183 protein-coding genes and 3 pseudogenes (2 of these 186 only partly in view) are annotated in these 230,686 nt (G+C 38.7%); 61 read left to right on the forward strand and 125 right to left on the reverse strand.

The window, feature by feature from the left end; translation table 11 throughout:
* The 17 genes from mutY to NYP54_RS03290 form a co-directional block, all read right to left on the reverse strand.
* On the reverse strand, nt 1-608 hold the 5' portion of the coding sequence (gene mutY, locus NYP54_RS03210; RefSeq protein WP_283157139.1) for an A/G-specific adenine glycosylase. Its footprint begins 403 nt before the window's first position; only the first 608 of its 1,011 coding nucleotides appear in the window; its start codon is at nt 606-608; its stop codon lies beyond the left edge, outside the window.
* Nucleotides 601-1,134 carry an adenine phosphoribosyltransferase gene (locus tag NYP54_RS03215; RefSeq protein WP_283157140.1) on the reverse strand — a complete coding sequence of 178 codons (534 nt, stop codon included), beginning with the start codon at nt 1,132-1,134 and terminating at the stop codon, nt 601-603. The genes mutY and NYP54_RS03215 overlap by 8 nt, the downstream gene beginning before the upstream one ends.
* Before the next feature lie 100 nt (nt 1,135-1,234).
* Nucleotides 1,235-2,002 carry a substrate-binding domain-containing protein gene (locus NYP54_RS03220; protein WP_283157141.1) on the reverse strand — a complete coding sequence of 256 codons (768 nt, stop codon included), beginning with the start codon at nt 2,000-2,002 and terminating at the stop codon, nt 1,235-1,237.
* A 371-nt stretch (nt 2,003-2,373) separates the two neighbouring features.
* Nucleotides 2,374-2,676: a hypothetical protein gene (locus NYP54_RS03225; protein ID WP_283157142.1), complete on the reverse strand. Its 303-nt coding sequence runs from the start codon at nt 2,674-2,676 to the stop codon at nt 2,374-2,376.
* Nucleotides 2,677-2,739: 63 nt separating this feature from the next.
* Nucleotides 2,740-3,507: a glucosaminidase domain-containing protein gene (locus tag NYP54_RS03230; protein WP_283157143.1), complete on the reverse strand. Its 768-nt coding sequence runs from the start codon at nt 3,505-3,507 to the stop codon at nt 2,740-2,742.
* A 220-nt stretch (nt 3,508-3,727) separates the two neighbouring features.
* Nucleotides 3,728-4,051 carry a hypothetical protein gene (locus NYP54_RS03235; protein WP_283157144.1) on the reverse strand — a complete coding sequence of 108 codons (324 nt, stop codon included), beginning with the start codon at nt 4,049-4,051 and terminating at the stop codon, nt 3,728-3,730.
* A gap of 14 nt (nt 4,052-4,065) precedes the next feature.
* Nucleotides 4,066-4,236 (reverse strand): hypothetical protein, encoded by a 171-nt coding sequence (locus NYP54_RS03240; RefSeq protein WP_283157145.1) that lies wholly within the window; start codon nt 4,234-4,236, stop codon nt 4,066-4,068.
* A 35-nt stretch (nt 4,237-4,271) separates the two neighbouring features.
* Nucleotides 4,272-5,201, reverse strand: a complete 930-nt coding sequence (locus NYP54_RS03245) for a MipA/OmpV family protein (RefSeq protein WP_283157146.1) — start codon at nt 5,199-5,201, stop codon at nt 4,272-4,274.
* 395 nt (nt 5,202-5,596) lie between these two features.
* A complete protein-coding gene (locus NYP54_RS03250) occupies nt 5,597-7,822 on the reverse strand; it encodes a hypothetical protein (RefSeq protein ID WP_283157147.1) in 2,226 nt (741 codons plus the stop codon).
* Between the two features lie 442 nt (nt 7,823-8,264).
* Nucleotides 8,265-8,933 carry a hypothetical protein gene (locus NYP54_RS03255; protein ID WP_283157148.1) on the reverse strand — a complete coding sequence of 223 codons (669 nt, stop codon included), beginning with the start codon at nt 8,931-8,933 and terminating at the stop codon, nt 8,265-8,267.
* A 149-nt stretch (nt 8,934-9,082) separates the two neighbouring features.
* The gene (locus NYP54_RS03260; RefSeq protein ID WP_283157149.1) at nt 9,083-9,667 is read right to left on the reverse strand and encodes a hypothetical protein; all 585 of its coding nucleotides are present in this window, start codon (nt 9,665-9,667) and stop codon (nt 9,083-9,085) included.
* Between the two features lie 5 nt (nt 9,668-9,672).
* Nucleotides 9,673-12,519 carry a hypothetical protein gene (locus NYP54_RS03265; protein WP_283157150.1) on the reverse strand — a complete coding sequence of 949 codons (2,847 nt, stop codon included), beginning with the start codon at nt 12,517-12,519 and terminating at the stop codon, nt 9,673-9,675.
* Nucleotides 12,520-12,804: 285 nt separating this feature from the next.
* On the reverse strand, nt 12,805-13,740 hold the full coding sequence (locus NYP54_RS03270; RefSeq protein WP_283157151.1) for a hypothetical protein: 936 nt from the start codon (nt 13,738-13,740) through the stop codon (nt 12,805-12,807).
* 259 nt (nt 13,741-13,999) lie between these two features.
* Complete coding sequence (locus tag NYP54_RS03275; protein WP_283157152.1) at nt 14,000-15,304, reverse strand: HAMP domain-containing sensor histidine kinase; 1,305 nt, start codon at nt 15,302-15,304, stop codon at nt 14,000-14,002.
* Complete coding sequence (locus tag NYP54_RS03280) at nt 15,270-15,986, reverse strand: response regulator transcription factor (protein ID WP_283157153.1); 717 nt, start codon at nt 15,984-15,986, stop codon at nt 15,270-15,272. The genes NYP54_RS03275 and NYP54_RS03280 overlap by 35 nt, the downstream gene beginning before the upstream one ends.
* A 54-nt stretch (nt 15,987-16,040) precedes the next feature.
* Nucleotides 16,041-16,697, reverse strand: a complete 657-nt coding sequence (pyrE, locus tag NYP54_RS03285; RefSeq protein WP_283157154.1) for an orotate phosphoribosyltransferase — start codon at nt 16,695-16,697, stop codon at nt 16,041-16,043.
* Between the two features lie 459 nt (nt 16,698-17,156).
* Nucleotides 17,157-18,503 carry a dihydroorotase gene (locus NYP54_RS03290; RefSeq protein WP_283157155.1) on the reverse strand — a complete coding sequence of 449 codons (1,347 nt, stop codon included), beginning with the start codon at nt 18,501-18,503 and terminating at the stop codon, nt 17,157-17,159.
* A 158-nt stretch (nt 18,504-18,661) separates the two neighbouring features.
* Here NYP54_RS03290 and NYP54_RS03295 point away from each other — a divergent pair, with 158 nt between their 5' ends.
* The 4 genes from NYP54_RS03295 to alr are packed head-to-tail and all read left to right on the forward strand — an operon-like array spanning nt 18,662 to nt 23,757.
* Nucleotides 18,662-20,143 (forward strand): class I adenylate-forming enzyme family protein, encoded by a 1,482-nt coding sequence (locus tag NYP54_RS03295; RefSeq protein ID WP_283157156.1) that lies wholly within the window; start codon nt 18,662-18,664, stop codon nt 20,141-20,143.
* Entirely contained in the window at nt 20,136-21,956 is a 1,821-nt protein-coding gene (gene pabB, locus NYP54_RS03300) for an aminodeoxychorismate synthase component I (protein ID WP_283157157.1), read from the forward strand. Before NYP54_RS03295 ends, pabB begins: the two co-directional genes overlap by 8 nt.
* 8 nt (nt 21,957-21,964) lie before the next feature.
* Entirely contained in the window at nt 21,965-22,564 is a 600-nt protein-coding gene (locus NYP54_RS03305) for an aminodeoxychorismate/anthranilate synthase component II (RefSeq protein ID WP_283157158.1), read from the forward strand.
* 38 nt (nt 22,565-22,602) lie between these two features.
* The gene (gene alr, locus NYP54_RS03310; RefSeq protein WP_283157159.1) at nt 22,603-23,757 is read left to right on the forward strand and encodes an alanine racemase; all 1,155 of its coding nucleotides are present in this window, start codon (nt 22,603-22,605) and stop codon (nt 23,755-23,757) included.
* Here the strand turns inward: alr and elbB are convergent.
* Nucleotides 23,688-24,383, reverse strand: a complete 696-nt coding sequence (elbB, locus tag NYP54_RS03315; protein ID WP_283157160.1) for an isoprenoid biosynthesis glyoxalase ElbB — start codon at nt 24,381-24,383, stop codon at nt 23,688-23,690. The genes alr and elbB overlap by 70 nt on opposite strands.
* A 141-nt stretch (nt 24,384-24,524) precedes the next feature.
* Between elbB and NYP54_RS03320 the strand changes: the two genes are divergently transcribed.
* Nucleotides 24,525-24,902 carry a DUF202 domain-containing protein gene (locus NYP54_RS03320; protein WP_283157161.1) on the forward strand — a complete coding sequence of 126 codons (378 nt, stop codon included), beginning with the start codon at nt 24,525-24,527 and terminating at the stop codon, nt 24,900-24,902.
* Between the two features lie 9 nt (nt 24,903-24,911).
* Here the strand turns inward: NYP54_RS03320 and NYP54_RS03325 are convergent, their stop codons facing one another.
* From NYP54_RS03325 to hrpA, 9 genes are all read right to left on the reverse strand, one after another.
* Nucleotides 24,912-25,235 (reverse strand): hypothetical protein, encoded by a 324-nt coding sequence (locus NYP54_RS03325; RefSeq protein ID WP_117002944.1) that lies wholly within the window; start codon nt 25,233-25,235, stop codon nt 24,912-24,914.
* Between the two features lie 96 nt (nt 25,236-25,331).
* A complete protein-coding gene (locus NYP54_RS03330) occupies nt 25,332-25,622 on the reverse strand; it encodes an HPr family phosphocarrier protein (RefSeq protein WP_224742239.1) in 291 nt (96 codons plus the stop codon).
* A complete protein-coding gene (locus tag NYP54_RS03335) occupies nt 25,619-26,014 on the reverse strand; it encodes a PTS sugar transporter subunit IIA (protein WP_117002943.1) in 396 nt (131 codons plus the stop codon). The genes NYP54_RS03330 and NYP54_RS03335 overlap by 4 nt, the downstream gene beginning before the upstream one ends.
* Nucleotides 26,011-26,877, reverse strand: coding sequence for an RNase adapter RapZ (gene rapZ / locus NYP54_RS03340; protein ID WP_283157162.1), 867 nt, complete (start codon nt 26,875-26,877; stop codon nt 26,011-26,013). Before rapZ ends, NYP54_RS03335 begins: the two co-directional genes overlap by 4 nt.
* Before the next feature lie 57 nt (nt 26,878-26,934).
* Entirely contained in the window at nt 26,935-27,348 is a 414-nt protein-coding gene (locus NYP54_RS03345; protein WP_283157163.1) for a hypothetical protein, read from the reverse strand.
* A 25-nt stretch (nt 27,349-27,373) separates the two neighbouring features.
* A complete protein-coding gene (locus tag NYP54_RS03350; RefSeq protein ID WP_283157164.1) occupies nt 27,374-27,826 on the reverse strand; it encodes a PTS sugar transporter subunit IIA in 453 nt (150 codons plus the stop codon).
* Between the two features lie 42 nt (nt 27,827-27,868).
* On the reverse strand, nt 27,869-28,225 hold the full coding sequence (gene raiA, locus NYP54_RS03355) for a ribosome-associated translation inhibitor RaiA (protein ID WP_117002939.1): 357 nt from the start codon (nt 28,223-28,225) through the stop codon (nt 27,869-27,871).
* 115 nt (nt 28,226-28,340) lie between these two features.
* Nucleotides 28,341-28,844 carry a hypothetical protein gene (locus NYP54_RS03360; RefSeq protein ID WP_283157165.1) on the reverse strand — a complete coding sequence of 168 codons (504 nt, stop codon included), beginning with the start codon at nt 28,842-28,844 and terminating at the stop codon, nt 28,341-28,343.
* A gap of 501 nt (nt 28,845-29,345) precedes the next feature.
* Nucleotides 29,346-33,203 (reverse strand): ATP-dependent RNA helicase HrpA, encoded by a 3,858-nt coding sequence (hrpA, locus tag NYP54_RS03365; RefSeq protein ID WP_283157166.1) that lies wholly within the window; start codon nt 33,201-33,203, stop codon nt 29,346-29,348.
* Between the two features lie 137 nt (nt 33,204-33,340).
* On the opposite strand from hrpA, the gene NYP54_RS03370 reads away from it, so the two are divergent.
* Nucleotides 33,341-33,658 carry a type II toxin-antitoxin system RelE/ParE family toxin gene (locus tag NYP54_RS03370; protein WP_283157167.1) on the forward strand — a complete coding sequence of 106 codons (318 nt, stop codon included), beginning with the start codon at nt 33,341-33,343 and terminating at the stop codon, nt 33,656-33,658.
* Nucleotide 33,659: 1 nt separating this feature from the next.
* A complete protein-coding gene (locus tag NYP54_RS03375) occupies nt 33,660-33,971 on the forward strand; it encodes a helix-turn-helix transcriptional regulator (protein ID WP_151193415.1) in 312 nt (103 codons plus the stop codon).
* On the opposite strand, the gene NYP54_RS03380 is transcribed toward NYP54_RS03375, so the two are convergent.
* Nucleotides 33,968-35,791 (reverse strand): RNB domain-containing ribonuclease, encoded by a 1,824-nt coding sequence (locus NYP54_RS03380; protein WP_283157168.1) that lies wholly within the window; start codon nt 35,789-35,791, stop codon nt 33,968-33,970. The genes NYP54_RS03375 and NYP54_RS03380 overlap by 4 nt on opposite strands.
* A gap of 131 nt (nt 35,792-35,922) precedes the next feature.
* Between NYP54_RS03380 and NYP54_RS03385 the strand changes: the two genes are divergently transcribed.
* Both NYP54_RS03385 and NYP54_RS03390 read left to right on the forward strand, forming a co-directional pair.
* Nucleotides 35,923-36,714: an SDR family NAD(P)-dependent oxidoreductase gene (locus NYP54_RS03385; RefSeq protein WP_283157169.1), complete on the forward strand. Its 792-nt coding sequence runs from the start codon at nt 35,923-35,925 to the stop codon at nt 36,712-36,714.
* Nucleotides 36,715-36,738: 24 nt separating this feature from the next.
* The gene (locus NYP54_RS03390; RefSeq protein ID WP_283157170.1) at nt 36,739-37,623 is read left to right on the forward strand and encodes a DMT family transporter; all 885 of its coding nucleotides are present in this window, start codon (nt 36,739-36,741) and stop codon (nt 37,621-37,623) included.
* Here NYP54_RS03390 and NYP54_RS03395 read toward each other — a convergent pair whose 3' ends face one another.
* The 3 genes from NYP54_RS03395 to NYP54_RS03405 all read right to left on the reverse strand — a co-directional run bounded on the left by NYP54_RS03395 (nt 37,624) and on the right by NYP54_RS03405 (nt 41,566).
* On the reverse strand, nt 37,624-39,036 hold the full coding sequence (locus tag NYP54_RS03395; RefSeq protein ID WP_283157171.1) for a peptide MFS transporter: 1,413 nt from the start codon (nt 39,034-39,036) through the stop codon (nt 37,624-37,626).
* Between the two features lie 255 nt (nt 39,037-39,291).
* Entirely contained in the window at nt 39,292-40,341 is a 1,050-nt protein-coding gene (gene tdh / locus NYP54_RS03400) for an L-threonine 3-dehydrogenase (RefSeq protein ID WP_283157512.1), read from the reverse strand.
* A gap of 31 nt (nt 40,342-40,372) precedes the next feature.
* The gene (locus tag NYP54_RS03405) at nt 40,373-41,566 is read right to left on the reverse strand and encodes a glycine C-acetyltransferase (protein ID WP_283157172.1); all 1,194 of its coding nucleotides are present in this window, start codon (nt 41,564-41,566) and stop codon (nt 40,373-40,375) included.
* Nucleotides 41,567-41,883: 317 nt separating this feature from the next.
* Here NYP54_RS03405 and NYP54_RS03410 point away from each other — a divergent pair, with 317 nt between their 5' ends.
* The 4 genes and pseudogenes from NYP54_RS03410 to NYP54_RS03425 all read left to right on the forward strand — a co-directional run.
* A complete protein-coding gene (locus NYP54_RS03410) occupies nt 41,884-44,328 on the forward strand; it encodes a DNA translocase FtsK (protein ID WP_283157513.1) in 2,445 nt (814 codons plus the stop codon).
* A gap of 5 nt (nt 44,329-44,333) precedes the next feature.
* On the forward strand, nt 44,334-45,062 hold the full coding sequence (gene lolA / locus NYP54_RS03415) for an outer membrane lipoprotein chaperone LolA (protein ID WP_283157173.1): 729 nt from the start codon (nt 44,334-44,336) through the stop codon (nt 45,060-45,062).
* 282 nt (nt 45,063-45,344) lie between these two features.
* Nucleotides 45,345-46,559, forward strand: coding sequence for a cation:proton antiporter (locus tag NYP54_RS03420; RefSeq protein WP_283157174.1), 1,215 nt, complete (start codon nt 45,345-45,347; stop codon nt 46,557-46,559).
* Nucleotides 46,552-46,866, forward strand: a pseudogene (locus NYP54_RS03425) (M20/M25/M40 family metallo-hydrolase); the annotation flags it as partial. The gene NYP54_RS03420 and the pseudogene NYP54_RS03425, both read left to right, overlap by 8 nt.
* A gap of 56 nt (nt 46,867-46,922) precedes the next feature.
* On the opposite strand, the gene NYP54_RS03430 reads toward NYP54_RS03425, so the two are convergent.
* Nucleotides 46,923-48,101: an IS3 family transposase gene (locus NYP54_RS03430; protein WP_283155794.1), complete on the reverse strand. Its 1,179-nt coding sequence runs from the start codon at nt 48,099-48,101 to the stop codon at nt 46,923-46,925.
* A 43-nt stretch (nt 48,102-48,144) separates the two neighbouring features.
* Here NYP54_RS03430 and NYP54_RS03435 point away from each other — a divergent pair, with 43 nt between their 5' ends.
* Nucleotides 48,145-49,044: an amidohydrolase gene (locus NYP54_RS03435; protein ID WP_283157176.1), complete on the forward strand. Its 900-nt coding sequence runs from the start codon at nt 48,145-48,147 to the stop codon at nt 49,042-49,044.
* Nucleotides 49,045-49,050: 6 nt separating this feature from the next.
* Here the strand turns inward: NYP54_RS03435 and NYP54_RS03440 are convergent, their stop codons facing one another.
* Nucleotides 49,051-49,434, reverse strand: coding sequence for a hypothetical protein (locus NYP54_RS03440; RefSeq protein WP_283157177.1), 384 nt, complete (start codon nt 49,432-49,434; stop codon nt 49,051-49,053).
* 158 nt (nt 49,435-49,592) lie between these two features.
* The gene (locus NYP54_RS03445; RefSeq protein ID WP_283157178.1) at nt 49,593-50,060 is read right to left on the reverse strand and encodes a hypothetical protein; all 468 of its coding nucleotides are present in this window, start codon (nt 50,058-50,060) and stop codon (nt 49,593-49,595) included.
* A gap of 276 nt (nt 50,061-50,336) precedes the next feature.
* Between NYP54_RS03445 and NYP54_RS03450 the strand changes: the two genes are divergently transcribed.
* The 9 genes from NYP54_RS03450 (at nt 50,337) to NYP54_RS03490 (ending at nt 63,810) form a co-directional block, all read left to right on the forward strand.
* Nucleotides 50,337-50,834, forward strand: a complete 498-nt coding sequence (locus tag NYP54_RS03450; RefSeq protein WP_283157179.1) for a hypothetical protein — start codon at nt 50,337-50,339, stop codon at nt 50,832-50,834.
* Nucleotides 50,835-50,843: 9 nt separating this feature from the next.
* Complete coding sequence (locus NYP54_RS03455) at nt 50,844-52,397, forward strand: RHS repeat-associated core domain-containing protein (protein WP_283157180.1); 1,554 nt, start codon at nt 50,844-50,846, stop codon at nt 52,395-52,397.
* A gap of 106 nt (nt 52,398-52,503) precedes the next feature.
* Nucleotides 52,504-56,484 carry a hypothetical protein gene (locus NYP54_RS03460; protein WP_283157181.1) on the forward strand — a complete coding sequence of 1,327 codons (3,981 nt, stop codon included), beginning with the start codon at nt 52,504-52,506 and terminating at the stop codon, nt 56,482-56,484.
* Nucleotides 56,485-56,571: 87 nt separating this feature from the next.
* On the forward strand, nt 56,572-58,095 hold the full coding sequence (locus NYP54_RS03465) for an RHS repeat-associated core domain-containing protein (RefSeq protein ID WP_117002923.1): 1,524 nt from the start codon (nt 56,572-56,574) through the stop codon (nt 58,093-58,095).
* Between the two features lie 17 nt (nt 58,096-58,112).
* Entirely contained in the window at nt 58,113-59,507 is a 1,395-nt protein-coding gene (locus tag NYP54_RS03470) for an alpha/beta hydrolase (RefSeq protein WP_283157182.1), read from the forward strand.
* Between the two features lie 80 nt (nt 59,508-59,587).
* Nucleotides 59,588-60,064 (forward strand): hypothetical protein, encoded by a 477-nt coding sequence (locus tag NYP54_RS03475; protein WP_117002921.1) that lies wholly within the window; start codon nt 59,588-59,590, stop codon nt 60,062-60,064.
* Between the two features lie 26 nt (nt 60,065-60,090).
* The gene (locus tag NYP54_RS03480) at nt 60,091-61,554 is read left to right on the forward strand and encodes a hypothetical protein (protein WP_283157183.1); all 1,464 of its coding nucleotides are present in this window, start codon (nt 60,091-60,093) and stop codon (nt 61,552-61,554) included.
* A gap of 34 nt (nt 61,555-61,588) precedes the next feature.
* Complete coding sequence (locus NYP54_RS03485) at nt 61,589-62,989, forward strand: SGNH/GDSL hydrolase family protein (RefSeq protein WP_283157184.1); 1,401 nt, start codon at nt 61,589-61,591, stop codon at nt 62,987-62,989.
* A gap of 23 nt (nt 62,990-63,012) precedes the next feature.
* On the forward strand, nt 63,013-63,810 hold the full coding sequence (locus NYP54_RS03490) for an alpha/beta hydrolase fold domain-containing protein (protein ID WP_283157185.1): 798 nt from the start codon (nt 63,013-63,015) through the stop codon (nt 63,808-63,810).
* A 164-nt stretch (nt 63,811-63,974) separates the two neighbouring features.
* On the opposite strand, the gene NYP54_RS03495 is transcribed toward NYP54_RS03490, so the two are convergent.
* Nucleotides 63,975-64,418 carry a hypothetical protein gene (locus NYP54_RS03495; protein WP_283157186.1) on the reverse strand — a complete coding sequence of 148 codons (444 nt, stop codon included), beginning with the start codon at nt 64,416-64,418 and terminating at the stop codon, nt 63,975-63,977.
* Nucleotides 64,419-64,465: 47 nt separating this feature from the next.
* Nucleotides 64,466-64,927, reverse strand: coding sequence for a hypothetical protein (locus tag NYP54_RS03500; RefSeq protein WP_283157187.1), 462 nt, complete (start codon nt 64,925-64,927; stop codon nt 64,466-64,468).
* 313 nt (nt 64,928-65,240) lie between these two features.
* On the opposite strand from NYP54_RS03500, the gene NYP54_RS03505 reads away from it, so the two are divergent.
* Both NYP54_RS03505 and NYP54_RS03510 read left to right on the forward strand, forming a co-directional pair.
* Entirely contained in the window at nt 65,241-66,857 is a 1,617-nt protein-coding gene (locus NYP54_RS03505) for an RHS repeat-associated core domain-containing protein (protein WP_283157188.1), read from the forward strand.
* An 84-nt stretch (nt 66,858-66,941) separates the two neighbouring features.
* Complete coding sequence (locus NYP54_RS03510; protein ID WP_283157189.1) at nt 66,942-68,651, forward strand: RHS repeat-associated core domain-containing protein; 1,710 nt, start codon at nt 66,942-66,944, stop codon at nt 68,649-68,651.
* 36 nt (nt 68,652-68,687) lie between these two features.
* On the opposite strand, the gene NYP54_RS03515 is transcribed toward NYP54_RS03510, so the two are convergent.
* Nucleotides 68,688-69,440, reverse strand: a complete 753-nt coding sequence (locus NYP54_RS03515) for a hypothetical protein (protein ID WP_117002913.1) — start codon at nt 69,438-69,440, stop codon at nt 68,688-68,690.
* Between the two features lie 287 nt (nt 69,441-69,727).
* Between NYP54_RS03515 and NYP54_RS03520 the strand changes: the two genes are divergently transcribed.
* Entirely contained in the window at nt 69,728-70,549 is an 822-nt protein-coding gene (locus NYP54_RS03520; RefSeq protein ID WP_117002912.1) for a hypothetical protein, read from the forward strand.
* 22 nt (nt 70,550-70,571) lie between these two features.
* Here NYP54_RS03520 and NYP54_RS03525 read toward each other — a convergent pair whose 3' ends face one another.
* The 9 genes and pseudogenes from NYP54_RS03525 to NYP54_RS03565 form a co-directional block, all read right to left on the reverse strand.
* Nucleotides 70,572-71,315, reverse strand: coding sequence for a hypothetical protein (locus NYP54_RS03525; RefSeq protein WP_150468882.1), 744 nt, complete (start codon nt 71,313-71,315; stop codon nt 70,572-70,574).
* A gap of 461 nt (nt 71,316-71,776) precedes the next feature.
* A pseudogene (locus NYP54_RS03530) lies at nt 71,777-72,796 on the reverse strand (transposase).
* Nucleotides 72,797-73,136: 340 nt separating this feature from the next.
* Nucleotides 73,137-73,679: a hypothetical protein gene (locus NYP54_RS03535; protein ID WP_283157190.1), complete on the reverse strand. Its 543-nt coding sequence runs from the start codon at nt 73,677-73,679 to the stop codon at nt 73,137-73,139.
* Nucleotides 73,680-73,723: 44 nt separating this feature from the next.
* Nucleotides 73,724-75,295, reverse strand: coding sequence for a hypothetical protein (locus tag NYP54_RS03540; protein ID WP_283157191.1), 1,572 nt, complete (start codon nt 75,293-75,295; stop codon nt 73,724-73,726).
* 80 nt (nt 75,296-75,375) lie between these two features.
* On the reverse strand, nt 75,376-76,014 hold the full coding sequence (locus NYP54_RS03545) for a zeta toxin family protein (protein ID WP_157968351.1): 639 nt from the start codon (nt 76,012-76,014) through the stop codon (nt 75,376-75,378).
* Between the two features lie 431 nt (nt 76,015-76,445).
* Nucleotides 76,446-77,039: a hypothetical protein gene (locus tag NYP54_RS03550; RefSeq protein WP_283157192.1), complete on the reverse strand. Its 594-nt coding sequence runs from the start codon at nt 77,037-77,039 to the stop codon at nt 76,446-76,448.
* Nucleotides 76,996-81,060 (reverse strand): hypothetical protein, encoded by a 4,065-nt coding sequence (locus tag NYP54_RS03555; protein WP_283157193.1) that lies wholly within the window; start codon nt 81,058-81,060, stop codon nt 76,996-76,998. Before NYP54_RS03555 ends, NYP54_RS03550 begins: the two co-directional genes overlap by 44 nt.
* Nucleotides 81,061-81,178: 118 nt before the next feature.
* Nucleotides 81,179-82,861 (reverse strand): TolC family protein, encoded by a 1,683-nt coding sequence (locus tag NYP54_RS03560; protein WP_283157194.1) that lies wholly within the window; start codon nt 82,859-82,861, stop codon nt 81,179-81,181.
* 56 nt (nt 82,862-82,917) lie between these two features.
* On the reverse strand, nt 82,918-97,194 hold the full coding sequence (locus NYP54_RS03565) for a DUF4347 domain-containing protein (RefSeq protein ID WP_283157195.1): 14,277 nt from the start codon (nt 97,192-97,194) through the stop codon (nt 82,918-82,920).
* 349 nt (nt 97,195-97,543) lie between these two features.
* Here NYP54_RS03565 and rsfS point away from each other — a divergent pair, with 349 nt between their 5' ends.
* Complete coding sequence (rsfS, locus tag NYP54_RS03570; RefSeq protein ID WP_117003301.1) at nt 97,544-97,888, forward strand: ribosome silencing factor; 345 nt, start codon at nt 97,544-97,546, stop codon at nt 97,886-97,888.
* A gap of 14 nt (nt 97,889-97,902) precedes the next feature.
* On the opposite strand, the gene NYP54_RS03575 is transcribed toward rsfS, so the two are convergent.
* Nucleotides 97,903-98,172, reverse strand: a complete 270-nt coding sequence (locus NYP54_RS03575; RefSeq protein ID WP_283157196.1) for a hypothetical protein — start codon at nt 98,170-98,172, stop codon at nt 97,903-97,905.
* 173 nt (nt 98,173-98,345) lie between these two features.
* On the opposite strand from NYP54_RS03575, the gene rsgA reads away from it, so the two are divergent.
* Entirely contained in the window at nt 98,346-99,326 is a 981-nt protein-coding gene (gene rsgA, locus NYP54_RS03580) for a ribosome small subunit-dependent GTPase A (protein WP_283157197.1), read from the forward strand.
* Here the strand turns inward: rsgA and odhB are convergent.
* The 15 genes from odhB to ligA all read right to left on the reverse strand — a co-directional run bounded on the left by odhB (nt 99,323) and on the right by ligA (nt 115,786).
* Nucleotides 99,323-100,819 (reverse strand): 2-oxoglutarate dehydrogenase complex dihydrolipoyllysine-residue succinyltransferase, encoded by a 1,497-nt coding sequence (gene odhB, locus NYP54_RS03585; RefSeq protein ID WP_349293357.1) that lies wholly within the window; start codon nt 100,817-100,819, stop codon nt 99,323-99,325. The genes rsgA and odhB overlap by 4 nt on opposite strands.
* A gap of 71 nt (nt 100,820-100,890) precedes the next feature.
* Complete coding sequence (locus NYP54_RS03595; protein WP_283157198.1) at nt 100,891-103,743, reverse strand: 2-oxoglutarate dehydrogenase E1 component; 2,853 nt, start codon at nt 103,741-103,743, stop codon at nt 100,891-100,893.
* 274 nt (nt 103,744-104,017) lie between these two features.
* A complete protein-coding gene (locus NYP54_RS03600; protein WP_117003296.1) occupies nt 104,018-104,722 on the reverse strand; it encodes a succinate dehydrogenase iron-sulfur subunit in 705 nt (234 codons plus the stop codon).
* A 10-nt stretch (nt 104,723-104,732) separates the two neighbouring features.
* Nucleotides 104,733-106,520, reverse strand: a complete 1,788-nt coding sequence (sdhA, locus tag NYP54_RS03605; RefSeq protein WP_283157199.1) for a succinate dehydrogenase flavoprotein subunit — start codon at nt 106,518-106,520, stop codon at nt 104,733-104,735.
* Between the two features lie 12 nt (nt 106,521-106,532).
* Nucleotides 106,533-106,874, reverse strand: coding sequence for a succinate dehydrogenase, hydrophobic membrane anchor protein (gene sdhD / locus NYP54_RS03610; RefSeq protein WP_117003294.1), 342 nt, complete (start codon nt 106,872-106,874; stop codon nt 106,533-106,535).
* Nucleotides 106,862-107,251, reverse strand: coding sequence for a succinate dehydrogenase, cytochrome b556 subunit (gene sdhC, locus NYP54_RS03615; protein WP_283157200.1), 390 nt, complete (start codon nt 107,249-107,251; stop codon nt 106,862-106,864). Before sdhC ends, sdhD begins: the two co-directional genes overlap by 13 nt.
* Nucleotides 107,252-107,512: 261 nt before the next feature.
* On the reverse strand, nt 107,513-107,944 hold the full coding sequence (locus NYP54_RS03620) for a DNA polymerase III subunit chi (protein ID WP_283157201.1): 432 nt from the start codon (nt 107,942-107,944) through the stop codon (nt 107,513-107,515).
* Nucleotides 107,945-108,200: 256 nt separating this feature from the next.
* Nucleotides 108,201-108,641, reverse strand: coding sequence for a DUF29 domain-containing protein (locus NYP54_RS03625; protein WP_283157202.1), 441 nt, complete (start codon nt 108,639-108,641; stop codon nt 108,201-108,203).
* Between the two features lie 289 nt (nt 108,642-108,930).
* Nucleotides 108,931-109,641 (reverse strand): SIMPL domain-containing protein, encoded by a 711-nt coding sequence (locus tag NYP54_RS03630; protein ID WP_117003290.1) that lies wholly within the window; start codon nt 109,639-109,641, stop codon nt 108,931-108,933.
* A complete protein-coding gene (can, locus tag NYP54_RS03635) occupies nt 109,641-110,345 on the reverse strand; it encodes a carbonate dehydratase (RefSeq protein WP_117003289.1) in 705 nt (234 codons plus the stop codon). The genes NYP54_RS03630 and can overlap by 1 nt, the downstream gene beginning before the upstream one ends.
* A complete protein-coding gene (ansA, locus tag NYP54_RS03640; protein WP_283157203.1) occupies nt 110,342-111,373 on the reverse strand; it encodes an asparaginase in 1,032 nt (343 codons plus the stop codon). The genes can and ansA overlap by 4 nt, the downstream gene beginning before the upstream one ends.
* Nucleotides 111,360-111,839 (reverse strand): ribonuclease HI, encoded by a 480-nt coding sequence (gene rnhA / locus NYP54_RS03645; protein ID WP_283157204.1) that lies wholly within the window; start codon nt 111,837-111,839, stop codon nt 111,360-111,362. The genes ansA and rnhA overlap by 14 nt, the downstream gene beginning before the upstream one ends.
* 47 nt (nt 111,840-111,886) lie before the next feature.
* Nucleotides 111,887-112,387: a peptide-methionine (S)-S-oxide reductase MsrA gene (gene msrA, locus NYP54_RS03650; RefSeq protein ID WP_283157205.1), complete on the reverse strand. Its 501-nt coding sequence runs from the start codon at nt 112,385-112,387 to the stop codon at nt 111,887-111,889.
* On the reverse strand, nt 112,388-113,473 hold the full coding sequence (locus tag NYP54_RS03655; RefSeq protein WP_283157206.1) for a 5-(carboxyamino)imidazole ribonucleotide synthase: 1,086 nt from the start codon (nt 113,471-113,473) through the stop codon (nt 112,388-112,390). It lies immediately after the preceding gene.
* A gap of 258 nt (nt 113,474-113,731) precedes the next feature.
* A complete protein-coding gene (gene ligA / locus NYP54_RS03660; RefSeq protein ID WP_283157207.1) occupies nt 113,732-115,786 on the reverse strand; it encodes an NAD-dependent DNA ligase LigA in 2,055 nt (684 codons plus the stop codon).
* Nucleotides 115,787-115,968: 182 nt separating this feature from the next.
* Here ligA and purT point away from each other — a divergent pair, with 182 nt between their 5' ends.
* Nucleotides 115,969-117,171 carry a formate-dependent phosphoribosylglycinamide formyltransferase gene (gene purT, locus NYP54_RS03665; protein ID WP_283157208.1) on the forward strand — a complete coding sequence of 401 codons (1,203 nt, stop codon included), beginning with the start codon at nt 115,969-115,971 and terminating at the stop codon, nt 117,169-117,171.
* Here the strand turns inward: purT and NYP54_RS03670 are convergent.
* A complete protein-coding gene (locus NYP54_RS03670) occupies nt 117,143-118,399 on the reverse strand; it encodes a cellulase family glycosylhydrolase (RefSeq protein WP_283157209.1) in 1,257 nt (418 codons plus the stop codon). The two genes, purT and NYP54_RS03670, sit on opposite strands and share 29 nt — an antisense overlap.
* A 229-nt stretch (nt 118,400-118,628) precedes the next feature.
* Between NYP54_RS03670 and purL the strand changes: the two genes are divergently transcribed.
* Together purL and NYP54_RS03680 are read left to right on the forward strand one after the other, a co-directional pair.
* Nucleotides 118,629-122,516: a phosphoribosylformylglycinamidine synthase gene (gene purL / locus NYP54_RS03675; RefSeq protein ID WP_283157210.1), complete on the forward strand. Its 3,888-nt coding sequence runs from the start codon at nt 118,629-118,631 to the stop codon at nt 122,514-122,516.
* A 230-nt stretch (nt 122,517-122,746) separates the two neighbouring features.
* Complete coding sequence (locus NYP54_RS03680; RefSeq protein WP_117003280.1) at nt 122,747-123,400, forward strand: DedA family protein; 654 nt, start codon at nt 122,747-122,749, stop codon at nt 123,398-123,400.
* A gap of 210 nt (nt 123,401-123,610) precedes the next feature.
* On the opposite strand, the gene dacB is transcribed toward NYP54_RS03680, so the two are convergent.
* The 39 genes and pseudogenes from dacB to NYP54_RS03875 form a co-directional block, all read right to left on the reverse strand.
* A complete protein-coding gene (gene dacB, locus NYP54_RS03685) occupies nt 123,611-125,005 on the reverse strand; it encodes a D-alanyl-D-alanine carboxypeptidase/D-alanyl-D-alanine-endopeptidase (RefSeq protein WP_283157211.1) in 1,395 nt (464 codons plus the stop codon).
* Nucleotides 125,006-125,083: 78 nt separating this feature from the next.
* Nucleotides 125,084-126,475 carry a phosphomannomutase/phosphoglucomutase gene (locus NYP54_RS03690; protein WP_283157212.1) on the reverse strand — a complete coding sequence of 464 codons (1,392 nt, stop codon included), beginning with the start codon at nt 126,473-126,475 and terminating at the stop codon, nt 125,084-125,086.
* Nucleotides 126,476-126,512: 37 nt separating this feature from the next.
* On the reverse strand, nt 126,513-127,694 hold the full coding sequence (locus NYP54_RS03695) for an SAM-dependent methyltransferase (protein ID WP_283157213.1): 1,182 nt from the start codon (nt 127,692-127,694) through the stop codon (nt 126,513-126,515).
* Between the two features lie 2 nt (nt 127,695-127,696).
* Nucleotides 127,697-128,551 (reverse strand): 23S rRNA pseudouridine(2605) synthase RluB, encoded by an 855-nt coding sequence (gene rluB / locus NYP54_RS03700; protein WP_283157214.1) that lies wholly within the window; start codon nt 128,549-128,551, stop codon nt 127,697-127,699.
* A 28-nt stretch (nt 128,552-128,579) separates the two neighbouring features.
* The gene (locus NYP54_RS03705) at nt 128,580-130,331 is read right to left on the reverse strand and encodes an alpha/beta fold hydrolase (RefSeq protein ID WP_283157215.1); all 1,752 of its coding nucleotides are present in this window, start codon (nt 130,329-130,331) and stop codon (nt 128,580-128,582) included.
* A gap of 9 nt (nt 130,332-130,340) precedes the next feature.
* Nucleotides 130,341-131,093, reverse strand: coding sequence for a type IV pilus biogenesis/stability protein PilW (pilW, locus tag NYP54_RS03710; RefSeq protein ID WP_283157216.1), 753 nt, complete (start codon nt 131,091-131,093; stop codon nt 130,341-130,343).
* On the reverse strand, nt 131,093-132,217 hold the full coding sequence (gene rlmN / locus NYP54_RS03715) for a 23S rRNA (adenine(2503)-C(2))-methyltransferase RlmN (protein ID WP_283157217.1): 1,125 nt from the start codon (nt 132,215-132,217) through the stop codon (nt 131,093-131,095). Before rlmN ends, pilW begins: the two co-directional genes overlap by 1 nt.
* Nucleotides 132,218-132,363: 146 nt before the next feature.
* Entirely contained in the window at nt 132,364-133,680 is a 1,317-nt protein-coding gene (locus NYP54_RS03720; RefSeq protein WP_283157218.1) for an amino acid permease, read from the reverse strand.
* A 241-nt stretch (nt 133,681-133,921) separates the two neighbouring features.
* Nucleotides 133,922-134,281: a 50S ribosomal protein L20 gene (gene rplT, locus NYP54_RS03725; protein ID WP_117003271.1), complete on the reverse strand. Its 360-nt coding sequence runs from the start codon at nt 134,279-134,281 to the stop codon at nt 133,922-133,924.
* A 34-nt stretch (nt 134,282-134,315) separates the two neighbouring features.
* The gene (gene rpmI / locus NYP54_RS03730; protein ID WP_117003270.1) at nt 134,316-134,513 is read right to left on the reverse strand and encodes a 50S ribosomal protein L35; all 198 of its coding nucleotides are present in this window, start codon (nt 134,511-134,513) and stop codon (nt 134,316-134,318) included.
* A 58-nt stretch (nt 134,514-134,571) separates the two neighbouring features.
* Nucleotides 134,572-135,093, reverse strand: a complete 522-nt coding sequence (gene infC, locus NYP54_RS03735) for a translation initiation factor IF-3 (protein WP_117003269.1) — start codon at nt 135,091-135,093, stop codon at nt 134,572-134,574.
* A gap of 11 nt (nt 135,094-135,104) precedes the next feature.
* Nucleotides 135,105-137,036 carry a threonine--tRNA ligase gene (thrS, locus tag NYP54_RS03740; protein WP_283157219.1) on the reverse strand — a complete coding sequence of 644 codons (1,932 nt, stop codon included), beginning with the start codon at nt 137,034-137,036 and terminating at the stop codon, nt 135,105-135,107.
* Between the two features lie 166 nt (nt 137,037-137,202).
* Nucleotides 137,203-138,042 (reverse strand): hypothetical protein, encoded by an 840-nt coding sequence (locus tag NYP54_RS03745; RefSeq protein WP_283157220.1) that lies wholly within the window; start codon nt 138,040-138,042, stop codon nt 137,203-137,205.
* Between the two features lie 51 nt (nt 138,043-138,093).
* Nucleotides 138,094-139,503: an IS66 family transposase gene (locus NYP54_RS03750; RefSeq protein ID WP_283155771.1), complete on the reverse strand. Its 1,410-nt coding sequence runs from the start codon at nt 139,501-139,503 to the stop codon at nt 138,094-138,096.
* 177 nt (nt 139,504-139,680) lie between these two features.
* Nucleotides 139,681-140,850 (reverse strand): sugar transferase, encoded by a 1,170-nt coding sequence (locus NYP54_RS03755; protein WP_283157221.1) that lies wholly within the window; start codon nt 140,848-140,850, stop codon nt 139,681-139,683.
* Between the two features lie 233 nt (nt 140,851-141,083).
* Nucleotides 141,084-142,637 (reverse strand): ATP-binding protein, encoded by a 1,554-nt coding sequence (locus NYP54_RS03760; protein WP_283157222.1) that lies wholly within the window; start codon nt 142,635-142,637, stop codon nt 141,084-141,086.
* A gap of 355 nt (nt 142,638-142,992) precedes the next feature.
* Nucleotides 142,993-144,198 carry a glycosyltransferase family 4 protein gene (locus NYP54_RS03765; protein WP_283157223.1) on the reverse strand — a complete coding sequence of 402 codons (1,206 nt, stop codon included), beginning with the start codon at nt 144,196-144,198 and terminating at the stop codon, nt 142,993-142,995.
* A complete protein-coding gene (gene wecB, locus NYP54_RS03770) occupies nt 144,195-145,322 on the reverse strand; it encodes a UDP-N-acetylglucosamine 2-epimerase (non-hydrolyzing) (protein WP_283157224.1) in 1,128 nt (375 codons plus the stop codon). Before wecB ends, NYP54_RS03765 begins: the two co-directional genes overlap by 4 nt.
* Nucleotide 145,323: 1 nt before the next feature.
* Nucleotides 145,324-146,451 (reverse strand): NAD-dependent epimerase/dehydratase family protein, encoded by a 1,128-nt coding sequence (locus NYP54_RS03775; protein ID WP_283157225.1) that lies wholly within the window; start codon nt 146,449-146,451, stop codon nt 145,324-145,326.
* Nucleotides 146,448-147,476, reverse strand: a complete 1,029-nt coding sequence (locus NYP54_RS03780; RefSeq protein ID WP_283157226.1) for a polysaccharide biosynthesis protein — start codon at nt 147,474-147,476, stop codon at nt 146,448-146,450. Before NYP54_RS03780 ends, NYP54_RS03775 begins: the two co-directional genes overlap by 4 nt.
* Nucleotides 147,477-147,646: 170 nt before the next feature.
* Nucleotides 147,647-148,108 carry an acyltransferase gene (locus tag NYP54_RS03785; RefSeq protein ID WP_283157227.1) on the reverse strand — a complete coding sequence of 154 codons (462 nt, stop codon included), beginning with the start codon at nt 148,106-148,108 and terminating at the stop codon, nt 147,647-147,649.
* Nucleotides 148,109-148,501 carry an FdtA/QdtA family cupin domain-containing protein gene (locus tag NYP54_RS03790; RefSeq protein ID WP_283157228.1) on the reverse strand — a complete coding sequence of 131 codons (393 nt, stop codon included), beginning with the start codon at nt 148,499-148,501 and terminating at the stop codon, nt 148,109-148,111.
* Between the two features lie 3 nt (nt 148,502-148,504).
* The gene (gene rfbB / locus NYP54_RS03795; protein ID WP_283157229.1) at nt 148,505-149,509 is read right to left on the reverse strand and encodes a dTDP-glucose 4,6-dehydratase; all 1,005 of its coding nucleotides are present in this window, start codon (nt 149,507-149,509) and stop codon (nt 148,505-148,507) included.
* On the reverse strand, nt 149,509-150,384 hold the full coding sequence (rfbA, locus tag NYP54_RS03800) for a glucose-1-phosphate thymidylyltransferase RfbA (protein ID WP_283157230.1): 876 nt from the start codon (nt 150,382-150,384) through the stop codon (nt 149,509-149,511). The genes rfbB and rfbA overlap by 1 nt, the downstream gene beginning before the upstream one ends.
* A 20-nt stretch (nt 150,385-150,404) precedes the next feature.
* Nucleotides 150,405-151,721: a hypothetical protein gene (locus tag NYP54_RS03805; protein WP_283157231.1), complete on the reverse strand. Its 1,317-nt coding sequence runs from the start codon at nt 151,719-151,721 to the stop codon at nt 150,405-150,407.
* 85 nt (nt 151,722-151,806) lie between these two features.
* Entirely contained in the window at nt 151,807-152,649 is an 843-nt protein-coding gene (locus NYP54_RS03810; protein ID WP_283157232.1) for a hypothetical protein, read from the reverse strand.
* Between the two features lie 213 nt (nt 152,650-152,862).
* On the reverse strand, nt 152,863-153,960 hold the full coding sequence (locus NYP54_RS03815; RefSeq protein WP_283157233.1) for a DegT/DnrJ/EryC1/StrS family aminotransferase: 1,098 nt from the start codon (nt 153,958-153,960) through the stop codon (nt 152,863-152,865).
* Between the two features lie 128 nt (nt 153,961-154,088).
* Complete coding sequence (locus NYP54_RS03820; RefSeq protein ID WP_283157234.1) at nt 154,089-154,982, reverse strand: glycosyltransferase; 894 nt, start codon at nt 154,980-154,982, stop codon at nt 154,089-154,091.
* Nucleotides 154,983-155,054: 72 nt separating this feature from the next.
* The gene (locus tag NYP54_RS03825) at nt 155,055-156,854 is read right to left on the reverse strand and encodes an ABC transporter ATP-binding protein (RefSeq protein WP_283157235.1); all 1,800 of its coding nucleotides are present in this window, start codon (nt 156,852-156,854) and stop codon (nt 155,055-155,057) included.
* 535 nt (nt 156,855-157,389) lie between these two features.
* Entirely contained in the window at nt 157,390-158,754 is a 1,365-nt protein-coding gene (locus tag NYP54_RS03830; protein ID WP_283156153.1) for a transposase, read from the reverse strand.
* A gap of 81 nt (nt 158,755-158,835) precedes the next feature.
* Nucleotides 158,836-159,363 (reverse strand): annotated as a pseudogene (locus NYP54_RS03835) (AAA family ATPase).
* A 96-nt stretch (nt 159,364-159,459) separates the two neighbouring features.
* Nucleotides 159,460-159,810, reverse strand: coding sequence for a nucleotidyltransferase domain-containing protein (locus tag NYP54_RS03840; RefSeq protein ID WP_283157236.1), 351 nt, complete (start codon nt 159,808-159,810; stop codon nt 159,460-159,462).
* Nucleotides 159,811-159,849: 39 nt separating this feature from the next.
* Nucleotides 159,850-160,098 carry a hypothetical protein gene (locus NYP54_RS03845; protein ID WP_283157237.1) on the reverse strand — a complete coding sequence of 83 codons (249 nt, stop codon included), beginning with the start codon at nt 160,096-160,098 and terminating at the stop codon, nt 159,850-159,852.
* Between the two features lie 67 nt (nt 160,099-160,165).
* Nucleotides 160,166-161,344: an IS3 family transposase gene (locus NYP54_RS03850; protein ID WP_283157238.1), complete on the reverse strand. Its 1,179-nt coding sequence runs from the start codon at nt 161,342-161,344 to the stop codon at nt 160,166-160,168.
* Nucleotides 161,345-161,432: 88 nt separating this feature from the next.
* Entirely contained in the window at nt 161,433-161,615 is a 183-nt protein-coding gene (locus NYP54_RS03855; protein ID WP_283157239.1) for a hypothetical protein, read from the reverse strand.
* A 106-nt stretch (nt 161,616-161,721) separates the two neighbouring features.
* Nucleotides 161,722-162,801, reverse strand: a complete 1,080-nt coding sequence (locus NYP54_RS03860; RefSeq protein WP_283157240.1) for a bifunctional nicotinamide-nucleotide adenylyltransferase/Nudix hydroxylase — start codon at nt 162,799-162,801, stop codon at nt 161,722-161,724.
* Nucleotides 162,801-163,520 (reverse strand): BON domain-containing protein, encoded by a 720-nt coding sequence (locus NYP54_RS03865; protein ID WP_283157241.1) that lies wholly within the window; start codon nt 163,518-163,520, stop codon nt 162,801-162,803. The genes NYP54_RS03860 and NYP54_RS03865 overlap by 1 nt, the downstream gene beginning before the upstream one ends.
* Complete coding sequence (locus tag NYP54_RS03870) at nt 163,426-164,640, reverse strand: aminotransferase class V-fold PLP-dependent enzyme (RefSeq protein WP_283157242.1); 1,215 nt, start codon at nt 164,638-164,640, stop codon at nt 163,426-163,428. The genes NYP54_RS03865 and NYP54_RS03870 overlap by 95 nt, the downstream gene beginning before the upstream one ends.
* Before the next feature lie 44 nt (nt 164,641-164,684).
* The gene (locus NYP54_RS03875) at nt 164,685-166,787 is read right to left on the reverse strand and encodes a Tex-like N-terminal domain-containing protein (RefSeq protein WP_283157243.1); all 2,103 of its coding nucleotides are present in this window, start codon (nt 166,785-166,787) and stop codon (nt 164,685-164,687) included.
* A 281-nt stretch (nt 166,788-167,068) separates the two neighbouring features.
* On the opposite strand from NYP54_RS03875, the gene NYP54_RS03880 reads away from it, so the two are divergent.
* The gene (locus NYP54_RS03880) at nt 167,069-167,431 is read left to right on the forward strand and encodes a hypothetical protein (protein WP_283157244.1); all 363 of its coding nucleotides are present in this window, start codon (nt 167,069-167,071) and stop codon (nt 167,429-167,431) included.
* Here the strand turns inward: NYP54_RS03880 and metH are convergent.
* The 3 genes from metH to waaC form a co-directional block, all read right to left on the reverse strand.
* On the reverse strand, nt 167,423-171,070 hold the full coding sequence (gene metH, locus NYP54_RS03885; protein WP_283157515.1) for a methionine synthase: 3,648 nt from the start codon (nt 171,068-171,070) through the stop codon (nt 167,423-167,425). The genes NYP54_RS03880 and metH overlap by 9 nt on opposite strands.
* Before the next feature lie 127 nt (nt 171,071-171,197).
* Nucleotides 171,198-172,139, reverse strand: coding sequence for a hypothetical protein (locus tag NYP54_RS03890; RefSeq protein WP_283157245.1), 942 nt, complete (start codon nt 172,137-172,139; stop codon nt 171,198-171,200).
* A 157-nt stretch (nt 172,140-172,296) separates the two neighbouring features.
* On the reverse strand, nt 172,297-173,313 hold the full coding sequence (waaC, locus tag NYP54_RS03895) for a lipopolysaccharide heptosyltransferase I (RefSeq protein WP_283157246.1): 1,017 nt from the start codon (nt 173,311-173,313) through the stop codon (nt 172,297-172,299).
* A gap of 167 nt (nt 173,314-173,480) precedes the next feature.
* On the opposite strand from waaC, the gene mutS reads away from it, so the two are divergent.
* Nucleotides 173,481-176,102: a DNA mismatch repair protein MutS gene (gene mutS, locus NYP54_RS03900; protein ID WP_283157247.1), complete on the forward strand. Its 2,622-nt coding sequence runs from the start codon at nt 173,481-173,483 to the stop codon at nt 176,100-176,102.
* Between the two features lie 26 nt (nt 176,103-176,128).
* On the opposite strand, the gene NYP54_RS03905 is transcribed toward mutS, so the two are convergent.
* A complete protein-coding gene (locus tag NYP54_RS03905; RefSeq protein WP_283157248.1) occupies nt 176,129-176,869 on the reverse strand; it encodes an HAD hydrolase family protein in 741 nt (246 codons plus the stop codon).
* A 53-nt stretch (nt 176,870-176,922) separates the two neighbouring features.
* Nucleotides 176,923-177,918, reverse strand: coding sequence for a hypothetical protein (locus tag NYP54_RS03910; RefSeq protein WP_283157249.1), 996 nt, complete (start codon nt 177,916-177,918; stop codon nt 176,923-176,925).
* 165 nt (nt 177,919-178,083) lie between these two features.
* Between NYP54_RS03910 and NYP54_RS03915 the strand changes: the two genes are divergently transcribed.
* Nucleotides 178,084-178,788, forward strand: a complete 705-nt coding sequence (locus NYP54_RS03915; protein WP_283157250.1) for a response regulator transcription factor — start codon at nt 178,084-178,086, stop codon at nt 178,786-178,788.
* A 2-nt stretch (nt 178,789-178,790) separates the two neighbouring features.
* Nucleotides 178,791-180,053, forward strand: coding sequence for a hypothetical protein (locus NYP54_RS03920; protein WP_283157251.1), 1,263 nt, complete (start codon nt 178,791-178,793; stop codon nt 180,051-180,053).
* 12 nt (nt 180,054-180,065) lie between these two features.
* Here NYP54_RS03920 and NYP54_RS03925 read toward each other — a convergent pair whose 3' ends face one another.
* The 3 genes from NYP54_RS03925 to NYP54_RS03935 all read right to left on the reverse strand — a co-directional run bounded on the left by NYP54_RS03925 (nt 180,066) and on the right by NYP54_RS03935 (nt 183,689).
* The gene (locus NYP54_RS03925; RefSeq protein ID WP_283157252.1) at nt 180,066-181,115 is read right to left on the reverse strand and encodes a glycosyl hydrolase family 8; all 1,050 of its coding nucleotides are present in this window, start codon (nt 181,113-181,115) and stop codon (nt 180,066-180,068) included.
* A gap of 324 nt (nt 181,116-181,439) precedes the next feature.
* Nucleotides 181,440-182,375, reverse strand: coding sequence for an RHS repeat-associated core domain-containing protein (locus NYP54_RS03930; protein ID WP_283157253.1), 936 nt, complete (start codon nt 182,373-182,375; stop codon nt 181,440-181,442).
* A 30-nt stretch (nt 182,376-182,405) separates the two neighbouring features.
* Nucleotides 182,406-183,689 (reverse strand): transposase, encoded by a 1,284-nt coding sequence (locus NYP54_RS03935; RefSeq protein WP_283155944.1) that lies wholly within the window; start codon nt 183,687-183,689, stop codon nt 182,406-182,408.
* 430 nt (nt 183,690-184,119) lie between these two features.
* Between NYP54_RS03935 and NYP54_RS03940 the strand changes: the two genes are divergently transcribed.
* The 11 genes from NYP54_RS03940 (at nt 184,120) to def (ending at nt 197,340) form a co-directional block, all read left to right on the forward strand.
* Entirely contained in the window at nt 184,120-185,784 is a 1,665-nt protein-coding gene (locus NYP54_RS03940; RefSeq protein ID WP_283157254.1) for an ATP-binding protein, read from the forward strand.
* 215 nt (nt 185,785-185,999) lie between these two features.
* Nucleotides 186,000-187,271 (forward strand): MFS transporter, encoded by a 1,272-nt coding sequence (locus tag NYP54_RS03945; protein WP_283157255.1) that lies wholly within the window; start codon nt 186,000-186,002, stop codon nt 187,269-187,271.
* 317 nt (nt 187,272-187,588) lie between these two features.
* Nucleotides 187,589-188,122: a disulfide bond formation protein B gene (locus NYP54_RS03950; protein ID WP_283157256.1), complete on the forward strand. Its 534-nt coding sequence runs from the start codon at nt 187,589-187,591 to the stop codon at nt 188,120-188,122.
* Nucleotides 188,123-188,125: 3 nt separating this feature from the next.
* Nucleotides 188,126-189,331, forward strand: coding sequence for an efflux RND transporter periplasmic adaptor subunit (locus tag NYP54_RS03955; RefSeq protein ID WP_283157257.1), 1,206 nt, complete (start codon nt 188,126-188,128; stop codon nt 189,329-189,331).
* 11 nt (nt 189,332-189,342) lie between these two features.
* The gene (locus NYP54_RS03960; protein ID WP_283157258.1) at nt 189,343-192,456 is read left to right on the forward strand and encodes an efflux RND transporter permease subunit; all 3,114 of its coding nucleotides are present in this window, start codon (nt 189,343-189,345) and stop codon (nt 192,454-192,456) included.
* A gap of 90 nt (nt 192,457-192,546) precedes the next feature.
* Entirely contained in the window at nt 192,547-193,143 is a 597-nt protein-coding gene (locus NYP54_RS03965) for an XTP/dITP diphosphatase (RefSeq protein WP_283157259.1), read from the forward strand.
* Nucleotides 193,144-193,231: 88 nt separating this feature from the next.
* Complete coding sequence (locus NYP54_RS03970; protein ID WP_117001911.1) at nt 193,232-193,585, forward strand: DUF493 domain-containing protein; 354 nt, start codon at nt 193,232-193,234, stop codon at nt 193,583-193,585.
* A gap of 3 nt (nt 193,586-193,588) precedes the next feature.
* Nucleotides 193,589-194,209, forward strand: a complete 621-nt coding sequence (lipB, locus tag NYP54_RS03975; RefSeq protein ID WP_283157260.1) for a lipoyl(octanoyl) transferase LipB — start codon at nt 193,589-193,591, stop codon at nt 194,207-194,209.
* 56 nt (nt 194,210-194,265) lie between these two features.
* Nucleotides 194,266-195,741, forward strand: a complete 1,476-nt coding sequence (locus tag NYP54_RS03980) for a hypothetical protein (RefSeq protein WP_283157261.1) — start codon at nt 194,266-194,268, stop codon at nt 195,739-195,741.
* A gap of 93 nt (nt 195,742-195,834) precedes the next feature.
* The gene (locus tag NYP54_RS03985; protein ID WP_283157262.1) at nt 195,835-196,527 is read left to right on the forward strand and encodes a Bax inhibitor-1/YccA family protein; all 693 of its coding nucleotides are present in this window, start codon (nt 195,835-195,837) and stop codon (nt 196,525-196,527) included.
* Nucleotides 196,528-196,716: 189 nt separating this feature from the next.
* Nucleotides 196,717-197,340 (forward strand): peptide deformylase, encoded by a 624-nt coding sequence (def, locus tag NYP54_RS03990; protein WP_283157263.1) that lies wholly within the window; start codon nt 196,717-196,719, stop codon nt 197,338-197,340.
* A gap of 45 nt (nt 197,341-197,385) precedes the next feature.
* Here def and NYP54_RS03995 read toward each other — a convergent pair whose 3' ends face one another.
* Nucleotides 197,386-198,552, reverse strand: coding sequence for an aromatic amino acid transport family protein (locus tag NYP54_RS03995; RefSeq protein WP_283157264.1), 1,167 nt, complete (start codon nt 198,550-198,552; stop codon nt 197,386-197,388).
* Nucleotides 198,553-198,726: 174 nt separating this feature from the next.
* Here NYP54_RS03995 and NYP54_RS04000 point away from each other — a divergent pair, with 174 nt between their 5' ends.
* The 5 genes from NYP54_RS04000 to NYP54_RS04020 all read left to right on the forward strand — a co-directional run bounded on the left by NYP54_RS04000 (nt 198,727) and on the right by NYP54_RS04020 (nt 205,719).
* Nucleotides 198,727-199,029: an antibiotic biosynthesis monooxygenase family protein gene (locus NYP54_RS04000; RefSeq protein WP_157968196.1), complete on the forward strand. Its 303-nt coding sequence runs from the start codon at nt 198,727-198,729 to the stop codon at nt 199,027-199,029.
* Between the two features lie 133 nt (nt 199,030-199,162).
* Complete coding sequence (locus tag NYP54_RS04005; protein ID WP_283157265.1) at nt 199,163-199,399, forward strand: hypothetical protein; 237 nt, start codon at nt 199,163-199,165, stop codon at nt 199,397-199,399.
* A gap of 149 nt (nt 199,400-199,548) precedes the next feature.
* A complete protein-coding gene (locus tag NYP54_RS04010) occupies nt 199,549-201,837 on the forward strand; it encodes an MMPL family transporter (RefSeq protein WP_283157266.1) in 2,289 nt (762 codons plus the stop codon).
* A gap of 287 nt (nt 201,838-202,124) precedes the next feature.
* Nucleotides 202,125-202,301 carry a hypothetical protein gene (locus NYP54_RS04015; protein ID WP_283157267.1) on the forward strand — a complete coding sequence of 59 codons (177 nt, stop codon included), beginning with the start codon at nt 202,125-202,127 and terminating at the stop codon, nt 202,299-202,301.
* Nucleotides 202,302-202,353: 52 nt separating this feature from the next.
* On the forward strand, nt 202,354-205,719 hold the full coding sequence (locus NYP54_RS04020; RefSeq protein WP_283157268.1) for a UvrD-helicase domain-containing protein: 3,366 nt from the start codon (nt 202,354-202,356) through the stop codon (nt 205,717-205,719).
* Between the two features lie 145 nt (nt 205,720-205,864).
* On the opposite strand, the gene NYP54_RS04025 is transcribed toward NYP54_RS04020, so the two are convergent.
* The 4 genes from NYP54_RS04025 to NYP54_RS04040 form a co-directional block, all read right to left on the reverse strand.
* On the reverse strand, nt 205,865-207,097 hold the full coding sequence (locus NYP54_RS04025; RefSeq protein WP_283157269.1) for an MFS transporter: 1,233 nt from the start codon (nt 207,095-207,097) through the stop codon (nt 205,865-205,867).
* A 36-nt stretch (nt 207,098-207,133) separates the two neighbouring features.
* A complete protein-coding gene (locus tag NYP54_RS04030; protein WP_283157270.1) occupies nt 207,134-208,540 on the reverse strand; it encodes an APC family permease in 1,407 nt (468 codons plus the stop codon).
* A 285-nt stretch (nt 208,541-208,825) separates the two neighbouring features.
* On the reverse strand, nt 208,826-209,428 hold the full coding sequence (gene recR, locus NYP54_RS04035; protein ID WP_151194205.1) for a recombination mediator RecR: 603 nt from the start codon (nt 209,426-209,428) through the stop codon (nt 208,826-208,828).
* 27 nt (nt 209,429-209,455) lie between these two features.
* Nucleotides 209,456-209,779, reverse strand: a complete 324-nt coding sequence (locus NYP54_RS04040; protein WP_283157271.1) for a YbaB/EbfC family nucleoid-associated protein — start codon at nt 209,777-209,779, stop codon at nt 209,456-209,458.
* Between the two features lie 200 nt (nt 209,780-209,979).
* Here NYP54_RS04040 and NYP54_RS04045 point away from each other — a divergent pair, with 200 nt between their 5' ends.
* On the forward strand, nt 209,980-210,414 hold the full coding sequence (locus NYP54_RS04045; RefSeq protein ID WP_157968199.1) for a universal stress protein: 435 nt from the start codon (nt 209,980-209,982) through the stop codon (nt 210,412-210,414).
* 20 nt (nt 210,415-210,434) lie between these two features.
* Nucleotides 210,435-211,577, forward strand: a complete 1,143-nt coding sequence (hemW, locus tag NYP54_RS04050; protein ID WP_283157272.1) for a radical SAM family heme chaperone HemW — start codon at nt 210,435-210,437, stop codon at nt 211,575-211,577.
* Between the two features lie 348 nt (nt 211,578-211,925).
* Here hemW and NYP54_RS04055 read toward each other — a convergent pair whose 3' ends face one another.
* A complete protein-coding gene (locus NYP54_RS04055) occupies nt 211,926-212,330 on the reverse strand; it encodes a hypothetical protein (protein WP_283157273.1) in 405 nt (134 codons plus the stop codon).
* 100 nt (nt 212,331-212,430) lie between these two features.
* Here NYP54_RS04055 and dnaQ point away from each other — a divergent pair, with 100 nt between their 5' ends.
* The 6 genes from dnaQ to rplY all read left to right on the forward strand — a co-directional run bounded on the left by dnaQ (nt 212,431) and on the right by rplY (nt 217,699).
* A complete protein-coding gene (gene dnaQ / locus NYP54_RS04060) occupies nt 212,431-213,162 on the forward strand; it encodes a DNA polymerase III subunit epsilon (protein WP_283157516.1) in 732 nt (243 codons plus the stop codon).
* Nucleotides 213,163-213,286: 124 nt separating this feature from the next.
* The gene (locus NYP54_RS04065; RefSeq protein ID WP_283157274.1) at nt 213,287-214,447 is read left to right on the forward strand and encodes an NAD-binding protein; all 1,161 of its coding nucleotides are present in this window, start codon (nt 213,287-213,289) and stop codon (nt 214,445-214,447) included.
* A 74-nt stretch (nt 214,448-214,521) separates the two neighbouring features.
* Complete coding sequence (locus NYP54_RS04070) at nt 214,522-215,490, forward strand: lipoate--protein ligase (RefSeq protein ID WP_283157275.1); 969 nt, start codon at nt 214,522-214,524, stop codon at nt 215,488-215,490.
* 2 nt (nt 215,491-215,492) lie between these two features.
* A complete protein-coding gene (gene cysZ, locus NYP54_RS04075; protein ID WP_283157276.1) occupies nt 215,493-216,251 on the forward strand; it encodes a sulfate transporter CysZ in 759 nt (252 codons plus the stop codon).
* Between the two features lie 88 nt (nt 216,252-216,339).
* A complete protein-coding gene (locus NYP54_RS04080; protein ID WP_283157277.1) occupies nt 216,340-217,290 on the forward strand; it encodes a ribose-phosphate pyrophosphokinase in 951 nt (316 codons plus the stop codon).
* Nucleotides 217,291-217,408: 118 nt separating this feature from the next.
* Nucleotides 217,409-217,699, forward strand: coding sequence for a 50S ribosomal protein L25 (rplY, locus tag NYP54_RS04085; RefSeq protein WP_151194192.1), 291 nt, complete (start codon nt 217,409-217,411; stop codon nt 217,697-217,699).
* Between the two features lie 161 nt (nt 217,700-217,860).
* On the opposite strand, the gene NYP54_RS04090 is transcribed toward rplY, so the two are convergent.
* The 6 genes from NYP54_RS04090 to hfq all read right to left on the reverse strand — a co-directional run bounded on the left by NYP54_RS04090 (nt 217,861) and on the right by hfq (nt 224,071).
* On the reverse strand, nt 217,861-218,433 hold the full coding sequence (locus tag NYP54_RS04090) for a hypothetical protein (protein ID WP_283157278.1): 573 nt from the start codon (nt 218,431-218,433) through the stop codon (nt 217,861-217,863).
* A 281-nt stretch (nt 218,434-218,714) separates the two neighbouring features.
* Entirely contained in the window at nt 218,715-219,962 is a 1,248-nt protein-coding gene (locus tag NYP54_RS04095; protein ID WP_283157279.1) for a hypothetical protein, read from the reverse strand.
* A gap of 307 nt (nt 219,963-220,269) precedes the next feature.
* A complete protein-coding gene (gene hflC, locus NYP54_RS04100) occupies nt 220,270-221,193 on the reverse strand; it encodes a protease modulator HflC (RefSeq protein ID WP_283157280.1) in 924 nt (307 codons plus the stop codon).
* A complete protein-coding gene (gene hflK / locus NYP54_RS04105; RefSeq protein ID WP_283157281.1) occupies nt 221,190-222,338 on the reverse strand; it encodes an FtsH protease activity modulator HflK in 1,149 nt (382 codons plus the stop codon). The genes hflC and hflK overlap by 4 nt, the downstream gene beginning before the upstream one ends.
* A 33-nt stretch (nt 222,339-222,371) precedes the next feature.
* The gene (gene hflX, locus NYP54_RS04110) at nt 222,372-223,670 is read right to left on the reverse strand and encodes a ribosome rescue GTPase HflX (protein WP_283157282.1); all 1,299 of its coding nucleotides are present in this window, start codon (nt 223,668-223,670) and stop codon (nt 222,372-222,374) included.
* Between the two features lie 35 nt (nt 223,671-223,705).
* Nucleotides 223,706-224,071 (reverse strand): RNA chaperone Hfq, encoded by a 366-nt coding sequence (gene hfq, locus NYP54_RS04115; protein ID WP_117001937.1) that lies wholly within the window; start codon nt 224,069-224,071, stop codon nt 223,706-223,708.
* Nucleotides 224,072-224,321: 250 nt separating this feature from the next.
* On the opposite strand from hfq, the gene lepA reads away from it, so the two are divergent.
* Both lepA and NYP54_RS04125 read left to right on the forward strand, forming a co-directional pair.
* Nucleotides 224,322-226,109, forward strand: coding sequence for a translation elongation factor 4 (gene lepA / locus NYP54_RS04120; RefSeq protein ID WP_283157283.1), 1,788 nt, complete (start codon nt 224,322-224,324; stop codon nt 226,107-226,109).
* A 935-nt stretch (nt 226,110-227,044) separates the two neighbouring features.
* Entirely contained in the window at nt 227,045-227,719 is a 675-nt protein-coding gene (locus tag NYP54_RS04125) for an HAD family phosphatase (protein WP_283157284.1), read from the forward strand.
* Here the strand turns inward: NYP54_RS04125 and pgi are convergent.
* The 3 genes in view from pgi to zwf are tightly spaced (at most 33 nt apart) and all read right to left on the reverse strand, a layout consistent with a single transcriptional unit that may run on beyond the window.
* Nucleotides 227,687-229,315 carry a glucose-6-phosphate isomerase gene (gene pgi, locus NYP54_RS04130; protein ID WP_283157285.1) on the reverse strand — a complete coding sequence of 543 codons (1,629 nt, stop codon included), beginning with the start codon at nt 229,313-229,315 and terminating at the stop codon, nt 227,687-227,689. The two genes, NYP54_RS04125 and pgi, sit on opposite strands and share 33 nt — an antisense overlap.
* A gap of 14 nt (nt 229,316-229,329) precedes the next feature.
* Nucleotides 229,330-230,052 (reverse strand): 6-phosphogluconolactonase, encoded by a 723-nt coding sequence (gene pgl / locus NYP54_RS04135; RefSeq protein WP_283157286.1) that lies wholly within the window; start codon nt 230,050-230,052, stop codon nt 229,330-229,332.
* Nucleotides 230,053-230,085: 33 nt separating this feature from the next.
* Nucleotides 230,086-230,686, reverse strand: the 3' portion of a protein-coding gene (gene zwf, locus NYP54_RS04140; RefSeq protein WP_283157287.1) for a glucose-6-phosphate dehydrogenase. It continues 911 nt past the right edge of the window; 601 of the gene's 1,512 nt are visible here — the last part of the coding sequence; its start codon lies off the right edge, out of view; the stop codon is at nt 230,086-230,088.

Genomic DNA, 230,686 nt, shown 5'->3' on the forward strand with positions numbered 1-230,686 from the left:
TTGGTTCGTATACAGATTGTCGCCCCCAAATCCATTTGTGCTTGTGTGTAATTTTGCGTCTTGTCTTTTGGCATAAGCTTATGCGCCAATTGCCATAGCTTTTTCTCAATGGTCGCACCTGATAACACTTCATCAATAGCAAAAACACGTGCAAAAACGCGCTTAACATTACCATCCATAATCGGTGTTGCTTGCTTAAACGCAATTGATAAGATCGCATGAGCGGTTGATTTGCCAATTCCAGGCAACGCTAATAGATGATCAACGCTATCAGGCATCACACCACTATGTTTCTGATAAATAACTTGTGCTGTTTTGTGCAGGTTTCTAGCTCGTGCATAATAGCCAAGCCCTGCCCAATATTGCATTACCTCATCTTGATCGGCTTGCGCTAAATCACTGATATGCGGAAATCTATCAATAAACTTGAGAAAGTATGGAATAACCGTTTTAACTTGTGTTTGTTGTAACATAATCTCAGATAACCACACGTGATAAGGGTTAAAATCACCCTGCCATGGTAAGTCATGGCGCCCACTTTGGCTAAACCACGTAAGTAGAGCGCTTTGATAATGTGAAATATTAAAATGAAGTTTAATCTCAGTCATATTGAACTAATGAGTCAATAAAGATGTCTTTTGGCATTTTATCGCGTCCATTGAGTCCATTAAGCTCAATCACAAATAATGAACCTAATACAGTAGCTCCAGCTTTTCTAACCAACTCAACACAAGCACTTGCCGTACCACCTGTTGCTAATAAATCATCTACCAACAATACTTGGTCATCGTTAGAAAAAGCATCTTGATGCACTTCCAATCTATCAGTACCATACTCTAACTCGTATTCACAGGCATGTACCGCGCGTGGCAGCTTACCAGGCTTACGAATTGGCACAAAGCCAATTGATAAATGCTTCGCTAGCGCTACACCAAAGATAAACCCACGACTCTCAGGTCCTGCGATAATTGTGGGTTTTAAGCCTTTTTCTTTGATCCGTTCTGCCATAAGACTTGCTGTTTGCGTTAAGCCATCAGCATCTGCCAATAATGGCGTGATATCACGAAATAAAATACCCGGCTTTGGAAAATCAGGCACAGCGGTAATTAAAGATTTAATCGTTATAATACTCATTATTTAAAAGGAATTTCCTCTGATACAGATTGCGCCCATGGTAGCACGTTGACATGAATGTTGTCATTTAAAAAAATCAACGTCGCATATTTGAATAAAATTACTTACCGACATACCAACCATAATTTGCAAAAATTGCTTGTGCCTCAGGCGTCTTTAAGTAATCTACAAATTGGTTGACTTGTGGATTGGTGTTATTTTGATTAATAGCAACATTGAAATCACGCGTAATAACATAATCATCATTGATATTAACAATATCACCTACGTCAGGATTGGAGAATGCCCAATCACGCCAAGTAATCCAGGCATCTACTTCCTTGTTTTTAAATACCTTAAATGCACTGCCACTATTAATGGCAAATACCTCAATATTATTTCTAAATGCTTGGAAAAATGCTACATCCTGCTTTCTGCCAACAATATCTTCCCAAACACCAGTGCCTGAAGTATTACTCATTCCTTGACCATCAATAACTGCAATTTTAATATTTGGTTTAATTAAATCTTCAAGCTTTGTGATTTTCTTAGGATTGCCCTTTTGCACCAAAATAATCGCATCATGCAAATATAGTGATTGCATATCCTTAACATTAAAGTTCGTTTTAAAATCATTAACAATTGCCAATGCTGATTGCTGCGATGGTCCAAATAGGATATCTGCATTTTCCTGTGCTCTTGCCTGCCACGTTGCTTGAGGACCAAAATTCACATGCACCTTAACATCATTTTTTTCTTCAAACGCTTTTGCTGCATCCAGTAATGCCGTATGCGGACCACCTGGACCATAAAGGGTTACATCACTATACGCACTGACAGAAAGTAGCATTCCCCCAATAATTGAAAGTTGTTTTATACTAGTTAACATCTTAATCCTCCTAAAGTGTTAAGTTTATATATCCATCGTCAAATACTTAACGATGGGTGTATCACGCACTCCCCCGAGATTGCAACTCCAGAATTATCATATTGTCCAGTAATCATAATTTTAAACTTTCAACGTGTTCATATCCGCATCAATGTACAGTTATCATTATGCAGCAATTACATGACGCAATAAAAATACCAAATCATACAAAATAAATTTTTACCAGCTTTGCAAATCTTATTTACTCAAGCTAGCACTATTCATACTGTGACACATAGAAACATAACCTAAGCTTGGAAAGGTTTGACTTAGATTATATTGATTTAGCTAAAAGTGAATGCATCACAGTATGAAACTGTCAAATTTAAAAATTATTGCCTGCACCATGCTTTATACAGAAAATTCTTAGAATCCACTTCATATTTTCTTATGTTATTTAAAAGCTTATCTTGTTGGCTTATATAGTCTAAATTTCCAATCTTGCTTGTTCTTAAATAGATTTTATATCTACGACTATATTTACGAATAGTTGCCATTTTAAATCCCGTTAATTCAGCAACTTCGCTATATGTAAAGTCCTGCTCAACGAAATATTTTAGCACCTTATCTACTGGCTGTTTATACTTCATCCTCATTGCCGTCTTAAAATCTCTACCATGCTGATTAGCAGCCATTACCTAATACTCCTGTTAACCCAACACTTACTATCATTGGCAATGCATAACTCTTTCATAGACTTATATATCTTCAATGACATTATTATATCGGCAAAAGTTATTGTAGTTCATTGTCGATAATACACGCTTTTGATACTCACCTTCAGGCAGCTCTGAGTATCTATCCAAACCCTCCAGCAACACTTTTCCTGTTAGTTCTTGGTTATTTTGAGATAATTTATCTCGCATATCTCTAAACTCAGTGAAATTTTGCCCTGTATTTAACATATCATAATAGGATTGTATACTCCCCTCCGGTGAGTTAAATACTTGCACTTCAAAATTCTGTCCTTTACCTCTTTGCGTTGGAATCATGCCACAACCTGTAGTGAAACAATGCTGCCCAAAATAATTATTGCCTTGGCTTGCAAAACGTGATGTCCCCCAACCAGATTCCAAAGCGGCTTGTGCCAGAGTCAACCCTACAGGAACAACATTTACCTTTATAAGAAGCTCATCAATAGCTGATTTCAAATCATCAACATCCATATCAACATCATATTCACGCGCAAGCTCTACAAGAAATGTTATCTGCGGCTTACTCAGCCCTTCCTGTTGGCTAAAACCATCAGCTATTGTCTGAAGGTTCTGCCTTTGTTTTAATGTATTTAGATAGACTGTTTCAATATAAGGCAACATATAATCAACAAAAGCTTGTTTTTTCTCTTTAACATCCGTCATTGCCTTGAAATTTGGCTTACTTATAACACCTTGCTCATTTGCCTCAACCATTACTGGAGCACTTGAACACATCATTGCAAAAACAAAACAACCCATAAACTTTTTCACTTAAACCACCTTAAATATTTAATAAAAGCATGCTTAGCATAAAGAATCATTGGTGAATAATAACAATACCAAATAATACGTATTCTATCAGCGCTAGCTTTTGTTTGCTGCATCTTCCCAGTATCAAACCTTAAAAAACACTACACAAACCTTCCTTTTAAAATTCCCACCCTTAACCATTATCATTCTGGCACCTAGTGATTTTATTGCACACGTAATGCTATATTGCATAACGTTTCTGAAACTCCAACAAAGCATTTATATCCAAAGTCATAAGAAACTTCTTCAAAGATCTAGGCAACCAAATTGCCAACTTACAGGCTAATTTAAAGTCAATAACAAACGCCTCTCCAACGTCAGTAATAAGAATGTTTTTGGGATTTTTCAGATTTAGATGAACATAGCGAGCTCCATGTAAATCTTCTACCTGTTGATGAATTTTCTTAAATATATCAACCGGTAGATTAAGTTTATTATCAACATAATATGACAATGATTTAGCATTGATATATTTCATTTCCAAACTAAATGGATTGATCTTCACACACTCCCTAGCTACTAAAGATTCCACTTTTTATAAATACGGCATTCCTTATGTATAAACCAACGCCCAACAGTATTACGAATTAACCAATGTTTAGCTGCAAATGTCTTCTCAATTTTATCCTTTCTATAAAAAATATCACTATTTGCATAATTACCTTGCTGTATTATTCCTGTTTTATACATCACTAAATCCTCGAAAAACAAATATCATAAATTTCTTAAAATGAATAACTTAACGCAATAGATGATGTCAGCACATACTGATTACTGATCATTGGACTATCTGACACACTATCAGATAAGCGATTAACCCGTGAGGTTAACGATAAATTCCACCTTCTGCCATAGCTATAGACAATAGCAAGGCCAAGATAAGGCGAAACCTCATCACTCGGGGTATACTGCGCTAAACCTGATCGCACTGATTCATCGTAGCTAATACCATAGTAATAATCAGTCAACTGCTTGCTACTATACTGCAAACCAATGCTTGGCTTTAGACTAAATAAATGTTGCCCTTTTATAAACACAAATCGCTTTTCATATTCAATCACCCCCATATAACCATTGGATTGTCCGGTAATATCAAAATTCAAACCCACATTAATGTCCCCGTATGCTGAGATAAATCTTTGTTTAAAACCTGCCATCACAATATAATTACGATTATCTAGCCTTTGCATCTGAGAATCATTGCTATCCTTTGCTTTAAACTGCTCAGGATATAGAAAAAGCTGCGCCTCGGTTACTGTAAAATCGCTCTTATATAATTTATAAGAAACATATGGACCATATATCGTTAAATCCTCTCCCAAATAGCTAATAACCGGAATTGGTAATATAGTATAATTAGTATCTTTATATGGGTTAGGCGAAAAGATAGCGCCAAAACCAATACCCCATTGATAAGCTTTCTTATTTTGTTGTTGCAAAGAGATTACTTCTTTCGTATTACTTGTTACATCTTGACTACGTTCAGATATTTCAACATCATTCACCATAAGCTTATTTCCCATAGATTCATCAACAACACCCCTCATCATATTCTTTGCTTGTGGCACTTTTTGATGTAATACATCAGCATTAATTTGAGATATTGCTATGATTGAAAGACAACTTGCTACTACTACTTTTTTACTAATTTCCATTATTTTCTCAATATTTATACATATCTAACCTAGAAAAATTTCATACACCCTAAGGTTTTAATATATTTAATCGCTTCAAAATCCTAAAATTTTTAACATTATAGGATTTACGCATTGTGTCAGAGGGCAAAAACTATGAGCACCTTATAAATAAAGGGTTTAATAGGTTTTACAGTCGAGAATTTCGCAAAGTAATCATGATTATTTTGCCAAAAAGCTTCATTGATTAAACATGAAAAACAACCAAAATAATTACTTATTGTACAAAAAAGACTGCTGCATAAATGCTACCATCCATCAATGCATAAAAGTCATACATTGTCAAAAGTAGCCAATATACTTAACATATGCACAATGAAGAGCTGTTCAGTAGAGATGGTATTACCATCTTTTAGCTAGACAGGAAATTGTGGTACACTCCAGTGCTTTGGAAGAAGATCACTCTTTATAATTCCATTTGGTCTTGGTCTCCCCCCCCAACAATATAACAAAGAATCCTCTGAAGAAATTGCACAAGCATAAGAAACTGTCTTTTGAGAATTTTCTAATGTATTCAATTCTTTAGAATCCCCCTCACCCGCAACATCGTAATAACCAATCCCAATATCTTTAACTTCACCTATCGGTAATTCAGAGCCATTGCTCGTTTCAACCAATACCGGGACGTTGCTCATACTAGTTGATCCGTTACCTAGCTGCCCATAGGTGTTATCTCCCCAACAATACAACTGATTTGACTCACCAGCAATTGCACAGACACTATTATAGCCCACAACAACTTTAGTGACATTTGTAAGTGATGAAACCGATTGAGGGGTATTTGAGTGTGTCTCACTGCTGCTTACACCTAATTGACCACTTTCATTATCTCCCCAGCAATATAATTTTCCTAAATTATCTATTGCGCAAACATTTTGATAACCAACACTAACTTGCTTGATATTAGACATCACAATATTACTGGTGGAGGCATCGACAAAACTCTCACCCGAACCAACCCCAAGCTTACCACTTGTGTTATCTCCCCAGCAAAATAAATTCGATCCACTATCAACTGCACATATTGAACCATTTTCAGTAGAAACATCTGTAAATGATTTAAGAGAAAAAGTATCAACAGTGACCGGTTCTGGAGAGTATCCATATTTACTCAAATAGTTCAAAAAGTTATTATTTATAGAATCAGCCTCCCTCTGTGTGATATCAAGACCTAATTGATTATATGTATTATCTCCCCAGCAATATAACTTCTTTGTATCAGCGTCAACCAAACAGGAATTTCGATTACCTGAGTCAAAAGCAAGAACCGAGTAATTTTCATAAAGTTCTGGTTTTGGTGTTATTCCCATTCCAGTGCAAATGTCAAAGTCACTAGTATAATCCTTATTACAAAATAAGGTATGATCATCATTTTTAGAACTTTCAGAAATTATATCTTCAAAATTTAAAACAGCAGTAATAAATGGTCCATGTAATATTTTTCCTAAACCACCTGTGCCATACTGAAAATAACCCGCGGATTTTAGTTTACCCTTTGAATCTTTTAAAAAAGTATTACCATCGCCTACGTAAATCTTACCTGTTGGCATTTTTCTGGCAAGAGGCATATACTCGGGTTCACGTAAAGGATGTTCATCAGGTACTAAAAACGCTATGATTGGGAACTGACCTTGATCTCTTCCTCCCCAACAATAATAAGCATTCTCTCGCATTCCACACATATGACTTGATGAGGCCATAGATACAAGATCCAATCTGCTTTCGTACAAATCAAAAATAATATCATTACTTGCATTCTTATCAAGCTTCTCATCACTATTAGATCGCTGCAATACAGTATAATTAATAGAAAGATCATATTCTGCAGCTGCATCACTCAAGATATTTAAACCTAAGTCAATATCAACTCCATTTTCTAAATTAATTTCCATGGAACTAGCGTCGTTTGAATCAAAAACAACCTGATCCGGAACAGTTATTGTAATCTTAGAATTAAGCAAGTCATCACTCCACTCTTTTGGGGCTGGCAGGGTCATTCTCATTTGCTGATTTTGAGATGTCCCATTTGTATCAAAATCAATTAGCATTCTATCTTGATCATATCCCACCTCTTGAGAGGTCAATTTAAAGTCGATAGTCTCCCCATCAAGTACATCTATGATTTGCTGCTGAGGAAGAGTAACACTATCATCAGAGGATGAAAAGGTTAACGTATGGCGACACCCTGCTTCGTCGGAACTTATTAAAGAAATTGTTTCAGCACTTCCAGATATTAATTTTACTGTTTGCTCTGTAGCTCCATCCATAAAAATACCTTTTGTGCACTGCAATTCACCTTCTGTAATTGGCGTTATAACATCAGTAACTCTGATCTCAATTTCTTGATCATCTTTAGCATTAACTCCAACTCTTTGAATAGTATAATTGAATTGATTAAGGCTTAATTCAAGTTGTCGTGTACTTCTATTTGGCATGTCATCGGGTGAATTAATAATTAGCTGAACACTTTCTGGAGCTTCTACAATGGTATCACTACCATTGCTATCACTATCACATGCCGACAAACCAAATACAAAAGTTAAGCTAAAATACCTAAGACTTCTAATTCTATTTAAATTCATTTTGACCTACCTAAATTTTATAATATGTAACACTAAGTATCTATGCAAATGTAATAATGTAATCCAGTATTTTTTGCCATAAGTAGCAAGCACCTCATTTAATGCATTTTGCCTGAAAACATAACTTACCCAGCACCTCACCCTTTAAATAAGTAAAGATTATTCCGCCTGTAGGACTCTCCCTTTATATGTCCATTTACATGGCTTAGCCAATACATCATTAAAGCACCTAATAAATGCCGTTATTTTATCTTACAAACGCTTTTGCCACATCAAGCAATGCTGTATGCGGACCACCCGAACCATAAAGGGTTATATATTATGCTCTAGTGACACTTTCACACTTTCTAAACAAGTGGCTACTTGGTTTTCCTTGTAAACCTCATATTTGATGGTGCATTACAACATCTCTAAAGTATTCGCGTATCTTAAATATGTGGCACTACATAAATTTACTATAACCAAAGTAATTCACACGAAAATCAAGATCGACAAAATTGTAAGCATATTCATCTGGACTAGCTTTAAAGAAGAAATGAGTTCGTTGAATTTGATTGCGAAGCATTGCAGAAACACTCGCTACATCTCCATCAACCCTATACTCAACAGAAGGTTCAGTAAAAAATCCTTCAATTAACTCCCCATCCGGATCATATACATTGACAAGAGCTGCTTGTATGCTAAACACAGTGACCCCCTCCCTACTGCATTCTCTTATTTCGAACCCACTATCTTCATAATCCTTAAGAATTACTGGCTCATCAAAATCACATAAAGTTTTTGAAAAAGTAGAAGTCTCTACTACTCGAACAAGCACTTGATCCTGTAGCATTTGCCCATCAAACTTACCACCTTCAGCAATAGCAAAAGTATCAAGAGGAAATATATCACCATCTTTAGCATCAGAATCAGAAAATAGTTCACTTGTCTTAACAACCCCAGCATCATCAATAGTAAAGTACTTAGAGAAAGGGTTATTAGGCCCTAAAACCCACTCAATTGAGTCAAAATCCGCCTCCTTATTGTCAATTTCTTTTTGCTCAGCCCCTGCAATTCCCACTCCTAACATTAATGTGCTTAGGAAACTATAAACCAATGTTTTCTTTATCATCTACAAAACCTCGTCGCTAAATTTTTAAAAGTTAATAATGCAAAATCATTCATACCACAACATCAATTGTATACAGAACATGACAATATTGGTAACCACAAAGAAAAACCAATTAATACCACATACAACAACATCACAGCAAAGTATTGCTAAAAAGTATACCTTAAGCCGGTAGTAAAACTATATGCATTAATATTGTGATCATTATTGGTGAATCTTGTGCTTGGCATATAATTAACGCCTAACTGCACAGATGCACCGTCACTTATGTTATAAGAGACGCCCACACCAAAGTCAAAAAGCACAAGTATTGTCCCAAATGAGCCATATAGAGAAAACTCCTCAGCAAGTTGCTTGCGCACAATGACTTTAGGCATAGGTAACAGAGTATTACTACCCTGCCCTATCACATTATAAAACGCAACCCCTAACCCATAATGCAGCGCATAGAAATCTTCCTGCTCAAATAGATAGTCATAAGATAAAGCAACTAAACCATAACTCGTTCGATCTTGATTTCTGCTTTGATTAAAAATATCAGAATTATTCCCCGCCATATCAATAAACCCCGCACTAATTGCCATTGAGAAGCCATCAACTCTGACACCTGATTCTACTGTATCATTCACATACACCGACTTATTGCTAACAGGATGCTCACTTTGAGACTCAAGCGCATAAACTGCTTCGCCAAGCATAAGCACAAGGATAATCACTTTCTTCATATTATTCATTATTTTCAACGTATCCCTACTGGTTTAATTACTAAGTCAATTCCTTTCACCATTTGCCCTGCACCGGCATTAACATCAACCGTTCCAACGAACCTCCCTGGGTTAAGGGCATTATCAATCATATAATTTTGAGCAAACCATGAATTGCTATGATGGATTAGTATATTAAATTCACGAGTAACTACGTCGCTAACATCATTTTCATTCGTTGCCTGCACTTTAATCGTATATAAACCACCATTTAATGATTGTGCATTTAAAAACACACGTCCAGACTGATCAATCTTAAAGTAATCCAACCCATCTAATATTTTATCCGAAGCAATAATACTCCAGCGTATATCTTCTGAAACTCGATTGCTAAACCCTGATTGAAAATAAACATATTCGCCTATCATATCGAACTCAACATAACCGTTATAGCGAATGGGGCTTTCAAAACCTGAGTTATAGCGACCATCTTTATCAATAATAACATACCCTTCAAGACCTGAAGCCTCAAGCACTGTGATAACCGTAGTCATAGAAAAGCTCAAATCATCTTCCACCTGTGAACTCACTGCACTACCTGATATTTGATAATCATAGCTTTGTGGCGCCACTTGTTCAGGCACTGTATAGTTAATTGCACACTCAGATAACGGTGCTAAACCATTTTTACAGCTTGAATAATCTATCGTTGGTGCATTTGCATCTAGTGCGCTGACTCGAATATCATTTACGTAATAATTTGATTCATTAACTAACACCTGAGTTCCATTTTCTAACTGCTTTAGCGTTAATGTACTTGGCAACAGACTCATTTTGACCTGTGTAGATAACAACTGAAGGTCTGCTGATATAGTTTTATCATGATCATATGACAAAGTAATTTTTTGGGAATAATCCTTAGTTAACGTATTAGCTTCGACCTTGACCAAACAACTAGAATAACTTGGTAAACGCCCATTATTATCGGCAATCAAAGCCTGGCACTGAGCCAAATCTATACGGTATTCATCAGTACTAGCAAGTTGATCCAACACAACATTAAGCGCTGGAGCCAAAGAGTCATTACGAATCTCAATTAGTTTAACCTCATCAGAATATATATGACTGACTGATGGAGCTATGGAAATATCTGGCACCTTGGTATGTATATAGCTTACATTTTTATCATCTTTATTATCAAGCTTATAGACACTAACATTATAACTATTAGCTGACAAATTCTCTGGTCTATCCGAAGAAATAATATCGATCGTACACGACTGCCCCGGCGCCAACGTGCCCGATTGACAAGTGTTATTTTGATAATTTACACCCAAAATAAGCGGTAAATCCACTTGGTACTGAGATAAATCAATATCAGCCAAGGATGTATTTTGAAGCACAAGCTGTGTCACGTTATCTTTACCCTCATAAAAGATCACCTCATTTGCAAATGAAAGCCCCACAACATTGCCTTCATCTGTCACTGCATTTCTAACTTCAACTTGAGCATTTTGAACATAATCCTGCACTTGCATTATCACGTCAAATTTAACATTTTGCGGGCGAATTTCCTGATCAAGATCTTTCTTAACGGTAATAGTACAAGTGTCGCCTGCCTCAAGCACCTCTAAACTCTGGCATTGATTATCAAGAATAACACCATTACTTTCTAGGAGCTCTGCGGTTGGCGTAATAAATTGAATATCAGACAACGGGATATTTATTGCTGTATTGTTTGTCACTCGGATTTCATTACTATCTTCATGTTCCTCAACCACCACATCACTTATAAGTAAATCATTGGGATCCAGTAAGTGCATACTACCAAGCTCAACCTCATTGGAAGTCACAGCTATCATATCTTCTTGCCATGATGATGCCGTATAGTTAACAACACAGCTAGAGCCCTGTGATAAATCACGACAACTGTCACTTAGCTCAGCATCACCATTTCCAGCGTTAAAAACCAACTGAGATTTATCCCCCGCAAATGATACATCTAGGCTTGATATTACAAAGGACTTACTCACATCCTCCGGATAATAAAAAGCATAAGAAGGTCTAATTTCCAAACTTGGATTTTCATATTGGGATAGCGCTTTAGTATTAACAAACCCTGGTGTTGTTTTACTAATACCTTGATCATAGCCTTCCAACACCACTTCATCACCAACACGATCCTGTGGAGCTGTTACAAAGTCCCCCATCATAATACATGTGTCATAATTTTGAAGAACTGTCTGACAGGTATTAATTAAACTTTCACCATTAATGTTACCAACCATAGTCTCCAATCTAAGCTTTTCACTAGTAAGATCAACAGTTTCACCAGTTTCATTAACTAACACCAATGTATTTAAGCCAGTCGTATAAATTTCATTTTTCTTATTATTAATTAATGTTAGTGCTTTCACTGGCAAAGAGATTGGTTTGCTCTCTATTGTTTGACCATCAACCTCACCGACTATAGTAAAAACAAAATATTGATCTACTTTATCAATATTAAGCACCATCAAATCTATCTTACAGCTTTCTCCAACATCAACCCCGTTTTTGCAGCTGCCAATCGCGTATGCATAATCACTACCATTAGCACCGAAATCTGTCCTTATTGATAGATTTGTCATTGTTGAGCCTGCTTTATCGGCACCAACACCCACGGCTTCAATTTGTTTTACTGCCAAATCATCCAGATTTACATTGACAGTAAAAAAATCAGCAACAACTGCTGAATCCATCTGAGTATCCACCGTCAGATTATAGCTAGGTCCACTACTTTCAGCTCTCTCACCTTCATCGCCACCACCGCAAGCAGAAAGCCCTAATCCCAATAAAACCAAAGAGGGTATAGTTTTAAATTTCAAAAAGGATTTATACATAAATCTCACCTTTATTTTATAATAAACACATCTGACACAGAGTTCGCAGCAATCTTATAAATGCCTTTAATCAATTAATAATTAAAATGCAATGAATATGAATCAATAAAAGCACTTGTTCACTCAACATCACTACCTTGATGCATCGCATACTTTAGAAACAACTCACCTGTTTAATCTCAAAATGCCTTTTCGTAACGACTAACTATAAAAATATAGAGTTTTAGCCGTTATGTAATACAAACATTAGACAATAGAAGTGACTGAGTTAAACAATAACTCAGACTATGACTTAGCCACGACCTCAAGATCAATACCTGTTGCTGTACCTACTTCTGCATCTGGAGCTACGCCACCCTGCGTAACACCACCAATCTCGTATGCCTTCTCAAACTCACTCTGATCCACTGCATTATCTTTAATAAAAATTGGCAAAGAACCTATTGTTGCGCCAGTACCAACTGCATCCTTAATAAATACTTGTAAGGAATAAACTTGGGTACCCACAAAAACTTCATCTGCTATCGCAGCACCTGTTGTAGTAACCTCGCCATTTGAGTCAATAGTCAAATACTTATTAATATCTTCACCATTATCTGTCACCCCGATTAACTTATACTCAAGATCACCAGAAAACATTGTAGTAGAAGCAACATTATAAGCATCAACGGTTACGCCTAACGACGTCCCAGCAGTAACACTACTCACATCAAGGTAACCAACATAGAGATCATGTTCTCCTGTCGTTAAATCCGTTAATTGATGAGAAGCATTAGTATCCACTGGAATATACCCTAATAAACTACCACTTCCACCTTCATCAATAACGGTTATGTTCAAAATTTTTGTTAATACCTGACCAGCAAACTGAGTGCCTTCATTTGCGATTGCAATTGAATTATACTTATATGAGCCAACTGCAAGACCAGACATTTCAGTTGAGACAATACCTGTGTCAAAATCAATTTTAAATTTATCTTGACCATCAATTGCTCCACCTAAGTCACTTGTTGATACGGGAAGCTCCCCCCAAGTTACCGCTACAGCATCATTCCCATCACGAGTTTGCTCTTCTCGACTTGACTGCGCCGCATTTAATTCATATCCAGCATCTGCGATATTTGGCACATAAAGTGTTGTTTGACTCCCATCATTTGCCATTGCCACACCTGAAACAAAACCAAACCCTAAAACTACTACTAATTTATTTAATTTCATCATTTATTTACCCCGTTTAGTTATAGTGAATTAATATTTACCCTGATATCATATTTTGATATCAAGCAGTTTCTTCATTAAGAAGGACATGCTCATACTAACGCGGAGTATTAAATATTCAAAAATACGAAATATAACCAAATACCACCGGATATAAATTCAATTTCCCCCTCCATAAGTAGCTTATGCTAAGCTAGCTCTCCCGCAAGAGGAGAGATAATAGGTAGCTCAAATTACTTTTCTATAGTGACTATTAATTAAACTAAAAGCATAGAGAAACTTTCAATCCTTTTTGATTATTCTCCAATCTAATCTCCGCCTGATGCTCTTCAAGCATTTTCTTGACAATCGCCAAACCAACCCCTGAACCGCGAATACTGCCATGCTTTTCATTCATAACGCGCTGAAATGGCTCGAACACTTTGTGCATATCTTTATGATCAATCCCTGGACCATAATCTTGAATAGCAATATAAAAATGTCCTTTATCTTGATAAGTTGACACCTCAACTTGCTTGCCATATTTGATACCATTGTCCACCAAGTTATTTAAGGCTAATTCAAAGCTCACCTTATTAATACTTGTTACAAAAGCTTTATTTGAAAGCGTCACAATGCTAAACGAAGGGACAGCTGTAGCATACTGTTCAAATATTTGTTGTGTTAGCTTTGCTAAATTAGTTGTTTGCTTTGCGGCACTGCCTTGCTCCGACTTTGTATACTGTATAATTTGTGACAAAATTTCATCAATTTCACTGATAAGTGCCTCTAGCTTATCAACAGCTTCAGAGTTATCTACTTTGTACAAAGCAACATTCATTTTCATCAAAGGTGTTCTAATGCCATGCGCTAACGACATCATCATATGAATTTTTTCATTTGAAAGACTATCAACACGTTTGATCAAAGTTTCCAAATCTTTGACTGCCATTTTAATAATAGCAGCACTTGTAATCGGTATATCTGTATCGCTTTTGTCATTGAAGCTCATGCTTTTTTGATATAAGTTATGCACTCTTTTCCATGCCTTTTTCAATTGGTAGACATTCCAATAGTAGCTCATCAAAATAATAACCAAAAGTGCTTGGATAAATATAAATATAATCAATTTCCAAGGAAAATTAACAGGATGAATATCAAGCAACACCCATGTTTTTAACTCCTCAACATAAACCCCTATTCGCCAAGAGCGGAAAAAATTAATCTCCGGCAATATGGTTTCAATTTGCTCTTTTGTAAGAGCGCCTTCTGGGTGTACATAATCAAGGTCTAAGGGTTTCTTTTTTTCCATCGCAATAGACACCATGCTATTGCTTAGCTTTGGTAATGACTTTCTAAGGTTTTCCTTTTCCATACGATCAAAATCAAAATACTCCAGATTTGACAGATAGTACAAAACGTTAGCAACACGATTCGATTTCAGCTCAATATAATAATGCATTGAGGTTATGACTATTTGTGAAAAAAGTAAAACACTGATAATTGCAAGAACAATTGAAAACCAACTGGAATAAATACGAATCTTAAGTTGTTTAACCTTCTTTAACCACATCAGCAAGAATGACATATCCACCTCCATATTCACTTTGGATGAGCTCCTCACCGCCAATTTTCTTAAGCTTTGATCTTAGCCGATAGACAAGTGTTGACACCGACCTATCCTCAAAATCATATTCGCGATTATAAATTTCTTTGGTTAATTGAGGTGTTGACATCGCTTCTTTATCCGCCTCAATCAATAGCACGATTAACTTACATTCATTGGGGTTAAGTGTCAGTTTATCTAATGAGTTGAAAATGACTTTTTTAATTGGATCAAAGTTAAACCGATCTAAACGATACATTCCTTTGTTCATAGTTTGAGTTATTGCTTGATTGATAGGTGCACAGACACGCAAGACATTTTTAATTTTTGTCAACAATATACGCATACTAAAAGGCTTACGCATATAGTGTATCGCACCCAACTCATGAGCAATGAGCTCTTCAACATCTGACTCTAACGCACTAATCATGATTATTGGAATTTCATATTTCTCAAACAGCCTTCGACAATAAGAGCGACCATCCTCCAAAGGCATCATAATATCTAAAAGCACAAGATCTGGCTTTTTTTCTATAATTAATTCATCTGCCTCTATCGGATTTTCAGCAGTGATCACTTCAAAGCCATTTTCCTTTAAAACTTCAGCAATACCTTCACGTATTTCCGTTTCATCATCTACCACAAGAACAGTTTTTCCTTGCATAACATTTTCCCAAAGAAATATCTAACTGCTATAAATGGTAGCTGAACCATTTGATTAGTCAACACACGCTACCGAATACTTTAGCTGATAGGCTTTCATGCGCTCAATCAATTCATGCTCAATCTGCCCTTGTGCTTTGAGATAATCAATTAAGTCACTTAAATTGCCAATGGCATAAACAGGGAATTGATAAGCTTTTTCGACCATTTGAACGGCTGATATTTCCTCATTAGGTGCCACTTCTTGACGATCTAGCGCAACACAAACTCCTTCAATGGTTCCGCCATGATTTTTAATAATCTCGATGGCCTCTTTAATCGCCGTGCCCGCAGTAATCACATCATCGATAATTAATACTTTTTTGTCCTTGATATCCGCACCAACAAGCACACCACCCTCGCCATGATCTTTCTTCTCTTTGCGATTGTAACAAAAGCCAACATCTTTACCGTAACGACTATATAAAATAGAGGTAACAAGTGCTGCCAAAGAAATACCCTTATAAGCAGGACCAAATAACACATCAAATTGTGCCTTACTTTCTATTAATTTAGCCGCATAGCACTCTGCTAATTGATGTAAAGTCTTGCCGTGATTAAACAATCCTGCATTAAAGAAATAGGGGCTAATACGCCCTGACTTTAATGTAAACTCACCAAATTTAAGTGCTGATGCTTCAATGGCAACATCAAAAAAACTATAGTCATTCATTGTCACTAACCTAATTCAACCTTAATCCTAAAGTATGCCTAATATACTTATCACTCGTTATTTTGCAATGTTTATAGCTAGCTCAACAATCAATTTGCAGATTTAGCTACAACCCTAGAGCATCAGCTAAAAATAGAGTGTATCAAATTTAATACAGACAATTACATTATTGAAACTGCATTCCCTCTAAAAAGATTAGATAATAGCCACATACCAACTTAATACCAACATAAGGATAACAATGATTTATTACATGATGCACTGGCTAGATCAACAGCAAATTCAACAACAGCTGAATCAAGCAAACCAAAACCACACAAAAGACAAGCATAAATAAAAGTCTCTAACAAATATCAAGAGGTAACACTATGATTTACTACGGTTTCTACTGGATTGCCAATAACAAAGCAGATGATCACAAATCAATTAATACAAAGCACAAGTAACTTAATCACCACACTAGAACTTAGCAAAATCTAGGCTTACACCCAAGTCATCTGCAACAATACGCCCATGGTCATATTTCAAAACACCATTAATAAATGTTTTATTAATGGTTGATGAAAAAGTCAAGCCACTAAACGGTGACCAACCACATTTTGATTTTGCCGCGACATCGCTCATATGCTGTTGCGCATTAAGATCAACTAATACCAAATCAGCCCAATACCCTTCACGGACAAAGCCGCGCTCTTCAACCTGATAGATTATCGCTGGCGCATGTGATGTTTTTTGGACAACTTTCTCCAATGAAAAAACACCTTGATGGTAATGTTCAAGTAATGACAATAACGCATGCTGCACCAACGGCAGACCCGATGGTGCCTTGAAATAACTTTGATGCTTTTCAGCCCAAGTATGCGGTGCGTGATCCGTGGCAATAACATCTAATACATTGTCATTAACCGCTTCAAGCAACGCTAAACGATCTTCTTCTTCTTTGATCGCCGGATTACATTTGATTAAAGCGCCTCGTGTGTGATAGTCCTTACGTGAAAAGAATAAATGATGCGCACAAACCTCAGCCGTAATGCGCTTATCTGCAAGTGGGATATTTTTATTTTCAATAAATAATTGCAACTCATCTTTGGTGGTAATATGCAGCACATTAAGCTTAGTATTAAACTTTTTAGCTAAACTAACTGCCAAAGTAGATGATTTAATACAAGCCTCTCTGCTTCTAATCAAAGGGTGTAAGTCAAATGGTACATTTTCACCATATTGCGCACGATATTTTTCTTCGTTTTGTGCAATCATTGGTGTGTCTTCACAGTGTGTTGCAATTAAAATTGGCGAATTAGCAAAAAAGCTTTCTAAGGTTTTAACATTATCAACCAACATGTTACCAGTTGATGCCCCCATGAAGATCTTAACGCCACAGGCGTCACCCGGACTTAAACGTTTAAGCTCATCGACATTATCATTTGTTGCCCCTAAGTAAAAAGCGTAATTAGCATGTGATTTGGTGGCAGCTAGCGCTTTTTTTGCATGAAGTCGCTCAATTGTCACCGTCGCTGGATTGCAATTTGGCATCTCCATGTAAGAGGTGATACCTCCAGCAACTGCCGCTTTTGATTCGCTCTCAATATCCGCCTTGTATGTCAACCCAGGTTCACGAAAATGCACCTGATCATCGATCATGCCGGGTAACAAATGCAATCCTTCAGCATCAATAACCTTAACATCAGACGTGGCAGAAATATCTTGGGCAATCTTGGCAATTCTACCGTCTTTGACTAATACATCAGCGACAAAAATTTTACCCTCATTGACAATCGTTGGTGACTTGATTAAATAATTTGACATCGCTATATCATCCTTTTAGCTCACTTTGCAATGTCATCATTCTATATCAGCATACTGTCTTTTTATAGCAAAGCATGCACTAAAGATTCAATTGTTTTAAGCTGACCTTTATCCTAAAATACCACCCTATCGCTTTATGCATAAATAAAGAAGCTAATATGCTAACACCTTTAGACATTCAAACCGTTGATCACTTTCTAGCGTATCTAAAACGCTTAGATACGACACCGATGTTTATCTATCAAGATCAAGTATTTAGTTATGCTGATATGTATGACTACACTTTTAGCCTTACCCATTGGTTAAAAGGAAATAACACAAATAAAGTCATGTTCGCAATACATAACTCACCGCTTTCTGTTGGGCTTTTTTTTGCAAGTTGGTATCAAAGGGTCAATTGCATACCAGTTAACCCACGTTTTATTGCCAATGAATTACTTAAGATTGTTAAAAGAGCCAAGCCGGATCTGTTAATGATTGAACCAAAGCAGTACTCTGACGCACTTAATCATTACTGCCAAATTCAGCAGATTATACTTGTTATTATTGATAATGCTTTAGATTATTTGCAAAGCTTAAAGAAAGCCTCCAGCACTGAGACTACCGATTTTCCTCAAGCCCAAAGCGAAGGGATCACCTATCATATAAGCTCGGGTACGGGTGGGCATTATAACTTTCACGGACATTACACGCAGCAAATTCTAGCTTATGCTTATGCACGTCAATTTGATTATGGTCTTAATAAAGGTGATATATCCCTTGTGCATCTTTCATTTAACCATGCCTACGCCTTTTCCTATCAGCTATTACCAAACATAGCTCTAGGCAATTGTATGGTACTAGCACCTAGCTTTGACGCAACGACCTCACTCAAATTGATTGATCAATATCAGATTACGGCATTGGCACTCTTACCAACAATGTATTATCAGTTAGCACTTGAAGCCCAGAAAACGCCAATAAACCATAAGCTTAGACATTTAAGCGTTGCCGGTGATCAGCCCAGTGAATCTTTAATACATCTGATCAAAGAAACCTTTAACACACCTCTGCTTAACGGTCTTGGGATGACCGAAGTTTATGGTTATGCACAAAACCTTACAGCGTCTAGCGTTTACAATAAAATCAAAATTTTTGATGATATTAAGATAAAAATTGAAGCGATTGAACACGATCATCTTAAGCATGTTAACGATGATAATAAGCACATTGGAGAGCTATATATCAAAGCACCGATGCAGCCGATCTCTCACCAAGGACAATGGTTAGCCACGGGCGACTATGGCTATATTGATGATACACATCATCTATACTTTCTTGGGCGCATTAAAGATATCATTGTCAAAGGCGGATCTAAAATTGCCCCTTTAGAGCTTGAACATTACCTTTATCAAATGCCTGAAATTGGGCAAGTTGCAATTATTGGCAAGAAAGATGATATTTGGGGTGAGCTTGTTTGCTCTTGTATTGCTACCAAAGATAATCAATCACTCACCTTAGAAGCAATTAACACCTTTCTCACGCCTTTTCTTGCCACGTATAAACATATTGATCAGCTTTATTTATACCCGCAACTACCACTTAATATCACCGGTAAAATTGACCGCTTCCGCTTAAAAACAGAGATCAACAATGCCTAATAACCATCTACCACCATTTGCTTATCTTGAAAATACTTTAGATAGTAATGACAAGAGCTTTTATTTTAGCAAACCACATAGTGAAGTCCTATGCACTGATCCCAAGATGCTAAAATCTGCATTTGCGAGTTTAGCAGACTTACAACAACAAGGCTTATATCTTGTTGGTTTTATTAGCTATGAAGCAGCTTATTATCTAAACCCTGATTTTGCTTCCATGCAAACAAATCTCACAGATGGCATCACACCACTTTTACATTTTGTTGCTTTTGAGCACTATTCACCGGATCTATTTCAAACTGAGATAACCACTACTAATAGCCCCGCAATAGACCTTATTTATGATCCACTTTCTCAATTGCAATATGTCAAAGACTTCAAGCGCATACAACAAGCATTAACCGATGGTGAAAGCTATCAGATAAACTATACCAAGCGCGTTAAGCTGCGATCCTGCTTAAATGCTTATGAGCTTTACACGCAACTAAAAGCGCAACAACCCGTGAGCTACAGCGCTTTTCTACCGTTTAAACCAATGACCGTTTTATCGTTTTCACCCGAGCTTTTTTTTAAAAAGCAAGGTGAGACTACTACCGTAAACCCGATGAAAGGCACCAGCAAACGTTTTGATGATCCCAATGATGATCTACAATCCTATGAGTTTTTACGAACAGACCCAAAAAACAAAGCAGAGAATTTAATTATCGTTGATCTGTTGCGTAATGATCTTGCTCGCATTTGTCATACAGGGTCAATTGAAGTCACCAAGCCCTTTGCGATTGAAACCTATAAAAGCGTTTATCAAATGACTTCAACGATTTCCGGAAAAGTGGATAACAACATTCCTTTTGCTGATATTATTAAGCACTTATTTCCTTGTGGTTCGATTACTGGCGCACCCAAGAAACGCACGATGGAAATTATTCAGCAACTTGAACCCCCGCGAGGTGTATACACAGGTTGTATCGGCTATATTATGCCAAATAATGATATGTGCTTTAGTGTTGCTATTCGCACATTAACGCAGCAAAATAATGAGCTATGGCATTGCGGTGTTGGTGGCGGTTTTACCATTCAGTCTACACAAGATGATGAGTGGCAAGAAATGACCACCAAAATTCAATTTATCAAACGCCTGTATCACCCTCAGTTTCAACTGATTGAAAGCATGCTTTATGATAAAAGTGGGCTTACATCGTGTGATTTACATCTTGAGCGTTTATTAAGTTCAACATCTGTTTTACACTTTACTTTGGATATAACTCAGTTAAGACGTGCATTATTGCAATATTGTGAAACACTCATCACGGCAAACAGTGAACAATATAAGCTTCGACTTGCTGTGAGTTATCAAGGGCTTTTTACAATTACGCATCAACAACTTGAGCAATCGCCCACGCCTCATCACATTGAACTGCTTATTTGTCCTGAGAAAATAGACTCAAACAATCCACTATGGCAACATAAAACAGATGACCATAGTACACGTGGCTTTTATACACAGAGACACAGCCAATATATTGCGGATAAGCCAAATTGCGAGCTTATTTTCTTCAATGAGCATAATCACCTAACTGAAGCACGTTTTTATAATATTGTCATTGAAATCAACGGTATCTTATATACGCCACCTGTTAGTGATGGTTTATTGCCTGGCATTGCGCGCGCTAAACTACTTCAATCTGGGCAAATTCATGAGCGCTCAATTTCTATAAAAGAATTAAAATTAAGCAAAAACATTTACCTTATTAATGATGTTCGAGGTAAAATACCGTGCTTTTTAAGCGCACAAACAACTATGCAAGAAATATAAAAATTAAGATGTTACTGTTTATTGACCATTACGATTCATTTGCCCATATTTTGATGGATTATTTTGCCCAGTTGGGTGAAGAAATTATCTCATTCAAATCAGATCAACTTGATCAATCGATTGACTACAGCCAATTTACTGCAGTAATTATAGGGCCAGGACCTGGGCACCCTGATGAATTAACGCATTTATACCCTCAAATCAAACGCATCATTGACAGTAATATACCTATTTTAGGTATTTGTCTTGGTCATCAGTTATTAGCGCAGTACTTTGGCGCCAAAGTTATTCATGCAGCCAATATCATGCATGGACAATGCAGTTTAATTCATTTTATCAATCACTCACTCTACCAAGGGCTACAATCGCCTTTGACAGTAACGCGCTATCACTCGCTAATCGTTGATATAGACAGCTTAAGCAATGATTTACAACCCATCGCACTGACGATACATAACGAACTGATGGCATTTGCACATAAACACTTACCTATTTATGGCATCCAATATCACCCTGAGGCTTATTTAACAGAGTCAGGATTAAAAACATTACAAAACTTTCTTTTAGCGAATAAGCGCTTGTGCTTAGAGCAAAAGGCGTTATCCTAGTCTAATCAATTGATTTACTAGCCTTTAACATTATCGCCATGACAGCAAAACATCACAATTTACGGGCCTTTGCGAATATTAATATTTCTCATCTATTGGAAAATCTTGCCAATATCCGTGCATTGCATGTAAATAAATCCATGATTATTATGCTCAAAGCAAATGCCTATGGTCATGGAGCCGTTGAAATTGCTAAGGCATTAGATGGTTTATGCGAATATTTTGGTGTTGCCAGTGTTGAGGAAGGTATCGAGCTTATCTTGGCAGGGATTGAGAAAACCAAGGTCATTATTTTTTCAGGCTTTTTCTCCAAAGACATGGTACAAACACTCATTGACTACAGACTTATTCCAATTATCCATAGCGCCTATCAATACGAGCTACTTGATGAGTACTTTCAAAGTAAGCACGCTGAGATATGGCTTAAAGTTAACACAGGAATGAACCGCTTGGGGTTATCAGAAGATGAGTTTGAAGTGCTTTATCACAAAGCACAATCATATTGTAAACCCATCAATGCACTAACCCACTTAGCAGAATCAGAATCTTGTGATCAATCTTTTACATTAAAGCAACTACAACGCTTTCAAGCATTAATCAAAGATAAATCATTTACGCATATCAGTGCCTTTAACTCAGCTGCCTCACTTTTAAATAATAATGATTTCAATACCAACACCATTCGCATTGGTTTAGCGCTTTATGGTGCATGTGCTGCCGCACATCCATTATTAAGGTGCACACTTAAGCCTGTGATGACGCTGCATAGTCATGTTGTTGCGATTCAATCCATTGATGTGGGGGATTCTGTTGGTTACAACCGCCAATACATTGCCAAAGTAAAAACCCAAATCGCCATTGTGACAATTGGTTATGGTGACGGTTATCCACAAGCTGCTCCTAACGGCACGAAGGTGGCAATTAACGGCAAGCTTTATCCAACAGCCGGCAAAGTCTCGATGGATCTTATGGCAATTGATATTGGCATGAATAAAGATATTTATATTGGTGATAATGTCACGTTGTTTGGCAACCATGATTTATTAGTTGATGATGTTGCCAAACACATAGGCACCTCAAGTTATGCCATGCTTACCGCGATTAATCCACGCGTTAAAAGATTTTATTTAACTTCTGCTGATGCAGAGACAACACGATCTGCAATCAAAGACACAACCGCTTCAACTAAGTGATCTATTCCTGATGCAACTTCTGCAATACTTTGACCTAGCATATACGCAGGTGTGCTTACCACTTTATTTCCTTGGTCAATACAAACCTCGGTAACACATTTATTAACGTGCTTAGCGCCTTTACCCTCAATAATATCAACCGTTGCTTGGTCATTGCCAATCGTTAACATCACATTGGGGTATATTGCTGAGGCAATAACAGGAGCAATACAGATAAAGCCAACGGGCTTATGTGCATTTTTAAACTTGTTAATAAATGCTGAAACAATTGGCTCAACAACAAAACTGCTATCTTGCTTAAAGGCAAAATCACATAGATTTTTAGCCGCACCAAAGCCACCTGGGATAATCAATGCTGCATACTCATCTGCATTGACTAAAGATAGATCCTTTATCTCACCGCGCGCAATACGTGCTGCCTCAACCAATACATTGCGTGCTTCAACCATTTCATCACCAGTTATATGGTTGATCACATGATGCTGCATGATGTTTGGCGCAACTACCTCATATTCAATACCACGTTTTGATAAAGATAATAATGTCAACACCGCCTCATGAATTTCACTACCATCATAAACACCACATCCTGCTAATAACACGGCTACTTTCTTTGATTTATGCATCATAACTTCCTATATTCTTGTCACTAACAATTGCCAATCATAAATTGTCAGACAAGTAATGCAATAAATATCAGGGAAAACAACAATAATATCGTCTAGACTCAGACTAAGTTGAATGTAAGAACTAAGCTAAGGATTAGTATGATAGAACACTTCAATGATCACGCTGCGAATGAACGTACGTATTTATCTTGGGTAAGAACCGCAATTGCCCTCATGGCATTTGGTTTTTTAATTGAGAAGTTTGATATCTTCTTACGCATTATGGCCAAAGGGGTTGGTGTAAGAGCAAGTAACATGATGTCACAATCCGCTGAAATCATTGGCATTTTAATCATGCTTATCGCGGTTGTCATCATCATTATTTCATCAGTGCGCTTTGCGATAAATCGGAAAAACATTACTGCCGTTGAAATAATCAGCTACAAAACACGCGTCCCAGATATTTTTCTAGGACTGTTATTATTAGTAATTACTGTATTTATGGTGACTTATGCGTGGTATATGCTGCTTTATTAATTCGCTTAATTAGCCATTTGTTGAGATAAATGCAAGCTTACGCTTTTTAACACCCCAGCAACGGCTTAAGACATTGTACTTATTTAAGCCTTTTTGCTTAAACATCTTCATAAAACTATCGCGCTTAACTGTTTTCTCAACGATACCCGATTTTAACTTAATATCAAAACGGTTTGCCCATTTACGAATCGTACCATGCTTAAATCCAAGCATCTTCTCAGCGTCTTGATAGGTCATCCCCTCATCTGCGCAACGCTCTAATACTTCTCGTGCACTGCAGTTGTATTTCTGCTGAATAATGTGTTCAAAACTTCCTGTGTACTGATTTGCCATGACTTGTTCCTCTTTTGTCTAGGTTTATAAAAACTCAATAATGCGACACATTCTAAAAATGTAAACTTAAGTCAAGCTTAAGATTTCTATTAATTTTCAACTTTCTTCGCCAAATCGATCCTGAATTAGCACTCTGATGGCATCTAATGCTTCTTCCTGATCATCACCCTCTGCACTTAATCGAATCGATGTCCCACAACTTGCTCCAAGCATCATTAACCCCATGATACTTTTGCAGTTTGCCTTAACGCCGGTTTTGACAACTTCCACCTCAATTTCGCTACCAAAGCGAAGGGCTAAATTAACCAACTTTGAGGCTGCTCGCGCATGTAACCCTAATTGATTAATCAATACCAAATCAATCTCTTTCATTTGTGTTTCTTTCACTTATCACCTTCTTCTAATACGATGCATGCTTTTGATGCGTCATAAACTCTTCCTGCAAGCTCATCTAAAGATAGCGCCTGCTTATGATATGTCAATGCCTTTAAAAGCATCGGCATATTAAGCCCTGTAATAACGGCTAGATTATATGCACGCATAAATGATTGTGTCACATTCGTTGGCGTTGCACCAAAAAGATCTGTCAACACCAAAAAGCCATCACAATCAGGCATGCTTTTGAATGCGTTTTCAACACGCACCAACAATTCTGGCTGATCATATGAGCAGGAAGATACCACTTGGATATAGTCTTTTTGAATCTCAACCAAACGCGTCGCTACTTCAAGCATGGATTGTCCAATGCGACCATGCGTAATCAGTACAACTCCAATCATCCTTTTAACTCCCTATGACTCACAATCACATTATTGAAACTTGCTCTTAATTGATCAGCCAACTGCTCAACAATATATACCGATCGATGTTGACCACCTGTGCAACCAATCGCCACATCAATATAGCTTTTGCCTTGCTGCTGTTGTAGCTCACACCACTTCAAAACAAATTTGCTGATATCAGCTATCATCTCTAACACTTGTGGCTGCTTTTGCAAATACTCAATCACATCAACATCAAGCCCTGTTTGCAGGCGTAAACGTTTATCCCAATAGGGGTTAGGCAGACTCCTGACATCAAAAAGATAATCGGCCTTTTGTGGCATCCCATATTTAAAGCCAAAGGAAAAAATCTTAATCTGACTGGATAATTGATCTTTACCTAGGAGCTTTTGACAAACGATTTCTCTAAGCTCTTGCAAACTTAAGTTGGTTGTATCCAACGTATAATCAGCAATACTCGCATAGCTTTCCAGAATCGTAAACTCTGTATCAATTGCATGTTCTAGCGTTGTTGTTTTATCAGAAAAAGGATGACGTCTACGTGTTTCATCATAGCGTTTTATCAGTACATTTCTACTGGCTTCGATATACCAGTAGGCAAGATGCACACGATACTTTTCCTGTAAGCGTTTAACATCATACGTATCATTGCCTAAAAATGAATGAGGAGCCAATGAAACGACAATATTTTGTTTGTATTGCGGATTGCTTAAAACATACGCAAGCGTTTCTTCCAATAAAAATAAAGGCAGATTTTCAATACAGAAAAAGCCCTGATCTTCCAATATACTCAAAACAGTTGACTTGCCAGCACCAGAAACACCAGCCAAGAGCACAACCGATTTGGATGCACTATTCACGCAATTTTTACCATTTCCACTCATCATAATTTGCTCAGTTTACCAAAGCTTTCGTATTTACCCTAATCTATTTTGCAACTGCTTAGCACACTCATGCCAAGCTTTATTAAAGACATCCATTTCAATCAAAGGTAAAGCTAAGGTTTGTGCTTTGTTAATATATTTGGGATCTTTCTCTTGACGATATAAATAGACCACATGGCTAATGACAGCCTGATCTAGTGCTTTTTCAACTTGAATAAAACCTTTCTTTTTATGATGCATAACACCAAAATATTGTTCATTACATAAGATTCCTTGGTAAATATCATTAATTTGAGCGACTCTCACCAAGTCATCTGCCACAAGATAAAAATCCAAATACTTAATTAAATAATCACATAATTCGGTTTTACCAACATTTGGCGGACCAATGACCAATAATCCTGTACCTATATTATTAGTCACAAAGCTTGCATGCCAATATTGCATTGTTTTTCTTAATGTATTAACAGGGCTAAGCATTACCTAAAAAAAGCTGATAAAGCGTTTCATTTGAATTGGCTTCTTTGATTTTCTCAAGCACGCCTTCCTGCTTCAGAAACTTCACTAATTCAGCCATAAACTTAATATGTACATCATTGACATTCTGAGGGAAAATTGCGGCAATTATGATACTAACTTTACGATCTTCCTCACCATATTCAATGGCTTCTTCCAAGGTTAATACAGCCAAGCGCGTCATTGTTAAACCTTCAATTCGGCAATGAGGTACGGCAACCTCTTTGCCGATAGCAGTATTACCAATACGCTCACGTTCAAAAAGTTTCTGATAAATCGTATCCGAAGTGATATCAATATCATCATCTTTTAATAACTGGCTTAATACCTCGAAAACGCGCTTTTGACTTTGCAAGGCTGCTTTGTTAATAACACGTTGCGGAGAAATAAACGAAGATAAGAAATTCATAGGTTTATGGTTGATTATTCAACGAAATGGTGCGTTATTCTATCAACGTTCCTCGTCAATATCCACTACTTCATCATCAGCCATTAATGCTTCAGCTTCAGGGCGTTCAGCACGATGATCTTTTAATTTTTGCTTATGCTTTCTTACTTGAGCATCTAGCTTATCTTGCAACATATCAATCGTTGCGTACATATCTTGAGAGTCTGACTTAGCCACAAACTCAGTCCCTGGCACATTAATCACGGCTTCAGCCATTTGCTTGCCTTTCTCAACCGACAGAATAACGCGTGCAGCAATAATATGGTCAAAGTGATTGTCAAGCTTACTCAACTTTTCATCGACATATTGCTTTAATGCAGGGGTAACTTCTAAATGACGACCTGTAATTTGAATTTGCATAGTGCAGTCCTCCATTGTATAGCCACGAGTATCGTGGGGGTTTGTAAGTCAACTTTGAATAATTCAAAGATAGCGCCAACACGCATGAATTGCCAGCAAGTTCAGCATAATTTTATCAATTATTTTCTTGTGATTGCGCTTGATTTTTTGAATTCGTCGGCTCTTGGGCTTTACGCTTATCATTTTCATTTGCATTAAAATAGTTATCTATTTTTTCAGCGCCTTTTTGTGCAGCCTCTTTGGTGTTTTGCCAGCCCTCAGCTGCTAATTTTTTAGTTTTCTCCCAAGCATCATTGCTAGCATCTTTAGTATTTTGCCAACCTTCAGCGGTTGCTGATTTTGTTTTATCCCAACCCTGCTGCGCATAGTCGCCCGCCTTATTGGCAGCATCTTTAGCTACTTGCGTTCCTGAGCTTGCTGTATCTGACACATTTTGTTTAAACAACTCCCAGTTGCTACCAAAATTGCAATCACTGGTTTTTGCTGAGCAGCTTTGTGTTGCTGGATTATCTTCTACTTTAGCCTGATCATTTGCTTTAGCAGTAGTGTCTGCAACACTTAAACCTGCAGCCAACAAAACAAAAACCGGAACCGCAAGATATTTTTTTATTGTCCGCATAATCTATCACATGTTTTTTAGAACTAAGTACCTTATCTTTTAGCAAAGCCCTTGCTAGAAAGCAAATACAGATCATGCTTCTTTGATCTTTTTGAGTATGAGAAAATTTTTTAAAATTATTTTAATATCTTAAGCTTACCTTAATATTGGCTTGTGATACTGACATCACTCAAGGGGATCACGATCACAGAGCAAACTTTTTTCTCTCTCCCTTCTCTTTCAGTATGTCCTGTGATCGTAACCTTGAGACCATGAAATTACCTTGCAGTATACTCCCTCCCTTCTCATCATCTATATACTGCAAGGTGATCTCTTTTTATCATCGGCAGGGTCATCACTATTTTAGAGCAACTGAAATTTCCCGACTTTTTGCAAGAATTTAGCAAACTACCGGCTATGTGTTTGTTGATTTGAATTTAGCTGCAAAAACTCAATCATTCACGCGCGCGAGAAGTTCAACAGTAGAAATTCTGTAAAACCAAATGCTTTGCGGGCGGCATATTACAATGCTTGAATTCTCTTTTTCAATCGCGTTGTTGACACCGTTTCAATGGTTTTAACATCCTGACTATACCATGAGATCCATAGCTCATACATAAGCCAATGAATCTCATCAATCTCAAGGGTATTAATCACGCCCTTTTGCTGCATTTTCTGCTTAAGCAAATGAGTGAGTTCCTCTTGTTCAATTTGATACTGGCGATCTTGTTTTGCTGCCCTTGGCGCCTTATCCAAGCGATTACTAAGTGCTTGTAGATAGAGTGAAATACGCTGTAACCAATGATAAGGTGTTTTAACAATAAAACCTTTATAAACCAAACCATCAACGATACTGCGCACTTCTTGGTAAAGTGCTAATAAATCAAAAGGCAACTTCTTGCGATTAAGTAATTTATGTAAGTTTTGATAGCTTAACATCAAGGCTTCAATATCACTGCATAGATTTTCGATCGTTGATACCAACTGACCTCTTCCTGCATCATACATCGCATTAAACTGCCCGCGCGTGCGCACCACAGGCTTTTGCTCAATCGCAAAGGCAATATCATAGGCTTTGGCAATTAACTCATCTTGCCATTTCGTCTCTTTGATAAGACTAAATAATAAATGTAAGTTCTTATTATGCGCGATACGTTCAACTAACGTGCGATTGATATGTGAACAGAAAAGCATCAACAGCTTACGTGTTGCAAGCCTTGTGGCGATTTCCGCTTCCAGTAGGGTTGATTTATGTGTCAATACCACACCATCCTCACGTGTCTCAACACATGGATAAACGCTCAATTTAATACTGTGTTCTGTGACATCACGCGTTAAGGCAATCTCACCAAAATCCCACGCTTGATAAAGTGTATCATTGTTCTTTTTAGCCGCGCTTACCTGTGGACGCTCAACACCACGCAATTTATCACGAATCACGCTTAGATCACGCCCTTCAGCCAGCACCTTGTTTTGAGGATCAACCACACGATAATTTATATATAAATGCGCCTCAATAGCCGCATCCTGCCAAACACTTGAGTCAAATGAAATACCGGTAATACGCACGAGTTGACGCACTAGAATATCATAGAAGTTAGCCGCTAAATCAATATCAATCGCCTCAATGACCGCTTGAGCATAATGTGGCACTGGTACGCACGCTTTACGGATATTCTTAGGAAGTGCGCGCATCAAAGCAATAACTTTTTCCTCCAATAATCCAGGAACAAGCCAATCACATTGATTGGCATCGATTTGATCTAAGAGTACTAAAGGTACCGTCATCGTTACGCCATCATCTTTTGCTGTGGGATCAAAATGATAACTCAACGGTAACTGAAATCCGCCAAAATCAAAGAAATCAGGATATGCGTTATCAGTTACCTCATGCGCTTCATGCTGCATCAGACTTCTTTTGTCAAAGATCAGCTGCTCACGCTCAAGCTTTGATAAAGATTGATACCATTTTTCAAATACCACACCATTATTAATATCTACTGGAATCAATTTATCGTAATAACTAAATAGAGTCTCCTCATCAATGGCAATGTCGCGTTTACGCGCCTTATGCTCCAAGTCTTCGACTTCTTCTAATAGACTCAAGTTCTTTTGGAAAAACTCAGCATTTGTTGCAAACTCACCATACACCAAAGCATGACGAATAAATAACTCACGTGAGACTTGTGGATCAACATCACTATATTGCACCTTGCGATTAACCACAATATCTAAGCCATATAACGTAATACGCAAGCTTGCCATCACTGCTTTACGCTTTTGGCTCCAATGCGGCTCACTATAATGCTTTTTGGTTAAGTGCTCAGCAATAGATTCTAACCAAGCAGGATCGATTTTAGCAACCATGCGCGCATAGAGCTTCGTCGTTTCAGTAATTTCAGCAGCACACAGCCATTTTGGTGTGCGTTTAAACTGCGATGAGCCAGGAAATATATAAAATTTCATACCGCGAGCGCCTAAGTATTCCTTAAGCTCATAATTAAAGCCAATATAGCCTAATAGCCCTGATAATAGTGCTTGATGGACTTGTGCATAGCTTGATTCACTTTCTGAGATTGTCCACTTAAAGGTCTTCGCTAGATTCAGCAGTTGGAAATAAACCTCACGCCATTCACGCATTCGCAAAGGAGATAAGAAATTCTTTTTGCAATATTCACGTGTTAAGCGATGAGATAAGCTTTTAGTTTCAGCATTAAAACGTTGCCATAGATTCACCACACCCAAGAAATCTGAGTCTTGATGGTGATCTTGCTTGTGCATTTCATCTGATTTTTGTTGAAATTGCATCGGTCGCTCGCGCGGATCTTGAATACTTAAAAAGCTGACAATAATCAGAATCTCACGCAAAACACCAAGTTTGGCACCACTGACAAGCATTCGCGCCAAACGTGGATCTAATGGAAACTTGGCAATTTGTCGCCCGATTGGCGTAATTTGCAGATGATGTTTTTTGCTGTGCTCAGTCAACGCGCCTATCTCATGCAGCAAACGATAGCCATCTTTGACCATGCGTGAATCTGGTTTTTCTAAAAAGGGAAACTTCTCGATATTACCAAGCTTTAAGGTTTCCATTTGTAAAATAACTGACGCTAAGTTCGTACGTAAAATCTCAGGATCGGTAAATGCTGCACGTGATAGAAAGTCTTCTTCTGAATAAAGTCGAATACAAATTCCTTCAGCCACGCGTCCACAGCGTCCCGCTCTTTGATTGGCACTGGCTTGTGAAATTGGCTCAATCGGCAAGTGTTGCACTTTAGTCCGATAACTATAGCGACTAATACGCACATCACCACTATCGATCACATAGCAAATACCAGGCACCGTTAATGAGGTCTCGGCAACGTTTGTTGATAAAATAATCCGCCTACCAACCCCGCGAGGATTAAATATCTTATCTTGATCAGCATTAGATAATCGCGCAAATAATGGCAAAACTTCGGTGTGTCTTAATTGCGCTTTTCTTAATACTTCTGCTGTTTCATGAATATCACGCTCCGTTGCGAGAAACACCAAAATATCACCTGGTTTTTCGTGATGTAAACTATGCACAGCACGCAAAATTTGATCCGCTTGTGATAGCTCATCCTCAAAGTCTAATGGATCTTGATAACGAATCTCAACTGGATAAGTTCGTCCCGAGACTTCGATAATTGGCGCATTGAAATGCTCAGCAAAACGCGCCTGATCAATCGTCGCTGAAGTAATAATAAGCTTTAAATCGGGACGTTTTTTTAAAATCTGATGGATATGCCCTAATAGAAAATCAATATTTAAACTACGCTCATGCGCCTCATCGATAATAATCACTTCATATTGCGAAAGATATTTATCATTTTGAATTTCCGCTAACAAAATACCATCGGTCATCACCTTGATAAAGGTATTGTCATTGGTTTGATCACTAAAACGAATCTTAAAACCTATGCCTTGCCCGAGTGGCATATTGGTTTCTTCACTTAAACGATTGGCAATCGAGCGCGCTGCCAGACGCCTTGGTTGCGTGTGTCCAATCAGTCCTTTGGCACCTAAACCTAAATCAAGACAAATTTTGGGTAATTGCGTTGATTTACCCGAACCGGTTTCACCGGCGATAATCACCACTTGGTTATCACAAATAGCTTTTTTAATCTCATCAACCCGCTGACTAACTGGCAAATCAGGATAATTAATCTTAGGCATGCTCGTGCGACGCAGTGCCACCTTTTCTTTGGATTGATCCGCGTCAGTGAGCAATTTTTGCCATTTATCATTATCCGTATGATGCGCTTTGGCAAGCTCGCTGAAACGCATCATTAATCGAGCACGATCTTTTGTTTGTACATTGTTAATAACTTTTATCAATGAATTAGTGGACTGCATATTCTAAGGCATATTATTTTAATTTTTCTCACAAATGGGATCATAGCACATTTAGCTATTCATAAAAACATTGAAAAGTACCAATTTTGGAACTATTATAAGTTACAATTCTTTTGGTTTATTTTGGGAAATAGTCAATGAATTATAAATACAAGGTTGAACTTGAAGTTGAGGTAGTTAAATACCTTAAAGCACTTAGCAAAAGTGAGCTGATAAAAGTTTACAAAGTAATAGACCTGCTACGAATGTTTGGACATGAGCTAAGCTTACCTTATAAAAAAGATATTCAAGGTAACAAACATTTAAAAGAGTTGAGAACGCCAACAGGTACCAGAATCTACTACTTTTATTTCGATGGCAAAACTTACCGCTGCATATGGGCTGGTAACAAGAAAACACAGACAAAAGATATTGAGAAGGCAAAACGCATTCTTAAAGATTTAATTGGAGGCTAAAATGAGTAAATATGACTTTATTGATTCCGAAACCCTAAAAAAAGAACTCCTCTCAAAAGAAGAAATTTCAGCAATTGAAATAGATACCACTATTGAAAGCCAAGCAATTATTGCCCGTCAAGAGCTTGCTAGTGATGTTATGGAGTATAAAAATTCGCAAGGTTTAACGCTTGAAGGCTTAGCAGAAAAACTAGGAACTAGTAAATCTCAAGCCAATCGAATTTTAAAAGCAAAAGCATCCTATAGTTTGGAAACCATTTATAGAATTTGCCGCATTATTGGCAAAAAAGAACTTACCCTAAAAATATTTTAAACCCGAAAATAAATATCCTGTGTTGCAAGCTTCACATCGCTTAAGGTCACTGTGATCGTTGTATCTAGCTCTGCAGACTCTGCCAATGTTAATTTCTTGATCAATGATAAACCGGGAATAAAAACAGTAACGCGATTGCCTTGTTGTTTCTCAATCACTATCGCCTCACCTTGCCAGTTAGGGTTTTGCATCAAATAGACACATTTCCAGTGATTGTTACTAAAGCTCTCTGCTTGACGCGCGGCTTTAATGCCTGATTCACTTTCACCAATGCGCATGAGAATCTCCTCACCAGTGAACAAAGTTTCAGATTTTAAAAATCGTCTTAACTGCTGGTGTCCCACCATATCCAAATAGCGCCTTAATGGACTAGTTGCCTGTACATAGGCATTAAGTCCCATGCCTGCATGCCTATCAGCACTACTTTTGTATTGTCCTTTTTGTAAGCGTCTTCTAACAGCAAACATTTCCGACATCAATTGAGGTGTTTGCTCTTCTTTACTTAGATCATGCTCTGGCTGTGTTGAGAAAGGCAATGGGATCTCATGCTGATCAGCAAAAGTGGCAACTGCCACACCTGCCATTAACATCGCATCGCGCACGATATTGCGACTTTGTAATGTTGCCAAAGGAATGATATCAACTTTCTTATCACGCAATTTGAGCTTCACTTCTGAAAACTGCAGCTCAACAGCACCATGCATTCGACGATAGCTGCTAAATTCATTAGAAAAACGTACAAAATGACTAAATGGTGCCTCAGTTAATTTATGCTCGGCTTCCTGGTAACTTAAGCGTGTTACCTTAATGGTTGATAATACGATCTCAATATCTTTAACCTCACCATCGATTAGCTTAAAGCCAATTGATAAAGCTGGAGATGTTGGATGAAGACCCAGTGCCAAGTCCTCAGTAATCTGATGTGGCAACATTGGAATGACGCCTTCAGGTAGATAAAGATTGCTCCCTCGAGCGCGTGCTTCTTTGTCAATCTCACCATCAACACCCACCAAACTCGCAGGATCTGCAACATGCACCCATAGTTTTTGCGTTGTTTCATCAAAACTTAACGCATCATCTGGATCGTGGCTGTCCTCATCATCAATTGCATAACTTGCTAAATGGGTTAAATCAACACGCGATTCAGATTGCATTTCAGGCAACTCAAAAACAGGTGCTTGTAAAGCCACATCTAACCGCATGGGATAGGGGTTAACAAACTCATCCCAATAGCCAATATCAAGCAGCAATGCATGGGCATTAACTGGCGTTTCTTCTTTGTCAATTAATTTAAAAAAACGACAGCCTGCCGTTTGTCCCAAAGCGTAGGATGCCAACTCTTTAACAAAAGGTTCATCTTCTGGAGCATAGGTTTTTTGTTTTAAGCGCGTGATAAAATTCTCTAATGCTTGTGCTTTTTGTGCTTTCTCTTGTGCTTGTTTGACAATTTTATCTACCGCCTCAGGCGTATTAACCCCAATCTCATCTTCATGCGCGAAGAAATGTAAGCCTTTTTGCACAATTTGCCACGTGCCATAAACTGTTGTGCAATTATACTCACCATAAATAAGCTCACTCAATTCACCATAATTGGTTTTAGCACCTTGCAACAATCCCCAAGCATCAATGAGCTCACCCTCACCTAAATCCGCAGTTAATACCTCAAATTTCTTAAAGCCACCATCATGTAATAACAGCAGATTTTTCTCAGGCAATTTAACGGTTTTTTCATCTTCTAATTGAATTTCAACTTTCTTATCAACAAACCCAATGACACGTGCTGGGCGATTTTTAAAAATTACTAAACTATCAAGCTGCATTAATACGACTAAACAAAGCTAATGATTCATTCTCGCTATGGTATCAAAAAAGCTGATCAACAGGGATGATTGTTGCACTTTTTTTTCGTACACTTTGTCTCTACTCACCGACAAACCAAGGTCGACACATCATGCATGACAAACCTACTAAATCATCTATTACCAACATTAAACCTGTTGTGTTTATAACAGGCGCAAGCTCGGGCTTTGGTGCTGAAATGGCACGTAAATATAATGCCAACGGTCACCCAGTCATTTTAACCGCGCGCCGCTTTGGGCATTTACAAGCATTAGCTAAAACACTCAATCAAGACTATCCCATTCATGTTGCTGAGCTTAATGTCACCAATAAAAATGCTATTGATCAAGTCATCAGTACACTACCTGAACAGATGAAAAACATTGGCATTTTGATTAATAATGCAGGTCTAGCACTTGGCTTATCCTCTTTTCAAGACGCCGATGAGCTTGATTTTGAAACGATGATTAATACCAATATTAATGGTCTGTTATATGTTACCAAGCGCATATTGCCATTGATGCTTGATAATAATTGTGGTCACATTGTAAACATAGGCTCGATTGCTGCGAATTGGCCCTATCCTGGTGGACATGTCTATTGTGCAAGCAAAGCGTTTGTTCAACAGTTTTCGCGTGCGTTACGCTCTGATCTTCAGGGCAAAAACATTCGTGTCACCAATATTGAACCAGGGCTTGCACAAACTGAGTTTTCCGTAGTGCGCTTTAAGGGAGATGCTCAAAAAGCCAATCAAGTGTATGATCAAACTGAACCATTGCTTGCACATGATATTGCTGAGATTGTCTATTTCACGACATCATTACCTCAACATATTAATATCAACACACTTGAGGTAATGCCAACTTGCCAAAGCTGGGCGCCACTAAATATCACCAGATCATAATAAGCCAATATTGGGAGAGGATTTATGTGGAGCATCTTATCATTAATCGTTGCGCAAATGGTGACGGGGGTTAATATCACCGGCTCCAAATTTTTGGTATCACACTTATCGATTATTGCCTTACTTGAAATACGCTTTATTGTTGGCAGCCTTGTCCTTTTGGCATGCATGCCCTTTATTAAAAAAAATAATACTACACAAAGCACCATTTCATCGCTTAACAAGAAAAATTGGTTGATATTGATCGTGCAAGCGCTATGTGCAGGCATGTTCTTTAATCTTTTGATGCTCTCAGGGATTCAATTCACCAGTGCCAGTATGGCAGGACTTATTACCAGCACACTGCCGGCGATGATTATTATTTTATCTTTTATTATTTTCCGCCAACGCATTACTCGTTTTAAAGCACTTTGTATCCTCTTTGCCACCATTGGTTTAATTGCGATTAATGGCTCAAGCCTATCAAGTCATGATTTCTCGGCACTATCAATTATTGGAGATATGATCATCTTTTTAGCGATGATTCCCGAGGCACTTTATTATGTCATTAGCAAGTTTAAAAACACTCAATTACCCGCCGTTAAATCGGCATTTTTGATGAATTTAATCAATGCCATTGCGATGATTCCACTATTGTTTTTCGCTAACTGGCATGAGTTACTTGGTTTAAGCTTTAATGCTTATTTTGTTTTATTCTTAGTATCAGTCGCCTCTGCTTTATTCTATCTATTTTGGTTTATGGGATGCGATCAGGTGAGTGCCAGTACTGCAGGACTTGTTACTGCGGCAATGCCGATCTCAACATTGGCATTTTCATTTATTTTCTTAGGCGAGTATATCACACTGGTACAAGGCATTGGTACCTTACTGATTTTACTGTCTATCGTATTTGGCGCCAGAAAAGGTTAACTATCGCTTAGCAATAACAAACCGTCTTAACACTAAACATAATAAAGCACCAACTATCGTTAAGACAATAAACAATTGCAAACCTTCAGACATTCCAGTTTTAATACTATGGATATCACCAGTCACAGGTGCCCACTGGGCAATGACACCGGCAAGTTTTCCGCCAATACCAAGGGTTACCAACCAGATTCCCATATATAAAGAAACATAATTAGGTGGTGCTAATTTTGTGATAAGTGACAAACCAATTGCTGATAATGATAGCTCACTGATTGCCATAATTAAAAAGGCTACGATCATATATATCGCAGGAACTCCTTGACCTTTAGGTGTTAACTGAATACCAATCCAAATAATTAAGAAAACAACGGCAAGTAAGATAAAACCAATATTAAACTTATCAATATCCTGCACGGATTTGCCTTTGCGCTCTAATGACAACCACAGTTTCCCCATAAAAAAGCCAAAGATTAAGACTCCTACCGATTCAAAGCTTAAAAACTGCGAGTCTAAGATATGCCAACCCAATAAGTTATTATTCACTCCTTTTGAGATAAACAGCAACACTGAAATAAAGATCTGAAAAAATAGTGCCCAATACAAAATGGATAAGGCAAAAAAGATAAAAGCAACAATGACATTACGCCAGTATTTTTTTTGCGCTGAGACAAGCATAACGATAAAGCACCCTAGTCCTGCAACTGTAATGGCAACATTGGCAATGATTGGATTCTTTAACACCAGAAAGACCACCACAAAATACACTGCTAAGATTAGAATGGTTTTAGCGACAATGGCTAAATTGATTTTCACTTCTTTAATGTGCTTTGCCAAAATAAAAAAGCCAACGATCAAATTGATCAGTACCAGTATCGACACGATCAAGCTTGAATAAAAGGGCGCGGCAAAGCCATAGGTTTCACTTAAGTAAGAAGCAACAAATAATGCAGCAAAGCCCCCTAAATTGATCCCAACATAAAAGATATTAAAACCAAAATCACGCTGCCCTTCTGTCGCATTGGTCTTATCATAAAAGCGTCCGATAAATGAGCTTATATTTGATTTAATCAATCCCGTACTAATTGAAATAAATGAAAGACCCAGAAAAAGTAAGTTCTCAGAGCTTGCAACGGCTAACACTAAGCTCCCAGCAATCATAAACGCCACACCAAGTGTTGCCGCACGGTAATAGCTGATGAGCTTATCGGCGATATACCCACCAACCAATGCTGAGATATATACCATGCTAAGCACCGTACCGACAAGAGATGCACCCTTTGCTTCAGGTAAATTAAATTTGTGAATCAAAAAGAAGATAAGTAATGACTGGATCACGTAGTAGCTATAGCGCTCACCAAATTCAGTCAGACTTGCGATAGTTAGGACACTACCTTGCCCTTTTAATACTTTCATATGTTTCTCTAATCGTTTTCCCTAGAAAGGGGAACATTCGATAATAAAAGTAAGCAAAAAGCAAGAAATATATACCCAGCACAAACCATTTTACAGAATTGCTTGCTTTGCACTTCCCGCGCTTTTACCAAGTTGAATTTTGGCAATAGTCCTAGCTATTACCTGCAACCCAACTTGGCAAAATCCTCACAAACTGCTTTGCAACTAAACACCGCAAAATGATTTATGATGGGTATAAAATATAAATTATTAGATTTATGCCCAGTTTAAAATGACTTTACCACACTGCCCTGACTTCATCAGTTCAAACCCTTCTAAGAAATTATCAACATCGAATTGGTGTGTAATCACAGGGTTTACGTTTAAGCCTGAGCCAACCATGCTTGCCATCTTGTACCAAGTTTCATAGATCTCACGACCATAGATACCCTTTAAGTGCAAGCCTTTAAAAACAATATCATTCCATGGCACGGTAACTTCAACACCACCAATGCCTAACAAAGCAATATTGCCACCATTATTCATTGTTTGAATCATCGCATTAATTGCCGCTTGATGCCCTGACATCTCAAGACCAACATCAAAGCCTTCGGTCATGCCAAGCTTATTCATCGTCTTTCTTAGCGCATTAGCTTGTTCCGCTGCTGTTTTATAGTCTTTGACATTTAAGGCAACACTTGCGCCCATTTGTCTTGCTAGCTCTAAGCGATAATCATTAATATCAGTAATGACAATATGCTTAGCACCGACGTGACGCGCAATCGCCACTGCCATAATGCCGATCGGACCGGCACCTGTAATCAACACATCTTCACCGGTAAGATCAAAGGATAGCGCGGTATGCACCGCATTACCAAAAGGATCAAACATACTGGCAATATCATCACTAACATAATCAGGCACTTTAAAGGTATTCTCTGCAGGAATCGCTAAATACTCAGCAAACGCACCTTGACGATTAACCCCAACACCAACAGTGTTGCGACATAGATGACGCTTGCCCGCGCGACAATTGCGACAAAACCCACAAGTAATATGCCCTTCACCTGAAACGCGATCACCAATTTTAAAGCCTTTAACTTCGCAGCCTAAATCGACAATCTCACCGACAAACTCATGTCCAACTGCCATCGGTACTGGGATTGTTTTTTGCGACCACTCATCCCATAAATAAATATGCAGGTCTGTGCCACAAATCGCTGTTTTTTTGACTTTGATCAATACATCATTATGCCCAACTTCAGGAACAGGCAGCTCAGTCATCCAGATACCTGGCTCAGCTTTAAGCTTAGATAATGCCTTCATCGTTTTTTGCATTTTTTGAACTTTTTGCATTTTAAATAATCCCCATTTCCTTACCAACCTCAGTAAATGCCTGCACTGTTTTATCAATCTGCTCCAACGTATGCGCTGCCGACATTTGTGTACGAATACGTGCTAAACCTTTAGGCACCACAGGATACGAGAACGCAATGACATAAATACCTTTTTCAAGTAACTTCTCCGCCATTTCAGCCGCTTTTTTCTCTTCATATAACATCACCGGAATAATCGGATGCTCACCAGGAATCAGATCAAAACCTGCTGCGGTCATTTTTTGTCTGAAGTGTTTTTGGTTGCGTTGCAACACATCACGTCTTTCATCTGAGCTCATCGCCAACTTAATCGCTGCCATTGATGTCGCTGCAATCATCGGTGCTAACGCATTTGAAAATAAATAAGGACGTGCCTTTTGTTTTAACATCTCAGCAATTGGCGCACGCGCTGATACAAAACCACCGGAGGCGCCCCCCAGTGCCTTACCCAACGTACTGGTGATAATATCAACTCGACCCTCAACACCACAATAACTTGGTGTGCCACGCCCCTCTTCACCAATAAAACCCGTGGCATGCGAGTCATCCACCATCACAAGTGCATTGTACTTATCCGCCAAATCACAGACGCCTTGTAAATTGGCGATAATACCATCCATTGAGAAAACGCCATCGGTGACGATGAGCTTAAAGCGCGCACCTTTCTCATCAGCTGCTTGCAATTGCGCTTCAAGATCACTCATATCATTATTTTTATAGCGAAAACGCATCGCTTTACACAAACGCACACCATCGATAATACTGGCATGATTTAACGCATCACTAATCACCGCATCATCAGCAGTCAAGATAGATTCAAACACGCCACCATTAGCATCAAAACATGATGGGAACACAATCGTCTCTTCCATCTTTAGATATTGACTGATCAAGTCTTCAAGCTCTCTGTGTGGCGTTTGTGTGCCACAAATAAAGCGTACAGATGCCGCGCCATAACCATATTGATCCAATGCTTTTTTAGCAGTTTCCACTAAGTCCTTATTATCGGCAAGTCCTAGATAATTATTCGCACAAAAGTTAATAACATGCTCCCCATTTTTAAGGGTAATATCTGAAGATTGCGGTGAGTTGATAATACGCTCACCTTTGTAAGTTCCTGCTTCTTTGATTTCATTAATCCCTTGACGTAAATGATCATAAAATGCGTTATTCATCTTAAGTTTCCTTATGTTAGTTTTTTAATAGCAAATAAACTTGCGCCATTCTACCTGAGAAGCGCTGCTAGCTACAAGCCCAACCGTTAATCTATCAACATTCTGGCAAAACGAGTTGCCTGCTTTGTTTTGCCCTTGGTATGATAAGGGCGTTTAATCTCGATGAATATGAGGAATTAAGAGTGGCGCTGCTGCGTAAAAGTAAGAAAAACACATCACAAAAAGCGGATTCTAAGAAGACTAGAGCCGACAAAACAGCTAAAACAGCAAAACAATCTGCCAATCAAGCAACCGTTAAAAAGGAGCTTCATCCACTATTGGTTGATCGCTTACGGATTACTTGGCTTGTATTAATGGGTGCGATTGCTTTGTTTTTATTGTTATCGCTTTTTTCATATAACAGTAACGACCCAGGTTGGACGATCGCGCAATCACAAGATAAGGTCTACAATTACGCCGGCATTGTCGGTGCTTATACTGCCAACATTATCTTAAGCATTTGTGGTGTCTTTGGTTTTTTGATTCCCTTTTTATTGGTCTATGGCATCTGGCAGCTTTTTCTTGAGCGTAAAACCTTTGCTGAGAGTAGCATACTGCTGATGCTTATGCGTTTTGCTGGTGCTATTTTATTGGTGTTTTCAGGAAGCGGATTGGCTCAGATTGGATTGTCTGTTTTTAGTGTCTACATGCCTGAAGGCGCTGGCGGCATTTTAGGGCAGGAAGTCGCTAAATATGCCATTTTATACCTAAGCACTGCCGGCAGCATTTTGGTGCTTATTGTTGCTTTTGCCTTAGGATTAACCTTGTTTTCAGGTGGTTTTTGGATTCGCTCACTTGCTGCTCTTATTCGTTTTATTGTGATGACAATAAAAGACTTTTTCACAAGCTCTCCTGAAGAAAAAGAGCAAAGAGCGCTAGCGCGCGCTGAACAAAAAGCGCAAAAAGAAGCGCTAAAGCAGCAAAAAAAGGATGAAAAGACCGAGTTAAAAGAGCAAAAATTACTGGCAAAAAATGCTGAGAAAGAACGAGAAAGAGAAAAAGAACAACAGCAAGATAACTTAATGGCTGAGCATGATACACTTGATCACTTGAGTTACAATGATCCAGGCATTAATCAACACATAGATGATCGCGAGATCTCTTTTGAGCCTTTTGATGATGAATTCACACCAAAATCACTAACAAAAGCGCTTGATGATGAGGCATTACCTGATATCAATGACATCCCTTTACCAGTGCCTATAAGTAAGTCATCAATACCTAAAAAACCTAAAAATAAGACCGATAAAATTACTGGTCTACCATCATTAGATCTACTTGATGATCCTGAAGCAAAAAAAGAGCTTATCTCTAAAGAGTTCTTACAAAAGATGGCGTTATTGGTGGAAGAAAAACTGGCTGATTTTGGTGTACAGGTTAAAGTTGTTGGCAGTTATCCAGGACCTGTGATCACCCGCTTTGAAGTTGAGCTTGCCCCAGGAGTTAAAGTCAGTAAATTAAGTGGTTTGGCACAGGATTTAGCACGTTCTCTCTCTGCCGCACGTGTGCGTGTTGTTGAAGTCATTCCTGGCAAACCCTATGTGGGTCTTGAGCTACCGAATCAAAAGCGTGAAATGGTGCGTTTAAAAGAAGTTTTGGCGCATAAGAAATTTATCGAATCAAGCTCACCTTTGACCATGGGGCTAGGTGTTGACATTGCAGGCACACCTGAAACAGCTAATCTTGCCAAAATGCCGCATCTATTGGTTGCAGGAACCACAGGCTCTGGTAAATCAGTTGGTGTCAATGCGATGATTATCAGTATGCTTTATAAATCAGCACCGGATGATCTGCGTCTTATTATGATTGATCCAAAAATGCTTGAGTTATCGATCTATGAAGGTATACCTCATCTTTTGACACCGGTTGTTACTGATATGAATGAGGCGGCTAATGCGCTACGTTGGTGTGTTAAAGAAATGGACCGACGTTACGAACTTATGGCAGCTGCGGGTGTTAGAAACATTGCCGGATTAAATGACAAGATCCTTGAAGCGGAAAAATCAGGCGATCCAATGAAAGATCCACTGTGGCTTAAGCTGCGTCCAGGACACGATGAAGATGCGCCATTATTAGAGAAGCTGCCTTACATCGTTGTTATTGCCGATGAGTTTGCCGATATGATGATGGTTGTGGGTAAAAAAGTTGAAGAACTGATTGCGCGCTTAGCACAAAAAGCGCGAGCAGCAGGCATCCATTTAATCCTTGCAACCCAACGCCCATCGGTTGATGTTGTTACGGGTTTGATCAAAGCCAACATTCCAACACGTATTGCCTTTCAAGTGTCATCAAAGATTGACTCACGCACCATTTTAGATCAGCAAGGTGCTGAACAGCTCTTAGGTCATGGTGATATGCTTTATTTGCCCCCTGGTTCAGGCGTGCCTGCTCGTGTGCATGGCGCCTTTGTCGATGATGATGAAGTGCATCGCGTGGTTGCTGCATGGAAAGAAATGGGCGAACCTGAGTATATCGATAGCATCACCGCTAGTGAAGATGAAGAAGGTGGTGAGGGTGAGGCCGGTGCTGATAGCACTGACCCACTGTATGATGAAGCTGTTAAAATCGTACTTGAAACACAGCGCGCATCAATTTCAAACATCCAACGCCGCTTGCGCATTGGTTATAACCGCTCAGCACGATTGATTGAGGAAATGGAAGCAGCTGGTCTTGTGAGTGAAATGCAAAGCAATGGCATGCGTGAAGTACTGGTAAAAAGGTAACAGAAATGAACAATATACAAAAAATAAAGCCATTGATTAAATATAGTCTTTTAGGTTTAACCGCCGTTACTCTACTCTCTAGCGTACTATTAAAGCCTACATTTGCAGCGGATAAAAGCATCACATCAATAGCAACTAAAACTGCCACTCTTGAGAATTCTAAGAATATTGAAAATATCAAAAATAATGATGCTGATAGTACATTGTTTACGTTATTAACCAATCTTAAAAACATGCATGCTAAATTTCGTCAAAGTTTAGTGAATCCACAACAAGGCATTAAAGAAACGAGCACGGGTGAATTATGGGTAAGCAAACCAAGCTTTTTTAAATGGCAGGTTGAGTCGCCACAAAAACAAATGCTGTTATCCAATGGTCAAAAACTTTGGAACTATGATGAAGATTTAGAGCAAGTCACAATTAGCGAGGTGCCTAAAAACATCTCGCAAGCACCGTATTTGCTGCTATTAACCGGTGATAGTAAAGTATTGCAAAAGCTCTTTAGCATCACGCAAAATGGCGAGCATACTTATCGCTTAACACCCAAAGTCAATGATCAATCTTTGATTAAATATATCGATATTACTTTTGCTGGCAGCACACCAAAGTCCATGCTTATCCAAACAGAAGTTGGGCAGTCCACACATATTGAGTTTTATGATATCTCCATCGCAAAGATCCCTGCTAAAACCTACGACTTCACACCACCTAAAGGTGTTGATGTATTAGGTTAGAAATAACTTTGCCGATAATAGTGATTACGTAGGGGCGTATTATACGCCCTATAAACATAAATAAATGCCCTGACTTTAAACAACACCCCGTCAGCCTGCGGCTGCCACCCCTCTTGCAAAGAGGGGAATTAGGCAGGAGTTGATGTTATATTCCCCTCTTTGCAAGAGGGGTGCCGAGTTTACGAGGCGGGGTGTTGTAATAGAAAAGTACGTAACTTCAGTTGCCAATAAAAAATTTGAACACTTTTAAAGTATTTAAAACATAATTAACAAGGATTATTCATGCATACGCTTGAAACGCTTAAACACTTATTTGCCCTACCGCTAGATAATCCTGTGAGCATTTTTGCCGTTGTTTTAGTGCTCATCCTTGCGGCTAAAGTGATTTGTCATTACAGCAAAATACCGAGCATTATCGGATTGATTATCACTGGTATTATCGTCGGTCCCCATGCCTTAAATATTTTAGATCAAAACCTTGCGGTAACGATTTTTGCTACCACTGGACTTCTTTATATTATGTTTCTAGCCGGTCTTGAGCTTGAGATGAAAGAGTTTAAACTGCATAAACGCAAAAGCATCCTCTTTGGCATACTGACCTTTATTATCCCTTTTGCTATAGGTTTCCCCGTATTTCATTATGCCTTTGGTTTTCAAGCCAGTGCAGCTATTTTAGTTGCAATCATGTTTTCAACCCACACCTTGATTGCTTATCCGATGGTCAGTAAAAAAGGACACGCCAAACGCCAAGCAGTTGCCATTGCCGTGGGCGGCACCATTATTACCGACACTGTAGTGCTACTTATTTTAGCCCTTGTCACCGGACTTCATCAAGAAGGTAGCAATATGATGATGCTGATAAGTCTTGTCATTGGTTTTATTCTTTTCAGTTTGATTGCCTTTGCTGTTATCCCTTATATTGCTAAAGGTTTTTTTTATCTTTTTGCGCGCAAGAAAAGTCTGCACTACACCTTTGTGCTATTGGTCGTTTTTCTGTTGGCCTTACTTGCTGAGATCATTGGCGTTGATGCGATTATTGGCGCGTTTTTTGCAGGTCTTTCCTTAAATCGTTTTGTTGCCAAAAAGAAAAAATTAAAGGCCGAAATTCATTTTATTGGCGATACTTTGTTTATTCCAGTTTTTCTGATTAGCGTTGGTATGATTGTGAACTTACATGTGCTTGTTGATATTCATCATGTCTTAGGTATCGCGATTACTTTAATCATTGTTGCGCTTTTAAGTAAATGGCTTGCCGCTAAATTTACCCAGATTGCACTTAAACTATCCCCTCTTGATGGTCGTTTAATCTTTGGCTTAAGTAGCGCGCACGCTGCTGCAACTTTAGCGATTATTTTGGTCGGCTATAAAACAGGTATTTTAAGTAATGCAATTTTAAACAGTACCATTTTGCTGATTTTAATCAGCTGCTTAACTGCCTCATTAGTTACAGCAAACACACTTAAACATTTGTCAAAAAAGGAGACTCTCAATGCCTAATACCATTGAGGACTTAACCATTGACCAAAACTATTTACGCGAAGTGCGTGAGCATATTCACCGCCACCCTGAGCTTGGCTTTGATGTTGAGAATACTGCCGATTTTATCGCAGGCAAACTGCAAACGCTTGGATTAACGATTAAGCGTAATATTGGCAAAACAGGACTTATTGCTGATTTGATTGTTAACCCTGATTATCCGATGATTGCACTGCGCGCTGATATGGATGCGTTACCCATACATGAGCAAAACACGTGTGATTACAAGTCAACCATCGATGGCAAAGCACATATGTGTGGGCATGATGTATTCTACCCCAAAGTGTCAATACAGTTTTTTAAAAATTCTTATTCCTATACATGTCATGCAACCTGCAATGTTTTTTGCACCTGACTTTTAAATTCAATAGCACCTTCTTTGTACACATTCATTGGTTTTTTGTATCCCAAGCTCTCATGAAATCTACGGTGATTATAAAAATCAATATAATCAGCAAGATCAGACCTAAGCTCAGGCAAAGAACCATATTCATTAAGATAAATTCGCTCGCATTTTGCACTGCGCCAAAAACGCTCAATACAAATGTTATCAGTAGCTCGCCCCTTGCCATCCATTGAAATAGTAATACCTCTACTGGATAATGCCTCAGTATGTATATGCGAGGTATATTGACTGCCTTGGTCAGTGTTAAAAATCTCAGGGTTGCCAAAGCGATCAAGGGCTTCATGCAAAACACTCATTACCAGGCTACTATCCATCGTATTCGATATACGCCAACTTAATACGGCTTTTGAATACCAATCAATTATCGCAGCAAGATAAACCATACCACCCTTAAGCTTCACATACGTGATATCAGTAGACCACACTTGGTTAACGCGACAAATATTAATACCACGCAGTTTATAAGTGTATTTAACATGTTGTTTACAAGGCTCGGACAAATTAGGAAACCTGACAGCCAACACCGCTTTTAAGCCCATTTCCTGACGGTATTTCTGCACCGTATTCACGCTGACACTAAATCCATCCTCAAGCAATTGCTGATGAACCTTCAGCGCACCATAAATAGGGATTTCTTCATGGATTTTCTGGATATGCGCTTTAATTTTAAGTGCTTCCTTATTGATTTTAGGCGTGTAATAGCAGGTGCCTCGATTAATACCCAGTAATTGGCATTGCTTAACTATGGAAATAGTTTCTAGCTTGGACTCTACCATAGATTTTCTAGTTGATAAGTCCAAGCTTGCGAGCTTTCCCTCAAGCCAATCCCTCTCAATAGTAAGCTGACCAACTTTCTTAGCATACTTATCCACCTCGTGTTGAAGCTTATCATTTTCAGACTTGTACTCTTTAACCGCCTTGGCTGGCTCCATAGCAATAACGGCATTATCCAAGAAGATTTTCTTCCAGTTTTGGATGTTTTTTGTCGTTATATTATGCTTGCTAGCAAGCTCTGCTAACGTAAGCTCATTTGCCAATAATTCCAATACAACTTTGACCTTAAACTCGGATGAGTAACTTGTCCTTTTTGTGCTCATAAATACGCCCTCTGTTCATTTCACTTTCAACAATATATCGGAAATGAATTTCAAAAGATACTGTTTAAATTTCTTGGGGTATTATAATGCGCATTGTGCGATGGTGCTCACCACAGCGCATACATTGGTTACTCAAAAAGCCCAATTAAAGATTAATGTACGCTTTTTATTTCAACCTTCTGAAGAGGTTTTACCCGGTGGCGCACCAGCAATGATCAAAGATGGTGCATTAGCAGGTGTTAGCGCTATTTATGGTATCCATGTATTACCCTCGATTGATGAAGGGAAAATGCAAATTTGCCAACCTGTCGCCTTAGCCGGTGTCGATCTATTTGATCTTACCTTTATCGGCAAAGGTGGGCATGCAAGCACGCCATGCACGACCAATGATCCGATGATTATGGCAACGCAATTTGTCAACGCTGTGCAAACGATTGCCTCAAGAAACCTTTCAAGCTTTGACCCTGCGGTGATTTCTATCACCGCACTTAATATTGGTAGTGCTTATAATGTGATTGCCGATAAGGCTAAACTTAAGGGCTGTATTCGCTATCTTAGCCAAGCTGCGCGCGAACTCGTTAAAAAACGCTTATGTGAAATTGCCAATGGTATCGCCCACACTTATGCCGGATCGGTTGATATCGATTATCTGCCTGGTTATCCTGAAACGCAAAATGATGCCAACTGCGCACAAAAATCCATTGCCGCAGCAAATCATGTGGTCGGTGAGAAAAACACGCTACTATCTCATATCCCATGGATGGCATCAGAGGACTTCTCCTACTTTGCCAAAGAGATTCCAGCATGTTATGCATTTTTAGGCGTGCGTAATGAAACTTTAGGCTTCACCTCAATGGTGCATGAACCAACCTTTGACTTATCTGTGAATGCCATAATCTATGGAGTGAAGTATTACTTAGCACTATGCTTAGGCTATCAGTAAAGGAAGTTACACACTTTGCGTCTTATTAAACCAACGCACGGCTTTTGGCTGATACAAAATATAAAATGCGGCAATCATTAAAATAATTTCAATAAACACTAACCAAAAATTAAGCGGATGACTGGCGTGCTCTGGCAAATAAAAGATTAAAAATGCATACCAGATAATTGCAAGGATTATATAAATCCATTTTGCCGCTTTAACCCCCAGACTAATTACAAATGCCACGGCTATGAGCACAATGTAAGCAACCACGTCAAGCCAAACATGCTCCATTGGCACCATAACTAAAGTCGAAGATGTCATTAAATCCAACAGCCCCAGAATACTCACACCATAGAGCATCCAAATGGCTGCATACACACGTTTTGGTCTAATTACTTTATTCATAAATTTAAGCTCCTTTTAAATGTTGATTATCGGAATATCGTTGTAATTTAATTCCCACCCAAAGTGTAGCCTAAAAACCTGATCTTTGGCTAGTTGGTTTGTGTTAATATCTGGGATTTTTTGCAATACTGCTCGTGCATTATTTTAAAACAGTGATATCAACACTGCCAAGGTAAGGTGCACTTTAAAATAGTGATTGTATTAATATCTTTAATATCTAGCGCATAGCGTAGTTTATCAAAATAGACCTTGGTTGGAGTTGCTACGATGCCATGCTCTGTCGAGAAAAAAGTTCGCCAACGGGTTCCAATTTTTTTATGCTCCAAAGTAATCACTATTTTATCTATATTAGGCGCAATAATTTCCCAAGAAGCTCTTTTATTACCATTTAAACAAGACCTACTATCACGATCTTCAAACACTGATGTCTTCGCAGCATTCATTGGAATAGTTAGATGTGCTGGATCAACATAAGACACACATTTTGAATAGGCATGCCCTTTTAGATAATTCACATTGACATCACCTCCAGCATTATTCTGAAAAGTAACAGGATGCGAGGATGCGGCAAAAGCGTGACTGCTAATGATTAGAAAAAGTACTGGGGTTAACTGTTTTAGTTTCATATATCTCCTTGTGGCTAAATTTAAGTTTGGTGTGACCACGGCTTTTTATTCTTAACCATGACCACAACGTGAATGTACCACTAAGCACTTTGCCCCCACAAGCAACCACAGGTTACTTTATTAACTCGATTGATCACTCCTAAAGCTCTAAAATCAATCACAAAGAACCTTAAGTTACTGGTGCATATGTATTATCTCGTTATGATACCCCTATGCTTTAGCCTAATAAGAGCATTAACAAGTTTAATATTTTTCATAAACCCAAGGAGTTTTTATATGCGAACCATTAAATTATGCATCACACTGGGACTGCTAAGCAGCATGAGTGCTTTTGCCTCCGGCTCACATCCCATGACTTTTCAAAATAATGCCAATGACACACAGCTATCAGTCAACTACATTACCGGACATAAATATTCTAAATGTGTGTCGTATGTGAGACCGCACACGCTTAATATCAATCCACAAGATGCTGAGCTTTCTATTTTTATGGACAAAGATTCTAGAACCTGCAATAGCGCTAATAAACGTGCTTCTTGGGTATTAAAAACCGCAGATGGCAGTTCTACCATCCTCACTTTTAAACATGAGCCTGTGCAAGATGGCAGAGCATATACAACATACAATGACATAATCGTTGTAGATGGTAATAAAATAGCAGAAACAGATATTTTAAACGATTTTTCAACCGATTTTCCCGTATCTTATAACTTTGGCAGCCACTACCGATTAGTGTTCGATAGTTTCAGGAATGTAAGGCTAGTGAGTAGATAAGGACATACCATGCGAAACTTTTGCCACATAGGATTGAGCTATTTTAGTTTAGTGCCTTTAGTATTGCTTTACACTTACGGGCACGCATATGCCACGTTAAATTATCCCAGTAACCCAGACCAATTGCGTAGCATCATTGAAGATGGCGTTGTTAAAACCATTCAATATGATCAAAATGGTAATATCTCGTTCGATGATCAAGCCAACCACCTAACATACGACAGCGATGACGAGCTAATAAAAGTATTGCAAACCAATGGTAATACTATCGAGTACCGCTATGATGCACTGAATCAGCAAATGGCAGAGTCCTTCAATCAAAGTGAACCACTTTATCATTTTTATCAGGATCGACGAATTCTGGATGACGTGCAAGTTAACGATATCACGCATTATTTTGAACATGGGCAGTTGTCTGTTACAAACAATCAAATAAAAGCCTCATATTACTTACAGAATAATTTTGGTAGCGTTGTTACTCTTATTGATCAATCCCAGCAACTTGCTCACTTCTATCGCTATTTACCCTTTGGTTACCAAAGTGACATGAAGCCAGATAGCGCAACATTTGATGTATTTGACTTAGCTGACTCAAGTAAGGGCTACAATGATATGCTTACAGATCAGGTTACTGGCAATCAGTTTTTAGGAAGTGGTTATCGCGGCTACAGCCCAAGACTGCGTTTATTTATGAAATACGATAGTTTATCGCCATTTGATCAAGGGGGCATTAATGGCTATGCCTACAGTGATAATAACCCCATTATGGCATTTGATCCCTCAGGACATATGAGTAAATGGCAAAAAATTGATATGGGCATTGGTCTTGGGCTAACTGCTATTGCTTCTGCCTTAGCGATTATGGCAACAGGCGGTGCAGCAACCCCCGCTGTTGTTGCTGGCTATACCAGCACATTATCGGCTGCATCGATTGGTGTTGCAGTCACCACTCCAGTTATTGCAGACTCTATCGCGGATGCTGGAACCGGCAAAAACTGGACGCATCAAATGCGCTCTACCGGTTGGAAAAATGTGGTCGTTGGTCTTGGCACTCTTGCCGCAGGAGAAGCGGCAGGATACGGCATTGGTCAGGTTACTTCAAATATGGCTGCACATGTGATAGCTAAGTCTGCAGCAAGCGCTATCGCTCAAGAGAGCCTAAGCATCGCCACCGGATTACAAAAAGGGGTTAATTTACAGAATTTTGGCATAAACTTTGCAGCAAATGCTATCATTCACACCGGAATCCATGCCTCCATGCCAAGGGAAATAGTCATCCCTAGATACAACGGAAAATCGCTTAATTTCGATTCCATGCCAACCTTTGAGGAGGCACTAGCAACAACACCAATACCTGAGAATGGCTTAGCAGAACTTAATGATAATTTTAATATTTCGAAAAATAGTGGAAAGGAACCCCTTGCGGCAAGGAAAAATTTTTATAGAGCTAATATCGATAAATTTAGTAATGCTCATGGATTGACGAGTTTTGAGAATATGTTTTCTTTTAATGGTACAGATGAAAACTTTAAGGCTGTAGCTAATTGGGCTGGGGTATTCTAGCACTTAAGACAACATCAAATGTAACGTCAAGTCACTTCAAAGTTTCCGTTGCTTTGTTAAATTAGAATAGCTTTTTGACTAACCACCACTTACATCAAGGAAAATTATGAAAGATAGACACACCTTCAAACTAAAAAAAATCAGCTGCTTATTATTAAGCACCTTACTGAGCTCACCCATTTATGCAAATGTTAGCACAGATCATAGTAGCATCGTCACTGCACCTGATACAGGATCTTTAGAAACTCCTCAGGCCACTAATGATCTAGCTGAATCAAGCACTACCACAACAAAAGCATCTAATCATGCCGAGCTTAACTTAACAGCTACCGCTATCAACAGTGATATTGTCTCCAATGCCTACAACTTAAAAAGCATGGGCGGATTTGAGGTTGATCCACGCACCGGCAGCCTTGGTGTTTCATTCAAAGTCGGTTCTTTATGGGCAAACGCACTACAAGGTGGGCAAGTTGATTTAAGTATTGAATACACAGGGTCAAATGCCTTTAGTGCCTATCCTGTAGCGCCTAGTTGGAGCTTTAGTTTACCTTATGTCGATATGCAAACAGCAACTTTCTTGCTCCCTGGTGGAGGACGTTATCGCATGCTTCCAGGTAATCAACTGCAGTATGCTAAACTCCAAGGTTCTCAATTTGCCTTCCAACAAGCTAAAGATGGCAGTTATCGTTTTACCGATGCCAGTGGGAATGTCAGCTATTTTAACCAAAAGGGCTATATTGTTAAGACAGTCAGCGCCTTAGGCTACTCCACCAATTATAGTTATCAAGGAAACCAACTTATTGCCATAACTGACGGTGATGAGAATAGCAAAAATGTGCGCAGAATCAAAATAAACTATCAAACAAGCACCGTAAACATCCAATCGCTAGGCATCGATGGCACACCTAGAAATGTGACGCTTAATATTCAAGGAAAGCAACTTATATCCGTGACAACGCCTATAGATGATGGCGAGCAAGCCACAACCATTATCGGCTATAATCCGTTAGGTTTTGTTAGTGATTTGACACTGCCTACTGGTGCAACGTTTCATGTTGATTACAACGCCTCCCTTAAAACCCTAACAGGACAGGCAATCCCTGTTGTTTCTAAGCAAATCATTCGCTCAAACACCCAATATCCAAGCTGGATGTCAAATGGTCAAACCATGATGGAGCCCGCACAAGTTATCGAATACAGTTACGACCCAAGCGGACATAACTATCTTGGGTTTGGCTCAGGGGCAAAACCATCAAGCCATGAAGATCCAATGCTGGTCAATGTTAAAAGTGGTTATACCTATCAATCAAGTCAGACAATAAAGGATGACAATGGCAACACGCGAACCACGACAACAACTTATGACCATTTTCATCGCCCGATAAAAGCCGAAATCTATGCGAATGGACAACTCATTAAGAAAACCTCACAGACTTATGAGCAAAGTAGCAATGGATACTTCAGTGGACTTAGCGCTGGCTACTTACAGCCTATTGCAATGCAAGAACAAAGCTTTGGTATCAATGGTCAAGGCGGACAAGCAGGTGCCACTTTATACAGCTACGCAGGCTTTGATCAAAATACTGGACTCATGAATTTTAAGATTGATCAAAATAGCATTCGTACCGATTATCAGTATTATCCTGCCAGTGTTGCTGGTCCTTTTGACCATATTGTTTCAAGTGAAACGACAACACCTGCAACCATCCAGGGTATGACAACCCCTGATGCCATCACAACCAATTATCCAATTGCCAATATTAATCGTGAAAATGGCGCTCAAAGCTATAGCAGCTCTTATGTCAGTGGCAAAGAAATTCATACTGCGACTACTAACAACCGCGCCCTACTATCTGCTAGTCAGCCATTATTAAGTGTGCAAAAAACGGTGTCTAGTAGTGATCCAACAGCAGTTGACTTTGGATTGACTACAGCCGAAACCGTTACAACTTCAACAAATTTAAACACGTTATACAAGATAAAAAGCTTCAATGATGACAATAACTCAGCTGCCACCATGACGACAAGTTACCATCAAGACAATAGCACACCATTTGCACCCATTACTGTTCAAGAAGCTATTACTAATGGCAAAGAGCACGTTCAGGGTAAAACAAAAACAATTAGCGCCTATACAGGACAAATGATTAGCGAATCAGATGCTTATGGCAATGTTATGACCTACAAGTATGACCTACTTGGGCGAGTGACCCAAAACATCGCCTTTGCTAATCGCGCCAATCCAATCATTAATAACTATGAGTACCATATTGATCCAACACGCGGGCTTTTATCTGTGAAGCAAACCAATGCTGCCACTGGTGATATTGACTTTGTATATTACGATAGTTTAGGTCGTGAGATTGCACGCGCTGGCAGTGATACTAATCACAGCACGACAAATTATGCAACGGATTTGCCCGCAGGTATTCGCCCGCTTGCATCGCAACACTATGATGCACTTGGGCAAATAAGCGATAAAACCAGTTATATCGACCAAAACAAAACGTTAACCACTTATTATCACTATGATGTCGCAGGTAATAATGATCTGACCATCAACCCCGACGGCAGTGCTGATTATTCTATCAACGACCGCATCCGTAATCGTAGCATCAGCCTTAAGCTTTACAGCAATGGTCAAGTGATTGACGCACCAAATAGTCCTTGCCATAACGCCATGGGGCAACCTACTGGATGCCAAGCTGACTTAATTAATGTTAGTGAACAAAATGTCGTTGCAACAAAAGTAAACAACCAAACACAATCTCTGTTTTTAGGCAAACACAGCTATGTCATTTTAACTAAATCTGATGCGCAATTTGATAATGGCAAAGCACTTTATAATGCACAAACCAAAACACAGCTACTGAATGCACTAAGCGCGCTTGGCAACGGCAATACGCCAAATGCAAATACCTTATCAACCACGATAGATAGCATTATTGCGCAAAATGAAACCTATAAAACTACTATAGAGAGCTATGATGGTCTAGGACGCACTGCGAACACTACAGATGAACATGGCAACAAAACGACGTATCACTACAATAATAAAGGAGAGGTGACTCAAAAAGATCAACAAGCCACACAAAGTAGTCTTGTTTATCAATATGATCCCCTTTATGGCAAGATAACCAATCTTTCAGTCATTGATCATGCGAATAATGATGTCACCTATCTCCTAGGATCACGTCAATATAATGCATTAGGGCAATTGATTAGCGAAACCGTCCAAGGTGCTACAACCACTTATACCTACAACCCGCAAGGTGATCTGCTGACCAAAACAACAGCAAAAGGTGATGTTTTTAACTATAGCTATAATGAACTGGGTTCACTGATTACAATTACTCGACCCGATAAAACAATCAACTATCGCTATGATAACCCAGCGATTCCAACACAAGTCACTGAAGTCTCGGATGAGAATAGCAAAATCAATTACAGCTACTATCCTGATGGCTCGGTTTATCAAACAACAACGACATTAGATAATTTGATCCCCGTTACCTATACGGAAGTGCTTAATAACTATGGGGTATTGACACAAACAGCGGATTCGCTGGCGCATACAACCACTGATTATGAATACGATCATCTTGGTAGGGTTATTGCCAAAACCAACAGCTTAGCAGGCAAAACCACCTATCGCTATGATGATCGCGGGCAAATAGTTGAATCACGTAATGCAGTGTTGATCAAACGCTATGAGTACAACGGACATAATGGCTTACCGCAGCTGTCTTACTTCAGTCAAGTGACACCCGATAACAGTGTGCATTATGATTATACAATGACCTATAATGATGATGGCAATATCATCAAAACCATCACACCACATACGATTAATCAATATCAATATGACAAAGATACCCAGCAACTATTGGCGTTTGACTGTCAAGAAAAAGATGCCGCATCAACTGATACGTTCTACTGCCCTGCGGATAGCCATAGTGATATTGTTAACCATGCCAGCTATCGCTACAACAAAGCGTTAAACCGACTTGATTTAGTCACAACCCAAGGTCATGATGCAAATAACAAGCCCATTGAGCATAAAACCGAATATGTCTATGGTGCATAACAACAAAAATAACCTGTGGTTACTTTAAAGAATGCTTAATACTGTTACTGTGTTGGATGTATTAATTAATCGGGAAGGATAGCTTATATGGAACACGCAGCAGATATGAACACACAGAAGTTTAGCATATTACTCATCGGAGTAGCGCTAAGCATCCCTTTTGTTGCCAAGGCAACACATCCAACACAATTAACTCATATCATTGAAGATGGTGTAAGCAACATGCTCAACTATGATCAAGGTGGGAATTTACTACTTGATGATCAAGCCACGCAATTTAGCTATAACAGCAACAATGAATTGATCAAATCAATCCAGTCTAATGGCAAAATAATCCATTATCGCTACGATGCTAAAGGGCAACAAATTGCGCAAACACTTCAACATCAAAGTCCTGTTTACCATTATTATGCCAATAATAAATTTATTGGTAGTCAGCAGCATCATTTGCTTAAATTCTACTTTGATGGAGGGGAGTTTAAATTAAGCCGTCAAAGTAACATGTTGGAGACTCAGCATTACATAAGCGATAATCTAGGCAGCATTATCAGTCATATCAACCCAGATAAAAAGCTCAATCATTATTATCGTTACCTACCCTTTGGTTTCATAAGCGATATCGATAAAAATGATGATTTAATGCATACGCCAGAGTTAGATCAACACTTAAAAGGTTTCAATGGCATATCAATGGATGCAATGACTGGTAATCAATTTTTAGGTAATGGCTATCGCGCGTATAATCCTCGCTTAGGTATTTTTCTGCAATATGACAGTCTATCTCCCTTTAGTGAAGGTGGCATACATGGTTATGCCTATAGTGATAACAATCCGGTTATGGCATTTGATCCTTCAGGGCATATCCCCGATTGGGCAAAACATGTTATCGTTTGGGGCGTTGGCGTTACCACAGCTACAGCGATGGGCATGGCAATCGCTGCTAGTGGCGGGGCATTAGCACCCAGTGCTGCCGTGGCACACCCAATGATAATGGCAGCCATTAGCGGTGCTATCGCTGGGGGCTCTGCTTCCGTTGCTGCACAAGCGACAAATGCCGGCTTAAATAAACAAAATTTTGCCAAACAAATGCGTAATGGCGGTTATGTTGGCGTGGCGATAGGAACAACACTTGGAGCAGCAGGCGGTGCCGTTGGAGGAAGTCAGGCATCGGCATCCATGAAACTTTCCTATGGTGCGATTATGGTTTTCTCTGAACCTGCAATTGAGCAAGGTGTTATGATTGGCGCTGGTTATCAGAGTAAATGGGACTGGGAGAGCTATGCCATTTCAGTTGTTAAAAATGCAGCAAGCATGAGTGTTGGCTATAATATTGACAATCTCAAAGCCTATCGTGTTAGAAATGCTCTTGAGACACGTCTCGCTAAGGCAGATTCTTTCACTAGTCAGACTGATGCAACACACAACTTTATAACATCAGTTAATAATGCTTCTACAGCATCTTCCAAGTTTCCACAAAGGGCTGACTCTCTGTCAACAACGCCTAACAAACAATTCAAGCGCATTAATGGTGACCATAACCTGACTGTAGAAAGCAGTGAAAAACCAGAACAGCAACCACTTCACAAGCCTTTTGGTTTAATTACTGCATAACAAGGTAATATTAATATATGCTAAAACATACCACTTCACTAGCGAGCGGATTATTACTATCATGCTTTACGTTAACATCACTATCAGCAAGTAATAGTTTTAATAGCTCAGACTCACCCATTCACTGGCAAGCCTGCAGCAATCATCAAAATTCAAAGGACTATCTCTGTGCAACGCTGAAGTTACCATTGGAATATAACCAGCCTGAGCTTGGCAATATTGATATTTATCTTACGCTTTACAATCCTTATCATGCGCAAAAGGTTCTATTGTATAACCCAGGAGGCCCTTGGTTGCCAGTCAGTGAATTGGATCTACAACCACTATTTAGCCAACGGCTATTAAAGGACTATGCTATTTTAGGCTTTGATCCGCGTGGTTTCGGACAAAGCACACGGCTTAACTGTCACATCAATGAGCGTATTTATGATCAATTTGCCAAAGTTGAAGCATTACCACAAGCCATCACAGGACTTATTGAATTACGCAATCAAATCTACCTTAGCTGCCAAAAACATGATAACAAGCTTTTCACGCGTATGGGCACAGAGTACACGCTACAAGATCTAGAGAAAATTCGCCAACAGTTAAATCTTGGCAAGATCAACTTTCTTGCACAATCCTATGGTACCTATTTAGCTGAGTATTATTTGGCAAAATACCCACAACATGTTAATAAGCTTGTGCTTGATGGGGTAATGGGCGCTGATCGCAATTTATATGAGGCAAATAAAACTCTGGCTATCGCTGATAAAGAAAGCTTTGATTATGCTTTTGACCTTTGTGCTAAAGACACACACTGTCCTATCTATCCCAATCCATGGATAAGGTTTTACCAAGCATTAACACGTGTAAAATACGGTGAAGTCTATGCCCACAAACGCCAAGTGTTAGAAAGCGATTTTTTATATCGCCTCATGGACTTTGTTAATAATGAAAAGGATTATGACAAAATCTATCTACTGATTGACAAGATCATGCAAAAACAGAACATTGATGACCTATTTGATTTTAGTCGCAATGATCAACTTGCCATTCAAGCGGCTTATTCTGCCGTTATTTGTCAGGATTCATATCACCTTAACTTCAATTCATTTCTAGTGTTTTTAAACCAACCAACGTTTGACGCCATTACCAAACATATGGCGATTGATTTCTCATTGCCTTGCACGGGACTTTGGCAAAATTTAATGAAAGCATCAACAAAGCTGAGCTTTACTGATGATACGCCTCAGATACTAATGCTTGCTAATCATTATGATCCACAAACTCCCTATGTCGATGCTAAAGCCATGCATGAGCTTATCCCACACTCGACACTGGTGAGTTATCATGGCGGTGGGCACTGTAGTTATCGCTTGACACAAGACAAATCAATTGATCAAAATGTAGACGATTATCTTCTCAAATAACCTCACGTCACTCTTGAAAAATAAAAACATTATGTATGATGACTGTGCATTAAATCACAGCACACGGAGCTTATACAACCATGTTAAAAAAAACACTTATTTGCAGCAGTTTACTTATTTGCGGCATAGCTAATGCAGGGGAAAATATCACCATCTCACCACCAAGTTATACCGATAATAATGGTGTTGTACGCAGCTTCACCTTTGCCCAGTTAGGGGTCACTGGTATTTATCTTCACAGAACTTGCAAAAGAACCTCGCATTACAATCACAATGATATGAGTCAAATTCTGAGCATCACGAATAGTAATAACTTTAATATTTATGTCCCTGCCTGCAAAAAATATAATGGTTCTCGCGGGAAGACCGTTCAAGTTGAGGTTCGAATTTTTACCAAAACCAACCAATATGGTGTTGCCAAAAGCTATATTAGCAAAAGCAAGTTTCCACAGCAACTTTTGGTTGCTAATCCACAGGATTGTTATAACAGTCTAAATAAAGGGATTGATTCTGCTTATATTGATGCCTGTCAAATCACCGACTTTACAACTAGATAATCTGCATAACTTAAGAGGATCATTTTATGAAATTTAAACTATTGTCATTAGCCTTCATATCAATTTTTGGCGTAGCCAATATAGGTTTAGCTACACAAAACAACAATGTCAATCTCACAGGTATTTCGGTCAGTGATATTAATCAGCAAACTGGGACAACTGTTTATGGTTATACCAATGGCTTACAACAATTTCCCATTTTAGTCACACTGAACTTTGACGGGCAGCCCGATGAAGATACACAACAGCATATCTGGGATCGTATCGGTTTATATATCACTAACGCCCAAGGAGTTGATCAACAAAACCCATATAAATTATCTTTAACACATGATAAACAAGGCGCTAATACGGCATGTCAGCAGGATCTCTTTGCCAAGTTACAAGATGGCAATCTCAATAGCTATACGTGGCGCGAAGGAGTCCCATTTTTAGATGGAAGTTACACAGATGCCAGTGCCAAATTACACATTGATTGGACACCAAACCAATGGCTCAATATTAATAATGGTCAAGGAAGTATGTGTATTACAAGCATCCAAAACCAAAACCTCAAGACAGGAACCTATGAGCATCCAAACAATCAAAATATGATGCTTTTTAGTCGTAATGCTTTAGGTGACAATCCATCTTCCATCAGTCGGATTTTTTATGTACAACTGCGTGCGCAACAACAACTGCCTCAAATGAATATCTATGGCATAGACTTACAAGGTGACGTTCCGGTAAGTACTAGTCAATACGCCATACTAGCAAGTAGCTTGCCCACTAATGATGTGATAAATGGAGCACCTTGCTTCACTCAGACCAGTTTGCCACTGCCACAAAATAAAGACGATTCTCTTGACTTACATATCGCGCTTGGCTATCAAATTATGCATAACAATATGCTAAGCTCCGGACATATTTTATATGCTCGAGTGAATAAGAACACCTCTGGAGAAACCGTTTCGACCCTGCAATTTGGTATGTATGGTTGTCAAGAGCCGTTTACCGCATCGCAAACCCAAAATATTGGAACCAATGCCAATGGCGCTAATCTGACAGATCCGAATAACTATAATTACTTTGATTATGATAACACTGGCATTTATACTAAATGTCCACTGGGTGATAATCAATGTCAAGGGGATAACCGATCCAAACTCATCACTTATATTAAGGCAGCTAACTTTGCCTGCAGCAATGTGCTGATCCACCCTACCATGGACCAGTTTACACAAGCCTATTTTAATCGTTCTGATTCTGATGATGCAAAACAAGGGGCTTCGAGTGTTGGGCTTGATGTTGGCGGCAATGATAAGCTTGTTTATCTTGGCTGGGCTCGTCCTGAGAACTATCCTGGTGACGTACAAATGTTTATTTATGATGATTTTGGTAATTTTAAATCGATCAATACTAGCGCTCCTATAAGCTTAAGCAAAACAGGCGATCTGTATTACAACCAGCTAAATGGCAACACCAGCATGCAACAATGCACCATACATTAATTTTATATCACCGCTAACAAGAAAGGAGTCTATAGTGAAAAAAATAGCGCTTTTATTCGCTTTATCTTATATCAACCATCTTTATGCAGATGCCAGATCAACACTGACATTTGAGAATAACTGTGCTGAGTCCGTGCAGTTTAGCATCAATGCCGACGAGGCGGGTCAAAGCTATACGGTTGAGCTTGACCCAAATCAATATGTTTTTGCTGGGAGTTATGTCAATACCAATACACTTGAACACACCACCTCAAACATCCAAATTCAATTTAATAGTTTGAAACATAACGGGCGTGTTAGCTACTTGTTAAACAATGGTTTCACAAATAATACAGCCACATTTACCAAGGCAGATGGCGATATAGAAATTGAGCATATGCCACTTAGCAAAGACTACAGCTACTCATGGCATAGCTATACGCTTTCTGGCAAACAAGAGATTCCAAGCTTTACTGTATCTGCTTGCAAACAAACATATGATATCTCAAAGAGTGATATAGCAGATATTCAGCGTATAGTTATCTTTGGCGATAGCATTAGTGATCAAGGGAATCTATATCACTACTCCGCTGGCATGATTCCTAAATCCATACCTTATTATCGTGGCATGTTTTCAAATGGCGCACCGTGGTCAGTACTACTTAAAAATACGCTTAAAAGCTTCAATATCGAAGTAAGCAATTATGCTGTAGGTGGCGCTACCGTTGTTTTTGAACCAGAATGGGCAAGCTTAGGACTACCTTATAATCTTGACGCTGAACTTAAAGCCTACCAGCTAGATCAAAAAAACTGGCGCAAAGATGAGCAAAAACTAGCGATATTTTTTATTGGTGCTAATGATTATTTAACAGCCGATAAATCCTTATCTGACAGCGACATACAGCAAATCAGTCACAAAGTTACCGATAAAATTATCAATGCTATTAATGAAGTTAATGCTGAAAATACCTTAATTATTGGACTTCCTGATTTATCCTTTACCCCCGAATCGCATGAGCGTAACAATGAAATAATACTTTCAAAGCTAACTAAAGCACATAACTCTCAGCTACAGCGATTTGCCTCAAGTAATGCTCATATCAAATTTATTGATATCGATCAGATGTTTTCTTTATTACTAAACGATCCTCAAAAATTTAACGCTCAATTTAATACAGTCATTGATCCTGAAAATAATGCTTTATCCTGCTGGCAAGGTGGTTATTTTAAGTATCGTTATCTAACGACAATAACAGATCAGCATCTTCAGCTTCCTTATCAAGGTAAGTTTTCTAGAGATGCAAAAGCAAATTTTTTAGTAGATGACTCAGGTAGTTTATGCGCTGATCCACAGCATTATATTTTCTGGGATCACGTCCACCCCACTTATCAAATTCAAAAAGCAATTTATCAATATATACTTAACGATTTGAACATTATAAATAAGCATAGATAACAAACAAAACTAAGGAAAACCTGATGTCTACTCCCAGCGTTCAACAACTACGAGAAAGATTACAAAATATTAGCATGAACTCCCCCGTTTATCCTTTTACAGGAGAAATTACCAATGCATTTAATCTGGATAAACAATTCGTAAATATGAATGCACGACTTTATCAACCTGAAGGTTTACTAAAAGAGACAACCTTAGTATTTTTTCATGGTGGAGGCTTTGTTGCAGGCAGCATTGACTCACATGATAATTTATGCCGCATGCTTTCACAAAAAGTCGGGTGTAAAGTGCTTTCAATAGAATATCCTTTAGCACCTGAGCATAAAAGTGACATGGTTATCAACTCATGTTACAAAGCACTATGTTTTATTCACCGATATGAAAGCAAGCTAGCAGTAATTGGGGATAGCGCGGGAGCAAATATTGCAACCGTATGCGCATTATTAGATAAAGAGGTAAATCAACTGGAGCTTCAAGCACAAATATTAATTAATCCAATCATTGACATGGTTAATCCCGGAAAATATCTAAATTTTCGCGATGCTTATATTCATGACCCTAATGATTTGAAGAATACATTATACTCTCCTTTGTATGCACAGCTTGAGAACATGCCGACAAGCATTATTGTGCTAAACAACGAGGATTCTCTTTTTGAGCAAGGTCAACTGTATAGTGAGAAACTGCAACTTGCTAAGGTGCCAGTGATCGCCAAAACATTTAATGGTGGACACTTAGGATCACATTTAGTGGATTTAGATGAACAAAGCCAAAAACCAATTGCTTGGCTGATAAACACACTACAACATACACTAAATTAACTATTCATTGTTTCTTAACGCATTCGCTATTGCTAAAATATCAATCACTCAAAAGGGCGTAAAATTCAATGGTATAAATGCTACACAATAGCTTATGGGCGGTATCTAGCGCACTCCCCTACGCTCATCCACGCTGCCATCACGAGCCAATGCCTCATGACAAATCAATAAAATACAATATTCTCATTATTATCTACGCGTAGAGCATATTTTCCGCCATTAATTGGCACTGTATCGCCATTATTGACTATATGCCCATTAATCTCTATATAAGTCACCCAATCACCAGTTCGATCATGTCTTAAAGTAACAATAGCAGATGCATCATCTACAGTTCTTATCAGCCAAGAGGCATATTTATCTATACCATTACAGCTTAGATGATCTTTATCTCTAAAGGTAGATGTTTGCACCTGACCTGGGTTCACCATGAGTGTTGGCGGGCGCACATACGAAACACATTTTGAGTATTTATGCCCTGTTAAATACTGGATACTTATCGCTGTATCTTTTCTATCATTATGAAAGTTCACTGGATGTGAGCTAGCGGAAAAACCGAATGTTGCCGTTAATAGCAACACTCCCGTTAATATATGTTTCTTTTGCATAGTTGCCTCTGTGTATACGTTATAAATTAATCAGTGAATCTCTACCCTTAAGCTATTAATGTCACATGATTCATACTGTTAACTTTAAGTTGATAATTGCCAAAAGATATAATGTCATTTACTTTGACCTCTTCACCATTAATAACAAGAAACTCACTCCAAGTGTAAACACCAAAAATATCACTATATTGAGGCTCGCGCTTAAAAGTAACAATCGCCTCACCACCCCCTGCCACTTTCAAAATCCATGATGCGCGCTTATTTGCTTTAGAACATGAATTATTATCTCTGTCCTTAAAATTAGATATTTCAGCCCCATCAGGTGCAATCATTAATGCTTGTGGGCTAACATAACTTACACATTTTGAATATTTGTGCCCCGTAATGTAATTTACTGATAACCCAGTATCATTTGTATCATTTTGAAATGTCACAGGATGAAGTGATGATGCAAAACACCCCCAACTTGTAAATAATAGTAGCATGGCACCTAGTTGTTTAAATCTCATTAGCAATAGCTCCTTTTGTTTATGCAGTTCATATTTATCTACCAAGCCATCTTTTAAAGCATTAATTTTAATATGATTTTAGATAGTAAGTAGTCAACACACTTTAGTAGATACACTTCACCCCGAATAGTAACCCTAAGTTATTTTGTGCTTGACTAACGTCTTATTTGGGTAATCACTAAACATAACCGCAGGTCACTCTTTTATTATGTTAGGTACTCATACACTTATCTGCATCAATAAACTATGGAGTAATCAATCAATGGGAATAAGTAACCTCACAAAGCACAAACGTCATCATTTTGGAATAGTGATGTCTACGATATTGCTATCAACATTAGGCAATCAAAGCTATGCACTTCCAACATTTACATCTACCCGCCAAGTCATAGATAAAGCAAATTTATTACATTACGTTATTGAAGATAACGCTGCACAACCCATTCAATATGATCAAAATGGCAATATCATTTTTGATAACAACGAAAATCAGCTTAGTTATGACAGCAATGATAAACTAATTAAAATAACTCAAAAAGATGGTGCTATTATCTACTATCACTATAATGCTGTGGGTCAGCAAATTAAACAAACCGTTAATAATGCAGAAGCACTCTATCATTACTACAACAACGGTGCCATCAATGAAGATCTGCAAAATGGTAATTTAAATTATTACACCGAAGCAGCTTTACTACGCATCACCCCTTCTGGCATACAGAAGCATTTCTATGTTAAAGATAATCTAGGCAGCACCATTAGTCTGATCGATCATCACAATAAATTGCAACACTATTATCGCTACTTACCCTTTGGTTTTGAAAGTGATGTCTTAGACCATGATCCAAAGTCCTTTGATGTATTTGATTTAGACAGCTCAAGTAAAACTTATAACGGTATATTGAGTGATCACACTTCAGGTTTGCAATTTTTAGGGAATGGCTATCGCGCCTATAACCCACAGTTACGTCAGTTTATGCAGCAAGATAGTCTGTCACCCTTTGACGCAGGCGGTATCAATGGCTATACCTATAGCGACAACAACCCAATTATGGCGTTTGACCCTTCAGGGCATAGCAGTGTATGGCAGAAGATTTGGGGTCACGGCGGCTCAACTATATTTAGCACGATTGCACCGATCGCACTAATGCCTTTAGCAGGACCATTAGCATTTGTCATCCCTTCGGTTGCCTTTGGTGCAGCCGCAGCCTCCATTGCCGCAGATTCCATTAACAATGCAACCTATCATCAAAACTGGCAACAACAGATGAAATCAACCGGTTGGAAAAATGCCGTGATTGCTGCAGGAAGTGCCGAAGCTACTGGTATTGTCAGTAGTGGTACAGGTGCCTTACTGAGTCCTGCTATTGCCGGAACTACTGGCGCTGTTGTCGCCTCAGCTGCTGCAGGTGCTATCACACAGGCAGGTACATCTCAAAGTTTAGCTATGGCGTTAGGCACGCAACAAGGCTTTAATATTGAAAGCTTTGTGACAAATGCTGCGATTGGCACTGCAATTGGCATAGCAGCAGGAATTATACAAACTACCCCAAAGAAAATTATTGTTAAACCTGATGGAAAAACCCCACAATTAGAAGGTTTATATGTACGAACTCCTGCCAGTGGTGAAACTCCATTAAATAATTATATTGAATCACTACATAATGACGTCGTCATGTATATGATCGAGCATGGTAATGAACTTACAGCAAGACAAAGATTAGAGAATGAACTACAGACCGTCACAGACAATTATAGACAGTTGGAAGCTATTCATGCAGCTCAAGTAAGCTATTTAGAAGATCAGGTAGCGACGCTACAAGCTCAGCAAACTGTACATGCATCGGTAATGCGACTTCAGTTCGTTGAAATCACTAGACTAGAGGATACAATCTTGAGACTAAAAAAGCCTTATACACATGGAGTATAGAAATAGCTCTGTATATCAAGCTCATTTTTAAATCGAACATTTTTTACATATATATCCATCATCAATCATTTTACGGATCATTTTATGAAAGATAACTTAATCTCCTTCAGACTTAAAAATGCGATTGTACTTTTCACAATCATGCTTTGCTACTGTAATACGGGTCATGCAAGCACTTTTAATCCTTTAGCTATGCAACTTACCCATGTCATTGATGATAATACAATCATAAATGTCCAACAAGATCAAAATGGCAATATCATTTTTGATAACAATGAGAATCAGCTTAGCTATGACAGCAATGATGAGCTGGTTAAAATCATCCAAAAAGATGGTGCTATTATCCACTACCACTATAGTGCTATGGGTCAGCAGATTAAACAAATAGTCAACAACGCCGAGCCTCTTTATCATTACTACAACCACGGTGCCATTAACGGCGATCTACAAAATGGCAATTTAAATTATTACAGCGAAGCAGCTTTACTACGCATTAACCCTTCAGGCATACAAAAACGCTTTTATGTTAAAGATAATCTTGGCAGCACCATTAGTTTGATCGATCATCACAACAAACTGCAACACTATTACCGCTACTTACCGTTTGGCTTTGAAAGTGATGCCTTAGCCCATGATCCAAAACCCTTTGATGTATTTGATTTAGACAGCTCAAGTAAAACTTATAACGGTATATTGAGTGATCACACTTCAGGTTTGCAATTTTTAGGGAATGGCTATCGCGCCTATAACCCACAGTTACGTCAGTTTATGCAGCAAGATAGTCTGTCACCCTTTGACGCAGGCGGTATCAATGGCTATACCTATAGCGACAACAACCCAATTATGGCGTTTGACCCTTCAGGGCATAGCAGTGTATGGCAGAAGATTTGGGGTCACGGCGGTTCTACCATATTTGGCACACTCGCGCCGATTGCATTGATGCCTTTAGCAGGACCTCTAGCATTTGTGATCCCTTCGGCTGCCTTTGGGGCTGTCACAGCCTCCATTGCCACAGACTCTATTAACAATGCAACCTATCATCAAAACTGGCAACAGCAAATGAAATCAACTGGCTGGAAGAATGCTGTGATTGCCGCAGGAAGTGCTGAAGCTACCGGTATTGTCAGTAGTGGTACAGGTGCCTTACTGAGTCCTGCTATTGCCGGAACTACTGGCGCTATTGTTGCTTCAGCTGCGGCAGGTGCTATCACACAAGCAGCTACTTCGCAAGGTTTAGCTATGGCGTTAGGTGCTCAACAAGGCTTTAATACTAACAGCTTTTTGACGAATGCTGCGATTGGCACAGTCACGGGAGCTACTATGGGTATAGTTCAAACACTGCCTGTCTCAATGATCGGTACGTTTCGATTATCTGAATTTAATAACAATAGCCTAGAATCATTTGATATTGATTTGGGCAGAAATAAACTCACACTTATTGATGAAAATGGCACAGTCCATAACATAACCCGCGAAAATGTTACCCAACTTGATTTAAATGACATTTATAAGAAAATTGCAAATCAATCATCATTTGCTTCTGTTGTAAAAGAAGTCGTAGCTCAATGGGGTATTGCAAATGGCTCTCAAACTCAAAAAGTATGTTATGAAATAAATTTACAAAATAAAACAGTAACTGGTACATTTCATGATACGTGGACAACTAAAAATTCTGCAAACTTAGACATAATTGAGTTAAAGCATCCTGCAGCAGTTCAATACGGCTTCACTGCAAACCTAACCACTGAAACCATTACTTGGCACGCAAGCATCGACAATCATTTCTTTCGATGACAGCTTTTTTCACCATTAACCAACCATCTTCCTATCTCACAAACACGCATATTTAAATGCCAGATTAGATAGACTATTTGGACGCCTTAGATTACTTTTCTTATAGACACCAAAACATAAATCGACAATTTCTTGCGTAAGAAATAGATTCGCAATTTTTTTCAACTCATATAAGTTGCGTTGTTTGTCATACAGTTGAAAATAATCATACAGTGCACCAAAATGCTTTTTTACCGTACTTTCTGAACAAAAAAGTAACTGTGCAATTGCTTTATAATCTAATTGCCACCAAGTGGCATAAATCAAAACTTTAAAAAGCTTGATAGGTAAATTAATGGTGTGAAAATAACGATTATCAACTATGACTACCTCTCTTAAATATTTATCCTTACGAATATCTACTTTAAGCTCAAGATTTAAGGGTTTTGATCGCCCAACCAAGCCACAAATTCGTCCATCAACAATAACAGGCTCCTTTTCTGTGACAACGAGATCAGATTCACCAAAGGGTCCTGGGAAACGTTCTAAATTAAGATATTTAGTCCCACTTTTTAGCACAATATGCTCACCCAATATGCAAAATGCATACAAATTCTGCCAAGCGCTCACTTCAGCAGCCGTCTTTCCTATCAACTGTGCTGCACTTGAGTAGCCTGCTAATTGATAATACGACTGGTTACATGCAATAACTCTCCCATTTAAATCTTTGGCAAATCTGGCAACTCCTGACTCTTTATCCACCATTTCAACATAACTAGTTATTATTTGCTTTAGCTTATTTCCATGCATTTCTATCATCACCCATATATTTATCTCTAAAATTCATCAACTTAATGATAACTTACAGGCTATTTATACTGCTCAACAAATATTTATGACAGAGTAATTTTACTCTTATCAGTGCAAATAACACACTATAAGTGATCTTTTAATCTTTTTTCATTTGCCTATTGCTACCGCTTACTCTAGAATGCCCACTTGCCAATCTTGCTTTAGGCAAAATACGCAAATAATCATGGGAAAATTTAGAATTATGCCCTTATTCAAATAGAACAATAAGTAAGCCCCCATAAGCTATGAGTGTTATTGATGAAATCTACCATACTGTTTACCAACGTCATTATAGAAAATTTTTGTCATTTCAAAAACGTCTACGTCAAGAACTCTATGCAAAGGAAGCTTGGTATAGTCATTTACTACTAGATGGGACAGTCTACAACCTGCCGCTCATGTCAAAAGAAGTATCTGAGATCTGGTATTCCTTTGACGACAAGATCCATGACAAATCCTATGTATACGAACATATGCTGGGATTTGGAAAATATGGTCGTTATACCGATGTTTTAACACAAAAAAACAATGAGCGAATACTGCAATTTGACCGCTACATGCAACAAAACCCGATCATTGGCAGTTATAATATTTTCATTAAGCATAATTTCGATGCATCTATTTCACTACTAGGGGTACTTAGCAATGAATTTATCAACTTAAACTCACCACTGAATCATAACATAGCACATAAGATTATGAATGATTTTGAAGCATTTTTTCACCCCAATAAAAGCTTCTATGAGGCTTGCAATATTAGCGCTGACTTAATAGCCTTGCGTGACACTCCTAGAATATTAGATCGCTTCTTTGCTCAATTTCCTGAAATACAAAGCCTATCAATGACAGATATTTTAATCCTTAAAGCCCTTTATTTTGGTGATATTAATGCCAATGATATTGCTCTAACCCTCAAAAAATCTAGACGTACTATTGAAAATCGATTGGAATACATCCGTGAGTGTCTAGGATGTAGTAACAAATATGAACTCTATCATCTCGTAAAATCCATGCCTGAAATTATTGCCTATGTATTTATTCGCTTAAAACATCTCCATCAACTATAAATCATACAGACATGTATATCGATCAATCAAATATTAACTTAACAGTATAGTTCGGACGTTTGAGTTTGGTGCGTTTGTAGACATCAAAACATATATCAACAACAACCTGATTAATAAATAAGTTAGCAATCCGTTTTAACTCATAAAGATTTCTTTGTTTGTTATACAATACGAAATAGTCATACAACGTGCTAAAGTGCTTTTTCACTGTACTTTCTGAACAAAACAGTAGCTCAGCAATTGCCTTATAATCCAGTTGAAACCAAGTAGCATAAATCAGTACTTTGAACAACTTAAGCGGTAATTCAATCGTATGAAAGTAGCGGTTGCTAATCGTTATAATTTCTCTACCTAGTGGGTTCTTATCTATTGTAATACCCGCATCGCCTAAAAGTGGTTTAGAACGCCCTAATAAACCGCAAACTCTACCTTCAATAAATAATGGCTCCTTCTCTGTGATTACTATGTTTGAACCACCAAATGGCAGCGGAAAATTTTCTATATTAAGGTATTTTGTGCCACTTTTTAAAACAACCATTTCACCCAACAGACAAAACTCATAAATATCACGCCATAACGGCACTTGTGATGCACTTTTCCCCAATAGATCAGATTCTTTCCTAAATCCGGCATAGTGCAGATATGCTTTATTGCAAGCGATCACTCTTCCTTGCATGTCCTTTGCAAATTTTGCTATAAGCTCATCCTTTTCATCAGAATGGACATAGCTACTTATCACACCATAAGACTCACTGTTATACATCATAGGCAACATCAGAAGATTTGTTAATATAAACTTGCACTAATGATCACCTTTTATAGTTATTAATTCAAGCAGTTTTGATCTTTATTCTATGTGTTTTACGGCTTGATCTTACCTCAAAATAAGTCACGTGCAAGAACGTGCTTAATATCTTTCTCAGTAACGCCCAAGATTTTAATACCGTTGGTTTGTGCAGCACCAAGTATGTGCCATTGTATCAATCATTATTGCTTTATACGTAACGCGTTGCCTGTAACTTTATGGTCGTTGTTACTTTTTCACATGCCTCACTAGACTGTTTAGAATGAAAAGGCTGCTAATCACAAAGGCATAGACTGCTAAAACTGCCAAAACAGTAAACTGCCCATTAGGAAACCTTCCTAATTTGATATGCAAAAATAATTGCGCAAATGCAACATCCATACCAAAAAGAATGATGGGGGAAGCTAAGATAAGATTAGGACTTACGCATTGATGGATGGCATGAATTTTGGTAGTAGCGATTCCATCGATGGTGCGAACTCAGTCACAAACTTAGCAATGACACTTTTAAATAACTCTCTGGATAACTCATAGCAGTTTTTCACTAAATCGGTAACCTTCATTCTCTGCAAAGCAACATAGGCACAAATGCCTGCAAAAATATGTGTATTTACAGAAGATGCATTGCGTACCTGAAAATGCTCAATATGACACACTTGTTTAATAATCCTGTGGTATTGCTCTATTTGCCAATGCTTATCATGTAGCTCAGAAAACTCTACTCGTGTTAGACTTTCCAACTATTCTGATTCGTCAGTATGACCTTCAGGAAATGACATATCCATAGCATAATGCCTCACTTGGTCTTTTAAGTGCGTTCTAAAAAGCTTGATATAACCATACTCCTTTAACCAAACTGACAAACCATCCGAAGGTACATCTAAATCACGGACAAGCTCCCATTTTCCTTGATGGATAGATACTTTACGATTGCTTTCTAGTGCAAACATGAATCCCAAACTGTGGTTTTTCACAGCTTTCAAATTCTTAACGCAACTATACCAGCTATCGCCAGTAACCCAAGCAGGAGTCAGCCCCCACGATAGAACCTCACTTAACATTTCTAAAAAATAATCGTTCTTAGTTTTGCCTTCAGCTTTGTCATAAATGCGATAGTTAACGGGAAAACTACGTCCATTAGAGTCCGTATAATACAATGTGATTAAGTTAATCCCTTTTACCACGGCATGATGCTTTCCGGAATAAAAATGTCCCACATATGAAATGTGATGAGCATAAGGCTTATCTAACACACTGTCATCGACACTTAACGTTCCTCCACAAGAGCCAATATTTTGCTTGACCTCATTATACAAATCTAATGGTGTGTAATTTTCCCTCTGCAAAAAGCGATTAACGCTGTCATGTGATATATTCAAGACTTCAGCGACGCGCTGACAGCTAACAAATTTAGGCTCACTTATGAGAAAGCCAATATACATTGGTAACGTACATTGAGCTGTTGGTGGTCGTGTTATTGCTCTTGTCATGCTTGGTTAAAGCCTATCAACATCCATTTTTGGTAAGTATACAGGGGAACTAGCACATAATCACGCTGTCATCAATGCGTAAGTCCTATAATATTAATAATACGCCAATAATTATCAAACAAATTCTTTCTGTGCGGCAATAAGGGCATGCCTCCACTACCCCCATTAAGTCCAGTAATAACGTACCAATCGCAATCAACAAAATAAATATCCCAAAACTTCTTTGTGCATATTAATTTATTAATGCTGAATATAAACGGTGAACATTCACCTCATTTCCCCTCTAAGTAAACTAATATCTAGGGTTTGCGCAGTACCAAGTATGCGCAATGGTATCTACCATTATCGCTTTGCAATGCGCATAAGAGTAAAAGGTCTTGTTGTAGTCTGGCGAAAATGCATAACTAACTTGCCATTGTCGACCATAACTTAGATTTCCTCCTGTTACATCAATAACTTCATAGGCAAACAACTCTCCTCTACCGCCAGCAATACGATCACCATTTTTCTTGCAGCGATCCATGGCTACCTGCATTGGTTTATCACTACTTACAGTAAATTTACTATTATTATGCGTATAGTAATTATAGTAAACTCCCCCATGATTATAGGCAGGATCAAGTGCAGGGGAAGCATAACGCATACGCTTTGCTCCACCTTGTCCACATGTCTGTCGAATTATAAACTGATGCTCAGCGTTATCTCCAGTCATACTGACATCCAACAAACACCCTCCATGCTTATCATCACAATTTTCTTTAGACGATTGCGCCATAGCAAAACCTGTGCTTAACACTCCTATTACTGCTATCATTAAAAACTTTCTTTTATACATATTATCCTCTTTTCGTTTTTGGTTGGTAAATTTAGAAACATTGATCACTGAGTGATCCAACGCTGCTGACTTGCGTCATATTGATAATTCAATAAAATCACCGTGCCTTGATTTTGTGACTTAGTCACATTTAATACATCATGCATTTGTTGCGGATTAATTGGTGTGCCAAATAGCATGCCACTTGCCTGACATAAATGTTTAGCTTGATCGGATATCACTTGCGCACTAGCTGATGAATCAATGGTTAAACCATTTAAAATACGCCATTGCGGCTTGACTAAATCATTACTTCGGCACAACACACCTGCTTCTGAAACATCATGATTATTAACCATTTGATTGACAGCGGCATTATCATTTTGAACTTTTATTTGAGCAAAATTACTCACACCATCAACCACTGCTTGCGGGTAATTTGCTGCCCAACTCCAAATAGCTGCTTCAACTCGTGGGTCATTTTGCGCTAATTTATCCATCGCAAAATAATTAATTGGGCACTGACTTAATTCTTTTATATTATCCATAGTAATAACATCACTTCCCCCACCTGATGCCTTGGTAGCATCGCCATTAATCCCCCATAAGCCATTGTGCGCACCATCACTAGGATAAAGGTGACTTTGCAAATCTTGGCAGTTAAACTCGCTCTTTTTCTGCCAGTCATTAAAGTTACTGACACCTGGATCTTGCGGCAAACTAAGTACATTGCCAGCAATACCCACCTCGTTTTGATCGGTTACTTGAGAGAAAATATATGGGTTGTTTAAACGCTCATCCGCGCCACCAGATGGACCATGTAATGCATTATATTTGGCAATGATGATCACCTGACGTTTTAGCTTACCAATCACATCATTGGCTGTTAGCTTGCTCACTGGCAATGAGGTCGCACCGTCATGATTGATATGAAACCCGATATTATTTAGATCATCTTTGCTTAAAACCTTACCAGACAAGCTAGCTGTTAACATATTAATAAAGTTATTCATATCACTTGTTGCCTGTGAGGACTTGCGTACAACGCCAAGCTGACCAATATCTAAATAGACATATACCAAACTATGCGGATGCTCATTTAACCATTGATTAATCTCTTGTGCCATTTTTTGCGTGTAATGTTCACCATTTCCATCTTTAAGGGCACCTGAACGACAAACGACTTTATTTAATAATGCTTGGGCTTCGGCGCCTGAAGTTCCTGATTTAATGTGAAAATGACACTCATACATAGCATGACCTTTATCCCTAAATGGATAGTCTGGAAATAACTGCACCAAGTCAAACTCAATATGTCTTGCTCCTTGATTTAACTGATCCGTTAAATTGATCACTTGATTGGGATCCTCGCATGCCATCGTGCCTGCTGCTGATCCGCCACATTTTGAAATGCCATCCTCTTGATCGCTAACATAATAACGCGAAATGCCACTATTATGTGTGCCGATCTGAAACTGTGCATTTAATGGCGCGTTTTGCCCTATCTCTGATTGTAACAACATGGCGCGATTAACCCATTCTTGATGTGTTTCCCCCTGTGAGATCTGGCATAGCAAAATGCCCGCACCCAATAGGCTTAATAACTTTTTCTTTTGCTGTTTAAACGATAAATACATAGATTCTCCTACTTGCGTACTTGGTTTATGATTCATTGGAATTTTCTGACTTAGCCAATCAATGGCTTTGATACATTTTTTTAGTATAGATACTGCTGACAAAGTGCCTTGAATGCCGAAAAATGTGTCATCGCTTGTAGCTCATGATAAATCAATTGAGCACATTCATCTGGTGTTTTATTATCGGTATTTATGTCTATATCATAACGCGTATATTCATGTGTCATATGATTTGAGGCGCGACTCATGCCAATAGGTCGGAAATCATCTTGGTAATTTTGGGATTGCTCCATGCGTTTTTGCGCGCGACTTTCACCCACCGCATCTGATACACGCATAGCAACCATGACCACTTCATATTTTTGAAGCTTCTCTAAAAACACCTTGAAATCATCAAAACGCCAGAAGATCTCATCTGCTACCACACTTATACCATGGTTTAGAAAACAACAGACTGATTCATAACGTGCTAGGTTAATGCGCTTGATAATATCACCATGCACGATTTCTGTCATCGTATGCTCATTTTCCTGATATTGCCTTGGATACAAATAATCTTTATCCGGCTTTGACAATTCTAACTTATCCGTTGGAATGGCCAGATGAAACGTATCAATCCCAAGATGAATATTCGGTTCATCCATTAAGTTTTGTAGTGCTTTTGCAGTCGAGCTTTTCCCCGCACTGCAAGCACCCACCAATAAAATAAGTCGTGCCATGTTGAGTTGTTTCCATTCCTTCATTAATCAAATATTATACAAAGCAATTGATATTTATATAGTAACCCAAGGTTACTTCAACAATTTATGAGTAGATAAGCACTTAAACAATAGTTTATTGCTAATAGCGCCTTATTCACCATGGTTGTTGATTTAATTCCATTTGAATTTCAAAACAGTTTGCAAGCACTATACCAAGGCTATCCCCAACTTGGTAAGCAAAATTTCTGAAATGTAGATAGTATAATGCTTTGCGCCATACACAAAGTTGAGTTAAGGCGCTACAGATTTTTTGTGTTTTTTGATTTTTTGTTTTTTTTGTGAAGACGTGATCGATGCGTTATAGCGTTGTGATGATCTGCTTTAGTGGAATAGCTGGTGCATTACAGGCTTTATAAATCTTAGCCTGATCATGATTGGGTTTAGCTGACTTACGAATATGTAAGGTTTTCCCCTCTTTGGTATAAGGCTTCTTCAATGGCATCTTTAGACTTTAACAGAACATCCGAAATACGGTACAGGCGATTCTTGTGTAAGGTGCTAAAATCAGTCTGTAGCACCTCATCTAGTGCGCTTTTGGTTTTTAAAACTTCACACGTCCTCACCTCACTGGCAGGGTACAATGTGCGCGCTAAAATCGTGGCTAGCGCGTCTTGGCACTCGCTATTGGATAAACCACATGTGCTTAGAACCTGTGGCAAATGCAGGTCTTGCGCTGCTTTGTGGACAAGGCTTTCGGCACCAATACTTTTAATATCAGAGGATTCAACAGAGGAAATATCTACTTGCTCATAGTGTGATTCTGCTGGTGTTGTATTAAATAACGCTTCACCGTGCTTTTTAATCACCAGAGCGCTTAAGCGACGTGCTTCTGCTTCGATATGATCATCAACACTCAATGGCGCATGCTCAGCGCCATGGAGTAAGTCTTTAACGCGATCGGTTAACAATGTCCATTCTGACTCATCAATGGCAGTATTGTCACTTATTCGCTGAAATAGACAAGCCACCTTGTGTTGCCACATAAACATTACTGCCTATAACAAAGATCCCATTACAGAGATTATCACCCAAACCATCAGCAGTTGTCTTATTGATCCATGTGTTGCCACCATCTGTTGAGATCGATAAACCAACATTGGTAGAAGCATAAATTGTATTGCCTAAAGCAAAGGTATAACGAATGTTATTACTTGCTAAACCGTTAGCAGTTGTCTTATTGATCCAAGTGTTACCACCATCTGTTGAAATCGATAAACCACCAATGATGGTAGAGGCATAAACCGTATTGCCTGAAACAAAAACATGACTCACTAAATTATTGCCTAAGCCATCAGCTGTTGTTTTATTCACCCAGGTGTTGCCATTATCCGTTGAAATTGCTAAACCACCAAACATTGCTACATACACCTTATTTTCGGATTCAAAAGCAGCTTTAATATTGTTACTTGCTAGTCCATTGGCGGTTGTCTTGCTAATCCAAGTGCTACCACCATCAGTTGACATTGATAATCCACTACCTGTTATAGCATAGATATTACGACCAAAAACAAACACCCGTGTAACGCCATCATCTATTAATCCATCGGCAATGGTTTTAGTGATCCATGTGTTTCCATTATCTGTTGAAATTGACAGACCATGATCTGTTGCGGCATAAATGTAGTTGCCTGAAACAAAAACGCTTTCAACAAGATCAGAACCAAGTCCATCCGCTGAATTTTTATTGACCCATGTGCTACCTTGATCTGTTGATATGGATAGCCCACCACCTGTTGCTGCATAAATTTTATTGCCAGAAACAAAGGTTTCATAAACAGCATTGTCTCCCAAACCATTAGTTGTTGTTTTATTTATCCAAGAGATTCCTGCAATGGTTGAAATGGATAACCCATTGGAGCTAGCGGCATAAATATTCCCACCTGCAATAAAAATATGATTAATACTATTATTCCCTAGCCCATTTGCTGTTGTTTGATTAATCCATGAGGTGCCACCATTAATTGATAGCGATAATCCACTATCAGTTGCGGCATAAATCGTATCCGCTATCGCAAATATACTACGAATAAAATTACTTCCTAATCCATCAGCTGTCGTTTTGTTAATCCATACACCACCATTATTGGTTGAAATTGACACACCACCAATAGTGGCAGCATAAACATTACTGCCTGAAGCAATAACTCCATAAATTCTGTTGTTTCCTAAACCATCGGCAACTGTTTTGTTTGACCATGTATTACCTCCGTCAGTAGAAATAGATAATCCACTATGAGTTGCAGCATAAACATTACTGCCAGAGGCAAAAACGCCATAAACAATGTTATTCCCTAAGCCATCGGCAACTGTTTTATTTGACCATGTTGTACCACCGTCAGTGGAAATAGATAATCCACCATTGGTTGCGGCATAAATAGTATTCCCAGCAGCAAAAACACCATAGATATTATTGCTAATCAACCCATTAGCGGTTGTTTTATTAACCCATGTTGTACCACCGTCAGTTGAAATTGATAACGCACCATTTAACGCAGCATAAATAGTATCCCCCTCAGCAAAAACACCATAAATATAATTATCGATCAATCCATCAGATGTTGTTTTAGCAACCCATGTAAGCCCATTATCAGTGGAGATGAATAAGCCATTTGTAGTAGCAGCATAAACATTTTTACCTGTTGCATAACTACTATTAACATCATTATTTGCTAACCCATTAGCTGCTGTTTTATTAATCCATGTGCTCCCATTATCAGTTGAGATAGAGAGCCCACCAGTTGTCCCTGCAAACACTGAATTACCTGTAGCAAAGGCACTGAAAATAGCATTTCCTCCTAGATTGTCAGCCGTGGTTTTATTGATCCATGTATTGCCGCCATCAGTAGAAATAGACAATCCACCACTGGTTGCGGCATAAACATTACTTCCAACAGCAAAAACATCATTGATAGCGTTACTGCCTAAGCCATTAATGGTTGTTTTATTTGACCATGTACTACCGCCATCAGTAGAAATAGACAATCCACCACTGGTTGCGGCATAAACATTACTTCCAGCAGCAAAAATGCCATTAATAGAATTATTAGCTAAGCCATCAACAGTTGTTTTATTCGACCATGTATTACCTCCGTCCGTGGAAATAGATAATCCACCACTGGTTGCGGCATAAACATTACTTCCAGCAGCAAAAACATCATTAATAGAATTACTGCCCAAGCCATTGATGGTTGTTTTATTCGACCATGTACTACCACCATCAGTAGAAATAGATAATCCACCACTGGTTGCAGCATAAATAGTATTGGCGATGGAAAAAACACCCCGAATAGTATTACTAGCCAGCCCATCTACAGTTGTCTTATTAACCCAGCTACTGCCACTGTTGGTAGAAATTGATAGTCCTCTATCTGTAGCTATATAGATATTAGTGCCTGAAACAAATATTTTCTCAAGTTTATTGCTTATTAAGCCATCGGCAGTTGTTTTATTAATCCACGTTACGCCATCGTCAGTTGAAATAGATAGCCCACCACTGGTTGCAGCATAAATAACATTATCAGACTCAAAAACGCTACGGATATTCAAGTCAGCAATTCCTTGGTGAGTCAAAAGTGCGTTTTGAGGTATGGTGTAAAAAGAAGGGTAATTACTAATGCTGACTTGCTTTAATACACTTTGTGTACCATTACCACTAACCTGTATATCAACACTTTGCATTAAGGGTGATGCAATAACACCAGGTAAGTAGTCTAGAATATATTGACAAGTGGTACTCGGAGGTAGGGAATTGCTATAAAAATTGCTACAGCTACTGACAAAAGGAACTACCACCAAATTATTCGGTAGTGTTGTTGAAACCGTAAGGTTATTTATAGTCACAGTGGATGAGCTATTTTCTAACGTTAGAATAAGCTGTTGATTAGCAATACTATTAGTCGTGAAATGATTAGTTGATGGTGTGACCGTAAGTAACAAGGGTGTTGATGCAGAAATATTGCTTTTTACTGCGCCATTAGTATTATTACCAGAGATATTAATGATTCCAGTATTGCTAGGACTTGCTCCAGCAATAAGCGTAATTGTGCATGCGCTTAATGCTGCCAACTCACTTGTACAATTAGTTATGTGAGTCACGCCTGCTGGATTAGTAATATTAACTGCCAACCCAAATACTGGTACAGGCGATAGATTTTCAATTGTAATCACCGTTGAATCATTAGGAGATAGCGAAATATTACTTGAGGGTGAAATTTGGATAGCGGGACGCACAACAGGTACAATCGCACTAATAAGATGAATACCATTAGCTGTTGCTAATAATATATCAGAGTTTTCTGAAGTAGCACTGTTATCAGCACTCATCGTGATTTGACACGATGTCTGAGGTGCTAATGATGGTATGCATGTGTTATTAGAAAATGTTAACTTAGTATTGTTGGAGGAAAATGAAGAGCCGGTTAAATTGATATTAAAATTTGAGTTATTGGTAATCGTCAAGATAGCTGATTGCCCTGCACCTAGGTTATTAATGGCACTAATTGATGTATCCAGAGTCTCCAACGTAAAATTTTTAATACTACTTGTAATGGTTTGACCATTAATTTTAGCCGAAATCGTATACTCGATCGTTTGCCCAGCTAGTGGCAAAGCAGATGAGTTTGGTGTCACCAAAATGATACAATCTGCTCCAAACACTAGCGGACTACATGCTCCTGAATAACTCACATTAAATTTATTGGTATTATTAATGTTCACAAAATTTAAGAGCACGTCAGTTGCATAATCATTTGAATTAGTTTCATCTGCGCCCACTTTTAAACTACTGATGCTGGATGAAAAGGATGCCAAAGAAACCGCTATTGATAGGGTATTACCTTGGAGCACTGCATTATCTGATAACACAGAAAGAGCCGTTTGTCCGCCTGTTGGTGCCGTGCTACCTGATTTACTACTACAGCCAGAGAGAAGTAGTAAAACTAATAACGAATAGATAATACACGTGGTATATCTTTTTACTTTCAATAATAAAAACTTGGCGCACATAATAAACTCCTATAGTGATTTCAAATTAGCCTCTTATTAAGTTGGATACCCTTGGCATAACTTCAAAATACTCAGCCAGTTTATCCATACTACTCCATCGATTTTTCAAATTTACTCTTTAAACTTTTTGACCTGCTTGATTACTAGCAGGCTTCTTTTGCTCTTGCTCTTGCTCTTTCTGTTCCTGCTTAACTGCCTGCGGTTTGCTTGATTTTTCTAATAGCATTTCACTTTTGATTTTCTCTAAAGTTGGTTTCAGTGCATCGTATGCCTTATCAACTTCTTGATTAAACGTTCCTGTACTTTGATCTTTTAACAAGACTTCAATTTTTTGCTCAAGCTTATCAAGTGGTAAGTAACGGGCATCTGCAGGTAAAACATCTAAACCAATCGATTGATAAAGTTTAGATAATGCCTCATGCGCTCTGGCAAGTGCGACATCCTTATCAAATTGTGCTGAAATCGCTTCAATACCACGGCGAATAGTGATCTGTTCATTGCCCTGATTCGCTTGTTCAAGCTTTTCAGCATGCTCAAATAATGCCATCGATATCTTGGCTTCCTGAACCGCATAGCTTGCATCTTCTTGCCATAATAAATAATTGGTGTAAGCTATACGCACCTGTGTTAATACCGTAATCGTTGTTGCTATTTGCTTTAATTGCTCGAAACTGTGTGTTTGATTGGCAAGACTAATCGCATAGGGTCCGGTTAATACTGTTTGAATTAGGTTAAGAGACGCACCAATATTGCCACCCCACCAGTATTGGTTTTTCATAAATTCGTTATTCGTGGCATTGTATCCAAAGGTGAAATCAATACCAGGCAGCATATTAATAATCGCTGCTTGAATCCCTTTTTTGGCAATTTCAGCTTGATAAGATGCTTGACGCAATTCAGGACGATAAACAAGTGCTAAAGTGTCCATTTTTTCAAACTGCGGTGATATATTTGGCAAGTTCATCAAATCACTTGTTGGACTTTCTAACTCAAGCTCACTGCTAGGTTTGGCATTCATTAACCTAATGAGTGTTGCTTTGGCATCAGTAATTTGCGCATTTAACTGATTAATTTTACGAATCGCTTTAATTAATACCTGTTGATAATCTAACTCAATTTGTGGTGTATTGGCTTTCTTTTCAGAAGCTTCTTTTGATCTTTGTAAGGCAAGTTCTGCTTTAGCTTTAAACGTATTCACCTCCTCTTTCATCGATTGTGCAGTCCATGCCTTCCAATAAGCAGAGACAACCTCCTGAATTAATTGCTGTGTTACCCGCCGTCTTTCTTCTTCAGCAATCATCACGCGGTTGGCCTGCTGTTGCGCTCTGGTATAACTTAACCCCAAATCAAGTAAACTCCACTGTAACCCGTAAGATTGATTAATAACCTCACGCGGTGTAAAGCTCTGCTGCCCTGGCGTAACCTGACCATTTGAGTCAACTAGATTTTGAATTAAGTCATTATTTCTAAAACTATAATCAACACCGGCATTAAATGCGGGAAGCATTTCCATATAGGCGGCTTTTAAATTGCCCGACTCCAACATAAGCTGTGCCTGTTGTACCTTATGGTCAAGGTTATACTTCAGTGTTCGTGCAATTGCTTCAGCCAGTGTGACTGTATGATTTATCTGTTGTTGATTCGCTATTACCTCATGCAATCCCTTGTAAGTATTATTTAACTGAACCTCATGAGTAATTGCCTTTGGCGTAATACTGCAGCCAGATAATATCAGGCTGCCTGTCAATAACCATAGTAAAGGTTTGATCTTGCGATACGTTAAGGTCTGATTAATATCCATGATAACCTACGCTCCATTCATATGAGATTATTTAACTTTATCCTCGATTGATACCCTTAAATCTTTTTAGATTGCTCGTTATCACTTCGATTCTCCTGGTTTCCTGTATTTCCTTTATTTCCTCTAGTTTCGCTATTGTCTTTATCTTTATTAATCATAGTTAATAATTTAGCCTTTGCTAGCTCTATTTTATAGCTCTGCTCAGTTTCACTAAATACAATCTGATTGTCTTCTACAGTTGTTCTTCCAAAGAGCTTCGCTTTAAGTTTGGCGAGCAATCCTTCTTTCATCGGCGTGCTTAATGAGATATTCAATGCTTTGCTTATTTGTGCTGCATTATTCACCGTTTCAGCATCTTTGCTTTCTTTCACCGCATTCATAAAGTCTTCTGCTAACGCAGGATCTTGCTCTTTCAAGTAATCATACATATTGGCAATATGCTCTTCATTCAACTTAGGCTCTGCGGCAATTGCCTCAATAATGTCATCTTGTTTATCATCATCTGAATCTAAAATCATTTGTGATAACACAATCGCAACATCAGTACTTGGCATGTTTGACTCAATCGTCTGCTCAATCACACTTCTTACCACTGTAGTCGGTGTTTGATCAGCATCCATCGCTGCTTTTAACATACCTGAAGCAATCTTACCAACATTTGGCGCTGTCTCTCTTGCTTCAATTGCTTGCTGCAAGACACCTTTAACTACCTCAGCACTTGCGGAAGGATTAGCATCACTTGCACTGATTGTTTCTCTAAGCGCTGTTCTTGCAATCTCTGTTAAACGTTCAACAGGTGCTTTATTATCTAATGCTTGTGCAAAGTTAGATTTACTATTTTCAATGATCGATTTTACTTCAGGCTTCAAGGCGCTAAGCTCTCTTATCCTAGCATCTGAAACTTTAGTTTCCTGTACCTTGGCTGTAGATACATCGACTTTGTTTGCTTGAGCACTTTGTGTAATCACATCAGGCGTTTGTGCAACATTAATCAGCATCTGATATTCAGCCAGTAGCACACCATCTTTTGATACCTGTGTACTAAAGTCAGCCTTACCTGAGAATGCACTATTGGGTTTATAGTAAATATTAATTCTGTTATCAACTCTTTCTGTCTCAAGGCGACCTTCATTAGCAGTTAATCCATTCACCACCACTTCTACCTGATCTGTGCTAAGCATCGTACCGATCAAGACTGAGCTGCCTGGTAATATCGATGCCGTTAATGGACTGCCTAACGTACCGCTACCTGCTGTAAACGTTAATGTCGGCACAGTGAAGACTGTATTGTTAGCAAAGCCGGCAAACGCTTGATCAAATGATCTCACTGAACCAGAGTCAATCGCTGAAGCACTTGATGCTGTAGCAGCACCTGAGATCCGATACTGACCTTGCGCATTTGGTGTGCTTAAGGTTTCTCGCACTGGCGTGTTATAGATAATAACCGTTGAGGCAGCTAAGGTAGAACCAGAGTTTGGTCTTACAACAAACTGATCATTGCTTGCCGTTGTTACCTGAATACTACCATTGTCAAGCCTTTGAACTTGAGCACCATTTGGTACAAAGACATCCACTGTACCATCATTCCCAATATCCACAGCGGCTTTGTTATCTGTGCCATCAGTTACTCTTGTTTGTTGATCTCGAGGAACAGTGACTGTTGTGTTATTCGCAGTGGTCACTGTAATGGTGTTATTAGATTGCGTTGTCACTTGAGCACCACTGTCAACGATAACATCGCCTTGATTATTACCACCAACATCCAAGGTAATGGTGCCATTATTTGCTTCTGTAATCGTAATGTTTTGATCTTTATCTACGGTTACAACACCGCCATTTGGCAGTGTTACCGTAACTGTGCCATTATTGTTATTCACCACTAGCGTATTCTGTGGTACAACAACATCAACTTCACCATTATTATCAATATCAACAGGTAATAACCCGTCTGACGTCAAAATAAGTAGATTTGTGCTGCTTTGAGTTTCCAATGTACCATCACCATCTAGATAACTCACCACAACATGAATGCTCTTAGCTGCATCATCACCAATTAACAGATAGCTATTACTGGTTGCGCCAACTATCGCACTACCATTACGATACCATTGATATGTAAACACACCTAAACCATCGTTGTCACTGAGTGTATTAACTGCTGTTAATACTTGACCTACTCGGCGCTCACCAGTAATTGTAACAACACCATCTGGTGCATCATTCACTGGCATAACATCGATCGTCATGGTATAGCTTGCGACAGAGTCAGCTATACCATCGTTTACACTAAAGCCAAAACTGGCATAGTTAGTACCATTTGCATTTGCTTGAGGTATAAAGCGCAAATGACCTGCAGCAAGATCACTTGCTGAAATCACGGCATTTAATGTCACATCGTTACCGTTTAACTGTAATGATCCGGCATTTTCAAGTGTGGTGATTTTAATGCTCGATAAAGTACTGTTATCAAGATCCACAAAGTTAAAGTCTGTCGTATTAAAGACATATTGACTATCTTCATTAATCGTAATCGTACGGTTACTTGATAATGGCGCATCGTTCACTGCTATTACATTAATGGTACTGGTGATGGCATTTGAATTGATATCACCATCATTGACCCTAAAACTTACAGTACGCGCTAAGCTACTTGGATTATCTGAAGTGTTTTGATACGTCACACTACGTAATGCTGCCTGATAGTTGGCAAGCGTATCAGTACCTGTTAGGGTTAATACACCACTGGCAGCATTAAAGCTTCCTGTGATATTAGTAGTATCTGTAAATCCAAGCACATCTTGTCCTGCTGCAAAGTTACCCGTAATTGAAATGCTTGCACCTTCAAGATTTATATCATCAACGTCTGTAATTATAACACTATTATCAATGATGCTTGCTGGCGCATTCTCTGTATAACTCAACGTGCTTCCGCCTAAGATCACAGCACTATCATTAACACTAACAACATTCACGGTACTTGTTGCAACAACTGAGTTGCTATCACCATCATTAACAATCCAACTAATGGTTCTAGGTAAAGCGCTTGGACTCTCTGACGTATTTCTATAGGTTATACTACGTAATGCCGCTTGATAGTTGGCAAGCGTGTCACTGCCTGTTAAGGTTAACACGCCTGTTCCTGCATTAAAGCTTCCCGTAATATTGGCTGTATTGACAAACCCAAGAATATCCTCGCTACTAACATGGTTGCCACTGATCGTTACATTGGCACTTTCAATATGCGTATCATCAGGGTCACTGATAACAATTGTTGTATCAATTGCTGTTGCACTATCGTTTTCGGTATAGGTTATACTTGCACCTGCTGTTAATACCGCTGGATTATTAACAGCACTGAGATTAATCGTACTGGTTACCTCACTAGAGGGAGCATCACCATCATTGATCACCCAGCCAATGGTGCGTGATAATACGCTTGGGTTAGCCGATGTGTTTTCATAGGTTACACTGCGTAATGCCGCTTGGTAATTAAGAAGGGTATCACTACCTGTTAAGGTTAACACACCAGTGCCCGCATTAAAGCTTCCGGTGATATTTGCAGTATTTGTAAATCCAAGCACATCTTGTCCTGCTGCAAAGTTATCCGTAATTGAAATCGTTGCGCTTTCAATATGTGTGTCATCAACATCATTGACAACAATACCACCATCGATCGCAATCACACCAGAGCCCTCACTATAGTTAAGAACACCACCAGCACTAATGACTGGTACATCATTCACTGCAGTGATATTAACGGTACTGGTTACAATCGATGAATTTGAATCCCCATCATTGACTCTCCAACTAATGGTACGTGATAACACACTTGGATTATCTGAGGTGTTGCGATAGGTAATGCTTCTTAAAGCAGACTCGTAGTTAGCTAATGTATCACTACCTGACAAACTAAGCACCCCAGTCGCGGCATTATAGCTGCCGCTAATGTTTGCCGTATTGGCAAATCCAAGAATATCCTGTCCAGCGGCAAAGTTACCCGTAATTGAAATCGTTGCACTTTCAACATGCGTATCATCTGCATCAGATAACGTAATACCATTATCAATAACAATGGCACTGGCATTTTCAATATAATTAACAACACCGCCAGCATTTACAATGGGCGCATTATTAATCGCACCTAAATTCACGGTACTGGTCGCTATATTTGAATTTCCATCACCGTCATTTGTCGTCCAACTAATCGTGCGTGATAATGTGCTTGGATTAGATGATAAATTCTGATAAGTAACTGATCTTAACGCCGCTTGATAATTAGCGGCCGTGTCACTGCCTGTTAAGGTCAACACACCTGTTGTTGCATTAAAGCTTCCGCTGATATTTGCGGTATTTGCAAATGCTAAGATATCCTCACCATTGACATAGTTATTACTAATCGTCACTGTTGCACCTTCAATATTTGTGTCATCAACATCAGACATGCTCAGTAATCCATCAATCACTGTTGCTGGGTCGTTTTCACTATAGCTTAATACGCCTCCAGCAGATAAAACGGGAACATCATTCACCGCAGTCACATTAATGGTGCTGGTGACAAGATTTGAATTGGCATCGCCATCATTCACTAACCATCTAACGGTTCTTGACAGCGTACTTGGGTTATCTGAAGTATTTTGATAGGTCACACTACGCAATGCTGCCTGATAATTAGCGATCGTATCACTACCACTTAAGGTTAATACACCGCTGGCAGCATTAAAGCTACCGGTAATATTAGCAGTATTGACAAACGCTAAGATGTCTTCACCATTAACATAATTACCAATCATGCTAACACTTGCGCTTTGAATATGGGTATCGTCAACATCATTAATACTAATACCAGTATCTATCACACTCGCTGGCGCGTTTTCTGTGTAATTTAACGTGCCACCTGCTACCATAACTGGTGCATCATTCACCGCGGTAATATTAATCGTACTTGTCACCGCACTTGAGTTCACATCGCCATCATTAACAACAAAGCTCACGGTACGTGCTAAGGTACTTGGATTATCAGAAGTGTTTTGATAGGTCACACTGCGTAAAGCCGCTTGATAGTTGGCAAGCGTGTCAGTACCTGTTAGGGTTAACACACCAGTTCCTGCATTAAAGCTTCCCGTTATATTAGCAGTATTCGCAAATGCTAAGATATCCTCACCATTAACATAGTTATTGCTAATCGTAACACTTGCGCTTTCTATATTGGTATCATCCGCATCATTCACGGTAAGTGCCGCATCAATGGCACTGGCAGAGTCATTCTCGGTATAGCTTAACGTACCTCCTGCCACCACAACCGGTGCGTCATTCACCGCGGTGATATTAATCGTACTTGTAACCGCTACTGAGTTACTACCACCATCATTAACAACAAAGCTCACCGTACGCGCTAAGGTACTTGGATTATCAGACGTGTTTTGATACGTCACACTACGCAACGCTGCCTCATAGTTGGCAAGCGTATCACTACCACTTAAAGTAAGCTCACCCGTACTGGCATTAAAGCTTCCGGTGATATTTGCCGTATCAACAAACGCTAATACATCCTCACCATTAACATAGTTAGCCGTTATTGTAACCGTTGCTTCTTCAATATGGGTATCATCCTCATCGCTCACAGTAATGGTGCCATCAATGACACTGGCTGCATCATTTTCCGTATAGTTTAATGTTCCACCCGCTGTTATAACAGGAAGGTTGTTCACTGCATTGACATTAATTGTGCTTGTCGCTGCAGTTGAATTGACATCACCATCATTAACAACAAAGCTCACCGTACGCGCTAAGGTACTTGGATTATCAGACGTGTTTTGATACGTCACACTACGCAACGCTGCTTGATAATTAGCGACTGTATCACTACCTGTTAAGGTCAACACACCAGTCCCTGCATTAAAGCTGCCAGTAATATTGGCTGTATCCGTAAACTCTAAAACATCCTGCCCTGCGGCAAAGTTACCCGTAATTGAAATCGTTGCACTTTCAATATTAGTATCATCAACATCATTGACGGTAATCGAACCATTAATGACCACTCCTGGTGACTGTTCCGTATAACTTATCGCACCACCTGCCACGACAACCGGTGCATCATTCACTGCGGTCACATTAATCGTACTTGTCACCGCACTTGAGTTGACATCGCCATCATTAACAACAAAGCTCACGGTACGTGCTAAGGTACTTGGATTATCAGACGTGTTTTGATAGGTCACACTGCGTAATGCCGCTTGATAGTTGGCAAGCGTGTCAGTACCTGTTAGGGTTAACACACCAGTTCCTGCATTAAAGCTTCCCGTGATATTAGCAGTATTCGCAAATGCTAAGATATCCTCACCATTAACATAGTTATTGCTAATCGTAACACTTGCGCTTTCTATATTGGTATCATCCGCATCATTCACGGTAAGTGCCGCATCAATGGCACTGGCAGAGTCATTCTCGGTATAGCTTAACGTACCTCCTGCCACCACAACCGGTGCGTCATTCACCGCGGTGATATTAATCGTACTTGTAACCGCTACTGAGTTACTACCACCATCATTAACAACAAAGCTCACCGTACGCGCTAAGGTACTTGGATTATCAGACGTGTTTTGATACGTCACACTACGCAACGCTGCCTCATAGTTGGCAAGCGTATCACTACCACTTAAAGTAAGCTCACCCGTACTGGCATTAAAGCTTCCGGTGATATTTGCCGTATCAACAAACGCTAATACATCCTCACCATTAACATAGTTAGCCGTTATTGTAACCGTTGCTTCTTCAATATGGGTATCATCCTCATCGCTCACAGTAATGGTGCCATCAATGACACTGGCTGCATCATTTTCCGTATAGTTTAATGTTCCACCCGCTGTTATAACAGGAAGGTTGTTCACTGCATTGACATTAATTGTGCTTGTCGCTGCAGTTGAATTGACATCACCATCATTCACAACAAAGCTCACCGTACGTGCTAAGGTGCTTGGATTATTTGAGGTGTTGTAATAAAGCACACTACGCAATGCTGCTTGATAATTAGCGACTGTATCACTACCGGTTAAGGTCATGACTCCAGTACCTGCGTTAAAGCTGCCAGTAATATTGGCTGTATCCGTAAACTCTAAAACATCCTGCCCTGCGGCAAAGTTACCCGTAATTGAAATCGTTGCACTTTCAATATTAGTATCATCAACATCATTCACGGTAATCGAACCATTAATGACCACTCCTGGTGACTGTTCCGTATAACTTATCGCACCACCTGCCACGACAACCGGTGCGTCATTCACTGCTGTCACATTAATCGTACTGGTGACCGCACTTGAGTTCACATCGCCATCATTCACGACAAAGCTCACGGTACGTGCTAAGGTACTTGGATTATCAGACGTGTTTTGATAGGTCACACTACGTAATGCTGCCTGATAATTAGCGACTGTATCACTACCTGTTAAGGTTAACACACCAGTTCCTGCATTAAAGCTTCCCGTGATATTAGCAGTATCTGCAAATGCTAAGATATCCTCACCATTAACATAATTATTGCTAATGGTAATGGTTGCGCTTTCGATATTGGTATCATCCGCATCATTCACGGTAAGTGCCGCATCAATGGCACTGGCAGAGTCATTCTCGGTATAGCTTAACGTACCACCTGCCACCACAATCGGTGCGTCATTCACCGCGGTGATATTAATCGTACTTGTCACCGCACTTGAGTCAACATCTCCATCATTAACGACAAAGCTAATTGTTCGTGCTAAGGTGCTTGGATTATCAGACGTGTTTTGATACGTCACACTGCGTAATGCTGCCTGATAGTTGGCAAGCGTGTCAGTACCTGTTAGGGTTAATACCCCAGTTCCTGCATTAAAGCTTCCTGTGATATTCGCCGTATTTGCAAACGCTAACACATCCTCACCATTGACATAGTTATTGCTAATGGTAATGGTTGCACTTTCAAGGTTAGTATCATCAGCGTCGCTCACCGTAATTGCACCATCAATCACACTGGCTGCATCATTCTCGGTATAATTTAACGTGCCACCAGCCACAACAACAGGCGCAATACTCACACCTGTTACATTAATCTCTTGTGTTAACGCACTGCTTGTCGCGCCATCACCATCATTGACTGTCATCGCAATCGTCCGCTGTGCTGCTGGAGTTATGGATGAGTTAGTATATTGAATCGCTTTAACCAATGCTCTCACCGCAGCATCTGTGGCGTTAATACTCGTAAAATTAACCACCAGATTATTCCCAGCACTACCATTACTCACAATGCTACCAATAATATTCCCTTCAAAACTGACATCCGTACCGCTGACACCGATTTGATCAGTTCCCGTGCCCTGATTCTCAATGCTAAAATGATCCTCACTATTGCTGGTATTTACTAATGTTAAATTACCACCATTAAAGTTTGCCGTATCAACATCTATCACAACAAAGGCGTTTGTTAAAGTCGCAATATTATACGCTGGATCGCCTTCAGTTACCGTAATTGCGGCAAGAGTGCCTAAATTACTATTGGCAGGTAGGTCAAACAAGTAAGCCTTACCAGCGCTGCTTAAGCCTGAGACATCTTTAGCTGAGTTACCAACTAATACTCGACCATTGTCAATCACAATAGTACCGTAACTACCGCCAAAACCATCATTATCGAGTGTATCACTTCCTTTGAAGCTCTCTAATAGCTGCCAACTGCCTTCCAAATAGCGATAAACCAATGCCTCTGTAGGGTTGTTTCTGTGTGACGCAATCACTGTTTCACCTTCTATCGCAACAGAGAATCCAAAATTACCATTCGCAACTGGAGTTTGGGCAGTCAGCATGACTTCCTGTGCCCAGCTAACACCGTTAAATCGATAAATATAAACAGCACCCGCTCCAGCAGATGCCGCTATACTTGCATCACCACTACCAAGCACAATCACATCTTTATCCATGGCGATGTTATAGTTTATATTACTGGTTTGAGTAACATCACCAACACTGATTTTTTGCTCCTCATCCCACATATCCGTCGTGTCATTAAAGCGGTAAACATAAACAAGACCTGTCTTGGTTAACCCAACACTTGCTGATATTGCAATGGCGTTATTACTGATAGCAACACTAGAACCAAAGCGGTTATTTGCCGCACCATCACTGGCATTTAATTTCTGCTCAAGTGTCCACGTTTGACCATCATAGCGATAGACATAAGCTGAACCAGAACTACTGCCATTATCATCATCTCCAAATGAGCCTACCACCAGCGTATTGCCAGACTGGGCAAGGCTAATACCAAACTCATCACTAGCAGCGATATCAACAGGCACAATCTTTTGTGTTTCAATCCAGTTGCTGCCATCATATTTAAAGATATATACCGCACCTCTATTGCCATTGTCACGTTGTGCGGAAACAAACAGCATATCGCCATCCAATGCTACCTGCGCACCAAATTGCGCATTACTGGTCGCATCACTGGCAAGCAGTTTCGTTTCAATCCAGTTGCTGCCATCAAAACGATAAACATACACTGCACCATTTGTACTTAATGCACCACTATCCTCAAACTCAGCACCAATTGCCACCACATTACCTGACATCGCAACCGATGAACCAAAGAAATCAGCTACTGCTGCATCTGAGGCAACAAAGGTGTTAAGCTCACTCACTGTAATGTCTTTATTCACAAAAACAGGCGCATCGGCAACCGCGCTTAGATTAATCGTACTGTCTACACTCACAGAATCAACATCACCATCATTGACCACAAAGCTAATTGTCCGTGCGGCAGTATTTGGCGTATCTGACGTGTTTTGATACGTGACACTACGCAAAGCCGCTTGATAATTTGCCAAAGTATCATGCCCCACTAAGGTCAACACACCACTGATAATGTTATAAGATCCTTTAATCGTCGCTGTATCGGTAAAGCCTAAAATATCTTCAGCCATCGTAAAGTTATTACTGATGGTAATGGTTGCCCGCTCAAGATGCGTATCATCTACATCACTAATTGCCAAAGTGTTATCAATGACTTTTGCGGCATCATTTTCAGTATATGCAATCGTCACACCTCCAGTTAATGCCGGAACATCAGGCACTGAGGTCACATTAACCACTGCATTAATCACATTGGAATTATCATTGCCATCAAATACCGTAAAGGTAATCCCACGCGCTAACACAGACGGTGCCTCAGAAGTGTTCTGATATTTGACTGAGTGCAATGCCAACTCATAATTGGCTAATGTATCTGCGCCACTTAATGATAATACACCCGTGCCTGCATTAAATGATCCTGTGATATTGCCTACTGGTGTAAAGCTTAAAACATCTTCACCATTAGCATAATTGCTATTAATCGTCACCACCGCAGATTGAATCTGGGTATCATCACCATCATTGATTGCCAAGGTGCTATCAATCACCGTGGCAGCATCATTTTCAGTGAAGTTTAAGACCCGTCCTGCAAAATCTAAGCGATACGTACGCACATGACCACTATCCGTGCCATTGACCGTATCACTATTTGTTGAACCAATGCTTAAGGTTCTACCATCGCCACTTACCGCCACTGAATAACCAGACCAATCACCTCCAGCTGCACCATCAATTTCAGTCACAAACTGCCAGACGTTGTCAATATAACGATAAATACGTACATGCCCACTATCAGCCCCATTCACACCATCATTACGCGTCGCGCCAATGGCAAGAATCTCACCCTTACCACTGATTGAAACTGACCAACCAGATTGATCACCCGCAGCCTCTCCATCAATATTACCACCTAATTGTACCCAACTTGAGCCATTGTAACCATACACGCGAACTTGCCCACTATTGCTACCATTAGCATTGTCATTAAGGCGTGCACCAATCGCAACTTTAGATCCATCATCGGTTAATGACACTGAATAACCAAAATTATCATCCAATGCTTGACCTGTGATCGCACTACCAACGAGCACCCAGCTTGAGCCATTATAGTTATAGACTTGGACATAGCCATTGCCAACAGCAGGAGAGCTCGCACCAATTGCCACTGTGTTACCATCCTGACTTAAGGACACACTCTTACCTAAAATATCACCCGCGGCTAATCCTTCAATGTCTAAACCAAGCTGTGACCAAGTGCCACCACTATAACGATAGATTTCAACCTGTCCGCCATTATTATTGCCATTGCTGTCATTAAGTGCCGCACCAATTGCTACTGTCTGACCATCGCCACTTAAGCTTACTGCTGACCCTGATCTATCTGAAGCTGCTTCACCGGCGATATCAAGTCCTAACTGCACCCAGTTGCTGCCATTATATTGGAAAACACGCACATGACCGGAGTCTGTGCCACCATCATCGCTGTTCTCTGCACCAATGGCAACGATCATGCCATCATCACTTAGTGAGATAGCCGAACCTGAGTTATCGCCCGCAAATTCACCCAGAATATCGCTACCTAATTGCACCCATGCACTGCCATTGTATTGATAAATCTGTACCACCCCTTGATTGCTGGCATGGGCTTTTGATGCGACAGCAATCACCGAGCCATCATTATTCACTGACACCGCATGTCCTAGATTATCAAACGCTGCGGCACCATTGATATTAGCACCCAATTGATTTAAGGTGACCGGACCTTCAAAAGTGGTTAATTTAGGATCGATATTTGCCAAGACATTAATGGTCAATGGATCACTGCTTGATAAAGTACCATCATCTGATAAAACTGTTAATGTATCAGCACCCGTAAAGCTTGTTGTAGGCTGATAACTCATGCCATTTAAAGCGGCATTGATATCAGTAAGTGTGCCCGTAATCTGCATACTTGCACTACCATTACTGCCACTATTAAAAGTCAAACCCGTAACCTGTGATAAGGTTAAAATACCATTAGTCACCGACAAAGTAACCGTACTGTTGCTATTATCATCTGCAATGCTAATCACATTGGCATTGGCAGTATTAAACACCAGCGTGTTATTTTCTTTAATAACCTGTGTCGCAGGAATGGTATTAACTGGTGAGTCATTAACAGATGCGACGTTAACCGAACTGGTCACTACTGCTGAGTTGACATCGCCATCATTAACGACAAAACTGACTGTCCGCACTAAAGTGCTAGGGTTTTCTGAGGTATTCAGATAAGTTACACCACGTAACGCTGCCTGATAGTTGGCAACTGTATCACTACCACTTAAAGTTAACACTCCAGTGGCTGCATTAAAGCTTCCTGTGATATTTGCAGTATTCGTAAATGCTAAGATATCCTCACCATTGACATAGTTATTGCTAATCGTAATGGTTGCGCTTTCAATATTCGTATCATCGGCATCATTGACCGTAATTGCCGCATCAATGACAGTGGCTGAGTCATTCTCTGTATAGTTTAACGTACTACCTGCCACTACAACCGGCGCATCATTAACTGCTGCTATATTAATCGTGCTGTTAACTGCATTAGAATTAGCATAACCATCATAGACTGTAAAGCTTACTGTACGAGCTAACGTACTTGGATTATCCGAGGTATTTTGATACGTTATTGTTCGTAATGCTGCTTGATAATTGGCAAGCGTATCAGTACCCGTTAGCGTCAATACTCCAGTACTTGCATTAAAACTACCACTTATATTTGCAGTGTTAACAAAAGCCAGTACATCCTGACCATTGGCATAATTACCGCTCACACTAATGGTTGCGCTTTCGATATGAGTACCATCAACGTCATTAACAATAAATGTATTATCAATCACCGCTGCTGGTGCATTTTCAGTATAATTAAGAACATTACCTCCACCAGTTAGCACAGGCGCGTCACCTACATAATTATCCAAAAAAGTATTTGCAATATCTTGCAGCTGAGTTGTAGTCAAAGTTAATCCATTTTTCTGGGCAGCGACTATAAAGTATAATTCATCACTAGTACCAACCTGTATAATATGATTTTCAGGATCAGTATTGCTACTAAATGTATGAGAAGAACCACCGTTGTTTTTAATAATCACAATATGATTAACGGATGGGTCAGCGGTGTTTCCAGTTAGCGTGTAATATACCTTGTAATTACTATTTGCTGCCACAAACTCTCCTCCAGCTATTGTTCCAGCAAGATCGGTACCTAAACCACCAGTTATGGAAAACTGAGTAATGTTAATATCTCTCGCTACGGTAATAAAGTAGCCTGGAGCGTATTCTTTGGTAAAATAGTTACTGCCAGCCCCAAAGTAACTATTACCATTACTGACAACACCATTGGTGTAAGGTATATTGCCTTGAAGATTGGTGTTTAATCTATTACCTTGATCATACATATCTTCCCCACCATCACCAATATAGGTGCCACTGGGGTTGTCAACAATAATATCATGTGGGTTAATCAATAAATCAATTAGTGGTTGTGAATTTACATTAAGCGCATTTAATGTTCCGTTTATATCTCCAAGTAAATGACCATAATTAAGACCATCAAGAATAATAGTATCAACGTCAACTGCTTCATTAGCTTCTAATATGAAATCGCCTCCACGATTAATTGATCCCGTAATATCGACAGACGCAGCAATATCAGCGCTGGTTAATGCTCTTAATTCATCGATAAAGGCTTGCCCTTTATCCCCTTCGGCTACATTACAGCCATAGAACAAAATATCACCTTGCTCGGTAAGCGCTTGACCCCATTGTTGTAATTGCATTTGGTATTGTGCTAAGTTATTTGACGTTAAATCAACACTACCTAGCTCAAGTTTCGCCTGATCACCATGACTGATAATATGCACGGCATCAAGATTATTGTATTTAGCTAATAACTCAGCAATCTTATCAACCCCATCCTGATCAGGCAAAATTACCTCAATCGCTGCTTTACGCGATATGCTATCAATCAAAATATGCGGGTCTTTAACACGTGCATCAACAATCACCACTTCCTTGAACTTACTGTAATCAGTTTGAAATCCTTCAACATTGGCTTCGATTGCCTGCAATAAACTCTCTGTCGCATGCGCTTGTTCATTCTGATCAATCGCATTGAGAATATAGATTTGCTCTTGTTCAGATACACCATCCGCTAAATCTACCGTTTCAATCGCTGCACCGTCAAACATAAACCGTGGTTCAAGCTCTTGTAACAAAGATGGATACTGATCCGGCAGACGCAACAAAGCCTTATCGTTGCCCTTTTTCTTCTTGAGCTTATTAACATTGACTTTATCGACACGCTGTTTAGCCTCCATTGCCTCTACGTGTTTTTGCTTTTTAAGAAATATGCTATCGCTTAGATTGTTTAATTTTTCTTCAGACAGCTGTTGACGTATTATTTGATATACTTTCTTAATCATGGCGGGGTACCTCTTTTTTGCATGCCTAAAAGCTTAGGCAAAATATATACAAAACTTCGATACCAATAAGTGTAGATGCTCATCATAAAAACAATTATAGACAAAGGCTATTTCTGCTTACGTGATATGCAAAACAGGCTGTACGTCCTTGCCCATTTTGTCTGTGAGCTTTTTGCCATTCAATCTCTACACCCGTTATAAACCATTCTGTACAGCTAAATTTTTATTTTGATAACTTAGATTTGATTCAATTCGGTGATTCGTACCACAAAATATACTCCTTGCTTGTCTTCCCAACTTCGACTAAACTGCTATGCTTTGAAAATAGACAAAAAATCCTACTATAACTATGGAAACAAAAGAAATTCTAGATCTCGCCGTCAGTGCCTTAGAAGATGTCAAAGCTGAAAACATCACTGTAATGAATGTGGAGCATTTAACTGAATTGATGAGTTATGTTGTGGTTTGTACAGCAAACTCTGGCACTCACGCCAAAGCGTTAGCCAATAATCTTGAGATGACTGCCAAGAAGAATAATGTCACTATTTTGGGTATCGAAGGTGAAGCTAAGAGCGACTGGGTGCTTGTTGATCTTGCGGATATTGTTGTCCATATTATGAAAGAAGAAACCAGAGAATTTTATCAATTAGAAAAGTTATGGGATATCAAACCAAACTCACCTAAAGCAGTTTAAGGTCTATTGTTAAGCTACACACTGCTTAATAACAGTTTCATCTCCTCAGGGGATACAAACCCCGCTAGACGCTTGGTTCCTTTACGAATCTCAGTCACTGGCAATACCATATGACATAGTCGATCTAAGAACATGGCACTTGATTTGCACCCTCGTGCTGCGGCTAATTTCATAATATAGCGCAAACGCTCAAGTGTCTTCTTATCTTTACTGGCAGCTTGGTTAAATGATTTAAAATAATTTACAACCCAATCAAAGGTGAGTAAAAATTTTCCTTTTAACATGCGAACTCCTTACTTGATCCTTAAGTTCATATCCGCTTAAATAATGGCTTGAAGATTAAACAATTTCAAGATTTACCAGCAAATTAATAGACATTAATCAACAATCTACGCTGTATTATTTTATGTCAATAGCTATAATCCATTGCAACACTCTTTGAATATTAAGAATACCATTGGCAAAACGTAATTTAACTAAACAACAGCTGCGCAATATCAAAGAACATAAAGCGTCTCATGATGATTTATCACATGCTTTGTCAGCGCTTGTGATATCACATCGCGGCAAACTCATTGAGCTTGAAAGCCAAACAGGTGAGATTATTTTTTGCCAATATCGTCAAAACTTAGGCGCCATTGTTGCAGGGGACAACGTGCTTTATCTGCCGCAGGACAATAGTGAGTATGGTGTTATCTGCCAAATCTTACCTCGCAGTAATGCGCTCATTCGTCCGAGTAAACTTGCACACAACCACAAAACGATGGCAGCAAATATTGATCAGCTGATTATTATGCTTGCCGTTAACCCGCCGCCAATTGAGCATTATATCGATCGCTATCTCGTCGCTGCACATCATATGAATGTCAAACCAATTATTGTACTCAACAAAATGGACTTATTTGATGGGGCTGACAATAAGGCACAGCTTGAGGCAATTATTCATCTTTATCGCGGATTAGATTATGAACTAATTACTTGTTCTGCTTTATGTCATAAAAATCTTCAAGCCCTTAAAACGCTTTTACAGCACAAAACATCGATTATTGTTGGTCAATCAGGTGTTGGCAAATCTGAGATGCTTAATGCTTTATTTGGCACGAATATAACCCTTACAGGTGAAATTTCCGAGCAAAACAGTCGTGGCAAACACACCACAACCAGTGCGAGATTATTTCATCTAGATCAAGATACCAATATCATCGACTCACCAGGCATTCGTGAATTTGGTATTTGGCATTTGGATAAAGCAGATATTTTTGCAGGATTTAAAGAGTTTGCACAATTAGAAAATGAGTGCAAATTTAGAAACTGTGAACATATTGAAAACACAAAAGGTTGCGCGATTAATGAAGCCGTTGCCGCTGATAGAATCAGCAAGCAACGCTTTATCAATTATCATCGATTAATTCACGAATATTTAGATTATAAAAATTAGATTTCCAACAACATTCTAGCTGGATCTTCAATCAACTCTTTAATGGTCTTTAAGAATTTAACCGACACACTACCGTCAATAATTCTGTGATCATATGACAATGCCAAATACATAATCGGACGAATGACAATTTCACCATTCACAACGACTGGGCGCTCAACGATATTGTGCATACCTAAGATCGCGCTTTGTGGTGCGTTAATAATTGGTGTCGATAGCATTGAGCCATAGGTGCCACCATTGGTAATCGTGAATGTGCCGCCTTGCATCTCTTCTAATGATAATTTACCATCGCGTGCTTTAATTGCCTTCTCGATGATTTCATTCTCAATCTTAGCAAATGACTTTTGATCTGCATTGCGAATAACAGGAACGACTAAACCGCGATCTGAGCCAACTGCTACACCAATGTCAAAGAAGCCATGATAGACAACATCTGTGCCATCTATTGATGCATTAACTTCAGGGAAACGCTTTAGCGCCTCTGTAGCTGCTTTTAAGAAAAATGACATAAAGCCAAGCTTCGCATCATGTGTCTTTTGGAAAAGATCTTTATATTGCTTTCTTAGATCCATCACAGGCTTCATATCAACTTCGTTAAACGTCGTTAAAATCGCGTTGGTATGCTGTACTTCAACCAAACGTTTTGCAATTGTTTGACGCAGACGTGTCATGCGCACACGCTTCTCAGGTCGATCCCCTTCAAAGCTCATTACGTCAACGGCTTGACTTGCTGGTGCTTGTTTTGCTGCTTGTGTAGATACAGGCGCACTGACCACATCTTGCTTGGTAATGCGCCCATTTTTACCTGTACCTTGTACGTTATTCACATCAACGTCATTGGCTTTAACCGCACGACGCACGGCAGGTGATAAATGATCTTGCGATTGAGCTTCTTTTACATCTGCTGCCACTGGCGCAACTGTTGCTGTAGCACTCATGCTACCCGCGCCAATCTTAGCAACTGCTTCAGCGCTTAGCACCGTGTCACCTTCATTTTTAAGTTTCTCAGTCAATACACCACTTTGTGTTGCTGGCACTTCCATCATCACTTTATCAGTTTCAATCTCAACTAATGTTTCACCTTCTTCAACCTGGTCACCAATATTTTTATGCCATGTTGCTACTGTACCTTCAGCAATTGATTCAGGGAAAGTTGGCGCATTAACAATAACAACTTCGCCAGTTGATGAGGCTGCCGAAGTTGCTGCTGGCGCTGCTTCAGTTTGCTCCTCAGCAGTTGGCGCATCACTTACACCACCAGCCGTAATTGAACCAATCGTTTCTTGAGAAAGAACCGTATCACCTTCGTGCTTAGTAATCTCACCCATTGTACCAGCTGTCATTGCTGGGACTTCCATTACCACTTTATCTGTTTCAATCTCTGCCAACACATCGCCTTCTTCAATGCGATCACCTGGCTTTTTATGCCATGTTGCAATTGTACCTTCTGCGATTGATTCCGGAAAAACAGGAACTTTTACCTCTGTCATAGTTCACCCTTAACTTTTTTATTTTACTTATTTTATCAACATTATTTAATTTACTATCTTTAGAAGCGGATCTATTTATCTAACTTCAATGCTTTAGCAACTAACTCACTCTGTTGCGCATGAAATAATGACGGATAGCCTACCGCAGGTGCTGCCGCTGCTTTTCTGCCAACATAAGATAAATTCTGGTCTTTACGCAATACTTTACGCAATTCGTGCTGAATCATCCACCAAGCCCCTTGGTTTTCAGGCTCTTCTTGTACCCATACGATATCATTAACCGCTTCATAAGGTGCTAACACTTTATCAAGATCCGCTTGCGGGAATGGATAAAGCTGCTCAACACGCACAATCGCAATATCTTTGACTTCTTTCTCACTACGCTCGGCAAGCAAATCATAATAGACCTTACCTGAGCATAAAATCACACGTGATACCGATTGCGGCTTGATATCTTCAACTTCAGCAATAACGTTATAGAATTGACCATCGGCTAATTCATCGAGTGTTGAATGCACCATTGGGTGACGCAACAAACTCTTAGGCGACATCACAATCAATGGCTTGCGATATGGGCGCAACATCTGACGACGCAACATATGGAACATTTGCGCAGGTGTCGTTGGCACACATACCTGCATATTATCATGCGCGCATAGTTGTAAGAAACGCTCTAATCTTGCAGATGAATGTTCAGCCCCTTGCCCTTCTTGACCATGCGGCAAAAGCATCACCAGACCTGATAAAATACCCCATTTCTCTTCTGCAGCTGCAATAAACTGATCAATGACGACTTGTGCAGTATTGGCAAAATCACCAAACTGCGCTTCCCATAAGGTCAATGTTTTAGGTGCCGAACAGCTATAACCATAATCAAACCCAAGCACGGCATACTCTGATAACACCGAGTCAATGATATGACATTGCGCCTTGTCATTAATATGTTGTAATGGCGTATAATCTGGCAATTCTGTTTTACTGTAATCATAGTTATGTAACACTGCATGGCGATGCGAGAATGTGCCTCGTCCTGAATCTTCACCTGATAAACGAATGTTATAGCCATTTGCTAATAGCGTGGCATAAGCTAAATTCTCAGCAAAGCCCCAGTTTCCAGGGATTTCACCGGCAGCCATTTTAATGCGGTCATCAATTGCCTTTTTAACTTGGGGTTGCAACGTCAAATCAGTGGGTAAATCATTTAAGCTTTGAGCCAATTTCAGCAATTGCGCTTTATCAATGCGCGTATCGACTGCTTGATCCCATTTTTGATTAACATATGGGCGCCAATCAGCGACACACTTACTATGGCGATCATGCTTACCAGTAATAATATCGGCAACTACTTCGCCTTTTTGTAAACGATCACGATATGCTTTTGCCATTTGATCAGCTTGCGCTTTTGACACAACACCTTCACTTTCAAGTTTATCTGCATAAATGGAACGTGTTGTTGGGAGTTTCTTAATAATGCTATACATCAATGGCTGTGTGCCTGAAGGCTCATCCGCTTCATTATGTCCATGACGACGATAGCACACTAAGTCAATGACGATATCCTTGCCAAACATCATGCGATAATCCATCGCAAGACCCGCAACACGCAGTACTGCTTCAGGGTCATCACCATTGACATGTAAAACAGGCGCTTCAACCACTTTGGCAATATCAGTACAGTATAAGCTGCTTCTATTATCTTGTATCTTATCCGTGGTGAAACCCACTTGGTTATTAATCACGATATGAATCGTACCACCTGTACCATAGTATCTGGTTTGTGATAAGGCAAAGGTTTCCATCACCACACCTTGACCGCAAAATGCAGAATCACCATGAATTAAAATCGGCACCACCTTACCATGTGGATTATCATCCCCAAAACATTCCTGTTTGGCTCTAACTGCACCCTCAACAACTGGATCAACAGTCTCTAAATGTGATGGGTTAAATGCTAGCGCTAAGCGCACTTCCTCTTTCGGGGTCTTATGCCAAGAAGCAAAGCCCATGTGATATTTGACATCTCCTGATAAGAACTTCTTATCCTGTGAGCCCTCAAATTCTTTAAATAAATTCTCAGGTGATTTACCCATAATATTGACAAGCACATTTAAACGTCCGCGATGTGCCATACCAAGACCAATCTCTTCAACGGCAACCTCGCCGGCTTTATTGATCATCTCATTAAGAGCTGGAATCATCGACTCGCCACCTTCTAATGAGAAGCGCTTTTGACCGACGTATTTCATGCCAAGGTATTTCTCTAACCCTTCAGCAGCTGTTAGACGATCTAGCAACCACGTTTTGCGCTCAGCTGATAAATTAGGAATCTGCTTTTCAACACGCTGCCTAAACCATAACTTCTCAGCCATATTGTTTAAGTGCATAAATTCATAACCAATACTGCCAGTATAAACATGCTGCAATTTAGCAATGATTTCTTTTAGTGGTAATGCTTGATAATCAGAAAATACACCAACATTAAATTTTTCATTTAAGTTGGTGTCATTAAGCCCATGAAAATCAAGCTCAAGCTCAGGGGTTTCTTCAGGCTTTTTGATATTCAGTGGATCTAAATGCGAAACCTTGTGACCAATGCTGCGATACATATAAACAAGATCCATCACCGCTGAGACTTTATCGCCACCATCAGGGTAATTCCCTGAGTCAACAACCATCCCCTCTGGCGTTTTCAGCGCAAAGCGAAATGGATTTTTACTTAAAGCAACAAAGTCTTCACGAACTTGCGCATGCGAGACTTCATGTTTATTGTCACGAATCGCATCAAAATACTGGCGCCAACTACTATCTATCGAATTAGGGTCTTGTAAATAATCCTCATAAATAGCATCCAAGTATGCGCTACTACTACCGGATAGTTGCGAAGACTGCCACCATGAAGACATTGATTCTTGGGTTTCACTCATAGTTTCTACTCTTTTACTTTTTTTTTAGTTTTTTACTTTTTCACTAGTTCAAATTGGAATTACGCACTTTTTCTATATCAACACCCCGCCTCGCAAGCTCGGCACCCCTCTTGCAAAGAGGGGAATATAAAATTACTGTTGCCTAATTCCCCTCTTTGCAAGAGGGGTGGCAGTCATAGGCTGACGGGGTGTTTATAAAGTCATAGTTTTTCTAAAGTGTGTAACTTCAGTTCAAACAAAAAAGCACTGGATCTCCAGCGCTTGATTTTCTTAGCTACACGTTATTTTTTAACATCATCGATCTGAGTTTGCCGATCGCTTTGGTTGGGTTGAGTCCTTTTGGACAAACACTCACACAATTCATAATTGTGCGACATCTAAAGACACTAAACGGATCTTGCAATGCATCCAGACGCTCTTGTGTTGCACCATCACGTGAATCAATCACAAAACGATAAGCTTGTAGTAAACCTGATGGTCCAATGAATTTATCTGGATTCCACCAAAATGATGGACATGACGTCGTACAACATGCACATAAGATGCACTCGTATAAACCATCAAGCTTCGCACGATCTTCTGGCGATTGTAGACGCTCTTTGACTGGCATATCACCCTCTGCAGGGATCAGATACGGCTTAACTTTCTCATAGTTTTTGTAAAACTGGTTCATATCAACCACCAGATCACGAATCACTGGCAAGCCTGGTAAAGGTTGCAGCTTAATCGGTTGTGATACCTCACCAATAGAGGTAATACACGCTAAACGGTTTTTGCCATTGATATTCATACCATCTGAACCACAAACGCCCTCACGACATGAGCGACGCACAGCCAATGTTGGATCTTGTTGCTTAATGAGCTCAATCGCCGTTAGCACTTTTGTGCCCTCATTTTCAACCGTCACTGTGTAGTCTTTGTAGTAAGGCTTTTTATCGACTTCAGGATTATAGCGATAAACTTTAAATTTAACTTCCACCGTTATCTCCTTAGTAGCTTCTTACTTTTGGTTGGAATGGTTCTAATTTTAATGGTTTCATATTCACATCACGCGTTGATGGACGATCTCCTTCTAGGAAATAAAGCGTATGCTTCAACCAATTCTCATCATCACGCTCAGGATAATCTTCACGTGAATGCGCACCACGCGACTCTTTACGTGTCAATGCAAGAACAGCCGTTGCCATCGCCGTTTCCATGAGATTATCAAGCTCAAGCGCTTCGATTCTTGCGGTATTAAATACGTGTGTGTGATCTGCCAACGATGCTTTTTGCACGCGCTCACGCAATGATTTTAAGCGCTCTAAACCATCTTGCATTTGTTGTTCTGTTCTAAATACTGAGAAATCAACCTGCATTGCTTTTTGCAGCTCAGCACGCAGTTCAGCAACGCCTTCACCACCTTTGTTATTTTCCCAACGGTTATAACGCACCATCGCTTGATCTAATGCTTCATCGGTTACATCACGTTGCTGCATACCAGCACGCAATGCTTCTTCTGCATGCATACCTGCAGCACGACCAAATACCACCAAATCCAGTAATGAGTTAGAACCTAAACGATTCGCACCATGCACAGAAACGCTAGCACACTCACCAACAGCATATAAGCCATCGATAATCACATCTTCGCCATTGGCATTTTGTGTTAATGCTTGACCATGTTTATTAGTAGGAATGCCCCCCATCATATAATGACAAGTTGGCACTACAGGAATTGGCGCTTTTAATGGATCAACACCTGCAAAAGTCATTGCCAACTCACGAATGCCTGGCAGACGCTCTTTAATCACACTTTCATCTAAATGCGTTAAATCTAAGTGAACACAGTCAACGCCAGCAAACTTAAGTCCTCTGCCTTCATTGATTTCTTGTTGTGATGCACGTGATACTACGTCACGCGATGCCAAATCTTTGGCATTTGGCGCATAACGCTCCATAAAGCGCTCACCATTTTTATTACGTAGAATTCCACCTTCACCACGGCAACCCTCGGTTACTAACACCCCGGCACCCGCGATACCTGTTGGGTGGAATTGCCAGAACTCCATATCTTGTAATGGAATGCCAGCTCTTAACGCCATACCGACACCATCACCGGTATTGATATGCGCATTAGTGCTTGATTCGTAAATACGTCCCGCGCCACCTGTGGCTAGGATCGTTACTTTTGACTGGAAGAACACGATTTCACCGGTCTCCATATTCATCGCCAACACACCAGCAATTGCGTGTTCTGAAGATTTCACTAAATCAAGCGCATACCACTCGTTAAAAAATTTAGTTTCATGCTTTAAATTACCTTGATAAAGCGTGTGCAATAACGCATGCCCTGTTCTATCAGAGGCTGCACATGTTCTTTTGGCAATATTGCCCACATCATAATTGCGTGACATCCCACCAAAAGCACGTTGGTAAATTTTGCCGTTTTCTAAACGTGAGAACGGCATACCCATATGCTCAAGCTCAATAATTGCTTGTGGTGCATTCTCACACATAAACTCAATTGCTTCTTGATCACCGATATAATCAGAACCTTTAACCGTATCATAGGTATGCCATTTCCAATCATCCGATGGGAGACCATCATCATATTCAACATTACCTAATGCCGCGGCAATTCCGCCTTGTGCTGACACCGTATGCGAGCGCGTTGGAAAAACTTTTGAAATCGCTGCGGTTTTAAACCCAGATTGAGCTAATTGAAATGCTGCCTGCATTCCAGCGCCACCGGCACCAACAACGATTGCATCAAATTGTTGTACTGCAATTTTCATTATCAATACCCCTTAAAATAAAATACAAATAAGCCAAATAAAACACGCAAGATAACCAACAATTGCAGCTACTTGCAAGAATCCGCGAATGCATGCGCACGTCACATAATCAGTAAAAATCGTCCACATACCAATCCACGCATGCGCCATTAATGACAAAAACGCTAAAATTGTAAATATTTTTACCCACGTGTTTTGGAAAATCGCAAGCCATGTATGATATGAACCATCACCGGATAGTGTTAAGACAACAATCACGACAAAGATTGCATATAACATAATAATGATTGCGGTAACACGTTGCAAAAACCAGTCTTTCAGACCTGAACGTGTGCATGAAGTTACATTACCCATAGCCAAAGCCCCCAGAAAATTGTTACTAATACACCTAACACTAAAACAGCGATTGAAGAAGCTCGAGCCACACACATTTCTTCACCAAATCCTAAATCCATAATCAAGTGGCGAATACCCGCGATTACATGATATGACACCGCTGATATAAAGATCCAAGCGACAACACTCCATGGTGAATGGATTAACAAATCCTGTACATAATAAAAGTCGCCACCACAGCGCATTGACAAACTAAAACCCCATATTAAAAACGGCAATAACACAACCATTAACACACCGGTGATCCGGTGAATAATCGAGCTTATTGCCGTAATAGGGAACGAATAGGACTTTATTGAGCCAAGCCCTATATTTCGTGGTCCTTGATGTTTCATTGCTTTCTCCTGCTTATCAAGAAAATTAACGTGTTAAACACAAAATCTTGCGTATTCTAGCACAAATAAATTGAAGTGCTACCGTGAAGAAGCAAGCAATCAGAATTAATCTAAGCCTGACAAAAACAAGGTTTAAATGTAAGCATTGAAGTATTTTTTAAGATCAAATTATTTAATATATTTCAACTTGGTAAAATTCAGAAGGTTTACCATCATTGTCACTTACCAAAAGAGTATCACCTCCTTGATATCTAATGCCTTTTATATCTTATACACATTAATGGTAAAACCTTGTTGCTGTAACGCCTTATAATAGCGCCTTGAAGCCCGTAGTCCTGAAGGCTCTTGATCAACAATTTTCACCAAATGCTTCACTTCACTATGAACTGGCATGTTACTCAATGTTAGATCAATCAATATGTCTTTGTTAAAACCGACAAGAGACGCTGCCTCACTCACAAGCACCACAGGTAGCTTTGCATAATCTGGTGACACCTCAGTCATATAAGCATGTGGTAAAAAATCATCCTCACCATTAAACCACAATCTAGCATCTAGCTCCTTACACAATAGATCCTCTGCATAGATCACAATAGTTTTCCCTGCTGCATAATAGGATTTAACCTGTGTGCTCACAAACTGATAAAATTGCTCATCCTCTTGACTGGGCAATATAAAAAAATCAATATTCAAAAAAATCAACCCTTAGCATTTATTGCACCCTGAGCATCAGTCGAAGTGGGTATGTTTAAAAATATATGCTTATAATGGCTTGGACTTAAGCTCAGCCAACGCTTACATAGTAAGCATCTAAACAATAGTTCTCTGGTAATAACGGATATTCGGGTCAAGCCAGAATATGACAACTCGTGGTCATTCTCGGACTTGATCCGAGAATCTAAAAAAACACCTGATAATATTTGCGTAGACACTTATATAGCCACTAAAATTATTCAGGATAAAATGCATCATCTAATACCTGATCAAAACCATAACGACAAACCTCCGGCACTTCGGCTTTTTTAGGATCAATGCCCGTTTCATTTTCAAAATCCAATAATGCTAACTTATAAGATTTAGGGAGCGTTTCATCAATTTTACTTTTCAAGCTAGGGTTATCCTGTATGAGATCCTTTAAATCATCCCTTTGCGCAATAATTGTATTTTCCCAACTTCTACTTCTATACGAAGGTTGATATTGCCACTTAAGCAAATGCATTAAAAGAACACGCAGCCTACTTTTTAATGCGTGCTTTTGACTTGCACCCATACTTTCCAACTCCTCTGTTAAGTGCTCAATATCAACTTTATTAAATGCTTTAGCTCTTAACGCTTGAACAGTCTGAATCGTCCAAGCATAAAAATCTCTTTCATAAAGTGTCTTTGCCATATTGATAACTCCAAACTTAGGTTAAATATTAATACGCAGCATAAAAATGCTAGCAGAAACAATGGTTAATAGCCAATCATTATCCACATGTCAGTTTACAGAAGGAGAAGCAAGTTAGCACTCCTTTATTTTCTACGGTTAAATATTCGCGCAGAAGCGCTTATCGCACCCTGAGCGTCAGTCAAAGCGGTGCACTGAGCATCAGTCGAAGTCGGTACGTTTAGAAATATATTGCTCATAATGGCTTCGACTTACGCTCAGCCAACCATTGAATAATATACACACTATTTTATTTCAAAAAATACTCTGAACTTACCACAACACGCACCAGTTTATATGGGTCACCATCCCCATAAGAGGCATCTTGATTACTAATCGTAAAGGCACCTTGTGATGCTTGACGAATACTACCTAAAGCAGTTTGCGCATTTTTAGCAAATTGTAATGCCGCGGTTTGTGCATTTTGCGTGGCATCTTCGAGCATCTTTGGTTTGATGCTATTAAGCCCTGTATATTTATAGGCGACATTGCTACTACTAACAACAACACCTTTGGCGACCAAATCACTGGTTTTTTGTGCCAAACCTTGCACTAAATCCACTTTATCTGTCGTGATCGTCATACTGCCATAAGCACTGTAATTTGAGGTATTAACCTGATCTTTGCTGTGTGAATTTTGATTTAGCGAAATACTGCCATATTGCAATGCTTTAACATCTACACCTGCTTGACTTATAAAGTTTTTCACCGCTAACTGGTCTTGATCAACCTTTTGATAGACTTCTTTTAAGCTATTGGCATTAACAGTATAACTGATACTCCAAATCGCTTTATCCGCCTTAACCGTTTGCTCTGCCAAACCTTTAACCGCAACATAGCGATTAAATGCATGAAAGTTCAAAATCCCATACGATATAAAACCACCAGCTAACGCCATACCAACACCAATACTTAAGTAGCCAAAAAACTTTGCTTTATCAATACACTTTTGCTCAGTCATCACATTTTCGCCTTATATAAATTACGCTGAATACTCGTTAGCGCCTTATCATAAAAATCTTCAATTTCATCATTATCTGCCACACCAAAAGCAATCTGCTGCAACAATCCATTCGATAGTGCATAAACACAAGCATGAACCATCACTTTTTGCCCTCGCTGCCACGCATCTTGGATCACTGTGGTTTTGGCAACGTTAATGACCTGCTCAACCACATTAAGCTCACACATAACCGCATGCTTTTGCTCTTTGCAATCGATCCCTTGTGCTAAAGCCTCACATTCACCATGGTCAAAAGGTTTTAATAACTCCTTATGCTTATAATGCACATCCTGAACATGCCTTAACCAGTTATCAATCAATCCATGTGATTCATTTAATGTAGCTGCTTTAATACCACCACAACCATAATGCCCACAAACAAGGATATGCTTGACCTTCAATACATCTACCGCATATTGCAATACCGATAAAAAATTCAAATCAGAATGAACGACAACATTAGCCACATTGCGATGCACAAAAATGTCACCTGGTAACAACCCCAAGATTTGATTTGCTGGCACACGACTATCCGAGCAGCCAATCCACAAATACTCTGGATTCTGCTGCTTTGATAAATTTTCAAAGAAGCCGGGCTTTTCTTTATTTGTATCTTCAACCCATTGACGGTTTTGCTCCATCAACTTCGTTAAATATTTCATAGCGTTATTTCTCCTCGCAAATCTTTATGTAGTGCTAATTTCACTTCTTCTTGTGTTAACCCCGGAATACTCAAAAGATAAAATAATTTTGTCAACGCTGCCTCATCGGTCATATCATGTCCTGAGATGACACCAGCATTAACAAGACCTACACCTGCCTCATATGCCCCCATTTTGACACTGCCCTTTACACATTGTGTGCAGTTAATGATAATCACGCCTCGCTGACATGCCGCGATAAGCTCATGCAGAATCTCAGGCGAGTTCATGATATTACCTGCACCATAGGTCTTTAAAATCAATCCTTGCAACGGTGGCTGTAATACTTTTTTTAGGATATTTGCATCCATGCCTGGGAAAATTGATAACACTGCAATCTTAGGCACGCCTAGAGTTTTAAACTCAATCTCAGCGGGCTCATTATGATCACACGGATACAGATAGGCTTCATTTAACTCAATATCAATACCCACTTGCCCTAATGGCGGATAATTAGGTGAGTTAAATGCATCCATACCCGAGGCATTAACCTTAACCGAGCGATTACCTCGCAATAGCTGCTTATTAAAATACACACAAACCTCAGCAATACGCTCATCCGCCGCCAAAATCAAACTATGCAATATATTATCCGAGGCATCTGATCTTAGCTCAGAAATCGGAATTTGTGAGCCTGTGCAGATCACTGGCTTGTTTAAGTTCTTCAACATAAATGACAAACTCGATGCGGTATATGCCAAGGTATCTGTGCCATGCAACACCACAAAGCCATCATATTGCTCATAATGATCAACAATATCCAATGCGATGGTGATCCAATCCTCTGGTTTGATATTTGCCGAATCGATTAATTGTGGATATTCATTGATCTTAAAATCGGGCACATCATTATGATAAAAATCTTTGATCGTTTTAATTTTATCCAACAAATAGCCTTGCTTTGGTGCATAACCTTTGTCGGTTTTGACCATGCCAATCGTGCCACCGGTATAGATTACATAGATCCTTTTATCTTTAATGGATTTCATGTTCACTGTGCACTACCCCTTTATTGGCTAACTCATCGGCACGCTCATTTAATGGGTGACCGTTATGCCCTTTAACCCAACACCATTTGACCTGATGTTTATGACGCAACTGATCAAGCATCTGCCATAAGTCCTGATTCTTTACCGCTTGCTTATTTGCCGTTTTCCAGCCGCGTTGTATCCAGCCATCAAGCCATTCATTAACACCTTGCTGCACATATTTGGAATCAGTGTAAAGCTCGACATCACACCTCTCTTTTAATAGCTGTAATGCCTTAATTGCTGCCAATAACTCCATGCGGTTATTGGTAGTATTATCTTCACCGCCATAAATCTCTTTGGTTTTGGCTTTGTATTGCAAAATCGCCCCCCAACCACCGCGCCCAGGATTGCCTTTGCACGCACCGTCGGTATAAATGACAATTTTTTTTAATTTATTTACTTCGTTGTTTGTTTGAGTATTCATCTATTTATTTGTATCTTCTTTTTTAGCACTTACACTTTTTTACTAGCCTAATCAAATCGTTTCACACGTCGATGACAGACATGCAAGTGCGCGTGTTCATTAAAATATTGTTGATGGTAGTCTTCAGCCAACCAAAATGGGTGGAGATTGGCATCAATTAATTGTGTTGCAATCGTTAAACCTTGTGCTTCAAGGCAATCAATTACTTGTTGGCAAGTCATTTTTTCCGTGCCATTGGTATATAAAATAGCACTTAAATATTGCGAACCAATATCAATACCTTGACCATCTTGCTGTGTTGGATCATGAATTTCAAAAAAGAGTTTCACTAAGGTTTCATAACTCACAAACTTGCAATCATACTCAACTTTAACGACTTCCAAATGCTCAGTTTGCCCTGTTTTCACGTTATGATAAGTAGGATTCAGCGTTTTGCCCGCCATATAGCCAACTGCCGTTTTGACCACGCCTTTTTCTTTGGCAAAGTAATGCTCAACACCCCAAAAGCACCCTGCTGCAAAATAAGCAACATCTAGCTGATCTGACACTTAAAACTCCTCCAAGCACGGTTTTGCTTTAATATTTTGATAGATCATATTAACACTATTGATAAATGTTTCTAGCTCATTATCGACAATATTAATGTGCCCCATCTTGCGTCCTGCTCTTAAGCTCTTGCCATAACTTTTAGCATGGCTATTAACAGGTAGCTGTATATCTGGCACATCTTCAGCAATGAGATTAATCATTAATATATGTTGCGCTAATGTTTTTATAACCACAACATTTTCACCACTGATCGCCCGCATATGGCTTTCAAACTGGCTGACATTAGCACCATTGATTGACCAGTGTCCTGAATTATGCACGCGTGGCGCCATTTCATTGGCAAAAAGCTGATTATTTTTCACAAAAAACTCAACCGCAAATGTGCCGACATAATTAAAGTGCTCAAGCAAACGCTTCACTGCTTCTTGCGCGTCAATACTTAGTTCATTTTTCTCCATCAAAACATGTGTTTCGCGTAAAATGCCATCGCGATGCTCATTTCTAACCAAAGGATAAAAGGCAATATGCCCAAACTGATCGCGTGACGCAATTTGTGAGACTTCATAATCAAATGGCACGAAACTCTCCGCAATTAGGGGATGATCTCCCAAAACTTCCCACGCTTTTTCTAAACACTCTGGCGTTTTAATAACATACTGCCCCTTGCCATCATAGCCAAAGCGTCTGGTCTTAATAATAAATGGTAAGCTTAATAACTTGGCAGCCTTTTGAAGTTCAGCGAAAGAATCTACCGCCATATAATCATTAGTATGAATATCAAGTTGTTTAAAGTTGTCTTTCTCCAATAGCCGATCTTGCGCAACACTTAAGGCTTCAATCGCTGGAAAGACACGTGTTTTTTGTGATATTGCCTGCAGCAGGTCAACTGATATATTTTCAATCTCATAAGTCACGACATCATAGCTCTGAAGCTTCTCCTGCCAACGATTTATTTCCTCTGGAGTGCTCTTACCATAGCGATCAATCTCTGGCAAAGGATATGTATCAATGCTTACATTTAAATCTCGAGCACTTTCAATCATCATCTGAGCCAGCTGCCCATTTCCTAATATTGCGATTTTCATTTTTTTTAATACCCTAAGTTTATTCCACAAAGTAATGACCTAATCACCTCTCTCCTTGCGGGACTTGACGCCTGAACTTATATCCTGACAATTGTCGATTTCTAAGATGATACCATAATGTAGCCTCAGCATCGGTTTGTGAAGCTTTTAAGTGTTTTTGAAAAGCTTTAATATTCACCCCTCACCCGCCGCCGACCTCTCCCGCAAGGGGAGAGGTCGCATTGCTATGCAATGCGGGTGAGGGGGATATCTCACTAATCAGTTTACTTGTAGCTCATCTTCAGTTATCACTTTAATACCAAGCGCTTGCGCCTTGGCTAATTTGGAACCGGCCTTTTCCCCTGCAATGAGAAAATCAGTTTTGCTTGATACACTGCCACTACACTTAGCACCCAATGCTTCAAGCTTCTCTTTAAGCTCATCGCGCGTAAACTCAGTAAAGCTACCAGTAATTACAACGGTTTTACCAAAAAATAGATTATCAACAGCAGTTTCTGCTACTTCAGCCGCAACTTTTTTGGGCTCAATGATCGTAATGCCTGCAGCAATCAGTGCATCAACAAGTTCGATATTTAAAGAATCCTGCCAAAAAGCTTTAAGATGATTTGCCATCACCTCACCAATATCATGAATCGATATTAGCTCTTCAAGGGTGGCATTTTTAATCGCCTCTAGTGAGCCAAAGTGATTGGCAAGTGCTTTGGCACTCACCTCACCGATATCTTTGATCCCCAAGGCATAGATAAAGCGATGCAACAGTACGGTTTTGCTTTTTTCCAAAGCATCTAATAAGTTTAATGATGACTTACGTCCCATACGCTCCAACTGGCTTAAAACAGGCAAATTCAAAGCATACAAATCAGCTGGTGTCTTTATTATCTCTTTATCGACTAGCTGTTCAACGATTTTATCCCCCATGCCATCGATATCCATCGCCTTGCGTGAAGCAAAGTGCTTAATGCGTTCTTTGCGTTGTGCCCGACAATGCCATCCGCCTGTACAACGCGCAATCGCCTGATCGTTAATATACTCAATATTTGATTGGCATACAGGACACACTTTGGGCATCACGATCTCTTGTGTTGTATTAGCATTGCGATACTCAGGCAATGAACGCATCACCTCAGGGATCACATCTCCCGCGCGGCGCACAATCACGCGATCATGGATTTTAATATCTTTGCGCTTAATTTCATCGATATTATGTAATGTTGCATTTGAAACAATCACGCCACCTACGGCAACGGGCTTTAACCTTGCCACCGGAGTCACCGCACCCGTGCGCCCGACTTGAAAATCAACAGCTAAAATTTCTGACTCGACTTCTTCAGCGGGGAATTTATGCGCCAGTGCCCAACGTGGTGCTTTGGCAATAAAGCCTGCTTTAGTTTGTAAATTCAAACGATTTAATTTATATACCAAACCATCAATATCATAAGGCAAATCAGCACGCTTATGACTCATACGTTGGTAATAATCAAGTAAGCCCTCTTCTCCGTCAACCACTTCAACCTCATCGGTTAATTGAAAACCCCAGAGCTTTAATTGCTGCATTAACTCATATTGAGTTTGGGGTAAGTTAAATCCAGTATATGCACCAACGCCATAAGCATACATCTTTAATTTACGCTTGGCAGCAATGCGCGAATCAAGTTGCCTCACACTGCCCGCTGCAGCATTTCTAGGATTGGCAAAGACCTTTTCATCACGCGCTTCAGCGATTTGATTAAGTGCTAGAAAATCCTGCTTATTAATAACAATTTCACCACGCACTTCAATCTCTTTGGGCAAATTATCACCCTTCAATTGCAATGGTACATTACGAATCGTTTTGACATTTTCTGTCACCTTTTCACCCTCAACACCATCGCCACGGGTTACGGCATAATCCAAACGACCATTTTTATAATGAATGCTAATGGCTAATCCATCTAACTTTGGTTCACATTCAAAACTTAATGCATGCGTTTGTGTAAGCTCTGTTAAACGCTTATAAAACCTCGCAATATCCTCATCATCAAAGCCATTGGATAGTGATAGCATTGGCACCTTATGGGCAATAACTTCAAAGGCTGTTAAGGGCTTGCTGCCAACACGTTTCGTTGGTGATAATGAAGTATCTAAAATATCCTGATATTGCGTCTCTAGCTCAGCAAGGGCTTGATACGCCTTGTCATATACTTGATCACTCACTAAAGGCGCATCCAAAGTATGATAAGCATAATTATAACGATTAATTTCCTCACATAGATTTTGGTAATATTCTTGAATTTCAATAGGGTTGTTATTTTTTTTAAAAGATAAATCAGACATGTCAAAAAGGACTTATACAGCATGCGCCCATCATACTAAAAGGGGAATAAGATGAAAAGCAAAAGCCCATCACTTCACATAGCTAATCATACTTGCGCTTAATAAAATTCATAGCAAATCGTCTTAAGCCTTTGTTATCATACTCACACATCATTGACAGAAAACTGTTTGAAGGAATCAAAATGACGATATTAGGTACTGCCTTAACCAAATCACAAACCAAGATCATGCTTTTAGGTGCAGGTGAGCTTGGCAAGGAATTCGCCATTAGCGCACAGCGCCTTGGCATTTATGTTATCGCTGTTGATCGCTATAAAAACGCACCCGCCATGCACATCGCTCACGAGGCACATGTAATTAATATGCAAGATGCCAAAGCGCTGCATGCTTTGATCCAAGAGAAATCACCTGATTATATCGTGCCCGAGATTGAAGCCATTGCTACGGATGAGCTTATCAATCTTGAAAAACAAGGATTTAATATTGTACCTTGCGCTAAAGCCACCAAACTGACCATGGATCGCCAAGGCATTCGCTCACTTGCAGCTGATGAGCTTAAGCTCCCTACTTCAAAATTTGCCTTTGCTGATAACAAAGAAGATTGCCTAATCAAAGCACAAGCAATTGGTGTGCCATGCGTTGTAAAACCTGTGATGAGCTCTTCTGGCAAGGGTCAGTCAATTGTTAGATCATTTGATGAGATTGAAGCTGCTTGGGAGTATGCACAAAGTGGCTCACGCGGTAATAGTGGCGATGTGCAAAAAGTGATTATTGAGGAGTTTATTACTTTTGATTATGAGATCACTTTACTCACCGTGCGTCACAATAAAGGCACATCGTTTTGTGATCCCATTGGTCATATTCAACAAAATGGTGATTATCGATTATCATGGCAACCACATGCGATGAGTGATGCTTTACTATATCAAGCGCAACATATTGCCAAAACCATCACCGATGCTTTAGGTGGGCATGGCATTTTTGGTGTTGAGCTATTTATCAAAGGTGATGAAGTGTATTTTAATGAAGTATCCCCACGACCACATGATACGGGCATGGTAACGCTTATCTCGCAAAATTTATCCGAATTTGACCTGCATTTACGCGCTATTTTAGGATTACCAATTCCCAATATCGAGACACGCATGCCAAGCGCTTCAGCAGCGATTTTACTTGAAGGGCAATCACAAGCACCAAGCTTCACAGGTTTAAATGAAGGTTTATCCCAGATTAATACGGATATTCGCTTATTTGCTAAGCCTGAAATCTCCGGCAAACGCCGCATGGGAGTTGCTTTAGCCTATGATGCAGACATTGAAACAGCTAAAGCGCGTGCTCAATTTGCTGCCAATAGCATTAAGATACACTCTTCATCGTCTCAATAACTGCATGCCACAATGGGTTGTTTTTATCATAAGCATAATACTTATTGGCTTTGCCATAGCTAATATTTGGGAAAAGATTGGTTTTTTCTTCATCCTTCCAGAATTGCCACTTCATTGGCTTTACGCCAAGCTCATAGTTCATACCTGTCCACTCATCGCCACGATAATTGTAAAACGCCCAATGCCAGTTATTTTTATTAGCAATACTCACAATATCCTTGAGGTATTGAGTGGCTCCTTTTGTCATACGATCAACACCAAACTCCTCCAAAATAATCTGCTGACTAGGAATATGATAGCGCTTTTGAAAGTTTACAATCGGTTGTAAAAACTTCTCAAGTGTCGCCTTATTCCAATCACTAAATTGATCATTCCCCGTCGCTATTTTTCCTGGATAAACGTATTTACCATTGTTAATTTTGCGCGTGGTGTAAATATATGGCTCATACATGTGAAAGGCATAAAGGATATTTTTCGCATTGATGGGTTTAAGATAATCTGCAGCAGGCGGCTCCGCGTACCAACCAGCATCAACGATAATCGGTGTATCAGGATCAACATGACGAATACGTTTAACCATGTATTTGTAAAAGGCATTTAAATCTTCACTTGTGCCAACTACTTTCTTGTAGTAGCTCGTAAAATCCACGTTAAAAATAGCACTATCACTGTTTTTAAGTTTTAAAACTTCAGGATGTGGTTCATTGAGAATATTATACGCAACAATATTTGAATTCCCTTTATAGCGCTTAGCAACAGCAGCCCAAAAATCCCCCGCTGCCTGCCAATTTTTTTTATCTTGCCATAATCTTAGATCATCACGATTATCATGTTGCTGATTCCATACTGAAAAAGGCAGTGATAAGAAGCTCAAAATAATCGGAATACCTGTGGTCTTCGCATCTTTTAAGTTTTGATCAAAACTTTTTATTTCAAACGTTGTTAATTGGGTAATATTATCTAGCTTAACCGGATACCCAAGATAAGCATCTAGCGGGATGCGGAAAAACTCAATCCCCACTTGCTTAGCATCTTGCCAATCTTTAAGTGATGCCGGATGTTGCCTAAAAAAATTCGCGCCTTTCTTTTGTGTTTGCCAAAAACTATCCGTCATCGCATTGTTTGCAACAACGTTGGCAAAAGAAGATTGTATTGACATAGCGCTAATTGCTACTGCTACTATCGTTTGCAACCCAGTTACCCATTGTTGTTGTTTTTTATTATTCACCACAGTTCATCCCCCTTTTGATAAAGACAATAGTTAAACGCATAAATGATATCGCCTTACACATACAAACACATCCCAAGTTCATATTATTTTTAGCAAGAATTTATAATAAGCAAAAACATTGTTCACTTATCACTCTAACGCATAAATAAAGTCACATTTTACACTTTATAAATTGCAACAAATCTATCAGAATATGGGCACACAAACCTTCTGCACGAGTGGAAAGATGTTACAACTTTTTGGCAATGACGCATTATCTTCGTTTGATCAACAAAAAATCTTAGCTAAATTACAGGACATTGATCCTCGTATTGAGATGGTTCAAGCGGAATATATTCATTTTATTGAGCACAGTGATACATTAAACGATGATGAGTTAAATAAACTCTCAGCTTTATTAAATTATGGTGATAAAGGGCAGCTTACTGATAAACAAGGGCAAGTCATTATCATCACACCACGTTTAGGCACAATCTCGCCGTGGTCATCAAAGGCAACGGATATTGCGCACAATTGCGGATTGAATAAGGTCACACGTATTGAACGCGGCATTGTTTATTATTTAAAAAGTCAATCATCCTTAGCACAGAACGATTTAAATCTATTAGCTGCTAAGTTACATGATCGTATGATGCAAACCGTTAGCTTCTTAATTGCAGATACCAATCCATTTATCAGCACCCACGCTGTTGGCAAACTGCGAACCATTCCACTATTAAGTGAAGGTCGTAGCGCATTGGAGAAAATCAATCGTGAGCTTGGTTTGGCGTTGTCTGATGATGAAATTGATTATTTGCATGATGGCTTCATCAGTCTTAATCGCGATCCTAATGATGTTGAGCTTATGATGTTTGCACAAGCCAACTCAGAGCATTGCCGCCATAAGATCTTCAGAGCTGATTGGATTATTGATGGTCAAGCGCAATCTCTTGGGCTATTTCCAATGATCAAAAACACCTATGAACATCACAAAGAAAACATCCTCTCAGCCTATCATGACAATGCTGCAGTTATTGCCGGTTATGCTGCTGAGCGTTTGCAGCGTGATGATAATGGACTCTATCATTTTAAACGCGAGCCAATTCATATTCAGATCAAGGTTGAAACACATAATCATCCAACTGCTATTGCTCCGCATCCAGGCGCTGCCACAGGAGCCGGTGGCGAGATCCGTGATGAAGGTGCGACAGGACGAGGTGCTAAACCAAAAGCGGGACTTACAGGTTATACTGTCTCCAACTTAAATATTCCTCATGATATCCAGCCGTGGGAAACTCCTTACGGCAAACCAGAGCGCATTGCCTCGGCATTAGATATTATGATTGAAGCGCCTCTTGGGGGGGCTGCTTTTAACAATGAGTTTGGGCGTCCTAATCTATGCGGGTATTTTCGTAGTTTTGAGCAAAACGTAAATGGTGAAGTCTGGGGATACCATAAGCCGATTATGATCGCTGGTGGTTATGGCAATATTAAAGAAGAACATATCGAAAAACGCAAAATCCCTGTCGGTGCCAAAATTATCGTTTTAGGAGGCCCTGGGATGCTGATTGGTCTAGGCGGAGGTGCGGCCTCTTCCGTTAACTCTGGGCACTCTAATGAGGATCTTGATTTCGCCTCTGTGCAACGTGATAATGCCGAGATTGAACGTCGCGCACAGGAAGTGATTGATAGCTGTTGGTCAATGGGACTTAATAACCCAATCATTAGCATTCATGATGTTGGTGCGGGCGGTTTATCCAATGCATTACCTGAGCTGGTTGCTGACTGCGAGCGTGGGGCTATCTTTGATCTTAATAAAATTCAAGTGGCTGAAAAAGGTTTATCGCCCCTAGAAATCTGGTGTAATGAATCACAAGAGCGCTATGTACTTGCCATCGCTGAAAAGGACTTATCCGCCTTTGATAACATTGCCAAGCGCGAGCGTTGCCCTTATAGCATTGTTGGTGAAGCCACTGAAGAACAAGTTTTGATTTTAAAAGATGATAATTCGAGTGTTGATCCAATTCATATGCCATTGTCACTGTTATTAGGTAAAGCACCCAAAACATTGAAAAATGTGACGACAACTGCCAATGCTTATAGCAATTGGGATTATAGTGGTATCGATTTACAAGATGCCGCTAAGCGTATTTTACGTTTACCCGCTGTTGGTAGTAAGAAGTTTCTAATTACCATTGGTGATCGTACGGTTGGTGGTATGACGCAACGCGATCAAATGGTCGGGCCATGGCAAGTTCCTGTAGCTGACGTTGCCGTAACTGCAGCAAGCTTCACAGATTATCATGGTGAAGCCATGGCAATGGGCGAGCGCCCAACGCTAGCGATGATGAACCCAGCTGCTGCTGCTAGAATCACCATTGGAGAGGCGATTACTAATATTGCTGCTGCATACATCTATCACTTATCTGATGTCAAACTTTCCGCCAACTGGATGGCAGCATGCTCGCATCCTGGTGAAGATGCCAGACTCTATGAGATGGTTAAAACCGCTGGCATGGAGTTTTGTCCAGCACTTGATCTAACGATTCCTGTTGGCAAAGACTCCTTATCGATGAAAACCAAATGGCATGACGATAATCAAGAAAAATCAGTAACCTCCCCTGTCTCTCTTGTTGCTACCGCTTTTGCCCCTGTGCAGGATATTCGTCGCACATTAACCCCACAACTGCGCTTAGCATTTGAGACTGACCTTATTTTTATCGATCTAGGTTTAGGTAAAAATCGCTTAGGCGGCTCATCGTTTGCCCAAAGTTATAATGAGCTTGGCAATGAAACACCTGATATTGAGCCTGAACTTTTGCAAAGCTTTTTTGCTGCCATCCATCAGTTGGTTAAAGATGATAAGATTTGCGCTTATCATGATCGCTCAGATGGTGGCTTATTTACTACGCTATGCGAGATGATGTTTGCAGCTAAGTGTGGTTTAGATATTGACGTTGATGCGCTTGGTGATGATGTTCATGCTGCACTCTTTAATGAAGAGCTAGGTGCAGTGATTCAAGTGAGAAACACTGATCGCAGCATCGTAATGCAAGTCCTTGCAAGCTTCCAGTTAAAAGCCCACGCGATTGGGCGACCTAATACCTCAACCGATGATGCCAAGCTCATTATTAGTCACGATATTGATGAAGTCTTCTGTATGACACGTGCTGAACTGCAAGCACTATGGTCTGAAACTTCTTATCAGATTCAACGCATGCGTGATAATGCACTGTGCGCTGATCAAGAACATGATTTAATTAATGGTCATAACGATCATGGTCTTTTTGCCCAAGTTTCGTTTAATTGCAAAGAGAATATTGCTAGTCCTTATCTTAACCTTGAGAGCAAACCCAAAGTAGCGATCTTACGTGAACAAGGGGTCAATAGTAATAATGAAATGGCAGCAGCCTTTACCTTAAGTGGCTTTGATACTATTGATGTGCATATGACGGATTTGCAAAATAAGCGCATTAATCTTAATGACTTTAAAGGGCTAGCCGCATGTGGTGGTTTCTCTTATGGTGACGTGTTAGGAGCCGGAGGCGGTTGGGCAAAGTCTATTTTATTTGATCCCAACCTTTTAGAGCAATTTGCGCAATTTTTCGCACGCACTGATACCTTTACTGTTGGCATGTGTAATGGCTGTCAGATGCTCTCACAACTAAAGGATATTATCCCTGGCGCCACGCACTGGCCTCGCTTTGTACGTAACCTTTCTGAGCAGTTTGAAGGACGTTTATCGATGGTTGAAGTATTAAAAACGCCATCGATTATCTTTGAAGGTATGACAGGCTTAAAGATGCCTATTGTTGTCTCTCATGGTGAAGGACGTACGCAATATCAGCACCAAGATGATTTAAATCATTTGATTACCAATGAGCAAACAGCCATGCGCTATATCGACAGCCACAGCAAGCCAACCGAACATTATCCATTAAATCCAAATGGCTCAGAAGGTGGCTTCACGAGTTTCACATCACTTGATGGACGTGCCACCATTATGATGCCACATCCAGAGCGCGCCTTTAGGCTCGTTCAAATGTCATGGTATCCTGCGGATTGGAAGAATAAAGATATTGAATACTCACCATGGATGCGCTTGTTTATGAATGCGCGCAGGTGGGTTGGTTAAACTTGAACTAGCAAGCCCCATTACCATTAGTAACGCTATTGATTTCTTTAGTAAATTCATCATCTATTCCTTTATATCTCAAAAACACACTATTGAGTCTAGAAAAGAATCAATTATTTGCCAGCCGTTTATTATCCCTTATAGTTAATAAGGTTTTCATAGCCCCTCTAGCAATCTCTCGTTATAATGCAGCCAACTTAATTTTGCTAAGAGAAGGCCTTCGCTGTTTTATGGATTTGATACACTACCTTGTTGACTTTGTACTCAACTTAAATGTTCATATGAACACACTGGTTAACACCTTTGGACTTTGGACTTATGCGCTGTTATTTTTAATTATTTTTTGCGAGACTGGCTTAGTAATTATGCCTTTTTTGCCCGGTGATTCTTTATTATTTGCCGTTGGTATTATTACCGCAACCACCAATCTAAATGTTCATTTAATGGTGTTTGTCTTAGCGTTTGCTGCAATTTTGGGTGATAACGTCAACTATTGGGTGGGTCATTTATTTGGTGAGAAGCTTTTTAAGCCTGATGCTAAAATTCTTAAAACCTCTCATCTTGAAAAAACCCATCAGTTTTTTGAGAAATATGGTGCCAAAGCCATTATTATCGCGCGTTTTGTGCCAATCATTCGCACCTTCACGCCATTTGCTGCTGGCATGGGTGAGATGCCCTATCGTCGCTTTATCACTTTAAGTGTTATTGCCGCATTTATTTGGGTCGGATCAATCACCTATCTTGGCTATTTCTTTAGTAATATTCCGTTTATGCAAGAAAACTTCAGCTACCTTGTTATTGCGATTATTCTTGTTTCAATCATGCCTGCAATTATTGAAATAATTAAAAAGCGTCGCTCACTTAAAAAACAAAAGAGCAATTAACTTCACCCACTTCAGGCGCAATACATTTTGTATGATTCGGTATGTTTATTAATTAACAGATTATTGATAATCTAACCCCATCTTAGCAAGTTCAAAGAAAGCTAATATACCATTTACGATACTCTGGGGGGAGGATAGGGTGTTTAGCAAAGTTAAGACAGAAACAAGATCTTAATTTTGTTAAACTTGCCCTTAGAAGACATCTAATTTTCACTGCTTAAATAGATACAACGTTTGCAAGATATCGTCTTGTAACTGTAGTGCTTGTTTTTTCTGTGATGCAAGTAGATTTCCAATCAAGATCGAGAATACATATTGCTGACCATCCTGCGCTTTGATATAACCAGATAACGCTATAGATGTTGTTCCTGAGCCTGTTTTGGCAAAGACTTTACCCACCAATTCTTGATTATTACGCCATTTTAAAGTGCCTGATTGTCCATAGACTGGAAGTGACATTTTAAAAATACTGAAGCTTTTCTGTGATTGCATTTTATAAAGCAAATCAACAATAAAATCAGCATTTAATAGATCACTTTCGGACATACCCGCACCATCTTCCAACTGAATATTATTAGTATCAAGTGCAAGCTTTTTATGCAAAATCTCAAACATGGCATTTTTACCACTGACAAGACTGCCCACTTGATATGTTTTATAACCTAAAGTTCTTAACAAGCTTTGCGCATAAAGATTATCAGAAAGCACAAGCATATGCTTAAGCAAAGCAGATAAATCAGGCGAATTATGCAGATTGATAAGTTTAAGGTTAGCGGGTTTACCATTGATTTCTTTGATACTACCTTTGAAACCCACATCCTGCTTTTTAAGTTGCTGTTTCAACACTTTCTCAAACATTTTGTGAGGGTTGGTAATCGCAAATTTAAAGGTGAAATCTCCTTTTGGCAAACAACCTGCTAAAATAAGCTTATTTTGCGCAGTCATACTTGCATTAAACTGGCACGTTTTAAGCATATTATCGTCAGCGGCTAACAGCTTATTGTCATAATCTATTGTCTCGCCACCAAGCTTATCCACCTTGAAATAATTTTCGTGAGATTGAAGCTTTAAAACCACTTGGTTTTCATTCAAAGTATATGCTGAGCTTTGCGCGCCAAAGCCAAACACACTATCACTTTGACTTTGATTAATCGGATAATTGCGTCCTTGAAATTGTTGATTAATGAGATAAATATTTCCCGCGATTGATTTAATATGATGCTGCGAAAGACCCTGAAGCAACGCTGCCAATGCTTCAGATGTCAAACTTGGATCACCGGATAAATCAATATATAAATTATCAACGCCTTTTTGATCTTTGCGATCATAATAAAGTTTCGTTTTATATTGATAATTTTGCCCCAAGCTTAGCAATGCCGCTGCCGCTGTCAAAAGCTTGGCATTACTTGCTGGCATTATGTTCTTTTGACTATTGAATGCTAATACCGTTTTACCATCTTTTGCATTAATCACTTTTACCGCAACCAGTGCACTCTCTAAATGATAAGTACTAATGGCTGAGGTTAGTGTTCTCTCAAGCTGAGTATTAGCAGGACTTAACTGTATTGCAGCAACAGCTAAAATTATTGTGAATATCACACGCATACACGTGCTCCTTATGTTTTTTCCAGGTAACTCCAGTTACTAAAATGATTTACGAGCGGTATAAAACTATCAGGCAGATCATACGGCACAGATATTTATAACCGACTCAACCCACTTGCTAAAATCATCCTTAATACGCGCTAGCGCTTCTTCGCTATCAGCTTCAAATCGCAAGACTAAGCATGGTGTGGTGTTTGATGCGCGAACCAAGCCCCAGCCATCTTCAAACTCAACACGCACACCATCAATGGTAATGACTTTTGCATTATTGAACTTTGTATCTGCCTGCTTCACTAAGCTATCGACCACCACAAATTTTTGTTCTTCAGTGACTTCAATGTTGATTTCAGGGGTATTGATACTTTGTGGAATACGTGCAAATATTTGATCTAGAGACGCATCACTACTTGCCAGAATGTCTAATAATCTGACACCCGTGTATAATCCATCATCAAAGCCAAGCCAGCGATCATTAAAGAACGTATGCCCACTCATTTCACCGGCAAGCTCGGCACCCGTTTCTTTGATTTTCTTTTTAATCAGCGCATGTCCTGTTTGTGACATCACCGGCTTGCCACCTAGATTCTCAACAAACTCAGCAAGATTCTTAGTACATTTAACATCAAACAAGATGGTTGCTTGTGGATGCGTTTTTAATACATCTTCGGCATAAAGCATCAATTGACGATCTGGGAAGATATTCTCACCCTTAGGTGTGATCACACCTAAGCGATCACCATCACCATCAAAGGCTAGACCAACATCAGCATTGTGTGTTTTAACCGCAGCGATAAGGTCTTTTAAATTAGCCGGTTTACTTGGATCAGGATGATGATTTGGGAATGTGCCATCAATTTCACAAAATAGCTCAATGACTTCGCATCCTAGCTTTCTAAACAATTTAGGAGCAATTTCACCTGTGATACCATTACCTGCATCAATCACAATTTTTAACGGTTTAGCGAGCTTTTCTTGTTTGGCAATATAGTCAATATACTTATCATCAATCGCAAGTGATTGATAAGTACCCACTGTATCGTCTTTTGCTTCACCCTTTATAATGATTTGTTTTAATACTTGAATATCATCTTGTGCTAAGGTGTACCCACCAATCATCATTTTAAGACCATTGTAATTCGCGGGATTATGACTCCCTGTCAACATAATCCCGGTACCATTGCCTTGTGTTTTTGCAGCAAAATAAAGTACAGGTGTTGGCACCGCGCCGACATCAATCACATCACAGCCTCCAGCTTGCAAACCTTCCGCTAATGACTTTAACAAGGTTGGGCCTGATAAACGACCATCACGCGCGATAAAGACCTTTTGTTCACTGTGTAGACGTGCCTGCCTCGCAAATGCCACACCGATATTAAACACAACGTTCTCATTTAGATCTTCAGGATAAGTCCCACGAATATCATACGCTCTAAAAATATGCTCAGGTGTTAATGCATTTTCTTTAAACAATTTACAACTCCTTTAACTTTTATATCTTTTACATATTTCACAATAAATAACTTACATCAATATCATCAAATGCTTCAATCACATCATCATAGTCAACAGATAACGCCATGACTTTAAAATTCTCAGCTAACTCAGTACTCAGTGTCAGTAATTTCAATTCTTGATTTAATCGTAATTTCTCTTTTTCATTTAAATCTGTTTGCTGCTTTTCATAAGCACACATAATCCCAGCTTGGCTTAAAAAACTGCCTTGTGTGGCAAAACCATCAAGCACAAAGCCAAGGCTTTCAGCGCATTCGGCAACAGTCGTAAAATCAACATGTGCCGTGATATCTTGCACACCAGTGTAAATCAACGGATTATCATGCACATGATGCTTGAAGTAGCATTGCAATGTGCCTTTAATACGCGCACTGCTGTAATACAAATCACGCTGATAACCATAATCACAGATAAAAACCACACCGCGATTTAAAACACTGTGAATTGATGTTAACCACGGCTCGATCCATAGATTAATTTCTGTTTGATAACCATTAATAAATAGCAAATTTTCTAATGGTAAACGCTTAATCGCTGCTGCTAATAACGGATCAGTAATCTCTTGATCACACCAGATAAATTGATCTTGTTGCTGATCGACCATCATGCGTTTTGCTGCTTTACCCTTAATAGAGATCAATTCAACCGGCATGGCATCAATCACCTCATTAGCAAAGACAATCGCATTAAATTTTTCTGTTGGCAACTTATCCAACCAATGAATATGTTGATAATAATCCCCTATTGACTTTAATAAACGCTGTTGCTCAAGCTTCAAATCAGGACTGACTTCAATAATATAATAGGCATAAGGCAAAGCATTAAGAGACGTAAGCTTTTGCAAACAATCCAAAGCAAACTTTCCCGTACCTGCACCAAACTCAATAATGACAGGATTATCACCGAGTTTTGGCAAAATATCCGCAAACTGTAAAGCAAAGGTTTGCCCAAAAAGGCTTGAGCTCATCGGTGCTGTCATAAAGTCACCTGATTCACCAAGCTTTGGTTTATTTGCTGTGTAATACCCTAAATTTGGCGCATATAGCGCCTCTTGCATAAAGCGCTGAAAGCTAATCGGCGACTTATTGTTAGCAATGACCTTGGCAATATGAGCACACATTTCTGCCACACGCAAACGCTCATCTGAATTTAATTCTGGCAGAGTTGTTTGATTCATGATTAACGCTTACGGTCTAATTTATCCAATAGACTCTTAGGGAAATAAAAACGTCTCATTTGAACACTTTGGCGCAAAGCATTAACATCCTGCGGACTGAGCTCTTCTGATTTACCGGCACTTAAATACCTAGGTAAAGTAAGATTGCCATAACGCACACGCGTTAAACGGCTTATTTGCACGCCAACAGCTTCAAACATTCGTCTTACTTCACGATTTCGACCCTCTGATAAAGTGACGTGATACCATTTGTTTATACCCTCGCCACCTACAAAGCGCACACTACTAAACTTAGCCTCGCCATCGTCAAGCATAATACCCATTTTAAGCTGCTCGATTACGCTATCTTCAATATCACCAAATAAGCGCACGGCATATTCACGCTCGACTTCATACGATGGATGCATTAAGCGATTAGCAAGCTCACCATCAGTAGTAAATAACAATAATCCTGTGGTGTTAATATCTAAGCGCCCAACCATAATCCAACGCCCAATTTTTAATCTTGGCAAAGCATCAAATACTGTTTTGCGTCCTTCAGGATCACTCTTTGTGCAAATCTCACCATCAGGCTTATTGTAGATAATCACACGAGGACGCGATAATACAACTGCTTGGTTCCGTAATGGCTTGCCATCGACAATGATCTTATCATCAAATGACGCACGATCACCAATTTGTGCAACTTTACCATTCACACTCACGCGTCCGGCGAGAATTTTCTCCTCCATCTTGCGCCGTGAACCAAGACCTGCTAACGCTAAGAGTTTTTGCAACTTGTCTTTATGATCACTATTTGATTTAGGAGTTCGATTATTTTGGTTGTTTCGCTTATTTTGCTTATTTTGATTACGCATTTTTATATACTTCGTAGAATAAATTCAATTACTGCGGGAACTTTACCCCATTTTCACTCATTCGCCAAGAAAAGTGTTCATATACGCCTGTTTTTCCTTGTTCAATTAATTGGTAGATTTCCTCTTGGCTGATCTCAAAATCCGTGCCCATAATATCCAAGGTATCAACAAAAACAACACGATTCCAATTACTGGGCTCTAAGTGTCGCTTAAGTGAAGCTAATGAATAGAATTTCATAAACTCTCGGGTGAACTCAAAAATATGCCCTATCTTATGAAACCCTTGTGAGCCTTTGCGCATTTGCTTTAAGGGGTCTTCCTTTGGATCTAGACGAAAGCCCAAGGTTTCGGTATTAAACACTTCATCATTTGACGCACCATCATACAAGGCATTAAGCGTATTGTGCATATACTTTTTATCATCAAATAACTCTAGCGGGCAGTTCCAAATCAACCCGCCATCAACCAAAATATTTTCTTCTTTGCCATCTTTACGTTTAACCGCACGAAATAGCATCGGAATACACGTTGAGATTCTAAGTGCTTCGACCACTTGCATCGTTGGCGTTGTCTCAGCACTATAAACTTCCGCACACTCTTTGGTAAGGTTAGTGCCAATAATATATAAATCATTACCGGTTAGTTTTTTCATTGTCGCAAAATCGATATAACCATCGCCAAGTTTTCGCGCAATAAGCTCAGCCATATGACTGATAAAGAAGTCTCCTTTATACCAGCCAAAATCAGTAATTAAACGTGTTGAGTTACTGATAAAATTGCGACTAGCATCCATAAATAGCCGATAATCAAGCTTACTTACAATTTCTTCAACATCTTTGGCATTAAAGCCAACTGCCAACAAAATTGCATAAATCGCACCAGCTGAAGTACCTGCAAAACGATGAATATTTTTCAAAACACCCAATGATTCAAGTGCAGTAATCGCGCCACTATAGGCAATACCTCTGACACCTGCACCCTCAAATACCAGATTGCGAAAGGCATGAATATTTAACTCATCAATCGTCTGACTTAAAAAGTGATTAACCCGTGTTTTTGATTGTCGCATTGGAAAAGGTGAAATGCTTTCAAGCGGTTTAACACGTGCGCGATAAAAAACCTTGTAGAAGTTATCAACCCGTTCACGCTTAGCTGGCAGATATTTTACTGAACGCAACACCATAGTTTTTATACGTAACTTACTTGGGTGTATATCCAAAGCAGGCAAGCTTAATAATGCTTGGCAATATGCTCTAATTACCCATAACCGTGGCAAGCTAGCACTATTATTGCCCTGCGACTCAACTTGTGCTTCATTTAAACGGAAAAAACGATAGCCCCATGAAAATGGCCATTGTAAATACCATGGCACATCGGTTAATTGTTCATAAGGGATCGGATTAATTAACAATTGTTTTTGAATCAATTTCGGATATTTTTCACATAACAGCAAGCTAATCAATGCGCTATAGCCATAAGCAATAATCGTGATATTTTCAAGTTTGAAATATTCAATCACGCTTTGTGCATCAAGCACACTTTGCACCATTGAGCATTCAATGACTTTTTTAGGGCGACCACTTTGCCCATGACCATATAAGTCATAAGCCACGATATTATACTCAGGTGAGAACTTCCTAAATTGCGCCTGCCAGTTAATTGCACTGCCGGTAATACCATGCAAAAAAAGTAACGTCTTGCGTTTATGATCAATCTCATTGTGATAAACACACAGTCTGCGATTGGTTCTAAACAAGCGCTTGGTCATCGATAGAATCATCTAGGTACCTTACTCGTACAATTTCGAGCTCAGCTGCAAGCGCAAGGTTGCCGCTTCATTGTAATTACCTAAGGCTTGTAATATATCCATCTTAAGCTTGATATTCTCTTGTGTTTTACCCGCTAGCTCAATATAACGATTGACCATACTAAGCGCATCTTTATAGTCTCTTTCATGATACTCAAGTTGCGCAAGCTCCCAGTAAGACAAAGTGCTTCCAGCCCCCTGATCTATTGCTTTCTCAAAATAACGCTTAGCTTGTTTACTATTACCCTGCGCCAATAGGCAACGCCCATAAAGGGTAAAAGTCTCAGCTAAATTAATATTTTTGGGCAGCACAATCGAGCGCTGAAATAAATTATTGGCTTGTTGATATTGATGCTTATCCATACATAAAAATTGCGCATAAAAATTATAGGCTTGGAAATCACCTGGTGCCATGCGTAAGGCTTTTTCATAAGAACGCTCAGCAAGATCTGGCATCCCTAGATTTTGATAATACAAGCCTTCGGCATAGTAGATTGTCGGCACATTCGCATCTTGTGACTTGGCTTTTAAGAGCTTCTCTTTGGCACGATCAAGCATCTCACGCTGCGCGTAAACAACGGCTAATTCAGCATTAATCTTTGCTGCTTTAGCGTAATCAACAGTGGGTGCCTCGGGGATATCTGGTAATTGCTTGGAATTGCTAGCACAGCCTGCAACCATTACAATCGATATAAAAAGTCCCGCCTTGACCAATGGATTCCTTATTTTTAGCATTATGCCTCACTTAAGCTACGTTGATATCGCGCCTGACGCTTGGTTTTATCCTGCACTTTACCTGCAAGTTGACCGCATGCTGCGTCAATATCATCACCTCTGGTTTTTCTAATCGTTGCCACGAAACCTGCTTCCATCAAATACTGCTGAAAGCGATGTGTTCGGTTATTGCTAGGCTTCTTATATGACGTACCAGGGTATGGGTTAAATGGTATAAGGTTGATCTTAGCCGGAACCTGTTTTGACTTCAATAGTGTTACTAGCTCTTTTGCATGCTCAAGCTCGTCGTTAACATGTTCCATTAGCGTGTACTCAAAGGTGATTTCTTTATGCGGTCCACGTTGCGCGTAAAGCTTACATGCTGCCATTAGCTCATCAATATTATATTTCTTATTAATCGGCACCAGCTCATCGCGAAGCGCATCATTAGGTGCATGCAATGACACGGCTAATGAAACATCTGATTGTTCAAGTAGATCATAAATACGCGGCACAACACCCGATGTACTTAGTGTCACACGACGCTTTGACAAGCCATATGCCAGATCATCCATCATAATATCCATTGCACTGACGACGGCATCAAAGTTCATCAATGGCTCGCCCATGCCCATCATCACCACATTGGTCACGTGTCGATCGTGCTCGCCTTGTTGCTTTGATAATGCGCGCACTGCTGTCCACACTTGACCAATGATTTCAGCAACGGTTAAATTGCGATTGAAACCTTGCTTGCCCGTTGAGCAGAAACTACAGTTCAACGTGCAGCCCACTTGTGAAGACACACATAACGTACCACGCGCACCTTCTGGAATATAAACGGTTTCAACCAGATTACCGCCCACATCGATAAGCCACTTATGCGTGCCATCATTTGATGGCTTATCTAATACCACTTTAGGCGCGACCACTTCAGCCACATCCATCAGCTTCTGACGCAAGGCTTTACTTAAATCACTCATGTCATCAAAAGATGTGATACCTTTTTGATGAATCCACTTAAACACTTGTTTGGCTCGAAATGGTTTCTCGTCAATACTTGCAAAATACGCTTGCAAGTCTTTTTGACAGAAATTCATTAGGTTTGTTTTTGTTACTACTTTCTCAATTGCCGTGTCTTGCATCTATATACTCTATATCGTTTTATTCTATTGATTGAATCACCAAAGTTACACACTTTTTCTAAAATACGTAACGTCAATTAATCAATGATATGATTGCATAGGGCATTATACAGATGATTATTTTGCGTTCAATAAGTTTGTGAGATCTACTGACCTTTTCTTTGTAGGTTAATCCACTCCGAAATCGCATAAATTGGTGTGCCCAGAAAGAACAGAATCATGCCATAGTAGACAACTTCCTGCCCTGAACCTAATATTGTCCAGAATGAATAAGCGCACGCGAGTACCGCAACAATAATCGACATTTGCCAGAATGGACTATTTTTATCTTGCTGTTTAATCACTAAAATATTCGATATCGTCGTGTAAAAGTAAGGTACTAATGCGGTTAAAACTGCCATAAGAATGATCAACTCAAACTGCTCAACCAAAGCTTTTGACATGGTTAATAACAATAATATCGTCATTAGCACGCCTGATAAGATTAAACTAAAACTTGGTGCACCATAGCGATTTTCTTTGGCAAATATTTTAGGAAAGAGATTAGTTTGAGCAATTGATTTAGAGACCACTGCAGTTACCATAATCCAACCATTAAGTGTTCCTAAGCACGCAATCACTGCAGCGATAGCAATAAAGACACCACCGGCTTGACCAATAATCTCTGTTGCAGCTAAAGCAAATGGCGCATTCGAGTTTGCAAGCTCTGCTGCGGGCACCATGCCCATAATCACTGTTGAACTCGCGATATAAATAAAAGCTGCAATCAATGTACCGGTTAATGTCGCCAGCGGAATGGTTTTTTGTGGGTTTTTGACTTTACTTGCCGTCACTGCCGCAGACTCTAAACCAATAAATGCCCAAAGGGTTAATGAAGCAGCAGCGCTTAATGCACTTAAACTTGAGCTATCGGTTCGATTAAACTCTAAATAATACTCCGGATGGATATACCAGATCCCTGCAAAGATGATAAAAAGCAACGGAATCGTTTTACCAATCATTGATAGTAGTTGCAGCCATCCAACCGTGCGCGCACCAAACATGTTAAATGCTGTTAACACCCAAATGATACCAATCGCAGTGATCGCGCTCATCAACTTATCTGATAAAATCGGGAAAAAGAAACTCAAATAGCCGACCATTGCCAGAGCAATAGCACAATTACCTACCCATAATGATACCCAATAGCCAAAACCACTTTGGAAACCTAAAAAGTTACCCATTCCCACGCGCACATAAGCATAAGGTCCACCATCAACCTTGGGCACCAAGCGACTGAAGCTGCAAAAAACAAGTGCTAATAACACCGAACCAATGGCCGTGAAAATCCACGCCAAAATACTAATTGAACCAAACTTTGCCAAACCTGATGGCAATAAAAATATCCCCGAGCCAACCATATTGCCAGAAACTAGCGCCACCAACATCCAAAAGCTCATATGTTGATTTTTTATAACTTTCACATTGTCCTGCATTTTAAGCATTACTCCCAAATTTCTATATTCTTCATTCATTAGCAGTTAAAATAAATACCACATCAATGATTAACTATCAAAGTAAGTTTATGTTAACAGCAGTTACCATGACAAGATTAACGCCAAATGAACAAACACAAAATCATACGATTTTAGATTTTTAAATATTAAGCATAAAAAAAGGGTGCACTGCTTCCAGTACACCCTTTAATTCAACTCGCGCTTACTATTAAGCTGCTAATGCTGATTTTGCTTTTTCAACTAATTGCGCAAATGCATCTTTGTTGAATACTGCTAATTCAGCCAATACTTTACGATCAAGCTCAATGTTCGCTTTTTTCAAGCCATTGATAAATAGGCTATAGCTTAAATCGTGCTGACGAGCTGCGGCATTGATACGCACAATCCAAAGCGCTCTGAATTGTCTTTTTCTCTGCTTACGGTCACGATACGCATACTGACCCGCTTTGATAACTGCTTGTTTGGCAACGCGGTATACACGCGAGCGCGCACCATAATAGCCTTTGGCTTGTTTTAAAATCTTCTTATGACGACGACGTGCTTCCACGCCTCTTTTTACTCTAGGCATAATCTACTCCACTTTAAAAAATTGTTACTAACACTTATGCATACGGCATTTGTTGATTCAAACTTGGTACGTCTGCTTTAGCAACTTGAGACATACCACGTAAATGACGCTTACGCTTAGTTGTCATCTTCGTGTTAATGTGAGCGCGGTTCGCTGAACGATGCTTAAAACCACCCTTACCAGTTCTTTTAAAGCGCTTAGCAGCACCTCGGTTTGTTTTTATTTTTGGCATAATATACTCCGCATTTTACCATTTTTATGACATGTTCAAGCTCACACCTGACATGCGATTATTTTTTCTTAGGTCCTAAGACCATAACCATTTGGCGACCTTCCATTTTCGGTCGGTGCTCAACCACGCCGTATTCGTCTAAGTCAGCTTCCAAGCGTTTAAGCATATCAACACCCAACTCTTGATGCGCCATCTCACGACCTCTAAAACGAACTGTGATCTTGACTTTATCGCCACTTTCTAGAAACTTTATCAGGTTGCGTAGTTTTACCTGATAGTCCCCAACATCAGTTCCAGGACGGATTTTAATTTCCTTGACCTGCATCTGCTTTTGCTTCTTTTTTGCAGCGGCTTTTTTCTTGCCTTGTTCAAACAAGAATTTGCCATAATCCATGATACGGCACACTGGCGGCTCTGCCTGTGAGGAGATTTCCACCAAATCCATACCATGTTCTTCTGCCTGTGTTAACGCTTGTCTTAACGACACAACGCCAATTTGCTCTCCTTCCGGTCCGATTAAACGAACTTCTTTCGCCTTAATATTTTCATTAATCGGCGCTTTCTGGTCTGCTTTGTTAATAACTCAAACTCCTAATTTAGGTTTTCTAGGCTTACTCGACCTTTTTTCTCAATTTCTGACAACAAAAGCTCAGCAAGTGCATCAATCGTTAATGCACCCAGATCGCTACCATCTTGTTTTCTGACGGTGACCTGACCCAAAGACTGCTCTTTTTCTCCAGCAATCGCCATAAACGGCACTCGTGCTAAAGTGTGCTCGCGGATTTTAAACCCTATTTTTTCATTTCTCAAGTCAATTTGTGTACGAATACCAAGTTTTCTTAATTTTTGCTCAACTTCTTTGAGATATTGGTCTTGTTTGTTGCTAATTCCAGTGAGCACGATCTGCACTGGTGACAACCACACTGGCAACTTACCTGCATAATGCTCGATCAAGACACCAATAAAACGCTCCAATGAGCCAACAATCGCGCGATGCAACATCACTGGCACTTGCTTATCACTATTTTCATCAATAAATGTCGCACCCAAGCGCATCGGCATCGATAAATCCAGCTGAACCGTACCACACTGCCAACTGCGACCTATCGCATCTTTTAAATGAAATTCAATTTTAGGACCATAAAATGCACCCTCTCCAGGCAAATAATCAAAAGCCACTTTTTGATTACTAAGTGCATCGGCTAAGGCTTTTTCTGATTTATCCCAGATCTCATCGGAACCGACACGATTCTCAGGGCGAAGTGCGAGTTTGACATCAAAATCAGTAAAGCCAAAATCGCGATAAACCTCAAAACATTGCTCAACCATTTGTGCCACTTCAGCTTCAATTTGCGCCTCTGTGCAGAAAATATGCCCATCATCTTGTGTGAAACTTCTGACACGCAACAACCCGTGCAAAGCACCCGATGCCTCATTTCTGTGGACAACACCAAACTCTGCCATGCGAATCGGTAAGTCACGATAGCTATGCAAATGATGATTATAAACCTGAACGCAAGTTGGGCAATTCATTGGGCGAATCGCATATTCACGATTTTCCGAATGCGTCATAAACATATTCTCAGCATATTTTGCGGCATGTCCTGACTTCTGCCACATCGAGATATCAGCAATCAATGGCGTTCTGATCTCAGTACAGCCATATTTTTCGTTCGATGAACGCATATAATCTTCAACAACACGCCAAATAGCTGTGCCCTTTGGATGCCAAAAAGCAATACCAGGGGATTCTTCTTGAAAATGATATAAATCAAGCGCCTTGCCAATCTTACGGTGATCGCGTTTCTCAGCTTCTTCAAGGCGTGTTAAATACGCTTTTAATTGTTTCTTATCTGCCCAGCAAGTGCCATAAATGCGCGTTAACATCTCATTCTTTGAATCGCCACGCCAATAAGCGCCAGCCACACGCATTAGTTTAAAAGCCTTTAGGTGCGATGTATTTGGCACATGTGGTCCACGGCACAAATCGGTAAAGTCACCCTGTGAATATAAACTCAATACTTCTCCTTGCGGCAAATCAGCAATAATTTCAGCTTTGTATTTCTCGCCAATAGCTTCAAAGTAAGTGATCGCATCCTCACGTGATTTAACAACACGTGTCACATCTTCCGCCTGTCCCGCTAATTCGTACATCCGCTTTTCAATCTTTTCTAAATCTTCAGGTGTAAATGCACGCTCATAAGCAAAGTCATAATAAAAGCCATCTTCAATCACAGGACCGATTGTTACCTGCGCATTAGGATAAAGCTGTTTGACCGCTTGCGCTAATAAGTGTGCACAAGAGTGGCGTAAAATCTCTAAACCCTTATCGTCTTTTGCCGTAATTAAGGTCAAGGCTGCATCATGCTCCACGATAAAACTCGTATCTACTTCTTTGCCATTAACAATACCAGCCAAGGTAGCTTTTGCTAAGCCCTGCCCAATATCCAAGGCAATGTTATACACAGAAATAGGTTTCTCAAACGCACGCTGCGACCCGTCCGGCAAAGTAATTACAGGCATTATTCACTCCAGATTTATTGTTTTCATTCGGCTTGCTTTAACTTTAAGCAAAGCAACAAGTCTATAGGTAGAGTATTTTCGAGGATTACAATAGCTGCTGTCAAGCATTGTGATTTTGTTTCAGTGGTTATAGCTACATTTTGCAGCTCAATGAGTCTGACACTTCTTATTTTGCTAATTTTTGTTTAACTTCTTGACGCAGATTTTTAATAAACTCAATTATAAACACAATAATTGTTGCTAAAACCAGCGACAAAATAATGCCCAATATCACAATTACTGGTGAAGTTAGACCAACAGGCTTATAAGATTTAATAACTCCACCTAATAATAGAATCTTTTTATTAAGTGTTTGTAGCTGTGATTTATAGTGTTGTATTTTTATATCATTATTAAACATTTGGTTTTGATAAGACAAAATTGTATTTGATAGATTATTTAATAGCGCCTGACCATTTATGGTCGCCAAATCTTTTGTCTGGCTTAACGTCTCAATATTATGCTGAAACTGCTTAACGGTATCAGCATAAACCTTATTTTGCTGTTGCAATTGTTTTAAACCAAACTCAACATTTTCTTGCCAGTTACTAATGGTCGTCTTGTATTGTTCCTGTGTTTGAGCATAATCAATAAATTCATTTAATGATGTAATCACTTGCTCATTCTGATCTTTTTTCGCTTTAATGTTTAGCTGCAATTTATCCGCATCAAACTGTATTTTATTAATAAAAAAGTCATTATCATTAGCGTCTTGATATTGCTTATAATAAACCCCGATTAAATTAGAAAGTTCGCTCTTATCCATAACCCAATGAGCCGTTCCTTCACTAATATAACTAGGGCCCAGAAGATTGGCACTAAACTCATAATTATCTTGATGCTTCACGCCATAAATAATACTTAAAATAACGCCTAACACCACAAGCACAAGCCATAATTTAATATGCTTAATTAGTGTCACCAATAAATCACTCATACTAATAATATCATTATCTTGTTGTGACATATGTTTCCTTATTTCCCTTATTTTATTTTTTCGTAACTACCCAGCAGCTTGTTAATTGAACTGTGGAACTTTGCCATTAAAGACATCCGCAATGGTATCAATAATCTTCCAACCCTGTTTGCGTGCAGTTGATAATAATGTGCGAATACGCACAAACTTTTGAGCGCCAGTTTCACTACGAAAGCAGCCTGATACCTTTTGTTTTACCTTCATCATACGCAAGTCATTCTCAGCCTGGTTATTAGTAAAAGGCACTTCTGAATCATAGATAAATCTAAGCACGTCATTCTTGTAATCACGCAATCGTAATAATAAGTTGTGCCCCGTTCGTCGCTTTTTTCTACCTCGTTTACCAGTGCTTCCTAAAGGCATCAAAATTTCATGGTATTTAAGACCATCCGCTACAATCCGATCATAAATTTTGCTGATTAAAACTTGCTTATTAGGCAATAGTACTGATTGATCAGATATATTCACCAAATGACAGCTTTTCCTCAGTAATCTCATCATACGTTTTGCCCAAATTTCGCCATCTTCAGCTAAAGATCTTAACTCACGCAAGTGATGAGCATTGCATAATGCATGACTTATACCTTCAAGGGTAAAATAGGATTTCCAATGATCATGAACCACGATACCTGTTAGACCAGTCAGTAGAGATTTACGCTTAGGACTCACGTGATAATAAGTATAGTTAGCATTTGAGCAAACATGTAACCATTGGGTTTTTGAGCATATGCGATAACCAGTTTCATCTAAATGTTTAACTGGAGCATTTTTAAGCTGATCAAGAACCATTTGCTCGAATTCAATCAATTGATCAGCACATGTTTGACTAAACTCTGCAATACTGGCTTTTGCCACACTAACACCAAATAAATCTTCTAACAACTGCTGAATGCGTTGCTCAGGAATAAAGTGTTGATTTTGCAAATACGTTGTATAGCTTTTTAGCTTATTACCATACTGCACTGGCGCATTAATACCTTCTGGAAAACTTGCCGTCGTATATTTCTGACAGTTCGGACAACACTTTTTCTCATGACAATATTCAATCACCTTAAGCTTTGGCATTTCAGGTAGATCATGTAACTGGCGTCTTACATAGCCTTGTGCTTTTGTGTCACTTAAATCGCTCTGGCAATGATCGCAACTCGTTACAGATTTAGTCACGACTTCATCTGGTTTAGCTTGCCAAAGATTGCTACCATTATGATCTTTTTGACCACCTGATTTCTTCTTGGTAGCCTTGGATTTAAGTTTACCTTTTTCGCTGACACTGTTATTTTTGTTAGGACGTGACAAACCATCGCTTGAAGGCGGTTTTGAGCTGTTACGACTATTCTTGGAAAGCCGCTTCTTAAGTTGCTCAATCTCCTCTTTTAATCGAGCATTTTCACGCTCAAGCGTGTCGATTCTAGCCAATAGCTCTTGAATCATTTTTTCTAGTTTCATATCCATCGATCAAATTACGCCATATTTATTTGCAAATGAAAACATCAAATCTGGAAAAATTGCCAAAAATTACTGTTTATCAAAATCTAACCTGCTGGGTAGTTACATTTTTTCTAACTAAATTCTAAAAACGCTGGCAAAAATATAATGAATTGAAGACAACTATGCAATGAAAGGTTTTGATTATTTTGCACCGAAGCCAGTCAAAATGGTATAAATCGTTTTCATAACAATTTTCAGATCCATAATGAGTGAATAATGCTTTACATAATATAAATCATATTGCAGCTTCTCATAGTTGCCATCTGCACCAATTGTATGCCCTTGTGTTACCTGTGCCCAACCTGTGATACCAGGTTTAACAATATGGCGAAGTCGATATAAAGGGATATCCTTTTCAAATTGTCGCGCGGTTTCCACCCATTCAGGGCGTGGACCAATTAAACTCATATCACCTTTAAGAATATTTAGAAACTGTGGTAACTCATCAATTCTAAATTTACGCATAAATGCCCCAAACTTGGTGACACGCATATCTCCTGCTACCGTTTCACCTGATTTGTCAGCATTTTTAACCATCGATCTGAATTTATATACTTTAAACGGTTTATTATTAAAGCCCATTCTTGACTGTATATAAAATACAGGACGCCCCATGGTGACAATAATGACCAACGAAACCACAGCAAAAACAATCAGTAATAATGGTAGCAATAATAAAGCTAACAAAAACTCACATACATTTTTAAAAAATCGATACCATAGTGGAACATTAAATCCTGCGTACATCCAATTTTCATTCAACTGTGTTAATGACAGGCGCTGCTCAATTAGTTCTTCATAGGCACTTAAAGTTAGCACAGGAATATCATGTTGACTTGCATGGAATATAAGCTGATTCCAGTCATTTTCATAATGAAAGTGCCTATCTACGACAATTGCATCAATGCGCTTCAAGTCTTTTGGAATAACCTTATCTTTTGCGATTAATTTAACCTTATGACTTAATGCAAGCCTCGATAGTAAGTGTGAATGCACTAAAATACGATAAGGATGTCCAAATGCCCTTATAATAACAAAGCGGGCAAGTGTAACCACCAAGAACCAACTAACAATGGCACAACTGCCCACTAAAAAAACATGTGATGCTTTACGTAAAACCACCGTAACCAAAGAAATAATAATAAAGAAAAAGATTGTAACAATAATAATATGCGTGTAGTACTCCAACAGCATGCTAGAACGTTGATAGCGATATAACCAACTAAAGCAGAAAATCACAAGCATAAATACAAAACTCTCCTGACTTAAGCTCCAGATATACTCATAAGCCCATATAAATAATAAAAACATAAGAGTTTCTAATATAAAAGCAATTAGCGATGATTTATTCATATAGATCGATTAAATAAATTCCTATGGCGCTGAAGTATATACTAAAAGCACTGACCTTGCCCACGGTTTAGTTATATTACTTTACTTTTTAAAAAGTTAACTGATACTCCTTATACTTGAGCAACTGTCTAACTAGCTGTTAAACCAAAAATAGTTGTTGCTTTCATTTAATCACAAACCTTCTTTAACATTCACACTCTTTCAACCCACAAATCAGATATATTGCGCTGTTTGTCATCAAAACTCATCCCAATTAAATAAATTGGTTTATTAAAAGATGCATACTTTTGTGCATATTGACGTGATTTAATCTGGGCAACAGCCTCTTTGGCATTACCATATTTTTGTAGTTTAAACTCAATAATCATTACCTTATCTGGCATCACAAGTGTTAAATCAATTCTCCCGTGACTTGTTACATCTTCAGCAATTAAATCATAGCCAAGTGCTGCCAAAAAGCTATAGACAATACTGGCATAAAATCCTTCGTACCGCTCAATATCGTTATTACGATACCAATCATGAGGAATGCTTGCAAAATGACTACATATAATTTCACCTAAACGCTCAAAATCATTTCTTTCAAAAGCGCTAATCATATGATCTATCACTTGATTTTTCTTACTGTCATTTGTCGCTATTGTCGCCAGGCTGTTATTAAGACTATATTTCACCTCATAATTTGGATACCCTAACCGATAAGCAATGACATGCCCACGGAGAAACATTTCTTTAATCGTTAAGTACCCCGTCTGAAATAAAAGTGTTTCTATCGGCATATTATCGACATCGAAGGTTTTCAACAAATGCTCGTTAACCACAACACTTTCAAAATCAGGGATAAAATAGCGATTCTTTTGCACCATTTTCACTAAAAATGTTGGTGTTGCCGTTTCAAACCAGTAGTTTTGGTAATGGTAGCCTTCATCAATAAACAGTAAAATATCAAAGGGATTATAAACTTTTTGCTTGTCACTTCCTGCAAAGTTATAACCATTATACCAACTTCTTAACAGCTTTCTGTCAACATTACCCTGATCTAAATGCGCTTTAAAAGATACTTCAAGCTCTAATTGCGTATAACCACAAATATCAGCATATTTAGCATCTAAAGTAATATCTTTTAGGTTATTTAAGTCACTAAACAAGCTGACTTTGCTAAACTTTGAAACGCCAGTTAGCATCACAAACTTAATATATTCATCTTGCGCTTTAATGACACTATAAAAATTTTTCAAACGCTGACGCATTGCTATGGCCAGGTCGCTATTATCAATATTATCTAAGATCGGTTTATCGTATTCATCGATTAGAATAACCACCTGCTGATACCTAGTGCCAAGTGTATTAATGAGATAAGAAAATTTGCTACTAACTTCACTATACAATTTTTTAATCTGATAACGCTCATAGTACGTATCTAAAAACTTACTAATCTTCTCATCCAAAAGTTGAGGGTTTGATATATTTCCTTCTCCAAAACTAAAATGTAATACTGGACAAGTGACTTCCCAATCCCAATTTTTCTCAAGATGCAACCCTTTAAATAATTCTCTGCTGCCTTGAAAAGCTTGCTTAATCGTATCAATTAATAATGACTTACCAAAGCGCCTAGGACGCGATAGAAAGTAACGCCCCGCGCCTTTGTTCACCAGCGTATCAATATGTTTGGTTTTATCGATATAAACATAGCCTTCAGTGATTATTTTCTCAAAACTTGAGATACCAATCGGGAGTTTTTTCATATTTTCGCCTTTTACCTACTTAAGCAGTTCATTAATATCGCCAAGTGATAATAGTTTATATTCAACATCATATCCATCATAATAGGTCACCAGCTTGTGTAACTTTAATATCAATTTGTCTCGATTTAATTCTTCCTCATTGTGTTTAACTTATCTGCTTTTGCCAAAAGGACTAGCTAGTCCATCTTGTCGATTATAAAACTTCACAATTATAATAACCTAGGTTGCGATAACTTCGGTTATCATAATAAAACAGAAGTTAATATTCGATTGCTAACTACTATAATCTATTAAAAAGCCTAAAGATGATCGTAGAAATAATCATCTAAGTTCAGTAATAGCTGCAAGCACGTCGTTAATTTTCAGATCTCTTTCCAACAAAAACATCTAGAATTTTCTCTGCGGCAGACTCAACCGAGAAAACTGATTTTGCTAGCCTTTTTGCGTTCATGGCATATTCTTGACGACATCGCTTATCCAATAGTTTAACAGCATTAGCGTATAACACACTATCGTAACCTGTAAGAGAAACAAGACCAGCATTTCTTTTGTTAATGAGCTCCATCAAATCATTTCCTGAATTTACTGACCCCAGAACCGGTAGAGGTTGGCTAATGTATCCCAATATTTTACCGGGAAAATTATGAGCTTTATGATCTTTATGCAAAGAGAACAAACCCACATCAGCAATTTTTTGGATTGAAAAGTACTCTTTCTGAGAAACGCCTGGAAGCAATAATATATTGTTTAACTCAAACTTTTTAATTGCATTTGCAACCAGTTGATATTCATCACCTTGTCCAATCAAAACAAACTGTGCTTGACCGTATGATTGCATTTGGTGAGCTAAATTAACCACATTTTGCATATTTTGCGCAAAGCCAATATTCCCACCGTAAATAAAGATCACTTTATCCTCAAGAGCATATTTTTCTCTAAACTCAACATTCGGTGCAATACTATCTAAAGAGTCTGTATCAACCCAGTTATATAGCACACCACAATTCTCTATATAACGCTTATCAGTGTAACTGTTAAACCAACTTAAATTTGCCGGTGACATCACGCCAATATGACTAGCGGCTTGATAATTAATGCATTCATAATATCGCAAAAATTTCGCTATAAGAGATTGTTGCTTAATTATGCCGTGATCTATGATCCACTGTGGAAAAAAGTCCCTTAACACCAAATAGCTTGGAATGGAAAAGTGCTTTTTAAGCTTTATCACTGCTTTACCAAAGAAAATGGAGGGTGAATAATACACGATGGCATCAGGCTTCAAATTATTCTTATTAACGAGCTTCCAAACTTTATTTGAGAATCGCAGCTCATTAATTAGACGCTTCAATTTTCCTGTATTTTTAACCGCTCCCGTTTTAAAGCGAAATACTTCTATTTCATTAATCACTTCATGAGCAGAATCACTATAGTTATTTGGCGTAACACAACACACCTGATGTCCCAACTTATGAAATTCACACGCTAACTCATGTAGCATCTTAGCTGAGACTTTTTTACTCTTCGGTAAATAGTCATCGGTTATAATTAGTATCTTCATTTTCGCCATACAAACTGATTAATAATAGGAGTGTAACCTTGGATAATACGAGTTATTTTTTGTGATACATTATCGTCTTTATAGTCATGGGGCAGCTCATATCGATCATGATCATAATCAAATGTTTGCCTTAATACTTCTGCAGCCTGTAAAATTGATTGCTTATCAATTCCTGCGACGACTACCGTACCTTTATCAACCGCTTCAGGTCTCTCAGTACTCGTACGAATTAAAATGCCAGGGAAAGACAACATTGCTGACTCTTCACTCAATGTCCCGCTATCAGAAACAACTAAATAAGCATTTTTTTGCAATGCATTATAATCACTAAAACCAAAAGGCTTCATCAGTTTTAAGTTAGGATGCAATGCTACCTTGCGCTTCTCTAAAAAAGCTTTGCTTCTTGGATGAAGAGAGTAAATCACTGGTAAGTCATACGCGCTAGCAAGTTCGTTAAGCGCCTCCATTAATAAAGTAAAATTTTTCTCTGAATCAATATTCTCCTCTCTATGAGCAGATACAACTATATATTTCCATTTTTTCAAGTTGAGTTCATCAAGAATTACACTTTGTTCTATTTTATGAATATTTGCTTTTAAAACTTCTGTCATAGGGGAGCCAGTGACAAATGTATATTCTTTTTTAGCTCCCTCACTTAACAAATAACGGCGACTATGCTCAGTATAAGCTAAGTTAACATCACTAATACAATCAACAATTCTGCGATTAATCTCTTCTGGCACATTTTGATCAAAGCATCTATTGCCTGCTTCCATATGAAAAATAGGGATTTTTAAGCGCTTTGCGGAATATGCTGCAAGACAACTATTTGTGTCCCCCAATAGCAATAATGCCTCTGGTTGGTATTTTTGCATGGCGGTATAAGAACATGCAATAATATTGCCAACTGTTTCTCCTAAAGACTTGCCAACTGCATTAAGATAAACATCTGGCGCACGCAATCCCAAGTCATCAAAAAATATTTGGTTAAGTTCATAGTCATAATTTTGTCCAGTATGCACTAAAGTTTGTTCAAAACAGCGATCCGCCTCTTTGATGACTTCTGATAGTCTAATAATCTCAGGTCTAGTTCCTACAATCGTCATTAATTTTAATTTTTGCACTTTACACCTCTAAAGCATATGTATCTGGGTTATTACGGTCAAACGCTTCATTACACCATATCAATACAACAAGTTCATCTGAGCCTATATTAGTAAAGTTATGTGTATAGCCTAAAGGAACTTCCACCACTTCCTTTGTCCTATCTGATGTACTAAAGCTAATAGACTCACCTGTATTCAATGACCTAAACTTAAACTCACACTGACCTTTTACTACTAGAAATTTCTCTTGCTTTGAATGATGAAAGTGATTGCCTCTTGTAACACCGGGTTTAGTTGTTGAAATAGATACTTGCCCATACTTTGCTAATTTAAATACTTCATAGAAACTACCTCTATCATCACTATACTCAGCAAGTGCATACTTTATTTTATCCTTAGGGCAATAGCTCATAAAAGTTGCTGCTAGCGCTCTTTCAAGTCCTTCAGCTCTTTCTGTAATTTGCAAAGTTTTTTGACCATTTTTGATCGCTTGCAACGCTTCATAAATCGAGCCTAACGACTTTTGATATCGAGGAACAACATTAAAATAATTTACATTTTCTTTTACCTTGCCATCAAGAATTTCATTGATTTGCTCTATTAGTGTGCGAACAACATCATCTATATACACTAACGTTAGCATCTTAGAAGTGTCATCAATTTTGACAGGGATATCTCGCCACAAGTTATGACACATTGTTGCAACAAATGAGTTATAGTTTGGTTTACACCACTTGCCAAACACATTTGGTAATCTTACAATGGATACATTTGCATTGGTCGAGTTACTATAATTTTCTAAAGTATTTTCTGCTGCTAGCTTTGATTGACCATAGCTATTGTCAAGTTCTGCCTGAGTCGATGACACATATATGATTGCAAGTCGGTGCTTTTTTGCATAATCACATATTTTTTGCGTGTAAGATAAATTACCCTCAATGAAGCCTTCATCACTTTTTGGGCGATTTTCACCGGCTAAATGCATGATGATGTCAGCACTTTCAACTAGTTGCTCTAATGCTTCATCTGAGGTTTGTCTATTAGCCTCTACAACATTGTAATCGAACACATCACAGTGCGTGATTTGAGTTATTAAATTTTTGGCAATAAAGCCATTGGCTCCGGTTACTAAAATTGTTTTCCTCATTTTAGAGTACCAAATTCAATAAGATCGTCTTTAATCTCTCGTAAGCCTAGCAATAAATCACACAGCTCAGCTTCTGTTAATCTCTGTGTATTATGCGAATGATATTCGTCTGATTGAGTAACAACGGTTTCACCCTCATCAAAATACTCACTATAGTTCAAATCACGCCCATCAGCAGGAATGCGGTAATATCCACCCAGATCAATCGCTTTTACCATTTCTTCACGAGTTAGCAATGTCTCATAGAGCTTCTCACCATGGCGTGTACCTATAATCTTAATCTGATGATCTGGCGCGTTAAGTAGTTTCCTCAGCGTTTTTGCTAATAAATCTATAGTTGCTGCAGGTGCTTTTTGTACAAAAATATCACCATTGTGCCCATTATCAAAGGCAAATAAAACTAACTCCACAGCTTGATCAAGGCTCATCATAAAACGCGTCATTTGCGGGTCTGTAATTGAAATTGGTTTATTATTGCGTATTTGATCAATAAATAATGGAATAACAGAGCCACGAGATGCCATCACATTACCATAACGCGTACAGCAAATTGTTGTGACATTTTCATCAAGATTGCGTGATTTAGCCACAGCGACTTTCTCCATCAATGCTTTGGACATCCCCATCGCATTAATTGGATAAACTGCTTTATCTGTACTAAGCACAATTACTTTTTTAACTTTATTCTCGATAGCAACGTTTAACACATTTTCAGTACCCAAGACATTTGTCTGGACTGCCTGAATCGGATAAAATTCACATGAAGGCACCTGCTTTAATGCTGCTGCATGAAATACATAATCCACTCCACGCATCGCATCACGAATCGAGTTAATATCTCTGACATCACCCAAGTAGAATTTTAACTTTGATGAATTATATGCTTTACGCATATCATCTTGCTTTTTTTCATCGCGCGAAAAGATGCGAATCTCAGCAATATCCGTTTCTAAAAATCTTCTTAAGACAGCATTTCCAAAGGAGCCTGTGCCGCCTGTTATTAATAAAACTTTGTTTTTGAACATTATTATTTCCTCAAGTTTAAATTATATAGTCTATAACTGATCATGTTTATTTTATTGCACTTTTCCATGACACATAGAGTCAATTTCATACTCATCCACTTTATATCTCTACAAAGCACTCTCTCTTAAAAGCGAAAGAGATTATGCGTTGTGGAAAAACCATTTTAAAATCAATCATCTACTTCCCTTAAAAATTTAGCAGGATTTCCCACCCAAACCTCTTTTGCTGGAATATTTTGTGTCACAACAGAACCTGCACCAATCATCGCATACTCACCAACTACCACTCCTGGTAAAATTGTCGCATTTGCCCCTAGGGACGCACCTTTTTTAATAATTGTCTCAGGATATTCAGCCAGGAATCGCTTTGATCTAGGGATTTTATCATTTGTAAAAGTTACATTTGGACCAATAAAAACATCATCCTCCAATGCAATCCCATCCCATATTTGAACGCCTGACTTAATTGTTACATTATTTCCAATGTTTACTTTATTTTCAATCAAGCAATGTGAGCAAATGTTACAGTTTTCACCAATCCGAGCCCTCTCCATCACGACCACAAATTGCCATATTCGTGTATCTTTGCCTATGTTCAAAGATTGAACATCCGATAATGGATGAATATTCATCTAATTACCCTTCTTAAGAAAGCAAGGATAATCCCTAATATAATCACTCTCGTCATACCAATCTGAAGCCAAGACCATCAATACACAGTCTGCACTAAATTCATGCATTTCATGCCATACCATTTTATCGATCAAAAGCGCCTTTGATGTGTTATTAAGTTTCACTGTCTTTTTACTAATACCGTTATCTAGAACAACTTCACATGTGCCTGACAAACACACCATAACCTGTTGTAAATCTTTATGTGCATGAAACCCCCTAGATTCACTATTCAGACCATACAAGCAATAAACACGTTTAATCTCAAAAGGAATATTCTTCTGTGCCTCAGCAACAATTAAACTACCGCGGTTGTCAGACTTATTATATAGTTCAACCCATTCTACCTGCATATATTAATCCGCCAAATAAAATTCAATCGTCTGTTTAAACATCTTCTCAAAATCCTTAGAAGGTTTCCAATCTAATTCATTTTGAATTTTGCTATTATCAATTGCATAGCGCCAGTCATGCCCTTTACGATCCTCAACAAAGTTAATTAATTTATGATGAGGCGCATTATCTGGGTGATACTTATCCATCAACTGACAAATAGTTTTAACCAAGGTTAAATTATCCACCTCATTTTTGCCACCAATATTATAAACTTCACCTACTTTACCTTTTTCAAGTATACAGGCAATTGCGTCACAATGATCCTCAACATAGAGCCAGTCACGAATATTGCTACCATCTCCATAAACTGGAATAGGACTTTGCTCAATACAACTTTTAATAACCACTGGGATTAATTTCTCAGGGTGCTGATAAGGTCCGTAGTTATTAGAACAATTCGACATAGTTACTGGTAGCTTATAGGTGTGATAGTAGCAACGCACAATATGATCAGACCCTGCTTTTGATGCTGAATAAGGTGAGTTAGGTTCATAGGCTTTGCCTTCTGTAAATGCCGGTGCTTCTTTTGTTAAAGTACCATATACCTCATCTGTAGACACATGATGAAAACGACACTGAGTCTCATCAAGCCCCTTTTCATCAAGCCAAAATCTTTTCGCCTGTTCTAGAAGATTAAAGGTGCCCATCACATTCGTTTCAAAAAACACCTTGGGACCTGCTATCGAGTTATCAACATGCGACTCTGCTGCAAAATGTATCACAGTATCAATATTATGTTCTCTTAATACTTTCGCTACTTGTTCCTCATCACAAATATCACCTTGGATGAAGGTATGATTTTGGGCATTTGGCAAGTCCTCAAGGTTCTTTAAATCACCCGCATAGGTTAATTTATCGTAAGATATCACCTTATATTGCTCATTCTTTAACAACAGCATACGTACAAAATTGCTACCGATAAATCCTGCGGCACCGGTAACTAAAATATTTTTAGCCTTATACATTAATTCACTAACCCTTTTAAATACTGACCATACTCGGTCTTATTAAGCAACTCAGCTTGCGTTAGCATTTGCTCAGTTGTAATAAATTTTTTACGCCATGCGATCTCTTCTAGACATCCTATTTTCAGCCCTTGGCGCTTTTCAATTGCCGCAATATATTGCGAAGCATCCAATAACGAGTCATGCGTTCCCGCATCAAGCCACGCAAAGCCACGACCTAGCAATTGTACATTCAATTTTTTCTTTTCCAAGTAAATTTTATTTAAATCCGTGATTTCAAGCTCGCCACGCCACGAAGGTTTGACTTGTTTTGCATACTCAACCACATGATTATCATAAAAATAAAGTCCAGTAACTGCATATTTTGATTTAGGGCTCTTGGGTTTTTCTTCCAAAGAAACCACCTGATTATTATCATCAAATTCGACAATGCCATAACGCTCTGGATCGTTAACATAATAACCAAACACACAAGCTCCACCATTGTCCAAATTACATTGTGTTTTCGCTATGTTTAGAAAATCTGGCAATCCTTGACCATAATAAATGTTATCTCCCAGAATCAAGCAAGCCGAATCACCCGCCAGAAAGTCTTCTGCCAAAATGAATGCTTGCGCCAAACCATCCGGTGATGGCTGAATTTTATAACTTAGCTTCATACCAAACTGTGAACCATCACCTAGAAGGTCCTTAATCAAGGGAATATCACGCGCAGTAGAAATAATTAGAATTTCTCGCAAACCTGCTAGCATCAATACTGATAAGGGGTAATACAACAAAGGTTTATCATATACTGGCAATAATTGTTTACTTACGCCTAAAGTTAAGGGGTAAAGTCTTGTGCCACTACCTCCTGCTAAAATAATACCCTTCATATTTCTTCATAACCTCCAAACTATAATTTAAATTTCTTTTTCCCCCACAAAACGAGAAGTAGAGAAAAAGCTATTAACAATTCCATATTATTAAATACTTGATTATTCATTGGCATAAATAAAAACATAATACCAAAAATAGTAAATAAAATTTTTGCAAGCAGGTCATTGTATATAAGGATAGAAATGTAAACACTCGCAAAGACTATCCCTATAAAAAACATTAGAATTATCAACCCATAAAAACTAAAGTCATTAGCTACCTGACTATAAAATGAATGCCATAAGGCATATTCATTCCATTCCGAGTTGACTTTGTGCTGATAGGTCTTAGAGTTAAGATCAGCTCCAAAATGCTTATCAAGAAAAGAAATTACAAATAAAGATGAGCCCACACCATATGTTGGAGTAAAGTCTTTAGAAAGAGCCAAGGACATCCCGTAATAGCCCTGCACCAAGTAAAAATCAATTTTTGACAGCGCAGCATCAAAAGATGATACCTTTATCGTATTAGAAAAGGTAACATCCCCTAAAGGTGATGCTTTTTCCAAAGAATAAAGTGAAGTTACAGGCATTCTAGCTGACATGACCGTTAAAAAAACAGCGACGCAACCAAAACTCAAGCAACATAAAAAAATCAAAGCTAACTTAAAATGCTTTATCTTTTCCCTCATATAGCACTTTCTTAGAATTATAATACATAAAGATAAGAGCAACTGGATGAAGATAAAAATAGTATACGAATTAGTACCTGTTGATAAGGAAATGGTTATCGGGAAGAAACCAAGTGCTAATCCAAAAATTTTTTTGCATGTACTCAACTTACTCCATAACAATATTGTGATTGGAAGTAATGAGTATCTAAATAAAGCTGTCACCGCATAAAAAAACGTAACTAAAACACTATTCTCAGGGTTATTCATATATGAATGATTAAAATCTCCTCTTGCTACTGCAAAATTATTCAATCCCGTACTAATTTTCTCAAATATGTTAAATGGGATCACAGTTGAGTTATTAACACCGTTTTTATACATAATTAATGAAGCAACTAATGCTAAAATCCAAATCCCCCAAAAATACTTTAGCACAAACTTATTTACTTTGGTGGTTGCCTTACTACCTTCTATGTATTTGGCTCCATATTTATTAACCACGTAAAGATAACCCATAATAAAGGAAATGTGATAGGCGCAAATCAAAAACCAAAAAAGAGTCACATTGTGTAATCTCCAAGTAATTGGACCATAATATAAAAGAGCCAATGTGAACAAAAGATAACTCTCCACAACGATCAAGGGCAATAAGTAAATAAACCTAGCTCTCTTAATAACCATAAAAATCTGATAACTCCATTCTTTAGTTCATACCAAATGAACCCTAAAAACCTACATACAAAACAATATGAAGTAATTTTTAATTCTATAAATTAATGAACTTCTTCTTAATTTTTTCTTTAACAATTCTAAACATAAATATAATTACAGCAAAACCAATCATATTAAAGCCTTTTCTAAAGAAGTCCACCTTCCATTTTAAACTTCTCCTACGCTGGCTTGGCAAGGTTTGAGAACATCCTCTTTTCGATAAATCTAAGTTTAGATTATACTTTTCTATCAATGGCTTAACAAATTTCTCCTGCCATTTACCTCTGTATATAGCACCGCCCTCAGTAAAATAAGGATAAATATCATCTTCCTCAATTTTAACCTGATAGAATATATCTTTAGTTTCATAGGCTCTATAACTACCAAAATATTCCCAGGCCCAAGGCGTGTCTTCTTCTTGAAGATACGATAACAGCTTAACTCGATTCCAAACTGCTGGCGCAGAATTAAGCTTATAATCAGCCCGATCTGCAACCTTGTTAAATTTTGGAAACTCACCGTCCTGAACATCATGGGGAGAGCAGTTTGTCAAATAAAATGCAGCTATATTTTCATTAACCTCCATACGACTTATACATTTAGAGATTTCATCACTATCTACCTTTCCGCTCAAAACATAATCATCATACAAAACGATAACATATTTAGTAGAAACACTCCTTAATACATTAATTAAACGCTCCCCCCATTTATCTCTACCCTTTAAATAATTGGAGTTAACAGCCTTAACCCAATCTATATCGATTTGCTTAGACTCTGTGTTCAGCAACAAATCATATTCACACCCCTCCCAATTATCTTTAAATGAGCAAAAAAAAAGCTCCCACACATCATCATAGTCATCGCAACTACAAACAACAACAGTACAGTTATTCATTTTTAACCCTTTCATCTATAATTCTAAAGCCTTTATTTATAAATTATATTTTGTATTTTAACGCTATATCCTATCTTGCAAAGACTTATAAACAAGATAATCTAAAAAAATATTTATCAACATTATCTTTGACAAAAACCAACTACAAAACGGATTTGCACTGAGATTACTAAAAAATTTTCCCACTGGGTACACACTGCCTTGATCTAAATATTAATAATTATTTATAATGTCAACTACTAACCTAGCATCATCTACCGACATATGTTGCCCTAGAGGCAAGCTTAAAACTTCATTATGTAGCTTCTCAGATAATGGATACTTTTGTAATGACAACTCTGGATATGCTTTTTGCTGGTGGGGAGGAGTTGGGTAATGTATCATTGTACAAACGCCATGATCTAACAAATATTTTTGCAACTTTTCTCTACTATCTGTCCTAATAACAAATAAATGCCATACATGATTATCGTAACTACGATTATTCGGCAAAGAAATCTTAGTATTTCTTATGTTTTTTAAATAAAAAGCTGCAACCCTTCTTCTTGCATCAATATCAGCATCAAGATACTTCAGTTTAACCCTAAGCATTGCTGCTTGCATTTCATCTAATCTACTGTTTACACCTTTATATATATTCTTGTACTTGTGCATACTTCCATAGTTTCCTAAAGCTCTTATCACTTGAGCAAGATCAACGTCATTGGTTGTAACAGCACCCCCATCACCTAAAGCTCCTAGATTCTTACCTGGATAAAAACTAAATCCACTAGCACTACCAAGGTTTCCCGCTCTTTTATCTAAAAAATACGCTCCATGAGCCTGCGCTGAGTCTTCAATAACTTTAAGATTATATTTCTCGGCTATGGCATTAATTCGATCCATTTGGCAAGTTTGCCCATAAAGATGGACTGGTATAATAGCTACTGTTCTACTTGTAATAGACCTTTCTATTTGATCCACATCAATAAGATAATCATTCAGATTGGGTTCGACTAAAACAGGTATTAAATCATTTGCCGATATGGCCAATATTGTTGCTATATAGGTATTTGCAGGAACTAGAATTTCATCTTTTGGTTCAAAAATTCCAAGCTCCTTATAAGCTCTAAGAATTAAAATAAGAGCATCCAAACCATTGGCGACCCCTATCGCGTATGTTACACCACAATATTTAGCAAACTCTTCCTCAAAGGCTGTGCACTCTTCACCATGAATATACCAACCACTATCTATCACCTTAGCACAGGCGTCCTTCAACTCTTTTTGATATAAACTATTAATTTTAGCTAAATTTAAAAAATCCACCATAAGACATCTAACTCCTTCATATAATTTTGATCATTTCCACGTCAAACACCAAGCTGCAATCATTTATTAAATAGCCAAAACAGCTTATTTATCAATCAGAACACTCGGTAAATCAAAGCACATAAAAATCACCCTCTTTTTAACGCTTTGCGCAAGCTAAAAAGCACTCTTCCAAAAACAATATTTTTTACCTCCATAGCAGAGATCGTCATTTTGAAAAAGGTTTTCAATAGAAGAATGTAGTAATACTCTTTGTAGAGCAATGGCAAGATTTTTTCTGATCTATATCTATTTAAAGATGTTACATGCTCAACTTTTCGCTTACTAAAAAACACTTCTTCTGAAAATTTTTCCCTAACTCTATAGTCGTACAATTGCTTATCAAAAAAAACAATATCATCGTAGCGCTTTTCAAAAACATATACCAGAAAAGGGTAATCCTCCATCATTGGGTAATTTTCATCAAAGTAACCCATATCTACAAGAATACTTTTTCTAAAAAACACTCCTGTTATTCTTGGTGAATATATTGAGTTTGAAAACACACGCCCCTTTCTAATTCTTTTGCTCGCACTCAAAAAAACTTTAAAATGATCACGCTCACGAGCGGTTAACTTCTTGGCATTGACACATCCAAATATGGCAACAGGAGTAAACAGAATAGCTTTTTCTTCTGGCATATTATCAAGGTATTCCTTAATACTTTCAGCGTCACGTAAACGATCATCTCCAGCTAATAGTTTTATATATTCCCCATTAGCATTTTGTACTGCTTGATTAAAATTCTTAGTAATACCTATATTTTTCTCAGCTTTAATCACCACAAACGAGTTAAAAAGATCTTTATTTACTGCCGCCCAATCCTCCACTAGGCTGATAGTATCATCCTCAGAGCAATCATCAGCAACCACAACCTCTATATATTTTCTATATGTCTGTATTTTAATACTAGCCAGAGTTTCTAATATGGTTTGAGAAGAGTTATAAGTAACAACTACCACACTAACCATTTCATTCTCCATATATAATCACCATAATTTAGTCTCATAAAATTAATTAAACTCCGCTCTAAATATAAGCCAAACGGTATACTTCTACTCATTTCTTTTAAAGTTTTTGCTAGAGCTCGCCGCAATTTTTGCAAACACGCTGCAATTCTCCAGTAGTTCACCATATTTGCCCGAAGAAATTACCCTGCCATTCTGCATCACAAATATAACATCATAATCTTGAATCGTACTCAAACGATGTGCGATCGTTATGATAGTGAGATTTGTTAGTTTTGACAACACGTCAGTTACTTCTCTTTCGGTGTTATTATCAAGTGCTGACGTTGCTTCATCCATCACTAAAATCTGAGGTTCTTGATAAAGTGCACGCGCAATTCCAATACGCTGCCTTTGTCCACCGGACAAACGCACACCAGACTCACCAATAAATGTATATTCTTTTTGATCTAATTGATTAACAAATTCCTTTAACTGTGCAGCTTGCAAACACGCCTGAATACGCTGGTTATCAATCTTATCAACATCAACACCAAAGGCGATATTTTCTCTAATTGTTTTATCATACAAGACAATAGATTGCGGGATATAAGCAAACAGCTTCTGAAATGCTAGCTTTTGATCAGCATTTTTAATCACTACATCATCGAGCTCAATATGGCCTTGCAATGGCTCATATAACCCCATAACCAAATCAACTAAAGTCGTTTTACCAGCACCTGATTCACCGACAAAAGCAATTTTTTTATTTTTAGGAATATTTAAAGAAACACCTTTAATCGCTTGCGTGCCATCTGCATAGCTATAATATAGATCCTTGAGTTTAAGATAATCAATAAAATTAAAAGTATTTACCTTTTTTTTCTGCTCGAGTAACAACAAATCATTAGACTTAACTTGGTGCAACTCATTATATATCCCTTCTAACGCTGGCATCCCATATTTTATTTGAACCATCGCTTGAGTTAACCGGTTTAAACTTGGTAGAAGTTGTGCAGCGGCAACACCAAAAACTCCCAAAAGCACAAACATACTCTGTGGCGTGTTGCCAACCAAAACGAAGCCACACAACACACACATCACCACTGTTAAACCAATAAACTCAATCAGCATTCTTGGCGCTTGTTGAAATGTTAGCTGAAAGGCACTGGATGACTTAAGTTGAACAGCATCTTTTTTAAACGCATCTAAAAACGTTTTCTCACAATGGTATAACTTTGATTCTTTGATACCCGAAAGTCCAGCTAAAACATTCTCCGTCATTGAAGACCACGCTTCAGAGCGCACATTTGAGTAGTGCTCTATTTTAACTTTAATAAGCCGCATAAAGAGTGTTACACCTAAAACTAAAAATATTGCAACCAATATGGTAAAAACTGGATTAATCCAAAATAAAACAACAAGCACGAATATTGAGGATAAAAGTTCAGTCAAAAACGAGCCAAAGGGTGCCACAACATAATTAGACAACATTGTCGTTTCATTATTAACATTTTTAATCAAATCAGGCGTACTGCGATTCAAATGATATTCATAGGGCAATGCCATATAACCAGTAAAAAGTTTACCTTGTATCTTTGCCATCAAACCAAATAAGAATTTAGATTGATAATTAAGCAACCATAATGCTACTAAGTTTTTAACGGCAAATGCAATAATCAAAACTACTGTTAAGATAATGATTATATGGTTATAACCCCATCCATCAAAAATTTGATAAGACATCACTTTCTCAGGTTGAATCAATACATTGATAAAAGGTATTACAGCGCCAATTCCTAAAACAGCAAAAACACTACCTAAAAAGAGCACCATAACATATCGCCAGAAGGCTTTTTTATCTTTTGCATCCATGATGCCAAAAAAATAATATTTAAATTTTTTCATCTAACACACATCATCACTAGAAGTATGCGTCAAACAAGCAACAACCGAAATCTTTCTATCCACTTTATCTCATGTCCAATGTTCACTTTGAAACTCATAAGTTCTTCACTTGAAAACCGTCGCTAATCTTATAAGATATTGCAGTAATTCTCAATTTTTAATTTTTAGTTTTTAATTCTCAATTTTTAATTCAACATCAAGCCTCACCCTGCAAAACGCGCACACGCTTTCATAAATTATTGCATTCATATATTTTTTCTTGAAATGTATTTGATATATTATCGCCACTCATAGCTTAACACCTTTAGTTAATGCTTCTTGCTCAATCAACCTATTTTCATTCGTGGCAATAATAACATCTATTTTCTGCTCACCTATCAAGTTTTTCACGCTAACCAAGAAATCTATTTTCTTCTCAAGCAATTGATCTCGCGACAGCACGTCATTAGGCACAATCTATAAATCAATGTCACCGCCTCTTTTATCATCGTCAACTCTACTGCCAAAAAGATAAACTGAACTTTCCCAAGTTTTGTTAAGCGGCAAGCCCAATAATCATTTGAATCCATGAATTTCTATGATTTTTTAGCTCAGATTCACCATTTTGACAAACCCTGAGTTTATTCTGACGCTTTATCAACAACTTTCGTGCCGCAGAAAAGGTGTATTGCGGCTTAGTGCCATTATGTGTTAGCTCATTGACTGCATCACTTGGAAGATGCATGACAGCGATCCAAATAATCGTAATGGCAAGCATGCACATATTCAAGTGGTTTATCACCGAATGCTCCAATCTTACTTGGGCTTTTTGGCTGCCGATGTCATGTTTGAGCTCTTTGAAACCAGACTCGATCTTCCACCGTGCGCTATAGTACTCCAATATCTGCGTTACGCTTAAGCTTAAGTCTGTTGTTGCTAAAGCAACGAAGTGATTTTTGTAATAGGCAAAGACAACTTTTATCGGGCATTTAAAAGCTTTAGACATGAAGTTTTTCTCGTAGACAAGCATGTCACGCTTTTTACCATAAACAAAGCTTGTGACTTTTTGGGCTTTAGCTTTATATTCATTTGCCAAATCCCTAACAGAACCTGCTTTGGCACCATATTTTGCAGGACGCCCACATGTTTTACCTTCGATAACCTCAGGAAAACCGTATAAAACACTGTTTTTGCGTAACATGGTGAGGATATGGACTCGATTACCTAGTTGATCTTTTAACGGGTTGTACAATTTACCATTACCAAACCATGAATCAGTCACAATAAGAATGGGGGATTTTGTCCAGGTGCTAAGCTTAAGAATCATTTGGCAGGCCAGTGTAATTTTACTGTTAAAACACTCAGCCGCTGCTTTGTTGCTAGAGTGATAAAATCGCGTCAACAATGGCAAAAATGCCCAACGGGTATGAATGAACTTTAAGAGCCCCAGTTGAACAAAGCACTGTGACCAAGGGTATTTACTTTGATTGTGCTTGGCTGCATGATCAAAGAAATGCTCACAACCAAATATTTCCTTACCGCTTTTAGGCGTGGTAGAGTCATCTAAGGCTATGATAAGGCGTCCATCAGTCAATGGTAATGGAATCAGTTTGAATATAGCTTTCCAAATCACATCCCAGTTAAAGCATTTACTTGCCATAAAGCGATAAAAGCGTGTTCTGCTAAGTGAGTAACCTATTATCTGAACGAGTTTACGATAAATTTGACTACTGATACCAGAACCGATAGGTATAATCATTGCTAAAATCACTGCACTAAAAAGCCGTCCTTTTTGAGTGCTTCTTTTAAAAAGTGCTTGCAAGTGATTAAGTAAAGGTTGTAAGGTATCCATCGATGAGTTGCTCCTGTTTTTTAGCAACCCTAAGATATAGGGATAAACTTTGGTCTGCAGCTCATCCATAGCAAATTCTTACAAAATTCGGGAAAGTTCAGAAGATAAATACTACCGGCACCAAAAACCTCTAAACTTGTATTCCGGTCCTTAGCTCCGTGCTCCGGGCGTCACTCGGCGAAGAGCAGTACTCTTCGTTTTCCCGAGATGACCCTTCGTACCGCTCAATACCGTTATTACGATACCAATCATTAGGGATAGAAGCAAAGTGACTGCTAAAGATCTGAAATAAGCTTTCAAAATCATTTTAATTAAAAAAATCGGTGTTGCCGTTTCAAACCAGTAGTTTTGGTAATGATAGCCTTCATCAATAAACAGTAAAATATCAAAGGGATTATAAACTTTCTGCTTGTCACTTCCTGCGAAGTTATAACCATTATACCAACTTCTTAACAGCTTTCTGTCAACACCACCCTGATCTAAATGCGCTTTAAAAGATACTTCAAGCTCTAATTGCGTATAACCATATCAAATATAAGCATATTTAGCATCTAAAGTAATATCTTTTAGGTTATTTAAGTCACTAAACAAGCTGACTTTGCTAAACTTTGAAACGCCAGTTAGCATCACAAACTTAATATATTCATCACTTGAGATACCAATAGGAAGTCTTTTCATATTTGCCTCAACCTGTATAATTTTTAATTTTCAATGCTTAATTTTTAATTCACAATTCACAATTCACAATTCACAATTCACAATTCACAATCAAGTTTACTCCAGCAACTGACGATTCTGTGCATAAACGTCATTGAACTTCTTCTGGATCATTTGTACCGTTTGTTTGTTTACACCCAAATCATACGCATAGTCTTGCCAATATGAAAGTACATCGACAACATCCACTTCAATTTGATCAAAACCCATTTGCAAAAGCGCTGTTTTAAATTGCACTTTACATTGCCAAAATTGCTCTTTATCCATTTCAACATCAATGGCTAAATCAATATCACCACCGCTTAAGTCATCATCAGCACGACTGCCAAACAAGTATACAGGCACTTCGCCAAAGCTTTGAGAAACGGCTTTTTTTAGAATCCTTTTCATTCGTTCGGATAATCTCATCGCTTAAGCACCTTATGCTTAGTAATTTATCTTCATGCATTAAATGGCATCTTCCTTAATATTAAAATCCAAACATAATTGTGCTAAAGCACCACTGATTTTTTGGTGTCGCTTAAGTGATATTGCATAAAGTTCATCATCTTTGGTCAAGACAAGTTTATGTGGACTACCTTGCCTTAAAGTTTCAATCTTTACCGGAACAGCTAAGTCATAAACCATACTGGATACATGTTGCCTTTTTGATTCCCCAATCGGCCAGATTTTTGACTGTGCATTCTTATCATGCAAAAATCCACCCAGTATTCTACCCCAAAGTGTCAATACAGTTTTTTAAAAATTCTTATTCCTATACATGTCATGCAACCTGCAATGTTTTTTGCACCTGACTTTTAAAGTCAATAGCACCTTCTTTGTACACATTCATTGGTTTTTTGTATCCCAAGCTCTCATGAAATCTACGGTGATTATAAAAATCAATATAATCAGCAAGATCAGACCTAAGCTCAGGCAAAGAACCATATTCATTAAGATAAATTCGCTCGCATTTTGCACTGCGCCAAAAACGCTCAATACAAATGTTATCAGTAGCTCGCCCTTTACCATCCATTGAGATAGTAATACCTCTACTGGATAATGCCTCAGTATGTATATGCGAGGTATATTGACTGCCTTGGTCAGTGTTAAAAATCTCAGGGTTGCCAAAGCGATCAAGGGCTTCATGCAAAACACTCATTACCAGGCTACTATCCATCGTATTCGATATACGCCAACTTAATACGGCTTTTGAATACCAATCAATTATCGCAGCAAGATAAACCATACCACCCTTAAGCTTCACATACGTGATATCAGTAGACCACACTTGGTTAACGCGACAAATATTAATACCACGCAGTTTATAAGTGTATTTAACATGCTGTTTACAAGGCTCGGACAAATTAGGAAACCTGACAGCCAACACCGCTTTTAAGCCCATTTCCTGACGGTATTTCTGCACCGTATTCACGCTGACACTAAATCCATCCTCAAGTAATTGCTGATGAACCTTCAGCGCACCATAAATAGGGATTTCTTCATGGATTTTCTGGATATGCGCTTTAATTTTAAGTGCTTCCTTATTGATTTTAGGCGTGTAATAGCAGTTGCCTCGATTTATACCTAATAATTGGCATTGCTTAACTATGGAAATATTTTCTAGCTTGGACTCCACCATAGATTTTTTAGTTGATAAGTCCAAGCTTGCGAGCTTTCCCTCAAGCCAATCCCTTTCAATCGTAAGTTGACCAACTTTCTTGGCATACTTATCCACCTCATGTTGAAGCTTATCATTTTCAGATTTGTACTCTTTAACCGCCTTGGCTGGCTCCATAGCAATAACGGCATTATCCAAGAAGATTTTCTTCCAGTTTTGGATGTTTTTTGTCGTTATATTATGCTTGCTAGCAAGCTCTGCTAACGTAAGCTCATTTGCCAATAATTCCAATACAACTTTGACCTTAAACTCGGATGAGTAAGTTGTCCTTTTTGTGCTCATAAATACGCCCTCTGTTCATTTCACTTTCAACAATATATCGGAAATGAATTTCAAAAGATACTGTTTAAATTTCTTGGGGTATTATAGTTTATAGATCAGTCTCTTGAAAATACACGGTCGCATTCTGGCGCTGAACAGATGGTGACTTGAAGTCTTTATTCATCATTTTATTGCCCATGACTGAGTTAGCTGGAAAATCTGTACCAGCTGCAATCGCCATATTACCACTTAAAAACATTCCAACAACGATAATTGATAATAGCTTTTTCATAACTAATCTCCTTTAGGTTCAAACACATTTTAGTCATATTTGAGTCTAGTAAGAGATTCCAAAAAATAAAATAACTGACCTAAAAAACAACAATATCGCACAAAAATTAGGTGATCAGCTTATATTTAGATGTCATAAACTTAATAATCTGATAGTGATCATCCATAAGGCAATCGGACATTTTCTCAAGTACATCATCCAGCTTAACCCATTTTGCTGCCTTGGCATCATCCTGAGCAGTAACCTGCGGCAGCTCTTTTTGTGGCAGAGTAATCAACCCTAAATGCGTGATAACACGCCCGCGTAATGAGCGATCCGGATGATCAAAAACCTCTTGCGCTATCAGTGTTTGAGGTATTTCTTCTGGCATGATGGACAGCGTTGTTTCCTCTTCTAGTTCACGCAAAATACCATCAATAATACGCTCATCTTGATCTAGAAAACCACCAGGCAATGCCCATAGATTTTTGCCCGGTGCCTGCTTTCTTTGAATAAGCAATAAATGCTTGTTGCACAGCACCATTGCATCAGTAGTGACAAAAACAGGCTTAAATGGCGCATCTTGCCAAGATGCTTTGTAATTCTCAATATAATCAAACTCATCACACAATGCTTGATAACTGGCTGTTTGCATATAACTTTGCAAGGTTTTTAAACTGCCTTTGTCATCCTCATTGTCAATAAGATAATCTGAATCCAGCACATGATCTTTAAAGAACTTCACACGAAAGTCTGTTGCATTAAAGTCATCAAAATTAGTGACATCAATATGCTGCCATGCTGGAAAGCATTTCAAATAATAACTACTAGCGTCTTTTTGATGCCCTATAATCGCGATATGACTGTCTTTATCTGCGTACTTCTCAACTCGCTCTTGCGCTTCATTGCGCCAACCTGCTTCGTTATAAAACCAATCACTAACCGGTTCGATAATAATACGCTCCAGATCAATATCCGAAGCTTTTAAATCAGATAAAATCATTGCGCGTCTATCTTCATAAGAGAAAGGGTTTTTTATACTTGGCGCCCTAAAAGCTGAACCAATTAAAATAATAACTTTTTCTGCATGCAACAATCCGTAACGTATATTATGCAGGTGTCCAACATGAAACGGCTGAAATCGCCCGATAAACACAGCATAATCATACTTCATTCTTTTTGATTCTTCTTGCGTTAGACTACCCATTATTTTTGCTCTATTCTTTGCTGTTCTACTTTTGGTGCTTCAACTGGATACGACACATAATCATACACTTCAATGACTTTCTTAACTCCAGAAACATTTGCGGCAATACTCGATGCTTGATTACCCTCTTTCTGGGTGACTACACCCATAAGATATACCACACCTTTCTCAGTGACCACTTTAAACTTCAGGCTATTGACGCCACTTGAAACCATCGATGAAATGACTTTAGAGGTAATCCAACTATCCGACAAATAATCCCCGATATCGACTGGATCACCGATAGTTAGCTGATTATAGACCACCTTAACACCAGGGATTTTAGCCATGCGATTAGCAAGCTCCGTTTTAAGCATCTCACTTGGGACTTGCCCCAATAGCAGCATAATATGGTTAAAGACTACTGGCTCAACATTGGAGTTGCCTTTCAGTGCGGGATAATCATTTAATAATGAAATCGCTTTAAATTGAATTGATTTATCCGAGGCATTGGTTTTACCATCGACACTACTGCCGGCAACATTGCTTCCAACAACAGCAGCTCCAGCGCCGGCGATCACAACTGGCGCACAAGCACTTAACAAACCAGCTAGACTAATGCCTAAAATAAGTGATGATATGACTTTAATATTGGTTGATGCTTTTCTTGCAACCTTGCTTTTCTTCTGTATTTTCTGTTTTTTCTGCTTTTTCTGCTTTTGCTGTTTGATTATATTCATCGATAAACTCCTGAAATATCGTGAGTGTATCCGCTAACACCTCACAACCGATGGATAATCTTAACAACCATGGTGAAACTTGTAATTGAATTTGTTGCAGTTTTTGAACATCTTTATGTGACATGCTTGCTGGATGACTCAAAGAGGAGTGTACCGCACCAAAACTCACTGTTTTTGGAAAATAGGATTTTAATTTCTGATAAAACCGCTCAAACTGCGCTTGATCAACACATTCAACCGCTAAAAGCCCACCTAAAGACTCACAGTTTTCGCTAAGCCAATGCGCATGCTTTTGAGTCAAATCACCAACATAATAAATATTTTTAAAGCATTTACTTGCTTTTAATAGTGTATAAACAGCTGCTGAATTTTTAGTAATCTCAGCCATACGCAGATGCACTGTTTTTAAGCTTCTGGATAATAGCCACGCTTGAAATGGATCTAATGCATAACCTGTTTGGCGAATAATCTTCGCAATCTTTTCTTTAAACCGTGTATTAGTCGCAATCACGCCTGAGGTAACATCAGCGTGCCCTACGAGATACTTAGTAGATGATTGCAAAGCAATATCCGCACCAAACTTAAGCGGCATAAAACCGTATGATGACATCAATGAATTGTCAACCACTAAGCAAATATTGCACGCTTGCGTGATCTTAGCTAAATCAGCAATAGGTGTTATTTTCTGTAACGGATTAGACACTGTCTCGCATAACACCATCTTGGTTTTTGCACTTATTGCTTTAACCAAATGATCAGGCTCTTGTAAATCAATCTGCCTAATCACAATGCCACGTTCCTGACACATCTCTTCTAAGATAAACGATAATCCTGCGTAAAAATCACAACCGACAATAAGCACATCACCTGCTTTTAACATGCTTAAGACAATATTAAGTGCTGACAAACCACTGCTCACCGCAAATGCCGCATGCGCTTCATCCAAAATAGCCAGTTGCGCTTCTAGATAGCGACGTGTTGGATTTTGCACCCGTGAATATTCAAATGCATTACTATTGTGTTGATCAAAGGTACTTACTTGATAAATAGGCATGCTCATCGCGTGATATGCGTCATCATTCTCAAGGTGCAATAAGCGCGTTATTCTACTGTTACTCATAATTTCTAAATCATTTATTTTTTATATTCTTTATATTTTTTATATTAGCCGACAAGACTCAACCCAACTCGCTGGCGTTCAAGGTCAATACTAATGACTTTAATCTGTGGCAATTGCTCATTCAAACTCACCACTTCGTTGGGATGACTGACGCGCTTAGTACTTAATTTAGAAATATGAATCATACCATCATTTTTTAAGCCTATATCGACAAAAACCCCAAAGTCTGTGATATTGCGCACAACACCTGAGACCATCATGCCGACTTTAAGCGAATCTATATCCAAGGCTTCAGCACTAAAGCTTACTTCAGGCAATTCATCACGTGGATCAAACCCAGGCTTTTGCAGTTCTTTAATAATATCTCTTAAGGTTGGCTCGCCAATCTTATACATTTTGGCAAAACTTACAATATCGATCTGCTTTAGCTCGTCATTTGATTTTGTTAATAGTCCTCTAGCAATCGCATAATGCTCAGGATGCACACCGGTATTATCTAAAAGATCATGTGCCTCAGGAATACGCATAAAGCCTGAGCACTGCTCAAAGGCTTTATCGCCCAAGCCCTTGACTTTCTTAAGCTCCGCTATATTTTTAAAGCCACCCACTTTATTGCGATATGCTACGACTTCTTTTGCTAAACGTGGACTTAAGCCCGAAACATATGCCAATAGCTGCGCTGAGGCGGTATTTAAATTAACACCGACATTATTGACAACCGCTTCGGTAACATCACTTAATTTTTGTACCAATTTCTTTTGATCGACATCATGCTGATATTGACCGACACCTAGGGCTTTAGGATCAATTTTCACCAATGCTGCCATCGGATTTTGTAAGCGTTGCGCGATCGAAATAGCCCCTCTTACCGTAACATCTAACTGTGGATACTCCTCTTCCGCCACTTCAGAAGCTGAATACACCGAAGCGCCTGCTTCAGAGACAACGGTATAGCGAAGTTTATGTTCTGTTTGTTTATTATAATCAGCAAAGAAATCTTGTAACTCACGCGATGCCGTACCATTACCAATTGCCACAGTATCAATTTGGTATTTTTTGACTAGGTCATTGACGATCTTTTTAGCTTCTATTGTTTTGTTATGCGGCGGTGCTGGATATATAACCGCTTCTGCCAAATACATACCTTTTTCATCAATGACTGCTAATTTAGCACCCGTTTTAAAGCCAGGATCAACACCTAACACGGCATGCGCCTTAACCGGTGGCATCATCAGTAAATGGCTCAAGTTATCAGCAAAAACATGTATTGCTGAGCTTTCTGCTTTCTCTTTTAGCGTATTGATTACCTCACGTTCAATTGATGGATATAACAATCGCTTGTAGCCATCATAATAAGCCTCTATCAACAATGCTGACACACCCGCAGCATGTCTTGGCAGTTTAAAGCGTGTGATCGTTTCTTTATAGCGTTCATGATCTATTTCAATCTTAATGCTTAGCTCTTTCTCAGTCACACCACGAAAAATCGCTAACAAGCGATGCCCAGGTATTTTATTAACATTGGATTGATATTGATCAAACTGCGCAAAGTTACCTTGGGCATTGCATGTTTTGGTCGCTTTAACCTGTAAGCTACCAAAACGCGATACCTGATCACGGACATAGGCGCGCTCTTTGGCATTATCAGCATAAATTTCAGCGACAATATCCATCGCACCTTGCACTGCTTCATCAACGGTTTTTATACCATTTTTGACAAATGATTTAGCACGATCATAAAATGCAGCCTCACTATCATAGGCTTTAAGTAGAATATCTGCTAACGGCTGCAGTCCTTTCTCAATCGCTACTTGCGCTCGCGTATTACGTTTTTGCTTAAAGGGTTGATAAATATCTTCTAAATCATTTAATGTATTGGCTTCATTAAGCGCTTTTTTTAATGACTCGTCATAAACACCACGCTCGGTTAAGGTATGAATAATTTCTTCTTTGCGCGTGTCAAATTTCTGTAAATACTGATAATACTCATAAAAATTTCTAAGCTCTGTATCACTCGCCCCACCTGTCATCTCTTTGCGATAACGCGCTATAAAGGGAATGGTTGCCCCTTCGCTTAACAGTGAAACAATATTCTCAGTGGCTTTAATCGACAATCCACTTTGTGTCGCAAGTTGCTGTAAATTCATGAAACATTTAGGCATGCTAATTATGTTTGCTATCTTCAGCGATTTCATTGCCGATGTCCATCATTAATTATAGCCACCCCACACTGACACGCTTGCAGATTTAGCAAGCTTAAGGCAAGCTGTCATCAACAATATTAGTAATGATGAAGAAATAAGTTACGCTATTTCTCACCTCCCCCTGCGGGAGAGGTCGTGCAGCTCACGCTGCGCGAATAAGAGGAATAATTAAAACTCAACTTAATTCTTATTGATTACATACATTAAAGGAAACAAAGACATCTATGAAAAACGAAACCTATGCCAAAATTATCTACATCCTCTATATCGTCGGTCTATTTACCGGTATTACCGCGCTAATCGGGTTAATCATGGCGTATGTCAAAAGAAATGAACATGATGTGTCACCTGCCCTTAAGACGCATTTTGATTTTCAGATTAAAACCTTCTGGTATGGTCTTATTTATCTGATCTTATCGATTGTTTTAGCTTTTATTATCATCGGTTATCTTTTGTATATCTGGTGGGTAATCTGGCTTGTCGTGCGCACCATCAAAGGCTTTATGGCATTAGATAGTGACAAAGCTGTCACCGGTAAAGATGGTTTTTGGGGATTAGGCGAGTTTAATCTTAGCATCTCAAAATAAATTAGGACGCAGCCATTTCTCAGCTTCTGATATACTCATGCCTTTACGCTTGGCATAATCTTGAAGCTGATCTTCAGCAATTTTACCTACACCAAAATACTTACTCTCAGGATGCGCAAAATAAAGCCCACTAACACTTGCCGCAGGTGTTACTGCCATCGACTCAGTCAAATGCATCCCCATTTCAGGCGCGTTTAATAACTTAAATAGCGTCTCTTTTTCGGTGTGATCTGGACAAGCCGGATAGCCAAATGCTGGACGAATGCCACGATATTTACCTTTGATTAATGCCTCATTATCAAAAGACTCATCTGTAGCATACCCCCAAAAATCTTTACGAATGCGCTCATGTAAATGCTCAGCAAAGCTCTCAGCCAAGCGATCGGCTAACACTTTAAACATAATCGCATTGTACTGGTCATGATTTTTCTCAAATGTTTTAAGTTGATCAGAGGTTTCAATCCCTGTGGTAACAGCAAACGCACCAATATAGTCATCGATCTTAAGAGCTTTTGGTGCGATATAATCACTTAACGCGACAAATGCCTTATTTGGATTACCCGTTTGCTGACGCAAGGTCTGAAATTTTGCCAAGGTTGAACCATTTATATCATACACTTCAACATCATTATCAACACTATTGGCATGATACAAGCCATATACGGCATTAGCTTTAAGCCACTTCTCATCAATAATTTGCTTTAGCATCTCTTTAGCATCACTAAAAAGTTTCTGCGCTTCTTGCCCTTTGTGCGGATCATGCAAAATCTTAGGATAACTGCCTTTTAGCTCCCAAGCATGGAAAAATGGACTCCAGTCAATCCGATCAACAAGCCTTTGCAATGGATAATCTGTTAATACAAATCGACCCAACTGCTTAGGCTTTTGAATCGTCTGTTGATCAAATACCAATTTTAAATTTTGGTTATTACATTTCTCATAGGCATAAATTTCGCGCGCTTGTTTGCTCTTTTGGTAATGCGCGACCAGATGCTCATATTCAGTTTTGATCTTCTGATAATAACTCTCTTTATTATCTCCTAAAAGGTTTGCCATCGTTGACACCGCGCGCGATGCATCTAATACATGCACCGTTGGCAAGTCATGTTTTGGTAATATCTTCATCGCAGTATGGATCTTTGATGTGGTGGCACCACCGATTAAAAGGGGCAAATGGACATTTTGCGCCTTCATCTCACTGGCAACGGTAATCATCTCATCCAGTGACGGCGTAATAAGACCACTTAAACCAATCATATCGGCATTTTCTTTTTTGGCAGTTTCAATGATTTTCTGATAGGGCGTCATCACACCCAAGTCAATGACTTCATAATTATTACATTGCAGCACCACTCCCACAATATTCTTACCGATATCATGCACATCGCCCTTAACCGTGGCGAGCACGATTTTACCTTTGGCTTTTTGTGCTTGGGATTTCTCTTGTTGCAAAAATGGCTCAAGATAAGCAACTGCCTGCTTCATGACACGTGCTGATTTGACGACTTGTGGCAGAAACATTTTACCCGAGCCAAACAAATCACCAACAGTATCCATCCCCTGCATCAAAGGACCTTCAATCACACTTAGGGGATTACCAAGCTCCACTCTTGCTGCTTCAGTATCTTCGATAATATATTGATTAATACCCTTCACTAAGGCATAGCTTAAACGCTCAGTCACCGGTTGCTTGCGCCAAGAAAGATCTTCTTTTTTGTCTGTTTTTGTGCCAGATAAGGTTTGCGCATATTCAACAAGCTCATCAGCTGCCGCTTTACGTGTGTTTAAAATCACCTCTTCAATCAATTGTTTAAGTTTGGGATCAATATCTTCATAAATCGTAATTTGTCCAGCGTTAACAATTCCCATATCCATACCGGCTTTAATCGCATGATATAAGAAGATCGAATGAATGGCTTCACGCACCAAATTATTGCCACGAAAAGAAAACGAGACATTACTAACCCCTCCAGAGATGCGCGCATGTGGGCAGCGCTTTTTGATTTCTCTTGTTGCTTCAATAAAGTCAATACCATAACTATGATGCGCCTCAATACCTGTGGCAACGGCAAAGATATTCGGATCAAAAATAATATCCTCGGGCGGAAATCCAATCTTCTCAACCAAAAGATCATAGGCTCGTTGGCAAATATCTACTCTCTTTTGTAAAGTGTCCGCTTGTCCTTGTTCATCAAATGCCATCACAACAATCGCAGCCCCGTAACGAAGCGCAAGCTTAGCATGCTTGATAAATTCGTCTTCTCCTTCCTTAAGACTAATGGAGTTAATCACACCTTTGCCTTGAATCTGTTGTAAACCCGTTTCAATCACCTCCCATTTGGAGGAATCAATCATCATCGGTACTTTGGAGATATCAGGTTCAGTGGCAATAAGCTTTAAAAAGCGCTCCATGCAAGCTCTAGCATCTAGCATGCCATCATCCATATTGACATCAACGATTTGCGCACCATTTTCAACTTGCTCTTGTGCGACATGAAGGGCTGCTTCAAAGTCTTGATCACGAATGAGTTTGGCAAACTTTAATGATCCTGAGACATTGGTACGCTCACCGATATTGATAAAATTACTCTCTGGTGTCACCACTAAACTTTCTAAACCTGATAAACAGAGTGTTTTAGCTTTTGGTTTAATCGCTCTTGGCGCTACATTTTCAATAAGCTTTGCCATCGCTTCAATATGCTCAGGTGTTGTGCCACAGCACCCGCCTAGGATATTAACCAGATGATGCTCAATAAATGGTTTAAGTTTATCTGCCATAATCTCAGGGGTTTCATCATAACCACCAAAAGCATTAGGCAATCCCGCATTTGGATGCATGCTAACAAACCCCTCGGCAGTCTTGGCCAAAGCCTCAATATGTGGATATAAATCATCCGCACCCAAAGCACAATTAAGCCCAATCGATAAGGCTTTGGCATGCTTTAGGCTATAGTAAAAAGCATCAACCGTTTGCCCTGATAAGGTGCGCCCACTTTGATCGGTAATCGTTCCTGACAACATCACAGGCATCGATACATTATGCTTTTCAAAATAATCTTCAATTGCATAAATCGCCGCTTTTGCATTTAAAGTATCAAAGATCGTTTCAACCAAGATAATATCAGAGCCCCCATCGATCACGCCACGCAAGTTCTCTTGATAGGAGCTCACCAATTGCATAAAAGTAATGTTTCTAAAGCCTGGATCACTGACATCTGGCGAGATGGATAAGGTACGATTTGTGGGACCTAACACACCGGCAACAAAACGCGGCTTATCTGTTGTCGTATATTTTAGCGTCGCCCTTTTAGCGATTTCGGCACCGGCTTTAGCAATCTCATAGACATGATCTTCAAGCGCGTAATCCGCCATAGAAATAGACGTACTATTAAAGGTATTGGTTTCAATAATATCAGCGCCAGCTGCCAAGTACTTTTCATGAATCGTTTGAATAATCTCAGGTTGCGTTAAGTTCAATAAGTCATTATTGCCCTTTTGCTCTGATGTCACCTCCTTAAACATTCGTCCTCTATAGTCCATTTCAGTTAAATCATAGGCTTGAATCATCGTGCCCATCGCGCCATCAAGAAGTAAAATATGCATTTTCAATAGCGATTGTAACTGCTCGTAAGTAGACATAAATAAAGGTTCTTTGCTTAAGTAATAGGTAATCAATAAAAGTAACACGATTGTTTGGGGATGAGTAGGCTATTTTGCCCTGATTTTTTATAAATCATCCCCTGATTACCCACTTCGGGCATAGCAGCTAACTTTTATCTAAACACTTATAAATAAGCTCTGAGAATTCAGGACAACGCAGATAGCCATAGGATTTATGGGGATTATGATGATATTTGCCAAGCTTTTTATTAAAAATTCCATAATCACTAAACACTAGTTGATCAACTACTTGCACACCTTGATGATTGGGACCATAAAGTGGTCCCAGTTTCAGCCGATAACATGCGACATCACGTGGATCAGAGAAGTTATACCATGACTGCACGGCACTTGGGGTGCGTGGCTTATTTCTAAAATGACCATCTGTAAGTTCTAAAAAAGGATGTTTGTAGGTGATCGCATAAGTTAAAGGTGATCCCATCGTGATAAAGCATTTAATATTAATATCAGGCAAAAATGAACGGATATTGCGCAACACATCATAGCAAATAATAGACCCCATTGAATGCCCAATAACAATAATTTCTTTACACTCTTTAGCATGCACGCTTAACGCATCGATCAGCTCACGCATCAAAATTTTACGTAATGATCTTTTTTGCCCTTTGCGATCATAAATCTCAACCTCGTCATTATAGTAATACGCCATATCGCGAAATAATTTATTGGCTGCCCAAAAAGATACTGGGTCATATTGCTGAATTAAGTTAACGCATTTACGTACTGCATTTTGACCAAGCAAGCCCATTCTTTTGATTAATGAGTCCGCATAACGTGGGAAATTTTCTTTTTCTAAATAATAGTAAGGCTCATCATCGTATAACTCATCAAAATAATACGCCTCATCATTATGCAATGGATATTTATGCAAAAGATCCGCCCAATAGACCATTTGAAAATTTATACCTTCATCATAACCACAGGTTTTCTCAAGTCCTTCCTCAATAGCAGACTTCCACCATGTCTGGATGATTTCTTTGGCATTTTTATTTAATAGCCCATGCACACCTAATATAATTTTATCCATAATTTATGATGACTACCTGTTTATTGTTCTTATGCTAACGGATATCTATACCGCCGATAAACCACATGATCAAAGTCTAATATACGTAAATAAAAACACAAATAAAACAGGCAAATGAGTAGCCATTATCTATGGGTATACAACGTCAGTAAGTAAACTATGCCAACGAATCTGACTTCAACCACGCATTTAGGCGCTCATAAATTGATTCCGCAGAGATTGCCACCTCGCATGGTGCAAAAACATCTTTGGTAATCGGGCAAACTTTCTTTAAACAAGGCGAGCAGGTTAACTTCGATGACACATGTGTCACTTGTTTACCAATAGCACCTGTTAGCTTGGCGGATGTCGAGCCATACATGCCAATTACAGGCGCATTACAAGCTGCTGCCAAATGCGATAATCCGGTGTCAACAGACACAACGGCGTCACTTTGACTAAAAAGCTCCGCTAATTGCGTCAAGCTCATTTTATCAAGAACCACTGCATTTTGATGATTCTGTGCAATCTCATGCGCTTGACGCTTTTCATCATCATTGCCCCATGGTAAGAGCACTTTAATACCATCATCGACTAATAACCTCGCTAATTGCTGCCAATGCGCGAGTGACCAATGCTTGCTTGCCCACGTTGTGGCATGTAAGAAAACCACTTGTTTATGCGTGCTTTGTTTATGCCATTGATAAGAAATGCCATAGTCAATTTCATCTGAAGCCGTATAATTAAACACCTTGGAAAATAGTTCTTTAACTCGCAAAATCGCGTGGCTCCCTTTGGCTACCGCAATTTTATGCTGATAAAAAAAGCTTGCGGCAGGTTCGCGCGCTGAGTGCTTATCTAAGCCATATTTGACACCTTTGGCACCCTTGGTAATCCAAGCACTTTTCAACAATCCTTGCGCATCGATAATATAGTCATAACGCTTTGACTTAAGTTTCTTTTTAAACGCACGAATTTCAGCAAAGTATTTAAATATATTCTTACGCCATTTACGCACTTCTACTTCAAGCACTTCATTAACGGCCTGATGCCACTTAGGGATCTCAGCAAAAGCCTTTTCAACCACCCAGTCAAACTCAATCTCAGGCATTTGCTTTTTGGCTTCTGTTAACGCTGGTAGCGTATGCAGCACATCACCTAGAGATGATGTTTTCACAATTAAACATCTTTTCATTAACTTTTATAAATCATCATCTGTTTTATTATTGACGCCCACATTCTAATGATTTTTAAACGACAATGCTATGGGCACAAGTTAAAACGTTTTGTTAAAATAGCCATTAAAAGTCGTCACTCTATCATGTACAATACTCAGCATTGATATTTTTAGATAACTACGCCATGTCGACTGAAAGCACGCACACACCGATGATGCAGCAATATTTAACGATTAAATCTCAATACCCTGAGACGCTTTTATTTTATCGCATGGGTGACTTTTATGAGTTATTTTATGACGATGCGCACAAAGCCGCTAAACTTCTGGATATCAGCCTTACAACACGCGGCAAATCAAATGGTGAACCCATTGCTATGGCAGGTGTACCTTATCACGCTGCTGAGAATTATCTATCACGCTTGGTCAAACAAGGTTTAAGTGTAGCTATTTGTGAGCAAGTGGGTGATGTTAATAACAAAGGTCCCGTAGCACGTGAAGTTGTGCGTGTTATTACTCCGGCAACTGTCGCTGAAGAAAGCTTTACCGATAGTCACGATAGCAATATTCTAATGGCAGTTTTTGAGAGTAAAACACGTATAGGCATTGCCTATTTGGAGTTTACACAAGGTGAGCTTAAGGTGCTTGAAATCAAATGTGGAACGAACACACTTCACGATCAAGTGCATCGCTTAAAGGCTAAAGAGTTACTGATTTGTGAGACCAACTCCGATGAAGTTCAATCTAATCTGAGAAATGAGCAAATCTCTATCCAAAAGCGCCCCGAGTGGGAATTTCAATTAATGGGTGCTAAAAAATTAATTCAACAGTACTTTGGTCAAAATGCCTTAACTGATGAGCTCAATAAAAAATCTTTAGCAATATCAGCTGCTGGCGCTTTGCTTAATTATCTGGAGAATACGCAAAAAGCAACTCCGAAACATTTACACAATATCACTATCGAATCTGATGAGAGCTTATTAAATATTGATGCCTCAAGTCGACGTAACCTTGAGCTTGAAACAAGCCTCTCAGGCAAAGGCAATCACACACTTTTTGCGATTATCAACAAATGCCAAACAGCGCTTGGCAATCGCTTATTAAAGCAATGGTTTAAATCGCCAACGAAAGATCATCATATTTTGAATAGCCGCCAAGATGCAATACAAGATTTAATCAATCAAACCGCAATTGATGATATTCAACATTTGCTTAAGCAAACCCAAGATATCGAGCGCATTGCCTCACGTATTGCTTTAAATAGTGCCAAACCCAAAGACTTAATTGCGCTGAGACATACCCTAAGTATTTTACCTGGTCTCAAAGCAACAATTGAAAACAATCAGCATGATCCATTGCTTATCACACATGCCAAACATTTAACGTTATTACCGCAAATTCTGATACTTTTAAATGCATCTTTAGTTGATGAACCACCGATCACCATTCGCGATGGCGGTGTAATAAAGGAAGGTTTTGATGCACATCTTGATGAATTGCGAAACATCAGTCAGCATGCAGGTGATTATTTAATTCAACTGGAACAACAAGAGCGTGAACGCACTGGTATCAACACGTTAAAGGTTAGCTTTAATAAAGTGCATGGTTACTATATTGAAATATCGAAAGCGCATAAAGTAGAGCTGCCTGTTGATTACACGCGCCGACAAACACTCAAAAATGCTGAGCGCTACATCACACCTGAGCTTAAATCCTTTGAAGATAAGATTCTAAGCAGTGCGGAAAAAGCACTCGCCTATGAGAAAAGTCTATATCAGGATATTTTGGAACAGATTCTTGTGATGTATCAAGATCTTCAACAAACCGCAAAAGCAATTGCTGAGATTGACGTTTTAACGAATTTAGCAGAGCGTGCGATCACCTTAAAGTTAAACCGTCCGCAATTATCAAAAGATAAGATTTTGGATATCAAAGACGGGCGTCACTTAGTGATTGAAGCTTTATCTAAATCGCCTTTTATTGCTAATAGTAATCGCTTGGATCAGCAAAAGCACTTACAAATCATTACCGGACCCAATATGGGCGGGAAATCTACCTATATGCGCCAGATTGCGCATATTGTATTTCTTGCACATTTAGGGTCCTTCGTTCCAGCGCAAAATGCATTAATTGGTGATATTGATGCGATTTACACACGTATTGGTGCATCTGATGATATTAGCTCTGGGCGCTCAACTTTTATGGTGGAGATGACAGAATGCGCGCATATTTTGCGTCATGCAACGGATAAGAGCCTCGTGTTAATGGATGAGATTGGACGTGGCACCAGTACGTTTGATGGCTTAGCACTGGCAATGGCATGCGCTGAAAAGCTGTTAAAAATCGAAGCTTATACACTTTTTGCCACACATTATTTTGAATTGACTCACTTAGCTGCACAGTACCCTACTTTAGAGAATATCCACTTTGAGGCAACAGAATATAAAGATACGATTATTTTCCTACATCAAGCCAAACCAGGCGCCGCACTTAAAAGCTATGGTATTCAAGTGGCGAAGCTTGCAGGCGTGCCCCATGATGTATTAAAGAATGCCAAAAAGATTCTATCGCGACTGGAGATGCGCGATAGCGATCCTTACGCGCCTATTCAGCAAAGTTTGGACTTTAGTTTCACAGCTCACCATGATCATAATGACAAGCATGATCATGACATAGCGCATGATTATGAATTGGTGATTGAAAAGCTTAAAGCACTCGATCCTAACAAACTCACCCCAATTGAAGCAATGACCACACTATTTGACCTAAAATCAGCGCTTGAAACTGCAGAGAAACAACTGGTTTAAATTCATTATTAGCTGCAATATCATCTTTAATAGTTCAACAATAATTCATTAATAACAATGGGAACATTGCAAAAATCCGTGTATATCGAGGCATTTTTGTAAATATTTCTTGAGCCTACAAATACCGATATAAAGGCCTTATCAAGCATCTCAACATCGTTCATATCATTACCAAAACAAATTGATTGTGACATATCTATGCCACATTCCTCTAAGGCAAGTAACTTATTGTTTTTATCTGGAGTAATATCAAAAAAACCATCTTTATGTTGATTGAGACTATAACTTATTTGATTGTATTCGAAATATTTTCTGACACTATCTGCAAATGACATATCCAGCACAAGAAGTTTTGCAACACCCATAGCAATCAATTGATCTTGCTTTTTTTCGAAATTGCTTAATGATCTAATGTACTCATGAAAAGGATGCGCTTTCTTTGAAATCGAAAAAAACCAATCACCATCCAAGACATAAGGGACATTATTTTCCGTTAGAAACTGAAGCGCTAGAGCTATTTGCTCTTTATCAAAATGACGTGTTTTACCAAAATTACCATTCTGGTAGTACACGCCACCATTACAGCCGATTAATAAATGTTGGTGCAAAGCTCGATCCATCAAAGGCAGCATATCTCGAATCGGTCGTGCTGACGCAAAGATAACGCTTTTTTCCATTGATAGCGCTATGATAGTTTTTTCAATAACAGGGTCAATATATCTGCCGTTATTACATATCGTGCCATCAATATCAAAGATAAAATTCATCTATTTCACCTAGTTTTACCTAAAAGAAGGAATCCTAAATAATTAAAGTTTAATTATTCACTTACTGGTTTAACAATATGTTCACCGTTATCATTATCGTCTAAGGGCAAGTTATAACTACTATGATAATAAAACTTGGATAAGCTTTCTTTGTCTTTACCATTATCATAATAAGTCACGACCTCACCTTGAATATTATTAAGGTTTAAGCGACAATATCGATTATTATCTGAGGTTGTCACTTTAACTAAACTTCCTGTTGCATTTTCCCCTAATAATTGCTGTTTTTGCTCCGCATTATCAACAACGCTTAGATGACACTCAGATATCCAAGTTCTAAATTCGGTATTTAAGAATGCATTACTGATATAATCACTCAGATGATCAGATGTAATGTCATTATTAGGCAGGTGGATATAGAAATGATCTTCTAACGCTTTTGCCATTAGGTGTAGCTGCGTTTGGCCCTCATCATTGCGTTTAATCATGGCGCGGTAAGGTAGCATACCAATGAAATTCTGTCTGTTTAAACGTCTTTTATAATTCGTATCAATCTGACGTAAATCAATACCATGTGACAAAAACCTCTCATCCTTAACCTCAATTTTTTGCGCACTAAAACTCCTTTCGATCGACCATCCAAAGTAATCTGCTTTTGTAGAAAATGACTTTTTATTTTCTAATGCCCTCACCAATAAATTGCATTCAGAAAGACTAACATACTCACCACAATTTCCTGAACTTATTTCTATATTTGAATCACTATCTAGCATTATTTTAAGCTGATTGATTAATGTAGATGTCTTAATTTTCACCTCATAACCAACTTCAAATGGTGATTTAATTACAGCAGCAATATTACCTGATTCGCCTGGCGCCAACTCAATATTTGATCTAATTTCGAAAGTGTAATTATCTGCCACCAAATCACCGCGCGTAGTAATCGAAGCATCACGACTGTCACCACCACCGCCACAGCCGACTAACAACAAGCCTAACCCTATTAATGATAACAGCTGAGCCTTCTTCACATGATTAAGTAATTGCATTTTTACAGAGACCTTGTAGATATATTTTTAAACACAGCGTCACTATAACAACAAGATCTTTCAAAGTTGTGACATTCTTGTGTTGATATCTTTCATTGGCTATTTTTTATCAAAACATGCAAACAATCATCTATACTAGATAAAAAAATTTATTAGTAACAACACATGGATAACATACTTATCGTTGATGATGATTTTAAATTGCGTGAATATTTTCAAATGGTTTTAACTAAATATGGATTTAATGTGCTGTGCGCACAAAATACCAAAGAGGCTGAAATATTAATATCCAACCAAAAAATTGACTTAATTGTATTAGATATTATGATGCCAGATGAGGATGGTATTAGTTTTTGTAAGCGTATTGCTCCGACTATCCATATTCCAATTATTATGCTAACTGCTGTTGATGATGACCTTGATCAAATTGTTTGTCTTGAAGCCGGTGCAGTTGATTATATTATTAAGCCATTTAAACCACGCATTTTGGTATCAAAAATAAAAAGTCTTTTAAGCTATGCGCAACAAACACATCAAGAAAATAAAACAATTGATCACTCATCAGGTAATATAATTATTGATCATTGGCAATTTGCTCGTGAACAGCAATGCTTAATCAATCAAGAAACCCATGAAGAGCAATCTCTGACTAAACTTGAGTATCTCATGCTATGTTTATTTTTAGAAAATAACAATAAAGTCATCACTCGCGAGCAAATTCTTAATGCACTCTATGAAGATAAATACGCAGTCAGTGATCGCACCATTGATATTAATATTAGCCGCTTACGTAACAAATTAGGAAATCGATCTGCCAAACGCATCAAAACCATTCATGGTCGCGGTTATATTTTCAAATCGGATGTATAACAATGACTAAAGCAAGCACTCACCAACATATTGCTAAATATTCTGGCATGTTAACCGTTATTGTCTCAATTATAACACTCATTATTATGTCAATTATTTTGATAATGACGATAGTGCTTATACAAAACTACTATAAGAATTTGCGACAAATTAACTTACAAATTATTACAGAAATGAGCTTCGTTGCTAACCGGATTATGAATATTGATCTACAAAAAAATGAAAAAACAACCCTTGTCAAAGCACTCGATGAATTATCGATTAACTCTGGACAATACCGACTAACTGACCAGCCATTATCACAATATCAAATTCATTTTCAACGCAATCAATTAAGCTATGCTGATATTAAAGACCACATATTCAAAGTTTTTCGTGATCAAGATATCGTGAACTACTGTTCTATCTATTTATCCACACATAATAAATGGTTAAATATTTCATTCCCTCCCCCCATCCTTGGTCTAATCGTTAAGGGTATTATATTTTTTGAAGCAATTTTAGCACTTATTATTTTATATTTCGTCATTACAGCATTACGCATTGCCCACCTTTGGCAGCAATTAATTAGCTCAGCTGAATACTATACAGGGAGCTATACAGCTAACACAAAGAATAAGTTTCTCTCCAGCGCAAAACTCCTCTTCTCTTCAGTAAAAAACATGAGACGCATTACACAAAGATTACAAGAGCTCTCCGCACAAAAATCTTTTATTATCACCGCGCTAACACATAACATACGCACGCCTATTACACGAGCAGAACTACTGCTCGAAATCCAACAAGACACACCCGAGAAAGCAAAAATTCTTGATGAACTTGATGAGATCAACAAACAAGTTACCCAAATTTCTCAATACACTAAAAGCACTAGCATTCTTGATTTAGCCGATAATATAAACCTCTATCAACTAATTGAAAAAATACATAAAAAAACGCCTAACTTTAAAATTTATAATATGATTTCTACAAATTTCACCATTCATGCACAACCCTTTGCTATCGAGTTAGCTATCAATAACTTGATTGATAATGCTATTAAATATGCATCACAGCTTACGATTACACAAACACATCATAAAAAAGGCACTAAGATTATATTCATTAGTCAGATTGATAAAGATAAATCTCATATACATTATGAAAGTACTGGCATTGGAATACAAATCAGTGACATATTATTTAAGCAAAATGGCTGTCAATTATCTCTTGAAGAAACCAAAGATCAATATATAGCTACCATTCAGCTTCCACCTATGATATAGACGACTATATTATTAGGTGACAATTAGCTTTACCGGTGACGACAACGTTAAAAATGCTTGCGGCATAAAATAGCCTGGGTAAAGTACTTCTTCACCCGATGCACCCCACTGATTACCTGGTGTCATAAACCAATTATAGGTCTTCTCAAAAAACCTTGCATGTTGATAACCATCAAACTGGAGTATTTGTTGCTTCATATACTTAACTAACTGCCAATATGTTAACGATTCTTCGCGATATATAAATAACGATGATACCCATTTGCCATCAAGCACATTCTGTGCAGCTAATGCAACCGCCCAAGCAATATTGACATCAGCATCTGATGCTGAGTCATTTGTTAACGTACTTGTTCCATCTTCATCTTTATAGTAAAAAGGCTTACCTTCAATATCGGTAGTCCATGGCATGAGTAGATCACTTTTTTGATGACAAGTATGATCATAATACAATGCACAACCATGGTTTTTGGACACCGCTAAAACATAACGTAATAATTGATCAAATAGCACTTGATCATTCGCTAAACAACTAATCAGCAAACCATAGGCCATGCCTTCTGATACGGTTGGCATTTTACCCGCATTGATATCTGAGCGCTTATGTGGTGCAGTTTTTGAGCTGAAAATAACGCGCGCATACGTCACACCATCAATTATAAAGCGCTCAATAAAACAGTATTGCGTCGCATCATATCCCATATGCAAATGACTAACATCATATGACCAAAAACCCATTGATGGCATCTTACCTTTGTTATTATAATTTAGGGTTTTCGAATACTGCCAAGCTGCTTTTACCATAGCAGTCAAATTAGGTAAACTCACCTGACAAATGGGACTTTGATAATCAACAAGGCACTGCTGTGCAAAATATAACGGATAACGAATCGAATCAAAAGAATATTCAAAAACAGATGGATCCTTTTCAAAGTCATCCCAAAACTCATTTAGCTTGATTTTATTCATCGGCAATATATTAGCCAATAAGCGCTGATATTGATCATCCACTGATGCATTGCTCGGATAATGTGCCAAAGCATCACTAATATTAACAATCATATGTTAAAAAGGATCATCTTTTTGCTTTACTGTGTTTTGTAACACTGTATTCAAATGAGCATCTTTTACTTGAGTATGTGCTGCTAACATATTTGTAGAAACGATCGCTGTAAAAGCGATTATTAATTTGTTTTTATAGAACATAAGTCTTCATTTGTGTTATTTACTGAAGTTGCATGCTATTGATGCTTCCCCTCCTGAATAACTTGCTGTTTTTTGTTCAATTTCACTATCAAGAGCACCCGCAAGTTATTGCTTTGTTTAGTTGCGGCGACGCCGCTTAGGGTGCTCCTATCAATTTTTATTGATAAACGCTGAGCGAAATTATCTAAAAAATTTGCTGAAAAGCATGGGTTGATTACGCATAGCCGACTCAACACTATCTACAACAGTGTTATATCCTTCCATGGAGTTAAAGTATCTCTCCATTTCTTTTTCAGACAAGTATTTCGCATCATAATTGAATATTTTTAATTTTGGAGCGAAAAAATGTTGATAGATTTCTTTTGCCGTGTAGTTATATGTGCTGTCCCGTATAATTTTATTTCCTGCTATAGCAAACCTAGCCGCCTGAAATTCTTTAGTTATTATTTTTTGAGTAGATGTATTCTTATTCGGGGACCAAGTAGAAAATTTATAACCTTGATTTTCTAAGTATTTAGAAAATTTTTCACTATACCCTGCCGTGGATAAAAAGTCATTATGATAAGCAGTTTTAGTCTCAAAGCTAACACCTTGACTTCTATGTTTAAAAATAGCTTTAGGCATACTACTATCATCTAAATCCATATTTGGTATTCTATCCCCATAGTTGTTATTAATTTTAGGAGATCTTTTGAAGAGATTTTTTAGCTTTTGCCACCCTGACTCAAAAAATCTTATGATGCCCGTCAATACTACCCTGAACGAGTAATGTCCACTCGGATCAACCTTCATAATCGGATTACCATTAACATAGGCATAGAGATTAAACAAATTCACCGTGTCTCTTGAAACAAACTGCTTAATCACAGGGTTGTAATAGCGCACCCTTAAATACTGCATCCCACTCTCAGCATCCGTGTATTCCTGTGAGTAACCAAATGGGTTATGGTAGATATCAAATGCAGTATCTACCAAGTTTGATAAATAATTACCATGAGCAATGGTTTTTGAAACTACTGGCATATTAGGTAACTGTAATAACGGTGAAGCAACGCTCATCCCTGTTATAACGCCTAATAATATAGCAACAATATATTGTTTTAACATTAGATTCATTTCACTATACTCCTGAAAACTCCTCATTTTTTAAATTTCTCCTCGCCCAATAAAATTCAATATGGCTTTTAAGTCTGCTTGGCTTATCTGATGCTCCTCAATAAACTGATCTACGCGTAGTTTTGCAAGATATGTTTTCATTCCTTCCAAGATGTAATGCCTTGTTACTTCACCTGATTTAGAGCCGCCAAGCTGTGCAATCAATACAACAAAGTCATCATAAACTTCACCTTGACCAATCTCATATAAATAAGATGCAACAAAGAAACCAATAGCAGTAATGGCTTTAATCCCTTCAAAGTCTTTTATCCTAAACTCTTCCCAGCCTAACTCACCTTTGATAAATTTAAACACACCCTCAATACGAGAGCGCTTTAAATAGCAATCATAAACGTTGTAAACGTCATATTGATTCATAAGCTCCTTATTTGTGATTAAAAGCATCGGTTCGTCAAAAGCTTCTTTGCCCTTGCGATCAAGCAGCGTCATTAAAACAACATGATACTGCCCAATCTTCTGCCATTTAGCCTTGATCACGCAATCCTGAAAACAGCGTCCACTGATGTATAGCTTTTGAATACAGAAAGTATATGAATGTTCAAAGGCGTGATCTATCAATTTCCCTTTTTGCTCCTTATCACCGCTTAAGCCTGAAACTGTCCTGTTTTTCTTCAATCGTATGACAAACTCATCTTTCAGTTCCTGTATAAAATCAAAGTACTCACTATCATCAAACTCACGATCTAATACATGCGTAATATTTAATGCTGAATTCTTTTCTTTCAAGGCGTTAGAGCAGGATTTAATATGCTTTAATGCTATGCGCTTTGAGGTCAAATAACTATCGTCATCATAGGCTTCTTTAGACGCCTGTGAAATCACGATATCCTCACCGGCACTTAACTGTTCAATCGTTTCTTTTGATAAAAACTCTGGCTGCTTGTTGCTGTATAGCTCATGACCCAATAAATCAATCTGTTTATTATCTAAATTAACGGCAATTGTATTGAAGCTACTATAGCCATTGATGGTTTTCTTACTCAGATCTTTTACTTTTCCTATATGCTCTGCTTGCTTGGTATATTTTTTGCGTATCTCGCTGGGATCATGAATCAAAATAACATTATCCGAAGACTCGTATTTCTTGGCTGTTTCAGCGCATAGTACTTCACTAATTTGCTCGGGATCAAAGTCATTTAGCTTATTGTCACCTGTAATTGTCCGTCTCAATTTTTCGTACTCCTTTTGGCTGCTACTGATTGAGTAAAGGTTTAAACTGCCATGCTCTAAAACCTTTTCCAGTATCGTCTTCACATTTTTTAAAAGACACCTTTGATGTCATTTTGTTTAATAATTTGCTCATGTGGTCACCAAAAGTAGTGTGCGCCATCCTTGTGATTCCTCTTCTCATATCATTGCTTCGGGCGTATTGTACACGCTTTTAAATTTTTGGGGAGTTTTCAGTATACTCTAGAATATTCCATTGACCACTTTAAGTTTAACAGGTACAGACAAGCTGAAAATAGGTTACACACGTAACGGTTACATCCAAATATGCTGTGCGCAGACATAGTCAGAGGGAATGTGTTGAAGCATTTTGTTGTAGATTTGGCGTATTGATTTGCAGGCAATAGCCAGCTCTATTATCAAAAATGATAACGTCAAAAATGCTCAAAAGGCAAAAATTAAAACCGCAAATTATGAGCACGTGCAGTATAGCTCACAATAATAATAGTTGACTCATATGATTACAACAAACCCATCGCCTTTATCAATGCTCTTTGCTAAACTTTCAGACAACTTAAAAGTGATTAGCGCTAAAATTATGAATAAAGCACAAAAAAATCTCCCCATCGGGGACTCTACTCTTAGCCAGATTAGAGCAAGAAATGCTATCTATGTCGATAAAACGCAACACTTATTGCAAATAATTAACTCAGGACGATATTTCTTCTTATCACGTCCTAGACGTTTTGGCAAAAGCTTAACCATCGACACCCTAAAACAGCTTTTTTTAGGTAATAAAACGCTATTTAAAGACACCTTTGCCGAGGATAACTGGGATTGGGATGTCACTTACCCCGTTATTCATCTAAGTTTTGGAGGCTCGAGTGCTTACAATAGCGAAAGAACGACATTAGATATTATTGAACTCACCCTAGAAGAGCATGCCAAGGCACATGATATCTCACTTCCCAAACGAGACTATGGTGCCCAGCTTCACTATCTGATTAGAGCATTACATGAAAAATACAATCAACCTGTTGTCTTACTTGTCGATGAATACGACAAACCAATTTTAGATGTCATCACCGATGAGCACGCAGCAATACGTAATCGTGAAATATTAAAGGGGGTTTATAGTGTTATTAAGGATAATGATGTGCACTTAAAGTTTGTTTTGCTCACAGGAGTAACCCGATTCTCTAAAGTCAGTTTATTCTCAGGTCTTAATAATCTTGAAGATATTAGTTTAATGCAACCTTATGCAGATATCTGTGGTTATACACAAAGTGAGCTTGAATCTGCATTTCAAGACTATTTAATCGATGTTGACAAAGACAAGCTTAAAAAATGGTATAACGGCTATAACTTTGGCGGTCATGCGCAGCAAAAGGTTTATAATCCTTATGACATCTTACTCTTTATCCGTAATCAATATGAGTACCGCGATTATTGGTTTCAAACGGGGACTCCCTCATTTTTAATCCAACTGCTGCAAAAGCATCGCTATCGCGTCCCTGACTTTGAAAACTATCAAGTACAAGCGCGCTTTATTGACAGCATTGATGTAAAAAATATCCCACTTGAAGCATTGCTATTTCAAGCAGGATACTTGACCATCAAAGAAAAAATAAACATTGGCATGCAAATCGGTTATCGCCTGAAGTACCCTAATCTCGAGGTCAAAGCCGCTTTCAATAATTGTGTCTCGCTCATTGGCACAAACTCGCACGCCAATGCGGTTAACACTAGCCGCCTAAGTGACAGTTTACTGTCTGATGATTGGCAAATGTTTTATGATTGTGTGGTCGCCCTGTACGCCTCTATCCCTAATGAATGGTATCGCAATAACCCCATTCAAGATTATGAAGGTTTTTATTGCACAGTGATCTATAGTTATCTAACCGCACTTGGTTATGATGTGGTAGCTGAAGACTCCACCGCAATTGGGCGCATTGATATATCGATTGTGATCCCTGATTACAAGGTCATTATTCTTGAGCTTAAAGTCGCTAATGATAAAGATCTCTCTAAAGACGCATTACAACAAATTATTGACAAAAACTACGCCCATAAATTTTTGCATTTAGGTTTTCCGATTTATCAAGTCGGGATTTCCTTTGATCAGAATACTCGCGCAGTCAATGGTTTTGTGGTTGAACCGTTTTTAAATAATGAGAATTAGTTCTGTGCAGAGATGCTGTAAATTGCTTTGTGATGGCTATATACCAAGGCGAATCGCACTACACTATTTGATCTTAAATCAGCACTTGAAACCACCGAAAAACAACTGGTTTAAATTCGTTACATATTATGCCAAATTATTTAGCATTTGCGCATTGCAATCGCTTTAACTCAAAGTCATAATGCTTTTTCGTTTATTAAAAACCCTGATGAACTTTGAAAGCGACAATAACAACCAATAAAGTACATTTAAGTTTATTCATCTGGTTTTTGGGTGCATTTTTTTTCTTTTGCGAGTATTTTTTACGCGTCTCCCCTAGTGTCATGCTGCCTGAGCTTTCCGACAAGTTCTCAGTAACTGCCGCGGGGCTTGGTGCTTTATCTGCCTTTTTCTATTATCCATACATTCTCATGCAAATCCCTGTTGGTATGATTACCGATAAATTCGGTCCTAAAAAAGTGATGATGCTAGCTGCTTTTATCACTGGTATTGCTTGTATTATTTTCGCCCTTGCCAATAGCTTAACACTTGCCATTGTTGCCCGTATGCTCATGGGTTTTTGTGGTGCATTTGCGTTTGTCGGCACACTGCGTTTAGCGATTAACTTCTTCACACCGAGCATCTTTGCGATGCTCACTGGCATCACCCAAGCCATGGGCATGCTTGGCGCTGCCGTTGGTGAAGCGCCAATGAGTATTTATGTGCATCATGTTGGTGTTGAGGTTGCGATGCTTAGTTTTGCGATATTATTTTTCATCATCGGTTTTCTTATGCTTTGGATGAGCAAACACAGTGTAACGAACCAACCGTTTGCAGCGATTAACAATAGCAGCAAAATATCCCAAGGCATTAAAGAAGTGATAAAGAATAAAGCACTATGGCTAAACTGCCTGTTTATTGGTTGCTTATATGGACCAACAACCGTTTTTGCCGAGATGTGGGGTGCGTCATTTACTGCGAGCTTCAGAGGGTTAACACACACAGATGCCGCCTTTACCACCAGCCTTATTTTTATTGGCATGGTGTTTGGTTGCCCTTTGTTTGGTTTTTTAAATAGTATTTGCAACGCACTGCAATTGATGCGTTTATCTGCTTTGCTGTGTCTTATCTTAATGATTGTGATTATTTATGTTCCTGGACTATCACTACTTGAATTACAAACAATTTATTTTTGCTATGGGATTTGTAATGCTGGGATTATCCCTTCTTATAATCGCTCAGCCCTTTTGGTACCACGCCAATACTCAGGCATAGCACTTGGTATTACTAATATGTTCTCAGTGTTATTAGGCGCAATATGCATTCAACTTGTTGGTATTTTGATTCATCTAGTCAGTAGCAATCAAATGCAAAGCACACATATCTATCCGGCTGAAATCTATCAACGCATATTTATACTGATTATCGTCTTATTCTGTATTTGTTTGGCACTCTCTTTCAAAATGAAATCCATCTCAAAATCAACATCACTTGCACACGTTTCGTAACATTAACGTAATTCGATATAAAAAAGCACAAACCCTGTTGGATTTACTGCAAACCCTCGTTAAAATGAACGCCTGTTCTAATTTTGGGTTTTAAAAGACAGTATAACAATTAATGATCAACAAAATTTGCCATGTGCCAACGATACAACAAGATACTGATTACATAAATATTTTGTCAAAATCGTGTAATTTTAGTATTTTTACGACTATTCATCACTACTTTCAGCTAGCATCTACTATGCTAAATAATGACTTCAATGCTTTTTGCTCTATAATGGTTAAACGCATAAAGCAATTTGAGATTAAAGGAAATCAATATGCACGGATTTAAAAGCCCGCAAATCTATTTAAAAACATTTATCATTGGTCTTTTGGTGATTGCTGGCATTATCTATTTTGAGCTAACGGGTTTAAAACCTTGTCCGATGTGTTTACTACAACAATTTGCTATTTTATTGATTAGTATCCTTTCTCTTGTAGCCCTTATCCATAAACCTAAAATAAAAGGGGTGCGTATTTATAGTTTTATCCTTGGCATCATCGCACTACTTGGTGCATTGGTTGCCTTGAAACAAGTTTGGATGCAGATAAATCCAAGCGAATATATCGGTAGCTGTGAGGCGGGTGTCGATAGTTTATTTCAAAATCTACCTTTTTTGGACTTCTTAAAGTCACTTTTCACAAGTGGACCTGATTGCTCACAAGTTGACTGGCAACTGTTTGGCTTAAGCATGGCAAGTTATAGTTTTATTATCTTTATCGTACTTAGTACGCTACATTTTTGGCAGTTTCTATTTTATAACCATCGCAATTTAATAAATAAAACAAAAAATATGAAAACAGAAGGATAAATCATGGCTGAACTCTCCCTAAAAGCACCTAAGAAAAAGCTTATTAAAGCTTTTATCATCGTCATTGCCATTCTTGTCGTTATCTTTGGCGGCATCTTTGGCTTTGCCAGTTTTGTCAACGGTAAAAAGGCTTCAGCCATGGCAACTTGGAAAATGCAAGCACCTGAAGTCACTGCTACTGATGCTAAATCTGAAACGTGGTACCCAAGTGTTAAAACCATTGGTGAAGCTGTCGCCATCCAAAATGTCAATGTTACCGCTCAAGCTTCAGGCTTGGTATCAACCATCTCGTTTGAATCCGGACAAATGGTTAAAAAAGGTGATGTGTTATTCACACTTGATACGCAACAGTTACAAGCACAACTAAAGCAAGCTCAAGCTGATTTGGAACTTGCTAGAATCACCTACCAACGTGATGCTGATCTTTTAAAACAGCAAGCCGTCTCACAACAAACGGCAGATCAATCAAAGGCACAATATGATGCCAATCTTGCCAATGTTGAATCGATTCAAGCTGATATCAACTATCGCACGGTAAAAGCACCATTTGATGGTAAGATTGGTTTGCGTCAAATTAGCCTAGGTCAATACTTCAGTGCTGGCAACAGTGCAGCAACGCTAACTGAAATATCACCGATTTACATAGATTTTAGTATTCCACAAAATAACTTTAGCAATGTTAAAGTTGGCGGTGACATTGAGTTTACTTCTGACTCCTATCCAGGTGTTACTTTCAAGGCAAAAATCACTGCCATTAACTCACAAATCACCAGTGATAACAGAGCTCTTAATATTCAAGCAACCTTTGATAACAAGGATCAACAACATTTGATCTACCCTGGTATGTTCCTTGATGTCAGTTTAATTCTTCCTCCGATTCCAAACACCATCATTATCCCGCGCAATGCCGTAAGCTATACCCTATATGGTGAAACAGTTTATGTGCTTGTGCCTGATTTTAAAGACGGGCAACCATTGATGTCTGAATACAGCGCTATGAAAGATGGACAGGTTCAGCTCGTTTCAACAGGTAAACAGCAATACACAGCTAAGCAGGTTCCAGTGAAAACGACTATGACTAATGACAATAAAGTCATCGTTGAAGGTATTAAAGCTGGTGACATGGTGGCGACCTCTGGTCAAAACAAACTGCAAAATGGTGTTAGTGTTGTTATCAATAATGACGTTGACTTCAAAAACAACCCATAGGAAAACGGCATATGCATTTTATTGATATCTTTATAAAACGGCCTGTGCTATCAACGGTGATCAGCTTACTGATACTCGTTGCTGGGATAGGGACGGCATTTACCTTGCAGGTACGCCAGTACCCATATATGAACAATGCGACAATTATTGTAACAACCGCTTATCCTGGTGCTAATCCTGAGATTATTCAAGGATTTATCACAACACCACTAGAGCAATCCGTTGGTGCAGCTGATGGTATTGATTACATGACCTCGCAAAGCGTATTGGGTTTAAGCACATTAACGATTAACGTTAAACTAGGTGCTGATCCTAATAATGTACTTAGTCAAGTGGTACAAAAAGTCAATGCCGTACAAAACGTCATGCCAAGTGGCGCGCAATCACCCGCAATTGATATGCAATCAGGTAACTCATTCCCATCACTCATTTTAGGCTTTACCAGTGACGCCTTAAATGAACAGGAGATTACAGCTTATATCAAAAATCAGCTAACCCCTAAGCTACAGTCTTTGGGCGGCATTTCCAATGTGATCATTTGGGGGCAAAAAGATTATGCCATGCGTGTTTGGTTAAACTATGATAAGATGGCACGCTTTAATGTCACCCCCGACGATATTGCCAATGCATTACAAGCAAATAGTTTGATTGCTGCCGGTGGACAAATCAAAGGTCCTTATTTTAATGTCACTTTAAATCCAACCACCAACCTTGATAATGCACAAACGTATAAACAATTAGTTGTTAAAAATGAAAATGGCAATCTCGTTCGATTAGGTGATGTTGCGACGGTTGAATTGGGTGCTCAAACCTATACTGCCAATGTAAGCTTCAATGGCAAATATGGCGTTTTTGCAGGTGTGGTTGCCGCATCTGATGCTAACGTCCTCACCGTTGTTGATAATATCATGAAAGACTTGCCAAGTATAAAAGCCAGTCTACCCACTGGTTTGAACATGAATATTGTCTACAACAATACCACTTATATTAAAGCATCTATTGAAGACGTAGTAAAAACACTGATTGAAGCGGTGATTATTGTAACTGTTGTTTTATTTTTATTTATTGGTTCTTTTCGATCCGTTATTATTCCTGTGGTTGCTATTCCATTATCGATGATTGGTTCATTCTTATTAATGTTTCTTATGGGCTTCTCAATCAACTTATTAACCCTGTTATCGATGGTACTTGCTATTGGGCTCGTGGTCGATGATGCGATTGTTGTGCTTGAGAACATTTACCGACACATCGAAGAAGGAGCAACCCCTTTTGAAGCAGCTATTCAAGGTGCCAGAGAAATTGCCAACCCTGTGATCTTAATGACATTAACCCTTGTTGCCGTTTACTTACCGATTGGGATGATGGGTGGCTTAACAGGGATATTATTTACTGAATTCGCCTACTCATTGGCAGGAGCAGTGGTTATCTCTGGGATTGTTGCCTATACATTCTCACCAATGCTCTGTTCAAAAGTCCTTTCTAAATCAATTACTGAGGCAAAAACAGTTAAGTTTATTGATAAGCTATTTGAAAAACTTAAAAATGCTTATGAGCGTGCCCTACGTCTTGTGATGAGCGTGCGCATCGTCGTGATTTTATTTGGTGCAGTCGTCTTAATCAGCTGTTATTCATTATTTATGGGCACGAAATCAGAGCTTGCACCAACAGAAGATCAGGCCTTTATTGGGATTCAAGGAACTGCTCCGTCTCCAGCTAACATTCACTATTTAAATACCTTCGCACCTGCGCTTTATAAAGACATGCAAAGCTTACCAGGTGTTGAATCAACATTCGTTGTCAACGGCTATCCGCAAAGTAATAACAGCTTTGGCGGCGTGGTATTAAAACCATGGAGTGAGCGCAAAGAAACACAAATGGAAATCAAACCGGTATTGCAAAACCTTGTCAATAACGTCGCAGGCTCTCAGATTTACACCTTTGAGATGCCGTCGTTACCTGGTATTTCATTTGGTCCACCAATGCAGTTTGTCATACAGTCCGTTAATAGCTATCCAAGTATTTATGGCATTGCTAATGATGTCATCAACAAAATGATGTCAAGCGGGTTATTTGTCTTTGCTCAAAGTGACCTACAATTTGATAATCCGCAAATGGTTGTACAAATTGATCGTGAAAAAGCAGCCTCCTTGGGGATCAGCATGCAGCAAATTGCTCAAGCACTTGGTTATGCTTACTCAGGAGGTTACGTTAACTACTTTAGTATGCTTGGTTACAGCTATCAGGTTATTCCTGAGCTTGCGGATGATTTGAAGTTGACCAAAGAGCAGCTTGGACAAATCCGCATTACCACAGCCAGTGGCAAGCTCGTGCCACTTTCAGCTATTGTGACATTTAAAACACAGAGTGTACCACTGAGTTTAAACCGTTTCCAACAGCTAAACTCAGCGACCATCAATGCAGTAACCACACCAGGCATTAGTCAAGGTCAAGCGATTGAATATATGCAAAATCTTGCTAAAACAGAACTGCCACAAGGTTATACGCATGACTACGCAGGTTCTGCACGTCAGTTCTTAGAAAATAGCAGCCAAATGGCAGTTGCTTTCTTATTCGCCCTAATTGTGATCTTCTTGATGCTTGCAGCTCAGTTTGAAAGCTTCAGAGACCCATTGATTATCTTAATCAGTGTTCCGATGTCAATTTGTGGCGCGTTAATTCCGCTGTATCTAGGGCAACTATTTAACCTAGGTTATGCCTCAATCAACATCTACACGCAAGTTGGTTTGATTACCTTGATTGGTCTGATTAGTAAGCATGGTATTTTGTTGGTGGAGTTTGCCAATAAACTGCAAGAAGAAGGCTATGATAAAGTTGAGGCGATTTTAAAATCAGCTGCCCTTCGCCTGCGCCCCATTCTTATGACAACGGCTGCAATGGTTGTTGGTGTTATACCATTAGTGCTCGCTACAGGAGCTGGAGCTGTTAGTCGCCAATCTATCGGTATTGTTATTGCATCTGGTATGACGATTGGTACGCTTTTCACCCTTTTTGTTGTCCCTGTTGTTTACACGTATCTTGCCAAAGATCGTCGCGCATTGATTGAACGCTGGAAAGAAGAAGATAAGATCATCGCACAAATTAACAAAAATCATCATTTAGAATAATTGAAGGGATTTGGGCGGTTATCGCCTTAAGAAAATGGTATATGAATTATCAAGCTTGCAAACTAAAAAAACACAGGACTTACTAAACACATGAAAGAAATTGTCTTTGCATCAAGTAATAAAGGGAAAATCAAAGAAGTCAGCGAGATATTATCGCCCTTGGGCTTTAAAGTCATTCCACAAACAGAGTTTAATGTCACCGATGCTGATGAAACCGGCTTAAGCTTTGTTGAAAACGCCATTTTAAAAGCACGACACTGTGCGCAATTTACAGGTCTTCCAGCGCTTGCCGATGACTCTGGCTTATGCGTTGATGCCTTAAAGGGAGCGCCTGGGATTTACTCAGCACGCTTCTCAGGCGGGCATGGGAATGATGAAGCTAATATCGATAAGCTGCTTTCTGATATGCAAGATATCACCGATGATAAACGTCAAGCCCACTTTCAATGTGTCTTAGCTTTGGTAATGCATGAGCATGACCCCATGCCTGTGATTGCTGAAGGACGTGTTGACGGCAGTATCACACATGCGCGTCGCGGTAATAATGGCTTTGGTTACAACCCAGTTTTTTTACTGCCTGAATATCAGCAAACGATGGCTGAAGTATCTAATGAGGTAAAAAATAGTGTCAGTCATCGCGCTCGCGCATTGGCAAAACTCAAAGAGAAACTCCACCGCCTTTTGTAGAAAAAAATGATACTTCAAGATGATTTTCTTGATACTTTACATTACACTGAAGCGCAATATTGTTTGCTAACTATAGGTTATATTTAAGATGAGCAACAACGGCAAAAAAGAAACACCAGAAAATAAAAAAGAACAAGCACTTCCTGCAGAGACAACTAAAGCTGAAGGTAGTGAGACAAAGCAGACTGAAACCTTATTTGAGTTTCCCTGCCGATTTCCAATAAAAATCATGGCCAATCCACAAAAAGAAGTTGCTGAGTTTGTCCTTAATACCTTAGAGAAATACATCGAAAATCCTGAGAAAATTGAATTCACCACACGTGAAAGCAAAACCGGTAAATACATCTCTATTACCGCAATCTTTGAAGCAACGAGCAAAGAGCAGCTTGATAATATTTATCAAGCATTAAGTGGGCATCCCGAGATTCACATGGTGCTTTAACAGATGTCAATCCTCATTAAAAATCTTGGATTACAGGACTACGAGTCAGTTTATCAGTCAATGATTGAGTTTACACAATCACGTACCGAAGATACTCAAGACCAAATCTGGCTTGTTGAACACACGGCTGTTTTTACCCAAGGTCGTCACGGCAAGCCTGAGCACATTATTAATCCTAGAAACATCCCTGTTATCCAAACTGATCGCGGCGGTCAAGTCACCTATCACGGACCAGGGCAAGCGGTTATTTACTTTTTGTTTGATCTTAAACGCCTTAATTTAGGTGTTAAAAACTTTGTTTGCACGATTGAGAAATCATGCATGCACTTACTAAAAACCTATGACATCAGCAGTCATACCATTGAGAATGCACCAGGTATTTATGTTGATCAGGCTAAGATTGCATCACTTGGCTTACGTGTTAAAAAAGGGCTAACCTATCATGGTCTTGCCATTAATGTGAATATGGATCTGACACCATTTAGCTATATCAACCCTTGTGGTTATCAAGGCTTAAAAATGACACAAATTCACGCACATAACCCTACAATCAGCATTACCGATGTATTGAATAACTATGCCAAAATATTGACTCAAAGGTTAGATAACTCAATTTTCAGTTAGACCCATCATGAGATTATTGTCATAATAGCCAAAGACTCATTTGACGCGCATACGCTATGCAATTAAAACCTAAAAAACTACTTCTTAACACCAAACAGCCCTTTGGCTTGTGGTTTTTGTTATTAACCTCGCTATTTTATAGCATGGGCACGGCAGCCATTACTGTACACTTTTCTGGCTTTATTCATAGCATTGCTGATAGCACACAAGAAGGGTTAACCCCTGATATTTTAGCTATCAACTTTAACCTTGTGACCAATCTGTTTTTATATAGTGCCGCGGGATTAATCGGTGGCATTTTAGGTTATATGATCGGTCATCGCCGCTCGGTGATTATCGGAATGCTTTATTCATTTGTTGCCCTTATTCTATTATCACTTAATAACCTATCCTTAATTGGTTTTTCCGCTTATGTTATCGGTGTAGGTCTTGTCATTCCCAATTTATTCACTACATTAAGCTTTCTTTATACCCAAGATGATCCAAGACGCCACGCAGGTTTCACCCTGATGTATATGGCGACAGTACTTGGTGCAGCACTATCCTTGTCAATTGGTGGCTCATTGCAGCATTTAAGCTATCAAAACTGGTTTATCATTATGGCGGTAGTCACCCTATTTGCTGTGCTTATTTTCTTAGCCGGTGGCATTTATCTTAATCGCAATATTGGTTTAATTGATGGCGTTGAAGCAAAATACACACCATCGACTTACAGCGTTATATTTATTTTAATCGTACTGTCCTCATTGACTGATTTCTTATTGCATTATCAGCGCGTGTTACAAGCGATTATTATTGCTTTAACACTTATCGCGATTGCCATCATGCTTATCTACGCTTATCTTGAAAAAGATGAGACACAACGCAAACGCAATCGCTTGCTGCTTATTCTATTAGCTCTTAGCGTGTTTTTCTGGCTGGCTGATAAGAGTATTATTACTATTTTTCTTAACTATTTAACCCTTTTTAACCGCGATTATGGCTTCTTTAACGCCAAGAGTTTGTCGGCTGATTTCTTTTTTGAAGCCAATATTGCTTTGGTGCTTATTATTGGTTTTGTCTCGGCAGTACTATGGAATAGAAATAAGCACACGCAACATATGAAGCGCTTAATTCGCTTATTTAGTCTTGCCACACTCTTTATGGCATTAGCATCTGGCTTGTTGTTTTTTAGCTTTTTCTCGCAATCATTAAATCATTTTGCAATGACTGGAAACTATCTATTGCTCATCACTTTGATGTTAAACTCCGTTGCCAAAGTATTGTTACTCCCTTTGTATTACGCAATGGTTGGTAAATTCTCACCACGCAAATATGAGTCTATTGTAATGGGCTTTTTCTTTATCATTACCGCAGGCATTGGTGTATTTGTTTACTCTCTTAATCAAAATATTCTCAATTCGCAAATTCTAACAAACACTTATCAATCATTATCTTATCTTTATGGCACGCTGTTTATTGCTGGCTTACTATGCGCTTTAGTTGCCTACCTATTATCAAAATTCATGCACTATCATAAAAAAAATGTCTAAATTTAAGCCATTGGCTATTGTTTTTTCAGCGACTCTCCCCATATACTTAGCAGCGATTTTGAGCTTTTTAATTAAATATCATATGGAGATAATATGAACGATCGTTTTAACTACCAACAAAATGCGCGCGTGATTGATGCTCGTGGCAGCTCAGTCATTCAAACCAACAAAGTGCTGCGCAACACTTATTTGCTACTATCACTAACCCTTTTGTTCAGTGCCTTAACGGCTGGCTGGTCCATGATGGTGTCAGCCCCTGTGATCAACCCTATCATTACCTTAATTGTGTATTTTGCATTGCTATTTGGCGTGCAAGCGACACGTAATAGCCCAATGGGATTGGTGTTAACATTCGCACTAACTGGCTTCTTAGGTTGGACATTAGGACCAATATTAAATCACTACATCACGACATTTAACAATGGTTCTGAGCTTATCATGATGGCGTTAGGAGCAACAGGCGCTATTTTCTTAGGTCTTTCAGCGATTGCGTTAAATCCAAAACGTGACTTCTCAAGATTAGGCTCTTTCCTTGGCATAGGCGCACTGATTGCATTAGTTGCTATTGTCGTTAACTTATTCTTACAAATGCCAGCATTGTACTTAGCACTTTCGGTTATTATTGCTTTTATTTCAGGTGGTTTTATTCTGTGGCAAACTAACCAAATCGTGCGCGGTGGCGAGACAAACTATATTGTTGCGACAGTCACTATCTATGTTTCAATCCTAAATATCTTCTTAACCATTTTACAATTCTTAGGTATGTTTTCAGGAAATCGTAACTAGTTTCAATACTAAAAAATTTGATATGAGAATACTTCTTTTAGCAAAAAATCGTGCTCAATATGCCTTCACTTATATAAGAAAAAAGGTAAAGCAATATTTTAAAGATCAAAAACCGTCTTAAATAAATAGGATATAAACATAGTGAGAATCCGTTTTCCATTCCTTTTCTTGTCAATAATCCCCATAATAATGGCTGCAAAAACAATGAAATTATCCATAACCGAAATTGAAAATCCAACCGATGTTGCAATCCTAAAGTCACCAGCAAAAACAGTAAGTTTTCCCTTGACAGAGATGAATAAAACAATTATTCAAAATATGCAAGATAGATTGTATCAACTAGGCGGTGTTGGTCTTGCGGCACCCCAAGTCAATGTTTCTCAAAGAATAATTGTTATTTATATTCCTGATGATGCCGTATTATTAAGAGATAATGCAAAACCATATCCAATGCATGTAATGATTAATCCAAGCTATCGACCATGTAATGACTGTGCAACCTCCTATGATATTGAGGCATGTTATTCTGTAAAAGCTAAAGCTGGCAAAGTTCAACGATATAACGAAATCGAGCTCAAATATCAAGACGAAAAAGGTAGCTGGCACACAAGCATTGAAAATGGCTTCTATGCACGAGTATTACAGCATGAAATCGACCATCTTAACGGAATTTTAATCATAGACAGATTAAAACCTTCTGACGTTCAAGGAACAATAAGTGAGATGATGAATTTACGCAGGTCTGAACTTTCTAAAGATAAGCAACAAATGTTTGATAAGCTTTTACGAAAGAAGAATATCAAAACTCAATGAACCATCTCTGTAATGAAAGACTGTTTTGCGTCCAACATAAACCAACTAAAAAGGTTGTGATAGTCCGCTTAAGTTCAATATTTGCGCAATGATGACTAAAGCACCCAATACTAAAGGATAAAAATTAATGACTTTTTTTCTATTTCCTTTATCTAAATAAATTGGTGTAAATACAAAAATCACTACCGCAAAAATAGCCGCGTATTGCAATGCTAAGATAAAGCCTTTAGGATAAAAAACCGTAAATATAAATGGCGGAATAAAGGTCAATAAAAAGCCAATAATTTTATTTAGTTCAATATTAAATCGTCTAAACGTATCTCTAATGTAATGATAAAGCGACAAACCAACACAAATAAATGAAGTAATAATTGAAATATTCACAAATACCGATAAGAAGGTATTGATACTCGCACTTTGGGTGGCTTGTTTTATCTCACTCATCAACGTGGTTAAGGTATTTCCATCTTTAAAAATCGTCTCATAACTATGCACGCCTTGTTGTGGCAAGATTGCCAAGCAGACAATAAGCCAGATGATATAAATCACCAATACAGCGATACTGCCGATAAAAACACTACGCTTGACTGCTTGAACGTCACCCTTTTGATATTCATACAACACGGGAATGATGTTCTGAAAACCAAAAGAAGGCAATAGTGTTGGCCACGCAAACACTAAAGCATAGAAAGATAATGGCATCTCAAGCATATTTGCCCATTTTAAGGCAAATAGCATGCTCACTACGCAAAGCACATAAAATACAAGTTTAACTGACACAAATGAGCGATTGACATAATCACTTAAGCGCGTACTTAAGATGACAAGTCCAAAAATCAAGATAAAGACAATAGCATCAACACTGACTGTTGGCACCTGTGCTTGTGATACCAAGTTCACCAATGACGAGCCTTGTGTGGTATAGGCAGCCATTAATGCATACAGCAAAAGCAAATAAACTAATGTAAAAACTATTTGTAAGCTCTTTGGCATTTCCTCTTTGATCAGCGAGGTAAAATTCACTCCCAATGGCTGATGTGCACAGACTTTGATTAGTCTTAATGCCGTTAAGTACATCACTGACCATGAAATAATAATTAATACAATCGATACCCACAAGCCACAGGCTGCCGTAATTAGCGGCAATGATAACATCCCCGCACCAATTGTTGTCCCAACGACTAAAAACGCACCACCGAGCGATCTTGTCATCTGCTTTCTCCATTAAACACATCAAAAACGTAACGATACAACAGTACAAACAAAAAGTATATTTAATCATTGCTATTCACATCAAAAATTTGAGCACCTCACTTGCAACATGCTTTAAATTAAGATACTTTCAAACAATATATTCATTAACGATAAATAATAAGGATGAATTCCATGAGTATTACCTTGATTAACGCTTTCTCAGTCCCTAACGGAAAACTAAATGAGTGTATAGCGTTCTGGAAAAAATACAATGATGAACTTAAAAAAGAAAAGGGGTATATTTCAACCAAACTTCATCAATCTATTGATAATAATGCAACCTTTCAACTCGTTAATGTTGCTCAATGGACAAATGAGTCTGATTATAAACAAGCAATACAAAAAGCAAGTAATACCCTTAAAGGGCTTAATGTTACAGGCTTACAGTACATACCAAGTTTATATAATGTGCTAATTGAAGATAGCATCTCATAGAAAATTAAATACCTATCAAATTATAACTATTTTAATATTTTCTTAATACTTCACCATTAATCTTGCCGCTTGCGAACAATATTGTCGCTCATAAAGAACAAAAAAAATAATAAAACAAACAAAAGGAAAAATTATGATTAAGAAAATCACACAAACCACATTGGCTCTAGTTGGTATTATGGGAATGTCACTTACAGCATTTGCAAGTACACCAAGCACTACTAGCAGTACAGGACATACAAAAATAACGAAACATCACAAAGAAGCCAAGCATAATGCACATCAACATACGAGCAAATCTCATGCTAAAACACATGCATCAACAACTAAAAATACGCATGCAACAACTTCAACAATGTCTCACGCCTAAATAAAAATTGTACTTTTCTAGATTCTCTGCCAGTATGCTGCCATGAGTTTAAAATCTATATCAACATGCACTCTCAGAAGAATTGTTTCAAAAAACGTTTATATCTTTGGATAATACTTTCAACCCTAAGCGTTCTAAGCTTTGTATTTTTGCTTTTCCAAGGTTTACCCATTAACACCAATATGCTTGCGCTATTACCAGGTGCCAAAGATGCTAATAGTGTGGAAAAGATTGCGGATGATTTTGCCAACACGATGGGTAAACAAATCGTTATTTTGGTTGGCAATCCTGATCAAGATAAAGCGCTACAAGCTTCGGATGTCTTTAGTCATAGGCTTCAACAATCTAATTATTTTTCGAGTGTGACTAATGGTGTGAGCACCAATGAACAAGAAGCTTGGGCAAGTTTTTATTTCCCTTATCGTTTATCCTTATTATCGGATAAAGATCACAAGCTTATAATGCAACATGACTTTGACACCATTAGCCAACAGGCTGTGTTTAACCTCTACAATCCCATTAGTATTAGTAATTCTAAGCTTCTGCAAAACGATCCTTTTTCGCTTTTTCAGCACTTTATCTTAGCTCTGCCTAAACCATCGAATAAGCTTGATTTATATAAAAACCACCTGATGACTGAGGACAATGGCATCTGGTACAGCATGATTAATGCCACATTAAAAAATGATAGTTTTTCTTTAAGTAATCAAAATAATATCACCCATCTTTTTAGCGATATTAAACAAACAATTACAAGCGATTATCCACAAAGCACTTTTTTAATGACCGGTATGCTGTTTTATGCCAAAGCAGGCACGGATAGCGCGCGCCATGATGTCTCAATTATTGGTGTTGGATCACTGATTGGCATTATTCTCTTAATGCTTATTAGTTTTCGCTCATTATCACCACTGCTATTGACACTGTTCTCCAGTGCCATCGGCTTTGTTTTTGCCTTTATTGTGACTTATCTTATATTTGGTAAAATCTTTTTATTCACACTTGTTTTTGGCGCCAGTTTAATTGGTATATCAGTTGATTACGCATTTTTCTACTATGCGGATCGACTGTATGGTGGCAAGCTATGGCAGTCAACAACGGGATTAAAGCGCATCTTCTCTGGTATTACCTTAGGTCTTTTAAACGTTATCATTGCTTATCTGATTATTGCTATCGCCCCTTTTCCTGGACTTAGACAGCTTGCCACCTTTGCCATTAGCGGTTTATTCATGTCATACCTGACTGTCATCTGTTTGTTTCCTTATCTCCTTAAACCACATAAACGTGCTTTTAATTCCTTTATTTGCCACATCGCCACGCTTTACCTGAAGCTCTGGCAAAAATTAAGTATCAAAAAAATCATGATCATCTACATGATTCTTGCCATCATTGCCGCCATTGGCATCTCCAAGCTTCATAGCAATGATGACATTCGCATTTTAGAGGCAACCCCCAAAGCACTAAAAGCCAATGAACAGCAGTTAAAATCGATTATTGGCAGCGATGTTAGCACTGATTTTATTGTTGTGACAGGTAGCACTCCTGAAGATGTGATCAGTCATGAGCATATATTGATTAACAAAATTAAAGCGCAAAACCCAAATATCTCGCAACCAGTTATCTCGATTAGCCAGTATCTACCAAGTATTGAAGATCAACAACAAAACTACACGCTTGTGCGCGAGAACCTGTTACAAAATCGATTAAGTGACTTTTTAAACCAGATCGGTGTTGATAATAAAGAAATCGATAGCATTGAAAAGAACTTGCGGAATATCCCTTTTAAACCACTGACTGTTAACGATTGGTTAAGCTCACCCATTTCACAAAACTTACAATTTTTATGGATGGGCAAAGCTAACACTTCAACAAACTCTAACGCACAATTTACTTCTTTTGCTTCCATTGTTTTGTTATCACAAAAACTCAATATGAACGATATCAAGATAATTTGCGCCGAGCTTCCTTATGCTAACTTTATCAACAAGGCAGATGAGATTTCCCATGTCTTTAAAACCTATCGTCAGTATATTAGCTATCTCCTTAGCATCGTATTCGTGGCGTTATTTTTACTATTATTGTTACGCTATAGAAGCCTTAAAAAAGCGATTTGCTATTTTGTACCACCGACAATGGCAACCTTGTTAAGCCTTGCTGTGTTTGGCATATTTAATGTACCAGTCACCCTCTTTAGCATTCTGGCATTAATTCTAGTACTGGGCATTGCCGTTGATTATGTATTGTTTTTTGCTGAAACCAAATCAAGCTTACATAGCACGATGCTCGCGGTCACGCTCTCAGCGATTACCACCATTCTCTCCTTTGGACTATTAGCCTTCAGCCAAACACCCGTTATCCATTACTTTGGCTTAGCTGTATTTGTCGGCATTGCCAGTGCGTTTTTATTGTCACCCTTGGCCTCTAAGGTAAATAAATAAAATTTAGACACTCAAATGTAAGCGAATACCCAAATTAATCTTCTCAATGGTTGCACTTTTTAGTGCACCCACTTTCAACAATGTATCGGAAGTTGATTTCAAAAGATACTGTTTAAATTTCTTGGGGTATTATACTCTGGTTACTTAACCAAAACGCAGCTGATCCTTAATTCATCACAGGGAAATTCTCAAAGACAAAAATCACCTCTTGGTTGAATTAAAATTATTCGCATACTACCAAATTTTACGCTACTATGCTTTGAGTCATCAAAAAAGGAGATCGTATCATGGAAATGCAAAACACATATAACACACAGGCATATACATTACAGACACACGTTTATAATGATGCCATGGCGATGCTTAAAATGGGTGTGCCAATTTCTGTTGTCGCTAAAACCTTACAGATTCCAAGTGAGCAGATTCGCCATTTGAAAAATGAACGCAGTAATAATAATGAATAAAAGATAAGAATCGATTAGGATATCATTCAACATAATCAATCCTCTTCACATTATGATTCCTAATGATGCTGCGGCACGCAATGAAGCACTTAACCCTAAAAAATCCTTTATCGTACAAGCACCTGCAGGCTCTGGAAAAACCGAAACCTTAACGCAGCGTTATTTGAATCTACTGGCTCATGTTGAAGCACCTGAGGAAATTATCGCACTAACCTTTACTAATAAAGCCGCCAATGAAATGCAGCAGCGGATTTATCAATCTCTGTTAGACGCACAAAACAATCCTGAGCCAGATGAGCCACATAAGAAGCTTACTTTCAAACTTGCCCAACAAGCGCTATTACAAGATAAGCACAAAGAGTGGCAGCTATTAATGAGTCCCAAGCGCTTACGCATTATGACCATTGATGCATTTTGTCAAAGCCTATCCAAACAACTGGTGTTTGAAACAGATGAAGCATTTAATGCCGATATTAGTGATTCCCCAGAGCTTTTGTACGAACAAGCCATTGATGACTTTATCAATGACACCGATAAACAAAGCCCTTTTTATCAGGATTTACACGATCTGCTAGGCCATCTTGATAATGATATTACTCGTGTAAAAAGCTTGCTTAGCAGTATGCTCGCCAGACGTGAGCAGTGGCTTGGCATTTTATTATCATCTAACTTAATAAACACGGATACAACACACAATAAAAAAAGTAAAGAAAGTAAAATAGTTATCGAATCTGGTTTTCAGGCGCTTTTTGCTGAGCTTCAACGACGCTTAAGTACATTATTAAACCTTGATCAAAGTCAACTCACCCTAAATGAAATACTGACATTTTGTGATAGCGAATATAATGAAACCCTGATAGATCAAGACAGCTCAATCTTCTGGCAACGACTGATTAAACTGCTTTTTACCAATGATAATACTTTTCGCAAAACATTCAATGCAAGACAAGGTCTCCCTGCCAAAGATGCCAAAGCCAACGGTTATGCCCAATGGCTTATTGGCTATACGCAATCCTTTAGCGATAACAGTTTATTAGATATCACCTCATTAGTTGCTGAGCTGCGTCTTTATGAGCGCTTACTACTGGACGATCAAGAATGGCAAATATTAAGTGCAATCGCGCGTATTGCATTGCGTTTGGTATCTTATCTAAAGCTTGTGTTTAAGGCGCGCGCTTTGATTGATTTCAATGAAGTGTCGTTACAAGCGTTATCTGCCCTTGGTAATAGTGAAACACCGACTGATTTGATGCTTTATCTTGATCATCAGATCAAGCATCTTTTAATTGATGAGTTTCAAGACACCTCAATTTTACAATTTAAGTTACTGCAAATGCTCACGCTTGAATGGCAACCCAATGATGGCAAAACGCTGTTTATTGTTGGCGATCCAATGCAATCTATCTATCGTTTTCGCCAAGCTGAGGTCAATCAATTTCTAGATGTTAAAACGCATGGCATTAACCAATTGGCACTGGAGTTTTTACAACTTGATTGCAATTTCCGTTCACACAAATCCATTGTTGATTGGGTTAATTCTCATTTTTGTAGCATTTTTCCTATAGAAGATGATAGAAACTATGGCGGCATTAGTTACGCACCGGCAACAACCTTATCACAAGCGCTGAATCAAGAGGCTATTGACTATCGATTATTTGCCGATCTGACACAAGAAGCACTGTTTATTGCCGATAGTATCAAAGCACATCTTAATAAACATCCAGATCATCAAGTTGCCATTTTAGTGCGTACTCGCAACCATTTAAAGCATCTTGTTCCTGTATTAAAGGCTCAAGGAGTTGCTGTTGTTGAAAATGAAATAGAAACATTCTACCACCAACCAATGGTGATGGATCTATTGTGCCTTTGTGCGCTTTTAAACAATCCTGAGCAGTCTATTTACTGGGTGAGTTTACTGCAATCACCTTTGTTTGGCTTTTCTTTAAATGAACTGCAAATGATTGAGCAAATAGAATTAAATGAGCAACAAGCTGAGAAATCTCATTCATTTTATGCCAAGTTAGCAGTTTATCTTGAGATGCAACAAAGCCGCCCCCATCAACAAAAAGCATTTTATTTTTTAAGCTGGATCAAGGATAATTTTTTCAATGGTGTTCGCAGCACTTTAATAGCACGCTTAAAGATTATCTGGCAAGCACTCGATGGCTTTAGTATTCATCATGATCATGCGCTGTTTGCAAGCTTCATGACCCTTTTACAAAACCATTTAACCGATGACAAGACCGCCATTGCACAGTTTGATCGCTTTGTCGCGCGATTAAAACGTAAGTTTGTTAGTAGTCCTTCACAGAGCAATGTATTGATTATGACAATCCATAAATCCAAAGGTTTAGAATTTGATTTTGTGATTTTGCCGCAACTTGATAAACGCGGTAAAGCCGATGACACACCTCTTTTCTTGCATGATACGGTACGCCTAAGCGATGGCAAAGATCATTTACTGTTAAGCCCTATTAAACATAGCTGGGACAAGGAAACACCGCCACTTTTCAAAGTCATCCAAAGCATGCAGAAAAAGCGTGCTGAATATGAGCTGCAACGACTCTTATATGTTGCTGTCACTCGTGCCAAATCAACACTTTTATTTACTGCGGTTAATGAAAATGGCAATGATCTCAAAACTGTTAACAATAGCTTTTTAGCACTTCTAGCGCCATTAAACCTGCCTTGGATTACTTGTGAGGACGCAAACAATGATATATCAGCTGTTTCAGCTGACCAAGAACCAAAAAAAACAAAACCATACTATAAAGTCATTAAGCAGATCCAAAACTATTCAACGACTACCGTACCCAACTTTGAACATAATCAAGCAGCAGTTGAAGTAGATAGCGCTGATAAAATAGATAAAATAAATAAAGAAAATGATTTAAATCACCCTGATCTTAGTGAACTAGTATTAACTAGCGATCGTCAAATCGGTTCGGCATTGCATCAACTGTTTAATTACTTAAGTAGTGCCAAAGATAACATCAATCATTGGCAAAATTATTTTGCACTTTGCTTACATCAACATGCTATTGCTAAAGTCCATCATGCTCGAGCATATACTCTGGCCAAAGAGGCAATAAGCAATACACTAGCGCAATTTCCGTGGATTATCGATGATCATGGCATGCATGAACAAGTGATGCTTCATTTGAACTTTGGTAAGACACAAAAACACATTGCTGATCGGATTATTATCGAGAATGGTCAATACCATATCATTGATTATAAGTTTGCATTACCAACGAGCCACGAGACTTTAGCTGACTTTGTAAGTGTCCAGACAACAACTTATCGCGCACAACTTACGAATTATCAAAAGCTTATTGCTCGTCATTTTAAAATAAATCCAAGTGATATTAAGTTGTCACTCTATTTTCCATTGATTCCGCATCTTCAAGCGCTGTAAGTAATATACCCCTTCGACTTCGCTCAGGGAACGATTAACACCGTGGGCTGAGCGTCAGTCGAAGCCCTTATAGCTCTTGGTTATATTCCCCTCGACTTCGCTCAAGGAACGTTTAACGCCGTGGGCTAAGCATCAGTCGAAGCCCTTATGAGTCTTTGTTTATATAAGTTTCAATTGTTAAGATTTTAAGCATGACAACACTCATCACAAAAACAATGACGACCAAAATAAAAGGTAGCTTAAGCGCTATATCTAATAATTTCCCACTAAATAATGACGTAATTGCCGCACCCGATGTGAATAGTGATACCGTAATTCCCATAACCCAGCCTTGTTCTTTCTCGGATACTGCATGTGAGAAAAGCCCCAACATATTGGTATATGCCACCCCAAAGCACAGCATTAAAACACCTCCAAAGATAAAAGCGCCATAATGGGTAATATCACATAACATCAAAGAAAGTGATAATGCCATCACAATTAATCCCATCATCACATTTTGTTTTTGTGACAATCGTTTTGCTAATAACGGCACCAACACAATTGAGCTTATTGCCATTGCTAAGCCTAATACGAGCATCACTGTACTATTCATAAGCACACCATATTGATATTGGCGATAAAGATACACTGGCAAAAACACATAAAACGTATTAAATGCTATTTGCATCATAAAGAATATGATCGACAGTTTAAGCACATTTTTATTTTTAAAAACGCCGCCAAACTGAGTAATCAGCTCTGTCACATTGAAGTGATATGCTTCATTTTTTTGTGGTGGTTGCTCTTGATAACAGCTAATAAGAAGGAAAATATTCACCAGTACCAAGACTAATACCAAATAAAATGGCAACTGATGGTTAAACCACGATACTAAAAACGCATCTGACAATACACCACCAATAATCGGACCGGCAACCATACCCAAAGCAAATGCAAACATAATAAGACCTAGATTTTTAGTGCGTTCTTCTTTGCTACTAATATCAATAATTGCCGCTTGAGCAACGGGCTGGCTGCCTGCAGTGATACCTCCGAACACACGCCCTAAAATCAATAACGTTAAACTGTTAAAGGCAATCGCTAATGCAGTTAATCCGTAGCCTATAAAAATCCCACACAAACAAATAAGCAGTGCACGTTTGCGTCCTATTTGATCTGAGGTTTTTGATAAATAAGTTGCGCCAATAAACCAACAAAAGAAAAAAATAGCAATTGTCATGCCATAGAGAAACTCACGCTGCGCTATCGATGTTTCAACCGCTAGAAAGTGAGACTGAGGAGACATGATAATATCACTCAAAATGGGAAATAATATCCCAATTCCAGCCGCATCAATAAATACAACTAATAATAGAGCAACAATCGATTTTTTCATTTTTATAGTCCTTTACAATAATACCTTAATGGCTTTTTAAGCTTGATAATTCCGCGTGATAACATAAGGGATCACTAATGCTATGATAATCCCAGTGAGCAATAGTAAATCAAAGTTTACTGCTGACATCGTGACATCTGAGGTTGGAATAAAGCCAACACTAATCGCAATAACACAGCCGACAAAGCCTAAAACAGCCATTGAGACAGTGCCCTTGACACCCCCGAAAATGACATATTGTCCAGGTTTTGGTTGATTTTGGCGACGTAATTTAATCGCTGCAGCAAACATGCCAATATAGGCTAGCACCGCAAGTTGTGCGGTTAATGCACTTAAAAACCAATACGCTGAATTAACACTTGGCATCAACACATAGCTCAAACAAAACAAGGAAAAGATAATGCCTTGTAACATAAGTACTTTACTCGGTGCTTCATATTTATTGGTTTGCGCCAATCTTTTACTAATAAGACCATCTTCAGCAGCTACCGTAAACGCGCGCGATAAGCCCATAATCCAAGCAGCCACGGTGGTAAACGCACCAAGCACCAAGGTCAATGCAATAACATCTGACATCCACGGCATATTAAATTGTGTAAAGAAATAATTAAACGATGCCATAAGTCCAGTGACAATATCAACCTGCCCACCCGTGCTACTATTCACCGTAAAGATCGCGATATTGGATAATATCAGTGACAATAGAATAACAATACTGGAAATCAATAGTGCTTTAGGGAAATTCTTCTTGGGATTTTTTACATTTCCGGCATGAATAGAGCTCATCTCTAAACCAAATAAGCTAAACATCACTGTCAAGAATAATCCCCAGCTGCCGATATTGGCAAAGCTTGGCAATACATCTGAAACGGTTTGCGGTTTTAAGATAGGTTGCCCTGCCATAACCCAGAATAATGCCAAACCTATAATTAACAACATCGGCATTAATGTACCAACGATTGCCCCGATGACACTTAGGGTACTAGAGGTTTTGATCCCAAATAAATTAATAATCGTTGCTAACCAAAACATGAATAAGCTCATACTGATCATATACCACGGACTCATGACAAGCTCATTAGGATTTAAACCAAACCATGGCGCAATAATATAGGCAATAATCCCTGCAAAAAAACCACATATTGAAGGAAACCATACAAGGTTATAAACCCATTGCAGCCATAAGATGACAAAGCCGGTCTTGGCACCAAAGGCCTCTTTCGTCCACAGGTAGATGCCACCGTTTTTGGAGTAGCCCGTTGCCATCTCTGCCGTTAATAATGCGCAAGGAATTAAAAACACAATCGCAGCTAAAATATAGAAACTAACCACAACCCAACCAGCTTGTGCGGTAATCGATATATTACGTAAACTATCAACGGCAATAATATTAATCATCACCAAACGCAACAGCGTCAGCGATTTTGAAGATGAAATCTGCATATTTTCACTATAATTTTATCTAAAACGCCAAAATTATAACGACAACAAACGCAATTGAATAGCGCTTTATTTTACTGGCGTTACGCAAATGTGTGAATTAATAATTGAAGTTACGTGTTTTAGAAAAACTATGATTTTAAAACACCCCGTCAGCCTACGGCTGCCACCCCTCTTGCAAAGAGGGGAATTAGGCAAAGGTTGATGTACATTCCCCTCTTTGCAAGAGGGGTGCCGAGCTTACGAGGCGGGGTGTTGAAATAGAAAAAAGTCCGTAACTCCAGTGAATTAAAAATTAACCCGTGCTTTAAAGGCATGTGTTAATGTCTGTTGATCAAGATACTCAAGCTCGCCACCAAATGGCACACCAAAGCCAATACGCGAGATGGTACAGGCATGCTCTTTTAACATGTCTGAAATAAAGTGCGCGGTTGTCTCACCCTCAACAGATGGACTTAACGCCATCACAATTTCATTGACTTTAAGACTTGCCACCAGTGATTTAAGTTTGGGTAATTTAAGCTCATTAGGACCAATACCATCTAATGGTGATATCCTGCCATGCAAAATAAAATACTTGCCGCCATAAACACCTGCTGATTCAATTGCCATCATATCAAGCATATTTTCAACGATACACAACTGTGCGTTATCACGCCTGACACTACTGCAGATGTGGCATAAATCATCCTCGCATAGCATATTGCATTGCTGACAATGTTTTATCGCATCAAGCGCATTTTCAATCGCCTGAGCTAGCTCATGTGCTGCTTGTTGTTTTTTATCCAACAGCTGAATCGCCATACGTTGGGCGGTTTTCTTACCAACACCAGGCAACACTTTAAGTGACTCGATCAAGCCTTCGATTTTGGGTGAGAATAGTTTTTGCATAGTTACTTAGAATGAGTATCTGAACAATTAAAACGGGAATTTAAAGCCAGGGGGTAAATTCAAACCTTGCGTCATGTCTGACATTGAACTTTTATTATTCTCTTCAACACGACGAACTGCATCATTAACCGCTGCAGCTAAAAGGTCTTCAAGTATTTCTTTATCTTCTGACAATAAACTTGGATCAATTTCAACACGCTTGACATCATGCTTACCTGTCATGGTAACTTTAACAAGACCGGCACCAGATTCACCAGTGACTTCGAGCTTTTCTTGCTCTTTTTGCATCTTCTTCATTTGATCTTGCATTTTCTGTGCTTGCTGCATGAGCTTACTCATATTCATACTCATTGGTGTGATTATCCTTATATTTTCGTTATTTCGATTATTAAAAAATTATCAGCCGCTAGCTTAAGTTTTTACCCCTAAGATTTCAACTGCTATTTGTTGCTTGTTATTATTTTTGATGGTGCTTTGACTATCTTTTACAGAAGAAGTTTTTTAGAATGATCATCGTTAGAATCGTTAAAACACTGCATTGGAGACTTAGGATGAAGAATTACAAACATATTTTACTGGCAACTGACCTACATGCTGACAACAAACCTGTGATTGAACAAGCCGTGGCCTTAGCCAAACGTAATAATGCCAAACTAAGTGTTGTTAATGTTTTACCACACATTCCTTATTATATGGCATCTGGTGTACCTTCGATTTCTGACTTAGAAGATTACCTAGAAGAAGAAAACCTCAAGCATTTGAAAGCACTTGAAGCACAAATCGATCTTGAAGCAGACTTTCATCTATTACACGGTTCACCTAAACGTAAAATCGTTAAACTCGCGGAAGAGCTTAATTGTGATATCGTTGTTATCGGTAGCCATGGTCGCTATGGTGTTGAGCGATTCATTGGCTCAACAGCCAATGGTGTATTACAACGCGCGCATTGTGATGTACTTGTTATTCGTATCGGTCAGCCAAAATAATTTTCCCCTCTTTCTTTTTTATGCTAAAACTTCCTCCTTTAAGCCTTTATATTCATTTTCCTTGGTGTGTTAAAAAATGCCCTTATTGTGACTTTAACTCACATCATTTAAAGGGCGATATTCCAGCCAAAGCTTACTTAGACACTTTGTTATTGGATTTACAAAGTCACGCACACGATTTACAAGCTCGCCAATTTGATAGCATCTTTTTAGGAGGTGGCACACCCTCGTTATTTCCAAGTAATGAGCTATCACAACTTTTTGAGTATTTATTTAAGCACAAGCTTATTGCTGATCATGCTGAAATCACTATTGAGGCGAATCCTGGCACTATTGAACACGGTAAGTTCAGTGACTATAAAACTATGGGAATTAATCGCGTCTCACTTGGTGTGCAAAGTCTACAAAATGATAAACTAAAGATACTTGGTCGTATTCATAATGCGCAAAATGTCTATAACGCCGTTAATGAATTAACTCATGCGGGATTTGATAATTTCAATATCGACTTAATGCACGGCTTACCTGATCAAAGTGTTGATGATGCACTGTTTGATTTGCGCGAAGCACTGGCATTAAACCCAACGCATTTATCTTGGTATCAATTAACTTTAGAGCCCAACACCGCCTTTGCCGTCAAGCCACCAAAACTTCCCGATGAGGATTTATTATTCACCATCGAGCAACAAGGCAAAGCATTGATTAAATCCGCTGGATTTACACAATATGAAACTTCAGCTTATTGTAAAGATCCTAAATATCAAGCAAGACATAACCTAAACTATTGGCAGTTTGGTGATTATATTGGAATTGGTGCCGGCGCCCATGGCAAGATTACTTTACCTGAAACTGGCATTATCAGGCGCCATTGGAAACGCAAAAACCCCAAGCTTTATATGCAGGAGTTACAGTTTCCTTACGGTTCTAGTGATATTGCCACTGACGAGCGCCCTTATGAATTTATGTTAAACGCACTGCGTTTACAACATGGCTTTTCAATTAGACAATTTGAGCAGACTACAGGGCTTAATATTGATGCTATTGCTGCGCAACTTAATAAAGCAATCACTCGTAAATTACTAACAAGGGAATCAGAATATTTTATACCCACCGAGCTAGGGCAGCGTTTCTTAAATGATCTTTTGCATATCTTTTTGCCATAGGGCTTATGATCTCAAGATACCTTTCATAATAAATACACAACAAGAATCTAAGCATTTAACAGACACTTAGAAATTTTTATTAAAATTTAATGTTGCCGCACTAGACATGGTTATAATTATTTATTATGATCTAAGCACTCCTCAGATTATGCTTTGTTATCTCAACATTACCCCATGTAAAGTGATAGCAAAAGTAGCTGGTAACTCGACCCCCATTTGAGTATCAACAAGGAATATAACAGCAGGGATAATCTGAGGATTTTAAATTGTGTAGCCCCCTAATTTAAAATGTGCTCAAGTTTTTTCAATTGTTTGACTTACTTTCAATATGCACTAATTTTTTAATTATTACTTGGCAGTGATATCGCTTGTTACAGGCTGTTTTGCCGACATGGGTTTTACTGCGTTAGCACGCTCAATCGGTGTTTCAAAAGAAACACGTAAGACTTTAAATCCGTGCTCTTTCAATAAGGGCTTGATTTCTTTTAGCATTTTTTGAATCGGTGTTTTTTGCGTTTCAATATCCAAAACAATCTCGCCGATTTTATGATTAATGGTGACATTATAAGCATGCAACTCACTAGAAATCATTTGATTGGCAAATAATGCTTTACCCAATCCGGCATAGCCTTTATGTGATACATTATCGCCTTGCTGCGAGGTAAACAGTATATTGACTTGCTCCTTGCTTGAGCATGCTAATGCTGCATTGACTGATAACAACAAACCCATAGTGAGTAAAACTTTCTTCATCTTCCTGTCCTTTATTTTGGTTAAAATAACGCAGGCTATTATGTCAAAGTCAGTTTAAGTCCGCTATACTAATTGCCATACTTTTGACTACCATATAAAAATCATGCGACAAATATTCTTAGATACTGAAACCACAGGCTTTGACTTTAAATCCGGTCATCGCATCATTGAGTTTGGCGCTGTTGAAATGATCGATCGCAAATTAACTGGTAACAACTTACACTTTTACTTCAAGCCAGATATTGAAGTTGAAGCAGGTGCTTTGCAAGTCCATGGTTTAAGTAATGATTTTTTGGCTGACAAGCCTCTTTTTAGTGACAAGATTGATGATATCATGGCATACCTTGGTCAGTCTGAACTGATTATTCATAATGCCGGATTTGACGTACCTTTTTTAAATTGGGAATTGCAATTATTATCCCCTAACAAGTGGGGAGCGCTTGAGCAGCATTGTCATATCATCGACAGCCTAATCATGGCACGTGAAAAACATCCCGGACAGAAAAACTCACTTGACGCATTGTGTTCACGCTATGGCGTCAATAACAAGCATCGCACACTGCATGGCGCGTTATTGGATGCTGAGATTCTTGCCGATGTTTACCTGATGATGACCGGTGGACAGCTTGATTTATTTAGTCTTATGACACCCGCTGCTGAAGATAATAACAACACAGACAATTTAACCAAAGGACATACATCAACATCGACAAATCAAGCGCTTAACTTGGTTGATCTGCTAGCCCTTAAACCTCAATGTGACGCACATGATGATTATCTAAAACTGCTAGATAAAAAATCAAAAGACCAAACCTTATGGCGACGTTTATAGCACTGGTGCAACTATTTATTCATCATTATCTACCTTCAGCATGTTTCATATTGAACTTTAGTCTAATGTTGGCTATGTTTATAAGAAATATTTATTTAGCAATACTCAACACTAAGGATAGCTTATGCCAAGGCTTGTGCACCTTTTAAAAGAAAAGCTTATGCATTTTAACATCCCGCTCTTCTTGGCTATTTTATTATTTTTAAATGGCGTCTTTGCCATTTTAATCGGTGTATTTCCATTTATTGAAGCAGCTATTCATGATGAAGGCGTGCAATTAGTTAACCATATTATCGCCGGACAAGGCTTCAAAGAATTTAATACAGTTATCTCTTGCTTTATTGGTTACTTAATGTTGCTCATTGGTCGCGGGATTTATCGGCGCTTGCGTTTTTTCTGGATACTTGCATTATTAATGCTCATTACGCTTTTTTTGACCAATATTTTTGTTTATTATCGCTCAGGCTTTTTAACATGGTTTTATTTTGTCGAGATTATAGGTCTTGCCATTAGTTGGAAAGTATTTAATGTGCGTTCGCAAACGATCAAGCTCAGTTATGCGCAGTTTATTGTTATTTTGTCATTTATTTTGGCATTTCTATACGGCGTAGTTGGCGCTTATCTGCTTCGCGATCAATTCAACAGCATCAAAGACTGGCCAGATGCCATCTACTTTACCGTCGTAACTTATAGTACGGTTGGTTATGGCGACATCACCCCCATTACCGATGAAGCACGACTTTTTGTTGTGTCGATGATTTTTATCGGGCTAGGTGCCTTTGCCGCTGTTTTAACCTTTATTGTTAGTGCCTTTATCGATCGCTTGCAAAATCTATTTCAAACATTCAACAAAGGGAAAAAGCATATGAAAGATCATGTGATTATTTGCGGTTTAAATGATTTAACACACATTATTATCAGTGAGTTACAACAGCAAAATAAAAGCTTTCTGATTATCGATAGCGAACACAGTGAAACTGCTGATAGTACCGAGCTTAAATCGTTAACATTGCATGGCAACGCTAATGACCCTGATATCCTCGATAAAGCAAGTATTGTTGATGCGCATGCGGTTATCATCGCCTACGAGAAAGATGCTGATAACATCATTACTTTATTGAGCATTAATGAGTTTCTAAATGATCATAAACCATCAAAGGCCGCCAAAATAACCATTCGCATCAATCAAAAAAATAATATCAATAAAGCAAAATCCTTAGGGGCTGCCGAAGTTATCTCGCCATTGGTGATGGCAGCCAATGCGATGCTTGATAGCACACATTAAAATGGTTTACGATCGATATGCAAATGATATACTGCCACCTTATAAAAGCTTAATAAATCACACAAATTACCCATATGAACGTTTATATTGCTACAAGCCACGATCCTTTTTATAACCTTGCCGTTGAGAACTGGCTTTTTCGTGAGATGTTAACCGATGAGCCTATTTTATACCTTTGGCAAAACGCGCCTTCTGTGATTATTGGGCGCGCGCAAAACCCATGGCGCGAGTGTAACATCGATGCTTTGAACCATGACAACATCCCCATTGTCCGCCGTCAAAGTGGTGGTGGCACGGTCTATCATGATCTGGGGAATCTAAACTATACGATCATGGCAAAATCTCAAGATTATGATAAAAAGGCAAATCTTGCGTTGATTGTAAATACACTTAAAAGCTGCGGCATTCATGCGCATGCTTCTGAGCGCAATGATATCTTGGTAACACATGAGAGTATTGATTATAAAATATCAGGCAGCGCCTTTCGTGAGACAAAAGATAAATCCTTTCATCATGGGACATTGCTAATTAATGCCGATACTAGCAAGCTATATCACTACTTACATCACAATATTGACGAGTCATTAACGACTAAGGGTGTCCACTCCAAACGCTCAAGCGTTATCAATTTGGCAGCAATTAATCCCAAGATTAGTGCCGCAAAGATTCGCGATTGTTTTTTAAATCAGTTTAATCATCATATTACCTATATCCCTGAACATATGGAAAACAAGCAAGTCACCGATGAAGAAAGTACCTTGCGCACTTGGCAATGGCGCTTTGGCAAAACGCTACCCTTTAGCCGCAGTTTTATCCTTGAAGATAATGACATCACGCTTGAGATTAAGAATGGTCAGATCATAGCATTTGAGACCGATAGCGATGAATATCATCATCTTAAGACTTACTTCCAGAGTAGAAACCCAGTCTATAGCAAACAAAGCTTCGATCTTACAAGTAAAGAATCACTGGATTTTACAGCACAAGAACAGGCACTATTGACTCACCTTTATCAAAATACTGCCGATGTAATGGGAGAATAACCATGACGCAACATCAAGCTGACAACAGTGGTATCAGCTATTTTTTTGCCGGATTGACACTTATTTTTAAGAAAGGCATCAAACGCTATACAATAATTCCTCTTATTACTAACACCATAATCTTTATCGCACTATGGTGGTTTAGCCTGCATGAAATCTCTTTACTCATCAATTGGGTAGATACTCACTTACCTAGCTGGCTTACATGGCTTAGTTGGCTGATTTATCTCATCGCCATTTTGGCATTATTGCTATTTAGCGCTTATCTTTTTACTGCAATCGCGCTTATTATTGCGGCTCCCTTTTACAGCTTTCTTGCTGAGAAAGTACAAAAACAGCTAACAGGGCAAGAAGTTGGTAGTGAGCTTACATTTGCTAAACTCATGCTTATCGCCCCCAAATCTATTGCCCGTGAATTTAAAAAACTGCTCTCTTTCCTGCCGTGGGTTTTGATTATTCTGTTGTGTTACTTTATTCCGGTGGTTAATCTATTTACCAGTGTTTTGTGGTTTGCACTGTTATGTTGGTTCAACGTCGTACAATACGCGGATTATGCTTTTGACAATAATGACATCAGCTTCCCGCAAATGAAAAAACAACTCTCGCAACAAAAGTCTCTAAGTCTAGGCTTTGGCTTTATTACCACGGTTTTTTTGATGATCCCATTTTTTAACATTCTTGTTATTCCAGCTGCTATCGCAGGCACCACTAAGATGTATGTTGATCACTGGCATAACACACGTTTAAGTCACGCAGAATAAAATTGTTCTTTAAAAAAACCTTTATATTTTTTCAAAATTGGGTATATTCTCTAAGCAAATTTCAGCAATCAAATTTTAGGATAACTCCATGTCAGATCTGATGCTTTTTAGTGGTCGCGCAAGCAGCGCATTAACTGAAGAAATCTCTCATTTTTTAGGTGTACAAGTAGGACGCGCTACCGTTTCTACCTTTAGCGATGGCGAATCTCATATTGAGATTATCGATAACGTCAGAGGTCGTGACGTCTTTATCGTGCAATCAACTTGCCCACCAACCAATGATCATATTATGGAGTTGATGTTCTTAACCGATGCATTGCGTCGCTCATCCGCTGGACGCATCACGGCAGTAATCCCTTACTTTGGTTATGCTCGCCAAGATCGCCGTGTACGCTCATCGCGTGTACCGATTTCAGCGCGTGTTGTGGCGGATATGTTAACCGGTGCCGGCATTGATCGTTTATTAACAGTGGATATTCATGCCGAACAGATTCAAGGCTTTTTTAATATTCCTTTAGATAACGTCTATGGCACACCGATTTTATTAGACTATATTCGCTCATGCCGCTTAGAAAATCCAATTGTCGTATCCCCTGATGTCGGTGGTGTGGTGCGCGCACGCGCCATGGCAAAAGCACTAAACACTGATTTAGCGATTATTGATAAGCGTCGTCAAAAGGCCAATGAATCGGAAGTGATGAATATCATCGGTGACATTAGTGGACGTCATTGTTTGATTGTTGATGATATCGTTGATACTGCAGGGACACTTTGTAAAGCTGCACAAGCACTTATTGATCATGGGGCGAAGAAGGTTTCCGCCTACTGTGTGCATCCTGTATTATCCGGTAAAGCGATTGAAAATATCGAAGGATCAATACTTGAGGAGCTAGTCGTTACCAATTCTATTCCACTACATAATGCAGCCCTGAAATGCAAAAAAATCAAAACACTATCATTGGCACCTATGCTTTCAGAAGCGATTCGCCGCACCAATAATGAAGAATCTATTAGCTTAATGTTTTGTGATTTGATTTAAGTCTTAACTTTCCTTATCTTTTTTGTTAGAATCCACGAGCTTTCTCATCAGGGTCGCATGATAAGAAAGTTTTTTAAAATAGAAATTAACTTTAAATATACCTTTTAAGGAAATTAAAATGACAGAATTTACGCTACACGCGGAATTAAAAACTGAAACAGGTACAGGTGCGAGCCGCCGCCTACGTAAAGCAGGAAAAGTTCCTGCAATTATCTACGGCAACGGTTCTGAAGCAACGTCTATCACACTTGATCACAACAAGATCTTGCATGCTACTGAAAACAAAGCGTTCTACACAGCAACTGTTACCATCGATATCAATGGCAAAACTGAAAGCGTTAAGATCAAAGCATTACAACGTCACCCATATAAGCCAAAAATTCTTCACGCTGACTTTGTTCGCGCATAATTCAAAATTAGATTAATCGATCTGAAATCATATTCTCAAAACACCCCGTCAGTCTGCGACTGACACCCCTCTTGCAAAGAGGGGAATATAGAGTAGCCCTTTGCCTAATTCCCCTCTTTGCAAGAGGGGTGCTGAGCTTGCGAAGCAGGGTGTTGTAAAAATCAAAATGAAATCGCAGGTCCTGTGATTAAATTATCCAGACTTTGTAAAGGACCAAGTGGTCTAATCTCATCAATATAGGCTTTGCGTTTTGGCTCACCCGACCAAAGCTTATAGACAACCAACTGATCTTGAATAATAAAAACCGCTTGAAAGCGCCAACCCTCTTTTAGAATCTCTCGACGAAAGCCTGTTAAATCTAAAAGCGCATTACCAATACGATCTTCATATTCATAATCAACATCCACAACATATGCCTGACAGCGCTTAAATAGGCTCAAACATTCGCCAACAGGTTCTGGAATGTTCTTACCTGTACTTAACGGGTCAAACCGAATGCGGATATCCAGATAGTTTTCAATCTTGACGTTATTGGCAACATAAGGATCAAAGCCCATATGATTAAGCTCAGGTAAAGTCGTTTTATTTGGCGAGACCTCATCATAAACACTCTGGATACTATTAAATGTCTGCCAATGATCATTGCGCTCAACTTTTTTCGATGGCAATAAGAAACTGCACCCAGACAAAAATGCTGCGATCGCACAATGTGTTATAACCAGTCGCCACTTCATTGGTTAATCCTTAGCCGTTTTATACTCCATATGATAAGTATAGTTTATAATTTAGGATGTAAATGCCTCTAATTTCAAATTAATTATTTAGACTAAGCAGAAAAGTATGAGTTTAGAGTAGATTACAGTTTTGCAGGCTCAAATTATTTTTCAATATACAGTACAATTAACAGTGCATTGCATTTTTGCATTATTTTTGTTCAATAATAAAAGAAGGATATTACGATGATTTTTACTACTTTGCTTTGCGATTCAGATAGTGGCTTTTTTCTATCTGAGCTTTAATTCTTTTGAAGCATTATACATCCTGAAAAAAAGTTTGACCGAGATGGAATTTCATACGCTTTATTCTTGTTTTTAAAGACATCGAACTGTCTTTTAATTGACGGGGAGATGTCACGTAAATTTTCAAATAAGCATACTCCTGCAGTTTCGTTGAACGCGCTTTCTCTATCGCTAATTATGGAGATACTTGTACTATTAAGAAACATCAACAAACTGTTATTGGGCACTATTTCAATTTCTGTTAAGCATTTAGTATATAAACTCATTAAGTCACGAACTGCCACACATAACTCGACAATATTAGCAATATGATTTGGCTTATACATCACGGTATGGTGCTGAATACTAAAAAAGTGCTCTTCAGCGGAGCTCTCCCTAAAGTTTGACGGAACCAATATCATTGGCGGATGCTTAGGCTTATAAAAACTCTCATAAGCCTTTTGTATATCAAATAGCGGCAACTCATTTTCACCCGTTGCCAATTTATGCAACATTGCTTGCCCAGAGACACTATCAAAAATATGATTAGCAGCACTGCTTAGGTAAAATGAATTTTTCACATTCGATTTATGTACCTTAATATAATCTAAAATCATATCTTGCATTAAATTTTTCGAGTTATTAGCATAACCCGTATTCATAATTTCTCTGAGTAAAAACTCTCTAATATGCCAAGTTTTTGGTGAGCACTTCATATACTCCATAAGCTCAATTGGAAAGCCTAAGTACTCACAACGCCAGTTGCTATTCATATTTAATGCGATATCTCTTAAAGCAGAAAAGTCACTGCTATAATCTATAGAATCCACCACCCCCAGACCAATTTTCATTTGCAAATATTTTGCCCTTTGCTTATAAGTTGGGATTATTACAGGGTCTCTAACTCCAGAACAAACACTCCAGTTCAGATTAAGCGCAGATCGATCTGAAAGACTAAAATAAGTTATATAAGACATATCACCAACAGATCTTAGTGCTCCAGGAATAATATATCCTTCCAGCTCCATAAAAAACTGCATCGATTTTTCAACAACCATGCCAAAAGGAATATTATCCGCAACAATATTGCCATCCGGATCATAGAAATAATCAGCATCACAAATTAAATCGCCGTAGCGATAGCTGTACTTTGTAAACTCATATTTATCAATACCATCTACGGTATCTAGTAATGCTACAAACTCTGGATTGGCTTTGTGCATTAAGATACGCGCATCTGCCCAGTTTAATTTCTCTACACCCATTTCTCTTTCATCCGCCCCATTTTTATTATTATTATTCTTTTTTACTTAGTCATGAATCAAGAATAAGTTACGCTTCGACTCCACTCACCCGTGCAGCTTTATTTATCTCAACTAAATAGCTAATCGTACCCTGAGCAAAGTCGAAGGTAGCTTAAAAAAACATGTTAAGCATTATCCATACTTTTAATGTTACTGTATAGTTTGCAAGCTCAAAGAATGATAAAAAATCAGCAATATAGCGCAGTGATATAAGATATTTTTATAAAGAAAGATACCCAACTACTAAAGCCACTGGGAGTAAGAGTTATTATTTTACTGAGCTCACACCTGCCTTTACTGGCACAGGTGAGTTAGATGAATTGAAGTAACTAAAAAACTTGCCTTCTGGTTTTAAGATAAACACGTCATCTTTTTTACCACTAAAGCTTGCTTGGTAAGCCTGCATACTACGCCAGAAATTATAGAAATTCTCTGATTTGCCATAAGCATCTATATAAATTTCAGCCGCTTTTGCATCTGCTTTGGCCTTGATCTCTTTGGCATCGCGATCAGCTTTGGCTAAGGTAATCGTCACTGTCGCATCAGCATCTGCACGAATAGATTCTGACATCTGCTCACCTTGCGCGCGAATTGAAGACGCTACTTTTTGACGCTCTGAACGCATACGCTGATAAATCGACTCCGTCACTGTTTCAGGTAGGTCAATCTGCTTAATACGCACATCAACAACATCAATACCGATCTTCTTCGCTTGATCTTGGACACTCTTTGTTAATGTCTGCATCAATTGATCACGCTCATTGTTAATCAGACCCTGAATATCAATCTTACCAACCTCAGCGCGTAATGACGCCTCTAAGAATTGTCTTAATAATAATTCAGCACGTGAATCATTACCAGAAACACTACGATAGAATTGCGAAATATTATTAATCTTCCACTCTAAATAGGCATCAATGATCACATCTTTTTGCTCATTGGTCACCACGCGCGATGAATCCACTGTTAATGTGCGTAAGCGCATATCATAGGTTTTGACTTGCTCAATAAGTGGAATTTTAAAATGCAATCCTGGCGTGTAAACCTTGACCTGACCATCACGGGTTTGATTTAACTCACCAAGCTTTAAAATCACGGCTTCATTGCCTTGATTGACACGAAACATTGAGCTGAACATCAACAACAATGCCACAATGACAACAACGATTAGTCCCATTAGTTTATTGCTCATCGCTGACCTCCTTGAACCGTTGAAGAAATTGCCAGCGGTGATAATTTATCACCATAGAATAAATTTTTAGCGCCATCGCCATCAACGATATAAAGCTTGTTGTTTTTAAAGATATTTTCCATAGTTTGATAATATAGCTGATTCTCAATAATACTTGGATTTTGCTGATACACAGGTAATAACTGACTGAAGTTGGCGACATTACCTTGTGCTTCAAGCACCACTTTTTCCTGATAAGCACGCGCTTCATCCATAATCCGTTGCGCGCGCCCCTTCGCTACTGGTACAACCTTGTTGGCATAGCTTTGCGCCTCGTTTTGTACACGCTCACGATCTTCACGTGCCTTAATCACATCATCAAAAGCACTTTTAACTTCAGCAGGTGCTTGCGCTGGTTGCATGATCACTTCATTGACCAAAATGCCCGTTTTGTACTTATTTAAAAGCTTCTCTAATTCTTTTTGCACTTCTAAGGTAATTTGCGTTCTTGAGGTCGTTAGAATCTTCTCTAGTTTGTTCTCACCAACCACTTGACGCACCGCACTCTCAAGCGCTTGACGCAAGATAAGCTCTGGATTATTGGTAGCAAATAAATAATCCTCTAAATTAGCAATACGATACTGTACTGAGAATGACACATGCACAATATTCTCTTCAGAAGTCAGCATTTGCTTATCAAGCTTAATGGTGTTTAGTACTTCAACATCTTTTTTGATAACACTGACAAAACCAGGTGCATGCCAGTGCATTCCTGGTCCTTCAATACTTGAGAACTTACCAAAGGTCAAAACGGCAGCCTGTTGCGCTGGTTGCACGACATAAATACCCATGCCAGCCCAAATAATAACAGCTGCAGCAACTACGCCAATCGCGATTTTCTTCACCGGTAATGGCTTTTGATCGGCACTGCGTGAGTAGATACTTTTGCGCTGATTATCATCTTTGCGTGGCGGTTCATTATTGTTGTTACCATTGTTATTATGATCACCACCGTGATTATTGCCATTATTGCCGTTATTACCGTTGTTGCTCAATGAATTATTATCTTGCTTACGTCCTTTGCCTAGAAATCGACGGATCGCCTCTTCTAAATCTGGTGGTCCTTGATTAAATACCTTATGTCGTGACAAAAATTTTAATGCCATAGATACTACTTTTGTTTTGCTCTTTCAGTGCCCCTAATGGTGACTAAATTTTGCTATTAACTCAAGTTTATTATTTCGACATATCGCATCAAAATCATTTTTTGCAATGTGTATTGTTAATTGATATTCACCTGTATCCATTATCTGCTCTTTTTCAACCACACCTAGCTGATAAAATGCTGCACGAACTTTGCCTTCATTCGGCATCAAGGTCAATACACCTTTGAGCCATTCTTGATTAAAGTGCCTAGCAATCGCTTCATACAAATATTCAACGCCATTACCAGTTTGCGCCGAGAGATAGACATCCGCAGGACGATCTTCATGGTAAACAATATGAGGTGCTAAGTTATCTAAACGATCAATTTTGTTATACACGTTAAGAATAGGCTTATCATCCGCCTCAATCTGCTGTAGCACCAATTTCACTTGCTCGATATACGCGCGATGATGCTCATCAGCATAGTCAATCACATGCACTAGTAGGTCCGCTTCAATCGCCTCTTCAAGCGTTGCACAAAATGCTTCAACCAAATCATGTGGTAGATTTCGGATAAAACCCACGGTATCGGATAATACAACCTCACCTAATTTAGGCACATCGATTTTGCGCAGCGTTGGATCTAGCGTTGCAAACAATTGATCTTTGGCTAAAACGCTTGCGCCACTTAGTTGATTAAACAAGGTTGATTTACCAGCATTGGTATAACCAACAAAAGCAATGGTTGGCACGTCATTTTTCTGACGTGACGCGCGACTTAAGCCACGTTGTTTTTTGACTTTTTCAAGGCGCTTTTCAATCTGGGCAATACGTTGGCGCAACAAACGTCGATCTAGCTCAAGTTGAGTCTCACCAGGTCCACCGCGCACCCCAATACCACCCTTTTGCCGCTCTAAATGCGTCCAACCGCGCACCAAGCGCGTGGCTGCATAATTTAACTGTGCTAATTCAACCTGAAGCTTACCTTCATGCGTTTGCGCCCGTTGTGAAAATATCTCTAAGATCAAACGCGTGCGATCAATGACTTTGCAATTTAATGCTTTTTCAATATTGCGCTCTTGCGAAGGCGTAATACTGTGATTAAAAACCACCAGATCAATTTCGTGTTCTTCAATCATCGCTTTAATCTCTTCAAGCTTGCCTTTGCCACAAAAATATTTAGGATCAGGCTGCGAGCGACGTGCTGTAATAGTCTGTACAATCTGCCAATTAGCAGCATGCACAAGTCCATTGAGCTCAGAAAGCTCAGCGTTTAATTCAGATTTAGATGAAAAATCGATATCGATGAGTAGGCAGTTTTCGCCTACCTCATGTTCTTGAAAGATCTCCAAAGAAAGATCCTCTTAATTTAGGTTATAGATAAATACTATTGTTGTGCAGATTGTTGATTGTAGTGATCATCTGCATTGTTTACATCATCATATGACTCTTCAAATGAAGTTTCATCCATAGATTCAAAATCATCTTCTTGATCTGAGTTATGATTTTGTTGGCTGTGGTTTGGATTGTAATTGCTATAAACCAAACGCACTGCTTTGGCAGGAACTACTGTTGAGATCGCATGTTTATAAACCATTTGGTTAACGCTGTTGCGCAATACAATAGAAAACTGATCAAACGCTTCGATAACGCCTTGCAACTTAATGCCATTTACCAAGTAAATTGATACAGAAATTTTCTCTTTTCTTAACGCATTTAAAAACGGATCTTGCAAAGATGCGATTCTAGACATAGTAATATCCTCTTTATTGTTCTTTAATAGTTATAATAATTTTAGTTAAGGTTATTTACCTCGCAGCTTAAGCTGCTGGCAGGCATTCTATCACTATCCTTGACCATAACAAAGGACAATAGCGGGATTTTTATGCGCAAACTAAAGTTTTTGATCAAGCTAAAGCGATTCCTCACGCAACTGGTGATTCCTTTTATATCATTTTTTCGGCATAATGCTCGGCATAATAAAATATCTACTACACAAGCATATGCAACACATCCGAAACTTTTCTATTATTGCGCATATTGATCATGGCAAATCAACGCTTTCTGATCGCTTTATTCAGGTCTGTCAGGGGTTAACTGATCGCGAGATGAAAGAGCAAGTTCTTGATTCAATGGATATTGAGCGCGAGCGTGGCATTACCATCAAAGCACAAAGTGTCACCTTAAACTACACTGCCAAAGATGGACAAACCTATCAGCTGAATTTTATTGACACGCCAGGGCATGTTGACTTCTCATACGAGGTATCACGCTCACTGGCGGCTTGTGAAGGTGCGTTATTAGTTGTCGATGCAGCTCAAGGTGTTGAAGCACAAACAGTTGCCAATTGCTATACCGCGATTGAACAAAACTTAGAAGTCATTCCCGTACTTAATAAAATTGACCTGCCATCCGCCGAGCCTGAGCGAGTGTGTGCTGAGATTGAAGACATTATTGGCATCGAAGCCGTGGGTGCAACAACCTGTAGTGCTAAAACTGGCTTGGGTGTTGAAGATGTGCTAGAGACGATTATCGCCAAAATCCCTGCCCCTGTTGGTGACTTAACGGCACCTTTGCAAGCATTGATTATCGACTCATGGTTTGATCCTTACCTTGGCGTTGTATCACTTGTGCGCATTCGCAATGGTCAGTTACAAGTAGGCGACAAAATCAAAGTGATGTCGACAGGGCAAAGCTACCAAGTGGATCAACTAGGCGTTTTCACACCAAAAATGCATAAGCAGCAAACACTAAAAGCCGGTGAAGTTGGTTTTATTGTTGCAGGCATTAAAGATATTCATGGCGCCCCTGTAGGGGACACGTTAACACTGACTAAAAATCCAACGGATAAACCCGTTCCTGGATTTAAACGCGTTCAGCCTCAAGTCTATGCTGGCATGTTTCCAATTAGTGCTGATGATTTTGAAGCATTTCGTGAAGCATTGGAGAAATTAAGCTTAAATGACGCTTCTCTTTTCTTTGAACCGGAAGTCTCACAAGCGCTTGGCTTTGGCTTTCGCTGCGGATTTTTGGGACTTCTGCATATGGAGATTATTCAAGAGCGCTTGGAGCGTGAATACGATCTTGATCTAATCACCTCAGCGCCAACGGTTATCTATAAAGTAACCCTTAAAAACGGTGACGAGATCGAAGTTGATAATCCATCAAAACTACCAGAGCCTTCCGCCATCGCTGAAGTGCGTGAGCCGATTGTTCGCGCGTCTATTTTAGTACCACAAGATTATGTCGGCGCGATTATCACGCTTTGTGTTGAAAAGCGTGGTACGCAAGTCGATATGAATTATTTGGGGCGCCAAGTATCTATTGTTTATGATATCCCGATGATCGAGGTCGTTTCTGATTTCTTTGATCGTTTAAAATCTGTTAGCCGTGGCTACGCCTCACTTGATTATGAATTACAGCGTTATGAAGCAGCCAACATGGTGCTCTTAGATATTCTTATTAATGGCGAGAAAGTCGACGCTCTTGCCAGTATCGTTCACAAAGATCAGTCTGTTTACAAAGGACGTGAGCTCGTTGAGCGCTTAAAAGAGCTTATCCCAAGACAGATGTTTGAAGTTGCTATCCAAGCGGCAATTGGTGGCGCTATCATCGCTCGAAGTACTGTAAAAGCCATGCGTAAAAACGTTCTTGCCAAATGTTATGGTGGGGATGTATCACGTAAGCGAAAGCTTCTTGATAAGCAAAAAGCCGGTAAAAAGCGCATGAAACAAGTTGGCAACGTTGAAGTGCCACAAGAAGCGTTTTTATCGGTACTTAAAAAGAATTAACAACTGGAGTTACGCACTTTTAAAAATCCATGATTTCATAAACACCCCGTCAGCCTTCGGCTGCCACCCCTCTTGTAAAGAGGGGAATTGGGCAAAAGTTGATTTTATATTCCCCTCTTTGCAAGAGGGGTGCCGAGCTTGCGAGGCGGGGTGTTGAAATAAGAAAGATGAGTAACCTCAGTTAATAAGCCAATTACTGCGATCACTCTCAATTATTAAGCGTTTTAAAACATGGATTTTAAACCAATTAGACTCTCTGCCAAATGGCAAACCGTTATTAGTAACATCGTCGGAGTGTATTCACCAAGTTCAATATCTAAAGCAGCTCTATTTAATTTTTGTACTCTCACTCACCCACGGATAAACCCGTGATGCTCTGCCTTCGACCACATAGATATAAATTAAGGTGAGATGACAAAATATGTTGGTAAATGTTAGCTTTGGGTATTTCTAGGAATTTTTTGATGTTATTGAAGATCATATTTTAAGTCTTTTTTCATTTGATTTGGTCAATATGCATAATCATACAATGGCATACGGTTAATGTGATGTGCTTTTAATTTAATTGATTTTATATAATGCTAGTCGTGAATCAACAAAATAAAAGGAGTTTAGTTATGCTATATAATAAGTCATTAATGAAAGTATTCTTGGTACAGCTTAAATATAAATATTTCAAGAGCTTTTCTGCTCTTGTAATGCAAATGAACTAAGTTAGGAATGTTTCTAAGAAATCAATAGAGGTCATAAAATGAGAGTTTTAATAAAGAGCGGAATTCAGCGAGTTAGACTTCAAGGGATCGAAATCACTATTTGCGCTATTCGCAATTATTCAGGAAAATATTATGAATAAGATTAATTCTTGTCAGTTTTTGGTAAGGTATTTGAGGAAATACTTTTGTGTGTTACTTAAACGATTATGATGATTTATAAAAATGAATAAATATATTATTTGGGATATGGATGGAACACTGGTTAACGGTGAGAAAATAAGTGAAGAAGCTTTTTATTATGCCTGCGGGCTTTATGATATTTTGATCCCTCCCAATTTTAAATTTGAGTCTGGATTAAGTGATTACTTAAAGCTGGAATCAATTGGTCTAAAGAAAAGCAAATCAATAGAAATTGTTCAAGCTATGGATGAATATTATATTAAAAATATTAATTCAAACTTTATTGTAAATGGTGCTATTGAACTCATCAATTTTTTTGAAGAAGAGGGTTATAGGCAAATCTGCGTAAGTAACTCTGATAGGATAAAACTAAATGCAAACCTTAATCTTTCGAACGCCTTTGATAAATTAATTTTTTCTTTATCTGCAAATGACGTTGTACACCCAAAACCAGACAAAGAAATATATAATAAAGCTATGACTTATGCAGGAATTACTAATGAGCTAGTAATAGCAATAGAAGATAGCGAAACAGGATGTAATGCAGCTTTAAGCGCAGGAGTAAAGCTTCTTTGCTTAAATAATATTAAGCTTACTAACCATCCTAATTATCAAAATTCTAAACCGCAAAGTTGTTTAGAGGAAATATATACTTATCGCCATAAAATATTTAATCAATACAAATTAAGAAATATATTTAAGCAAGCCCTTCGTTGAGCTGTCATAGCTTTCATTATCAAAATCTTGTTGTTCTAAGCTCATTAAAATTGGTTTGCCCAATGCTTTACCTAATTCGACCCCCCATTGATCAAAACTATTGATGCCCCACAAGATACCTTGAACAAAAATTTTATGCTCATATAAGGCAATCAACTCGCCTAATGCATGTGGGGTTAGTTTATCGATGACTATCGTGTTACTTGGCTTATTGCCCGCAATGACTTTTTGTGGCGCTAACGTGTTGATTTCACTTTCTGCTAAGCCTTGTGCTTTGAACTCATCAATGACTTCATTTAATGATTTGCCTTGCATCAAAGCTTGCGATTGCGCCAAGCAATTCGCTAATAGCGCTTGATGATGATCTTTCAAGGAATGATGAGGCTTTTTAATCGCTATAAAATCAGCAGGAACGATGACATTACCTTGATGCAGTAACTGATGAAACGCATGCTGTCCATTAGTACCAACCCCACCCCACAATACTACGCCTGTTTGTTCAGGGCTTAAGCTGCCATCTTTTTTGCATGATTTGCCATTGCTCTCCATATCTGCTTGCTGCAAATAATCCACCAAATGACGCAAACGCTCATCATACGCCAAAATCGCCTGTGATTGCGTGTGATAAAAATCACTATATAAGGTTGCGATCAAAGCAACAATAATCGGCATACTCTTTGTCAATGGTGCACTTTTGAAGTGATTATCCATCGCAAACGCGCCTTTTAATAAATCTTCAAAATTCGCAAAGCCAATCGCAAATACAATTGCCATGCCAATTGAGGACCATAGCGAGTAGCGCCCACCGACCCAATCCCACATTTGGAAACAGTTATCAAGATCAATGCCAAAAGCCTCTACTTTATCAAGTGCACTCGATACCGCGACGAAATGCTTAGCCACGGCAACTTGATCTTGTTGGTAGAATTCAAGCAACCACTTGCGTGCAGTCATTGCATTCATCAAGGTTTCTTGTGTGGTAAATGATTTAGATGCCACAATAAACAATGTGGTCTCAGGGTTAAGCTTAGTGGTAATACTCAAAATAGATTCAGCATCAACATTTGAAACAAAATGCACCTTTGTTTTATTTAAGTGATAAGGTGCTAATGCCTCAACCACCATTCTAGGTCCCAAATCAGAGCCACCAATACCAATATTAACTACATCAGTAATCTTTTTACCTGAATGCCCACGCCATTGCCCATTATGCACTTTTTCAACCAATGCTTTGACACGCAAGCGCTCTTTGATAATTTCGGGTTTAACATCAACGCCATCAACCATAATCGCTTGATCAGAGAAATCACGCAATGCAGTATGTAATACAGCACGATGCTCACTAGTGTTAATCTTCTCTCCGGCGAACATTTTATCGCGATATTTCTCAACCTTTGCATCACGTGCCAACTCAAAAAGCCTTGCTAAGATATCATCCGTTAACTTATTTTTTGAATAATCCAATAATAAACTACCAACCTGCAAATGATATTTATTAAATCGATCTTCATCTTCTTTAAATAAACTCTTGATATCCAAGCTTGAATAATCCGTTTTCAGTAAATGCTGTAACTGCTGTCTTATATGTTGATTCATTTTAATTCCTTGTCTTATTCCTCATCCAATTCACTGGCAGCCGCCTGATCGAGATGCCAAACTAAGCGTCCAGTTTCAAGTTCCACTGCTTTAGCCGGATAATCTATCGTCACGCTCTCGCGATCAAACACCTTAGCTAACATAGCGGCTTTGTTTTCACCTGTCACTAAAAAGTCAATCATTTTGGCATTGTTAAGTACTTTAAGTGTTAAAGTAATCCGCGTTTGCTTTGTGCTTGGATGCACGGCAATCTCAACCCATTTATCTGATGACAACGGTACGCCATTGACAAATAAAGATGCGGTATGTCCATCATCTCCCATACCCAACCACACCCAATCAAACTGTGGCACACCATCGATTTGTGGTACATGCTTTTTTAACTCTCTGACATAGTTAAGGGCGGCTTGCTCAGGTGAAATATCGCCTTGCATTGGATGCAAATTCTCCCTTGGGATATCAACACTTGCAAACAATAACCTATCCGCCTCACCGAAATTACTTTCTTTATCCGCAAAATCAACACAACGCTCATCACACCACCAAAAGTGCAGTTTCTGCCAATTGATTGCCGTGGACTGCCCTAGTTGATTAATCAACTCAAAGATACTCTTAGGTGTTGTACCACCTGATAATGCAATATGCACACAATCTTGTGTCGAGTGTGACAATGTGACTAGCTTATCAAACATCGAATAAGCGATATCTTGCTGCTGTTGATAGATAATATATGACATTGATTTCCTTAAATTATTTTGGCTATGATGCTATTACTTTTTCTGCTTAAAGACAGACGATGGATTACGCCAAGCATGTCCAAGCTCAGCAAGCATCTTATCGGCTTCAACAGGACCAAACGAACCACTTGGATAAAAGCTTAATAAGCTTTTACCATGCTTTTGTACATATTGAATAATCGGGTCAATGATATTCCAACAGGCTTCGACTGCATCATTTCGAGCAAACAGCGTATTATCCCCCTGCAAGGCATCAAGGATCAAGCGCTCATAGGCAGTTGGCATTGATTTCTGTGCGAAGTCAGAGTAATAAAAACCCATATCAACTTCATGCGTTTTAAAGCCACTACCTGGTTCTTTGGCAGCAAAGCTTAATTTAATGCCCTCATCCGGCTGAATACGAATCACCAATTGATTTTTAAACTTGGTAATCTTCTGCACTTGTGAGAAGAAAGGATGAGGTGTCGCCTTAAAGTTAATTACCACCTCAGAAACGCGTTGATTCAAGCGCTTCCCAGTGCGCACATAAAACGGCACATCATGCCAACGCCAATTATCAATAAAAAAGCGAATCGCGGCATAAGTTTCTGTTGTTGAGTTTGCAGCAACTCCCTCTTCATCGCGATAGCCGCCT

This window comes from Cysteiniphilum sp. QT6929 (assembly GCF_030035755.1).
In the GTDB taxonomy this organism is placed as follows: Bacteria; Pseudomonadota; Gammaproteobacteria; order Francisellales; family Francisellaceae; genus Caedibacter; species Caedibacter litoralis.

What these genes read in the sequence shown, in the direction of transcription:
- raiA (WP_117002939.1), bottom strand. Translation starts at nt 28,225, where the DNA reads ATGCAAATTCAAATTACAGGTCGTCATTTAGAAGTTACCCCTGCATTA.
- rplT (WP_117003271.1), bottom strand. Translation starts at nt 134,281, where the DNA reads ATGCCTAGAGTAAAAAGAGGCGTGGAAGCACGTCGTCGTCATAAGAAG.
- def (WP_283157263.1), top strand. Translation starts at nt 196,717, where the DNA reads ATGGCTGCAAAAACAATGAAATTATCCATAACCGAAATTGAAAATCCA.
- NYP54_RS03385 (WP_283157169.1), top strand. Translation starts at nt 35,923, where the DNA reads ATGCATGACAAACCTACTAAATCATCTATTACCAACATTAAACCTGTT.
- odhB (WP_349293357.1), bottom strand. Translation starts at nt 100,819, where the DNA reads ATGACAGAGGTAAAAGTTCCTGTTTTTCCGGAATCAATCGCAGAAGGT.
- thrS (WP_283157219.1), bottom strand. Translation starts at nt 137,036, where the DNA reads ATGCCTGTAATTACTTTGCCGGACGGGTCGCAGCGTGCGTTTGAGAAA.
- NYP54_RS03890 (WP_283157245.1), bottom strand. Translation starts at nt 172,139, where the DNA reads ATGGATAAAATTATATTAGGTGTGCATGGGCTATTAAATAAAAATGCC.
- NYP54_RS03500 (WP_283157187.1), bottom strand. Translation starts at nt 64,927, where the DNA reads ATGAGATTTAAACAACTAGGTGCCATGCTACTATTATTTACAAGTTGG.
- NYP54_RS03980 (WP_283157261.1), top strand. Translation starts at nt 194,266, where the DNA reads ATGCAATTAAAACCTAAAAAACTACTTCTTAACACCAAACAGCCCTTT.
- NYP54_RS03460 (WP_283157181.1), top strand. Translation starts at nt 52,504, where the DNA reads ATGAAAGATAGACACACCTTCAAACTAAAAAAAATCAGCTGCTTATTA.
- NYP54_RS04090 (WP_283157278.1), bottom strand. Translation starts at nt 218,433, where the DNA reads ATGAAGTGGCGACTGGTTATAACACATTGTGCGATCGCAGCATTTTTG.
- NYP54_RS04070 (WP_283157275.1), top strand. Translation starts at nt 214,522, where the DNA reads ATGAACGTTTATATTGCTACAAGCCACGATCCTTTTTATAACCTTGCC.
- NYP54_RS03510 (WP_283157189.1), top strand. Translation starts at nt 66,942, where the DNA reads ATGAAAGATAACTTAATCTCCTTCAGACTTAAAAATGCGATTGTACTT.
- NYP54_RS04015 (WP_283157267.1), top strand. Translation starts at nt 202,125, where the DNA reads ATGGAAATGCAAAACACATATAACACACAGGCATATACATTACAGACA.
- NYP54_RS03785 (WP_283157227.1), bottom strand. Translation starts at nt 148,108, where the DNA reads ATGAATATTCATCCATTATCGGATGTTCAATCTTTGAACATAGGCAAA.
- NYP54_RS03245 (WP_283157146.1), bottom strand. Translation starts at nt 5,201, where the DNA reads ATGGAAATTAGTAAAAAAGTAGTAGTAGCAAGTTGTCTTTCAATCATA.
- NYP54_RS03250 (WP_283157147.1), bottom strand. Translation starts at nt 7,822, where the DNA reads ATGAATTTAAATAGAATTAGAAGTCTTAGGTATTTTAGCTTAACTTTT.
- NYP54_RS03470 (WP_283157182.1), top strand. Translation starts at nt 58,113, where the DNA reads ATGCTAAAACATACCACTTCACTAGCGAGCGGATTATTACTATCATGC.
- hflC (WP_283157280.1), bottom strand. Translation starts at nt 221,193, where the DNA reads ATGAGCAATAAACTAATGGGACTAATCGTTGTTGTCATTGTGGCATTG.
- elbB (WP_283157160.1), bottom strand. Translation starts at nt 24,383, where the DNA reads ATGCATAAATCAAAGAAAGTAGCCGTGTTATTAGCAGGATGTGGTGTT.
- NYP54_RS03465 (WP_117002923.1), top strand. Translation starts at nt 56,572, where the DNA reads ATGGAACACGCAGCAGATATGAACACACAGAAGTTTAGCATATTACTC.
- NYP54_RS03390 (WP_283157170.1), top strand. Translation starts at nt 36,739, where the DNA reads ATGTGGAGCATCTTATCATTAATCGTTGCGCAAATGGTGACGGGGGTT.
- NYP54_RS03305 (WP_283157158.1), top strand. Translation starts at nt 21,965, where the DNA reads ATGTTACTGTTTATTGACCATTACGATTCATTTGCCCATATTTTGATG.
- NYP54_RS03855 (WP_283157239.1), bottom strand. Translation starts at nt 161,615, where the DNA reads ATGAAAAAGCTATTATCAATTATCGTTGTTGGAATGTTTTTAAGTGGT.
- NYP54_RS03705 (WP_283157215.1), bottom strand. Translation starts at nt 130,331, where the DNA reads ATGATTCTATCGATGACCAAGCGCTTGTTTAGAACCAATCGCAGACTG.
- NYP54_RS03985 (WP_283157262.1), top strand. Translation starts at nt 195,835, where the DNA reads ATGAACGATCGTTTTAACTACCAACAAAATGCGCGCGTGATTGATGCT.
- NYP54_RS03335 (WP_117002943.1), bottom strand. Translation starts at nt 26,014, where the DNA reads ATGATTGGAGTTGTACTGATTACGCATGGTCGCATTGGACAATCCATG.
- NYP54_RS03840 (WP_283157236.1), bottom strand. Translation starts at nt 159,810, where the DNA reads ATGAGATTATCCGAACGAATGAAAAGGATTCTAAAAAAAGCCGTTTCT.
- NYP54_RS03905 (WP_283157248.1), bottom strand. Translation starts at nt 176,869, where the DNA reads ATGAATTTTATCTTTGATATTGATGGCACGATATGTAATAACGGCAGA.
- NYP54_RS03820 (WP_283157234.1), bottom strand. Translation starts at nt 154,982, where the DNA reads ATGGAGAATGAAATGGTTAGTGTGGTAGTTGTTACTTATAACTCTTCT.
- lepA (WP_283157283.1), top strand. Translation starts at nt 224,322, where the DNA reads ATGCAACACATCCGAAACTTTTCTATTATTGCGCATATTGATCATGGC.
- NYP54_RS04080 (WP_283157277.1), top strand. Translation starts at nt 216,340, where the DNA reads ATGTCAGATCTGATGCTTTTTAGTGGTCGCGCAAGCAGCGCATTAACT.
- NYP54_RS03870 (WP_283157242.1), bottom strand. Translation starts at nt 164,640, where the DNA reads ATGAGTAACAGTAGAATAACGCGCTTATTGCACCTTGAGAATGATGAC.
- NYP54_RS03475 (WP_117002921.1), top strand. Translation starts at nt 59,588, where the DNA reads ATGTTAAAAAAAACACTTATTTGCAGCAGTTTACTTATTTGCGGCATA.
- NYP54_RS03320 (WP_283157161.1), top strand. Translation starts at nt 24,525, where the DNA reads ATGATAGAACACTTCAATGATCACGCTGCGAATGAACGTACGTATTTA.
- NYP54_RS03380 (WP_283157168.1), bottom strand. Translation starts at nt 35,791, where the DNA reads ATGCAGCTTGATAGTTTAGTAATTTTTAAAAATCGCCCAGCACGTGTC.
- NYP54_RS03535 (WP_283157190.1), bottom strand. Translation starts at nt 73,679, where the DNA reads ATGTATAAAAGAAAGTTTTTAATGATAGCAGTAATAGGAGTGTTAAGC.
- NYP54_RS03295 (WP_283157156.1), top strand. Translation starts at nt 18,662, where the DNA reads ATGCTAACACCTTTAGACATTCAAACCGTTGATCACTTTCTAGCGTAT.
- NYP54_RS03655 (WP_283157206.1), bottom strand. Translation starts at nt 113,473, where the DNA reads ATGAAAATCGCAATATTAGGAAATGGGCAGCTGGCTCAGATGATGATT.
- NYP54_RS03830 (WP_283156153.1), bottom strand. Translation starts at nt 158,754, where the DNA reads ATGGATGAGCTGCAGACCAAAGTTTATCCCTATATCTTAGGGTTGCTA.
- pgi (WP_283157285.1), bottom strand. Translation starts at nt 229,315, where the DNA reads ATGAATCAACATATAAGACAGCAGTTACAGCATTTACTGAAAACGGAT.
- mutS (WP_283157247.1), top strand. Translation starts at nt 173,481, where the DNA reads ATGTCGACTGAAAGCACGCACACACCGATGATGCAGCAATATTTAACG.
- NYP54_RS03430 (WP_283155794.1), bottom strand. Translation starts at nt 48,101, where the DNA reads ATGAGCACAAAAAGGACAAGTTACTCATCCGAGTTTAAGGTCAAAGTT.
- tdh (WP_283157512.1), bottom strand. Translation starts at nt 40,341, where the DNA reads ATGAAGGCATTATCTAAGCTTAAAGCTGAGCCAGGTATCTGGATGACT.
- NYP54_RS03850 (WP_283157238.1), bottom strand. Translation starts at nt 161,344, where the DNA reads ATGAGCACAAAAAGGACAACTTACTCATCCGAGTTTAAGGTCAAAGTT.
- NYP54_RS03930 (WP_283157253.1), bottom strand. Translation starts at nt 182,375, where the DNA reads ATGAATCTAATGTTAAAACAATATATTGTTGCTATATTATTAGGCGTT.
- NYP54_RS03450 (WP_283157179.1), top strand. Translation starts at nt 50,337, where the DNA reads ATGCGAACCATTAAATTATGCATCACACTGGGACTGCTAAGCAGCATG.
- rsfS (WP_117003301.1), top strand. Translation starts at nt 97,544, where the DNA reads ATGGAAACAAAAGAAATTCTAGATCTCGCCGTCAGTGCCTTAGAAGAT.
- rluB (WP_283157214.1), bottom strand. Translation starts at nt 128,551, where the DNA reads ATGCGTAATCAAAATAAGCAAAATAAGCGAAACAACCAAAATAATCGA.
- rfbB (WP_283157229.1), bottom strand. Translation starts at nt 149,509, where the DNA reads ATGTATAAGGCTAAAAATATTTTAGTTACCGGTGCCGCAGGATTTATC.
- purL (WP_283157210.1), top strand. Translation starts at nt 118,629, where the DNA reads ATGTTACAACTTTTTGGCAATGACGCATTATCTTCGTTTGATCAACAA.
- NYP54_RS03440 (WP_283157177.1), bottom strand. Translation starts at nt 49,434, where the DNA reads ATGAATAAAGTAATTAGACCAAAACGTGTGTATGCAGCCATTTGGATG.
- NYP54_RS03965 (WP_283157259.1), top strand. Translation starts at nt 192,547, where the DNA reads ATGAAAGAAATTGTCTTTGCATCAAGTAATAAAGGGAAAATCAAAGAA.
- rlmN (WP_283157217.1), bottom strand. Translation starts at nt 132,217, where the DNA reads ATGCAAGACACGGCAATTGAGAAAGTAGTAACAAAAACAAACCTAATG.
- NYP54_RS03220 (WP_283157141.1), bottom strand. Translation starts at nt 2,002, where the DNA reads ATGTTAACTAGTATAAAACAACTTTCAATTATTGGGGGAATGCTACTT.
- NYP54_RS03560 (WP_283157194.1), bottom strand. Translation starts at nt 82,861, where the DNA reads ATGGATATTAATCAGACCTTAACGTATCGCAAGATCAAACCTTTACTA.
- NYP54_RS03625 (WP_283157202.1), bottom strand. Translation starts at nt 108,641, where the DNA reads ATGGCAAAGACACTTTATGAAAGAGATTTTTATGCTTGGACGATTCAG.
- NYP54_RS03815 (WP_283157233.1), bottom strand. Translation starts at nt 153,960, where the DNA reads ATGGTGGATTTTTTAAATTTAGCTAAAATTAATAGTTTATATCAAAAA.
- NYP54_RS03490 (WP_283157185.1), top strand. Translation starts at nt 63,013, where the DNA reads ATGTCTACTCCCAGCGTTCAACAACTACGAGAAAGATTACAAAATATT.
- NYP54_RS03755 (WP_283157221.1), bottom strand. Translation starts at nt 140,850, where the DNA reads ATGTTTTTATTATTTATATGGGCTTATGAGTATATCTGGAGCTTAAGT.
- recR (WP_151194205.1), bottom strand. Translation starts at nt 209,428, where the DNA reads ATGCAAAAACTATTCTCACCCAAAATCGAAGGCTTGATCGAGTCACTT.
- NYP54_RS03775 (WP_283157225.1), bottom strand. Translation starts at nt 146,451, where the DNA reads ATGAGGAAAACAATTTTAGTAACCGGAGCCAATGGCTTTATTGCCAAA.
- NYP54_RS03350 (WP_283157164.1), bottom strand. Translation starts at nt 27,826, where the DNA reads ATGAATTTCTTATCTTCGTTTATTTCTCCGCAACGTGTTATTAACAAA.
- NYP54_RS03880 (WP_283157244.1), top strand. Translation starts at nt 167,069, where the DNA reads ATGAAAAACGAAACCTATGCCAAAATTATCTACATCCTCTATATCGTC.
- NYP54_RS03555 (WP_283157193.1), bottom strand. Translation starts at nt 81,060, where the DNA reads ATGTGCGCCAAGTTTTTATTATTGAAAGTAAAAAGATATACCACGTGT.
- NYP54_RS03575 (WP_283157196.1), bottom strand. Translation starts at nt 98,172, where the DNA reads ATGTTAAAAGGAAAATTTTTACTCACCTTTGATTGGGTTGTAAATTAT.
- NYP54_RS03765 (WP_283157223.1), bottom strand. Translation starts at nt 144,198, where the DNA reads ATGAAGATACTAATTATAACCGATGACTATTTACCGAAGAGTAAAAAA.
- hfq (WP_117001937.1), bottom strand. Translation starts at nt 224,071, where the DNA reads ATGTCTAGAATCGCATCTTTGCAAGATCCGTTTTTAAATGCGTTAAGA.
- NYP54_RS03525 (WP_150468882.1), bottom strand. Translation starts at nt 71,315, where the DNA reads ATGATGTATAACAGTGAGTCTTATGGTGTGATAAGTAGCTATGTCCAT.
- NYP54_RS03445 (WP_283157178.1), bottom strand. Translation starts at nt 50,060, where the DNA reads ATGAAACTAAAACAGTTAACCCCAGTACTTTTTCTAATCATTAGCAGT.
- NYP54_RS03805 (WP_283157231.1), bottom strand. Translation starts at nt 151,721, where the DNA reads ATGGTTATTAAGAGAGCTAGGTTTATTTACTTATTGCCCTTGATCGTT.
- NYP54_RS03745 (WP_283157220.1), bottom strand. Translation starts at nt 138,042, where the DNA reads ATGTCACAACAAGATAATGATATTATTAGTATGAGTGATTTATTGGTG.
- NYP54_RS03995 (WP_283157264.1), bottom strand. Translation starts at nt 198,552, where the DNA reads ATGACAAGATCGCTCGGTGGTGCGTTTTTAGTCGTTGGGACAACAATT.
- NYP54_RS03780 (WP_283157226.1), bottom strand. Translation starts at nt 147,476, where the DNA reads ATGTTCAAAAACAAAGTTTTATTAATAACAGGCGGCACAGGCTCCTTT.
- NYP54_RS03920 (WP_283157251.1), top strand. Translation starts at nt 178,791, where the DNA reads ATGACTAAAGCAAGCACTCACCAACATATTGCTAAATATTCTGGCATG.
- NYP54_RS03515 (WP_117002913.1), bottom strand. Translation starts at nt 69,440, where the DNA reads ATGCATGGAAATAAGCTAAAGCAAATAATAACTAGTTATGTTGAAATG.
- NYP54_RS03480 (WP_283157183.1), top strand. Translation starts at nt 60,091, where the DNA reads ATGAAATTTAAACTATTGTCATTAGCCTTCATATCAATTTTTGGCGTA.
- NYP54_RS03915 (WP_283157250.1), top strand. Translation starts at nt 178,084, where the DNA reads ATGGATAACATACTTATCGTTGATGATGATTTTAAATTGCGTGAATAT.
- NYP54_RS03950 (WP_283157256.1), top strand. Translation starts at nt 187,589, where the DNA reads ATGCACGGATTTAAAAGCCCGCAAATCTATTTAAAAACATTTATCATT.
- pyrE (WP_283157154.1), bottom strand. Translation starts at nt 16,697, where the DNA reads ATGAATGACTATAGTTTTTTTGATGTTGCCATTGAAGCATCAGCACTT.
- NYP54_RS03505 (WP_283157188.1), top strand. Translation starts at nt 65,241, where the DNA reads ATGTCTACGATATTGCTATCAACATTAGGCAATCAAAGCTATGCACTT.
- NYP54_RS03565 (WP_283157195.1), bottom strand. Translation starts at nt 97,194, where the DNA reads ATGATTAAGAAAGTATATCAAATAATACGTCAACAGCTGTCTGAAGAA.
- rfbA (WP_283157230.1), bottom strand. Translation starts at nt 150,384, where the DNA reads ATGAAGGGTATTATTTTAGCAGGAGGTAGTGGCACAAGACTTTACCCC.
- NYP54_RS03215 (WP_283157140.1), bottom strand. Translation starts at nt 1,134, where the DNA reads ATGAGTATTATAACGATTAAATCTTTAATTACCGCTGTGCCTGATTTT.
- NYP54_RS03550 (WP_283157192.1), bottom strand. Translation starts at nt 77,039, where the DNA reads ATGTGGCAACACAAGGTGGCTTGTCTATTTCAGCGAATAAGTGACAAT.
- NYP54_RS03680 (WP_117003280.1), top strand. Translation starts at nt 122,747, where the DNA reads ATGGATTTGATACACTACCTTGTTGACTTTGTACTCAACTTAAATGTT.
- NYP54_RS03875 (WP_283157243.1), bottom strand. Translation starts at nt 166,787, where the DNA reads ATGAATTTACAGCAACTTGCGACACAAAGTGGATTGTCGATTAAAGCC.
- rpmI (WP_117003270.1), bottom strand. Translation starts at nt 134,513, where the DNA reads ATGCCAAAAATAAAAACAAACCGAGGTGCTGCTAAGCGCTTTAAAAGA.
- sdhC (WP_283157200.1), bottom strand. Translation starts at nt 107,251, where the DNA reads ATGAAACATCAAGGACCACGAAATATAGGGCTTGGCTCAATAAAGTCC.
- purT (WP_283157208.1), top strand. Translation starts at nt 115,969, where the DNA reads ATGACGATATTAGGTACTGCCTTAACCAAATCACAAACCAAGATCATG.
- NYP54_RS04000 (WP_157968196.1), top strand. Translation starts at nt 198,727, where the DNA reads ATGAGTATTACCTTGATTAACGCTTTCTCAGTCCCTAACGGAAAACTA.
- NYP54_RS04095 (WP_283157279.1), bottom strand. Translation starts at nt 219,962, where the DNA reads ATGGGTGTAGAGAAATTAAACTGGGCAGATGCGCGTATCTTAATGCAC.
- hrpA (WP_283157166.1), bottom strand. Translation starts at nt 33,203, where the DNA reads ATGCAGTCCACTAATTCATTGATAAAAGTTATTAACAATGTACAAACA.
- NYP54_RS03925 (WP_283157252.1), bottom strand. Translation starts at nt 181,115, where the DNA reads ATGATTGTTAATATTAGTGATGCTTTGGCACATTATCCGAGCAATGCA.
- NYP54_RS03455 (WP_283157180.1), top strand. Translation starts at nt 50,844, where the DNA reads ATGCGAAACTTTTGCCACATAGGATTGAGCTATTTTAGTTTAGTGCCT.
- NYP54_RS03955 (WP_283157257.1), top strand. Translation starts at nt 188,126, where the DNA reads ATGGCTGAACTCTCCCTAAAAGCACCTAAGAAAAAGCTTATTAAAGCT.
- NYP54_RS03760 (WP_283157222.1), bottom strand. Translation starts at nt 142,637, where the DNA reads ATGAAAAAACTCCCGATTGGTATCTCAAGTTTTGAGAAAATAATCACT.
- NYP54_RS03970 (WP_117001911.1), top strand. Translation starts at nt 193,232, where the DNA reads ATGAGCAACAACGGCAAAAAAGAAACACCAGAAAATAAAAAAGAACAA.
- NYP54_RS03270 (WP_283157151.1), bottom strand. Translation starts at nt 13,740, where the DNA reads ATGATGAAATTAAATAAATTAGTAGTAGTTTTAGGGTTTGGTTTTGTT.
- NYP54_RS03810 (WP_283157232.1), bottom strand. Translation starts at nt 152,649, where the DNA reads ATGAATAACTGTACTGTTGTTGTTTGTAGTTGCGATGACTATGATGAT.
- NYP54_RS03370 (WP_283157167.1), top strand. Translation starts at nt 33,341, where the DNA reads ATGAATTATAAATACAAGGTTGAACTTGAAGTTGAGGTAGTTAAATAC.
- NYP54_RS04065 (WP_283157274.1), top strand. Translation starts at nt 213,287, where the DNA reads ATGCCAAGGCTTGTGCACCTTTTAAAAGAAAAGCTTATGCATTTTAAC.
- NYP54_RS04025 (WP_283157269.1), bottom strand. Translation starts at nt 207,097, where the DNA reads ATGAAAAAATCGATTGTTGCTCTATTATTAGTTGTATTTATTGATGCG.
- NYP54_RS04045 (WP_157968199.1), top strand. Translation starts at nt 209,980, where the DNA reads ATGAAGAATTACAAACATATTTTACTGGCAACTGACCTACATGCTGAC.
- NYP54_RS03595 (WP_283157198.1), bottom strand. Translation starts at nt 103,743, where the DNA reads ATGAGTGAAACCCAAGAATCAATGTCTTCATGGTGGCAGTCTTCGCAA.
- NYP54_RS04005 (WP_283157265.1), top strand. Translation starts at nt 199,163, where the DNA reads ATGATTAAGAAAATCACACAAACCACATTGGCTCTAGTTGGTATTATG.
- NYP54_RS03280 (WP_283157153.1), bottom strand. Translation starts at nt 15,986, where the DNA reads ATGCAAGGAAAAACTGTTCTTGTGGTAGATGATGAAACGGAAATACGT.
- alr (WP_283157159.1), top strand. Translation starts at nt 22,603, where the DNA reads ATGACAGCAAAACATCACAATTTACGGGCCTTTGCGAATATTAATATT.
- NYP54_RS03825 (WP_283157235.1), bottom strand. Translation starts at nt 156,854, where the DNA reads ATGAAAAAATTTAAATATTATTTTTTTGGCATCATGGATGCAAAAGAT.
- sdhA (WP_283157199.1), bottom strand. Translation starts at nt 106,520, where the DNA reads ATGAAAATTGCAGTACAACAATTTGATGCAATCGTTGTTGGTGCCGGT.
- NYP54_RS04055 (WP_283157273.1), bottom strand. Translation starts at nt 212,330, where the DNA reads ATGAAGAAAGTTTTACTCACTATGGGTTTGTTGTTATCAGTCAATGCA.
- NYP54_RS03750 (WP_283155771.1), bottom strand. Translation starts at nt 139,503, where the DNA reads ATGGATATGAAACTAGAAAAAATGATTCAAGAGCTATTGGCTAGAATC.
- NYP54_RS03520 (WP_117002912.1), top strand. Translation starts at nt 69,728, where the DNA reads ATGAGTGTTATTGATGAAATCTACCATACTGTTTACCAACGTCATTAT.
- pgl (WP_283157286.1), bottom strand. Translation starts at nt 230,052, where the DNA reads ATGTCATATATTATCTATCAACAGCAGCAAGATATCGCTTATTCGATG.
- NYP54_RS03865 (WP_283157241.1), bottom strand. Translation starts at nt 163,520, where the DNA reads ATGAATATAATCAAACAGCAAAAGCAGAAAAAGCAGAAAAAACAGAAA.
- NYP54_RS04040 (WP_283157271.1), bottom strand. Translation starts at nt 209,779, where the DNA reads ATGAGTATGAATATGAGTAAGCTCATGCAGCAAGCACAGAAAATGCAA.
- NYP54_RS03435 (WP_283157176.1), top strand. Translation starts at nt 48,145, where the DNA reads ATGAATTTCAAAAGATACTGTTTAAATTTCTTGGGGTATTATAATGCG.
- cysZ (WP_283157276.1), top strand. Translation starts at nt 215,493, where the DNA reads ATGACGCAACATCAAGCTGACAACAGTGGTATCAGCTATTTTTTTGCC.
- NYP54_RS03420 (WP_283157174.1), top strand. Translation starts at nt 45,345, where the DNA reads ATGCATACGCTTGAAACGCTTAAACACTTATTTGCCCTACCGCTAGAT.
- ligA (WP_283157207.1), bottom strand. Translation starts at nt 115,786, where the DNA reads ATGTCTGATTTATCTTTTAAAAAAAATAACAACCCTATTGAAATTCAA.
- NYP54_RS03225 (WP_283157142.1), bottom strand. Translation starts at nt 2,676, where the DNA reads ATGGCTGCTAATCAGCATGGTAGAGATTTTAAGACGGCAATGAGGATG.
- NYP54_RS03240 (WP_283157145.1), bottom strand. Translation starts at nt 4,236, where the DNA reads ATGTATAAAACAGGAATAATACAGCAAGGTAATTATGCAAATAGTGAT.
- NYP54_RS03375 (WP_151193415.1), top strand. Translation starts at nt 33,660, where the DNA reads ATGAGTAAATATGACTTTATTGATTCCGAAACCCTAAAAAAAGAACTC.
- NYP54_RS03540 (WP_283157191.1), bottom strand. Translation starts at nt 75,295, where the DNA reads ATGTATTTATCGTTTAAACAGCAAAAGAAAAAGTTATTAAGCCTATTG.
- NYP54_RS04030 (WP_283157270.1), bottom strand. Translation starts at nt 208,540, where the DNA reads ATGCAGATTTCATCTTCAAAATCGCTGACGCTGTTGCGTTTGGTGATG.
- metH (WP_283157515.1), bottom strand. Translation starts at nt 171,070, where the DNA reads ATGTCTACTTACGAGCAGTTACAATCGCTATTGAAAATGCATATTTTA.
- NYP54_RS03790 (WP_283157228.1), bottom strand. Translation starts at nt 148,501, where the DNA reads ATGCAGGTAGAATGGGTTGAACTATATAATAAGTCTGACAACCGCGGT.
- lolA (WP_283157173.1), top strand. Translation starts at nt 44,334, where the DNA reads ATGAACAATATACAAAAAATAAAGCCATTGATTAAATATAGTCTTTTA.
- NYP54_RS03275 (WP_283157152.1), bottom strand. Translation starts at nt 15,304, where the DNA reads ATGTCATTCTTGCTGATGTGGTTAAAGAAGGTTAAACAACTTAAGATT.
- NYP54_RS03960 (WP_283157258.1), top strand. Translation starts at nt 189,343, where the DNA reads ATGCATTTTATTGATATCTTTATAAAACGGCCTGTGCTATCAACGGTG.
- can (WP_117003289.1), bottom strand. Translation starts at nt 110,345, where the DNA reads ATGAAATATTTAACGAAGTTGATGGAGCAAAACCGTCAATGGGTTGAA.
- NYP54_RS04125 (WP_283157284.1), top strand. Translation starts at nt 227,045, where the DNA reads ATGAATAAATATATTATTTGGGATATGGATGGAACACTGGTTAACGGT.
- NYP54_RS03910 (WP_283157249.1), bottom strand. Translation starts at nt 177,918, where the DNA reads ATGCAATTACTTAATCATGTGAAGAAGGCTCAGCTGTTATCATTAATA.
- NYP54_RS04020 (WP_283157268.1), top strand. Translation starts at nt 202,354, where the DNA reads ATGATTCCTAATGATGCTGCGGCACGCAATGAAGCACTTAACCCTAAA.
- rplY (WP_151194192.1), top strand. Translation starts at nt 217,409, where the DNA reads ATGACAGAATTTACGCTACACGCGGAATTAAAAACTGAAACAGGTACA.
- dacB (WP_283157211.1), bottom strand. Translation starts at nt 125,005, where the DNA reads ATGCGTGTGATATTCACAATAATTTTAGCTGTTGCTGCAATACAGTTA.
- NYP54_RS03290 (WP_283157155.1), bottom strand. Translation starts at nt 18,503, where the DNA reads ATGTCAAATTATTTAATCAAGTCACCAACGATTGTCAATGAGGGTAAA.
- NYP54_RS03630 (WP_117003290.1), bottom strand. Translation starts at nt 109,641, where the DNA reads ATGACTGAGCAAAAGTGTATTGATAAAGCAAAGTTTTTTGGCTACTTA.
- NYP54_RS03325 (WP_117002944.1), bottom strand. Translation starts at nt 25,235, where the DNA reads ATGGCAAATCAGTACACAGGAAGTTTTGAACACATTATTCAGCAGAAA.
- hflK (WP_283157281.1), bottom strand. Translation starts at nt 222,338, where the DNA reads ATGGCATTAAAATTTTTGTCACGACATAAGGTATTTAATCAAGGACCA.
- NYP54_RS03265 (WP_283157150.1), bottom strand. Translation starts at nt 12,519, where the DNA reads ATGTATAAATCCTTTTTGAAATTTAAAACTATACCCTCTTTGGTTTTA.
- NYP54_RS03860 (WP_283157240.1), bottom strand. Translation starts at nt 162,801, where the DNA reads ATGGGTAGTCTAACGCAAGAAGAATCAAAAAGAATGAAGTATGATTAT.
- NYP54_RS03395 (WP_283157171.1), bottom strand. Translation starts at nt 39,036, where the DNA reads ATGAAAGTATTAAAAGGGCAAGGTAGTGTCCTAACTATCGCAAGTCTG.
- ansA (WP_283157203.1), bottom strand. Translation starts at nt 111,373, where the DNA reads ATGAAATCCATTAAAGATAAAAGGATCTATGTAATCTATACCGGTGGC.
- NYP54_RS03260 (WP_283157149.1), bottom strand. Translation starts at nt 9,667, where the DNA reads ATGAATAATATGAAGAAAGTGATTATCCTTGTGCTTATGCTTGGCGAA.
- pabB (WP_283157157.1), top strand. Translation starts at nt 20,136, where the DNA reads ATGCCTAATAACCATCTACCACCATTTGCTTATCTTGAAAATACTTTA.
- NYP54_RS03695 (WP_283157213.1), bottom strand. Translation starts at nt 127,694, where the DNA reads ATGAATCAAACAACTCTGCCAGAATTAAATTCAGATGAGCGTTTGCGT.
- rnhA (WP_283157204.1), bottom strand. Translation starts at nt 111,839, where the DNA reads ATGAATACTCAAACAAACAACGAAGTAAATAAATTAAAAAAAATTGTC.
- NYP54_RS03360 (WP_283157165.1), bottom strand. Translation starts at nt 28,844, where the DNA reads ATGCGGACAATAAAAAAATATCTTGCGGTTCCGGTTTTTGTTTTGTTG.
- lipB (WP_283157260.1), top strand. Translation starts at nt 193,589, where the DNA reads ATGTCAATCCTCATTAAAAATCTTGGATTACAGGACTACGAGTCAGTT.
- pilW (WP_283157216.1), bottom strand. Translation starts at nt 131,093, where the DNA reads ATGCTAAAAATAAGGAATCCATTGGTCAAGGCGGGACTTTTTATATCG.
- NYP54_RS03405 (WP_283157172.1), bottom strand. Translation starts at nt 41,566, where the DNA reads ATGAATAACGCATTTTATGATCATTTACGTCAAGGGATTAATGAAATC.
- sdhD (WP_117003294.1), bottom strand. Translation starts at nt 106,874, where the DNA reads ATGGGTAATGTAACTTCATGCACACGTTCAGGTCTGAAAGACTGGTTT.
- NYP54_RS03255 (WP_283157148.1), bottom strand. Translation starts at nt 8,933, where the DNA reads ATGATAAAGAAAACATTGGTTTATAGTTTCCTAAGCACATTAATGTTA.
- NYP54_RS03545 (WP_157968351.1), bottom strand. Translation starts at nt 76,014, where the DNA reads ATGGCACGACTTATTTTATTGGTGGGTGCTTGCAGTGCGGGGAAAAGC.
- NYP54_RS03495 (WP_283157186.1), bottom strand. Translation starts at nt 64,418, where the DNA reads ATGCAAAAGAAACATATATTAACGGGAGTGTTGCTATTAACGGCAACA.
- waaC (WP_283157246.1), bottom strand. Translation starts at nt 173,313, where the DNA reads ATGAAAAGATGTTTAATTGTGAAAACATCATCTCTAGGTGATGTGCTG.
- hemW (WP_283157272.1), top strand. Translation starts at nt 210,435, where the DNA reads ATGCTAAAACTTCCTCCTTTAAGCCTTTATATTCATTTTCCTTGGTGT.
- NYP54_RS03940 (WP_283157254.1), top strand. Translation starts at nt 184,120, where the DNA reads ATGATTACAACAAACCCATCGCCTTTATCAATGCTCTTTGCTAAACTT.
- NYP54_RS03345 (WP_283157163.1), bottom strand. Translation starts at nt 27,348, where the DNA reads ATGCAATATTGGCATGCAAGCTTTGTGACTAATAATATAGGTACAGGA.